Below are 230,686 nucleotides of genomic sequence, written 5' to 3' on the forward strand. Positions count from 1 at the left end.
GTCAGGTGCGCGTTACCTGCCAGTTGGACGAACATACCTGTCGTGTCGACGTTGAGGATGATGGTTCAGGTATTCCCGAAGAGGACTGGGAAAAGGTATTTACCGCCTTCGCGCGTCTGGATGACAGTCGCACCAGAACGTCAGGCGGCTACGGGCTGGGGCTCTCAATTGTGCGACGAATCCTGTATTGGCACGGTGGTCAGGCCTTTGTCGCTCGCAGTGATGAGCTGGGCGGAGCCAGGTTCAGTCTGGTCTGGCCCCGCAAAAAAGCGGAAGAACGTGAGGAGCCTGTCAGGCCCTGACGCGATGTAACAAAGCCACAACACAATCCACACTGACCGCCCGCGCAAACTGGCTGATACTCGATGTCGTAAGGGATGGCTTTTGAGGTTGTAGTTCTTACGAACTTTCCTTGTTTCATTCGTCATTTTAGAGCCGGTTTTCCGGCTCTTTTTTTTGCCTGTCCGCTCCGTCCTGGGTTCCGGCTGGCTTCCATTCTGCAGTTCCCCCTAGCCTGATTATGTCACTGAGGACCGGGCGAATGCGATAAGGTGGTCTGCCTCGACTCGTATCGGTACATGCTCACCCAGATAAAAATCGAGATGGCTGCGAAACAGTGCTTCGAATTCGGTTTCTTCGGACAGTTTGAAACGATAAAGCGTCGATGTTCCGGCGAAGGTCTTCTCAACCACCTTGGGTCGCAGGTTTGAGTCCGGGTCGTGAACAATATCGTCCGGTCGAATCAGTATGTCCACCAGAGTCCCCGCAGGCCAGCTATAGGCCCGGTTGCCCCGGATCACGCCCAGTTCGGATTCGATGGTGTCTGGCCCCAATGCAGTGCCCGGTATGAAGCCACCCTGACCAACAAAACCCGCCACAAAACGGTTGGTGGGCTCATGGTACAGGTTGTAGGGCACGTCCCATTGCTGGATCTGACCATCTTTGAGCACCGCTACCTGATCACACATGGCAAAGGCTTCCTGCTGATCATGGGTGACCAGAATGGCGCTGATGCCCAGAGTTTTCAGAATATCCCGCACGTCCAGGCTGAGCCGGCGGCGCAAGTCGGTGTCAAGGTTCGAGAAAGGCTCATCAAGCAGAATCAGCGTCGGTTCTGGTGCCAGTGCGCGCGCGAGTGCAACACGTTGCTGTTGCCCGCCAGAGAGCTCGTGGGGGTACTGACCGGCAAGGTCCTGTAAGTGCACCAGCTCAAGCAGCCCCGCGACTTTCTGGATGCGGTCATCCTTGCTCTGGTGCCTGAGCCCGAAACCTATGTTATCTGCGACAGTCAGATGCGGAAACAGCGCGTAGTCCTGAAATACCATGCCAATCCGCCGCTTCTCCGGTGCCATGGTCCGGTCCGGCAAACTGATGACAGAGGATTCCAGCCGGATTTCACCAGCGCTGATCGGTAAAAATCCGGCCAGCGCCCTCAGTATTGTACTCTTTCCGCATCCGCTCGGGCCCAGCAGGCATCCGATGTCACCCTGGCCGAGAGAAAAGCTGACGTCTTTCACTACAAATTCTTCGCCGTAACCACAGAAAAGGTTGTTGACGGTCAGCAGCCAGTTGTCTTTTTTTATTGGTGCTGGGCCATGTGAAACCTCGGGTAGTGTGGTTAGCGTTTGTGTCTCGTTTTTGGTGTGACGGCTTCCGGGTTCGGTGGTTGTGGTCGACATTGCAGGATCAGTCCAGTTGCCCAAGAATAAGAAACTCAAGAAGTGCCTTCTGGGCGTGAAGGCGGTTCTCCGCTTCATCCCACACCACGGAACCAGGATGCTCCAGCATGTTGACAGAAATTTCTTCACCGCGATGGGCTGGCAGGCAATGCATAAAAAGCGCGTTTTTGGCGGCGAGGGACATCAGCTGCTCGTTAACCTGATAGTTCGCGAAGGTGCTGGCCCTGGCGGCCTGTTCGTCTTCCTGGCCCATTGAAGCCCAGACATCGGTGACTAACAGGTGGGTGCCTTTTGCAGCTTCGGCGGGATCGTGAAACACGGATACCTGATTGCCGGCTTTTGCCAACATGGTCCGGTCTGGCTCGTAGCCTTCGGGGCAGGCGACGTTGAGGTGAAAACCAAACAGTTGGGCGGCATTGATATAGGAGTTGCACATGTTGTTGCCATCGCCTACCCAGGTCACTGTGGCGCCCCGGATGCTGCCGCGGTGTTCACGGTAGGTCTGCATGTCGGCCAATAACTGGCAGGGATGAAAATCATCGGTCAACGCGTTAATCACCGGTGCGCTCGCCACTGACGCAAACCGCCTCACCGTTTCGTGCTCAAACGTTCTGATCATCACCGCGTCCGCCATGCTCGATATCACCCTGGCGGAATCCTCAATGGGTTCTCCGCGTCCTAGCTGAGTATCACGGGAGGAGAGGAACAGGGCTGCTCCTCCCAGTTGAGTCATGCCTGCTTCAAAAGAGACTCGTGTACGAGTGGAGGATTTCTCGAAAATCATTGCCAGAACACGATTCTTCAGTGAATCCCGCACCCTGCCGTCGCGCCAGCTGCGCTTTAACTTGCTGGCGTGGTCCAGCAGCCGGTCGAGTTCATCGGTGGTCAGGTCATTCAATGTCAGGAAATGTCTAACTGGCATGTTTGTGCCCTTGTAAATGAAATATGGTCAGCAAAATAATCTACTGATGTAGCTGGCGGTCATCAATGTCTGGTAACGTCATTATCCAGCTCCACCACTCGTGGTCGATCGTCACCGGTATACAGTTTGATGACCCGGACCACCCGTTCGATCATGTAGTCGGCCTCATCGTCGGTGAGCGTGAGCGGGGGCAATAGGCGGATTGTGCACTCGGCTGTAACATTGAGTAGCAGTCCCTGGGTTTTTGCCAGCGGGACCAGTTCGGGACACGACGACGTCAGCTCAATGCCGATTATCAGGCCGAGGCCGCGAATGTCACTGATATAGTCGGCATCATCAAACTCGCGGTGCAGGGTTTCCAGCATACGACGGCCAAGCTGCCCGGCGCGTTCGAACAACCGGTCATTTCTGAGGGTGTCCAATACGGCGAGAGCCGCTGCACAGGCGAGGGCATTGCCACCGAAGGTGGAGCCGTGATGGCCGGGCTTGAATGTTGTAGCCGCGTCGCCGTGGGCCAGACAGGCTCCAATCGGGAAGCCGTTGCCGAGGCCCTTGGCGGTGGTCACAATATCCGGCTTTACGCCAAAACCCTGATAGGCAAACAGGTGACCGCTTCGACCATTCCCGGTCTGCACTTCATCCAGTATCATCAGCCAGCCCTGCCGGTCACAAAGCGAACGGACATCCCTCATCCACTGATGGTCCGCGATGTTCACTCCACCTTCACCCTGCACCGGCTCAAGCATCACGGCTACAACGCTTTGGTTCATTCCAGCGATAGTTTCAAGTGCCTGGATGTCGTTAAAGGCGACTCTCGAAAAACCACTGACCAGTGGTTCAAAACCGGCCTGAACCTTGCGATTGCCGGTAGCTGACAGCGTTGCGAGGGTGCGACCGTGAAAAGAGCGCTCCATCACCACAATCACCGGAGATTCGATACCCCGATTATGGCCATACAACCTTGCGAGTTTTATGGCTGCTTCGTTTGCCTCGGCGCCGGAGTTCGCGAGAAACACCCCGTCCATACCTGACATCTCACACAGCGTCGTCGCAAACTTGTGTTGGACTTCGGTATGGAAGAGATTGGAGCAATGCAGGAGCTTCACAGACTGTTTACAAATGGCGTCGGTGACTGCCGGGTGTGCGTGCCCCAGCCCGGACACCCCAATGCCGCAAAAGGTATCGAAGTACCTGTGGCCATCGGTGTCATACAGCCACGGCCCTTGGCCATGATCAAAAATGATGGGTAGACGTCCGTATGTATTTAACAGCGGTTTATCCGCCATGATGCATCCCCGTGGTACCAATGGTTCAGAAAATCCTCCGGATGGGTACCCGGATGAATTTAAAAGCAACTGCCCACATAGGTCGGGTTCCGGAAACGACAGAACACCGGAATGCGGGATGCCGCACCGGCGGGAGTACGTTACGAGAGCTGCCTGGAAGCCTGTTATCAGGCAATATTCAAGTCTAGCGGTTAACCCCTATGATAACAATGGTGGCTAAAGTCGTGACTGTCTGGTCGATCAATGGGTTTGGTGCGTATTTGAACGGACGTGTACAATAGGGTCAATCCGCTACAAATTTCGGTATGACACTGTTTCTGAAGAGGCGAGTTTTATGGATATTAACGAAACAATTAAAAGTCAATTGGCTGATAACCCGGTCATTCTTTATATGAAAGGTTCACCCCAAGCTCCCCAGTGTGGCTTCTCAGCGAAAACCGTTCAGGCGCTGATGGCTTGTGGAGAGCGTTTCGCTTTTGTGAACATTCTGGATAATCAGGAGTTGCGCGAAGGACTGAAAGCGTATTCGAGCTGGCCCACCTACCCGCAGCTGTACGTGGGTGGTGAGCTGGTAGGCGGCTGCGATATCATTCTGGAAATGTCAGAGAGTGGTGAGCTGGCCGAACTGGTCAAAGCCGCAGCGAATAAAACTGAAGCCTGACACGCTCCGCTGTGTCTTGTATCCGCTCCGGTGAGATCGTCAGTTCGACCCGGAAGCGGAGAATCCGGGCCGTCTCTGTAGCATTCTGAGCCGGAGCTTCGGGTTGAACGGCAAATGCCGCAACGCGGGTCCGGGCGGCCTTAACCTGCGTTACGGCGCAAACTGCCCATGACCGCATCCAGCGCGCGGTCAACAAGGGCTCCTTGCTCAAGTGTTGTCAAACGACCCCTGCGCATCTCATGAGCCAGCTCTATGCGGGTCTTCTCAATCACTTTCAGGCCCATCCGGTTCACAAAGACAAAGCAGTCAGCTTCCTCGATAATCGCTGAGAGTTTGCAGCGGAACCTGGTTCCATTAACGAGGTTGAACTCTACCCAGCTGCCCACATCAATGGCATCCACCTGGGTAACATAATCGGCAACCGCAGTGTCTTCCAGTTCTTGCTGGCGCTCAATTGCGGTTTGCTGGACCTCTGGCATCTCTGTTTCGAGCTCCGTCTCTGTCGGAGTATCCCGGGCTTCGGCAAGGGCATGAGTCCGGAAGGCCTCAGTCAGCTCATGCTTGAGCTCCCCCATCATTTCATCGAGCCTGGTCGAGTTGTAGGAGACCTCCTCCAGCCCCGCTCGCAAAGACTTGAGCAAGCCAGGAACGACTCGCACCCACTGATCACGTTCATCATCTTCCAGGTGAGGATGCAGGCACCAGATCAGGTCATCGACAACTCTGACCGACTCGTTCCAGCGATGTTCGACATCATTTCTGAGGTAGGCCAGAAACATGACGCGGCTCCACCCCTGCAGAAGGATCTCGCGGATAGAATCCGGTACCCGTTGTTTTGCCAGTTTTTCTTGCAGTAACTGATCGACAGTTTCCTGCGCTTGCTGGGATTTGATACGACCCCGTTCAGATTCACGGGTACGTTGTTCAACCAATGATGATTTACGATTCTCCCGAGACAGGAATTGATCGAATTCTTCACTGAGCTTGTCGAAAAGTTCGATGTCGCCATCAAACTCGTTCAGGATTCGGAGCACAATTGTGTGGATTTGCTCGTAAAGCTTGTCCCGGGTTTTCTCGTCGCTTGCACTCCAGCCAATGCCTGCCCGCGCGAGGGCATTCAATAACTTGCGAGCCGGATGGTTAGCCTTGCTGAAAAAGGTTTTGTCTCTGATGACGACTTTGAGGATCGGAATTTGTAGCCGACTGATCAATACCTGGATGGGAGCCGACAGGTTGTAGTCATCGAGAATGAATTCGAACAGCATGGAAACCAGGTTGATCAGGTCTTCGTCCATCTCGTTCAGTGCTGGCTTCTTGCCATCTGACGAGGAGGTATTCCGCAACAGGTGCTGGACCACTGAACGCAGATCGACCACCAGTGGCTCTCCGGCACTCAGGTTTCCGGTGGAATAATTAGCGGGCTCCTGAGGCAGGGAAGTCAACAGCTGAAGCAGTTCGGTGTCGCCAACTACATGCAGGCCGGGGTCAGCAGAGCGGGGTGGGTGCCCGCTTCGTTGTTGTGCAAGCAGTTGTTTGATCTGTTCAAACAAAGCCTCGTCGCCTGGTGAGCCGCTTTGCGACTGACTGTTATAGTCAGCGTTGTTTTCCCGGGTTTGAGCCGGATCGCCACGGCCTTTTTGCCTGGCCTGCTCCCCCGTTTTACCGTGGTAGCGGAAGTTAGGAATCACGCCAGCCTGGATAAGGATCCGGTTGGCTTCATCCAGCAACATGCCCAGATTGGAGACCACATAACGGTCAAACTGCTTGAGGACGATCAAGCGTTCACGAATCTGGATTTCGAGAGCCTGGGCGGCTTCCGCAAATGCTCCGCACAAGTGTTCCGGAGCAATCGGATTAACGGAGTCTTCTTCGGTAGCGTCGGGATAGATCACGCTGAACCGGGTTTGCAGTTGAATAAGCGGTCCCTGAAAATAAGCACGGGATTTTGCCACCATGGCATTCAATGCAACCTGTTCTTCCAGATCATCATTGTGGACCAGTGACAGGCTGTCTGCAGTCTGCTGGCTGTTTCGGTCTGGCGGAGGCACGGCCGCACTGCTTCTGGGGGGATGGCTGAAAAGGTGGGCCACCGCGGTCTGGAAATGCTTTTCCACACCCTTGCGCTTGATGCGAATCTCTCGCATAGCTTCAAAATAGCGGTTTTGCTCATTGTTGCTGCGAGCATTATTGGCGAGCTCAAACAGCGAATCATCCACAGCGTCAAAAGCGCCCTGGAGCAGATCCCCAAGTCCGGCCACAACGGTATCGCGGATGCGGGCAACTTCCTGTGGTAGGGCCACAGCCGCCCCCGCCCCCGAATCTTTGTGCTCGTGGAGATAATGTATGCCGGACTGCTTATTCATGGCCGACTCCTATTGCGCCTCAACCGGATACATGACCGAGCTTAACTGCTTAAATTCTTATTATTTGTGTAATCAACCGCAATTCTAGCACGGGTAATATGAACAAGCGCTAACGATTCTCCCCCATGCTATCCATTTCGAAAAACGCATAGCAGCCAAGGAGCCTCGTTTTTCAGGCTATGTGGACCGAGGCGGCTGATATCCGGCCTCGGCTGGTGGCCTCTGCCTTCCGCCTTGTGGCAGATTAGCTGGTGTAAACCGGGCCGACACCCATGCTCCAGACCACGACACTGATGGCCATCAGCGCGACAAACATGACGAGGCCGACAGTCAGTACCGAGGAGGCGAACATGAAACCCCGGTCCTCAGGGATTTTCATTAAAATGGGAAGTCCCTCATAGAGCAGGTAAACCGAATAAGCTACCGCAACCAGACCCACCAGCATATTGACCCAGATGTTCGGGTAGGCCGCGATAACCCCCATCAGAAGAACCGGGGTCACGGTATAGGCTGCAAGAATGACCCCCCTCGGTTTATCGCTTTTCACATCATAGGTGGCGGCAAAAAAATCAATAAATCGTCCGATAATATAGATGCCTGCGAGCATCGAAGCATAAAACAGTGCACACAGTTGCAGAGCACTGCCTGACGTCAGGCGAATGATCTGACCATCACCGATTTGCCAGCCAACCTGAGTAGTGCCATAAAAGGCCGCCACTGCCGGTATCAATGCCAATAAAAGAATATGCCCGAGATAAAGCTTGCCGACCGATTCGGAGTCATTGCGGATTGCTTCCCACTCCCTGTCCGGGTGCGTTAACAAACCGACCGTGTGGCTTAGACTCATTTAGTAAACTCCTGTTGTTGTTATGATCTTCTTTGATGCAGTGTTGATTTTAACGGCGGGCAGGTCAAGCAGGGGATTAAATCTTGATACTTCTAAGACGCCCTTGCTTATGTCAAAAAGGTATATCAGGTGGGTTTATCAGGTTCGATTAACGCGTTTCTTGCGCTTCCCCGGTGGGTGAACAATCGCGGCTTTAACCACGTTGTCCTTGATCTGTAGCACCTCGATACGATGACCTTTAAGTTTCATGCAGACGTTGGTTTCAGGGATTGTTTCCAGGTGCTCGGTAATCAGTCCATTCAGGGTCTTCGGTCCATCGGTGGGTAACTTCCAGTCCAGGATCTTGTTGATCGTGCGTATTGCCGCTGCGCCATCAATAATAAAAGTACCGTCGTCCTGGGGAATGACATCGGGGCTGGTCGCCGCGTAATCCGTAGTGAACTCTCCGACAATCTCTTCGAGGATATCCTCAAGCGTTGCAATGCCCAGGACGTCGCCGTATTCATCGACGACGATCCCGATTCGCCGCTTGGCTTTCTGAAAATTGATCAACTGGGTGTTTAGCGGTGTGCTCTCCGGGATGAAATACGGTTCCCGGCAAAGCTGCAGAATCATGGCCTTGTTGATATCTTCCTGAAGCAGCAATTTTGACAGGTTCCTGAGATGCAGCATGCCCTGGATATTATTAATGTCATTTTTGAACACCGGGAGTCGAGTGTGCTGGCAACTGCGCATCTGGCGTAATATGGCGTCTATATCATCTTCCAGATCAATGCCAACGACTTCGTTCCGCGGCACCATAATGTCATTGACCGTCACTTTCTCAAGATCCAGTATGCTGACCAGCATGTCCTTGTGCTTGCTCGGAATCAGTGCGCCGGCTTCATTTACCAGTGTTCGCAGTTCCTCCCGGCTCAGATGATCGCTGGCCGCGTCATCGGCCGAAATGCGGAGTATTTTCAGGATAAGACCGGTAAACAGATTCACCAGCCAGACCATCGGGTAAAGAATTTTCAGCAGCGGGCCAAGTATGTGACTGGCCGGGAACGCAATCTTTTCCGGGAAAAGGGCCGCCAGGGTTTTGGGGGTTACCTCGGCGAAAATCAGGATGACGACGGTCAGCAGAATGGTTGCGATCGCTATGCCTGCATCGCCCCAAATGCGAATGGCAATGACCGTGGCGATGGACGAGGCCAGGATATTGACGAAGTTGTTTCCGATCAGAATGACGCCAATCAGCTGATCCGTTCGCTTGAGCAGCTTGTTCGCCCTGAGGGCACCTTTGTGACCATTCTTGGCCAGGTGCTTCATCCGGTAACGGTTCAGGGACATCATTCCGGTTTCGGAGCTGGAGAAGAATGCAGAGAGAATGATAAGCCCTGTCAAAATGGAAAACAGCGCTGTCAGCGATGCCTCGTTCAAGAAGAGTGATCCTTATGTTGCGAACAAGTAGCGAAAGTAGGGGTGTCAGGCAGGGGTGTCAAGAGTTAGCTGAAGTGCTTTAACCGCCGCGCTGGAAAATAAGCTCAAGAACCAGCTTGCTACCATAAAAGCCGATCATCAATAGCATGCAGCCCGCCAGGGTCCAGCGGCTCGCGGTGATGCCGCGCCACCCTCGGGTATAACGACCAATCAACAGCCCCACGAACACGACCAGCGATATCAGTGAAAACAGGGTCTTGTGAGCAAGGTCCTGGGCAAAGAGGTCATCGACAAAAATGGCGCCGGTAATGATCGCCAGAACAAGCATGATAACGCCAGCCCAGACCAGTTCGAACAGCAGAGACTCCATGGTCTGCAGCGGGGGCAGGTTTCTGACCAGCTGGCTGTTGTAATTCTGCTTCAGCTGCCGGTTCTGAAAATACAGTAAAAGTGCCTGGGCTGCTGCCAGGCTGAACAGGCTGTAGGCGGTAACGGATAGGGCAATGTGAGAGAGCATGCCCCAGTTGTCCTGTGCTACGAACCGCGGTGGGGAGTGAAAAATCAGAATAAAAATGACGGTCATCCCGGCGAGGGGGTAAGCGCACAGAAAGAGGCTTTGCACGGGTTTGCGAAGGTTCAGGATCAGGAGCAGGGCGACAATCAGCCACGAAATCAGAACAGAACTTTGAAAAATTCCGAGATTAAAGGCACCCTGCGAGCGCACGGTCTCCCAGATCAAAACCCCATGGCTGATTAATGCCAGGGTGCCGATCAGTGTGACAATTGCGACGCTGGTGTTGACCAGGCCCCTGAAGCTAAGAGCCTGCAGAGCGGTTCCAATGCTGTAAAGAAAAAGTGTGGTTACCGCGAGAATCAGGGTTCCCATGACATCCTTTGCGTCGAGCTTCCGGTTTCGGAGTCAGGAATCCTTGGTGAATTCCTGTAGTGTGGTGGGCACTGAATTGATCGTGCCGGTCGTTTCAGGGCAATAGTCTGGGTATAATGTCTCTATTGTGCAACTGGAATCAACCGGTTCCTCGCTCACACGCCAACTATTCAGGGGCACGGAATAACGCCATGTTTGAAAACCTGACTGATCGACTGTCTGGCAGCCTGCGAAAGATTTCTGGCCAGGCCAGGCTGACCGACGACAATATTAAAGAAACCCTGCGGGAAGTTCGCATGGCCCTGCTTGAGGCCGATGTTGCACTTCCTGTGGTTAAAGCTTTCATAGAAAGTGTCCGTGAGCGCGCCATCGGCCAGGAGGTCATGCGCAGCCTGACACCGGGTCAGGTTTTTGTACGGGTCGTTCAGGAAGAGCTTGAGCGAGTGATGGGTTCGGGTAACGAAACCCTGAATCTGGCAACGCGGCCCCCCGCTGTCATTATGATGGCGGGCCTGCAAGGCGCAGGTAAAACCACCACGGTGGCCAAGTTGGCGCGTCTGTTGAAAGACCGCCATAAAAAATCGGTTCTGGTGGTCAGTGCGGATATTTATCGCCCGGCGGCCATCAAACAACTCGAAACCCTTGCGGCCGAGGTGGGCGTTGCTTTTCATCCGAGTTCGGCAGATCAGGACCCGGTTGCGATTGCCGAAGGCGCCATCGATGCCGCTCGCAAAAAACATATTGACGTCGTTATCCTGGATACTGCCGGTCGATTACATGTCGATGAACAGATGATGGGTGAAATCGGTCGCCTGCATAAGGCGGTTAACCCGGCAGAGACCCTGTTTGTTGTCGATGCAATGACCGGTCAGGATGCTGCCAATACGGCCAAGGCATTTAACGATGCTTTGCCGTTGACCGGTGTGGTGCTGACCAAGACCGATGGCGATGCTCGTGGTGGCGCCGCGCTTTCAGTCCGCCACATTACCGGCAAGCCCATCAAGTTTTTGGGTGTCGGTGAAAAGGTCGACGCGCTGGAGCCCTTTCATCCTGATCGTGTGGCATCCCGCATACTGGGCATGGGTGATGTGCTTTCTCTTATTGAGGAAGCCGAGCGTAAGATAGACAAGCAAAAGGCTGACAAGCTCACCAAGAAGATCAAGAAAGGCAAAAGTTTCGATCTTGAAGACTTTCGGGACCAGCTTCAGCAAATGAAAAGCATGGGCGGTGTTGGCGGTTTGCTGGACAAGTTGCCGGGTATGGGGCAGATGGCCCAGGCCGCTCAGCAGCAGGTCAACGACAAGAGTATGGGGCAGTTGGAGGCGATCATTTGCTCCATGACACCCAAAGAACGTCGTTACCCTGACGTTATCAATAATTCCCGCAAGCGTCGCATAGCCACAGGGTCTGGCACACAGATACAGGACGTCAACCGCCTGTTGAAGCAGCACAAGCAGATGCAGAAGATGATGAAAAAGTTCAGTAAAAAAGGCGGTATGGCCAACATGATGCGCGGCATGCAGGGTATGATGCCGCCAGGTGGTGGCGGTGGCGGGATGCCTCCTTTTGGTCGTTAGTAGAATTCAGGAGGGTTTGCCTGTTTTCTTCGCCGGGGATTTAGCATAGAATAGCGCCCCTTTCGAGTATGGGTCTCCGCGTTAGCCTTTGGCTAGCCTGCGTGAGTCGTACAAAGTTCGTACAACAGAACAGGATATTGGTCGAAATGGTAACAATCCGTTTGGCTCGTGGTGGCTCTAAAAAGCGCCCGTTCTACCATCTGACAGTAACTGACAGCCGCAAGTCCCGAGACGGCCGCTTCATTGAGCGTGTTGGTTTTTTCAACCCGATAGCCCGTGGACAGGAAGAGCGTCTGCGCGTTGATCGTGAGCGAGTTGAGTTCTGGGTAGGCCAGGGCGCACAAACCAGTGAGCGTGTAGCACAGTTGCTGAAAGGCACTGCTGCGTAATCAAGTTGATGAGCACTGGGGTGGAAGGCATGGCACAGCGTCCACAGGAAACTGTGATTGGCCGGATAACCGCGGTGTTCGGGATCAAGGGGTGGCTCAAGGTCTACTCCTATACAGATCCGCTGGACGGTATTCTTGATTACCGGAACTGGACGGCTGTTTTCGAAGGCAAGCGGATCCCGCTTGAACTCGAAGAGGGGCGTCGGCATGGGCCGGGAATCGTCGTAAAGCTCAAGGGCATCGACGACAGGAATAAGGCAGCAACCTACTGTGGCTTCGATATAGTCGTGCCCCAGAGTGAATTGCCTGACTTGCCGGAAGGTGAGTACTACTGGTATCAGCTCGAAGGTTTGCGTGTAGAGACGATCTCGGGAGAAGTTCTCGGCGTCGTCGATCACATGATCGAGACAGGTGCCAACGATGTGCTGGTGGTGAAATCATCACCTGAGTCCATTGATCAGAAAGAACGCTTGATTCCTTACCTGCCAGAGCAGGTCGTCAAGAGTATTGATCTGACCTCGGGGCTGATCGTTGTGGACTGGGATGTGGAGTTTTAACGGGTGTGGATTGGCGCAGTCAGTCTGTTCCCGGAAATGTTCAATGCGGTGACTGAATACGGTGTGACCGGCAGGGCGGCTCGGGAAGGTTTATTGACTTTTTCGAGTTGGAATCCTCGGGATTTTACCCTTGACCGACATCGAACCGTGGATGACCGGCCTTATGGTGGTGGCCCTGGGATGCTGATGAAAATTCAGCCTCTACGGGATGCCATTCAGGCAGCCAGAGCGGCATCGCCCGGCCAGGCCTGCGTGGTGTATCTGTCGCCGCAAGGCGAAACGCTGACTCAATCGGTTGTGGAGTCGCTGGCAGCGGAGCAGAGGCTGATTCTGGTTGCCGGTCGCTATGAGGGTGTGGACGAGCGCCTGATTGCAGCTGAAGTAGATCGAGAAGTGTCGTTGGGAGATTTTGTGCTCTCTGGCGGCGAAGTGGCAGCGATGGCTGTCATCGATGCGGTTACCCGCCTCATCCCCGGAGCGCTGGGTCATGCGCAGTCGGCAGAGCAGGATTCGTTTGCCGATGGTTTACTGGATTGTCCGCATTACACTCGGCCTGAGATTTATCAAGGTGAGGCAGTGCCGGATGTTTTGTTAGGCGGTCACCATGATCAGATCCGGCGTTGGCGGCTCAAGCAGTCGCTGAGGCGAACCCGGGAGCGACGCCCCGACCTGTTGGAAAAACGGGTGTTTACGGATGAAGAGCGTGAGCTGCTGGAAGAACTTTTAAATGAACCGGGTGCCTCTGAAACTTCAGGGCATTAAAAGATTGAGTATCAGGAGCATACGATGAGCGGTAAGAACAACATCATCAGTCAGATTGAAAGCGAGCAGATGACCAAGGAAATCCCGGTGTTTGCGCCAGGTGACACCGTGGTTGTTCAGGTTCGCGTTACAGAGGGCAACCGTGAGCGTTTGCAGGCGTTCGAAGGCGTTGTGATCGGTAAGCGCAACCGCGGCATGAATTCTTCCTTCACCGTTCGTAAGATTTCTTACGGTGTCGGCGTTGAGCGTACGTTCCAGACGTTCAGCAAGCTGATTGACAGCCTGGCGGTCAAGCGTCGTGGCGAAGTTCGTCAGGCGAAGCTGTACTACCTCCGTGATCTGTCTGGTAAGGCAGCGCGCATCAAAGAAAAGCTGGGCTGATTGTCCGCCTCCGGGCGACGACAGTCACTCAGGTTTTTCAGAGTGCGTAAGAGAGTGCGGAAGAAAAGGCAGCCCATTGGCTGCCTTTTCTGTTTGTGGCAACGACGGTTCCCGCGATGAAAGCCAAGGGTCTTGATCCTGATGACGAGCACTTGATCGGACGTTTTGTCGATGCGCTCTGGCTGGAGGATGGCTTGGGTGAAAAGACCCGGTCCGCTTACCGGAGTGATTTGACCCAACTGGCTCGGTGGGTGTCTGAACGCTTGGGCAATGGCGGGCTCGTCAAAGTCAGCCGGATGGATTTACTGGACTGGATCGCCCGAGGTCTGGCTGAAGGGCGCAAAACCTCGACTGCTGCCCGGCGACTGTCCGGCATCCGGCGTTTTTATCGGTATCTGTTAAGAGAAGGGGTTATCCGTGAGGATCCGACTCTTCGTATTGATAGCCCTCGCCTGGCCAGGCGTTTGCCAGACAGTCTCTCTGAAGAGGATGTCAATAACCTGCTTCAGGAGCCGGATACTGGCATTCCGCTTGAGCTGAGAGACCGGGCGATGCTGGAAATTCTCTATGGTTGCGGCCTCCGGGTTTCCGAGTTGGTTGGGCTCAGAGTGGATCAGGTCAACCTGCGACAAGGGGTGGTCCGGATTATCGGCAAAGGCAATAAGGAGCGGTTGGTACCCCTTGGCGAGGAGGCTGTTGACTGGCTGTTGCAGTACATGCGGTCTGCGCGCAACGAACTTTTAAAGGGCAAGCCGTCCGACGCGCTATTTCCCGGCAATCGCGCTCAGTCCATGGCGCGGCAAACGTTCTGGCATCGCATCAACCATTACACTCGGCGAGCCGGTATAACCAAGCATCTGTCACCGCATACCCTGCGCCATGCCTTCGCAACTCACCTGTTGAATCACGGCGCAGATTTGCGTGTGGTGCAGATGCTGCTGGGTCATTCGGATCTGTCGACTACCCAGATTTACACTCATGTCGCTCGCCAGCGTCTACAGGCGTTACATCAATCCCATCATCCGAGGGGTTAACCACAGTTCGGCGATAGCAAATGCATCAGCAGGGGCAGAGGGGAATTGGTACACTGAACTTTTGCCGTCGATAGGGGTCGGAAAGTCTCTTCGGGCTGCATTGTCAGGGTATTGGCCAGCCTGTTGTGATCATTACTGTCAACAAACTATAGGATACGGTATGAGCAATTTAATAAAGCGCCCCGGCGCATGGCTGTCATTACTGGCCGCAATGATGTTGGGTTTGTCCGGCACGGTTGCGCTGGCTGATGAGAATGCAAAAACGATTTCTGACCGCTTGACGAAGAATATTCCCGGGCTTTCCATTGCCAGTGTTCGTGAGTCGGATGCCCCCGGCTTGTATGAAGTTGAAACCAGTACTGGCGAAACAGTCTACGCCACCGAAAACGGAAAGTTCCTTTTGACGGGGGATCTGCTCCAGGTGACCGACTCGGGGATTGCCAACGTCACGGAATCCCGTCGTGCGACGCGACGCGCGGATATGTTGGCAGAGTTTGGTAACAGCGGTGCGATCAGCTTTCCGGCAGAGGGTGAAGAGAAAGCGGTAGTGGCGGTCTTTACCGATATCGACTGCCCCTATTGCCGCAAGCTTCATGACGAAATGCCCAGGCTCAACAAGCTGGGTATTACTGTCGAGTACTATGGATTTCCCCGTTCAGGGCCGGGCACGCCATCCTTCAGGAAATACGAGTCGGTCTGGTGCTCCGACGAGCAGGCCGAAGCGATGACTGCGGCCAAGCAAGGCCGCCAGGTTGTGGCAAAGACCTGCGAAAATCCGGTCAGGGCACAGTTTGAGCTCGGCGGTCGAATTGGTGTCACGGGTACCCCCGCCATCGTGCTCGAAGATGGCAGCATGGTACGGGGCTACGTGCCAGCTGAAAAACTTGCCGAGAGTTTAGGGCTGCTTTAAGGGCTAAGCGGTTTTATGAAGCCCGCGAAACGTTATACTATGCCAGCGCTTGGTCATTCATAAGAAAAGAGGTGTCAGTTTGAAAGAAGTCAGGGTCGGAATCTGCGGATTGGGAACAGTGGGTGGCGGTACGTTCAGTGTACTGACTCGTAATGCCAGCCTGATTGCCGGGCGTGCCGGATGTCACATCCGCATAGCTCGCGTGGCAACCCGAACACCCCGAAAGGACATTGATCTCGGTGACATTCCGTTCAGCACCGATGTCTTCGATGTCGTAAATGACCCTGACATCGACATAGTGGTTGAGCTGATTGGCGGCTATGAAACCGCCAAGAGGTTGGTTCTTGCCGCGATCAGGAACGGCAAGCACGTGGTGACTGCCAACAAGGCGTTGATTGCAGTTCACGGCAATGAGATCTTTGAAGCGGCGGAAGAAAAAGGGGTCATTGTTGCTTTTGAAGCCGGTGTGGCAGGCGGGATTCCTGTCATCAAGGCCATCCGCGAGGGTATGGCGGCTAACCGGATTGACTGGATTGCAGGCATCATCAACGGCACCGGAAACTATATTCTGACCGAAATGCGTGCCGGCCGTGAATTTGCCGAAGTATTGAAAGAGGCCCAGGACCTTGGTTACGCCGAAGCTGACCCGACCTTTGATGTCGAAGGTATCGATGCAGCGCACAAGCTGACGATCCTGGCGTCTACCGGTTTTGGTGTGCCGCTCCAGTTTGAGCGGGCCTATACCGAAGGTATTTCAGAGATAACGCCTTACGACATCGCCCACGCCGAGTTGTTGGGGTACCGCATCAAGCATCTTGGTATCGCCCGGCGCCGCGAAAACGGCATCGAGTTGCGGGTCCACCCGACGTTGGTACCTCGCAGCCACCTTATTGCCCAGGTTGATGGTGTGCTCAACGCCATTCTCGTAGACGGTGATGCGGTCGGCCAGACCCTGTACTACGGCCCCGGCGCGGGCGCAGAAGCGACCGGGTCAGCTGTTATCGCAGACATTGTCGATGTCGCCCGCTCAGTGATTTATCAGAGTGGGCAGCGGGTACCCTACCTTGGCTTTGACCCCTCCGCGATGGACCTTCTCGAAGTGCTGCCGATGGAAGACATTCAATCCGCTTACTACCTGCGTATCCAGGCGCTTGACCGTCCGGGCGTGTTGGCCAATGTGGCGTCGATTCTGAGCGAGCATGGCATCAATATTGAGTCCATCATGCAGAAAGAGTCCGAGCTGAAAGACGGCAGAATCCCCGTGATTATTCTGACCCACACCGTTCAGGAACGTCAAATTAACCGGGCAATCGAAGACCTTGAAGCGCTGGCGGACATTGAAGGCCGAGTGGTTCGCATCCGTGCTGAAAACTTCAATTAACAGGTACACAACGTGAGATATATCAGTACACGCGGTGCTGCGCCAGCGCTGGGTTTTGAAGATGTGCTTCTGACCGGACTTGCCACTGACGGTGGGCTCTATGTGCCGGAGTCGCTGCCACACTTTACGCTGGAAGAAATTCGCAGCTGGCGGGGCTTGTCCTACAGCGAGCTGGCTTTCAACGTGATGTATCCGTTCGTGGAAGACGCCATTCCGGCGGCCGATTTCCGCGCCATGCTGGATGAAACCTACGATGTCTTTACCCACGGGGCGGTAGCCCCGCTGGTGCAGCTTGACAGTAACGAGTGGGTGCTTGAACTGTTTCGCGGGCCGACGCTGGCATTCAAGGATTTTGCCCTGCAGTTGCTGGGCCGCCTGCTGGATTACGTGCTTGAGCGGCGCAACCAGCACGTGGTGATCATGGGCGCAACGTCCGGTGATACCGGCTCCGCAGCCATCGAGGGTTGCCGGCGCTGTACCCATGTGGACATTTTTATTCTCCATCCCCATGAGCGGGTATCTGAAGTACAGCGTCGTCAGATGACTACGGTCAAAGGCGATAATATTCATAACATTGCCGTGCGAGGGAACTTTGACGATTGTCAGCGCATGGTTAAAGCGAGTTTTGGTGACCAGTCCTTCCTGGGTGGCAAGACCCAGCTGGCAGCAGTCAATTCGATCAACTGGGCACGGATCATGGCCCAGATTGTCTATTATTTCCATGCTTCGCTGGCCCTGGGCGGCCCGGACCGGAGTGTGTCGTTCTCCGTGCCCACCGGCAATTTTGGTGACATTTTCGCAGGCTATCTGGCCCGCCAGATGGGGCTGCCGATCAACCAGCTGGTGATCGCAACCAACCGTAATGACATCCTGCACCGCTTTATGAGTGGCAACCGCTACGAGCAGAAAACGCTGGAACACACGCTGTCGCCCAGCATGGACATCATGGTGTCCAGCAATTTCGAGCGCTTGTTGTTTGATCTTTACGGGCGTGACGGGGCAGCGGTGAAGGAACTGCTTGAGAATGCCCAGAAAGGCCCGGTCAGCATCGATGATTACCGGTGGAAGCACGTGCGCAAGTTGTTTGACAGTGCCGCTGTTGATGACAAGGCGACCAGCGATACGATCCGCGAGATCTATCAACAGAACGAGTATCTGCTTGACCCCCATACCGCCATTGGGGTCAAAGCGGCCCGGGAATGCCGGCGCGACAGAAGTGTGCCCATGGTCACGCTGGGTACGGCCCACCCGGCCAAGTTTCCGGACGCGGTCAAGCAGTCGGGCGTCGCGGTCAAACCACAACTGCCCGGGCACCTGTCGGATTTGTTCGAACGTGAAGAGGCTTTCACCGTGCTGGATGACGATATTGCTACCGTCCAGCAGTTCATCGCGGAGCATTGGAAACATGCCTGATCGTTTGATTGCAGGATGATGACGCCGAGAAAAATTCTCCGGCGAACCGTGCCTGATGTTTCTCCCGCCTGGGGTGAGCAGTTACCGCCCATCCTGCGGCGACTTTATGCCGCCCGAGGTGTCACCTCGGAAGAACAGCTCAGCTATACCCTCAAACACCTTGCATCACCCATGACCTTGCGCGGCATCGACCGGGCCGTCGAAATGCTGGCTGACGCCATCCGGCAGCAGCAACGGGTGCTGATTCTGGGCGATTTCGATGCGGACGGCGCCACCAGCACAGCGGTGGCCATGCTGGGGCTATCGATGCTGGGGTTGCAGACTATCGACTTTCGGGTTCCCAGCCGGTTTTCCGACGGCTACGGCCTGACGCCGGGCATTATTGAGAGATTGGAAAAAGAGGGTAGCCTGCCGGATCTGCTAATTACCGTAGACAACGGTATTGCAGCGGTAGACGGGGTCAGGGTAGCCAAGGCCCTGGGAATAAAGGTCGTGGTGACGGATCACCATTTGCCGGGTGACACCCTGCCGGATGCTGACGCCATCGTTAACCCTAATCAGGAAGGTTGCCCTTTTCTGAGCAAAAATGCCGCCGGTGTTGGTGTCATGTTTTATGTTCTGACGGCTTTGCGTCGCCATCTCCGGGAAACCGGGCAGATGTCGGAAGCGCAGCAACCCAACCTTGGCGTATTACTGGATCTTGTGGCTTTGGGCACGGTGGCTGACGTGGTGCCCCTGGATCATAACAACCGCATATTTGTCGAGCAGGGTTTGCGCCGAATCCGTCAGGGCCAGGCGCGCCCGGGTATACTTGCTTTACTGGAGGTTGCGGGTCGGGACCATCGGGCAATCAGCGCCACGGACCTGGGTTTTGTGGTTGGCCCCCGGCTGAATGCGGCGGGCCGCCTGGACGACATGAGTATAGGCATTGCCTGTCTGCTGGCTGACAGCGCTGATGAAGCCCGTCGCCTCGCCTCCGAGCTTGATAGCCTGAATCGTGAACGCCGTACTATCGAAACCGGCATGAAAGAACAGGCGCAGGAATTATTGGCTTCTCTGTCACTGGATATTGAAGGCTTGCCCTGGGGGTTGGCGCTGTACGATCCACAATGGCACCAGGGGGTAATCGGTATCCTGGCCGCCCGGATACGTGAACAGACCCATCGCCCGGTGATCGCGTTTGCGCCAGCAGACGATGGCATCGAGATCAAGGGCTCTGCGCGCTCAATCCCGGGGTTACACATCCGCGATGTGTTAGCGGTAGTAGATGCCCGCCACCCCGGTATGCTCAGGAAATACGGCGGCCACGCCATGGCGGCGGGGATGACCATGGCGTTGGCGGATCTGGACGCTTTTTCAACGGCTTTCGATGACGCTATCCGAAGTACTATTTCCGCAGAAGATCTTGATGCCGCGATTACCACCGATGGCCCGCTGTCGCCCGCGGAACTCACCCTCAATACCGCGGCCCTGCTCAAACGTGCCGGGCCCTGGGGTCAGCATTTTCCAGAACCGTTGTTTGACGGCGAATTTGAGGTTATCCGGCAACGGATTGTGGGCGAGAATCACCTCAAGCTGGTACTGAAACCTCTCGATGGTGGTGACATCATTGACGGGATTGCGTTCAACACCGGCGCCAGCGTACCTGACTTTACCCGGACCGGTGCTCGCGTGGTTTACAAGCCGGACTCCAACACATTCCGGGGGCGAACCAGCCTGCAATTACTGATTGATTACCTGGAGCCAGTCGAGGCTATTCAGCCAGGCTGATTTACCCCGCAATTTCCGGTAAAATGCCCCGTTCGATTCGATTGCGGGACGCCGAGCGCGTTGCGCGCCATTATTTCGAGAAGGTGAGAAACGGTTTCATGGAAATTAACCCGATTGTATTGACGATAAAAGATCTTCGCGAGCGCACCGACGCGCTTAGGGGGTATCTTTGACTACGATCAGCGCAGCGAACGGCTGGTTGAAGTAGAGCGCGAGCTCGAGGACCCCAAAGTCTGGGAAGATCCGGAGCGGGCGCAGAAACTGGGTAAGGAGCGGGCGGATCTGGAACTGATCGTCAACACCATCGATAATCTGACTTCAGGGCTGGACGATGCCGATGGTCTGTTGGAAATAGCCGCTGAGGAAGAGGATCAGGGCACCGCTGATGAAATCGTCGCGGACCTTGAAAGTCTGGATAAACAGCTCGAAAAACTTGAGTTTCGCCGGATGTTTTCCGGTGAAATGGATGCCAACAATGCCTACGTTGATATCCAGGCGGGTTCAGGTGGCACCGAAGCCCAGGACTGGGCCAACATGTTGTTGCGCATGTACCTGCGGTGGGGGGAGCGCCGTGGCTTCAAGTCGGAAATTGTTGAGCTCCAGGATGGTGACGTGGCCGGCATAAAAAGTGCAACTATCCACTTCCAGGGCGACTACGCGTATGGGTGGCTTCGGACCGAAACCGGCGTGCACCGTCTGGTTCGAAAGTCGCCTTTTGACTCCGGCAATCGCCGGCATACCTCGTTTTCGTCGGTGTTCGTGGCCCCGGAAGTGGATGACAGCTTCGAGATCGAAATCAATCCTGCTGACTTGCGGGTGGATGTTTACCGGGCGTCCGGTGCCGGCGGTCAGCATGTTAACCGCACAGAGTCGGCGGTACGACTGACCCACAATCCCTCCGGGATCGTGGTGGCTTGCCAGGCGGGACGGAGCCAGCACGCCAACAAGGATCAGGCCATGAAGCAGCTCAAGGCCAAGCTGTTTGAAATGGAAATGCAAAAGCGCAATGCGGAAAAGCAGCTGCTTGAAGATTCCAAATCAGACATTGGCTGGGGTAGCCAGATTCGCTCCTACGTTCTGGATGACAGTCGCATCAAGGATCTCCGTACCAAGGTTGAGACCAGCAATACCCAGGCGGTACTTGATGGTGACATCGACAAGTTTATTGAAGCCAGCCTGAAAATGGCACTTTAAGCCAACACATTACTGATTTTATTCGCCAGCGAGAAACCATGACCGACCAAACCTCGAACGCCGTTCCGCACGATGAAAACAAGCTGATCGCCGAGCGCCGCACCAAACTGGCGGAGTTGCGGGATCAGGGCAATCCGTTTCCGAATGATTTCCGCCGTGACAGCACCGCAGAAAGCCTCAAAGCGGCCTATGGCGACAAGTCCAAGGAAGAGCTCGAATCGCTTGGTATCATAGTCGCCATTGCCGGTCGCCTGATGCTCGACCGGAAAGCGTTCAAGGTGGTTCAGGACATGTCTGGCCGTATGCAGATATATGCCACCAAGGACGTTCAGAGGGACACCAAACATTGGGATCTTGGTGATATTGTCGGTGTGCGCGGTGTCCTGTGCAAGTCTGGCAAAGGCGATTTGTACGTGGCGATGGATGAGTATGTGTTGCTCACCAAGTCCCTGCGGCCATTACCCGAGAAACACAAAGGGCTGACCGACACCGAGACCCGATATCGCCAGCGCTATGTCGACCTGATGGTGAATGAAGACACCCGTCAGGTCTTCCATGCCCGCTCCAAGATCATCAGCTGTATCCGTAATTTCTTCATCCAGCGTGATTTCATGGAGGTGGAAACCCCCATGTTGCAGGTGATTCCGGGCGGGGCTGCAGCGCGACCGTTTGTGACGCATCACAATGCCCTGAATATTGATATGTATCTGCGGATTGCGCCGGAGTTGTACCTCAAGCGTCTGGTGGTAGGCGGTTTTGAGCGGGTATTCGAGATTAACCGGAATTTCCGTAATGAAGGTCTTTCTACCCGGCATAATCCTGAGTTCACCATGCTGGAATTCTATCAGGCCTATGCCGACTTCAATGACCTGATGGACCTCACCGAAGCCATGCTGCGGGAGACGGCCCAGAGTGTTCTGGGCACTACTGTTGTGGTTAACACCCGGCCGCTGAAAGACGGTGAAATCGAGACCATCGAATACGATTTCGGCACTCCCTTTGCCCGCATCACGGTGGTTGACTCGATTTTGAAATTTAATCCTGACATCAGCGCCGAGCAGATTAATGACGAGTCTGGCGCCCGGGCCATCGCCAGGGATCTGGGGATCACCGTCAAGGCTGGCTGGGGCCTGGGGAAAGTTCAGGTCGAGATTTTCGAGAAAACCGTCGAGCATCGCCTGATGCAGCCGACGTTTATTACCGAGTATCCAACCGAAGTTTCTCCCCTGGCCCGCAAGAAGGACAGCAACCCGTTTGTGACCGAGCGTTTCGAGTTTTTTGTGGGCGGTCGTGAAATTGCCAATGGCTTCTCCGAGCTGAACGACGCCGAAGATCAGGCCGAGCGCTTCCAGGAACAGGTTGCCGAGAAAGAAGCGGGCGACGACGAGGCAATGTTCTACGATGAAGATTACCTCACAGCGCTGGAGTACGGGTTACCTCCCACTGCGGGTGAGGGCATCGGCATCGACCGGCTGGCGATGTTGCTGACGGATTCGCCTTCTATCCGGGATGTGATCCTGTTCCCGGCTATGCGCCCGGACCATCGCTGAGACCATGAAGCCGGTCGATGTGCTCTCCCGTCAACTCAAGCCCGACCGGGGCTGGGCTGAGCGTCTGGAAGATACGTTTCGCCAGCCTTATATGGCAGCGCTGGCGGAGTTTCTGACGGCCGAAGAGCAGGCGGGCAAGGTACTTTATCCTGCCCGTCAGCATCGTTTTAACGCCCTTGACAGCACGCCTCTGAATAAGGTCTCTGTGGTTATTCTGGGTCAGGACCCCTACCATGGCCCTGGCCAGGCCCATGGCCTGTGTTTCAGCGTGCGGCCGGAAGTGGCACCGCCTCCGTCGTTGGTCAATATGTTCAAGGAGCTGGAAACGGATGTGGGCTTTAGAACCCCGGACCATGGCTGTCTGCAGCCCTGGGCGGAACAGGGCGTGTTGTTGCTCAACAGTGTGTTAACGGTGGCCCAGGGGCAGGCCGGAGCCCATCAGGGTAAAGGCTGGGAAAGGTTTACCGATCGCGTTATCGACATCGTTAATCGTGAACGGGAAGGGGTGGTCTTTATTCTGTGGGGCAACTATGCCCGCAAGAAAGGCAAAGCCATTGACCGCCAGCGCCACCACGTTCTTGAAGGACCCCACCCGTCGCCTCTGAGCGCCTACCGCGGATTTTTCGGCTGTCGGCACTTCTCCCAGACCAACCAATGGCTGCAACAGCAAGGCCGACCTCCCGTAAATTGGCAGCTGCCTTCAAAGCAGACCTTGCTCGAACAATACAAAGCCTCCTGATACCCGCATCGATTCGCGACTGAAGTCGCTCCTATAATGGCAACGGGTGGGGTTATTGTAATAACGCCATGGCGGCTGCCATTTGAGCGTTCAGGTCTTCTTCTTCGTTCAGGTCTTTTTCCGGATCCATGCCGAGTCGGTCGAATGCTGAAATGGTGGTCCAGTCCATTTCTGTCAAGGGGTGATCGGAGCCCGCGATCAATTGCAGGTTTGCCACCATGACCAGGTCAGCATAATCGGCGGATGGGACTTCCCGCTGGAATTTTGCGTATTCAAGGGGAACCTGCTGCAGTTCAGGCGGGAAATCCCACTTTTTCAGGATTTCGTAGCCGAGAACCGGATGAATTTCATCGATGACATTGTCCAGCATAATGCTGCTGATCTGGATGTCCTGATCTTCCACGTAACGCAAAACCGGTAGGATGCCGATCAGGTGAACCAGCCCGGCCAGGGTCGCCTGATCCGGTTTGAGTTTGGTGTAATGCTGGGCCAGCACGTGGCAAATACCCGCCACTTCGGTACTGGTCTGCCAGGTTGCCCGAAGGCGCTTGTCGATCATCTCGGAGGTGGCCTGGAACATTTGCTCCATCGCCAGACCCATCGCCAGGTTGCTGGTGTAAGCCATGCCGAGACGACTGACCGCCATGTTGAGATTTTCTATGGCCCTCGAGCCCCGGAACAGCGGACTGTTACAGACGCGAATAAGCCGGGCAGAAAGTGCGGTGTCAGTGCTGATGACCTTTACCAGATCAAGGATGGACGATTCGTCTGACTCTGCAATTTCCCGAACCTGCAAGGCGGCTTCCGGCAGGGTTGGTAACACCAGTTTGTCGTTTTCAATAGCGGTTAGCAGGTCATTCTTGATGGTTTCAACGATCGTTGACATAAGTAGTCTTAATCCGTGGGCAGTGTGTGAGCCTTTTGTCAGTGGCAGTTATAGCAAATTATCCTGCGTCTGCCTGTCAACTTATGTATCTCTCGACGGTGTTTTTTGCCGCTCAACTACCGTGTATGGGAGGTTTTCGAGGGTAACGGCAACAGGCGGGCTGGAGTCCAGCACCAGAGCTTTATCCGCTGCGTCGTGACGCAAGACGGCCAGAAATTCAGCAGAGCCGTCGTCCATCAAACTGACGTTGACCAGGTGGCCCATGGGTTGATCGTCAGCGAGAATCGCCTGCCCGGGTTCGGGCTGGCTTTGCAGGTCTGCTGCCCGGAGTCGGAATAGACTTTTCTTCAGTTGCCCGAGAAAATGCATCCGGGCGATCACTTCCTGCCCGGTGTAGCAGCCTTTCTTGAAATGAATGCCGTCAACATGCTGCCAGTTCAACATTTGCGGTATGTAGGCGTCCTGGGTTTGCGGCGTCAGACTGGCCACCCCCGCGGCGATTTCGGTAGCGTGCCAGTCTGCCTCTGATGCCTGATGCGATGAGTTCAGTGCGCTGTCCAGATCGGAGCCAAGTGGCCCCAGACGCCAAAATTCAAAGCGTGGTGTGCCCTCAGCGGTGTCCTGGGTTCTGATCAGTCGATGGTTGTCCAGTATGCGGGTAGCGCCGGGCTCATCAAGCGGAAACTCCGGGTCAGGGCCAAAAGGGTGTTGCCCGATGAGCCCGATCACTTCGGCATCATCCACGATCGCCATGGTGGTTCCCCGGAACAGCATCAGGTATTTCTTCAGGTGGGCGATGGTGGCCTCAGACAGACTTCGGGGTAACGCCAGCAGAAAGTCCTCGTTGTGGCGTACCAGCCGGGTAAGCACATAGGCACGACCCTTTGGATTGCATGCTGCAGCCCGGGGTGAGTGTGAGTCTGTAACCTCGTCCAGGCTCTGACTGAACTGCCCGTTGAGAAATTGCCGGGCAGACGGCCCGGTTACCCGGACGACCAGAAGATTTCCCAGCACTGCGTGGGCGGGCAGTGGAAGGGAGCGGCTTGCGCGGGGTGTTGGGCTGGTGGCTTCCGGCATGGAGCACTCCAAAGGGTGTATCGAAATGAAAGGTCACCAATCGGTGATTGTTATCTGTCGTTTTGCTTGTTGGGGCCAGTGTAGACCGGGCCTGATAGTCTAAGCCACACTCGGAGTTGTCTGAAAGCCTCAGGCTCGCTGTTACGGGGCGCCCCGGATCTCGGTGACAGCGCGATGATAACCACCATCGGTGGTTTTAATGTGGAGTCGTGAAGAGCCAGTTTCAAGAGCGCCAGGTTTCCGAAAAGGCGGCTTTCCGTGCTGGCGTTGGCCTGGAATTGACGGCCATTGCGTAGTCGGACGAACAATCGGTCGTCGTCAATGCTGAGCTGGATCACCGACCCGGCGGACGCCAGTAAGCCACTGGCGCGGAATTGCCAAATGGCACCGGCCACTCCGACCGGGCAGAACCACATCAGCAAGGGCATACCTGCCAGGCCAATCACCAGTGCCGAACCGGCCAGTACCAGCCAGGGTGTCGAGACGATAAAGCCCGCACTCAGCGAAGGGTAGAGCCGGACATCAATCCGGCTGGACACGTTTCACGATCATGTTGACGATAGACTGCAGCTCCGGATCGTCCGGTTGCCCCCGTTGCATGAACCACTGCCAGATATCAGCGTCTTCACAGGCCAGCAATTTTTCATAGTTGAGCTGATCTGCTCTTGGCAAATCCCGATACACCTCTTCCAGAAACGGAATCAGCAATACATCGAGTTCAAGCATGCCGCGCCGGCTATGCCAGTAAAGGCGGTTGAATTCTGTGTTGTCAGCCATCAGCAGTCTCGTTTTGGATGCGGGTAAAGGTTTCGGCAGCGGGGCGGGGCTCAGGGCGCCTTGCTCCGGAAGGTGGTCGGGATCAATACGGTGTCTTTCACCTCATGGAGCAGACCGGGGTAGTCCAGGGTGTAGTGGAGCCCGCGGCTCTCCTTGCGCTGCAACGCCGAACAGATGATGAGGTCAGCAATGGTCACCAGGTTGCGAAGCTCAAGCAGGTCATTGGACACCCTGTAATTACTGTAAAACTCGCTAATTTCCCGAGAAAGAAGGTCGACCCGGTTTTTCGCTCGCTGCAGGCGTTTGGTGGTCCTCACAATGCCCACATAGTCCCACATGAAATGTCGGAGCTCATCCCAGTTATGGGAAATGACGACGTCTTCATCGGAATCCCGTACCTGGGACTCATCCCAGTCAGGTGCCTCCGGTGGGGGCGGCACGTCAGCCTCACAGCGTGCAATATCTGCCGCTGCAGCGCGACCATAGACCAGACATTCCAGCAATGAGTTGCTCGCCATTCTGTTGGCGCCATGCAGGCCGGTAAAAGCAACCTCGCCAACCGCGTATAGTTGATTGACGTCGGTCCTGGAGCGATGGTCCGTCATGATGCCGCCACATGTATAGTGAGCGGCAGGTACTACGGGGATCGGATCCCTGGTGATGTCGATACCGAATTCCAGGCACTTTTCGTAGATGGTCGGAAAGTGATGTCGAATAAAGTCCGCCGGTTTGTGGCTTATATCCAGATACAGGTAGTCTGCGCCGAGGCGCTTCATTTCATGGTCAATGGCTCGCGCCACAATGTCCCGGGGCGCCAGTTCTCCCCGGGGATCAAACCGGTCCATAAAACGAGAACCATCCGGTAATCGTAAATATCCGCCTTCCCCGCGCACAGCCTCGGTAATCAAAAAGGATTTTGCGTGAGGATGATACAGGCACGTCGGGTGAAACTGGTTGAACTCCATGTTGGCAGCGCGACAGCCTGCACGCCAGGCGATAGCAATGCCGTCACCGGAGGCACCGTCGGGATTGCTGGTATAGCGATACGCTTTGCTGGCACCCCCGGTCGCAATAACCACAAACCTGGCACGGAACAGCTCCACATGATTGTCTTCAAGGTTCAGGACATACGCCCCCACGCAACGGTTACCGGGCATGCCAAGCTTGCGATGGGTGATCACGTCTATGGCAACCCTGGACTCCATCAGTTCGATATTGGGGCGGCCGGCTGCCTGTTGACTGAGGGTGCTGGATACTGCGTAACCGGTGGCATCGGCGGCATGGATAATACGGCGGTGGCTGTGGCCACCCTCGCGGGTGAGGTGGAACTGCGCATTGTCGTCCTTGGTGAAATCAACACCGCTGGCGACCAGCCAGTCGATACTTTCTTTCCCATGCTCGACCGTAAAGCGCACGGCATCTTCGTGACAGAGCCCTGCTCCGGCTGCCAGCGTGTCTGAAATGTGATCCTCTATCGAATCTTCATTGTCCAGTACAGCGGCAATACCGCCTTGGGCCCAGAGCGTGGCTCCGCTGGTAATCTTGCCTTTGCTCAAAACGGCAACGCGCAGGTGAGCCGGTAAATTCAGCGCAACCGTGAGTCCGGCAGCTCCGCTACCGATGATTAGCACGTCGTGTTCGTGTGATTGTGGCATCAAGTCGTTATCGCGGGCCATAATGTGGGCTTGTATTGAACTAAACTTTTCGTCTGCTGTCTATTTGCCCGAATGGATGCGCCAACTTTACGCTGGCGCGGGAGACCATAAGGGAGCCGCTCGGACAGCCGTATGAATCTACCCAAAAGGCAGACGCCCGGCCGTGTGGCCGCAGACCCAAGGACCGGTAACAGATCCATGGCTCCGGAATCAGACCCCCATCCTGTGGTCACCGCAGAAAGTCAGACCGATCTTCAGCTTGTGAGAAAGGTTAAACGCGGTGACAGGTCAGCGTTCGACCTGCTGGTGATCAGATACCAGTCGCGGGTGGCGGCTATTATTAGCAGGTATGTGTACGATAACCAGGATGTGATGGACCTGACACAGGAGTCATTCGTCAAGGCATATCGGGCTCTGGAGCGGTTTCGCGGCGACAGTGCATTTTATACCTGGCTTTACAGAATCGCTGTGAATACCGCAAAGAACTTTCTTGAAGCCCGGTCGCGACGGCCCAAGGGCAGTGCTGATTCAGCCGAGGCTGAGAATTTCGAAGACGGACGTAAGCTCCGTGATAACGCGAGCCCCGAGCGTCTGCTGCAACGGGATCAGTTGCAAGAGGCGCTCCAGGAAGCGATTGCCCAGTTGCCCGAAGAGTTGAGGTCTGCGTTTTTACTGCGCGAGTATGACGGCCTGAGCTATGACGATATTGCTCGCATCCTTGAATGCCCGATTGGCACCGTACGGTCACGAATTTTCCGGGCCCGGGATGCTGTCGACCGGCAGCTTGGCCCTCTACTGGACGACCTGTGATGACGCTGAGAGGCAATGTTGTAAACGTTGTGGAAGAAGAGGTTTAAAGCGATGGACGACAGCCTGAAAGAAACCTTGTCGGCGATGATGGATGATCAGGCAGATGAACTTGCCGTTCGCCGCCTGCTATCAAAGGCCGAGCACCATGAGCTCCGCGGCCAGTGGCGCCGCTGGCAGCAAGTGCATGATCTGATGCGAGATGACCCGGTTGTACCAGAACCCGTGGATGTGAGTGCCGGAGTCAGGGCCTCGCTGTTTGGAGAGTCTGCTGACAGGCCTTCCAGGCCCACAGTTCACCATCGAATGGGGAAAGCAGTATCGTGGCGTTGGTCGGCTGCGGCGATGGTAATGGTCTCGCTCGCGGTTGGATTCGGTATGGGGTCTGAGTGGGAATCTGAGGGTATTGGGGTGGTTGCGTCCGGCCCACCGGCTGCGCTGGAAGGCCCCCCAGCCGAGGGAGATGTACCCGAAATTGCCCTGCAGGGTCTGGATGATAAGCAATGGGAACATTTGAGTCGCTATCTGCTGGAGCACGCGCAGCATAACAGTGTTGGCGCTGGTCGTGGCTCCATCGGTTACGCCCGCCTGGCCAGTGTGTCAGGTGCCGTACGTTAATGACGTCGAGGTAACATGAGCGCCATTGTGAATCCCGGAAACTGGTGTCATTTGATTGCTGCTATCTGGTTGCTGTCTGCGATGGTCATGCCGTCGCAGGTCGCCGCCGAGCAGCCTGATAGCGCCGAAGGGTGGCTGATGAAGCTGGGTCCGGCGCTGAATATGACCAGCTACCGGGGGGTTTTTGTGTACGATCGGGGTGATCGGATCAGCACCATGCAGGTGGCACATCGTTATCACAATGGTCAGGTTGAAGAGCGCCTGGTGCAGCAGGATGGTGAAAACGGTGAAATTGTCCGTAAAGGCATGAAAGTGTTCTGTGTGCTGCCTGATCATGGACGCATCCAGCTTGATCAGATCATTCCCTCCGGGCCTTTTGCCGAAGCGTTCTCGAACCAGTTGGTTCCGATCAGTCGCTGGTATCTGCCAGAAACCCTTGAAGATGACCGGGTTGCCGGCTACCCGGTGGTGGTGGTTGCCCTGAATGCAAGAGATCAGCACCGGTACAGCTATCGTCTCTGGCTGGAAAAGAAGACGGGTCTGCTGGTCAAAAGCCATGTGCGGTCCGACGATGAAGTGCTTGAACGCTTTCACTTTACCAGTCTTGAGATAACCGATGAGCTGCATGACAGCGAATTTGAAATCCAGCTTAAGGGACCAGAAGTCAAGTATGAGCTGCAGTCCGCCGCAGTGGGTAAGACCAAACAACGAATGGACGGCTGGCGTCTGAAGTGGCGTCCCGAGGGCTTCGTGCCCGCAGCTGCTCCCGGGGCTGGTCAGGGCAGGGCGATTGCGTTTTCGGATGGCCTGGCTTCATTCTCGGTATTTGTCGAAGCGGCGGTATCGGTCAACATGCCCACTGGCGCCTCCCGGATTGGCGCAACCACCGCGTATATGCGAAAGGTGGCGGTTGGCGACCGGAGCTTTCTGGTTACTGTAGTAGGGGAGATTCCTCCGTCAACTGCTATGCGGGTGGCAGAGTCTGTCGATATTGAAGATGCTTTTGTGGTGAGGAGGGAGCAGCCGTGATTCTTGAGCGCGGTCGGGTCGTCGCAGAGAAGGGGCACCAGGTCTGGGTTCAGACCATTCGGCAAAGCGCCTGCGAAAGTTGCAGCGCCAGGCAGGGTTGTGGTCAAAGGGCACTGGCCAGCGTGACGTCTGGCCGGGCGAACCAGATTCTGGTTGATAATCATCTGAATGCACAAGTCGGTGATGAGGTAACGGTAGCCATCGCCGAGTCCGCACTGTTGCAAGCGTCGCTTTGGGTTTACGCGGTGCCGTTGTCAGCATTGTTGGCAGGCGCAATATTGGGGCACCGGTTGGCGCCCGGTTCTGACGGCCTTGCCATACTGCTCGCCAGTCTTGGGTTAGGCCTTGGGTTTTTGTTGGTTAACCGCCACCAGCGATGTGCGGGCCCGAATTTTCGGCCGCAGCTGCAATGTATTGAAAATTCATTTTGAGTCTATACGTTCTATTAAGTGTCAAACGTTGTAAGTGGCAAAAGAGAGCATAACTTGTGTAGCCGATCCTGAAGGAGTTCCGAATGCAAATTGACAATGGTGATCGCGCCGGAAGATTGATGAAAAACAGCATGGGCGCTTTTTGCCTGATGCTCGTGATGGTCCTGGGTCTTGTTGTTCAGACGGCCTCTGCCCGAAGCCTCCCCGATTTTACCGATCTGGTAAAAGAAAACTCTGCTGCGGTTGTAAACATCAGTACAACTCAGGCACGGCCTCAAAACACCGGTAATATGCCGTTCAGCGAACGCCAACTCGAGCAGTTGCCCGAATTCTTCCAGGATTTTTTCCGGGGACCCCAGTCACCTTACGGCCAGGGTAACCCGCGGGGGCAGGCGCCGATTACGTCCATGGGGTCAGGATTTATCGTCTCCAAGGATGGCTATGTTCTGACCAATAATCACGTGGTTGAAGGTGCCGACGAGATCATCGTTCGCCTCAGTGATCGCCGGGAACTGCCGGCAACACTGGTCGGTACCGATGCTCGGTCAGATCTGGCAGTGCTCAAGATAAACGACGGAGAAGACTTGCCAGTGGTTCGTATCGGCCAATCGAAGGACCTTGAGCCCGGTGAGTGGGTGTTGGCCATCGGTTCGCCGTTCGGCTTTGATTACACCGTCACTGCAGGCATTGTCAGCGCGGTCGGCCGGGCGCTGCCAACGGAAAACTACGTACCGTTCATCCAGACCGATGTTGCCATCAACCCCGGGAACTCGGGTGGTCCGCTGTTCAATCTCGACGGCGAGGTAGTCGGCATCAATTCCCAGATTTACACCCGTTCCGGCGGTTTTATGGGGGTTTCGTTCGCAATTCCGGTGGATGAAGCCATGAATGTCTTTCAGCAGATTCGTGATAAAGGCTCGGTGGCTCGCGGATGGCTCGGTGTTCTGATTCAGGAAGTGAACCGTGATCTTGCCGAATCCTTTGGATTGAAACGCCCGCGTGGTGCCCTGGTTGCTGAAGTGATGGTGGATTCCCCCGCCGAACAGGCAGGCCTTCGCGCAGGTGATATTGTGCTGGAGTACGAAGGTGAGTCGGTAGAACTGTCCTCGGACCTACCGCCAATGGTGGGTCGTACGCCGGTTGGCGAGTCCGCAAGCCTTGAAGTTTTGCGGGAGGGTCGTCGCATCGATCTGGATGTGGTAATTGGAAAATTGCCGGAAGACAATGACATGGCAGGTACGACTCCGCAAAGTTCCGGGCCATCTGAAGGTCCGCTTGGAATGATCGTGGAGCCATTGCCCGACGAACTGAAGTCATCGCTGGGTATTGACAGTGGCGTGCTGGTGACGAATGTGTCGAGGGGCCCTGCGCTGGATGCCGGTGTGCGTCCCGACGACGTGATCACCGAGCTGGATCGCCGTAAGATTACCTCGGTCGAAGAATTCCGGGCAGCGGTGGCCGACTTACCCGAAGGTAAGGCGGTTTCCATGCGTATTGTCCGGCAGGGGCGGGCGACTTACCTGGTGATGAAGCCTTGATATGCGGGTGATGGCCCCGCTCACTGTCTGCACCGAAGGGGGGGTGGGAACACCGCAACAACTGAGCTTCCTGAAGGCTGCGGGCTGTGTTCAATGCTGGGGCAATCTGGTCAGTTGCCCCTTGGAGTCCATTGGAGCCCATTGGATGAAGGTGCTTTGATCGGGTTTCTGGTGCAGCATCATGAGCGGGCACTGATATCGTGAGCATGGCAATAGCGGCCCACAACCGGTAAAATCCCAGCCCTGATTCCATACCCCTGACGGGCTGGCCAGCCGGTCCGTCAGGAACGCATTTTTTGTCTTACACGAGCACCCATTGTCTGTGACCGAACTGAGCCGTATCCGCAATTTTTCCATCATCGCCCACATTGATCATGGCAAATCCACACTGGCTGACCGGTTTATCCAGATGTGTGGTGGCCTGAGTGACCGTGAAATGGCCGAGCAGGTTCTGGACTCCATGGATCTGGAACGGGAGCGCGGCATCACCATCAAAGCTCAGTGCGTCACACTGCTGTATACCTCCAAGGTGGACGGTCTCGAGTACAAACTCAATCTGATTGATACGCCGGGGCACGTAGACTTCTCCTATGAGGTCTCCCGTTCACTCTACGCTTGTGAGGGTGCCTTGCTGGTTGTTGATGCGGGGCAGGGCGTCGAAGCACAATCAGTCGCCAATTGCTACACAGCTATTGAGCAGGGGCTCGAAGTAGTGCCGGTCCTGAACAAGATGGATCTGCCTCAGGCCGAGCCTGAGCGGGTGGCGCAGGAAATCGAGGACATCATCGGTATCGCGGCGTCTGACGCGGTCCGCTGCAGTGCCAAAAGCGGCATGGGTGTGGAAGATGTGCTGGAAGATCTGATTCGCCGTGTTCCGCCTCCGACCGGGGATGTTGATGGTCCTTTGCAAGCCCTGATTATTGACTCCTGGTTCGATAATTACCTGGGCGTGGTGTCGCTGGTGAGAATCAAACAGGGCCGGTTGCGCAAAGGTGACAAGATTGTCATCAAATCTACCGGGCGCACATGGACCGCCGAAAAAGTCGGTATATTCTCACCCAAACCCACCGAGACCGGGACATTGGGTACCGGAGACGTGGGTTTCGTGGTGACAGGGATCAAGGACATTCACGGTGCGCCCGTCGGTGATACGATTGTTCACAACAAGTTTGCGAACACCACCAGCGCGCTGCCGGGTTTCAAGAAAGTCAAGCCCCAGGTGTATGCCGGTCTGTTTCCGATTTCTTCGGATGATTACAACAGTTTCCGGGATGCGCTCGAAAAGCTGACGCTGAACGATGCTTCTTTGTTTTTTGAGCCGGAAAACTCGGATGCCCTGGGCTTCGGCTTTCGCTGTGGCTTCCTCGGGATGCTCCACATGGAAATCGTCCAGGAGCGGCTGGAACGGGAATACGATATCGATCTGATCACCACCGCGCCGACTGTTATCTATGAGGTGGTGACCAAGCAGGGGGAGACGGTTACCGTTTCCAACCCGTCCCAACTGCCGGATATTGGTTCAGTCGAAGAAATGCACGAGCCCATTGTTGAGGCCAACATTCTGGTGCCCCAGGAACATCTCGGCGCGGTTATCGCGTTATGCGAAGAAAAACGCGGCATCCAGCAGAGCATGGTGTTCCTGTCGAGTCAGGTTCAGCTCACGTACGAGTTGCCGATGGCAGAAGTGGTGATGGATTTCTTCGACCGTATTAAATCCGCCAGCCGGGGTTTTGCATCGCTTGATTATCATTTCAAGCGCTTTCAGCTTGCCAACCTGGTGCGTCTGGACGTACTGATTAACGGCGAACGAGTCGACGCTCTGGCGCTGATCCTGCATCGTGACCAGGCCCATTACCGGGGCCGGGCACTGGTGGAGAAGATGAAAGAGCTGATTCCCCGACAGATGTTCGATATTGCCATTCAGGCCGCCATCGGTAATCAGGTAGTCTCACGGGTGACCGTCAAGGCATTGCGCAAGAATGTCACCGCCAAGTGCTACGGTGGTGACGTAAGCCGGAAGAAGAAACTGCTGCAGAAGCAGAAAGAAGGTAAAAAACGCATGAAGCAGCTGGGTAATGTCGAGGTGCCTCAGGAAGCGTTCCTTGCCGTACTGAAAATGGAAAACTAGGACGTTTCGATGGATATTGATTTCCCGCTGATACTGGTCGTACTGACTCTTGCCACCGGCCTGATCTGGCTGGCGGACAAGCTGTTCCTGAGAGCCCGACGCGAAGCCCGGACGACCACTGACGGCACCGCCGTTGCGTCCGGCCCCGATGGGGTCGGGGCGGCATCCAAAGAGCCGTACCTGGTTGACTTGAGCCGCTCGTTCTTTCCAGTGCTTGCAATTGTGCTGCTGCTGCGCTCATTTCTGGTGGAGCCTTTCCAGATTCCGTCCGGCTCAATGTTACCGACCCTGGAAGTCGGGGACTTCATACTGGTCAACAAGTTTGCCTATGGGCTGCGGTTGCCGGTGGCCGGAAACAAGGTGATCGCAATAGACGACCCCGAACGCGGCGATGTGATGGTGTTCAAGTTCCCCGAAGACGGCAAGACCAACTACATCAAACGGGTCATCGGTCTGCCCGGAGATCACATCCGTTACCGTGACAAAACCTTGTTCATTAATGGTGAGCAAGTACCGACCGAGTTTGTGGCTTCCTTGCCGCCGGTGGAGTTACGACGTGAATATCTTACCGATACCAGCCATGAAATTTTTCTGACGATGGGTCGTCGCAATGGTGCCGGTGAGGGCGAGTGGGTGATTCCGGACAATCAATATTTCGTAATGGGCGATAATCGCGATAACAGCAATGACAGCCGCTTCTGGGGCATGGTGCCCGACGAACTGGTGGTCGGAAAGGCCTTTGCGATCTGGATGCACTGGAAGTCGCTGACCAGCCTGCCAAGCTTTGATCGTGTTGGCTATATTGAATAATAAGGGTGTATAAATAGATGAAAAATACAAACCGGTTATCCGTTCGCTCCCAGAGCGGCGCCTCGACCCTTGGCATTCTGATCGTAGTGCTGTTTTTTGGCAGCTTGCTGACGCTGGGCATCAAGCTGGGCCCCATCTACCTTGATGATTACACCATTCAGGAAGCACTTGAGGGTCTGGACGGTACCAAGGGGCTTTCAAAAATGACGGTGGGGGAAGTGCGCAGTCTTATCAGCAAACGCTTGAGCGTGAATAATGTGCGTGGTTTCGATGCCAAAGCCATTACCGTTAAAGCCGACGGCGATCAGGTTGAGATTGATGTGGACTATGAAGTCAGAACCGGCCTTGTCAGTAATGTGGATGCGGTAGTTCACTTCAAGCACAGTTATGCGATGACCGGCCAGTGAGTTCTTCCCCGGACCTGGATCAGCTACAGCGGCGTATCGGGTACCAGTTCAATGACCCGGCGCGCCTGCTATTGGCGCTGACCCATCGCAGTTATGGTAACGATAACAACGAACGTCTTGAGTTTCTCGGCGACTCCATTGTTAATATGGTGATCGCAGAGTCACTTTTTCTCACCTTCGAAAATGCCCGGGAAGGCCAGCTCAGTCGGCTGCGTGCAAGAATGGTCAAGGGTGTGACACTGGCGGAAATTGGCCGGGAGTTCGAATTGGGCCAGTACCTGCGCTTGGGTTCAGGGGAGCTTAAAAGTGGCGGTTACCGGCGGGAATCAATTCTCGCGGACGCTGTCGAATCCATAATTGGTGCAATCTACCTTGACAGTGATTTTGAAACCTGTCGAACCCAGGTGCTTCGCTGGTTTGAGCAGCGGCTTCAGAAGCTGAGCATTCAGGATACCCAAAAAGATCCTAAAACCCGCTTGCAGGAGTATTTGCAGTCGCGCCAGTTTCCGTTACCCCAGTATGATGTTATATCCGTTGACGGGGAGGCTCATGCCCAGACATTTCACGTGTCCTGCGCACTGCCGTCCCTGGATCGTAAAACGGCCGGTGTCGGCAGTAGTCGACGTATCGCAGAACAGCAAGCGGCTCGTAATGCATTGAAAGCATTGGGCGTGGAGAATGAGTAATGAATGACATCACCCGTCCGGAAAATCCCGATAGTCGATGTGGCTTTGTGGCCATTGTGGGGCGGCCCAACGTCGGCAAGTCGACCCTGTTGAACCATATTCTCGGACAGAAGCTCAGTATCACATCGCGCAAGCCCCAGACTACCCGACACCAGGTACTGGGCATCAAGACCCAGGGTCCGGTGCAGGCTATTTATGTGGACACCCCGGGCATGCACGAAGAAGAGCCCCGGGCTATTAACCGTTACATGAACCGTGCTGCTACCTCCGCATTGGTTGATGTCGATGTGGTGGTGTTTGTGGTAGAGCAGACCAACTGGACCACCGCTGATGAAATGGTGCTGCAAAAACTCGAGAGTCTGAAGTGCCCGGTCATTCTGGCGCTCAACAAGGTGGACAAGGTTGAGAACCGCGACAGCCTGTTACCGCACCTGAGCATGGTTGCCAAGAAGCGTAATTTCTCCGATGTCATTCCTCTGTCAGCCCTTCGAGGCACCAATCTGAAGCCATTGGAAGAGGCGGTTGGCCGGTATCTCCCCGAGAGTGTGCACTTCTATCCCGATGATCAGATTACAGATAAAAGTGAACGCTTCATGGCATCCGAGATGGTGCGTGAGAAGATTACCCGCCAGTTGGGTGCCGAGCTGCCGTATTCGGTCGCGGTGGAGATTGAAGAGTTCCGGCGGGATGCCAAGACACTGCATATTTCGGCGCTGATTCTGGTGGAGCGGGAAGGCCAGAAGAAAATCGTGATAGGGGACAAGGGCGACCGCCTGCGCAGGATCGGGCAGGAATCCCGGCTCGATATGGAGCGATTGTTCGATAGCAAGGTCATGCTGCGGCTTTGGGTCAAGGTCAAGCGGGGCTGGGCGGACAGTGACCGGGCGCTCAAGAGCCTCGGAATGAACGACTTCTGAGGTGAGCATGTCGGGTTCAGTGAGTCAGGAACCCGCCTACGTGTTGCACCGACGTCCCTACCGGGAGACCAGCCTGCTGGTTGATGTCTTTGCCCTCAGTGCCGGACGCATGACGCTGGTGGCCCGGGGTGGCAACTCGGCTAAAAGCCCTCTCAAGGCTCAATTGCAGCCCTTCCAGCCTCTGCTTGTGGATTGGCTGGGCCGCAGTGACCTGAAAACCCTGACCCACACGGAGGTTCGTCACGGCCCCCGCCTGGTCCGCACCGGGGCGCTGTATAGCGGCCTCTACATCAATGAATTGCTGCAGCGGATACTGCCCCCGGGTGATCCCTGCCCCGATCTGTTTGGTGCCTACATAGAAACCTTGCGCGCGCTGTCGGAAACGGACGATATCGAGCCAGTACTCCGGCGTTTTGAGCGTGGGCTGGCCGACGCCATGGGCTTCGGTTTCCAATGGGGGCGGGCCACGGACACCGGGCTGGCCGTAGAGCCCGGCCGGCACTACGGCTATGATCCGGAACAGGGCATCGTGTCATCGGTTTCGCCGGACATCCGCCTGCACAATCTGGCGGGCGAGGTGTTGTTGGGGCTTGAAGCCGGTGATCTCGAGCGCCTGGCCTGCCGGCGCCTGGCGAAGCGTGTGATGCGCGTGCTGGTCGACCACCTTCTGCAGGGCCGGCCCCTTCATAGCCGCAACCTTTTCAGTCATGGCCGAGGAGAATCCCATGAATCCTAGAGTATTACTTGGTGTCAACGTCGACCATGTGGCGACCCTGCGGCAGGCCCGGGGTACCCGATATCCGGACCCGGTCCAGGCTGCGCTTGTAGCGGAGGAGGCGGGAGCGGACGGCATTACCATTCACCCGAGAGAAGACCGGCGCCACATCCAGGAGCGGGATGTGTTGTTGCTCAAGGAGATGCTGAATACCAAAATGAACCTGGAAATGGCGGTGACTGATGCAATGTTGGCATTCGCCGAGCAGGTGCGGCCAGAGTGCGTTTGCCTGGTACCCGAGAAACGGGAAGAGTTGACTACCGAGGGTGGGCTGGACGTCGAAGGCCAGGAGGCCCGTATCGCAAAAGCCTGCGAACGGCTGGCCCGCCTGGGCGCCGAGGTGTCATTGTTTATTGATCCGGCCCCGGCGCAGATTGATGCGGCCGTGCGCTGTGGTGCCCCGGTAGTCGAGCTCCATACCGGTGAGTATGCGGAGGCAGACAGCCCGGAGGCGGTGGAAGCTGCCTTCAAGACCATCGCTGATGCCGTCGCCTACGCCCGTAAAAAGGGGCTTATTGTCAATGCCGGTCATGGTCTGAACTATCACAATACCGAACGGGTTGCGGCTATCCCTGGCATTAACGAACTGAATATTGGCCACGCTATCATTGCGCGCGCGGTATTCACCGGGTTGAAAGACGCGGTGCGGGACATGCGGATGATAATTGACAGCGCTCGGGCGCCCTCAGCCTGAGAAGGCTCACGGCGACCGCTTTGTCCGTTTTGGGTCAGAGTGGCCGCGAAACAGATGTTGCCAGTCTGTCTGTTCACTCCAGATGTCCAGCCGCTCAATGGCGGCCAGGACGTCGTTTTTTGCCTCTTCAAGATTTGCAGTTGAGCGTTTCAGGGCAGTTTCCAGGGTGCCCGCGGCACTCCGTAGCTCCGGCACGCCACAGTAGCGTGCAGCACCGTGCAGTTTGTGGATGCATTCCAGCAAGCCTTCCAGATTTTGCGCGGCCCAGAATCGCTGTATTGCCTTCACATCGCTCGGGAGCTGCACCAGCAACATACTGAACAGCTCTTCCGCCAGATCGGTTTTGCCGGCAGCCAGGCGAATACTTTCTTCTACATCCACGCAGGCTTTCTGCTTTTGGCGCGTGGAGGGGCGCAGGCTGCGCCGGGTATCCCGAACCTCCGGAATAAACGGCCCCTGGGCGTTGGTGTTGCTGCAGTTAAAACCGGTGTAGTCGCGAATGGTATCCATCAGCTGCCGGCTGCTGATGGGCTTGGAGAGGTAGCCGTCGAACCCCTGCTGCATCAAGCGCTCCTGTTCTTCAGCCAGGGCGTGGGCGGTGAGGGCAATGACCGGCGTTTTGTGCAGCTTGTCATCCAGGTTTCGCAGCCGTTCGGTGGTTTCAATACCGTCCATGCCCGGCATCTGCAGATCCATAAAGACCAGGTCAAACACCTGTTGTCGTGCCTTGCTCAGGGCTTCGAAGCCGCTGGTGGCACCTTCGGCGGTAATGTTGCAATCGTTCAGAAGGGTCAGTACGAGCTTCAGATTTGCTTCATTATCATCCACCGCGAGCACGCGAGGTGACACCAATGCCCGGCCACCGGTAACGTGTTCGACGGGTGGCAACATCTGATCATGGGGGTGGATACCATGCACCAGCATCAGCAGCTCATCGTAAAGCGGCTCCCGGCAGACGGGTTTGGTGATATGGCCACTGGCAAGACCTGACAGGCCGTTATCGTGGGTCTCCAGTGTTGGCGTCATCAGTAGCGAGCGGCAATCTCTCTCGACTTCAAGGGTTCTCAGCAGCTCCCCATACTGGCTTGAGTTAAGCAGGTGACGGGTAATGCCCACAATCGCGACGGCGTAACCGGCTTGCTGCTGCTGGGCAATTTCGACTTTTTCCAGCAGGTCGGCGGGGCTGGAAGCACGATCAACACCCACTCCCCAATCCCGCAGCATATGCTCAACCGACAGACCGGTGGTTTTCTGCGTCTCCAGGTACACAATACGCTCACCCTTGAGGGCATCCCGGGCAGTGGCCCCGTCGCTGGCCGTGGAGAGTTCCGTATTCAGCGTAAACCAGAAAGTGGAGCCTTTTCCGAGCTCGCTTTCGAGGCCGATTTTGCCACCCATTTCCTCGACCAGCCGCTTTGATATCACTAACCCCAGCCCGGTGCCACCGTATTGACGGGCGGTTGAAGCGTCAGCCTGGCTGAAAGCGTTGAACAGTGACTGCTGTTGTGCCCGGGAAAGCCCGACACCGGAATCGGTAATGCTCAGGCGTAGGGTGACTCGTCGGGTCTCGGGATTCTCTTCCTCCAGGCTGGCCCGCAACACCACCTCACCGGTCTGGGTGAATTTGATGGCGTTGTTGACCAGGTTGGTTATGACCTGTTTGACTCTTAGTGGGTCTCCCACCACGTTGTCAGGCACATCGTTGTAAACCAGCGGGACCAGATCGAGATTTTTGCTATGGGCCGCTGGCGCCAGCATGACCATCACATCTTCAACAATGTCCCGGAGCTGGAAAGGCACGCGGTCAAGAATCAGCTTGCCAGCCTCGATTTTCGAGAAGTCGAGGATGTCATTGATGATGGTCAGGAGGATCTCGGAGGATTTCCGGATAGTGTTCAGATGGTCCCGCTGTTGCTTGGGCAGCGGACTTTTCAGCAGTAATTCGGTAAAGCCGATAATACCGTTCAGCGGTGTCCGGATTTCATGGGACATATTGGCGAGAAATTCAGATTTGATGCGGCTGGCTTCAAGTGCTTCCTTGCGGGCCAGGTCCAGCTCGATATTCTGGATCTCGATGGTCTCCAGGGTTTCCCGCAAGTCTTCCGTGGCCTGGTCAACGTTCTGCTGCATCTCGGCCTGGGCTTTGCTGAGCTCTTCAGCCATGGCGTTCAGACCGGACTCCAGCTGCTCGAATTCGGGGCCTGCCCGGGTGTAGACCCGGGTGTCCAGCTTGCCTTCCTTGAGTCGGGCGACGGCGTTATTGAGCTCAAACACCGGGTCGGTAAATGAGCGGCTCATTCGCAGTGCTATCAGAACGTTGATGCCTACCCCGGCAATAATCAGCAGCAAGCTGATCAGCAGGGCTTTGTAGGTTTCCTTATCCGTTCGCAGGTGGGACATTTCAACTGCCACCCAGCCGATGGGTTTCACAGCGCTGGGCGCGGTGCGGCGGGCTTCCATCTCCAGCATGCTCTCCAGCATCAGATCTTGCAGGTAAACCGGGGTCAGGAACAGGGTGCTGTCGTTACCTGGCAGGCGAAAGGTGTTCGGGGAGTTCAGCAGGTCTGCTTCCACCGGGTTTTCCAGCTTGGGACCGGTGTGGAGAAGCGGTTTTCGATTGGCATCAAAAAATGTCAGTGACCGGACATCTTTTTCTTCCAGTAGTGCGTTGGAAAGGCTGTTGAGAAGGCTTCGATTGGCAGTGAACATGCCATACTCAGCGCCGGCAGCAAGTTGCCGGGATAGCGAATCGCCCCGGTCGTGAAGCAGTTGCTCGATATTGCTGACCCAGCTGTAGGTAAAAAAGACACCCAGCAGTAATGTGGTCAGCAGGGTGGGTACCAGAGTCACCACCTGTACTTTCTTGCGAATGCCCCAACGACGCATGGCGTGGTTCCTGATTTCGCCCGACCTGCTTAATCCGTACCGGTCAGGTATCGTCCCTGTCAGAATGGTAAAATCCGGACCGTGCCTCTGCTCCGGTTCGGTTATAGCCCGCAGTCATTTTTATAGCGGTAAGCTGTATTGGGAGACTGTGGTTGATCCGCGTATGATGCAAAGCCTGAGTGTAACACAGGGTGCCTGTGAATAAGTGTGTACAGCGCACCCCGAAATCGGCTGCCAGGAGTGTAATATCCGATGCATTACCCAACCATAGAAGAGTACGTCGGCCATACCCCGCTGGTGCGCCTGCAGCGGTTGCCGGGCCGCACCAGCAATATCATTCTGGCGAAACTGGAAGGCAACAATCCTGCCGGCTCGGTAAAGGACCGTCCTGCTATCAGCATGATCCAGGAGGCGGAGAAACGGGGTGATATCAAGCCGGGTGATACCCTGGTTGAGGCCACCAGCGGCAATACCGGCATAGCTCTGGCGATGGCCGCCGCTATCAAGGGCTACCGGATGGTGCTGATTATGCCAGCCAATGCCAGTGAAGAGCGACGGGCGTCCATGCGGGCCTACGGAGCGGAAATTATCTCGGTGAGCAAGGAGGCCGGCATGGAAGGTGCCCGCGATCTGGCAAGCCGCATGCAGTCCGAGGGCAAGGGCTTTGTGCTGGACCAGTTTGCCAATCAGGACAATCCGCTGGCCCATTATCGCACCACCGGCCCGGAGATCTGGCAGCAGACCGGGGGCAAAGTTACCCATTTTGTCAGCTCCATGGGCACCACTGGCACCATAATGGGGGTCTCCCGATACCTGAAAGAGCGCAATCCGGATGTCCGGATAATTGGTTTGCAACCGAAAGAAGGCGCTTCTATTCCTGGCATCCGGCGTTGGCCCGAAGCCTATATGCCCAAGATTTTTGATGCCGCAAGAGTCGACGAGGTCATCGATATCGGCCAACAGGAAGCAGAGGACAGCATGAGGGCCCTGGCGCGGGAAGAGGGCATATTCTGTGGCGTCTCTTCTGGCGGCTCCATAGCGGCAGCACTGCAGTTGTCCGAACAGGTTGAAAACGCCGTTATTGTAGCCATCATCTGTGACCGGGGTGATCGTTACCTCTCAACGGGTGTTTTCCCCAGTGCCTGATTCAGCCAATCGCCACCCAGGAATGAAAGAGTTATGAGCAGACGACGCAGGAAAAGCCTGCCGGTCGAACCGGTTCAGTGTGAAATTGAAAAACTGAGCCACGATGGCCGTGGTATCGCTTACCAGAACGGTAAGATCCAGTTCGTGGATGGCGCCCTGCCGGGAGAGTCCGTGGTCGCCAAAGTGGTCGGCTCCCGCAGCAAATTTGATGAACTGCGAACCATAGAGGTGCTGACCGCTTCGCCTGAACGGACCACTCCGCCCTGTAATTTTGCCGACCTGTGCGGCGGCTGCAGCCTTCAGCACATGACCGGCGACGCCCAAATAGAGTTCAAGCAACAGACCCTGCGTGAAAACTTTGCGCATTTCGGGGGCGTTGAACCCTTGCACTGGGAGCCGCCGATGCGCTCGCCAGATCTGGCATATCGGCGCAAGGCGAGACTGGGTGTGCGCTTTGTGCCCAAGCGGGACTCGGTGCTGGTCGGGTTTCGTGAAAAACGTAACACCTTTCTCACGGATATCACCGAGTGCGTGGTGATGGACCCACGGATCGGGGAGCGCATTACAGAGATCCGGGCGTTGCTCTACGGGCTGGAGGCCCGCAATACCATCGCGCAAATCGAAGTCGCCTGCGGCGATGATGCTGCGGCACTGGTGTTCCGCAACATGGAAGCGCTGTCGGGGCAGGATTATGAGGCACTGGTAGGTTTTGGTCAGACCCATGATTTGCATATTTATCTGCAGCCCAAAGGGCCGGATACGGTCCATCGCATTTGGCCGGCAGAGGGCGAAGAGCGATTGAGTTATCGATTAGAGGCATTTGATCTGACCCTTACGTTCCACCCGATGGACTTCACTCAGGTTAACACTGAGCTCAACCAGAAAATGGTGGCACGCGCCGTCGAATGGCTGGAGCTCAAGCCAGAAGACCGGGTACTGGACCTGTTCTGTGGGCTGGGCAACTTCACCCTGCCTCTCGCCCGTCGGGCAGGACAGGTTGTCGGCGTTGAAGGCGATGACGCCATGGTGGTCCGTGGCCGGGAAAATGCATCGCTGAACGGGCTCGACAATGTCACTTTTTGCGGTGCCGATCTGCAGGCTGATTTCACCTCGGAACCGTGGGCTGCTGAGGGTTTTGACAAGATACTGATTGATCCGCCCCGTTCCGGCGCCCAGGAGATCTGTGAATACCTGGCGGCCTTCGGGGCAAAGCGTATCGTGTATGTGTCCTGTAACCCCGCCACGCTGGCCAGGGATGCGGGAGTGCTGGTCAGAAAAGGCTATTCTCTGGTTCGGGCCGGGGTGATGGACATGTTTCCCCACACCACCCATGTGGAGTCGATTGCCGTTTTTGAGCGGGCCTGAGTCAACATAATAAAGCGACGGATTGAAGGGGTGGGTGCATGGCTCTTCAGTCCCGCGACAAAATGGAAGTGGCATGGTAAAAGTTCGTGAAGACTACGCGTTGACACCGGATGGTCAGGTCGACATCGAGCGCTGGGTGAGCCAGATCCAGTCCCAAACCAATCTGGTTGACGTAGACCAGTTCCGGCGTGCCTGCGAAAAAGCTGCCGAAATCGACCTGCAGGCCTTTCGTGAGGATCGCCTTTGGGCGCCGGGCTCCAGCAGTTTTCGCACCGGTCTTGAAATGGCCCAGGTGCTGGTAGAGCTGCACCTGGACCAGGCCAGCCTGGTTGCTGCAATACTCTACCGCGCGGTTCGGGAAGAGCGTGTGCCATTGGCGGATATCCGGAAAGAATTTGGTGACGAAATCGCCGATTTGATTGATGGTGTGCAGCAGATGGCCGCCATCTCGGCCATTCACCATCCGCTCAAAGGCGCCGTGCTAGGCCAGAGTCAGGGCCAGTTGGACAACGTTCGTAAAATGCTGGTCACCCTGATAGACGATGTCCGGGTAGCTCTGATCAAACTCGCCGAACGGACCTGTGCGATTCGGGCGGTCAAGGATGTTTCTTCCGACAAGCGCATGCGAGTCGCCCGGGAAGTGTTCGATATTTATGCCCCGTTGGCCCAGCGCCTTGGTATCGGACACATCAAGTGGGAGCTCGAAGACCTTTCGTTCCGCTATCTTCATGAATCCGCCTACAAGAAAATCGCCAAACTGCTTGATGAAAAACGCCTGGACCGGGAGAGCTACATCCGCAATGCGCTGGACACCCTCGGGGCTGAGCTCAAAGCGGCGGGCATCAAAGGAGATCTCGCGGGCCGCGCCAAGCACATTTACAGTATCTGGCGGAAAATGCGCCGTAAAGGTATCGACTTTTCCCAGGTTTACGATGTCCGGGCAGTGCGCATACTGGTGCCCGAGATCCGCGACTGCTATGGCGCACTGGGTATTGTCCACGGCCTGTGGCGCCATATTCCCAATGAGTTCGATGACTATATTGCCAACCCCAAGGAAAATGGCTACCAGTCTCTGCATACAGCCGTTTTAGGCCCTGAAGGCAAGGTCATGGAGGTGCAGATACGCACCCATAAAATGCACGAAGAAGCCGAACTTGGCGTCTGTGCACATTGGCTTTACAAAGGCATGGATAAGGGCAACCGGTCCACCGGTTACGATGCCAAGATCAACTGGCTGCGCCAGGTACTGGAGTGGCAGGAGGACCTTGGTGATTTGTCCGGCACTGAAGGCCAGGTCAAAGGGGGTATAGCCTCTGACCGGGTCTACGTCTTCACACCGGAGGGTCACGTGGTGGATCTGCCCCTCGGTGCAACCCCGGTGGACTTTGCCTACAGGGTCCATACTGAAGTCGGGCATGCCTGTCGTGGGGCGCGGCTGAACGGTCGCATCGTGCCGCTAACTTACCCCCTGAAAACCGGTGACCAGGTGTTTATCCTGACGTCCAACAACCCGGCCCCCAGTCGTGACTGGTTAAATCCCAGTCTTGGCTACATTCAGACCTCAAGGGCCCGGGCCAAGGTTACCCACTGGTTCAAAGAGCAGAATCGCGATCGTAACATAGCGGATGGCCGTGCCATTCTTGAAGATGAGTTCAAGCGGCTTTCCATCTACGATCTTGACCTCGACCAACTGGCGGTCAAGGTCAACCTACGCAACGCCGAGGATATGTTTGCGGCGATCGGGGCTGGCGATTTGCGCCCGACTCATGTGGCCAATATCGCTCAACAAATACTCGAGCCCCGGACCGAGCAGCTGGATTTAAAGCTCACGGCACGCCGCAACAAGGAGTACGGCACCGACTCCGATATCCAGATCCAGGGGGTGGGGAAGCTCAAAACCCAGGTGGCCAAATGCTGCAAACCACTACCCGGCGACCCGATTGGCGGCTACATCACCGTTGGCCGTGGCGTAACGGTTCACCGCCAGGATTGCCTGACGTTCCTGCACCTGACGGAGTATGAGCCGAACCGGATCATTGAAGTAAACTGGGGCGGCCAGCCCGAAGCAGTCTACCCCGTGGATATCGAGATTGAGGCCTACGACCGGTCCGGATTGCTCAGGGACATCACCCAGGTACTATCGTCCTCCCGCAGCAACGTGCTGGCGCTGAATACGACCTCCAATACCGATGACAACTCGGCCACCATGGTGGTGACCGTGGAGATTTCCAGTCTCGAGCAGCTGGCAAGATTGCTGGCCCAGATCCGGAATCTGCCCAATATTCTCGAGGTCAGGCGTAAACGCCACTAGTCCGGAGTATGCAATGTCCTACTCGATCGAAGATCTGAAGCATCTTATGTCACGCCTGCGCGACCCGCGCACGGGTTGCCCCTGGGACCTCAGGCAAACCTTTCGCACCATTGTGCCCCATACCCTGGAAGAAGCTCACGAGGTAGCCGATGCCATCGAACAGGCTGACTACCCCCATCTCCAGGATGAGCTCGGAGATCTGCTGTTTCAGGTGATTTTCTATGGTCAGATGGGCAAAGAAGAGGGCCATTTTGACTTCGATTCCATCGTCGACAACCTGGTGCAAAAACTGATTCGTCGACACCCCCATGTGTTTCCGGAAGGCACTCTCGATAGTGAAGTAGACCCGGACAACCGCCCCGGTGTTGAGGAAATCAACGCCAGCTGGGAACGTATCAAGGCCGAAGAAAGGGCAAGCGCACCAAATCAGGACTCAGCGGATTCCCCACCGAGCCGTCTGGAGGGTATAGCCCGGACCCTGCCGGCAATGGCGCGGGCCGAAAAGCTCCAGCGTCGAGCTTCACGTCATGGCTTTGATTGGCCCACCGTGGAGCCCGTATTTGACAAGCTCCACGAGGAAATTGACGAGCTCAAAGAGGCCTGGCAAAACGCGCAGACCGACCCCTCGGCTGAGGATGATGTGGAAGACGAACTGGGGGATCTGCTGTTCGTATGCGTCAATCTGGCACGGTTTATGAAGATAAATCCTGACCAGGCGTTGCGCAGAACCAATGCAAAATTTGAGGCACGGTTCCGGGCTATCGAGCACCGCCTGACGAGTGAGGGCAGGGAGATGGAACAGGAAACTCTCAAGGCACTCGATGAGATCTGGCAGTCCGTGAAGGGGGTCGAAAAGCGATCAACCTGAACCGGTCGCGCAAACAGCAGCGTATTGATAAGTACAATCCGTAACCATTTAACAGGCCCCGGGTAGTGGGCTTCGTCTACACTTCGAGTGACAATAGTTAAATGACAGTGGTTGAGAGCGATCACGAGTCGCACAGAGTCGCTAACCGGGCATTTCCGGTGCAGAAAGCAGGAGTTTTTTACTCATGAAGATTAAGGATCTGGTGAAATACTGGGATAAGCATGCACGCGGTCGGCTGACCCGTGATGCCTACTTTACGGCCTTGTCGGATCAGCATCACCAGCGATTGGAGAAATTGTCGGCCCTGTATCCGATGAAGTCATCCCAGGACCTTATCCGGGACCTTGTCTCGGCTGCCCTGGATGAGCTGGAAACCAGCTTCCCTTATCAGCAAGGCACCAAAGTTGTTGCCTACGATGAGGATGGTTTCGAGATCTACGAGGATCGGGGTCTGACCCCGAAATTTGTCAGTCTAAGCCAGAAGCATATCCAGAAACTGAAAGCGCGCCAGCTCGAATCGGCCGCCTGATCAATGGGGCAGGCCGGTGGTGCTTTACTCACCGGCTGCACGGTTGCCCCGATCCATTCTGGCTTTCTGGATTACTGATCCTTCTTTGTCAGCTTGTCTTTGAGCGGGCTCTGGCGCACCAGATCGTCCAGTGCCGCCCCGATCATATCGTTAAGAATGTCACTTTCGCTTCTATCCGGATAGAGTTCCGCCAGCGCTGCCAGACGCGCTGCATCCTCCAGTGGTAATCTGAGATTGTAATCGTGTGTCCGCTCTACAGTTTCTTTCTTCTTCTCCCAGTGCTTGGGCAGATCAGTGACTTTCATGGACGCTCCTTTAAGAGGTTCTTCAACAAAGAACCTTTGAACCAATAAGCCTATCACCGTCGGTTTCACTTAATTCACGACCGCAGTCGAATGGGCAATGGACTTGGTTTGATGTTCCTTAGTATCGTAATAACCGTTGGTCTTCGTCAATTTAAAAGGATGCCCTGTGACTGAACTGCACCCGGACCTCAGAGAAAACGTACGCCTGTTGGGAGATTTGCTGGGCCAGAGTATTCGCCAGCACCCGGGCCAGGAATGTTTTGACCTGATTGAAGAAGTCCGGGCGGCTGCGAAATCCGACCGGCGACAGGAGAGCGGTTCCGGTCAACGCCTGGTCAGCCTGCTCAGCAATCTTCGGGATGACCAGTTACTGCCGGTTACCCGGGCGTTCAATCAGTTTCTTAACCTGGTCAACCTTGCAGAGCAATACCATGGCGTGCGTCGCAAGCGTGGCCATTCTTCAGATTTGACGGTGGAATCCCTGGACGATGTCTTCGGGCGCCTCAGAGCAAACGGCATAAGCCAGGACGAGTTGCACCAAAGAGTCGCTGAACTCAACATCGAATTCGTGTTGACTGCGCATCCGACGGAAGTAGCGCGACGAACGCTGATCATGAAATACGATGAAATATCCGATGGTCTCAGCAAACTCGATCATGACGACTTGTTGCCCGCTGAGCGGGAGGAGGTTATCACCCGGTTGCAGCAGCTGGTCACCGAGGCCTGGCATACCGACGAAATCCGATACGAGCGTCCGACTGCGGTTGATGAGGCCAAGTGGGGATTTGCGGTTATCGAAAACAGTCTGTGGCAGGCGTTGCCAAGATTTCTCCGGGGGCTTGATCGGTCGCTGACACAGGCCACGGGTAAGGGGCTGCCCTACGATGCGGCGCCGATCCGGTTGGCGTCATGGATGGGCGGGGATCGGGACGGCAATCCCAATGTCACCCATGAAGTCACCCGCAAGGTCTTCCTGCTCGGTCGCTGGATGGCAGCGGACCTGTATCTGCGAGATATTCAGTCGCTGCGAGCGGAGTTGTCAATGTGGCAGGCTAACGAAGCTCTAATTGAAGTGGCAGGGGCGTGCCGGGAGCCATATCGGGTAGTGTTGGCCCGTTTGCGAGATCGTCTCATCAGGACCCGCGACTGGGCGGAGGCCCGGGTAAACGGGGAGTCGGCCGATAGCACCGATATTCTGTTCGAGAACGAAGACCTCACCAGACCACTGGAGCTTTGCTATCAATCCCTGGTTGACTGTGGGCTTGAAGTCGTTGCCAATGGACCCTTGCTGGATACGCTTCGTCGCGCCCACACCTTTGGACTCCCCCTGATTCGCCTGGATATCCGTCAGGAGGCCGCCCGCCATGCCGGAGCCGTTGCCGAGATCGTCGACTACCTCGGGTTGGGGGACTATCTGTCCTGGCCGGAAGAAGACCGTCAGGCCTTTTTAGTGAAAGAGCTTCAAAGCAGGCGCCCGCTGGTGCCGAGGGTGTGGGAGCCTTCGGAGCAAGTCCGCGAGGTGCTCGCAACCTGCGCTGTGGTGGCGGAACAAACACCGGAAGCACTGGGTTCCTATGTTATATCCATGGCCAGTAAACCCTCCGATGTGCTCAGCGTTATCCTGTTGCTCCGGGAAGCGGGCACGACCCATCCGATGAAAGTGGTACCGTTGTTTGAAACCCTGGATGATCTCACGGGCGCACCGGCCAGTATGACGGCATTGTATGAGATTGACTGGTATCGGACCTATTGCAATGACCGACAAGAGGTGATGATTGGCTACTCGGATTCGTCCAAGGACGCGGGTCAGATGATGGCTGCCTGGGCGCAATATCAGGCTCAGGAGAAGCTAACGGAGGTCGCCGGGCATTACGGGGTTCATCTGACCTTGTTCCACGGCCGGGGTGGCACTGTTGGCCGCGGTGGCGGGCCGGCCAATCGCGCGATACTGTCACAACCTCCCGGGTCCGTTAATGGCAGTTTCCGAATTACCGAGCAGGGCGAAATGATCCGTTTCAAATTCGGCCTGCCCCGGTTGGCGGAACAGAGTCTTACCCTCTACACCACGGCAGTTATCGAAGCGACCCTGGCACCGTCGCCGGGTCCCGAGCCAGCCTGGCGTGAAACCATGGACTGGCTGACAGAGCGATCATTGAAGTCATACCGTGATTTGGTGCGGGATAACCCGGATTTTGTACCCTATTTCCGTCAAGCCACGCCTGAGCAGGCGCTGGGGAAGCTGGCCCTGGGCAGTCGTCCTGCCCGCCGGAAAGTCGGTGGTGGCATTGAAAGCCTGCGAGCGATTCCCTGGATTTTCGCCTGGACCCAGATGCGTCTTATGTTGCCCAGCTGGCTTGGCAGCGACGTGGCGTTGGAGGAGGCCGCCAATTCAGGGCGTATGGATATGCTTCGCGAAATGCGCGAGCGTTGGCCGTTTTTCCAGACCTACGTTGATATGCTGGAGATGGTACTTGCCAAAGCAGATCTGCGAATTGCCAGCTATTATGAGCAAACCCTTGTAGAGCCGTCATTGCTACCGCTCGGTGAAGAGCTCAGAAACCGCCTTCTGATGTGTATTGAGCAGGTGAAATCACTGAAGCAACAAACGCATCTGCTCGAGGCTGAGCCAGTATTCGCCCATTCAATGAAGGTTCGTAACCCTTACACGGACCCGCTGCATTACTTGCAGGCGGAGCTGCTGAAAAGGGATCGCGAAAGTGAGGGCTCCGGGCAAGTGCCTGAATTGGTCGAGAGGGCGCTTAAAGTAACCATGGCAGGTATCGCCGCGGGGATGCGAAATACAGGCTGAGTTGTGGTCTGAGTTCGTTGTAAACCATCTTTTACACAAGGAGAGCCGCGTGGCCCTGGCTGCACGACTTGAACAGTACCTGAATGGAAAGGGTGTAGTCTGTCAGCTTCTGGCCCTGAATCCGCAGCCCACATTCGATGCAGTCGTTCTGGCTTGTGGTCAGCCTCAGAGCAGAGTGCTGAAGGCAACGCTGTTGATCGACCTCGAGGGTGTGCTGATGGCAGTTCATTCCTATGACAGTGCGCTCGACACTGATGCACTCAACGCCCTGGCCGGGCGTCGGCTTCAGCCTCTTACCCCCAGGCAGACAGAGCGAATGTTTGGCGACTGTCGGCCCGGATTTCATCCCCCGATAGGCGCGGCCTACAATATTCCGGTTATTGTTGACGAGTCAGTGTTCGAGCTGGCGAGCACAGCCATGGCCTGTGGCGCTGACAACGCCATGATTGTCATGAACGGGAAAGCTTTGCGTTCCGCTCTGACGGGTGCCCGGGCTGGCCGCATTGTTATACGCGGGGGAGATGGTGGCGGCAGCCGCGACAGGATTACGCTGGAGGAAGTGGCCCTGCAATTGCAGAAACTTTACCGGTTGCCGCCGATGCCCGCATTGGCACTGCGGATACTGAGGTTAACGTCCAGCAACGAAGCCACCGCCCGGGAGCTGTCGGTTCTGATTGAGTTCGATCCCAGTCTGACCGCCCAGATCATGAGGTACGCCCGTTCCGCCTTGTTTAACTACCCCGGACAGATCGATTCGGTGCAGGATGCTGTGACCCGTGTGCTCGGATTTGATCGGGTCGCTCACATTGCTCTCGGGATTGCCTCAGTGCGCGCTTTTGATGTTCCCCGCAAGGGCATGCTGGGAATGGATGAGTTCTGGCGCCACTCGCTTTATTGCGCCTTTCTGTGCCAGCAGATGGCGCCAAGAGTCCATGCTGACAAAGGTCTGGCCTACCTTTGTGGTTTACTCCATAACTTTGGCCTGTTGCTTATCGGTCATTTGTTGCCGTCAGAGTTCGAACAACTCAACTGTCTTCGGGAGGCAAATCCGGACCACAGCATGCAATCCCTGGAGCAGCAGGTATTTGGCGGTGGCAATGGTCAGGAGCTTCTGGCCATCGGGCACGGGGCAATTGGAGGGATCCTTCACAAACTCTGGCAGTTACCGGATGCAGTGGTTAAATCCGCAGGGGTTCACCAGCGCCCGGATTACCATGGTGAGCATGAGCAATACGTACTGATGGTGCAGCTGGCCAACGGTTTGTTGAAAGAGAACGGTATCGGTGATGAGTTTAATCCCGACAATCCGCTCGAGCTGGCTCGGCGTCTTGGCCTGATAGAAAGTGATCTGGAGAGCTTCAGGTCGGCGGTGTCAGCGGTTTCCCCGGATCTTGATGCGCTCGCCCGGTCGTTGGCGACCTGATCACCGACGTTGGGCGGGAGGACCTGCGACCGAGGTCGACTTTCTCTTGCCGGCCCGACTTCGTATAATGCGCCATCATAAAAATTAAGGGTGACGTGATGGACCGTAACGTCAGTTACGTCTTCCCAACAGATTTATTCGTTAATCGGGAGCAGAACAACTATGAGAATAATTATGCTAGGCGCACCTGGCGCAGGTAAGGGCACCCAAGCCCAGTTTATTACCGAGCGCTTCGACATCCCGCAGATTTCTACCGGGGATATGTTGCGGGCAGCTGTTAAGGCAGGCTCCGAACTCGGTTTGAAAGTAAAGGAAGTCATGGCGACCGGCGGACTGGTCTCGGATGAAATAATCATCGCCCTGATCGAAGAGCGCGTTAAACAGGAAGACTGCAAGAACGGATTCCTGCTTGACGGGTTTCCCCGCACGATTCCCCAGGCCGAAGCTCTGAAAGATCAGGGTATCGTGATCGATTACGTGGTCGAGATAGCGGTTGAAGATGAAGAGATCGTTCACCGGCTTTCCGGTCGTAGAGTCCACGAAGGCAGTGGCCGGATTTATCACGAGAAATACGATCCCCCAAAGGTGGCTGGTAAAGACGACGAAACTGGCGAACCGTTGATACAGCGTGCGGATGATCAGGAAGAAACCATTCGCAAGCGGCTGGAAATCTATCATTCCCAGACTGCGCCATTGATTGGTTACTATCAGGACTGGTTTAAAAAAGACCCGACTGCCGCGCCCAAGTATATTCGCGTGGAAGGTGTCGGTTCTCTTGACGACATTCGCAGTCAGATTCTCGAAAAACTCCAGTAAACCTGCGGGGTACGGCATTGAACTTGCTGGCAGTTGATACATCTGCGGAAGGCTGCTCAGCGGCAGTGCTCCATCAGGGCAACGTGCATGCGCGCTTTGCCCTGGCACCTCGGGGCCATACCCGTTTGCTGATGCCCATGGTGAGAGAGCTGTTGGCCGAGTGTGAACTGGTGCCTTCCGGCCTTGATGCTGTGGCTTTTGCCTGTGGTCCGGGGTCTTTTACCGGTCTTCGAATCGCCACGGGTGTTGCTCAGGGCCTGGCCTACGGGCTGGATGTGCCCGTGATTCCGATCTCCTCCCTTGCAGCGGTAGCTGTGCAAATGATTGAATCCGGGAAAATTCCCGAGGGTGATGGCATTGCGGTTGCGTTTGACGCCCGCATGGGTGAGGTCTACTGGGGTTGTTTTGGCAATACTGGCGGGTTGCCTTCGCTGGTCGACAAAGAGCGGGTTTGCCTGCCGGAGGATGTATCCTTGCCGATTGGCCTGAATGCCTGGAGTGGCGCGGGGTCAGGCTGGGCATTACGAGAGCGAATGCCGGCTGCGGTGACCAGTCATATTATCCGACTCGACACAGGGATGGTGCCGCACGCTGCCGATGTGGTCCGGCTAGCAGAACAGGCTTGGCATCAGGGGCTGCAGGTTCCTGCAGCCGCCGCAAGACCGATGTATCTTCGCGACGAAATAACCTGGAAAAAGCTGCCAGGCCGCTGAACAAACCCTAACCTTCTTGCAGGATTTCAAGCCGTGGAACTTTGGCACATCGTTGTGTTGGCTATCATTCAGGGATTGACTGAATTTTTGCCCATCAGCAGCTCAGCACACCTTATTCTGCCCTCGGAAGTTCTGGGCTGGCCGGACCAGGGCCTGGCCTTTGATGTGGCCGTGCATGTAGGCACCCTGGCAGCCGTGGTCTGGTATTTCCGGAAGGACGTGGGGCAACTGTCGTCCGCCTGGGTCCGTGACACGCTTAACCGGCGTGTTGGACAGGACAGTGGGCTGGCCTGGGCCATTATTGCCGCCACCATTCCGGCTGGCCTTGCCGGAATTGTATTCAATGACTTGATTGAAGCCCACCTGCGCTCCAGTCTGGTCATTGCAGTGTCGACTATCGGATTCGGGCTGGTGTTATGGTGGTCTGACGCAGCGGGGCGTCGGGCAAGGGGGCTCGGTCAGCTTGCCATGAAAGACGCCGTAATCATCGGTCTCGCCCAGGCGCTGGCACTGATTCCCGGCACCTCGCGTTCAGGAATAACGATGACTGCAGCGCTTTTTCTTGGTTTTGATCGGGAATCCGCGGCACGTTTTTCATTCCTGCTGTCGATACCATTGATTACTGCCGCCGGTCTGCTGAAGACTCTGGAACTGATAGAGCAGGGGGCAGGTGCCGACTGGGCCTCAATTGGCCTCGGCGCATTGTTATCCTTCATCAGTGCAGTGGTCTGTATTCATCTGTTTCTTAAGTTTCTGGAACGGCTCGGTTTGATGCCGTACGTCATCTATCGATTGTTGCTGGGTGTGCTGTTATTGTTTCTGCTCTGGTAAACGTCTTTTAAAATGCGCCAGCTGGTTCCATACTAAGCTTACGTTATCTGGAATTGTATCGGGTTGATATCATGGTTACCGGCGTTAATCCAAACAGTGTTTATCCTTCACGGAGTGACTCGTCCGCGCTCCGGGAACGGTCTGACATCGCCCGTAATTCCGCCGTTAGCGGCCTCAACGGTACCCCGCAAGGTATTCGTGAAGACTTGGCCGCACCTCGTGCAGAGGTTGGCGGTCGCCAGACCAGTCTCATTGATACCGCTGCGATTGAACGCCGGATCGAGGCCCGTCAGGCTTCTGAGGACCTTCGTCTGGAGCGCTTCCGGGCTGATGACGTGCCGTTGGCCAACGCACGGGCTCTGGCAGCATTTACCGGTGTTGCCAGCTTCCGGGAGAACGTTGATGTTGAGCTCGCCGGTATCGATATTGTTGTTTGATGTCCTGCCAAAATTCTTTAGTTCTGGCCGTTGGCTGCAGCCCACTTGCGGAGCATAACGCTGTGCGGCAGCTGGCAGAGGCCCTGGAGTTGCCATTTCTCGGCATCGTCAAGCCCCGTGATGTGTTCAACTTTGGGGTACTTCTGTTCGCAGATGAATCCGGACTTTCATTGCAGGTAACGGGCCCGAAGGCCCCGGGGCCGGTGCGTGCCGAGTTTACGTCCGGAAAGGCCGGCTACCGTCTGGAACACGGCGGTGGCACCGGACAGCTCATTGCCCGTGCCATCGGCCTGCAGAAAACCCGGATGACCCTGCATGTGCTCGATGCCACCGCTGGGCTGGGTCAGGATGGGTTTGTGCTGGCGGGGTTGGGCTGTCAGATGACGTTGATGGAGCGCTCACCGGTGATTCATGCGTTGCTGGCAGACGGTCTTGCCAGAGGGCGGCTGAATGAGGCTGCTGCTCCGGTCATCGAGCGCATGCGCTTGAGAAGTGAAGACAGTATTCATTGGTTAACCGATGGCGAAGGCGACGTGGCCGATGTGATATACCTGGACCCGATGTTCCCGCACCGGGACAAGTCGGCACTGGTAAAAAAAGAGATGCGGGTATTCCGGGAGCTCGTCGGGGATGATGAGGATGCACCCGGATTGCTGGTCGCTGCGCTGACCCGGGCCAGGTACCGTGTGGTGGTGAAACGGCCGAGAAAGGCGCCCTCCATCGAGGGGCCAAAACCCGCCACCCGGATTGAAGGAAAAAGCAGTCGGTACGACATATACCCCATCAAGGCGTTTCCCGTTTCCGCAGCGGGTAAGTGATCTCCTGGAAAGTTTATACGCCTAACATGGTCACTTGCTGGATTGCCTGGCGTTTCTCGACGCTCAGTACCAGACGGGCATCTTCCGCCACCTCATCCAAACCCTCGCTGTAACACAGTTGGCCAGCTTCATCGGTGGTGACAACTTCGTTTTCCTGAAGGTTGGCAATAAAGTTCCGGAACAGCGACTTGTCAAAAAACTCGGGCGCATTGAGGCCGAACAGGATCGACATCCGCTCTGCCATCTGGGTGCTTTGTTCTTCCAGTTCTGCAGCGTTGATCTTGCCGGAGCCGTATTTGCGTAGCACAGCGATCGCGATGTGATAGCGCTCAAGGGTCTGGATAATGCAGCGGGACAACGCCCTCAGCCGGAGCATCGGTTCGGTGCCTTCTTCCGGGCGGCAGATAAGGGCTTCGTCTACTCTCAGCATGCCGTGGTCAACCAGCGCATCGATCCACTGGTCTATCACCTCACCAACCTGGTCAGGTTGGTATTGCAGGAACAACTCCGACTGCAGGTAGGGATATACAATGCTGGACAGGGATACGACCTTTTCACGGGTCAACGACGTGTTGTTCTCGAACAGACAGGCAATCAGTGAAGGCAGGGCAAAAAGATGCTGGATGTTGTTCCTGTAGTAAGTCATCAGGATGGCGTTATTGCCTTCAAGGGAAATAATGTCACCCAGTTTCTGGGGTTGCCGGTTAACCAGCCCCATGGACTCGCAGTAATCGATCCAGCTCTTGCCGTCGCCCTCGGGCAGGGTGATGGTGTCGGCGTAAGGATGGGCCTTTAGCAGGCCTGCGTACTCATCCATCAGACGGCTAAGCTGCACTTCATCCATAGCCAGCCGCTCAGTACTGAGCAGCACTGTTGCTGTCATCCCTATCGGATTGACGGCTACCGAGGCATTGATGCCCGAGGCGACGCGTGCTGACAGACACTTCACGGTTTTGCTGAGCCATGCCGGACGGTACTCGTGATCGTAGGCTTCCTGCCGCCAGCTGGGGTGGGTCTCATCCAGCACATCTGAAAGCGGGATGGCCTTGCCAAAATTAACCGCGACCCGACCGAAGGAATTGCGCAGGGTTTTCACTGTCTTGAACAGGGCAAAGATATTCTCTTTCTGTTTCTTCTTACCTCGCAGTTCACCTAGGTAGGAACGACCTTCCATGACCTTTTCGTAGCCAATATATACCGGCACAAACACAATGGGCTTGTGGTGATCGCGCAGGTAGCTGCGCACAGTCATGGCCAGCATGCCCGGTCGGGGCTGAAGCATGCGGCCGGTGCGACTGCGGCCGCCCTCGACAAAGTACTCAACCGAGTAACCCTTGGAGAACATGACATGGAGGTACTCATTGAACACAGTGGCGTAGAGCGGGTTGTCCTTGAAACTGCGGCGCATGAAAAAGGCACCGCCCCGGCGCAGTATCGGCCCGACAATGGGCATGTTCAGATTAATGCCGGCCGCAATGTGGGGGGGCATCAGGCCATTTTTGTAGAGCACATAGGACAGCAGCAGGTAGTCAATGTGAGATCGGTGGCAGGGTACATAGATAACGGCATTATCCTGTGCAACATCTTGTGCCACTTCGATATTGTTAACCGCAATGCCGTTGTAGATACGGTTCCACAGCCAGCTGAGCAAGCCCTCCATGACGCGGATGGTCACAATGGACATATTGGCTGCAATTTCATCGGCGTATTTGCGGGCTTTCAGCCGGACTTTCTCTGGTGGAATGTCGTCCCGGCGGGCGGTTTCCCGGATTGCGTCCCGGACCGCCGGCGTTCGCACCAGGCCCTCTACCAGAGTGCGTCGGTGTGACAGGTCAGGACCCAGCACGGCCTGGCGGACACGGCGAAAATGGGTTCTGAGGATGCGGGCCAGTTTCCGGGTGGCCTGCTCGTTATTGTCCCGGTATTCGTCCACCACGGCACTGAGGGAAATCGGCTTGCTGAACTGGACGTAGGTATTCCGGCCGTGAACCAGAATAATCAGGAATTTCTGCAAACGTCCGGCCACCGACCAGGTGTCGGAGAGCAGCAGCTTTACAAGGGATTTGGCCTTGTCCGGGGAGCGCCCCCAGAACAGTGAGACCGGGACAATCTGTATATCGAGGGTGGGATCTTCGACGCCGAGCTCAACTATCTGCCGCATTCTTGGCGTCAATTTGGGGGTCTGCCGACGTGAGAACAATCCGCCGGTACGGCGATACAGAAAGAAAAAAGACCGATCCGTGCCCTTGTGAATCGGCAACGGCGCACGGGCTGACGGCAGCCCCGCCCGTTCCACTTCCTGCTCCAGTACCAGACGGCTGGACATGGAGCTGTACTGGAGCACGTAGCAAACCGGTTTGTCGGGGTCGAGTTCCAATGCTTCCCGGCTGCCCCCTATGACGTCTGTCCGAACCCATAAAAACAAAAGCTTACGCAGCAAGGTCAGGATCAGGCCAGTGAGGCCCGGCAATAAACGCATAGGATGACTCCGGTTACCGTGACTGGCACTAAGGAGTCTCTGAACAACTCCTGAATCTAAGTGTACTTGGTCGCGGGCTGCGGGCAAAGCAGTCTGGCACCGCTTATGGCGCCATTGCGGATATGATACATTCTGTTCAATTCTATGAGTCGGGATGCTGGAAATGATCGAGTGGGTCGCGGGTTGGTCTCGGGAGGCACCGGAACCGGATGCTGGCATTGTTGCCATGTGCGAAGGCTCTGTGCTTCGTTCGGAAACAGGCTGGCTTCACGTTTGGTCGGATACCGAGGCCCATCTGGCAGAAGGGGCAGAGCCGGTTTATGTCGGGCGTCTGGGTGACCGTCCGGTCTATGTGGCCGAGCTGGCAGGGCCCGGACAACGGCCAGCGCTGGAACCGGTGCACCTGAGGGAGGTTTTCCTGACGGCCGATGAAGCCACTGCGGCCATGGTTGGTACCGCCGCACAGGTGGCTCAGTGGTGGCGTGATCACCGCTTCTGTGGTCGTTGTGGGGAGCCTACGGGCTATCATCCCAGCGAGCGTGCACGCTGGTGTGGCGGCTGCAATATCCCTTGGTATGCCCGAGTGGCGCCCTGCGTCATTGTGGTTATCCGGCGGGAAGGACAGATGCTGTTGGCCCGGTCGGTTCGCGCGCACACGCACTTTTACAGCTTGATTGCCGGTTTTGTCGAGGCCGGTGAAAGCGCCGAGCAAGCCGTGGCACGAGAAGTTATGGAGGAGACCGGCTTGCAGGTTACCAATATTCGTTACTGCCGGTCTCAGCCGTGGCCGTTTCCTCACCAGTTAATGCTTGGGTTCTTCGCAGACTATGTTGGTGGCGAACTGGTGTTACAGCGGGACGAGCTGGTCCACGCCGACTGGTTCCGTCCCGGTGAGCTGCCGCCAGTGCCGCCGGATGCGACCATCGCCGGTCGGCTGATCCGGGCCATGGAAGAGGAGATCAAGGCAGACGAGATCAGGGCAGAGGAGACCGGCGGTTGAGGGCACCCGAAATACTGATATTTGACTCCGGTGTGGGTGGTCTGAGCGTAGCGGGGTGTATACGGCGCCAACTTCCCGGTGCCCACCTGAGCTATCTGGCAGACAATGCGTGTTTTCCTTATGGTGATCAGCCGGAGGAACTGGTCAGTGCCCGCTGCGTTTCGTTGGTGCACCAGGCGCGTCTCCACAAGCCGGTGGACGTTATCGTGATTGCCTGTAATACCGCCAGTACCGTGGTGCTGCCTCACCTCAGGGCCGTCATCGATATTCCCGTGGTCGGGGTCGTACCGGCTATAAAGCCGGCAGCAAGGCTGTCTGACAATGGCCGAATCGGGTTGCTGGCAACGCCGGCAACGGTGAAGCGCGTCTATCTCGAGCAATTGGTCATCGACTTCGCAGCGGATTGCGTGATCGAGCGGGTAGGACACCCCGATCTGGTGCGCTGGATAGAAGCGTGGGTCGCCGGAGTGCCATTGCCGGAATCACGACTTCGTTCTGCACTGGAGCCTTTCAGGTTGGCCGGTGTGGACACGGTAGTGCTGGGCTGTACCCATTATCCGCTGATTCTTGATACCTTGAAGGCGCTGCTCCCGACAGTTCGGCACTGGATTGATTCCGGTGAAGCAATCGCCCGGCAGACAGCTCACTTGCTGGCGCAAAGAGGCTTCGATTCGGGCAACGATACCCATTCGGGGGCTGGGCTACAGACAGTCTGGTTTACTGGTCAGATCCCGACAGGTATTGCGGGCTACCTCGAACGGGTTGGCCTGTCGGCCCGGCAAACCCTGGCGAGCTGGCCAGAAACTGAAGGCTCTACAGATTCGTTAGCAACCGGGTCAGTTTGAGCATGGCTTGGTAAAAATGAACAACAGTTACGCATCACCGCACGTTGCCAGCTGCCGCATACTTTATAGTATAAACGTCGGAAACATGTTGGTTGCCGGGCTATATAAAAGAGTTTTCCAATGCGGTTTTTTTCGGGAAAGGAAGGTGTTGGTCTGGTTGTGAGCGTGTATGCTTGGTACTACGAGTCGGGCAGTTGAGGTTTGGTTTGAGCAAGTGGAATAAAGGCCTGCCCGGGATCATCCTGACGGTGTCCCTTTCGATTTCAGTGCTGGCGGGTAAAGCCTTTTCCAGCGAGGCCCCCATCATTGTCAACTATCTCGTAGTTGAGGAAAAAACCCAGCCATTCCAGATTGTCAGCGAAGAAGGCCACAGCCGTGGCGGCATTATTTCTGACATTGTCGAGGCTGTGTTCGAAGGCCCTGCTTTCGCTGTAAAGCATCATGTTATGCCGGTTAACCGGGTCCAGCAGAGTATCGCGGACCTCAAGGTTCACCACTGGATTTCTTTTGGCTCCCCGGTCTGGACTTCATTTGGAGAAATGGGCGAGCGCGTTGGTGTGCCGCTCTTTGAAACCCGCCATGTACTGATGACCTGTAGTCCGGACGTGCCATCCGAGATTGATTCTGTGGATGATCTGGCGGGGCTTTCGATCGTCACCTTGCGCCACTTCGACTATCTGGGGCTTGACGAAGCAGTTGAGGAAGGCCTTGTCCGTTTGATTCCGGTAGACCGCTATACAGCAGGGCTCGAACTGGTGCGAGTTGGAAGTGTAGACGGGTTTATCGAAATGGTTTCCCGGCTGCGCTACCAACGGAAACAACTGGAAGGTGATCACTCTTGCATTCGAGAGGTTGATGCCAGCGCGATTATTCCGAATTATCCCATCCATCTCTACTTGGATAGGCGCTGGCCGACAACAGTCAAGCAGTTTATTGCAAAAAGACTTGAAGAGATGGCGGCAGCCGGTGAGCTGGAGCAGATATTTAATCGGTATGTGCTGACAGAGGCCATCTGGCAGTCATCGGTTCAATGACAGCGGTTGGGCCGCATTGATGCGGTCCGTGTCAGACCATTGCTTTTAGCTGCTGCCAATCCAGCATCCTGGCAATGGCCTCGGCGGGCTGGGCCGGGCCGTAAAAGAAACCCTGCACCTGATGGCAGCCCAGTCCTCTCAGGTACGCCAGTTGCGCATCTGTTTCCACGCCTTCCGCGATAATGTCCAACTTCAGGCCATGGGCCATGGCTACGATTGCGTCGACGATGCAGGCGTCATCTTCCCCGTTTCGAATGGCGCGGACAAAAGATTGGTCTACTTTCAGGGTGTGGATGGGCAAATGGTGAAGGTAGTTCAGGGACGAGTAGCCGGTACCGAAATCGTCGATGGCAATCCGGACACCAAGATCGGCCAACTCCCGGAGCTTCTGGCTGATTTGCTCCAGGTCATTCATGATGACATTTTCGGTAATTTCGATTTCCAGATTGCCGGCCGGGAACCCTTCATTTTTGAGCTGCCTGACCAGGTTCTCCACAAACCTCGGATGCTCCACCTGGACTGGCGACAGGTTCACCGCCAGCCTCAAATCTTTGTTGCCATCGAGTATCCATTCGTTGACCTGCCGACAAGCCTGGGCCAGTACCTGCTCACTGAGACCTACAATCAGTTTGGTTTCTTCGGCCAGTGGCAGAAAGTCTCTGGGGTAGAGCAGCCCCCGTTCCGGGTGCTGCCAGCGAACCAACGCTTCGAGGCCCACAATGCGGCCATTTTTAGCGCAGACCTGAGGTTGGTAATAAACCCGTAGTTCATTGTTCTCGAGAGCCTGTCGCAGATCCCGCTCCAGGCTGAGGCGATTGGCAGTATCGATGCTCATGGATTCGCTGTAAAAGCGGTAGCTGTCCTTGCCCTGGGCCTTTACGTGGTACATGGCGATATCTGCGTTCTGAATAAGCTGATCCAGCGAGGTACCAGCTTCCGGGTACATGGCGATACCAATACTGACACCGACGAAGACCTCGTGCTCGCCTAATTGGAAGGGCGCCTTGATGGCATCGATCAGTTTTTTGGCGATACGCCGGGCATCGTCATTGTTGTTAATTGCGGGCAGCAGCAGTGTGAACTCGTCACCGCCAAACCGTGACAGGGTGTCGCCCTTACGGATGCAGCCCTCCAGGCGCTGGGTGACCGCTTGCAACAGGAGATCCCCCATGGCGTGGCCCAGGGTATCGTTAATGACCTTGAAGCGGTCCAGGTCCAGGAACATGACTGCGAGCTTTTGTTTGTTGCGACGCGCCTGGGTGATGGCAAGGTTCAATCGGTCAGTAAACAGTGCCCGGTTGGGCAGCCGGGTGAGCAAATCATGGTAAGCCTGGAAATTGATGAAAGCTTCCGCTTCCTTGCGCTCGGTCACATCCCGTGCCGTGCCGTAAAACCGCGCTTTGCGTCCAGGGGTCCGGGCATTGAAATCGGCCGCAAGGGGCCAGCTTTCATTATCCACCGGAAAGGCCGTGATCTCGAAATACCGGTTGGCCTTCTGGCTGCCCCGGGTTTTGAGTCTCACTTCGATGGTCCTCGGATTTTCGGCGGTAATGCTTGGATCCCGGAGGGCATAGCTGCCGCGAGCAACGTCATGTTCATCGAGGATGTGGCGGAAATGCTTGCCGTCAAGCTCCTCGCTGTCGTAGCCCAGCAAGGATTCAATCTTGCTGTTGATAAAACAGAAGCGCCCCCTGCCATCAAGCATGAAGACAATGTCCGGAGAACTGTTGACGATGTAACGGTGCAGCGCCTCGGACTTTTCAAGTCGTTGTTGAACATCAGCGTGAGCCCTGACCAGCGACTGTTTGCCCAATGCCGCTTCCAGCGTGGTAAGCATTTCATCCGGATCAAAGGGTTTTTTGATGTAGTCTTGGGCACCACTTCGCAGCGCACGACTGACCGCACTGAAAGAACTTTCACCGCTTACCACGATAACGCCGCACTTGGGCTGGACCGCCGCCGCATGGGCCATGACCTCAAAGCCGTCTAATTCCGGCATTTTCAGGTCGAGCATGGCGAGGTCAAATATCTGTGTGCTCAGCTTTGAACAGGCGTCTTTCCCTCCTAGCGCAGAGGTGACACAGTAGCCTTGCTGCTCCAGCAGTGAGGCAAGACTTTTGAGCAGCCTCGGATCATCATCGGCGACGAGTATCCTGGCCAACGTGGTGTCGGTCACTGGCGAGTGAATCGGTTCCCGTGTCATCGCGCGTTGCCCATGATCTATATCTGACCTTTGGTGCATTGGGGTGCTGCGGGCAGGAGGACCCTGAAGCTGGTGCCCGAACCTCCCGTGCGGTAACCAATGATGCCCTCCATGTCATCAATGAGTTGTTTGACAATGCTCAGCCCTAATCCGCTGTGACCTGCTCCCTTGCTGGATTGTACCGGCATGAACAGCTTGCTTTGAATCTTTGCCGGTAAACCCGGGCCACTATCTTCAATCAGCATTTCAATCCATTGCCGGCCCTGCTGCCAGACGGGCGCGGCGGTAGCGAGTCTGAGCTTGCCCCCCTGCGGCATGCACTCGACCGCGTTTCGGACCAGGTTAAGGATTACCTGGCGCACTGGCGCCCGGCCAGCGGCCAGCTCCGTTGATTCATCGCTCAATACCAAGGTGCAATCAATACCACCGTCCCTGAACAGGCCGTCCTGAAACAACTCGTGCAGGACTTTCAGTTCCCGGTTGAGGTTGGTCGGCTCGTCGGTATTATGGTCGGGTTCAGGATTCTCGCCCATCTGCACCAACAGGTTGCAAGCCCGCTCTAGCTCTTCCCGGATAATATCAAGCTCTGCCCGGACTTGCTCATTTTCAAGTCGCCCACGCAATTGAAAAATGTACTGGCGAATGATGGTTAACGGATTGCTGATCTCGTGTATCTGGCGCCGTATATTGTCTCGGGCAAGGACCTGATCGAGATCCACGGCTATCACATCGTCGCGATTTTTCAGTTCTTTGGATACAATCAGTCGGGACAACCGCTCGCTGAACATTCCGGCCAGTTCCAGGATTGACGCCATGTTCCTGGTATCGGCCCCAACCACAAAAACACCGTGACAGTCTTGTTCAGACAGGATCGGAACAGCCATCAGGGAGGAAACCCTGAGCAGTCCCATCAATTGTTTATCAAGCACGCTGACGGTGCGGTCTGCCAGCAGTACAGCCTTTCGGTACCGGAAACATTCGGTTAATACGCTGCTGGCCGGAGCTGCGGCAATTGCCATATCGGGGGGCTCGCCCTGGCTGTCCGATACCAGGGTCAGAGTGTCCTTGTTGGCCTTGAAAAACAGGCAGGGGCAACCGGTCAGAAGCGCGAGGTTGCTGACGGTACTGGCGAGCACTTCAGATGAGGGGTCTGAACTGTCGGGGAGGTTCAGAACCTGGTCGGTCATGGCCTGGCGAATAATCGTGTTGCGCAGTGTCTGGCCTGCCTCGCGGCCGTCATAGGCATGCTCCAGAGGAACCCCCAATAACTGCGCGAGGGAGGCGACTTCATGGTTTATGCGCAGCGACAATTCCCGGGTGAGATCTTCATTGAGATTAAAAATGGTACCTGCTGCAACAATACCGGCAGCATCGGATTGAGCCAGCCGGATCGACAGGTTAACCAGTTTGACCAGATGAGAAGCATCACGGATTTCCGAGGCCGGAGCCTGTTGAAAAAGCATGGCATCTGCTGCCATCTGTCCAAGCCCCCAGGCTTGGGCGAGCTGTGCAGCGATCTCTGCCTGGTGGGTGAGGCACTCCTGCTGACGGTCATTTGGCGCCATTTTCAGGGCAATGAGCTCGCCAATGTTATGGAGCATGCCTAACATGAAGGCTTCATCCGGAGAGGGGTAACGGGTCAGTGTGGCCAGGGTTTTTGCAGTGAGGGCAGAGGTGAGCGAGTGGCGCCAGAAATCACGGAGTTGCTGCCACTGATCGGCACCGAGGTCGAATATCAGCTGCCGGAGCGAGGCAGTCAGCACCAGAGTGCGCACATGTTCAGTGCCGAGCCGGAGAAGTGCTTGCTCAACCGAACGAATTTCTCCCGGTCGGCCGTAAAGCGATGAATTGGCAAGAGCCAGCACTCGCGCCGTCAGTGCGGTGTCCGAGCAGATAATGTCGCTGATATGACGGTAACTGCCTTCCTTTCGGCACGCCTCCAGCACCCTGAGAGTGACTTCGGGGAGGCTGGGCAACTGTGTGTCGGGCGATATCTGCATGGACCTACCGGTCAAAATTATCTAACACTTTGTTCATTTTTTTATTAAGCCAAGAGCTTAGACAATAAATCCCAAAAATCAAACATACATTATTGAAAATCTGACCAAAGTCTGGTCAGGACATCAGGTTTTGGTCAACGGAAATCCGATTTGGTGATCGCATTTTTGCGCCATTCCCCTCAATTTGCCACGAAAAATAATGTCAGTCCTGTAATGATTTTGCCCGGAGTGTCGCTTCGCTGGCTATATTGCTCTGAAGGTACGCTGTACACTTGAACTAATGGATTGTTCGGCTTTATTTCTCGGGCCATGGTTTTGACGTCTGTATCAAGAGAGGTCGATGAAGGATTCAGCGCATGTTGCAGCCCAGCCCCGGATTATTGCCGTCACCGGCGGCAAAGGTGGTGTTGGTAAAACCTCGATAGCGATCAATCTTGCTCTCGTCCTCGCACGCGAAGGCCAGAGAGTGCTGCTGCTTGACGGCGACATGGACCTTGCCAACATTGCCATCATGCTGGGCCAGTATCCGAAACATACGCTGGAGCATGTACTACGCCGGGAATGCACCCTTGATGAAGCCATTATGGAAGCGCCGCTGGGACTACATGTGATTCCGGGTGCTTCAGGGGTTCAGCGCTGCATGGACATGGGCATTGCGGACAGTCTCGACGTTCTCAAGGGGCTGGCGGCGGTGGAGCGTCGCTACGATTACATCCTGATTGACACCGCTGCTGGCTTGCAGCCGGTGGTTCTTCACATGATTGCGTCGGCTGCCATGGCCTGTGTGGTTGTGACGCCTGACCCCACTTCGCTGACGGATGCCTTTTCGCTAATCAAGGTGTTGCAGAGGCGAGGCTACCGACGTACTCCGAGTGTGCTGGTCAATATGGCTCACGGTGCCAGCCAGGCGCGGTCTGTGTTTCAGCGGTTTGCGGCGGCATTGCAACGCCATCTGGGTATGCGGCCCCATTACCTGGGGGCCATCTGGCGTGATGAAACGTTGCGCCAATCGGTGATCAGTCAGCGTCCGGTAGCTCTGATGGCCGAGTCCGACCCATCCTGCCGGCAGTTTCGCTCGCTGGCGGATATGGTCAAGGTCCGGTTGGAGCAACTGCCGCCCCGAAAATCCGGAATCGCAGCGTATTGGTATCAGGCCGTTCGCCAGTCCGCGCAGAATAAACCGATGATCGAGTCATCAACCCCGCCGCCAAAAACTGACCATGGCACCAGAGTCCGACAAACCATTGCCGAGTTTGGTGATCTTCTATCTGATCCTTCAGTGCCCTCAATGCTGCGTTATGAAGCATTCACCGCTTGCTTTGCACTTCTTGGGCGCACCATGGATGACGACACCATAGAGATTATCCAGGCCGGTTTGGCTGCGCTTGACTGGGAAACTCTGAGCGTGACCCGGCGCACTCATCTGGCCGCTCATCTCCGGCATCTGGCAAGTCAGGTCGCACCTGGATGGTCGGGACCGGGAACAGACCAGCCAGTGACCCAGGGCGCTGTCCGGGAACCGCGTTACGATCAAGTCATGTTTGGTGATCAGGAACGCTTGCTGGAAGCCCTTCGAGAACAGCCCGGCAGTGTCTCTCTGGACCACTTCCTGCGCGGGTTGGCGGGTAAATCGGACAACCAGGCTGAGGGTTGAATCCAGGCAGTTTTGCGATTATTAACTCCCGTTTTTGTTGCTCATTCTTGCTGCATGTCACCTTGCTGTCATTCATACTGTGTGATTATTGAACGCTGTTACAGGCGAGGATTTGCCCGTATTTTATTTGCATGCCGACATAATTGGCGCGGTAAATGCAGACCTAAAAAATACAGAAAAATACAGTAACGTCCGCGACGGTGTTCGGCTATTTGGCCATACCAGTATTGAATGTTCAGTAGCTGTCCCGGCGGGCTTTTGCTCGTGGAATATCGGGATGGGGACCACCCGAATAGGGATGCACCTTCGAAGAGGTACTGATGGCCCGGGCATTCATGGATTTGAAACCATACTCAGAGAAGGAGTTCCACTCATGGCAAAACAGTTACCCGGTACCGCTGAGTCATCATCCAGAGTGTTGGAGCAGCTTCGCGGCAAGCAAGTTCTCATTACCGGAACCAGCGGCTTTCTCGGAAAGGTGGTGCTGGAGAAACTGATCAGAACGGTACCGGATATCGGGGGCATTCACCTGTTGATCAGGGGTAATGCACGCCACCCGAACGCACGTGAGCGATTCATGAACGAGATTGCTTGCTCGTCCGTGTTTGAGCGATTGAAGCTTGAGGATAGTGACGGGTTTGACTATTTTCTTGATACCAAAGTGCATTGCGTCACCGGTGAAGTGACTGAGCCTTTTTTTGGTATAACACAATCGAAATTCGATCACCTCGCCGGTCAGGTTGACGCGGTGATCAACTCTGCCGCCAGCGTTAATTTCCGGGAAGAGCTGGATAAGGCGCTGGCCATTAACACCCTGAGCCTTCATAACATAGCAGCGTTTGCCCACTCAGGCGGTGGCCTACCGGTGGTTCAGGTGTCGACCTGTTACGTCAACGGTATGAATTCGGGTCAGGCCTATGAGGCAGTTGTAAGCCCGGCCGGTGCAGAGATTCCCCGCAGCCCGGACGGATTTTTCGAGATTGAAGAATTGACCTCGCTGCTGCAGGACAAAATCGCCGATGTGCGCTCCCGATATGCCGGTAAGCAGCTTGAGAAGAAGCTGGTGGACCTAGGTATTCGGGAAGCCAATCACTATGGCTGGAGCGACACCTACACGTTCACCAAATGGCTGGGAGAGCAGCTATTAATGAAGGCGCTGCGGGGGCAGTCCCTGACTATTCTGAGGCCCTCGATTATCGAAAGCGCGCTGGCAGAGCCGGCGCCAGGCTGGATTGAAGGCGTGAAGGTGGCTGACGCGATTATCCTCGCTTACGCCCGGGAGAAAGTCACTTTGTTCCCCGGTAAGCGCAGTGGCATCATCGATGTGATACCGGTGGATCTGGTCGCCAGCAGTATCATTCTGTCGCTCACAGAAGCTTTTCTGGAGCCCGGGCGTCAACGGATTTACCAGTGCTGCAGTGGCTCGTCGAACCCGATCAGTCTGGGGGAGTTTATTGACCATCTGATGGAGGAGGCCCGGTCAAATTATGCCGCCTACAACCATCTGTTCTATCGCCAGCCGACCAAGCCTTTCATTGCGGTCAACCGCCGTCTGTTTGATGCGGTTATCGGGGGGGCAAGAATCCCGCTGTCGATTGCCGATCGCCTGCTAAAACTCATGAGTCAGAACCGTGAACTGAAGCTGTTGCGCAATATCGATATCACTCGTTCTCTCGCGACCATTTTCGGGTTTTACACCGCACCGGATTATATCTTTCACAATGACCGGCTAATGGCTCTGTGCGAGCGGATGGGCAGTCTGGATCAGACCCTGTTTCCGGTCGATGCCCGCCAGATTGACTGGGCAACCTATCTCAGAAAGGTCCACTTGGCTGGCCTGAACCGTTATGCACTCGGCGAGCGCAAGCTGTCTCGCCTGAAAACCAATAAAGTACGCAAGGCCGCCTGATTGGCGGATACTGCTTCCTGGCCGTCCGGGCAGCAATGCGCCCGGGCGGGCACTTTCTGCAATAAAGAGATCTGAGCTTTCCGACGGCTTCCGCGCAATTCTCCTGCAGCGAACTATGCTTGTAAAATCAACACAAGCGTCATGAGAAACTTTTGGAATAGGCAACGTTCTGCTGCGAAGTGCCTTCGTAATTAGGACGTTAGTCTAATTCATAGACCTGCACTGTGCGTGTTGAACTAGGAGGATCAGCCTACTAATGCCCTACGGCGCAGGTCGCTCTGTTCAAATAATTCCGATAATGACAACAGACTCATAAAACTGGGGAGCATATAATGACTAACAAACAGGTTTATCCGGTTACGCCGGAATTTGCCAGACAGACCCTGATTAATCGTGAACAGTACGATGAAATGTACCGTCAGTCCGTTGCTGATCCCGATACCTTCTGGGGTGAACATGGCAAGCGTCTGGACTGGATCAAGCCTTTTTCCAAGGTAAAAAATACGACTTTCGATTACGATAAGCTGTCGATCAAGTGGTTTGAAGACGGCACTTTGAACGCGGCCGCCAACTGTCTGGACCGCCACCTTGAGAAACGTGGTGACCAGACCGCTATTATTTTTGAAGGCGACGACCCCTCCGATTCCCGTAATGTTACCTATCGCGAATTGCATGCTGAAACCAGCAAGTTCGCCAATGTTCTGAAGTCCCTCGGCGTCAAAAAAGGCGACGTAGTAACCATTTACATGCCAATGATTGTTGAAACGGCGGTTGCCATGCTGGCCTGTGCCCGCATCGGTGCGATCCATTCGGTGGTGTTCGGCGGCTTCTCGCCGGAAGCCCTGGGTGCACGGATCGAAAACGGCAAGTCGAAGTTTGTCGTCACTGCGGATGAAGGTCTTCGTGGCGGCCGCAAAATCCCGCTCAAAAAGAATGTGGATGTGGCGCTGTCCAGCAGCAAGATTTCGGATGTAACCACGGTGGTTGTGGTCACCCGTACCGGCGGTGATGTGCCCTGGGATGCCAGCCGCGACGTGCGTTACGAGGACGTCATGAAAACCGCTTCTGCCGAATGTCCGGTGGAGCCCATGAACGCCGAAGACCCTCTGTTCATGCTTTACACATCCGGTTCAACGGGTGCCCCCAAGGGCGTGCTGCACACCACCGGAGGGTATTTGCTGTACACCGCTATGACCCACGAATATATCTTCGATTATCACGATGGCGATGTGTATTGGTGCACAGCAGACTTTGGTTGGGTAACCGGCCACAGCTATATTCTCTACGGACCCTTAACCAACGGCGCGGTAACCGTGCTGTTCGAGGGTGTGCCGAATTACCCGGACACCTCCCGGATGGGGCAGGTGGTAGACAAGCACAAGGTCAACATTCTCTATACTGCACCCACCGCGATTCGCGCACTGATGGCCGAAGGTGAATCCTGCATGAACGGCACCACCCGCGACAGCCTGCGGCTGCTGGGTTCGGTGGGTGAACCCATTAATCCGGAAGCTTGGGAGTGGTACCATCGGGTCATCGGTAATGGCAAATGCCCGATTGTAGACACCTGGTGGCAGACCGAGACCGGCGGCATTCTTATTTCCCCGCTGCCCGGTGCAATTGATCTGAAGCCGGGTTCGGCAACCCTGCCATTTTTCGGTATTCAGCCGGCCATCGTCGATGCGGATGGCAATATCCTGGAAGGTGCATGCGAAGGCAACCTGGTTATTCGCGACAGCTGGCCCGGACAGATGCGGACCATCTACGGAGACCATGAGCGCTTCAAGCAGACGTACTTCAGCGCCTACAAGGGCATGTATTTCACCGGTGACGGCGTGCGCCGGGATGAGGATGGTTATTACTGGATAACCGGGCGGGTGGACGACGTGCTGAACGTTTCCGGCCACCGCCTCGGTACTGCGGAAGTCGAAAGCGCACTGGTCTCTCACAGTAAGGTCGCAGAAGCGGCGGTGGTGGGCTTCCCCCATGACATCAAAGGTCAGGGTATTTATGTTTACGTTACTCTGGTGCTCGGCGCAGAGCCGACCGATGAACTCAAAAAGGAGTTGATTCAGTGGGTTCGCAAAGAGATCGGGCCGATCGCTTCTCCAGATGTCATCCAGTGGGCGCCGGGCTTGCCGAAGACCCGGTCAGGTAAAATCATGCGGCGTATCCTGCGTAAGATCGCAGCGAACGAACACGATCAGTTGGGTGATACCTCAACTTTGGCCGATCCGGGTGTCGTTGACGAACTCATCAAGCATCGCGGTGATAAATAGCGTATAACGTCACCAAAGCTTACATCGCAAGGAATCGGTTGAATGGCCCAACACATTATCATCGCTGACGATCATCCGCTGTTTCGTGCTGCATTGAGGCAAGCGGTGAATCAGGCAGTGCCGGATGCTCTGGCGGTTGAAGTCGAGAGCATCAAGGCATTGCAGGATGCGGTTGATGCGCACCCGGACGCAGATCTGGTTCTGCTGGATCTGAACATGCCGGGTGCCCACGGTTTCTCGGGGCTGGTGTTTATGCGCGGCCAGTACCCCGGGCTACCCGTGGTGGTGGTGTCAGGCTCCGAAGAATTGCAGGTGATGCGTCGTTCCATCGATTACGGGGCGTCCGGCTTCATACCGAAGTCGGCGCCCCTGCCAACCATCACCCGGGCGATCCAGGATGTGCTGGGTGGTGATGTCTGGCTGCCAGAAGGTGTGGCGGAGCGCATCGAACGCCTCCAGGGTGATACCACTGACTTCTCCGAGAAACTGGCATCGCTCACGCCCCAGCAGTTCCGGGTGTTGGGTATGCTGGCGGAAGGGCTGCTGAACAAACAGATCGCCTATGATCTGGATGTGTCGGAAGCCACTATCAAAGCCCATATTACTGCAGTATTCCGAAAACTTGGGGTTCGCAATCGGACTCAGGCCGTGATTGCCATTCAGCAAATGGAAATTGATCCTTCCGATACGTCTTTGTCAGGTAGTTAACGTCCTTTGGTCTTGCCTGTCCGTGCTCCGCCATCCATGGCTCCGTACGGTTTTGGAAAGACCTCTCCGCTTACTTTGCTATTCATCAGTAGATGCGTTCCAAAGCTTCTGCCAGCCGACCTTTCCCAGTTTCTCCAGTGCTGCAATATTCGCTTCGTAGATTGCGTCGGTATTTTCCATGCTGTCGACGGCCTTTTCTATGCTGCTTTCCCGAAGTATGTGCAAGGTCGGGTAGGGGGAGCGGTTGGTATAGTTCTCCAGATCGTCCGGCTGGGTGTCGGCAAACCGGTACTGGGGGTGAAAGCTGGCAATCTGCAGGGTCCCCTCAAGGTCGAGCATTTCGACCACCTGGTTTGCGGTCTGCAAGAAATCATTGAAGTCCTCGAAATCCGTTAACACCTGTGGGTGTATCAGCAGTGTGGTCTCAATAGTCCGTGGCGGACTGGCCAGGACGGCTGTGAGGGCGGCAGTGAGGTCTTCCAGCAACGCTTCCGGTGTCTGAGCTTCAGAGACTTCAAAGTGCACCTGACCTTTCAGGTAGGGCGCTCTGGCAAAAGGGCAGAGGTTCAGGCCGATAACGGCTTTTTCCAACCAGAGTCGGGTGGCTGCGATAACGTATTGGGCGTCCAGGATCATAAAACGGGTGCTTGGTAGTGGGCGTGACCGGATCATATCGGTTTGGGTACAGCATGTCTTTTTTGACCTTCATCAAAAATTAATCCAAATGCCATTGTGCTGTCACCGCTGTTTCTGTAAATTCAGCTTACAAATGTACGCTGAAGTTTATAGGTGAATGATGAATGCTGCTGTTAAACCCGAGAATTTAAGGCCTGAACGTTATGGGATGCCGGACGAGCGTGCGCTGCGTGATCGTATGCGCAAGGAGCTGCCAGCGGATACCTTCCAGACTCAAACCTGGCGGGTGATCTGGTTTTTACCGTTGCAACTGGTGATCTGGGGCGGTATAGCAACCATTCTGACGGCGGGGTTGCCCTGGTATGCCAACGTGCTTATCGGCTTGGTGGTGGGGCATACCATTGGCTCCCAGGCCTTGCTGGCCCACGAGGTGCTGCACGGTTCCATGGGCATGAGCAAGCGCTGGCAGAACTTCTTCGGTTGGCTGGGGTTTGGTCCGATGATTGTGCCACCGGAGTTCTGGCGTAAGTGGCACAATGTTGTTCATCACGGCCACACCAATATGGGAGATTCGGACCCTGACAGTTTTGGAACCCTACGCCGTTACAAGATCGATCCGAAACAGAAGAAGTTCACCAGGCTGGCGCCGGGCTCCCGTACCTGGTACAGCTACCTGTTCCTGACTTACTCCTTCAGCTTTCATGCCCAGTTGGTGCTGTGGTTCCAGGCAAAACGCCGTAAACAGTTCCGGGGCATGAACCGTCGCAAAGCCATCATTCAGAGTGGGGTCTGTGTTGCCGCCTGGCTGGCACTGGCGGTCATTTCCGGGCCGCTGGCGCTGTTCACCGTCGTGATCCCGTTTATGGTGGCCAATGCTCTGGGTCAGGGTTACATTCTGACCAACCACTTTTTGCGGCCCCAAACAACGACCAATAACCCGTTGGACAACTCCATGAGCGTGCGCACGTTGCCCGTTCTTGACCGTTTGCATTATCGGTTCAGTCACCACATTGAGCATCACTTCTTCCCCAAGATGGCCTCCAACAAGACGCCTCGCGTCAGGGCCTGGCTTGAGCAGAATTACGGTGATCGTTACGTGGCACCCTCGCACTGGAAAGCGATCAAACTGCTTTACTCCACACCGCGGGTGTACAAGTCTTCAACCGTGCTGGTAGATCCGAATCACCCGGAGCGTGAGTTCGATCTGCTGCCATTGCAGCAGGAAATGAGCGCAGCAGCGCGACAGGATTAACACCTGAAAATCCCCAAAAAGCCCGCCATCGATCAGATCGCGGGCTTTTTTTCAGTATCTGGGACGTTATTCGGCGGTGATAAATTCCAGCCGGCCCGGGGCGACCCGGATGTCCATGGGCACGATACCCAGCATACGTTGACCGAAGTCATTTTCATCCAGTCGATAGACCGGCACCGTTTCCAGCATCTGCGCCACTGCTCGCATCACGGTATCGGTGACAGGTTTGAGATTACCCTTGAAGTAGGGGGAGTCAATCCGGCTGTCCAGTAGCTGCAGTCGCCGTAAATACACGGCTTTCTCTTCGCTGTCATATACCGGAGCACCTTCCAGTTTGAGGATGATATCCACCGGAATGCGGGTCATTAACGCATTCAGGGAAACCTGACCTGTCAGGTCCAATACTGCTACATCCCGACCGTCTGGTCCGAGGGTTATGTCCGCATTGCTCAATGAAACTCCTAACGGGGACCCGGCCTGCATTTGCTGACGATCAAAATCCTTGATGGCATTTTGTAAATGACCTTCCAGTTGACCCTCGCTGATGGAATAAGGCGACAATGAGGCGCAGCCACTGAAGAACAGTACGGCAAGCAAAGGCAGGATAAAAAGGCGTGTCATTATCGGAACTCCGTATAAAGACCTGTATCCTGAGACACCGGCCCGATTAGGGCAAGTGTGTATTTATTAATGGCGGTACAGGAGCAGGCATGCAAAAACTGACAGAGGCACTTGCCCGTACTTTTCGCGGGGTGGCATTTGATCTGGACGGAACACTGGTCAACTCTGGACTGGATTTTACGGCTATCCGGCGCGATCTCGGGTTTCCAGCGACTGTTGGTGTGCTGGAGCATATGGCCACCCTCACGGATGAGCACCAGCGTGCAAAAGCCCAAGAGGTGCTGCATCGTCATGAGATGGCGGGCGCCGATCGGGCGACCTGGATGCCTGGAGCGGAAAGCCTGCTGAAGGCATTAAATGACGCTGGCGTGCCGATGGCGATTCTTACCCGCAATAGCCGTGCCGCAGTGCGGGCCACCTGCAAAACACTGGATATTCCGGTCGGGCGCATACTGACCCGGGAGGACTGTGCACCCAAGCCGAGCCCTGAGGGTTTGCTGAGGATAGCCCGGCATTTTGATTTGCCTGTTGAGCGGATGCTGTATGTGGGGGATTTTATCGATGACCTTACCGCTGCACGCCGGGCAGGCATGGCGGGGTGTCTGTACCGGACAGAACGTAACCGGCGGCTGGCCCCGGAAGCGCGCTTCGTGATTGATCATTTCAAGGAGTTGAGGGTATTGCTCAAGTAAAATGGCGGGGTATGGGCTTATTCGTTCTCGGCAGTTGCGGTGATTCTCAGGTGCCGGTCTTCTTCAAACACCGCGTGAATCAGGATTGGCTGGCAACAGACTTGGCAATCCTCCACATATTCCTGATCTTCCGCTGATGGGTCGACGCTGATTTCCAGCGTCTCCCAGCAGTAAGGGCATTGAATAGTGGCGGATTCCAGGGCGGACATGGCGTCAAAACTGCTGCTTTGCCATCCATGGGATGATTCTGTCGAACGCTTCCTCGATGGTTTCGCACGGCGCCGAGAAGCTGAATCGCAGGGCATTGGCGGTATGCTCGCCAAACGCATCCCCCGGTACCACGCACACGCCGGTCTCCTTAAGCATCCGCAGGGCAAGGTCCGAACCGTCCACATGCATCGGCAGGTTGGGGAACGAGAAAAATGCACCACCGGGTTGATAGCCGGTCAGATGAGGGGTCCGATTAATCAGCTCGACAATCTTGTCCCTGCGCTCCCGGTATATATTGACCATGTCGGTAATGCATTGCTGATCACCGGTCAGCGCCGCAACACCCGCATACTGTGAGGGAGTGTTGGCCACCGACGTGGTAAACATATGAAAGCGCCGCAGGGACTTGATGGTGGCCTGGCTGGAAATGACCCAGCCGACCCGCAAGCCTGCCATGCTGAAGGTCTTTGAGAAGCTGCTGATACACATGATGTTGTCGAGGTCGACACTACAGCGCAGCACACTGGCGTATTCGTCTTCGTCGAAAATCAGATGATCGTACACTTCGTCACTGTAAATCTGGATACCGCGATAGGCGCACTCTTCAACAATGGTCTCAATGGTGCTTCGTGGATAAACGGCGCCAGTGGGGTTGTTGGGGGAGTTGAGGATTACCGCAAAGGTTCTCGCACCCATGGCCTTGATAACTTCATCAGGATCGAGCTGGTGATTGTCCTCAATCCGGGTCGGCACGTATTTGACTTCCCCGCCGTTCATCCGGATCAAAGGTGCATAGAGCAAAAATGATGGATCGGTCACGATGAACTGACGACCTGGTGCGGAGGTCGCCGCAATCGCCAGGTACATGGCCTCTGTGGCCCCACTGGTGATCAGGATATTATCCCGGGTCAGTTTGCGGTCATAACGCTTGCTGTAGTAATCCCGCAGGGCAACCAACAGCTCCGGCAAGCCGGCATCCATGGTATATCCGGTCTGGCCAGCGTTGAGGGCATCAATGTAGGCATCGATGATGTGCTTGGGCGTTGGCAGGTCCGGCTGCCCGATGGACAGGTGAATCACGTCCTTCATATTGGCAGCCAGGTTCACCATCCGCCGGATACCCGGTACCGGGATGGCCTGCATGGAAGGGTGCCAGCGAGCCTTTGTCTTGCGATATTTAACCTTGCGGGGCTCGGTCTGTCCGCTGGTTTTCGCGGCGTCTGGCATATGCATCTCCTGAAGGCTAGATAACGATAATCTACTAGCAGGTTAGTGCTTTAAGAGGGGGGCGACAAGGCCTGAATCACAGTGTTTTTCATTTTCATGTCAATTCGCTATTTATTGGCCAGAAACCGCATTTGACCGCTGTGAGGCGAGGCACCAGACTAGAAGGATCCAGAGGTTGCGACCTCGCCCACGACCAGAGAGAGACCGCCATGAATCGCCCGGATAAGCAGATCGTCGTCACTGTCCTGACTTCACCCGGTGAGCCGGAACCACCGGGTCTGGATGCGCTGCGGGCAAGAGCGGAGGTGCGTTTTGCATCGGATGAGCAAACCTTGCGGGCCACCTTGCCGGGTACTCACGTTTTGATGGTCACGGATTTTCGTACCGAAGCGTTGGTCGCCGCCTGGCCGACTGCGGACAAACTGGAGTGGATTCATGCCACCAGTGCAGGGGTCGATGCGTTGATGTTCCCGGAGCTTATTGACGGGCCGGTGAAGGTAACCAATGCCCGGGGCATTTTTGATCGTACGATCGCTGAATACGTATTATGCACCATCCTGATGTTCGCCAAGGACTTCCCCCATTCCATCCGCCTGCAGCTTGAGCACCGTTGGCAGCACCGTGATACCGAGAGGGCAGAAGGTAAGCAGGTTTTGATTGTCGGTGCGGGGTCCATCGGGCGACAGATTGCGCGGCTGGTGAAGGCAGTAGGACTGATCCCCCACGGTATTGCCCGTACAGCCCGCAAGGAAGACCCGGACTTCGTGGCGGTTCATGGCAATGACCAACTCTATGAGCAGTTAGCTCATGCAGACTACGTGGTGATCGCCGCGCCACTGACGCCCCAGACCGAGGGGCTGTTCGATGCCACCGCATTTGAAGCCATGAAAAATACCGCGCGGTTGATCAATATCGGGCGGGGTCCGGTAGTGAACACTGACGACTTGCTGGACGCCCTCTACTACCGTGTGATTGCCGGGGCGGCGCTGGACGTCTTTGAAGAGGAGCCGTTGCCAGAGGATCATCCGCTCTGGGCCATGGAGAACGTCATTATGACAGCCCATATGTCCGGGGACTTTATCGGGTGGCGGCGTGCCCTGACGGATCAGTTTCTGGAGAATTTTGATCGCTGGCACCGAGGCGAAGAGTTGTTCAACCCGGTCAACAAAGCGTTGGGCTACGCTGGATAAATTCGAGGACTGTTAAGGCCGCCCAAAGGCGGCCTTAACGGATCGTCACTTCAGCCGGGCAATAATGGCATCGCCAATCGCGCGGGTGTCCCTTCGGGTGGAGCCGTTCTCTGCCAGGTCAGCCGCTACCGCATCAAACAGAACCTGTCCCGCTGTTTTCAGTTTGTCATCGCTGCGACCAAGCCAATCCAGCATGCGGGCGGTGGTGAACAACATGGCGGTAGGGTCGGCCAGCCCCTGGCCAGCGATGTCCGGGGCGCTGCCGTGGGTTGGCTCAAACATGGAGGGCATGTCGGGGTTGTCCGGGTTGAGGTTGCACGAAGGTGCCACCCCCATGCCACCGGAAAGTACAGCTGCCAGATCGGTCAGGATATCGCCCTGAAGGTTACTGGCCACCACAACGTCAAAATGCCACGGGCACTGAACGAACTTCATGCAGGCGGCGTCGACCAGTTCATGGTGGGTGGCCACGTCGGGATATTCTTTTGCAATTTCGGCGAAGGCTTCGGAATACATATCACCCCAGTAGCGTAATGCATTGCGTTTGGTCACGATGCAAACCTGGCTTTCGCAGGTTTTGCCCCCCAGGATCGAAAACGAGCGTTGCTTGCCTTCAGCCGCCCTCGTTTCTGCGCGCTTGCGGGCCTGCTCGAAACCGTACCGGATAATCCGGTCCGTGGCGCGGCGGGTAAACACCTCCATCTGGGTTGCGACTTCCTCGGCGGTCCCTTGCCGCAAGCGGCCACCCTGGCCGACATATTCGCCTTCACTGTTTTCCCGTATGACCAGCATGTCGATGTCTTTGGCACGTTCATCCGCCAGAAACTGCCGTGCACCCGGCAGCAGCCGTGCAGGCCGTTCGCACACCCATTGGTCAAAGCCCTTACGCATTTGCAGTAGCGGCGCGAGTGAGACGCTGTCCGATAACAGGTAGCGGTCGGGGTCATCCATAGGGCCGGGATCGCCCAACGCACCCAGCAGAATTGCGTCAAAAGCCCGGAGCTGTTGCAGCGCATCGTCAGGCATCACTTCGCCATGTTGCTGATGCCAGGCGTGAGAGGGCCAGGGAAAGCGGGTCCACTCCAACGCGAGACCGTGTCGTTCACGCAGAGCCTCAAGGCAGCGAATAGACTCGGCAACAACTTCGGGACCTATGCCGTCACCGGGGGTCACTGCGATTCGGGTAGTCTCGGACATGGAACGCGCCTCCTGAGTAGAATGAGTATGCTCACAGATTGTCGGATTACCTTTCTACACGCAAGTCGTTAGCGTCGTTACGCTAACAGTGTTTCATTACCAAATCTGGCTATATAGACTAAAAGAAAGTGCAAACCAGTGTTCATGGGAGCGCTGCCATGATGGTATCGTGTCGGCGGTCGTCCTTGTGGTTTTGGAGATTCAGTTTCAGTGAGTAAATTTGAAAAAATACTTGATGAAAGCCACTGTGAGCAATGTTCCTGTGGCGAAGGTCTGGATTTCCAGTTCAGTTTCGCGTTCCAGCCTATTGTCGATGTGTCAGATCAGTCCGTTTACGCCTATGAGGCCCTGGTGCGTGGCCTGGGTGGAGAAAGTGCCTGGAGCATTCTGTCCCGGGTCACATCGGAGAATCGCTATTCCTTTGACCAGATATGCCGGGTAAAGGCAGTCAAGCTGGCCTCCAGACTGGGTATGAAGTCCCGTCTGAGTATTAACTTCATGCCCAATGCGGTATATAAGGCGGAGTACTGTATCCGTACGACACTCGCAGCCGCCAAAACCTATAACTTTGACACCAGCAAGATAATCTTTGAGTTTCTGGAAGCGGAGGATCTGCAGTCGTCCACTGACCATATCGTCTCTATTCTCAAGGCTTACCGTGAGATGGGGTTTCAGACCTCGATCGATGATTTCGGCGCCGGCTACTCGCGCCTCAATATTATGGTTGCCTGCCCTCCGGATTTTCTGAAACTGGATATGGCCCTGGTTCGTAACGTCCATGCCGAACCCAACAAGCAGGCGGTGGTGAACGGTGTCATAACCATGATGAATGAATTGGGTGGTCGTATTGTTGCCGAAGGCGTGGAGACAGAGGAAGAGTATCGTTGGCTGAGATCCCGGGGTATTACCCTTTATCAGGGCTATCTGTTTGCACGGCCTGGTTTTGAGACCTTGCCTGAGCCCTGGTTTCCGGAGTATCCGGTCTGAACCCCCCGTTTGCAGGTCGGGAGTAAGTATTCCGTGTTCTATCGTATAGTCACATTGGCAGGTGGCATAGTACTGGTCGCCCTGCTGTTTTCGTTGATATGGCTGTTCTGCCGCAAGTTCCTGGCGCACCACGGCGTGGCTGAGGATCTTTCCGATCGTGCCATGGTGCTGGCCACCTGGACTTTTGCCGGGGTGAGTCTGGGGTTGGTGTTTGCCGTGGTGGGCGCCTTTATTCTGGGCCCCTGGGCATTTTACCGAACCTTGCGATCCCAGGGTGTGGCGGTTTCGGATGGCGCGGCTATCTGGTGGGGGTTTGGTATTGTCAGCAGTGCCCTTGCCATTACCGTCACTGCTTTCGCAGCATTTCTTTTTGCCGTAGGCGCCATCTGACGTTAATCGGCTTCGATTTCACGGAGCCTCCTGCTGTTCCCCCACCACGCTTTATCAGTAGTCACCTGCCACCGCGTGCAACTGGTCCCGGAACCAGATCAAGGCCGGTTCTTTCTCGTACGGCTTGTGCCAATACAAGTGAACGTCGATACCCGGCAACTCAACTGGCGGGGTCATGATATCTACCCGGGCATGCTTCGAAATTATCCGGGCATAGGTTTCTGGCATGGTGAGCAGCAGGTTGGTGTTCTCCACCACGCGACAGGCAGCATAATAATGCTGGCAACGTAGACGAATCTTGCGTTGTACCCCCAGCCGCGACAATTCGAAATCCTCAATACCCGGTCCGTCGGCCCTTGATGACACCAGAACATGCTGGGCCTGGAGGTACTCTGTCATGGAGAGTGCACGTGGCTCGTCACTGGGTGCAGCTGCTCTGGCAATCACCACCAGCCTGTCCTTGCGAAGCAGTTCATGGGAGGTCTGATTGCTGATCGGCAGCAATACGTCTACAGCGAAATCAAGTTTGCCAGCGGCCAGCATCGTTTCCATATCGCGCCGGGCAATCCGCTGGCTGACAATCTCTATATCCGGATAACTGTCCAGTCGGGGCATCAATTGCGGCAGGAAAGTGGATTCCAGAATGTCCCGCAACGCCAGGGAGTAGGTTTTCCGCTGGTTGGCGGGGTCGAAAGCGTGGAACTGGTTGACCGCACTCTGGATCTGGGTCAGGCCCGGCCGCATGGATTCCGCAAACCGGCGGGCCAGGGGTGTGGGGACCATCTGATTGCCCTGGCGGGTAAACAGAGGGTCATCAAAATGCTCCCGCAATCGGGCGAGGGAGTGGCTCACCGCAGGCTGTGTAAGGTGCAGCGAGTGGGCGGCCCGAGTCAGGCTCCCCTCCCGGAATATCGTGTCAAATACGTGCAACAGGTTGAGATCAAGACGGTTCAGCGCCATAGTCGAGCTCGCTCGAGAATAAGTAGGCCTAATGATAAACGATAAGAATAATTCAGTCGCGTAATAGTAAGTCGGTCTTTAGACTGGAATTCACTATCGGAATCACAACCGCCGGGGACAACTGTCATGGATTTTACCATCTCTGAGAAAGGCCAGGATTACCTCCAACGCGTGAAGGTATTCATGAAAGACGAGATTCTCCCGGTCGAGAAAGCCTATTACACGGAATTGGCCGCCCTGGAAAACCGCTGGGTAGTGCTGCCTGTCATTCGGGAGCTCAAGGAAAAAGCCCGGGCCCAGGGCCTGTGGAACATGTTTTTCCCGGATGAAAAGCATGGCTGTGGATTGCTGAATTCGGACTATGCACTGATTGCGGAAGAAACCGGACGCAGTTTTATTGCCCCGGAAATATTTAATTGTAATGCTCCGGACACGGGCAACATGGAAGTGCTGATTCACTATGGTTCGGACGCGCAGAAGGCGGCATGGCTGCCACGTCTGATGAGCGGTGAAGTTCGCTCTGCCTTTTGCATGACAGAGCCGGATGTAGCTTCCTCGGACGCCACCAATATGCAGGCAACCGCCATCGTGGAAGGCGATGACGTCGTGTTGAATGGTCGCAAGTGGTGGAGCACGGGTATTGGTCATCCGGATTGCAAGGTGGCGATTTTCATGGGGCTCTCCGACCCGGATGCTCACAAGCATCGTCAGCATTCCATGGTTCTGGTGCCGCTGGATACCCCGGGTATCAAAGTCGAGCGCATGCTACCGGTGTTCGGCGCCTACGATGAGCCCTACGGCCACGGTGTGGTGTCCTTCGAGAACGTGCGCCTGCCCAGGAGTGCGATCATCGCCGGGCCTGGCCGCGGTTTTGAAATTGCCCAGGGCCGCTTGGGGCCGGGACGGGTACATCATTGCATGCGAGCCATTGGTGCGGCGGAGCGTACCCTTGAGTTGCTGATCAAGCGCGCTACCAGTCGTGAGGCGTTCGGCCGCCCGATCGCTAAACTGGGGGGTAGCCCGGACGTCATTGCCAATGCCCGGATGGCGATTGAACAGGGCCGCCTGCTGACGTTGAAGTGTGCATGGGCCCTGGATACCAAAGGTATCGTCGGTGCTTTGCAGGAAGTGTCGATGATCAAGGCGGTTATTCCGAAGATGCTTCAGCAAATTGTGGACGATGCGATTCAGATCCACGGTGGTGCCGGTGTCAGCGACGATGATTTCCCACTGACGCAACTGTTCGCTTATGCTCGGGTTCTCCGCTTGGCTGATGGCCCGGATGAGGTTCACCGTGCGATGGTTGCTCGGCTTGAGCTGGCTAAATACCGGAGCTGAGGCTTGGGTGCCAGGGATCCTTAATGCGTGGTCTTAATGCGTGGCTTTTTTGATGTGGTGCACGGAGCCGGCGGGAGGGTGTTTCAGAAACACGCTCCTTCGGCACGTCCATGTGACGCTTGAGCTCCGCCATCCATGGCTCCGCACAGTTTCTGAATCACCCTCCCGCCGGCTCCTGTCAACTATGGGAGTCGGCCTGCGAGGTAAAAGCAGAGTATTGCGATGAATTTTCTGGAAAAGTGGATCGGCTAACTGAAATCTTCGGAAGTCGGCGACGGGGACGTCCTTCTGAAACCCTGCGGAGCCATGGATGGCGGAGCGGAGCGTACAGGGAAGTATTCACAGCGTGTTTCAGAAAGGCGCCCCCATCGACGGCTCTTGCACGCAAGTTTAAAACACGATAAACCAGCGGAAGACAACAATGACACAGCGAGTATTTATCACCGGCGGTGCCAGCGGTTTGGGACGGGCACTGGCTCTGGGTTATGCCAAAGAAGGGGCCAAAGTCTGTATCGGAGACATCAATGCTGAGCAGGGCGCTGTCGTGGAGGAGGAAATCCGCCAGCACGGTGGCGAGGGTCTCTACGTCAACTGCGATGTACGTCGGTTGACGGATCTGGAGAAAATCCGCGACGCGCTGGAAAAAAAGTGGGGCGGCGTGGATGTGGTGGTCAACAACGCTGGCGTCGCTTCAGCGGGCACCATCGAAAATTCCACCATGGCAGACTGGGAGTGGATTCTCGATATCAACGTGTTGGGCGTCGTACGGGGCTGTAAGGCTTTCACGCCATTGTTCAAGAAGCAGGGGGCGGGGACTTTTGTCAACATCGCCTCAATGGCCGGGTTAATGTTGGCCCCTTTGATGAGCAGCTACAATGTGTCCAAGGCCGGTGTTATCGCGCTTTCGGAGACGTTGACCCATGAGCTGCGGGATGATGGCATTCATGTCAGTTGCGTTTGTCCCGCGTTTTTCCAGACCAACCTGACCCAGTCCATGCGTTCCGATATTGCCGGCGTGCAACAAAGCGTAGGCAAGTTGATGAAACGCTCCACCATCACTGCAGATGATGTGGCGAAAGCGATTATCCGGTCCGTGAAAGATCGAGATTTCTGGGTGTTACCCCACGTCAAGGAGCGCCGCATGTGGATTCTCAAACGCCATGCACCCTGGGCCTTTGACTGGCTCATGCACCAGGAAAGCAAACGCTGGATGAAGAAAATGGGGGGTGCGGCCTGACGTCGCCCACCCCTCTGGCAATAATTTAAAAGGAGAGTCCGTAATGACCCAGATGGACCAGGCTGTTGATATCCGTGAAGGAGAGGAGCTGGATGCCCTCGCGGTTGATCAGTTCATGAAGCAGGCAATGCCGGACCTCTCGGGCGAACCCTCCATCCGTCAGTATCCCGGTGGTGCTTCCAATCTGACCTATCAGGTGGATTACGGCGATCGGTCATTCGTGCTGCGGCGGCCCCCGTTCGGAAAAATTGCCAGATCAGCCCATGACATGTTGCGCGAAGCGCGGGTCATGAAGGCGCTCAAGCCGGTTTACCCCTACGTGCCCGAGATCATTGCGATATGTGACGATCACCAGGTACTGGGGTGCGATTTTTACGTTATGGAGCGGCTTGAGGGCATTATCCTGCGCCAGGATTTCCCCAGGGATTTTGAGCTGAGCGAGGGCGATACCCGCAAGCTCTGCCTGAACGTGATCGACAAACTGGTGGATCTTCATCGGGTCGATGCACAAGCGGCCGGCCTTAGCCAGCTTGGTAAAGGCCCGGGGTATGTCCAGCGTCAGGTTGGCGGCTGGAGCGACCGGTTCCGCAAGGCGCGCACGGAAGATGTGGGCGATTTTGAAGCAGTGATGGGCTGGCTGGATGACAAAATGCCGGAGGACGTCACCCAGTGTGTTATCCACAACGACTTCCGCTTCGATAACGTGGTGCTCAGGCAGGATAACCCCTTTGAAGTAATTGGCGTGCTCGACTGGGAAATGGCCACCATCGGCGACCCGTTGATGGATTTGGGTAACAGTCTGGCCTACTGGGTACAAAAGGATGACGATGGCACCTTCCAGATGCTTCGGCGCCAGCCCACGCATCGGCCGGGCATGCTGAGTCGGGAAGAGGTGGTGGCGTACTATCTCGAGCAATCCGGTTTGCAGGTGGAACGTTTCGACTACTATGAAATCTATGGCCTTTTCCGGCTGGCGGTGATCCTTCAGCAGATTTACTACCGCTACTTCCATGGCCAGACCAACGACAAACGTTTTGCCGCCTTTGGCCATGCCGTACAGTATCTGGAGCAACGTTGCCAGAAACTGATAATAGCAAGTGATTTGTAATGGCTAACCTCTATCTGATTCGACACGGCCAGGCCAGTTTTGGCAAGGCAAATTATGACGAACTCTCCGAGCGTGGTTGGGAGCAGGGGCGGGTTCTGGGGCGTTGGCTATCCGGAAAGGTGACGCCGGGCGTCGTGGTGGGGGGCAATCTCCAGCGTCACCGGGAAACCGTGGAAGCGATGGCCAGTGGTTTTGCCGGAAAATTGCCCGGTATGCAATCCATGATGGGCTTCAATGAATTTGATCATACCGAAGTCATCGAGCGTTTCCGGCCCGAGTGGGCCGATCGTGCTGTGATGACTCGGGATCTGTCGGCGTTTCCCAAGCCGGTGAGGGCCTTCCAGGAGGCGTTCGTGATGGCAGTCGAGCGCTGGGCAGGGGGTCTTTACGATCACGAGTACACGGACACCTGGCCCCGGTTTAAAGCACGGGTTCTGGCCGCCATGGAGGAACTGATCGAGTTTGCCGACGGCACCGATGCATTGGTGTCAACCTCCGGTGGCCCGATTTCCGTTATGGTCCAGGGCCTTCTGGATCTTGATGACCGCAAAGCCCTCGGGCTCAATGAAGTAATCGCCAACACCAGCGTAACCCGCGTGCTCTATTCCGGCGCTCGCCGCAGCCTGTCGGTATTTAATAATTACAGCCACCTGGAAGCAGAAGACCCTGCGTTGGTCACGTTTCGCTGACAGGCACTGAGTCAGTGCCGTGCCTGCTGCCTGGACGTGCAGGCCGCAGTTACTCCTGCTGAACCGTTGTGATTCCTACTGAACCGTGGTGATCGCGGCAGGCGCCTGGGTGAGAGCGGTTCCTACCGGTGGACTGTAATAAAGCGAGTAGAGCACACGGTCCAGCAGGGCCTGGCCGTTCCAGGCCGGTGAATGGTTGACCATTCCTACAATGACCCAGGTAGTCTGGGATTTGTCCCGGGTGAACCCGGCAATCGAGCGCACGTCTTCCAGATAGCCGGTTTTAATCCGTCCCTCGCCCTCCAGAGCGGTGTTCCGCAACCGGCGAATCATGGTGCCGTCCATCGCGATCAACGGCAGGGACGCCATCAGGTCCGCTGAAAACGGACTGTTCCACGCGCTTTGCAATATTTGTGCGGTTTGCCTTGCGGTAATGCGTTCGTATCGCGAAAGGCCAGCACCGTTGTCGATCACCATACCCCGGGTATTGATGCCCTTTTCCGCCAGCCAGTCGTATATTGCGCGGATACCTGACACCCGGTCATCTTCTTCGCCTTCAATGCGGTTTTCAGCGCCTATGGTCAGCAATAATTGCCGGGCCATGACGTTACTGCTCCACTTGTTGATATCACGCACAATGGTGACCAGATCCGGTGAGGTCGACCTCATCATCAGTCGGGCGTCGTCAGGGGTGGCTTCGTACCGATTAGTGCCGGTTAACACTCCCCCCATTTCGCGCCACAAGCTGCGGATCAGGGCCGCACTGTATTCACGATGCGGCATCAACGAGAGGTAGGAGGAGGTACGACAACCCTGAGGCAGTTCACCGGTTACGCGAATGGTGATGCCATCATCGTCGTGAAAGAACGGCTGCCATTCAAATCCCCGACGGGCGGGGCAGGGCGCTGCAGCAGTGGCGGTTACCCGGTTATCAATCCGGATGTTGGCAAGCGCTGGCGTACTCCAGGCCTGGGTACCACGCTCATCGGCACGAACTTCAAAGTGCAGCAGGTTGAGGTTGGTCAGGTAAGCGGAGGGCTCAACCAGAAAGGGTGCAAACGGATTGGTGCCGTTGTCGTCAAACACCGGCAACCCCTCCGGCAAACGAAAATAGTTGCCATCCAGTACCAGATCGCCATCAATAGTATCCAGACCCATTGCGCGTAATTCCCGGATGGCACTCCACAGGCGCTCAATAGTGAGTTTCGGGTCGCCCCCCAGTTCCACGTAGAGATTGCCCTTGAGTGTACTGCCCGAGAGCACACCATCAGTATAGAAGCGGGTTTCCCAGTGATGGGTGGGCCCCAGGATTTCCAGGGCCGCATAGGTGGTGATCAGTTTCATGATCGAGCCGGGGTTCATCAGCTCATCGGCGTTGATGTACTGCTCGATGCCGGGGCCATTCATGGGAATGGCAGCGACGCTCAGGCCATCTTCGTCGGTCAGGGATTTATTGGCATAAGAGGCAACCTTGCCGCTCCAGGTACTCAAGGATTTCGTGCTCTCAGCCGTAGCTGTAGTGGTGATTGCAGGCATCCCCGCCACGCAGGCAAGTAGCAAAAGCCGACGGATACGGCGGGAAGAGGGCGTCGAAACTGACGCCAGGGCGCGACAAAACATAGAGAGCCATCCGTGAGAGCGCAAAAGGTGAGTTAAAGATAGCTCATATTCCGTTGCTACACTATGCGGACAAGCTCTACATGACGTTAAAAAATGCCACTAGAGACATTGTTTGTACTGCATTTTTGTCACCGCCTGTAAGTGGTCTTGTGAGTCAATCGCCTAATGTGGTCTTTCTGTTCAGGCATTGTGAACCGTCGCTTGTTAAGCTGTGATGAAAGGCAAAAGGGTCACTGCTCATTGGCGCTCGAGCCCGGAAATGAAAGTGACTTTTAAATCTGCGGATAAGGCTTTGAATCTATGGCGAAGGCATTAATGTTTAATCTCAATGTGTTGGGGTCAGTTGCGACCTCCTCCCTGTCGGCCTGGCGTGGCTGCCTGCTGGTCAAGCCTGCGGCCCAGCCGGAACAGCCGCTGGTGCTCTACGATATCGAAGCGTGCCCCTATTGCCGGCGGGTGCGTGAGGCGCTGACAGCGCTGCATCTGGATGTGGAAATTCGCCCCTGCCCGAAAGGCGGGCGCAGATATCGAGCTGAAGCCGAGGCTGTGGGGGGTAAACAGCAGTTTCCGTTGCTGATTGACCACAACACCAACACCGTGATGTATGAATCCTCCGATATCGTGGCTTATCTGTTTCGCGAGTATGCCCGCCGGTCGGTACCAAAATATTACCGGTGCCGGATCTATCACCCGGTGATGGGCTCCATGGCCTCGATGGCCAGTGGTCTGCGAGGCTTACGGGCAAGAGTCGCAAAACCGGCAGCGCTGCCTTTGCACCTGTGGAGTTTTGAGGGCAGTCCGTTTTCCCGTCTGGTGCGTGAGCGGCTCTGTGAGCTTGAAATCAGCTATACCCTGCACAACCTGGGCAAGGAACATTGGAGCGAGATCGGCCCGGCGAAGCAGCGGATCAAACCCGGCCCCTATACGCCAATACCCGGTGGCAAACGTGATGGGTTTTTCAAGCTTCACGGGCGGGTTCAGGTGCCTTACCTGGAGGATCCCAACACCGGTGAATCCTTGTTCGAGTCCGCACGTATTCTTCGATATCTGGACCGCGAATACGGGGCTCAGGACCAGGAAAAGCGCAACCGGATATTTCATCGCAACACTCTAAATCAGAACCTTAAATCAGAACCCTGAATCAGGACCCTGAAGCAGAGCAAGAGGAGGCGCTATGAGGTTTCGGCTATCCAGACGGCATTTTCTCGCAGGTATGGCGGCTATGGGGCTCACTTTACGGGTGCCCGGGTTGCTGGCCGACACTTCCTCGAATGCCATCACCCGCGAGATTCCCGCCACGGGAGAGCCCTTGCCTGTGATCGGTATGGGTACCTGGCGTACTTTCAATGTGGGTGGTGATCAGCAACTGATTGCCCAGCGCACGCAGGTGCTGAAGACGTTTTTTGATCTCGGTGGCACTCTGGTTGATTCGTCCCCCATGTACGGTTCCGCCGATGATGTGATGGGGCAGGCGCTCTCAGCGTTGGAGGCCCGGGACCGGGTGTTTGCCGCCACCAAGATCTGGACCGGTGATGAAAATGCGACCCGCGAGCAGGCAGAGGTGTCGCGCCGTAAATGGCAAGTGGCCCGCTTTGACCTGTTGCAGATCCATAACCTGCTGGGCTGGGAAGGCCACCTGGAAACTCTCAAATCAATGAAAGCCGAGGGTGAGGTACGATACCTTGGCATCACGACGTCTCACGGACGTCGTCACCGGGATATTGAACGGCTGATGGCCACCGAGCCTCTGGATTTCGTTCAGTTGACCTATAATCTGCTTGATCGCGAGGTTGAGGAGCGGCTGCTGCCCCTCGCCCGGGAGCGGGGAATTGCGGTGATCGTGAATCGCCCGTTCCAGGGCGGGAGCCTTTTCCGGCGTTTTGATTCAGAACCTTTGCCAGCCTGGGCCGGAGAAGTCGGTTGTAAGAACTGGGCGGAGTTCTTCCTGAAATACATTGTTTCCCATCCCGCCGTCACCTGCGTGATTCCGGCGACCACCCGTGTTGACCACATGCGTGAGAACATGGGCGCCTTGTACGGGCCGTTGCCGGACACTTCCCAACGGGAACGCATGGCCCAATACGTCCGATCTCTCTAAGGCAACTGGAGCAACTCCCCGTGGACTGGTCGAGTTATTCGCTGGCGGATTTCCTGATGTTTGGTCCCGAGGTTTTCCTGCGGCTTTATAGCCGCGTGAATCGGGATTTCTGGCCTTGGCCGGTGGTGACGGTCCTGGCCTCGGTGCTCATGGCGTGGCTGCTTACGCTTGGAGAGCTTTGGGCCAGGCGAGCGGTATTGGCATTGCTGGGGATGGCCTGGGTTTGTAGCGGGGCCGGGTTCATGCTTCGGTATTACGGCCCGATCAACTCCCCGGTGGAGTATTTTGGCTGGGGATTTATTGCCCAGGGTATCGCGCTTGGATTGACCGCCGTGGTCTGGCGCCCGGAATCAGCCAGCCCTGACACCAGCCGGAGGAGGTTAATTGCTCTTGCCTGGCTGCTGGTCGTATGCCTATTGCCATGGCTGGTGGTGATGGAGTCCGGAGAGTGGCAAGCGCTCGGGCTATTTGCCATTACTCCGGATTTGACGGTGCTGGCGTCGCTTTTTAGCCTGCTCCTGTTGCCCCGCAGGCTTCGCGCCTTACTGTTGCTGCTGCCTGCCTTGTGGGCCGTATTCAGTGCGCTCACTTTATGGACCCTTGGCATGACAGTACTGCTGATCATGCCGTTGGCAACACTGGCTTTAATACCATTCGCGATAAGCTCGCGTCAGCGCTAGTGTCTCGTTGAGCACTCTTCTGTTAGGCACTCTGCTGCTGGCCGGTCAGTCCCATTTCGGGGCAAAAGACGGGTTGGCGATACGCTCGCCCCGGTCAAGCTTGTCGATGTCGGCGATTTCCTCTTCACTGAGTCGGATATTCAGGGCTGCCAGGTTGGCCTTTTGATGTTTCGAGCGCGTTGACGAGGGAATAGGGACCACGCCCCGCGAAACTAACCAGGCAATAGCAATTTGTGCCGGCGAGGCGTTATGGGCCGCACCGATGCGTATCAGGGTTTCATCCTCCATGACTTTCCCGACCGCCAGGGGCATATAGCCGGTGATGGCAATACCGATCCTCCGAGCGTGTTCCACCACCTTTCGATTGGCCAGGAACGGGTGCACCTCTACCTGATTGGTGAAGATTGGTGTGTCACCAAGAATGGCTTTGGCTTCATCCATTTGTGCACAGGTAAAGTTGGATACGCCGATGTGGCGTGTCAGGCCTTCCCGCTGGGCGTCTTTCAGGGCGCCGAGGTAGTCTGCCATTGGCACCTGGTCGTTCGGGGAAGGCCAATGGATCAGTGCCAGATCGACGTGGTCGGTTTTCAGCCGGTCGAGGCTTTCGTGGAGACTGTTGATCAGCTCGCTGCCAGCCAGCCGGTCATGCCATATTTTGGTGGTAAGGAATATCCCGCGGCGGGGGATACCGCTGGAGGTTATACCATCACCCACTTCCGCCTCATTCTCGTACATCTGGGCGGTATCGATGTGGCGATAGCCCAGGGAAAGAGCACTCTTGACGGAATCCCGGGCCACATCACCTTTCAATCGAAAGGTACCCATTCCGATTTCGGGAAGTGTTTCGAACGACATTTTATGCGCCTCCTGACTTACTTTGAGGATTGCTTGAGCATGCTAGGGTTGCTTGAGCTTGTCTATACGTTGGTGGTCAGGCAGGCGTTCTTCAAGCATTTTCGGTGAAAGTTTCTCCATCGGCCCAGCTCCGTGTCACTCCTCACCAACTCACCAGGCTGATTGCAACAGCCAGCTTCAGGCCAGGGTCGAGGCAGAGTATGATGTCGCCCAAATCAAGGAGGCGGTGGTCGCTGAAATCCGCCGCCTCCCAATCTTGTCCGGAGAATGATTCATGCTGACAGGTCAATGTTTGTGCGGTGGTATTCGATTCGAGTATAGCGGGCCTCTGGGTCCTGTTGCACTTTGCCACTGCAGCCAGTGTCGACGGGCCCATGGCAGCGCCTTCTCGGCCAGTGCGCCGGTACAGAAATTGCATTTTCGTTTTACGGTTGGCGAGGAACTGATTCGGGAGTTTGAATCCCGCCCCGGTAAGTACCGGGCATTCTGCTCCGGATGCGGCAGCCCGCTCTACAGCCGGGTTGACGCCATTCCGGGCATCCTGCGGTTGCGGGTCGGTGTGATCAACGAAGCGCTCGGTAAACAGCCGGCGTCACATGTGTTCGTCGGATCAAAAGCCGACTGGTACGCCATCACCGATGACATTCCCCAGTACGACAAGCTGGAACGCACCAACGACCCCCACTAAATCCATAACGCAGGCATTTTGACAGAGCGCTGAGCTGGCGTCCGCCCGGATCAGGACGCAGCCGGACGCAGCCGGATGACCTTGCCATTCGCTTCATCGGTTAGTAACCACAGGCTGCCGTCGGGGCCCATCCGCACATCCCGGATACGTTTCCCGAAATCCTCCAGCAAGTCTTCCTCTTCGGTCACTTTGCCATTTTCGATGCTGAGTCTGACGAGCTTCTGCATCTTGAGAGCCCCGACAAACAGGTCGCCCCGCCAGCCCGGGAACTCATCGCCGGTGTAGAATGCCATACCGGACGGTGCGATGGACGGGTCCCAGTAGTGCAGGGGCTGGGCCATGCCCGCCTCCTCGGTTTTATCGGTGATTGGCAGGCCGCTGTAACCGATACCATAGGTGATTTCAGGCCAGCCATAATTGGTGCCTGCGCGAATGATATTGATTTCATCCCCACCCCGGGGGCCGTGCTCGTGGCTCCAGACCTCGCCGGTTTCAGGGTGCACCGTCATACCCTGAATGTTGCGGTTACCGTAGGTGTAGAAAGTGTCTTGCACCGAGCCGTCATCGACAAAGGGGTTGCCGGGCGCGGGTAACCCATCGATGGTTAGCCGATGCACGCCGCCGGCGTCATCGCCGGTGTCCTGGGCGCGCTCCATTTCACCGCGGTCACCCACGCTGACATACAGGTTCTTGTCTGCATCAAACACCATGCGTCCGGCAAAATGACGGCTGGTATTGGACCGTGGCTGGGCCTCGAAAATCACCTCGACGTTGTTAAGCTGGCCGTCCTGGTACTCGGCGCGGGCGACACGGGTGGTCATTCCGGCGGATGTTTGATGAGAATAACTTAACATCAGTAACCGGTTCTCGCTGAAATCCGGGTGCAGTACGATATCCAGTAGACCACCCTGGCCGGCTACCACCAGATCGGGAACGCCGGTAACAGGCTTATCGACCAGTTCACCCTTGCGAATGATGCGCAGACGGCCGGCGCGCTCGGTGACCAGCTGGTCTCCATTAGGCAGAAAGGCCAGCGCCCAGGGGTGCTCAAGTCCATCGGCGACGGTCTCGAGTTGGAACTTGTGATCTGATGAGTCAAACGTTTGCGCCGCTACCACCAGTGGTGCACACACCAGCACCATTGAAGCGATGTTGCCAAGACGCGTCGGACTGATAGCCATGTGAATTTTCCTCATCTTTGGTCGATGTTTTATGTCCATACCCATGAAATCATCAAACGACAGTAAAGCCTGACTTGTCCAGATTACCTTTCCTTGATCCGGATTTGGATGCGTTTTCGGGGCTATGCCATACTGAAATGACAAATTGGTGAAAGGAGATGTGTATGTCAGATCATCATGTATATAAAAAGGTGGAAATTGTCGGCTCATCCAGAGTGAGCATCGATGAGGCAATTAACAATGCCATAGCGGAATGCAGCAAACGCATCAAGAATGTGGAATGGTTTGAAGTCCAGGAGACCCGTGGCCATGTCGAGAACGGCAAGGTGGGCCATTATCAGGTCGTGCTGAAAGTGGGGTTTCGAATTGAAAACAGTTAAGTGAATTCTGGGAGAATCCTTGTCATTATGCCGCAGTCCAGAACTCAGCCGGAGGGCCGGGTGTTCTTCTGGAGCCAGCGATCCAGTTGATCGGCGAAGTGTTTGCGGTCACTTTGGGAAAACTCCGACGGGCCACCGGTGACCTGTCCGGCATTGCGCATTTCTTCCATGAAGTTGCGCATAGCGAGGCGCTGACGAATATTTTCCCTGGTAAAGGCCACGCCTCTGGGGTTGAAGACATCCGCGCCTTTTTCGATGGCGTCTGCGGCCAGCGGAATATCCTGGGTAATAACGAGGTCACCCTGACTGAGTTGCTCAACGATTTCGTTGTCGGCCACGTCGAAACCCTGCATGACTTGTCTGGCCTTGATGAATGGGCTGGGAGGCAGGCGGATTACGTGGTTGGCTATAAAAGTAGTGGTGATTTTCCAGCGCTCGGCGGCACGGCAGAGAATTTCCTTAACCGGAACCGGGCAGGCGTCGGCATCGACCCAGATTGGCATTTTGGTTTTTCCATTTGAGAATGTTGGATGAGAGCTTATCGGGTTTTGGGTGAGCCTGGGAGTTGTTATCTGCGTATTTCTCCGTGTATTGGGGGTGGCCTTATCGGGGAAGCTTTTTCGAAACACGCCCGCGAGTACGTCCCTGTAGGGCTCGATTCGGGCCATCCTTGGCCCTCAACGGTTTTGAAAATGCTGCCCCCATAAGGCCTTTCTAGCTTTGGTGATGGCCGTCGCATGTTTGTCTGTGAATGTGGAGATAACTCGATGAATTGTTATCTCGGGAATCGGACTGGGTTCGGGAGGCGAAGCTATGAAAAGTGTGAGGAACTATTTTTTAACACTCTGTGTCGCTTGTCTGTTGTTGGCCAACGGTGTTAGCGCGGAAGATAACCCGGAAGCGTGGCAGGCTCTGGCCGAGGGGCGGGCTGTGCTGATGTTGCGCCATGCGCTGGCACCGGGGGTGGGGGACCCCGACAATTTCAGGGTTGATGATTGCTCAACCCAGCGCAACCTTAACGACGCGGGGCGCGAGCAGGCCCGGGCCTGGAAACCTTTGCTGGCGGCACATGGTATCGACCAGGCGAGGGTGTTCAGCAGTCAGTGGTGCCGGTGCCTGGAGACCGCACGGGAAATGAACGTGGGCCCGGTTGAGGAGATGGCATCTTTAAATTCCTTTTTCCAGAACCGTGGCAATGGCGCCATGCAGACCCGTCAAACCATCTCGATTGTGAATGCATTGAAGGATGGGGAGCCGGTAGTGCTGGTATCCCATCAGGTTAACATCACTGCGCTGACGGACGTCTATCCATCTTCCAATGAGGGTTTGATTCTGGCGCTGCCCTTGTCGGAAACACCCACGGTGCTGGCACAGGTGGCGCCATAACGCCCTGGTGCAAGAGCATAAGTCCGCTGGGCACTTGCGCTGGCAGGCCGATCACGCAACACTCTTGCGCTGAATTCAACCATCGCTTTCGAGGCCATATGACGCGCATTATATCTTTCTGTCTGGCAGTTCTGCTTATGGCTGTAGCTCTGCCCTCTGCTGCCCATGATTACAGTCAGGGTGAGGTGTCGATCGAACACCCCTGGAGCCGTCCAACGCCGCCGGGCATCATGATGGGGGTGGGTTACATGACGATCCGCAATACCGGCAACAGCGAAATTGTGCTCAAGGCGGTGGACACATCCAGGGCGGCCAGGGTATCCATCCACAAAACTGTGAGTCAGGATGGCACCATGCGGATGCGCCTGTTGAAAGATGGTCTCATAATCCCGGCCGGTGGGATCGTCGAACTCAAGCCCATGAGCTATCACCTGATGCTGGAACAGCTTGGTGGACCGTTGAAAGTCGGGGAGCAGGTTCCGCTGACATTGACGTTTGATGGCGCGCCGGACATGGAAGTGGAGCTGTCGGTAGATTCAATGGACGGCAATAACCACAACTCGGGTCAGCGTCCAGCCAGCCATCAGGGTATGACGCAGGATCACTGATATGGCGGTGGATTCGGGGTTGCGCTGCACCGTATGCCGTGCCGATCACTTGAGGCTGTTGGAAACCATCAAGGAGGTACGCTATTGGCGCTGCTCCCGGTGTGAGGCGACTTTGATGGACCCGGTGCACTGGCTTACGGCAGACCAGGAAAAAGCGGTATACGATTTGCATGACAACCATGCCGAAGATCCCGGTTACTGCAGGTTCCTGGCAAAACTCGCCAATCCACTGTTGGAAAAGCTTTCCCCGGGCGCCCTTGGGCTGGATTTCGGCTGTGGCCCGGGGCCTGTGCTGGCAAGTATGCTGGCAGAGCAGGGCATGGAGATGGCGATCTACGACCCCCTGTATTTCCCTGACAGGTCGGCGTTGAAGGCCCGTTATGACTTCATTACCTGCACCGAGGTTGCCGAGCATCTGCATGATCCATTTGAAACCTTCACGCGGCTCGCGCAAATGCTCCGGCCCGGGGGATTGCTGGGACTGATGACCTGTTTTCAAACCGACGATGCCCGGTTCGCCAACTGGCATTATCGGCGTGATCCGAGCCATGTCGTGTTTTATCGGGAACGCACCATGAGCTGGTTGGCGCAAAACCTGGGATTGAATCTGGTGATACCGGCCAAGGATGTAGCGCTTTTCCATCAGCCCGCCCGGTAGCTCCCGCTACCAGGCTTGAATACTCCTATGACCGTGGCCGACGGTCTCCTTCCAGAAAGTTAATGACAAATACGGCTTTTCCGTAAGTGTCGAATGACCATTTCATGATCTCTGACAAAACCCTCATTACGTCATCAAATTCGCCGAAGATCTGGGTGCTCATCCGGTTGGGATACACTTCCAGCCCACTGAGCTCGAGGCGTTTGATGAGCTCTTTGATAGGCGCTTTGTAGTCGTCCGTCAAAGGGTAGTAACTGATCTGTGCTGACAGGTACATGGGACCTCCGCATCTCTGAATGTCGGACTGCTCTACCAGATACGGTGCTTGGCGCCGGCAAGGTTTTCAATGGGCTGGAGACAAAAGATGGTTACCATCCGGTAACGGAAAAGGCATCAGAATGTCGAGAGCCCGGTTGCTTCCATCAACCGGTAACGCCAGTAACGAAGTTGTGAGTGGTCGGAATAGGCCTCGTAAGGCAGACTGAGCACCGGAGTTGAGGCTGGTCCGGCTCTCCATTGGCGGTCAAAAAAGGCTTGGGCCTGCTCAATCAGCGGGGTGACGGTCACGCCTCGAATGACAATATCGGTCTCGAGGTTCAGGTTGTTCAGGTTGCGCCGGGTGAAGTTTGCCGACCCCATCAGCAATTGCCACTTATCATCACTGTCCCGGCGCATCAGCATCTTGCTGTGGCACTGTTCACCATGGGTGTTACACCAGCGCACAGGTATGCCTGCCCGGGTTAACTCCATTGCCACCTGACGATTGGGAATGCCACTTTTTTTATGGCCAAAAGCATCCTTGTTCGGATCCAGTAAAATCCGGACCTCGACGCCCCGGTCATGGGCATTAATAAACGCTGTCACGAGTTTCCGGTGGGAGAGGTAAAACATGGCCAGGTCCAGCTTCGTGCCCCCGCGCGCTGAATCAATCATCGCCAGCGCCGAGTCGAGAATTTTTGCCTCAGTAACCACGTTGGCGACAACGCTTTCAGCCTGCTCGGGCACTGTGTTGGGTGAAATGTCCGAGGTAGAATTTAGCCTGGCATCGGAATACGCCAGCACGGCCTGCTCGCTGGCGAGCAAATCGTTCACCGCGGGGCCAGCAAAACTCAGGGCCATATTGCTGTGCTTGCTGCTGCCATCATGGGGGTTGGCGGAGGTAATCAGTCCTCGTAAATGGTCGCCTTCATCCACGATCAGAACTTTTCGGTGGTTGGCCTTGAAGTTCGGTAGCGCCAGGTAGCTGCGCAAGGTGGCCTTGCCATCGGTCAGCAGATTTGGCAGCCAGCCGGAGGTATCCGAGTTCCCCAGCCATTGGCAACATAGGCGCCAGCCCGCGGACCATACCGGATTGGAATCTCTGAGCCGGTTGAGGTCGGTCTCGATCACCGGGATGCCAGCATCCCTGAGGCGCTCGAAATGGGGTGATTTGTGCCCTCCGTAAAAGGTATTCAGAGGATCGCTGATAACCACAATGCGAATATCCTCGACCTGCTGACTGCGGCTGATGAGTGCCTCGGTCAATTGCTCCGACAGTGGTCGGTGGCTGTCATCGGGCCGGCTGTCGTTGAACAGGAACATGTCCACCATGATCAGCTCTTCGGCCTGGCCGATCAGCCGGAAGACCTCATCAAAAATTGCATATTCCATTTGTTCGCGGTCGCTGGCGTCCCGCCAGGTCAGATCGGTAAACAGCCGGGCATCAATCAGGGGACGTTCCGGGCCTTTGTAGTTCAGGCCCTCAGGTAATGGTTTGAATACGTGGTAGGCACCGGTTCCGACGATCAGTAGAACCATCAGCAGCAGTAAAATTTTCAAGCATCTTACTCGTGGACAGGGTTAACATTAGCTACGGACGAGGGCCGCGCCCAAAAGTGGTCCCAGCGTACCTCAGATCATGCGAATCCAGAAGCTTTCCGGGCAGTGTGGGCCGCCGAAATTCAAAACCCCGTGACATTACGGAGGTGTAAAGAAGAATAGGGTGTCTCTGCCGTCCACTGCGCTTATCGCTACGTAATTAAAGACACGATTGATCGTCAGGGAACGCCGAAGTGAGTCGATTGATTCCTGTTTTCATTGTACTTAACCTGCTATTCGTGGCTCTATTGCTGGCTGAATTCCCCAACATGCCTGTGGTGGCGGTAGAAGCTGTGGTGCTGGCAGGGCTGTTTATGTACCTGGAGCAGCCCGGGGTGCGGCGGGTGCTGGCTTACTCCGTCGGTGCTGTGTACGTCCTGCTGGCGTTGGGTGGGCTAGCCGATGTTCTCATCCGACAGAGTCTGGGCCGGCCACTCAACCTGTATCTCGACATCGGGCTGGTCGGGGCGATGGTCAACCTGCTCAGTACCAATCTGGGGGGCGTGCTGGTATTCCTGATCCTTGCGGTCTTTGTTGCGCTGACCTGCGGCGTGGCGGTTCTGGTTGGCCGGCTGTTGCTGGTTTTCGGTCACAACCGCAGTTCGGGCTATCCCGCGTCGGGGAAGGTGGTAGCTGGTACCGCGATAGTGGCGGGGCTGATACTGGTCATCCCTTCTCCGCTGGGCGGTAAGCTGGGCGGGTTTAACTTGGCGGGCTTTGCGGCGGAGCAGGCTGAGCGGGCCATAGCAGCCCATGAGGCAACCCGGGCGTTTGAGCGCCACATCGGAACGGGCTCAAATGGCTATTCCGGTCAGGTCAGAACGCTGGACCGGTTTGGCAATGCTGACGTCATTCTCGGGTTTATTGAATCCTACGGCATATCAACGTTGCTGGATGACCGCTATAGCCCGCTGATATCCGGACGGTTAAGCACCATGCAGGAGGCTCTTGATGCCGCTGGCTTGCACGTGGTAACCGGGCGCCTGAGATCACCGGTTCAGGGTGGGCAATCATGGCTTGCCCATGCCACGTTGCTGAGTGGCCAGTGGATTGAAAGCCAGCTGCACTATGACACCCTGCTTGCCAGTGACCATCCGACCCTGATTGATGATTTCCGTGCTACCGGCCATGACGCTGTCGCCGTGATGCCCGGCATCACCATGGCATGGCCGGAAGGCCAGCGGTTCGGCTACACCCGCATCCACGATTCCGACACCATGGATTATGAAGGTCCTCCGCTCAACTGGGTCACCATGCCCGACCAGTACACCTGGTCCTGGTTTCAGAACCGGGTACGTGGCCCTGCCAGCAAACCGCTGTTTGCAGAACTTGCGCTCATAAGCAGCCACGCTCCCTGGGTGCCCATCCTGCCGGTGTTGGACGACTGGAGCAGCATCGGGGTGGGTGAGGTCTTCAACCAGTGGAAAAGCGCCGGCGAGGCACCGGTCTCGCTTTGGCGTGATCCCGACCGTGTCCGCGATCACTACGCCCGGGCTATTGATTATGCGCTCAATGTGGCCACCGAATACGCCATTCGCCACGCCGACGACAATACCCTGTTGATCATTCTGGGAGATCATCAACCGGCACCTTTGGTGACCGGTGAAGATGCCAGCAGGGACGTGCCGGTACATATCATCAGTGGCAACCCGGAGTTGCTCGAACCGTTCACAGGGCGGTTCGCATCGGAAGAACCCGGATTGCCGGGTTTCCGGGCCGGCACCTTACCTGCAATGAATTCGGACGGCGTCAGCATGGATGCCCTCAGACCCTTCCTCCATCGGCATTTCTCGTCGCCATTACCCGTGAGTGTTGTGGCAGACGATACCGACTGAAAACTGTGACAAATTGATAGTTGCACCATTCCCGATCTACGACTTCACTTAAGGCAGGCGGCGTGAGCGCTGCAGGGCCAGAGCGCAAGACCAATAAAAATGCCTCTGGATCTCGACGTCTGGGAGGGTGTGTCCACCATGAAACTGGGTATTCCGAAGGAAATTTTCAAAGACGAGCGACGAGTGGCGGCAACGCCTGTGTCGGTCCAGAAGCTGATCAAACTCGGCTATGAGGTCATTGTCGAAACCGGCGCCGGCGAAGCTGCCCACTACAACGATGAAGCCTATCAGAAAGCCGGGGCCAGCCTGGCGGTCGATACCCGGTCGTTCTGGGAAGCTGCGGACTTTGTTCTGAAGGTTCGTGCGCCCATGCGCAACCCGAGCCTCAGAAAGCACGAGATAGACCTGATGAAAGAAGGCGCCTTTCTCGCCTGTTATCTCTGGCCGGCCCAGAATCCGAAATTACTCGACCGGCTCGCCGAACGCAAAATCACCGGCTTCGCCATCGACAGCCTGCCAAGGATCAGCCGGGCCCAGAAAATGGACGCACTCAGCGCCATGGCCAACATAGCCGGATATCGTGCGGTGATCGAGGCTGCCAACCACTTCGGACGCTTCTTTACCGGCCAGGTGACGGCAGCGGGCAAGGTGCCACCTGCCAAGGTCATGGTGATCGGTGCCGGGGTGGCGGGGCTTGCCGCCATAGGTACGGCCAACAGTATGGGTGCGGTTGTAAGGGCGTTCGATACCCGCCTGGAAGTGCTGGAGCAGGTCGAAAGCATGGGCGCGGAGTTCCTCAAGCTGGATTTCGACGACGAGGAAGGCAGTGGCACCGGTGGTTACGCCAAACAGATGAGCGATGAGTTCATCAAGGCCGAGATGGCGCTGTTTGCCGAGCAGGCGGAAGAGGTGGATATCATCATCACCACTGCACTGATTCCGGGTCGGCCCGCCCCCAAGCTGATTACCGAAGCCATGGTGAAATCCATGAAGCCCGGCAGCGTCATTGTGGACCTGGCCTCCGAACGTGGCGGTAACTGTGAGCTTACCGTGCCGGGAGAAGTGGCAGAACTGCATGGAGTAACGTTGATTGGTTATACCGATCTGCCCAGCCGCATGGCAAAAGTGGCGAGCGATCTCTATGCCACCAATCTGATGCATCTGTTGACCGAGTTGACCCCGGAAAAGGACGGTAAACCCCTGGTCAACATGGAGGATGAAGTCATCCGTGGCCTGACGGTGGTCCAGCAGGGCAGCATAACCTGGCCGCCACCAAAGGCCGAGGTTCAGGCCAAGGCTCCGCCCCCACCAGGCACCGAGGAGCCATCGCCGGAGGCGATGCGGGCAGCTGCCAAGGCATCTGAATCGCGCCGTCGTACCGGTAAAATTGCATTGTTATTAGTTACGGCTGCCGCCCTTTACGGGGTAGGTGCCCATGCACCCCAGAGCTTTCTGAGTCACTTCACGGTGTTTGTGCTGGCCTGCTTTATCGGCTGGCAGGTGATCTGGAACGTGACAGCTTCCCTGCACACGCCCCTGATGAGTGTGACCAACGCCATCAGCGGCATCATTGTCATCGGCGCCATGTTGCATCTGGCCCAGGCTGAGAGTGCCGCTGTGGGCATCATGGCCTTCGTGGCAGTGCTGATCGCAAGCATCAACGTGGGCGGTGGGTTCCGGGTGACCTACCGCATGCTTAACATGTTCCGGAAGTAGGAGACGCTATCATGGGTACAGGACTAGTCAGCGTCGCCTACGTGGTGGCCAGTGTGCTTTTCATTCTCAGCCTCGGTGGCCTCAGCCACCAGGAATCCGCCCGGCGCGGCAACCTCTATGGTGTCGCCGGCATCGTCATTGCGGTGGTAGCCACACTCGCCAGTGTCGGTGACGGTGGTGTGGTGGCCATCATTATTGCCGTGCTGCTGGGTGCTGGTATTGGTATCCCCATCGCCAACAAGGTCGAAATGACCCAGATGCCGCAACTGGTTGCGTTGCTGCACAGCTTCGTGGGACTGGCGGCGGTGTTGGTGGGCTTTTCAGGCTATATCGAGCCGTTGATTGCCACCTTCGGGGCCGAGCACACCATCAAACTGGTTGAGGTCTATGTCGGGGTCTTTATTGGTGCGGTGACCTTCACCGGTTCACTGGTGGCGTGCGGCAAGCTTGATGGTCGCATCGACAGCAAGGCTCTGACCCTTCCGGGCCGCCATATGATGAACCTGGTGGCTCTGATAGTGACGGTGTTCTTGGGGGCCTGGTTCCTGAGCACTGACAGCCTGGCGTCGGGGCTTATAGCCCTGATCCTGATGACACTGATTGCAGCGGTGCTCGGGGTTCACCTGATCATGGCGATTGGCGGTGCCGATATGCCAGTGGTGGTTTCCATGCTGAACAGCTACTCCGGTTGGGCCGCGGCTTCTATCGGCTTTATGCTGGGCAATGACTTGTTGATTGTCACCGGTGCCCTGGTGGGTAGTAGCGGCGCAATCCTCAGTTACATCATGTGTAAAGCCATGAACCGATCGTTTATCAGCGTGATTCTCGGCGGCTTTGGCCAAACTACGAGCAGTTCAGGCGCTGTCGCCAGTGATCAGAAGGTCCGGGAGTTCTCGATTGATGATGTGTGCGACGAACTTCGCCATGCCGATTCAGTGATTATTGTCCCCGGCTACGGCATGGCTGTCGCCCAGGCCCAGAATGGCGTCAGCGATCTCACCAAGCTGTTACGGGAGCGCGGTGTAAATGTGCGTTTTGGTATCCATCCGGTGGCGGGCCGCCTGCCCGGGCACATGAATGTGCTGTTGGCCGAGGCCCACGTACCTTATGACATCGTGCTCGAAATGGATGAGATCAATGACGATTTCCCCAACACCGATGTGGTGCTGGTGATCGGCGCCAACGACACAGTGAACCCGGCAGCGGCGGAAGACCCGAGCAGTCCGATTGCGGGTATGCCAGTGCTGGAAGTCTGGAAGGCACACCAGGTGGTGGTGCTCAAGCGCGGTATGGCCACCGGATATTCCGGCGTCGAAAATCCGCTGTTCTTCAAGGACAACACCCACATGCTGTTTGGCGATGCCAAGGAGAGTATCGATAAGGTGGTAAGCGGGCTGCGCGGCTGAGCCGGGGGTTTGCGCCAGGCTAACTGTTCACCCGAACCGGTTAGCCTGGCGGGGCGCCAGGGCGATCAATCTTCAGCCGGCAACTCGGCGTTGTGGTAGACGTTCTGGACATCGTCCAGGTCATTCAGCATATCGAGAAACTTCTCGAACATAACCGCATCGTCCCCCTCAACAGGCGTGCTGGTCTGAGGCAGAAACTGGATTTCATCGACATCAAACTCCAACTCACCAAAGGCGTCTATCAGCGATTGTTTGGCTTTGGCGTATTCGGTATTGGGAGCAAACACGGTAATTTTGCCGTCTTCGTTTTCAATATCCGTGACATCAACCTCAGCCATCATCAGGGCCTCAAGGGCCGCTTCCTCGTCATCGCCGGCAAAGGCGAGAATCGCGCAGTGATCAAACAGGTGGCTGACGCTGCCCGGAGTGCCAATTTTGCATTTCGTTTTGGTAAAGCACTGCCGCACATCACCGAAGGTCCGGTTCGGGTTATCAGTCAGACAATCCACGATCACCATGCAGTTGCCGGGTCCGAAACCTTCATAGCGTGCTGTTGAAAAGTCCTCACCGCCACCGCCCCGAGCCTTGTCTATGGCTTTTTCAATCACGTGTGCGGGAACCTGATCTTTTTTGGCACGGTCGATCAGGCCACGCAGGGACAAATTACCATCCGGATCGGTGCCCCCGGCTTTGGCACACATATAAATTTCGCGACCGTATTTGCTATAGACCTTGGTTTTGGCGTTCGCCGTTTTGGCCATTGAATCTTTGCGGTTTTGGTAGGCTCTGCCCATTGCGATATACTCGTCCGTCGTCAGAAGTGGGCCGATTTTACACGCTGGGCATCCGGCAATCTATTCTCTTGTTCTTCGGTCACCGGAGAGCTGTCTTATACTCAGTGCAATTGTTGATGGCGGCGAAGGTGATGGCAGCATAGCCGGTCAAGCTTGTCAGGCAAAAATACCAAACGCTCTGGAGGAATGGTTTGACTCTCCGGATTGCCAGTCGTTAATTGCAATTCGTGATCAGGCAGCCGATGTTGTGATCCCGATTTATGAAGAGTAAAGAATGTTGTGCTACCTCGGCGTTACATTTGTTAACATTCCAGCGGTCCTAACCCACCGTAATGAAAGGGTGTGGGTCTAATGGGACACAATGAAATGATCAACAGGAGTGCGGGCTTGCCCAGTGGTTTTCTGGAAGGCCCGTTAACTGAATACAATCTGGAACAGGTCTTTTTTGTCATGTCTCGGGCTTCATGAAGCGGCATCCCTCATTAGTGATCATTTTACTCGCTCTGATTGGCCTGGGGCTCAGTGCTGCCCTCAGTCGGGGGTTGTACCTTGAGGAAAACCAGGTAATTATCAGCGAATTTCGTGCTGATGTGACCCAACTGGCATCCGCCTTCGAGCGTGAAGTTGTACTCAACCTTGAAATCCTTTTTGCGGTCAAGAATGCGGCAGCGATCCTCCCCGAGATGAACGCGGACCTCTTCGACAGGCTGACCGCCAGGGTACTCGAGCGCGCTCCGGCAATTGGGGCGTTTGCCTGGGCTCCGGTAGTGCCTCAGGAAAACCGCAACGAGTTCGTGCAGCAACAACAAAGTTGGTACCCCGGGTTTGCGTTGAGCGGAGTGTATGATGAAGTAGCTACCACGCCCGTGGAACACGTTCCCTGGCTCGTCCCGGTGCAGTTTATCCAGCCGATTGCGGCCAATCGACAAGCGGTGGGTTTTGATCTGGCCAGCGAGAAGAAGCGGCGGGCTGCTTTGCTGAGAGCAAGAGATACAGGCCAGATGATCGCTACGGCTGCCATTGAACTGGTACAGGACCAAACTGAGGAAAAAGGCCTGCTTGTTTTCACGCCATTGTATCGGGGAGACTCAGCCACCACCCCGGAGGACCGGGTAGCCCGCCATCAAGGCTTTTTGAACGGTGTGTTCCGGGTGGAGGAGCTGGTTAACCAGTCGATTAATGTGGCGATTGATCGCAATATTCTCATTCAGATTGTTGATCGCACAGAGGGTGGCGAAGATGTGATCTACAGCACTGGTCGGTCCAGTGATTCCCATTGGCTGAGAAAACTGGCCTATGAGGTCCCGCTTGATCCAGTTGCCGGACGACACTGGGTCGTTCAGGCCATGCCCTCTGAAGCATTTGTGAGTGCACGACGTGGATACTTGCCCGCCCTGGTTATCGGCTTCGGATTTTCCTTTATCGCCCTGCTGGTCTTCTTCGCGGTGCGTAGTCTCCGGCAGAACGCCCAACTGAATGCGGCCAAGCGTGAACTGGAAACAATTTCACTGACCGATGCCCTGACGGGTCTGGCAAACCGGCGCCATTTTGATCTGTACCTGGAACAGGAGTGGGCGAGGGCACGGAGACAGCGTCAGACCATTGCTATGGTCATGCTGGATATTGATAATTTTAAGGCGTTCAATGATGAATATGGTCACCCGGCGGGAGACCAGTGCCTGAGAGAGGTCGCTCGTGCGCTGGAGCGAGTGGTTCGGCGTCCGACCGATCTGGTTGCACGCTATGGTGGCGAAGAATTTGCCCTGATACTCCCGAACACCCAGGACGCACTGGCGGTAGCTGAAGCTTGTCGTTTGGTGATTCAGAGGCTTGGCATTGTGAATGAATTTTCAGACGTGGCGCCGCTCATTACCATCAGCGCAGGTGTGTGCAGTCTGGTTCCGACCCCGGAAATGCCTCCGGATCTGCTGATACAGCAAGCAGATGAGGCGTTATACGAGGCGAAAGAAACAGGACGTAACAAGGTAGTAAGCGCAGTTCCAACATTGCAGGAAGATTAACGCTTGGTAGCATGGCTACACCTGTAGTCAGAAAGTTGCGACCATCCGCCACCGATAATACAGGAGAGCGGTTGTCCATGAGTGAACAGGAACGTCCCAGCACGGATCAACCCTCTGCAATATCGCAGGATGAGCATTTGCGGATGCTCACGGCAGCGGGAGCCATTAACTTTCGCACTACTGCGCCCATGATCCTTGCGGTACTCGCGACCATTGTGTTCATTGACTGGGCGCAGGCTGTGTTGCTGCCGCTGGTGGCAAGCGTGCTGGTCAGCTACTCGCTGGATCCACTGGTCTCCGGCCTGGACCGGCTCAAAATCCCCCGGCCGATCAGTGCGGCTATCGTACTTCTTAGTGTCATTGCAATTGTCGTGCTGGCAACAGTGCCGCTGCAGCGCGAAGCGATGGCCATGCTTGATAAAATCCCCACCGCATTGCATCAGTTTCAAAGCAAATCACCGGTTAAAGCGGTTGCTGACGAAAGCTTGATGAAGAAAGCCGAAGAGGCAGCCAAACAGATCGAGGAAACTGCAAACGAGGAATCAGATGATGGGGGTGACCAGTCTCGCCCCCAAGCCACAGCGGTTAGGATTGTGGAAGAGCCGTTCAGTTTGCGGGATTATCTGCTGACCGGTTCAGGTACAGCGCTGGTGGTGTTTACCCAGTTTTTCTCAGCGCTGTTACTGGTCTATTTTCTGCTTTCGATCGGTTCGCTGTACAAACGCAAGGTGGTCAGGATATCCGGGCCGTCTTTCGCAAGAATGCGCAAGGCGGTCCGGATTCTGAACGAATTCCACCAGCAGGTCAGGCGGTTCATATTTGTTATGATGCTCGGGGCTGTGTTTGTCGGATTTTTCACCTGGTTGGCGTTTTTCATCCTGGGCGTCGAGCAGGCTGTGCTCTGGGGTGTGGTGGCCGGTGTCGCCAGCGCAATTCCCTACCTTGGACCCTTCCTGGTGTTAATCGGAACCGGTGCGGCGGCGTTCATTCAGTTCAGTGCGCTCGATATGGCGTTTCTCGTGGCGGGGATCTCGCTGGCGATCACCAGTATTCAGGGCTATTTGCTCACACCCTGGCTGACCAGCCGTGTCTCCAGTCTCAATGCCGTCGCCATTTTTATCGGCCTGCTGTTCTGGGGCTGGCTCTGGGGGCCAGTAGGTTTGATTGTGGCCACCCCCATCCTGATGATCATCAAGACCGTGTGTGATCATGTGGAAAATCTCAAGTCAGTGGGTGAAATGCTGGGCAAATGAGCCGAACCGGTCGATCCTCTTAAGCACCGTGTCGCAAGCGCCGGTTCAGACGTCGGCGTAGATGTCTTTATAGGTTTCACGGAGCTGGTTTTTCTGGACTTTGCCCATGGTATTGCGGGGCAGGCTGTCCACGAAAAAAACACGCTTGGGCTGTTTGTACTTTGCCAGACGGCTTTTCAGGGCGTTGATCACCTCAGTCTCTTCGATCCGGGCGCCGGGCTGCGGCACGATTACGGCAGTAACGCCTTCGCCGAAATCCGGATGGGGTACGCCAATAACGGCGGATTCCAGCACGGTGTCCATTTCATCAATCAGTTGTTCCACCTCTTTCGGGTAAACGTTGAACCCGCCGGAAATGACCAGGTCCTTGTCACGGCCTACGATGTGGACGTAGCCACGTTCGTCAATCAAGCCCAGGTCGCCGGTAACGAAGAATCCATCCTCAAGCAGTTCGGCTCTGGTTTTCTCCGGCATCCGCCAGTACCCGATGAATACGTTGGGGCCGCGGACTTCCAACATGCCAATCTCCCCCTGTGGGAGGGGTTGGTGAGTGTCGGTTTCGGGGTCGGTAACGCGTATTTCAACCCCGGGTAACGGCAGTCCCACCGTGCCGGCAATGCGGTCGCCGTCGTAGGGGTTGGAGGTGTTCATGTTGGTCTCGGTCATGCCGTAACGCTCAAGAATGGCGTGGCCGGTACGCTTTTCGAATTCCCTGTGGGTTTCTGCCGTCAGTGGGGCGGAGCCTGAGGTAAACAGCCGCATATGGCGCGTGAGTTCCGGCGTCAGGCGGTCATCCTGCAACAAACGGGTGTAGAAGGTCGGGACACCCATCAGCGTGGTGCCCTCTGACATTGCTTCAATCACGGTATCGACGTCAAACCGGGACAGAAAGTACATGCTGGCTCCCGCCATCAGAGTCACGTTGCATGCGACAAACAGGCCGTGCGTGTGGAATATCGGCAGCGCATGAATCAGCCGGTCAGCCTCAGTAAAGCGCCAGGTTTCCATCAGGGTTTTGGCATTTGATCCCAGGTTCCCATGGGTCAGCATGGCACCCTTGGAGCGGCCGGTTGTGCCTGACGTGTAAAGGATTGCAGCCAGGTCCGTTCCGGCGCGCTGCTCAATCCCGTCAAAAGGTTCTGCCCTGGTTGCAGTCTCCATCAGTGAGCCATCGCCGTTGACTCCCAGCGTGGCGACCTGTGGGCAGTTGGTGCTGTTGGCAACCTTGCGGGCGTCCGCAAGGGCTTCGGGCTGACAGACAAACAGCGACGGCTCTGCATCGCCGAGAAAGTAGCCGATCTCGGCGGCGGTGTAGCCGGTATTCAAGGGCAGATAGACCCCACCCATTCGCAAGCAGGCGAGATACAGCAGAATGGCCTCGGGGCTTTTATCCACCTGCACGGCGACCCGGTCACCGGGTTTCACACCCAGGGCGATCAGCGCGCCGGCCAGTTGCGCGCTAATGGTAAGAGCATCGGCGTAGGTAAAGTCGCGGCCCTCGGGAGTAACAATAAAAGCGGACTGGTTGCGGGCATTCATGTGTCGGGCAAAGGTCTCAAACAGGTTGTGATTCATTTTTCGGTTTCTCCTTTGAGCAATTTTCGGCCGCGTCGGCTCAGGTCACGAACAGCGGAGGAGCACACAATGGTGCCGTCGGTGGTGTACTGCTCATGGTTGCGTTCAATGTTGTCCAACACGTAGAGATAATTCACCATCAGCCCGGCTGACTGCTTCATGCCCTTGTTGGAGGTGTCACCTAACCAGTTGATGCGATGCAGCTCCGCGCCGTTGCCGAGGTGGAAGCGGGCGACCGGATTGAGGGGTTCGCCATGGGTGTTTTTTGCTTTCAGCAGATAGCGGGCAGCCAGCGGCTTGATGACGCTGCCCAGCCGTTCCTGCAGGCTTTCGTTCCTGAACCATTCGGGGTCATTCAAGTGCTTGAGCGCTTCCTGGGCCTCGGGCTCCAGCAGGCCGATGTCATCCAGATAAGTGCTTTCGAGCCAGCTGCGGAAAGTCGGCATCGGCGACAGGGTGACGAAGTTCTTCAGGTTGGGCAGTTCCTGTTTCAGCTCCTTGACCACTTGCTTGATCAGAAAATTGCCGAAGGAAATACCCCGCAAACCGACCTGACAGTTGCTGATACCAAAGAATGCCGCGGTGTCTGCCGATTCCGGGTCATCAATATCGTAGCGATCACTGGCAAGAATCGCCTGGATCTGATCCGGCAGGCCTTTGGTCAGGGCGACCTCCACGAAGATCAGGGGTTCATCGCCAGTGGCCGGGTGGAAAAAGCCGAAACAGCGGCGATCCCGGGCGTCGAGGCGCCGGCGTAAATCATCCCAGTCCTTGATTTCGTGGACCGCTTCATACCGGATTATTTTTTCCAGGATGTTGGCGGGAGTGTTCCAGTCAATACGTTTGAGCACCAGAAAACCACGATTGAACCAGGACCCGAACAGATGAATAAAGTCGGAGTTAATGGCCTTGAAGTCCGGGTGATCCGCCATCAGAGCCAGCAGGTCTTCCCGCATGCGAACCAGCTCATGAGTGCCGCCGCTCGCCAGGTTCAGGCGTCGCAGCAACTCCTGACGCAGTGGTTCACAGGCCTCGAACAGGGTTTCAAGATTGTCGTTGGTGCGCGCCGATTTGTAGGCCGTGTAGGCAGCATCAATCCGCTCCGGTTCGGCGGAGAATTTCAGGGCGAGTTGCTCAAAGAACAGCCGCTTTTGCGGTTCATCCAACAATGAGTAGATTTCCAGCACCCGGCTAGCCAGCGCAATGCTGGAGGCCTCACCGTCACTCTGCAACAGCGCCTGACAAGCTTCAGTCAGGTGGCTGTGATCAAAGTGGTGGTTTTTACCCAGCCGCCCTCGCAGCAACGATTCACGCTGGGTAATATTATTGAACAGTTCCTGCAAAAAACTCATGTTCATAGCGGTTCAACCTTTGGTCAGGAATCCATCAGCAGATCAGGCAGCCAGGTGACAATTCCCGGGAAAATACACAGCAGTACGATGGCCAGCACCATGCACAAGGCATAAGGCAGGCTGCCCATCAGAATATCCCGTAGCGCTATGTCCGGCGCTATTCCCTTGATAATGAACAGGTTGAGTCCGACCGGCGGGGTGATCAGGCCAATTTCCAGGTTGATGGTCAGGATGACCGCGAACCAGTAAGGATCAAAATTGGCGGCCAGGATAATCGGCAGCAGGATCGGTGCCGCCATAACAATGACAGCCACGGGCGGCAGAAAGAACCCGGCGACCAGCAGGAACAGGTTGATAACGCCCATCAGTACCCAGCGATTAACTTCAAGGTCCGCAATGGCGCCGGCTACGGTCTGTGTAATGAACAGGGATGACAATGCGAACGCGAAGATCTCGGCGGTGGCGATGATCAGCATGATCATCACACTTTCCCGCAACGCATCCCGCATGATGATGGTGATCGGTTTTACCTGCCACATGCGGTAGACAATGATGGCAAGTGCCAGACACAAAAACGCGCCGACGCCGGCGGCTTCTGAAGGCGTAGCGACACCACCGTAAAGGGCAAACAGAATTCCCATGACCACAATCAGGAACGGCAGTACCCGCACCAGCGCCTTCATATTGCCTTCAACATTCTCCTTGACCCTGGCGGCAGCTTCCGCAACCGGATTCGGGCTGTCATAGCCCCCCGCCATCTTGCAGGCGATGAGGGTCCAGATCATGAAGAGGCCCGCCAGCATCAGGCCGGGAATGGCACCGGCGATAAACAGCCGTCCGATCGAGGTTTCTGTTGAAATGCCGTAGACAATCATGGTGACGGAGGGCGGAATAAGAATCCCGAGGGTACCGCCCGCTGCAATACAACCGGCTGCGACCCCGTCCGGATAACCCCGCTTGCGCATCTCCGGAATGCCGAGTTTACCGATGGCGGCACTGGTGGCCGGGGATGAGCCCGACAGCGCGGCAAAGATAGAGCAGGCCGCAATATTGGAAATGGCCAGGCCACCGGGTAACCTGCCCATCCATAAATCAAGCGAACGGTAGAGATCTCGCCCGGTGGGAGAAGATGCCACCGCCGCGCCCATCAGAATAAACATCGGGATGGCGACGAAGCCAAAAGATGCTACGTTGCCAAAAAAGGTTTCACCAAAATAGATCAGTTCTCCCATCCCCCTGTCGAGGACCAGCGCGGTCAGGGAAACCGCGCCAAGAGCAAAGGCGATGGGTGTGCCGATGGCCATCAGGACCATGAGAGCGATAACAACCAGAATGCCACTGGTAACGGGATCCATGATCAATGCTCCCCACGAAGAATTTCAGCCACGTATTGCAGCGACAGTTGGCTGATGCCTATGGCCATTGGGAGGACGGCTGGCCACAGAACCGGATTCCATGCGGTGCCGGTGGTCCAGTCCATACTGAAGGCCTCGTAAAAGTAGTACCAGGAGCCGAAAGCGAGGGCCAGGCAGAAGCCAAGGCCGACCAGGTGCGCAGCAAGCTGCATGATGCGTTTGGGCAACCCACGGAGAGAGTCTGGTAAGACGGTGACTGCCACGTGGCCACCGGTTTTCAGCACATAAGGTGTGCCGAGCAGCATCGCTGCGGTAATGGCGAAGGTGGTGAACTCGGTCTGCCAGACGGTGCTTTCAACGAGGATATAACGAACAAACACCATGTGGACTACGGCCAGAACGCCGAGTGCGAGCAGGGTTGCGGCCAGCAGGGCGGTTGCGACAGAGAGTGTATCCATGCACCGGATGTAGCTGCCAATCACGCTGCGTTCTGAGGTTTCGGAAACATCATAGGGTTGGGACATGCGGACCCCCGGGAAGCCATATGGTCGACGTGCAGTCTGATAGCAATGCACTCTGGCGGTTGAAAAAGGCCGGAGCCGAAGCTCCGGCAATAGGAGGGCTGTTCTTACTTCACTATCGCCTATTCAACTGCCAGAGCGGCATCAATGAGCGCCTGGCCGTTTGGCACATTCTCCGCGAAGGTCTTGTAAGCACTCTTCTTGGCGATATCGAGCCAGGCGTTGTAGTCTTCCGGCGTCATATTGACGACTTCAACACCGTTTTCCTTGAATACGTCGATCATCTTCTGATCAAGTCCTGCGGCCTCTTTGGCAAAGTAGGCTTCGGCTTTTTCACCGGCGGCCGTCAATGCGGCCTGCTGCTCTTCATTGAGGTTGTTCCAGCTTTGCTCGGAGATGAGGATCGGCTCATACATGAACCAGAGTGCGTTCTCCCCGGGCGCAGTCAGACAGGTGACCTGCTCATAGATGCGGTAGGAAACAAAAGAGCCGGAGGAGGTGTTGGCGCCATCCAGCACACCGGTCTGCATGGCTGTGTAGATCTCCGAGGACGGCATTGAGGCGATTGATGCACCGGCCGTTGCCAGCATTTCGTCAAACGCGGGGCCAGCTGCGCGTAGGGTTTGGCCCGACACTGTGTCCGGAGACGTAATGCAGCGATCGTTGGAAGCAAAACCACCCGCCAGCCAGGCATCCGCGAGGACACGGGCGCCCGCATCGTTGATGACTTTTTTGATCATGCCCATGAATTCGGAATCATTGAGGCGTTGGGCACGGTCGTGGCTGCGGACCAGACCAGGCATCAAGGTGGCGGAGAACTCGGGATGTCGTCCGGAGGCGTAATCGAGGGGGAGGGCGGTCATGTCCAGACGACCACGCACCAGTGCGCCCCACTGTTCACCGGCCTTGAACAACGACTGACCGGGGTAGACCTGGATTTCTAGGTCGACGTCGGCAGCATTAACTTCTTTAGCCATCAGCTGAACCATCTCATCCCGGACATCGCCTTTGCCACCGGGAAATTGATGAGACGCACGTAGAACGGTTTCTGCGGAAGCGGCGCTGATCATAGCGAGAGATAAGCCCGCAGCGGTCGCAATCTTGACGATCGAGTGTTTCATTGTGGTTTTCTCCGAACATTTTGTTGTTGTGTAATATTCATCAGAAAAGCTGATGTATATATCAATAGCGCTTGTATATACTTGTGTCAATATGAATCGACGAAAGTATCATGTGCGCTTTTGCCATTTGATCAGCAGTTTCTACCGGAGGGTGCAGTCGTGAAGCGTTCAAACACTCAGAAACTCAAGGATGCCCTGGAGGACGACATTATTAATGGGCGTCTGATGCCAGGTGCCCGGCTCGATCCGGAAGAGCTGGCGCTCAAATTTGGTGTCTCTCGCACCCCGATCCGGGAGGCGATTCAGCAATTAGCGGTCAGCGGTCTGGTCACGGTGGAGCCCAAAAAAGGTACGTTTGTCGCCAAGGTGGGCATCGAGCAACTGATTGAAATGTTCGAGGTAATGGCTGAGCTGGAAAGCATGTGTGGTCGTCTTGCGGCCCGCCGCATCAGTGCTGTCGAGCTGGCGAACCTCGCATCCGCCCTGGCGCGATGCGAGGAAGCCATCAAGCAGGGCGACTCCGACGAGTACTATTACGAGAACGAGGACTTTCACAATTGCATCTATCGGGCGAGCCACAACGCCTTTCTTGCCGAAGAGACCCGACAGCTCAAGCAGCGCCTGAAACCATACCGTCGCATGCAACTACAGGTGCGGCAGCGGATGGTGAATTCGATGCAGGAGCATCGCGAAATCTACGAGGCAATTGAGTCAGGGAATGCGGACCGGGCCGAAGACCGCCTCCGTCAACATGTTCTGATTCAGGGCGAGCGCTTCAGCGACTTTGCCTCCAGTGTGAAGAAATTTTCGCTGCAGGCCGAAAGAGCCGTTGAGGAAGCGAAAGGGTGACTTCCGTTCCTCAATCTTCGGCGGCGTCCAACCTTGTGCTCATCGGTATGCCGGGGTCGGGCAAAAGTACGGTAGGGGTTTTGCTGGCCAAGCGCCTGGCGCTCGGGTTCGTGGATACCGACCTGTTGATCCAGGCGGCAGCAGGCCGCACATTACAGGCAATTGTGGATGATGACGGCTACCGGGTGCTGCGAGGCATTGAGGAAAGGGTGTTGCTGGATCTGAATCTGGAGCATCACGTTATCGCTACCGGCGGAAGTGCCGTCTACAGTGCCGAGGCAATGGCGCACCTGAGGCAGAACAGCACCATTGTGTTTCTACAGGTGACGCTGGCGACAGTTGAGCAGCGCATTGGTGACTTCAGCCTGCGGGGTATTTCAAAGCGCGACGACCAGTCCCTTGCAGAGCTGTTTGCGGAGCGTCATGAGCTGTACTCCCGCACGGCGGATATCACAATTGCCTGCGATGGCCTGAGCCATGAGCAGGTCTGTAACCAGATCATCGAGGCGCTCGATCAGCCTGCCCGCTAGGCCAGCTCAGGTACGCGTTTGATGCCCCTTCGAAGGCCTTTTTCAAGGGTGGAATGTATCAGCGCGCCGGTGAAAGGGATGATCTCCTCAAAGGAAATGGTGTAATCGATTCGGGTCTGACCGTCACTGGTTTCCGAAAAACGGATGCGCCCCTGGTGGTTTCGGATAGGGCTCAGGCTGGTAATTGTGTATTCAATCAGGCTGTCTGGCTCGAACCCGGTCACCGTCTCTTCCAATGCGAGGAGTCCGAACCCAATCTTGCGAACCGAGCCAAGGCCATTGGGATCGGCCTGGTCGCTGTCCTTGATGCGTTTTACCGGGGCGCCCAGCAAATCGCCAAACCGCTTGTGATCGGAAAATAACGCAAACACCCTGTCCTGGGAAACATCAAATGTGTCTTCAATCTGAATGGTATAGGTCGCCATGGTGGTGCCTTGTCTGGATTAGTTCTGGCTCGTTATCGGACAGCCTATCGAGTTATGGACAACAACAACAGGGGTCGTGTTCCCATGACATATTTTCGGCGTTCCCGTCCTTCTTGGGTCAGCTTCAGTGCCGACTGGTGTGGCGATAGTCGGTTGGCGATAACCCCATCACTTTCTTGAACAGCCGCGAAAAGTAGTAATTGTCATCGTAACCCAGTTGGGAGCTGATCTGGGTGAACGAATGATCAGTGGTATCGATCATCTGGCAGGCCTGTTCCACCTTCAGGTGAAGGAAGTGCTGGATCGGTGACACGCCAGTGAGCTCCCGGTAACGGGTAGCAAAGTGCGTAGCGGACAGCCCGGTGAGGCCTGCCAGCTGGCCAAGGCTTATCCGCTCATCCAGATGTTCCCGCATAAAATTGTGAATGACATCCAGGTCGGGCTGTTGTGATTGTCCGGATTCACCCATGCTCAGGGGAATAGCCGCCAGCAGCTGACGCAGCCGGTTGGCCACATGCACCAGCCCCGGGGTCCGGAAACCGGTTTGTCGCACCGATAGCAAACCGTTGAAGTCCACCAGCAGACGGGGCTGCCGTCCGAGGTGGAGCACTCGAACCCCGTCGGTGAACCCCATATGTTGGCGGAAATCTTCCGCCAATGGCCCGGCATAATGCACCCAGTGAATAGTCCAGGGGTTTTCCGGCGCCGCCGTGTAGCGATGGGAGGCCCCCGCCGGCAACAGCACCAGATCACCTGCCTTGACCACACACGGCTCGTCCTCGATGCTGAGGAACGCCTCGCCCTCAGTGCAGAGGATCAAAAGATCGTCGCTATGGTGCTCACGATGCATATGATGACCTACCGCCCGCCGATAGTGTCCGAACGCCAATGGATACAGATCCCGCGTCAGCGGATGTCTGGAGAGTGTTTTGACGACGGGGTCCGGGATGACATAACGGATACTGTCCGTTGGCACCGGCCATTGGGAAGTTTTAGTCATTTATTACAACAATCTTGTTTTGATTTCGAAAGATAATCCATCACGGACGAAATTTAGTCAATCATGACGCAGTCTGTTCCTGTGCTAGGATCTAGGAAAGCCTGAGGGTAATGTCCCCCAAGTATCACTGTCACAACGACCAAATATCATTACAACAACGACCAGATTTCACTACAACAACGAAAGGAAACCACAAAATGAAAACCGTACCTCTATACATCGGTGGCGAATTCATAGAAAGCCAGACCGAGCAGTGGATCGACGTCACGGACCCGGCCACCAACGAAGTTATCGCACGTGCACCTTGTACAACGGATGCTGAAATGCGCCGCGCGATTGACCATGCTGGCGAAGTCTTCAAGACCTGGAAAGAAACCCCGGTATCCGAGCGTGCCCGTGTGATGATGCGTTACCAGGCCCTGCTCAAAGAGCATCATGATGAAATTGCTGAAATCCTGTCCAAGGAAACCGGCAAGACGTTTGACGATGCAAAAGGTGATGTCTGGCGCGGTATCGAAGTGGTCGAGCACGCAGCCAACATTCCCTCGTTGATGATGGGCGAGACCGTCGAGAACGTCGCCCGTGAAGTTGACACCTATTCCTACATCCAGCCACTGGGTGTTTGCGCTGGTATCACACCGTTCAACTTCCCGGCGATGATCCCGCTCTGGATGTTTCCCATGGCCATTGCCTGTGGCAACACCTTCATCCTGAAGCCGTCAGAGCAGGACCCTTTGACGCCCACTCGGCTGGCAGAACTGTTTGAAGAAGCCGGCGCGCCCAAGGGCGTATTGCAGGTGGTTCACGGTGGCAAAGAGCAGGTCGATATCCTGCTGACGGATCCCGCCATCAAGGCGGTGTCTTTCGTTGGTTCCGTGCCGGTTGGCCGTTACATCTACGAAACCGGCACCAAGAACATGAAGCGGGTACAAAGCTTTGCCGGCGCCAAGAATCATATGGTTATTCTGCCGGACGCCGACAAGCAGCAGGTCGTCAATGCACTGGTAGGTGCCTCTGTCGGTGCTGCCGGTCAGCGCTGCATGGCGATTTCGGTGGCAGTCTTTGTGGGTGAGGCCCAGGAATGGATTCCCGATGTCAAAGCGGCGCTGGCGGCGGTCAAGCCCGGCGCCTGGAATGACAAGGGCGCCAGCTATGGCCCGGTGATCAGCCCCCAGGCCAAGAAGCGGGTGGAATCACTGATTGCCCAGGGCGAAGCCGAAGGTGCCAACCTGCTGCTGGATGGCCGTGGTTGTGAAGTGCCGGGTCTGCCTGATGGTAACTGGGTGGGTCCCACCCTGTTCTCTGGCGTCAAGCCGGAAATGGAGATCTACAAAGAAGAGATATTCGGCCCGGTTCTGGCCTGCATGGAAGTAGACACCTTTGGTGATGCCATTGAGCTGGTCAATAACAGCCCTTACGGCAACGGGACTTCCCTGTACACCAGTTCCGGTGGTGCAGCCCGTCGTTACCAGCATGAAATTGAAGTCGGTCAGGTGGGTATCAACGTGCCCATCCCGGTGCCCCTGCCTTTCTTCTCCTTCACCGGCTGGAAGGGCTCGTTCTATGGTGACCAGCACGCCTACGGCAAGCAGGCGGTCCGGTTCTATACCGAAACCAAGACCATCACTGCACGCTGGTTCGCCAAAGACGCGATTGCGGAAACCAACTTCTCCATCCGTATGCGGTAAGGGGAGCGACGATGAACTTCGATCTGACCGAGGACCAGTTGGCGTTTCGGGAGGCCGCCAGAGTCTTTGCCGAGAAGGCCATGGCACCCCACGCTGCGAGATGGGATGCGGAACACGAATTCCCGGTGGACGTGATCCGGGAAGCGGGCGAGATGGGGTTTTGTGGCATTTATACCCCCGAAGCCCAGGGTGGTATGGGATTGTCACGGCTTGATACCACGGTCATCGTGGAAGAGCTGGCGGCCGCCTGTCCGTCCACGGCGGCCTACATTACCATTCATAACATGGCGACCTGGATGGTCGCCATGTTTGGCAATGCCCACGTGCAGGATACGATTGCTCCACGTATGGCCAGTGGTGAATGGTTGGGCTCATATTGTCTGACTGAACCCGGCGCCGGGTCCGATGCCGGTAGTCTGCGCACCAAAGCGGTAAAGGACGGCGATGATTACGTCCTTAACGGTAGCAAGGTGTTTATCTCGGGTGCCGGCAGTACCCAGATATTGGTGGTGATGGCCAGGACCGGTTCGCCGGACAGTGGCGCCAGGGGCATCAGTGCCTTTGCGGTGCCAGCAGACAGCGACGGCATTCATTACGGCAAAGCGGAAGAGAAGATGGGCTGGAACAGTCAGCCCACCCGGCAGATCACGTTTGAAAACGTGCGGGTACCAGCAGAGAACCGTCTGGGCGAGGAAGGCGATGGTTTCAAGATCGCCATGAAAGGCCTCGACGGCGGCCGCCTGAACATTGCGACCTGTTCCCTGGGCGGCGCCCAGGCAGCGCTGGTGCGAAGCCGCAATTATATGCATGAGCGTGAGCAGTTCGGGCAGCCGCTGGCGGGCTTTCAGGCGTTGCAGTTCAAGCTGGCGGACATGGCGACGAATCTGGTGGCCGCCCGTCAGATGGTTCGTCTGGGGGCTTACAACCTCGACCAGCGCAACTCGGAAGCCACAATGCTGTGTGCAATGGCAAAGCGATTTGCCACCGACGCCTGCTTTGAAGTGTGCAACGACGCCCTACAGCTTCACGGTGGCTATGGCTATATCCGGGAATATCCCCTTGAGCGTTACGTGCGAGACCTGAGGGTGCACCAGATTCTGGAAGGCACCAACGAAATCATGCGGCTGATTGTCGCCCGCCGGCTGTTGGAACCGGGGGTTGTTGAAGCCATTCAGTAGCCGACAGAACAGTAGCTGACAAAACAAGAGGCAATCCGATGAGCGACCTGATTCAACTGGAAAAACGCGACCATATCGCGATTATCACCATCAATAATCCACCGGCCAATACCTGGACCCTGGAGTCACTATCAGCCCTGACCGAAACCGTCGAAGCCCTGAACGCGGATGATAATATCTTTGCTCTGGTGGTGACGGGCCAGGGTGAGAAGTTCTTTTCCGCCGGTGCGGATCTCAAAAGCTTTGCCGACGGCGATGCTGGTAAAGCCAACATAATGGCCCAGGCGTTCGGCAAGGCGTTCGATACGCTTACCCGTTTCCGCGGTGTGTCCATTGCTGCCATCAACGGCTATGCCATGGGCGGGGGCCTGGAATGCGCGCTGTCCTGCGACCTGCGCATTGCCGAGGAGCAGGCCCAGATGGCCTTGCCTGAGGCCAGTGTTGGTGTGCTGCCGTGCGCTGGCGGCACTCAGAACCTGCCCTGGCTGGTAGGTGAGGGCTGGGCCAAGCGCATGATTCTGTGCGGCGAGCGCATTACGGCTGAACGCGCCCTGGCCATCGGGCTGGTGGAAGAAGTGGTGCCAACTGGCACGGCGCTGGACAAGGCACTTGAGCTGGCAGCGATGGCCTGCAAGCAGAGCCCGTCGTCGACTGCCCGTTGCAAGTCGCTGGTGATGAGTGCCCGCGATGGTCGCAGCCATGCGGATGGCTGGCGCATGGAGCGTGAACTGTTCATTGAACTTTTCAGCACCGAAGATCAGCGCGAAGGCGTTAATGCGTTTCTTGAAAAACGCGCGCCCCAGTGGAAGAACCGATAAGGACAACCGGGCAATCCTATGAGCAACCAATCTGTAATATTTGAAGAACTCGCAATCAACGGCGGGGGCTGCATCGGTGTCGCGCGCCTGAACGTGCCGCGGGCGATGAATGCCTTGTCTCTGGACATGATCCACCTGCTCAAAGCCCGTCTCGATGACTGGGCGAAGGACCGTGAAGTCAAAGCCGTGTGGCTGGAAGGTGAGGGCGATAAGGCTCTTTGCGCTGGCGGGGACATCGTCGCGCTCTATCGTGACATGACCGAGCCGCGTTCGGATCATCGCACTGCCAGCGTGGGCGAACAGTTCTTCACCGACGAGTATGAGCTGGATTATCTGATCCACGCCTACCCCAAGCCCTTTATTGTCTGGGGTAACGGCATCGTGATGGGGGGTGGTCTGGGCCTGATGGCCGGTGCCTCTCACCGGGTGGTGACTGAACGGTCAAAACTGGCGATGCCGGAAGTCAGCATCGGATTGTACCCGGATGTCGGGGCTGGCTGGTTCCTGAACCGTATGCCTGGTCGTACCGGACTTTTCCTCGGCCTGACCGGGGCACGGATGAACGGGGCCGATGCCCTGTTTGTCGGGCTGGCGGATCGCTTTATCTGTCACGACCGCCGTGACGAGGTGAAGGCCGCTTTGCAGCAGGCACAATTCGGCAGCACGGCCATCAAAGCCGTCAATAAAGTCTTGCGTCAGTTTGAAGCAGAATCACGGGAAGTCTTGCCCGAATCGGTCGTCAGGAATCATTTCGATGTCATTCAGTCCTTGACGGATGGCGACACGTTGATCGATGTGGTGGACAACCTGACTCGCATGCAGGATGACGACCCATGGCTCGTGAAAGCGGTCAAGACGGTGGCGGCCGCATCACCGGCATCGATGGCGATTCACTGGAAACACTTCCACGATACGCCTCGAGACAGTCTTGCGGATGTGTTTCGAAAAGAGCGCCGGCTTTCCATCCATTGCCTGAAAAAAGGCGAGTTCGCAGAGGGTATCCGGGCGTTGCTGATTGACAAAGACCTGCAACCACGCTGGCAATATCCGACTCTGGCCAGTATTGATCCGATGTGGGTGGACGAATTTTTTCTGAAAACCTGAACTGAAGATCTTCAGCCTGAACACAGAAAATACGGAGAACAATAATTATGGCGACTATTACGTTTATCGGACTCGGAAACATGGGTGGCCCGATGGCCTCCAACCTGCTCAAAGCCGGACACGAGGTGACGGTATTTGATTTATCCGACGATGCGGTCCGCACCCTTGTTGGTGAAGGCGCCAAGAGTGCCGCCACTGCCACGGAGGCAGCGGACTCTGCCGATTGTGTGATCACGATGCTGCCCGCCGGAAAGCACGTCGAGGCCGTGTACCTGGGTGACAACGGCTTGCTGGCAAGCCTTGCATCCAAAACTCTTGTTATTGATTCTTCCACCATTGCGCCGGAAACGGCCCGCAAAGTGGCCGAAGCAGCGGTTGAAAAGAACATCACGTTCATGGACGCGCCCGTGTCTGGTGGTGTCGGCGGCGCCAAAGCCGGTACCCTGACGTTCATTTGTGGTGGGGAGAAGGCGGCCTTTGACCAGGCCAGGCCGATTCTTGAAGGTATGGGCAAAAACATTTTCCACGCCGGTCCCCATGGCGCCGGTCAGATCGCAAAGATCTGCAATAACATGTTGCTGGCGATCCTGATGAGCGGCACCAGCGAGGCATTGGCCCTCGGTGTAAAAAACGGTCTCGATCCCGCCGTACTGTCTGAAATAATGAAACAGAGTTCAGGTGGAAACTGGGCCCTGAACGTATACAATCCCTGGCCGGGAGTTATGGAGGCAGCGCCGGCATCGCGTCAGTACCAGGGCGGTTTCCTGGTGGATCTGATGAACAAGGATCTGGGGCTGGCGATGGACAATGCGGTACAGAATCACGCTGCTGTTCCCATGGGCGCCCTGGCACGCAACCTGTTTGAACTGCACGCATCCCAGGGTAATGGCGCACTGGATTTCTCCAGCATTCAGCGCTTTTATTACCAACCACAGAGCTGAACCTTCGCGGCTGAGCAGTAGGCGGCGATACCATTTATACATGTATAAGGCCGCTTGAAACGCCATGGAAGACCAACCCACTACTGATCAGAATGCCGACGGGACCCCAAGCAAGAAGCTCAGAAATTACCGGCTTCAGGTCCCGTCAAATATTGTAACTCCTGTCTACGGTCTTTTCGTGCTGGGGGTCCTGTACACCCTGTACCTGGCCCATGAGATTATCCTGCCGATTATTCTGGCCTTGCTGACCAGTCTGCTGTTATCTCCGCTGGTCAAGAAAGCCTACCGCCGTTTCGGTATACCGCGAGTGATCACCTCCCTGGTCCTTATCCTGACACTGATCGCCGCAATGGCGGGGCTGGGCTGGGCGGTTGCCAAACCGGTGACCGAGTGGGCGAGTAAGGCACCGGAAGGCATATCGAAGCTACTGGTGGGTGAAAGCGCATTCAGGAGGCAGATCGAGAAGGTCTCCGAGTCCGCGGCTCAAGTCGAAAAGTCCGTTGAAGAGCTTTCCGACAGCGAAAGCGCTGGAGCCGGAACCACCAACACGGTCGTCTTGCAGACCGACTCATGGCGCGCAAAACTGTTCAACAAGGTGAAGAATGGCTTTGCGGGCCTGGCTCTGGCCCTGGCGCTTACGTATTTTCTGCTGGTCAGCGGCGACCGCCTGATCCAGAATTTTGTCCGTCAGTTGCCGAGAGGTCAGCGCCGCAACGCTCTGCATATTGTCCATGAGGCCCAGCATGAAATTGCCCGCTATCTTGCGGTAATTGGTCTCAGTAACCTGTTTGTAGGGACCGCTACCGGTTTGCTGGCCTGGGCAGTTGGGCTGCCATCACCGGCAGTGTGGGGATTGGTGGCAGGCCTGGCCCGGTTCATTCCCTATCTCGGTGTGATACTGACCATTTCACTGTTGGCGGTGGTGTCGGCCACCAGCCTGGATGAGCTCTGGAAGATGGCTGTTGCGCCGGTGGGTTACCTGGGGCTGACAGCGCTGATCGGCTTTTTCCTGGAGCCCTATATCCATGGCTTCCGCATGGCGATTAATCCGGTGGTTATTTTCGTGTCGATCTTTTTCTGGGGCTGGCTCTGGGGCCCGGTGGGCGTTCTGCTTGCGGTTCCGTTAACCACGGTCATTCAGGTGGTACTGAAACAGATTCCACGGCTTCGGCCTGTGTATCGGGTCATTGCGCGTTAAGAGCCTGACGTCGACGAAAAAATGACCTATCCTGATCTGATAGCCGGTATGACAGGAGCAGGTAGCCATGGTTGCGAAGGATGTGAGGGCTCGCGAGTTCGAGCAACGTGGAGTCTGGTATGCCTAAGCAGCCGTTCAGGTACCAACAACATGAACGGATGCGTGCGGTCGAGCTCGTGGACATGCAATCGGGTGGCGACGTCAGTCGTATTGTTACCCGGGGTGTCGGCCACCTGCCTGGGGGTTCGGTGCTGGAGCAGATGCGCTATATCCAGAAGTACGGTGACGGTTTTCGCCGCTGGCTTTTGAATGAACCCTACGGCGATCCGTTCATGTCTGTCGACCTGATCGTGCCTCCGGATAATCCGAAAGCCCAGGCCGGTTACATCATCATGGAAGCCATGGGTTACCCCCTGTATTCCGGCTCCAACACGATCTGTACAGCCACCGCGATTCTGGAGAATGGTATTGTCCCGATGGAAGAGGGCGAACAGTTGTTGGTGCTGGAGTCGCCGGCGGGTCTTGCCTACATCAATGCCCGGAACCGCAATGGCCGGGTCGAGTCCATCACCACCCGCAGCGAGCCGGCGTTTGTCTCGGCTCAGGACCTGGTCGCATACGTGCCAGGCTTCGGACAGGTCCCCTTTGACCTGGTCTGGAGTGGGGCTTACTTTGCCATGGTGGATGCCAGTGCGCTCGGATTCGGGTTGGTCTCCGATGAAATGCCGGCAATGGCCACTTTTGGACGGGCCTTTGTCGAGGCTGCCCGCCCGGCAGTGACTCAGGAGCACCCGGATCTGGGCCACGTTGGTCCGCTGCCTTTTGCCCATCTGATGGGCCCGGTGGAGCGCTTGGGCAGCGATGGCTTCCGGTCCCGCTCTGCCACCTACGTCCATCCGGGCGTTATCTGCCGTAGCCCGACCGGTACTGGTACTTCCGCCCGACTGGCGCTGATGTACCACCGGGGCGAAATCCGGGACGGCCAATGGCTCGAAACCATCTCACCCCGTGGCAGTACGTTCGCCGGCAAAGTTCTCGGCGCCGCCCAGGTCGGAAGTTATCGCGGCATGAGCAGCGAAATTACCGGTCGTGCCTGGACCATTGCGCGGTCAGAGGTGCTGCTCGATCTGGATGACCCGATGGTCGATGTGTCTGACCTTGAGGGTGTGCTCAATTCCCATCAGATCTAGCGCCCAGCTCTTCTTATTCGTAACCAGCTTAAGCCTGGCGGGCTTATCGTAAGACAGTCTGAGAAAGCCGCTGCGGGCTGATCAAATAATAACCTGTGCCCTCTATACTTTATATTGATCCACTCTCTAACAGCATCTGCACCATCATCTGCAGCAGCAGGGGAGGTCAACTATGAAGCGGTTGTTTTATCTCGTGGATTCCATAGATAGTGTGCAGGATATTTCTGACGACCTGCATGAAAAAGGCATCACCAATTGGCGGTTCCATATTGTCAGCAAGGATGAGGCTGGGCTTTACACCCACCATCTGCACGGTGCCAGCGTGCTGGACCGCACCGACCTGGTGAGATTTGTGGAGCGGGGTGCGATCATCGGAGCAGTGTTCGGGCTCACTTTTGTCTTGCTGATGGCCATGTTCAGCGGGTTAGCATGGCCGACCGCGGCCTGGGTTGCAATGTTCGCTTTCTTCACCGTGGCGGGTGCCTGGCTTGGCGGGTTTGGGGGCATTACCGGTGAAAATTACCGGATACGACGTTTCCATAAGGATATTGAGGCTGGTCGTTACCTGGTCATGGTAGATACCCCAAAAGCTCATGTCGCCGAGATGAAATCGTTGATGACCAAGAACCACCCGGAAGCAGAGCTGCAAGGCGAGTCCTCCAGCTTCAACAATCCGTTTGCAACCAAGGATGGCCAGTTTTCTCAGTAACTTGTGAGCTTCGTCATTGGAAACCCGGCGAAGATTCATCAAAAGCTGCACTGCCTGCTTCCGGGTTTTCCGGCCCTCCAACACCTCCTTCGTTGCCGGCTGCTGGTCAGTCATGTGCCAGAACTGTTGCGCCCGCAATTGACGGGTCCATCGCGCCATCCGCAGCCTCGAATACCATCGCCTCAACCAGGAGTTCACTGTAAGAGTACTCTTGAAGGGTGCTCTTGAAGGGTACTCTTGCGAATTATGACTCAAAGTCATATTATGACCGCCGGTCACAAATGGCCATCTCTGGCCACATTCAGGTAGTAAGGCAGCACAAACGATGAGTTATCAGGATGAAGTCTTTGCCCAGCGCGAGCGTCTGTTGCTGGACACCGCGCTGGAGTTGTTCCTTCAGCGTGGGTGGGAGTCGGTGACAGTGGCGGAAGTGGCTGCGGCGGCAGGAATTGGCAAAGGCACGGTGTACAAGCATTTTCCCACCAAGGACGCGATTTATGCGCGCCTGGCACTGGAGTTCTCCCGCCGCTGTCTGGCCCGATACCGGGCCATATCCGACGTCGGTAGTCCGCTGGTGGCAATGCGCGCGGTGATCAGGCTGGCGTTCGATCTGATGGCGCAAAGCCCGGTTGAGGTCCAGCTCTGCCTGCATTGCGAGCGGCCGGAGTTTCTGGACCGCCTGGGGAGTGACATTCAGTCTGAATTCCGGCAACTGGATGCGGAATATACCGAAATGTTTCATCAGTTCCTCGACGCCGCCGTGTCCCATGGCGAGCTCAAGATCGCTTCGGTCGAAACCGTCTACTGGGGTATCGAAGCGGGCTTTCAGGGGGTGATGTCAAGAGTTGCCGCAGGCGGTTTCGGGCCTCGCAGTCACACCACCACGTTGCCCACCTACTTTGATTACGTAGCCGATTTCATGATTGCCGGCCTGGTAGGCGCTCCGGCCGTTGGCTCCGTACCGCACATTCAGGATGAACAACAATGATGCATCTGAAAAAGGAAATCTGGGGGCCGGTGGCCCTGGCCGTGTCGCTGTTCTTCGGGCTGGTACTCTGGATGATCAGTGGTGATGTCAAGACCGCGCGGGAGGATGTGGACGAGCCCCAGAAAACCGCCAGTGACGGGCCTGTCCGGGTAGAAGTAGAGCGTTACAATGCCACTACCTATCAGCCAAAGGTCATGATACAGGGGCAGATTGAGCCATGGCGGCGGGTTTCCATCAGTGCCCAGGTTGAGGCCATCGTTGAGGCGCTGCCCGTGCAGCAAGGGCAACAGGTCCAGGCGGGGGACGTGCTGGTAAAACTATCCGAGGAAGACCGGCCTGCAGCAGTGGCCCAGGCGCGGGCCCGGGTCAGGCAGCTGGCCGCAGAACTGAAAGGTGCTGAGCGCCTGCGTACCGGGAACCTGGTGTCCGAGTCCGAAAAGCTGCGCCTCGAAAGTGAGCTCGCGGCTGCCCAGGCCGCGCTCGAACAGGCCGAGCTGGCCTTGCGTCATATCCAGCCGACAGCACCGTTTGACGGCGTGGTGAATCAGCGTAATGCCGAACTCGGAGAATATGTCGCCAGGGGCCAATCGCTGCTGGAACTGGTTCAGGTGGACCGTCTGAAAGTGACCGGCAATGCACCGCAACAATCGGTGGCAGGCCTGGAACAGGGCCAGCCGGTGAGTGTGGAGCTTCTGGATGGTCGTATCCTGGAAGGCAGGTTGAGCTTTGTGGCCAGCGCAGCGAATGCTGAAACCCGCAGTTTTTATGTGGAGGCTGATGTGCCGAATCCCGAACGGCTGAGAGTAGCGGGTGGCAGTGCCACGCTGGGGATCTCGCTGCCAGAACGACAGGCGACGTTCCTGTCGCCGGCCTATCTCAGCCTGGGCGATGATGGCAAGCTCGGGGTACTGCACGTGGATGACGACGATAGAGTGCGCTTCACAACGGTACAGATGCTGAGTGCGACCACGGACGGAGCCTGGGTTGCGGGCTTGCCGGCCAGCATTCGGCTGGTGACACAGGGCGGAGGTTTTGTTTCCCCGGGGCAGCCTGTAACACCGGTAACCGGTTCGTTAGCCAGCCCCCGGCCCAAGGCTGAGGGCTGACCGATGCAAACCCTGATCTATGCGGCCCTGAACCGCAGTCGCACCACCTTACTGGCGCTTATCTTCCTGATTATGGGCGGTATCGTGGCGTTCCAGATCATACCCAAGGAAGCCAATCCGGACGTAACGATTCCGATGATTTATGTCTCCATGACGCTGGAAGGCATCAGCCCTGAGGATGGCGAGCGCCTGTTGGTTCGGCCCATGGAGCAGGAGCTGAGATCGCTGGAAGGTATCAAGGAGATTCGGGGCACCGCCTCCGAAGGCCATGCATCAATCATGCTGGAATTCGACGCCGGCTTTGATCCGGACAAAGCGTTGCAGGATGTTCGTGAAAAGGTCGACACCGCGCGCACCAATATCCCGTCAGAAGCCGATGAGCCAAGAGTAAACGAGATTAACGTCTCGCTGTTTCCGGTGCTTTCCATCGGCCTGTCCGGACCCCTTTCCCAGCGCGAGCTGATTACCGTGGCTCGGCGCCTCCAGGACGCCATCGAGGGTATTCCCCAGGTACTCGAAGTAACCATCGGCGGAGACCGGGAAGACGTTCTGGAAGTTGTGGTCGACCCCCAGGTATTGGAGAGTTACGGCATAGATTATGACCAGCTTGCCACCCTGGTGGCCCGTAATAACCAGCTGGTCGCGGCGGGAAGTCTGGACACCGGTTCCGGCCGCATGGCGATGAAAGTACCAGGGGTGATCGAGACCATCGAAGACGTTATGGCGATGCCGATCAAGGTCAATGGAGATGCGGTGGTTACCTTCGGGGATGTCGCCATGCTGCAGCGCAGTTTCAAGGACCCGACCGGTTTCGCCAGGATAAATGGCGAGCCGGCGGTTGTCCTGGAAGTGTCAAAACGCACCGGTGCCAACATCATCGAAACCGTTAATCAGGTGAAAGCGTTGGTAGCGGCCGCTGAAGATCAGTTCCCCGACGGTCTGGAAGCAAGCTACATCATGGACCAGTCGACGGAAGTGCAGGATATCTTGCGTGACCTGCTGAACAACGTACTGACCGCCATTGTGCTGGTGATCATTGTGATTATTGCCACCATGGGCCTGCGTTCCGCATTGTTGGTGGGGCTTACGATTCCGGGTGCCTTCCTGGCCGGAATCCTGATGATATGGAGCCTCGGGTACACCCTCAATATTGTTGTGCTGTTCAGTCTCATCCTGGTCGCCGGTATGTTGGTGGACGGTGCGATTGTGGTGTCGGAACTGGCCGACCGTAATCTCCATGAGGGGCTTGCTCCCGGAGAGGCGTGGGCGGAGGCTGCGAGCCGTATGGCCTGGCCGGTGATCGCCTCCACTGCCACCACGCTTGCGGTCTTTCTGCCGCTGCTGTTCTGGCCGGGGCTGGTGGGGGAGTTCATGAAGTTCCTGCCGATCACCGTCATCCTGTGCTTGCTGGCATCGCTTGCCATGGCGTTGATTTTCCTGCCGGTTCTCGGCGGAATCAGCAGCGGCTCCCGGGCCCGTGTACCGGTTGAATCCGGGCGGATGGGGCAAGGTTATCGCGCGGTATTGGCCACATTGTTGCGCTGGCCTGGCGTCACGCTGCTCGGGGTGATTGTGCTGGTCGGATTGATTTACGGGGTTTACGGCCGCTTCAACCACGGGGTGGAGTTTTTCCCCAGTGTCGAGCCGGATTCTGCCCAGGTCTGGATACGGGCGCGGGGGGACCAGTCCATCCACCAGCGGGATACGCTGGTACAAAAGGTGGAGGCACGCCTGCTGGGGATGCCCGAAGTCAAAGCGCTGTATGCGCGCTCGCTGATCAGCCCGGACTCGCAGATGGCGCCAGATGTGGTGGGGGTGCTGAATTTCCAGTTTACCGACTGGTTTGAGCGTCGTCCCGCATCGGAGATTCTGGCAGATTTCCGGGCTCGCACTGCCGATATCCCCGGCATCGTGCTTGAGTTCAGGGAACAGCAGCAAGGCCCGGGTGCTGGCAAACCGGTGGAGCTTAAAATCAGCAGTTCCCAGAGCGATGCCCTGGATGGTTATGTCGATACACTCAGGGCGGCCATGGATGCAATAGGCGGTTTCGTGGATGTGGAGGACGACCGCAGCCTGCCGGGAATCGAATGGCGCCTGGAGGTTGACCGGGAAGCGGCTGCGCGCTTCGGCACCGATGTGTTGAGTGTTGGCAGTGCCGTGCGGCTGGTCACCAACGGACTGGTGCTGGCGACCTATCGTCCGGAAGATGTCAGGGATGAAGTGGACATTGCGGTGCGGGTGCCGAATAACTGGCGGGAGCTGGACCAGTTCGAGCGCCAGACCATCAATACCAGTCGCGGGCAGGTGCCGTTATCTTACTTCCTGAGTCTGGAGCCGGCGCCTAAAACCGGCATCATCCAGCGCGTTGATGGTCAGCGCACCATTACGGTCAAAGCCGACGTCGCCGATGGCCTGCAGGCTGATCAGCAATTGCAGGCGTTACGTGATCGGATGCCGGACACCCCGGCAAATATCACCGTGCGTTTTGCGGGCGAAGATGAAGAGCAGCAGGAGGCTGCGACCTTCCTCTTCAGTGCTTTCATGGTCGCGCTGGCACTGATGCTGTTGATTCTGGTTACCCAGTTTAACTCCCTGTACCAGGCATTGCTGATCCTGTCCGCCATCGTCCTGTCCACTGCCGGCGTGCTGTTAGGGTTGCTGGTTAACGGTCAGTCCTTCGGTATTGTCATGGTCGGGATGGGCATTATTGCGCTGGCGGGTATCGTGGTGAACAACAACATCATTCTGATTGATACTTACAATCAGATGCGTAAAACCGGCCTTGGTGCTTTTGAAGCGGCACTGGAAACTGGCTGCCTGCGCCTGCGCCCGGTGCTGCTCACGGCCGTTACCACGATTCTCGGATTGATGCCCATGGTGCTCGGGGTCAATGTTGATCTGTTGTCGCCCTCGCTCGGGTTTGGCGCGCCCTCGACCCAGTGGTGGACGCAACTATCAAGTGCTATAGCCGGTGGCCTCGGGTTTGCGACCTTGTTGACACTGTTGCTGACACCGACATTGCTGGTTTTGGGGGAAAAAGTGGGGGAAAAAGTAGGGGAAAAAGTAGGAGGGAAAGTGAGAGAAAAAATGGGTGGCAAGTTGCAGGATCGCGCGCGGACGCCGAGTTCGTGAACTACAATCTCTGGGGATTGCTTTTACTGAAAAACACCGGCGGTATGAAAGTGTTCAAATAAAACGCCGTTGATCTCGTTCCGGATTATGCGGAACAGTTATTCCGACGCTTTGGAGGCAAGCAATGCTGATGTCTGCCGATGATTCATCTGTTGTGCTGGTGGATCTGCAACACAAACTGATGCCAGCCATTCACCAGGGCGACGCGGTGTTATCCCGGTGTCTGCGGCTGGCGGGTATTGCCAAAGCGCTGGATGTGCCGGTAGTTGGCACCGAGCAAAGCCCGGACCGCCTCGGCCCGAATGCGGAAGAGATCCGTGAGGTGTGTGGGCAAACGGTCGTGAAAAGCCACTTCGACGCCTGTGCCGACGGCCTGGTGAAAGCGTTATCGCCGCAGCGAAAAACTGCAATGGTGGCCGGTTGTGAGGCCCATGTCTGCATATTGCAAACCGCGCTGGGGCTGATGGATGCCGGTTTTCAGGTATGGGTTGTGGCCGACGCTGTGGGCTCCCGCAAAGTCTCTGATCGCGATGCGGCGTTGAGTCGCCTGCGCCAGAACGGCGCACAAATAGTGACGGTCGAGATGGTCGCTTTTGAGTGGCTCGGAAACAGCAATCATCCGGGATTCCGGGACGTTCTCAAGCTCATCAAATAGTTACCCAAGACTACTGAATGACGTTTTAAGTTTACCTTTACGTAAACAGCATGCTGTGATAAACCTTGATTCAACAATTCATCGACAACACACGTGATAACAACAACAGGAGCTGATGATGAAGCTGCCGGATTACGCATCTGTATACAAGAATTTTGACCCCGAACGGCTGGAAGCAGAAGTACTGGAAGGTCGCCTTGATACCGGCCTGAACGTTTGTAACGAGATCTGTGACAAATGGGCTAAGGACCCCCAGCGGGTGGCTCTGTTCTATGAGAAGGAAGGTGGTGGTTCCGGACAGCTGACCTTTGCCCAGCTGCAGGCTTCGTCTGCGCGTTTTGCCAACTACCTGAAGTCCCGGGGCATCGGCAAGGGCGACCGGGTTGCCGGTTTATTGCCCCGCAGCCCTGAGCTGTTGATTGTGATTGCCGGTGCGTTACGCGCTGGTGCCGTCTATCAGCCGCTGTTTACAGCCTTTGGGTCAGGTGCCATCGAGTATCGCTTCGAGCGCGCAGGTACCAAGCTTGTGGTGACGGATGCGGTCAACTATCCGAAACTCACGGACGTAAAAATCTGTCCTCCCATATTGTGTGTGGCCGCCGCCGACACCGGTTCCGATGTGACCGACTTCCATGCCACTCTGGAACAGCAGTCTGACCAGTTTGAACCGGTATCCATCAAAGGGAATGATCCGTTCCTGCAGATGTTTACCTCCGGCACTGTGGGCAAGTCCAAGGGTGTTGCGGTGCCTGCCAGGGCGCTGCTGTCCTATTACGTTTATATGAAGTACGCCATTGGCCTGCGTGAAGAGGATGCGTTCTGGAACGTGGCGGATCCGGGCTGGGCTTACGGTTTGTATTACGCGGTGGTGGGGCCGCTGCTGATGGGGCACGCTACCCATTTCAATCCGAAGCCGTTTACCCCGGAAACCACCTACGACATGATCCGCAAGTACAAAATCACCAATCTGGCGGCGGCGCCTACGGCTTATCGTCTCCTGAAAGCCAATGACGATATCCTGCCGGAAGGCGAAATACTTGGGCTCCGGGTTGCCAGCAGCGCGGGCGAGCCGCTCAATCCGGAAGTGACCAACTGGGTGACCCGGCGCCATCAGTGCCAGGTACTGGACCATTACGGCCAGACCGAAACCGGCATGACGTGCTGCAACTTTCACGAGCTGGAGCATGAAAAACGCGTGGGTTCCATGGGGTATTCCTCCCCAGGTCATCGTGTTGTAGCCCTCAACGAGCAGAATGAAGAGGTGGGTGCCAACGAAGTCGGCCAGCTGGCGATCGACGTGAAAGCCTCACCGTTATTCTGCTTCGATGGCTATACCTGGGGCGAGAAGGACCCGTTCGTGGCCGGTTATTACCTTACCGGTGATATGGCGATAGCTCACGGTGATGGCAGCTTCTCGTTCAGCGGACGTGACGATGACATCATCACCACAGCTGGCTATCGGGTTGGCCCGGCGGATGTCGAGAGCACGCTGCTTGAGCATTCCGCTGTTGCCGAATCCGGTGTGGTGGCCAAGCCGGACGAGAAACGCGGCTCCATCATCAAGGCTTATGTGGTCATCCGTGCCGGGCATGAGCCCGAGGACGAAGAGGCTCTCAAAACCGAACTTCAGGAGCTGGTCAGACGGCGCCTCTCCACTCACGCTTACCCACGTGAAATTGAGTTTGTGGACGAACTGCCAAAAACCCCCAGCGGCAAAATCCAGCGGTTTATCCTGCGTAACCAGGCCAAAGAAGAAGTCAGCCAATGAGGATAACGGCTGGGCAACTGGAAGAATTTCTGGCTGAACATTTCCCCCAGGGTGCCCGCTACGGAACCTTGGAGCGACTGGGGGATGGCTGGGCAGATATGAAGCTGGAGGTCGGGGACGAGCATCTGCGACCGGGTGGAACCGTTTCTGGCCCGGCGCTGATGGGGCTGGCAGATGTTGCGCTTTATGCCGCCTTGCTGACCCGGATCGGGCTGGTGCCGCTGGCGGTCACCACGAATCTGAATATCAACTTTCTGCGCAAGCCGGTGGCCAATTGTCCGGTCATTGCCAGCGCCCGTATGTTGAGGGTCGGCAAGGCCATGGGTGTCGGAGAGGTCTACTTGCGCTCGGAAGGCAACGACGCTCCGGTGGCCCACGCCACCATCAGTTATGCCATCCCTGCCGAGCGATAAGGTCAGCTATGCAAACACTCGATTTTCCGGTTGACCTGGAAGACGGCGTCACGCTGCAGGTGCGCCACATAAAGCATGCTGCCGAGGACGGTCCTGCAATTGTGTTGCTGCATGAGGCGCTGGGTACCATTGCCTTGTGGCGGACATTCCCGGCCCGGTTGGCGGAGGCCACAGGTCGGGATGTGTTGGTCTATGAGCGCCGAGGTTATGGCCGGTCATCTCCCGAACCGTTGCCGCGCCCGCTGGATTACCTGGAACAGGAAGGCGAGGTATGGTTGCCCCGGTTGCTGCAGGCGCTGGGTCTGAAGGATGTCATTTTGCTGGGCCATAGCGATGGTGGCTCAATTGCACTGGTTACCGCCGGAGCGGTTCCGGACCAGGTGAGCGGGTTGGCCACCATGGCCGCTCACGTCACGGTGGATCCGTTGACGCTCCATGGCATCCGGGCTATGGGAGAGCGTTATCGCACCACCGATCTGGGCGAGCGACTAGCGCGCCACCACGGTGAGCGTGGCAGGCTGCTGTTTGATGCCTGGCAGGAAACCTGGGTCAAAGAGGCTTTCCGGCAGGCCATGAACTTTCAGCCCTGGTTGTCGCAGGTCCGTTGTCCGGCGCTGATCATGCAAGGCGAGAACGACGAGTATGGTCTGCCGCAGCAGGTCACCGATATCGTCAACGCCATTGGCCCCCATGCTTCACCGGTGTTTATTCCGGACGCCGGGCACTTTCCGCATTTTGAGCAACCAGAACGGGTATTGGCCCTGATAAGCGAATTTGTTGACTCAATTGCTCGTTAAATCCGGGCGCAGTGACTATACAGACTAGGGAAGGAATGTTGGTATTCGGGGCACTTACAATGTCTTAGCCGGCCTTCTGCCTGGACATACCAAAGTCTATAAGAGCAAAGTATAGTGGCTCTTCAGATCGGTTTACGTTTACGTTGACGTTAATTAGAGATGTGATATAGTTTTCCCACAAAACAAAAACAAGAGGTTGCACGCTGACATGAGTGACCAATTTGTTCTGGAAACCCAGGGTCTGGTAAAAGAATTCAAAGGCTTCGTGGCGGTCGACGACGTTAACCTCAAGGTTAAACGCGGCCACATCCACGCCTTGATCGGCCCGAACGGTGCAGGCAAGACCACCGTATTTAACCTGCTGACCAAGTTTCTTCCGCCTACCCGCGGAAAGATTTTCTTCAATGGCAAAGACATCACCCCGATGAAATCCGCCGCGATTGCCCGCCTGGGTGTGGTGCGATCATTCCAGATTTCCGCTGTATTTCCTCACATGACGGCTCTTGAGAACGTCCGCATTGCCTTGCAGAGCTTCGAAGGCAGCAGCTTTCATTTCTGGAAATCCGGCGGCAGCCTTGACCGGCTCAACGAGCGTTGCATGGAATTACTGGATTCGGTGGGCCTGATGGAGTTTGCTGACACGGTCACCGTCGAGCTTGCCTATGGGCGCAAGCGTGCTCTGGAGTTGGCGACGACGCTGGCCATGGAACCTCAGCTGCTGTTACTGGATGAGCCGACCCAGGGTATGGGGGGTGAGGACGTTGACCGTGTGGTCGAGCTGGTACGCAAAGCAGCGGAAGGCAGAACCGTGTTGATGGTCGAACATAACCTGGGCGTGGTGAGCAAACTGTGTGATCGCATTACTGTGCTGTCCCAGGGTGCGGTATTGACGGAAGGTGATTACCAGTCGGTCTCCGACGATCCCCGCGTCCGTGAGGTCTATATGGGTACCGAATCGACCTCCACGGAGGTAGCCGGATGAGTAACAAGGTCGACAAAGAGTACGAACAGCTTGCTATCTCCGGGTTACATGCTTTTTACGGCGAATCCCACATCCTGCATGGCATTAACATTGTTGTTCGCAGAGGCGAACTGGTCACCTTGCTTGGCCGTAACGGCGCCGGTCGCAGTACCACTCTTAAGGCTATTATGAATATGGTGGGTCGGCGGACCGGCTCCATCATGATCAACGGCAATGACACCATGTCCTGTGCACCCCATCAGATTGCGCGCCTGGGCGTGGGATACTGCCCCGAGCACCGTGGCATCTTTGCCAGTCTGAATGTGCAGGAGAATCTGACCTTACCGCCGGTGGTTCGCAGTGGCGGGATGGGACTGGAAGAAATCTACAGCATGTTTCCGAACCTGTATGAGCGTCGTTTCAGTCAGGGCAGCAAACTGTCCGGCGGCGAGCAGCAAATGCTGGCAATGGCGAGAATCCTGCGGACCGGCGCCAACATGCTGTTGCTGGACGAAATCACCGAAGGCCTCGCCCCGGTCATCGTGCAGAAACTGGCCGAGGTATTGCTGAAGTTAAAGGAAAAGGGGCTGACCATTGTACTGGTTGAGCAGAACTTCCACTTTGCTGCGCCCCTGGCGGACCGTCACTACGTGATGGAGCATGGCCAGATTGTTGAAGAAATCAGCGCCGATGAGCTTGAATCCAAGCAGTCGCTGCTAAATGACTATCTTGGCGTCTGACGCCTGGTAGGCAGAGAACGGAACCGGTTGGGTAACGTACTCCACAGGAGGCGGGACGAAGTGCCAACTGGCTCCGAGCCATAAGAAGATAACGAAAACAAAGACATTAATGGAGATACAACAATGACAATTATGAAAAAGCTCCTGACGTCGGCCATCGCCTCAACCTTGCTGGTCGGTGGTGCGCAGGCAGCCATTTCGGACAATACGGTTAAAATCGGCTACCTGGCAGACATGTCGGGGACCTACCGGGACCTGGCTGGCCCCAACGGTGAAGTTGCGCTGAAAATGGCGATCGAAGATTTTGGCGGCACCGTCAACGGTGCCAAGATCGAGGTATTGAGCTCGGATGATCGCAACAGCCCTGACGTGGCTTCGAGCACGGTTCGCCGCTGGTTAGAGAATGACCAGGTCGATCTGGTGGCTGGTCTGGTGGCGTCTTCCGTGTCTATCGCGGTGACCAATATCCTCAAAGAAAATGACCGGCTGGGCATCATCTCCGGTTCTGCAGCCTCCAGTATTACCAACGAGCACTGCAGCCCCAATCACATTCACTACGTCTATGACACCTATCCCTTGGCGAACGGTACCGCGAGTGCGGTGGTGAAAGAGGGTGGTGATGAATGGTTTATCCTGACCGCTGATTACGCTTTTGGTCACGCTCTGGAAGCTGACGTAACCCGCGTGGTGGAAGAAAACGGCGGTAAAGTACTGCAGGCAGTTCGCCACCCGTTCCCGACCTCTGATTTCTCCTCGTTCATTCTGCAGGCCCAGTCTTCCGGTGCCAACGTGGTGGCTCTGGCGAACGCCGGCGCCGATACCACCAACGCCATCACCACCGCTGGCGAATTCGGTCTGACTCAGTCGGGCCAGACCCTGGCGGCACTGCTGTTGTTCCTGACGGACGTCCATGCCCTGGGAGTCGAGAGTGCGCAGGGTATCCAGCTCACCACTGGCTGGTACTGGGATATGAACGAGGAAGCCCGGGCTTGGTCTGACCGCTTCTACGAGAAGACCAACGTGCGTCCAACCATGGTTCACGCCGGTGTTTACTCCAGCACCATGCAGTACCTGAATGCGGTCAAGGCCACCGGCTCCGACGATGCGCAAACGGTTCGCAAGCAGATGATGGATACACCCATCAACGATATGTTTGCCAAGAACGGCATCATTCGTGAAGACGGCCGCATGGTTCATGATATGTACCTTGCACAGGTCAAAACCCCGGAAGAGTCCACCGGTGAGTGGGATCTGTACAACATCGTCCGGACCATTCCTGCTGATGAAGCGTATCGCCCGCTATCTGAAAGCAAGTGCTCCCTTGTAACCAAGAAATAATGTACTGACCGGAATTGCCGCCCTCTCCTGGTTAACCATCGCAAGGAGTGGCCCGAGGAAAAGGGCGGCAGTAATCATGTTTAAATTCGCTGACCGGTTGTGACAGCTGCGTTGCTTTTGGAGTTCTCGACATGACCATGATTTTGGGAGTGCCAGTCGCTGTACTGTTTGGACAGCTACTGCTAGGGGTGATTAACGGTGCCTTTTATGCGCTGCTAAGCCTGGGTCTGGCCGTTATATTCGGTCTGCTGAAAATTATAAATTTCGCCCACGGCGCCCTCTACATGCTCGGCGCCCTGGTTACTGTTGTGATGTTCGACGCGTTTGGTGTCAACTACTGGGTGTCGCTGTTTGTTGCACCGCTGCTGGTCGGCTGCTTCGGCGTCCTGATTGAATACTTCCTGTTGCGTCGGATAGCCCATGAAGATCATATCTACAGCTTGCTGCTGACCTTTGGTGTCGCGCTGTTGATTCAAGGGATTCTGACCAATATCTACGGTGTTTCCGGATTGCGTTACTCCATGCCGGATGTGTTCTCCGGTGGCGTCAATCTCGGCTTTATGTTCCTGCCTTATTACCGGGCCTGGGTCATTGTGGTGGCACTCCTGGTGTGTTTCGGCACCTGGTTCATGATTGAAAAAACCAAGCTGGGCTCCTACCTCCGGGCAGGTACTGAGGACTCTCAACTAATGCAGGGTTTTGGCATCAATGTGCCACTGCTGGTAAGCCTGACTTATGGCTTTGGGGTCATGCTGGCAGCGTTTGCCGGAGTGCTGGCAGCGCCCATTTACTCGGTCTCACCGGTGATGGGCGGTAATCTTTTGATTGTCGTTTTTGCGGTGGTGGTCATCGGCGGTATGGGCTCGATAGCAGGAGCGGTCATTACCGGGCTGCTGATGGGCGTTATCGAGGGGCTTACCAAAGTATTCTATCCGGAGGGCTCAGCTGCCGTGATTTTCCTTGTGATGGTAGTTGTATTATTGATTCGCCCATCGGGCCTGTTTGGTAAGGAGGCGTAATGATGGCGGAATCTGCGAACGCATCAGAGATCAGGGCCAGTATTGTCCAGCAGCGAAAGGCGGATGATCGCAAGAAGCTGATGGTAAATCTGGTGCTGCTGGCCCTATTGTTGGTTGCACCGGCGGTACTTTACCCCGTTTTCCTGATGAAAATTCTGTGTTTTGCCCTGTTTGCGGTAGCGTTTAACCTGCTGCTCGGCTTCACGGGGCTGTTATCATTCGGGCACGCGGCGTTTCTGGCCACTGGCGGTTACACCACCGGGTATCTGCTCTCGACCTACGCCAATGTCACCACGGAAATGGGCATCATCGCGGGAACTGCCGCGGCTACGCTGTTGGGGCTGTTCTTCGGCCTTGTGACCATTCGCCGCCAGGGCATCTATTTCGCGATGATCACGCTAGCGCTGGCGCAGCTGGTGTTCTTTTTCCTGGTTCAGGCACCGTTCACCGGTGGTGAAGACGGGATGCACGGGGTGCCCAGGGGTTACCTGTTCGGCCTGATCGACCTTCAGAACAACACCGCGATGTATTACTTCGTGCTGGCGATCTTCCTGTTCGGCTATATCCTGGTTCAGCGTATCGTAACCTCACCCTACGGCCAGATACTGAAAGCGATCAAGCAGAACGAACCGCGGGCGGTGTCACTGGGTTACAACGTTAATCAATACAAACTGATCGCATTCGTGATCTCGGCCGGACTGGCGGGCCTTGCGGGGTCGGTAAAAACAGTGGTGTTCCAGCTGGCGTCACTGAACGACGCTCACTGGCATATGTCTGGTGAGGTGATCCTGATGACGCTGATCGGCGGCACCGGTACCTTGCTGGGACCAGTCGTGGGTGCCGCGTTCGTGGTGAACCTTGAGTATCAATTGTCCCAGGGAGCGTTGGCGGACTGGGTAGACGCGATTCTGGGCGGTATCTTCATTCTGACGGTGTTGGCGTTCCGGTCGGGTATCGTGGGAGAGATCCAGAAATTCTTGAAGAAAAATCTGCACTGATACCGTAAGCCGGGTTTTATCCATCTGATCAGGGGGCGCCTCCCACTGATCAGATGGTTGCTTTCATTGCTTTCGTCTTCTCCATTTCTTCTGTTTCTTTCGCTCCTTCCTTCACTGTTGCGCGCGTTTCCCGATCCAGGGAAATGTTCGACATGTCCGATTGCAGCTTTTTCAGCAGGTGCAACAGACTGACCCCGTCATCAAAGCTCGTGCCTTCCAGTGCCTGTCGGTAGAACTCACAGATCGTATCCTGCAAACCATCCCAGAAATCCCGGCCCTTGTCTGTCAACTTGACCAGTCGTGCTCTGCGGTCGTCCGGGTGGGGCAGCCTGACCACATGCTGGTCGCGCTCCATGCGCTTGAGCACGCCATCCAGATTCTGCCGGCTGACGTAAAGGTACTCGGTCAGCTGGTTAAAGGAGGTGCCTTCCTCAAACCCTTCCCGGGAGAGTGCACCCAACACGGCCCACTGCACGGCGCTGATGCCCATTTCGTTCTGCACTTGCCGTTGCAGGATGTTGCCGGTCTGGAACAGGCGGAAGAACAGCCGGTTCGGTATGCCACCGGATTCATTAACTATCATGTGTGCTCCTTGTGGACCCTCAGACAACCGGGGCGTCACTTGGGTAGATACTCTCTGGTGATGATATTTTTCATGATCTGGGCGGTGCCGTCCCCGATCTGCAGCCCCAGTACATCCCGCAGACGCTGGGCAAAGGGCAGATCCTCCCCCCAGCCGGTATGGCCGTGGGCAAGTAAGCATTGCTTGACCACATCGAACGCCAGCTTCGGCCCCCACCATTTGTTCATCGCCGCCTCGGCGTTATGGGGTAATTTGCTGTCTTTCAACCACAAAGCGTAAAAACACTGCAATCTGGCCGCCTGTACGTAAGTCTGGAGTTCCGCCAACGGGTGGGTGAGGCCCTGAAAGGCAGACAGGTGCTGGCCAAAAGCCTGTCGCTCTGTCAGCCATTGCCAGGTTTCATCCAGGGATTGCTGGGCCACCGCTAAACACTGCAGGCCAATCAGCGCCCGACTGTAATCAAAGCCCTGCATCACCTGCTTGAAGCCCTTGCCCTCGGCCCCCATCATGTTGCCGGCGGGCACCTCGACGTTATCGAAAAAGATAGAACCGCGGCCAATGGCGCGCTGGCCGCTATCCTCAAATCGGGTGGTGGTAATGCCGGGCAGGTCCATCGGTACCAGGAAGGCACTGATACCCGATGCGCGCTGCTCTACCGTGCCGGTACGGGCAAACACTACCGCGACATCGGCCTGGTCCGCCATGGAAATGGAGGTTTTCTCGCCGTTCAGCACAAACACATCGCCTTTACGCTCGGCTTTCAGGCGCAGGTTGGCCGCATCGGAACCGCCGTGTGGTTCGGTGAGGGCAATGCAGGGGATCTTCCGCCCCGCGATGATGTCGGGCAGCCAGGCGTGTGCCAGCTCAGGTGAGGCATGGCTGGCAATGATCTGCCCGTTCAGGGAGACCAGCAGCGGGATATAGCCGACGTTGAAATCGCCCCGGGAAATTTCTTCCACGATCAGGCCGCTGGTAATGCAATCCAGCCCGCTGCCGCCGAATTCTTCCGGCAGTTCGCCACCCAGCACACCCATCTCGCCCAATTGACGGATCAGGGAGCGTTCTATCACCCCCGCCTGGTCCCGCTTGCGATAGCCCGGCGCCAGTACGTCGGCACTGAACCGGGCAATGCTTTCGCGGATCGCATCCTGTTCTTCAGTGAATGCAAAGTTCATGGCTGTGTCCTCGGTTCTTTCCTGTTCACTTGAAACAGGCTACTTGTAGTACTTCCGGAACTCGGGTTTGCGCTTTTCCTTGAAGGCACGCACGCCTTCTTTGGATTCCTCGGTGTCGTAATACAGGCTCAGGGCCTGCATGCCGAGGGCGCCGATGCCCGCGATGTTATCGCTGTCGGCATTGAACGAGCGCTTGGCAATGGACAGTGCCGTCGGGCTTTTTTCCAGGATTTCATCGCACCACTTCTGCACTTCGGCATCGAGTTGGTCGGGAGGCACCACGGCGTTACACAGACCCCAGTCCATGGCCTGCTGCGCGCTGTATTTTCGGCACAGGTACCAGATTTCCCGTGCCCGCTTCTCGCCCAGAACACGAGCCATATAGGCGGTACCGAAACCCGGGTCCACCGATCCGACCTTGGGGCCAACCTGGCCGAACACGGCATTCTCGGAGGCGATGGTGAGGTCGCACAGCAACGCCAGTACATGGCCGCCGCCAATGGCAAAACCCTGAACCCGGGCAATGACCGGTTTGGGCACCTCACGGATCAGACGCTGGAGTTCTTCCACTGGCAGCCCGATCAGGCCGCGGCCGTCGTACTGGCCTTCATGGGCGCCCTGGTCACCGCCGGTGCAGAAGGCCTTGTCGCCAGCGCCGGTGAATACAATAACGCCGATGTCCTTGTTCCAGCCCGCGCGGTTGAAAGCATCGAGCAAATCCATGCAGGTCTGGCCCCGAAAGGCGTTATAGCGATCCGGACGGTTGATAGTGATGGTGGCAACGCCGTTGTTCTCGTCGTACAGGATATCTTCGTAGTTCATGATGTTTTCTCCGTGTTTCAGTAACAGGCCATCTGGCCTGTGTGGATGGATCGGGTTACCCCGCCATGGTCAGACCGCCGGACACACTGATGACCTGTCCGGTAATGAAATTGGCATCGTCACTGGCCAGCATGGCAATAATGCCGGGATAGTCTTCCGGCTGAGCGAGACGCCGCATGGGAATGGCGTTGCGAAAAGCTTCCAGGAGTTTTTCCGGGTTGTTCGAGGTGGCCGCGACACCTTTAAGCAGCGCCGTATCCGTCGGGCCAGGGCAGACCACATTCAGGCAGACATTCTTGCTGGCCAGTTCCCGGGCCATGGTTTTGCTGAACCCCACCAGTCCGGCCTTGCACGCCGCGTAGACAGCTTCTCCGGAAGAGCCGACCCGGGCGGCATCGGAGGCAATGTTCACAACCTTGCCACCGCCGGCCTCAACCATTTTAGGCAACACTAAGTGGTGCATGTTGAGGGCGCCGGTGAGATTGATCGCAATCAGTTGCTCCCACATGGCCGGTTCGGTCTTCAGGAACGGCATGAAGCGGTCAAAGCCTGCGTTGTTGACCAGGATGGTGGGTACGCCGAGGTCGTTCTCGATCGCGGCAAGAGTACGTTCAATGGCTGCGTAATCGGTGATGTCAGTGGTGTAGCCAGTCGCTTTGCCGCCTGCCTCCCTGATCAGCTCTACGGTTGTTAGCGCGGCGCTTTGATCCCGGTCGAGTACGGCAACCAGGCAACCTTCTTCTGCGAACCGCAGACAGACAGCGCGACCGATGCCGCCCCCGCCGCCGGTGATAATCGCTGTTTTTCCGTTCAGGCCTTTCATAATATCTGTCCTATGTTCAGTGATGGTTATGGGTGGATCCGAAACCTAAGCGGGCGCTACCGGGATTTTGCCGGCTCCAGCTGTACAGCCCTGGCCTGTTCCCGCAGCTTGAATTTCTGGATCTTGCCGGAGGGCGTGCGTGGCATGGCTTCGATCACCTCCAGGTATTCCGGCAGGTAGCTTTTTGAAAGCTGGTGTTTCAACAGGTACGTCTTGAGGTCTTCCAGATTAATACTGGGCGCACTGTCATCGAGAGTGTCATCAAGAGTGATGTACGCACAGAGCCGCTCACCGAGGCGCTCATCAGGGCAACCGACGAGGGCGACATCGGCGACGCCGGGGTATTTGTAGAGCAGGTTTTCCACCTCCACCACAGGGATATTCTCGCCGCCGCGAATCACCACATCCTTGGTGCGGCCGGTGATGCGGATATAGCCGTCGGCGTCCATCCGGGCCAGATCGCCGGTGGCAAACCAGCCGTCTTCATCCACGCCATAGAGTTCAGGACGTTTGAGGTAACCCACGAACAGGCTGGCGCCCCGCACCCAAAGGTTGCCTTCCTCACCCAGACCAAGGGTTTTACCGTTGAAGTCGGTAATCCGGACATCCATAAACGGCACTGCCTTGCCGTCAGACTGGCTGGCGCGCTCTGGCGGATCTTCCGGACAGGTCATGGTGACGGCGCCGTTTTCGGTCATACCCCAGGCGGATATAATCCGGGCCTTCAGAACGTTGGCCGCTTGTTCCACCAGGGCGCCTGGAATCGGTGCGCCTGCGGAAACGAAGATCTTCAGGCAATTCAGATCATCGCCGTATTTCGGGGCTACCTTGATCAGGTCGGCAAGAAACGGCGTCGCGGCCATGGTGAAGCTTGGCTTTTCGGCAGTGATCACTTTGGCCAGATAATCCGCATCCCATATATCCTGCAGGATGGCTGTGCTGCCGAGATAGATCGGCATCATCACGCCATAGAGAAAGCCGGTCTGATGGGCCAGGGGAGAAGCCATTAACACATTATCGTCCGCGCTCAGATGCAGGCGTTCCGCATAGGGGCGCACATTGGCGAACAGGGTATTGGAGGTGTGCAGGACGCCCTTGGGCTCTCCGGTGGTGCCGGAAGTGTAGAGAATCTGGATCACGTCATCGGCGGTGGGGCAGCGTTCCTTGAACAGCGCGCTGGTGTCCTGTTCCTGCTCCCACGGATGGTCCAGCAGAGCGCTTTCAAAACTGCGGTTGGTGCTGTTGTCGCCGCCAATCACCAGCACCTGCTCCAGTTTCGGCAGGTCCGGTTTCAGGCCGTTGACCATTGTTTCGTAATCAAAATTGCGAAAGAGCTTGGGGATCACCAGCAACCTGCTCTCCGCATGCCCCAGCATGAAGCGCAGCTCCCGCTCCCTGAAGATCGGCATCAACGGGTTGAGCACGGCGCCAATCCGCATGCAGGCCAGATGCAGGGCTGTGGTTTGCCACCAGTTTGGCAGCTGGCAGGACACCACCTCGCCCTTGCCCACCCCCATTGCCGCCAGCCCGGCTGCCATCCGCGTCACCTTCTCATTGAGCTCCCGGTAAGTCAGGGCGGTGCGGCTATCGCTGGTTACCTGATAGCCGACAATGGCTGTGCGTTCGGGAGTGGAAGCCAATGCGCGGTCAAGGTAGTCGGTAAGGATGGTGTCGTCCCACGCGCCCGACCTGATCATGGCGGCGCGACGCTCGGGTTGCGGAGTGATGCCTGTATCCATCTGAGTCACCTTTGTGTTTGAGCGGACTTTTATTGTTGGCCTGGCCGGACAGAAACCTGGTCAGACGGTATGACCCAACATACGCCTTCATAAAATTATATGTCAAGATGTTGTCCTATAAATTTGTTACCTGTCTTCTGTTTTTGTTGAAGGGTAGTTTTCGTGGGGTAATTCTATTGGGTCTCCCGTGACGCCTGAGAATTAAACGGAAACATGTTGATTTAAAACGGCACGAACGAAATACTTACTGCAAGTCGGTATCGCTTGTCTGGCGCCGTCGTGGTATATCAGCAGGTTTGTTGTCCCACATTCATTTCTGGAATCTGAAGTCATGCCAAAAGCGAGTGAAATCAAGAAGAATTCGGCAGTCGAGTATGATGGCAAAGTCTGGTTCGTCAGGGATATTGAGCGGTCTGTGCCCCAGGGGCGTGCCGGTGGCAGTCTCTATCGCATGCGAATGTACGATGTGGTCACCAATCAGAAGAAAGACGAAACCTTCAAAGATTCGGACATGCTGAATCTGGCGGATCTGATCCGGCGGCCCGTAACATTTTCCTACGCGGATGGGAATGAATGTGTCTTCATGGATAGCGAAGACTACACGCCATACAGCCTGAACCGGGAGGCCATCGCAGACGAACTGCTGTTCGTGAGTGAAGATACCCAGGGGCTGCAGGTCATTCTTGTGAGTGATGCGCCGGTGGCACTGGATTTGCCACCCACGGTTGATCTGGAAATTCTGGAAACCGACCCGTCAGTCAAGGGAGGTTCAGCAACCGCCAGAACAAAACCGGCCAAGCTTTCAACGGGGCTGGTGATTCAGGTTCCTGAGCACATCTCCACCGGGGACCGCATCCGGGTCAACGTGGATGAACGTCGGTTTCTGGGTCGTGCCTGAGCTCGAGGGGCGCAGGTTTTCCGATCAGGGCCGGGAACTGCTCCGGCGTGACGGTTTCGTTGTCTAGCAGCATGCGAGCGCCTTGCTCAAGCACGTCGTGTCGCTGTTCCAGCAGGCTACGCGCTTGCTGGTAGGCATCATCTATCAGCTGTTTGATCGACAGATCAATCTTCTCGGCGGTTTTCTCGGAGTAATCGCGGGTCAGGCTCATGTCCGGCGTGTCCCCCAGAAAGCGCGATTGTTGTCGCTCAAACACTGCCTGACCCAGTTCTTCGCACATACCAAAGCGGGTGACGATCTGGCGTGCAATGTCGGTTACCCGCGCAAGATCATCGGCAGCACCGGTAGAGATTTCGTTAAATACCAAATCCTCCGCAGCTCGGCCGGCCAGCAGAACCACAAGACGGTTTTTCAGCTCCTGGGTGGTAATCAGGTAGCGATCTTCGGTTGGCCGCTGCAGGGTATAACCCAGGGCGCCGATTGAGCGGGGGATGATGGACACCTTGTGTACCGGGTCCATGCCGGGCAGGGCCGCCGCAACCAGGGCATGGCCCATTTCATGATAGGCCACGACTTCCCTTTCATGGGGTTGCAGAAGCCGGCCATGCCGTTCGGAGCCTCCCACAATCCGTTCGATGGCCTCGGTAATATCGTCCATGCTAACGCTATCGGCATTGCGCCTTGTGGCTACAATAGCAGCCTCGTTGATCAGGTTGGCAAGGTCAGCACCGGTAAAACCTGTGGTCAGGCCGGCGATCTTGTCCGGTTCTATGTCGGTATCACAGACAACCCGTTTCAGATGAACCTGTACGATTGCCGCCCGTCCAGCCCGGTCCGGTCGGTCGATAACCACCTGTCGATCAAATCGACCGGCCCGCATCAAAGCCGGGTCCAGTACTTCAGGGCGGTTGGTGGCGGCCAGCAAAACCACGCCCTCGCGTGGATCAAACCCGTCAAGTTCAGCCAGCAGCTGGTTCAAGGTCTGCTCCTTTTCATCATTGCCACCGAAGTGGCCGACGCCGCGCATCTTGCCCAGGGCATCCAGTTCATCGATAAATATAATGCAGGGTGCGGCTTCGCGGGCTTGCACAAACAGATCCCGTACTCGCGCGGCGCCAACGCCAACAAACATCTCAACGAACTCTGAGCCGGAAATCGAAAAGAACGGCACCCCAGCCTCACCCGCGACGGCCTTGGCGACCAGGGTTTTACCGGTACCCGGCGGGCCGACCAGCAGGATGCCCTTGGGAATACGGGCGCCAAGGCGGCCGTAGCGGGGCTGGTCCTTGAGAAAAGAGACGATTTCCTGCAACTCTGCCTTGGCTTCATCGATACCTGCCACATCCTCAAAGGTCACTCCGGTATCACGCTCGACATAAATCCGAGCTCGCGACTTGCCGATATTGACCATACCGCCGAGGCCCTGACGGTTGGCAATGTTGCGGAACATGAGCATCCAGAAACCAATGATCAGCAGCAGTGGCAACAGCCAGGACAGCAGATTGCTCAACCAGGTACTGCTTGGTCGGTTGCGGAACACCGCCTCATGGCGAGTGAGTAGCTCCGCCAGATCGGTATCAACCCGCTGAGTAACAAAGCGCGTGTGAGCGCCCTCGGGTGAGACGAAACGACCCTGAATATCATGTTGCCCGATGACCAGGTCGGTCACCTCCCGCTGCTCAAGACGCTCAAGGAACTCGCTGTACGGCAGCGTGGTGGTCTCCTGCTGAGTGCGCCACCAGCCTTGAAACAGCATCAGCAGGGCGAAGGCAATGACGAAGTAACCGAGATTCCATTGATGGGTCTTGTGCAGTGCCATAAGTACCTCAGACTTGGGGTATAGCGCGATTAAAACGCGAAACGTCCTGCTGCGGCTTGATCGGTATCAATGCATTGGTATCCAAAAAGGGGGTCAACGTTGAATCAACGCCGCTTTTCAGGTCGGGCCTGATCGGAAAAGGCTTTTGCACGGGGCTTTCAGCCTGGAGCGGACCTTTGTTAGAGTTATTTTACTCCGCGATAAAGTTGGTACGCGTTGATCAACCGAACGGGAGAACTGTATGACTCAGGTAAGCGCAGGTGGTAAAGACAAGTCCGCTCAACTTTACCGGATGGTTATGGAAGATCACCTTTGCCCTTTTGGTCTCAAAAGCAAGGATCTGCTGGAGCGCAAAGGGTTCGAGGTAGAGGATCATCATCTGACTTCTCGTGAGGAGACAGATGCCTTTCAAGAGAAACACGGAGTTGATACGACCCCCCAGACGTTCATCGGTGAGAAGCGTGTGGGTGGCTACGAGGAACTGCGGGAATACCTGGGCCTTGAGACACCGGACGAAGATGAAACCAGCTACCAGCCGGTTATCATGCTTTTTGCCACAGCACTTCTGTTGGGCCTGGCGGTGAGCTGGGCGACCACCGGCACCTTGCTCACCGCGAGAATGCCGGAATATTTCGTGGCCATTGCCATGACGCTGCTGGGTTTGCAGAAGCTCAAGGATGTCGAGAGCTTCAGCACCATGTTCCTCAACTACGATCTGCTGGCCCAGCGTCATGTGCGTTATGGCTATGTCTATCCCTACGCTGAGACCCTCGCCGGTATATTGATGGTGGCAGGTGCCCTGGTGTGGCTGGCGGCGCCTGTTGCGTTATTCATCGGCACGGTGGGTGCTGTCTCGGTATTCAAGGCGGTCTACATCGACAAGCGTGAACTCAGATGTGCCTGTGTCGGCGGAGACAGCAACGTGCCGTTGGGGTTCGTTTCCCTTACCGAAAACCTCATCATGGTGGCAATGGGAATCTGGATGCCGTTGCGGATGTATCTGCTTTGAGCAGGGAAGGGGCTTTCGAGTCCTGCTCTTTGCATCAAGCCGGTTTCACTGACACACCACTTTGGTTTTACCGATCTTCCTCTTCTGCCTTTTCCTTGGCTTCAAGTTCCGCTTTCCGCTTGCGGATTTTTTTCAGCTTTTCCGGTGGGATCCGCATACTGCTGTCCCGGAGCATGAACAGGCTGCCAAGGACCAAAGCCAAGGCAAGAAGAATGAATACCCATCCAATGACTGGCATTTGTGAGGCTCCCTTATCAGACTGGTTTCCTTTATCGTGGACCTAACGGACCCAGGTCTCAACCGGATTCCAGGATAGCAACCTATGTCGTTTGCCAGAATTTATGAGTATGCCGTTGCCCGTAAGGGCGGGGAAGCGGAGCTGCGTGGGCTTCTGCCTCCTGTGGCAGAGCCCGGAGCGCTGGAAGCCAGGGGTGATGATCGTTATCTGTCCGAGGTAACCCGCTGCGTGTTCAAGGCGGGCTTTGTCTGGCGGGTGATTGAGGCCAAGTGGCCGGGTTTTGAGGCGGCGTTCGATGGTTTTGTGCCTGTTTACTGGCAGCAAGTGCCGGTAGAAGTGCTGGAAGACCTGGCGCGGGACGCGCGCATTGTGCGAAACATGCAAAAGATCCGCACCGTACCTGATAATGCCCGGATGATCGTAGATGCCTCACGGGAACATGGTAGTTTTGGCGCTTTTCTGAGCAACTGGCCCTCGGAAGATCAGGTTGGCCTGCTGCTGTGGTTCAAGCGCCATGGTGCCCGGCTGGGAGGGGCGACCGCCCAGTATTTCCTGCGCCGGGTCGGCTATGATGGTTTTATTCTGTCATCGGATGTGGTCACGGCTTTACGCCGGGAAGAGGTTTTGGACGCCTCGCCCGGCAGCAAGAAAGCACTGATGCAGGCGCAGGCAGCGTTTACCGGCTGGCATCAGGAAACCGGGTTGCCCTACAGCCATCTTTCCCGGATTTTGTCTTACACGGTAGGGGATTGATTATGGTTCAAGTGTGAGAACCCCAAGGAGTATTTTATGGCAAAGGTCTGCAAGTATTTTTTGGCGCTGTTCCTGGTTGCATTGCTCGCAGCCGCACCCGGTTACGCCAAGAACGTTCAAGCCCCGCTGGATAAGTTGGGTTTACCGGAGCTGGCAGAGCGGCCGGCATACCTTGAGCGGCTGCATGCCCTGCTCGTTGCGGTGGACGGCGAGCCGGTTATAGCTCAGGTCTACGAGGGCCCGGGCATGAATACCCCGGTCAACATCAAATCCCTCTCCAAGACGGTGTTGTCGGCAGTGGCCGGTATTGCGATCGAGAAAGGTGTGCTGACCAGTGACGATCAGCGGCTGGCTGAATTGCTGTCGATTCCGGCGGGTCTCGATGAGAGGGTGAATGACATTACCGTGGGCCATTTGCTCTCCATGCAGGCAGGTCTGGGGCGGACGTCCGGGCGACATTATGGCGCCTGGGTCAGTAGCAAAAACTGGGTAGACTACGCCCTGCGCCAACCGTTCGCGGATATACCCGGTGGTGACATGCTCTACTCAACCGGTAGTTATCATCTGCTGGGTGCTGCATTGGTTGAGGTAACTGACCAGAATCTGTTGGCTCTTACCCAACAGTGGCTTGGGCAACCACTTGAGGCGGAAATACCGCCGTGGCCGAGGGATCCTCAGGGTATCCACTTGGGCGGTAACGACATGCGGATGGCCCCCTCAGCACTGCTGGCTCTGGGTGAGCTTTACCGCAATGGCGGGGTTCATAATGGGCAGCGGGTGCTGTCCCAAGCCTGGATCAAAAACGCCTGGACCCCCCGGGGCAAATCCCGTTACACCAAGGATGATTACGGTTACGGCTGGTTCATTACCGAGCTGGGCGGTTACCGGAGCTACTACGGGCGCGGTTACGGTGGCCAGATGCTGTACGTGATTCCGGAACTGGCAATGACCGTTGTGATGACGGCAAACCCGTCCCCGCCGGCTTCGCCCTCATTTATGCGCAGCCAGAATCGGTTGATGGAGTCGGTATTGATTCCAGCGGTGGAAGCGAACCGCTGATCAGGGCTACCATTGGAGCCCCTAATGCTACAGGAAACAACCCATGTCTCTGCTGCCGCCATGCCCCCAGTGCCAGTCTGCATACACCTACGAAGACGGCGTCCAGCTTGTGTGCCCCGAATGTGGCCATGAGTGGACCGAGGCGGAAACGGCTGCAGCCCGGGCCGACAAGTTGATCCATGACGCCAACGGCAACGAGCTCCAGGACGGAGATACGGTGACGGTGATCAAAGACCTGAAGTTAAAAGGCACCAGTTCCGTGGTAAAGGTGGGCACCAAGGTCAAGAACATCCGCCTGGTGGGAGGCGACCACGATATCGATTGTAAGGTGGATGGTATCGGTGCGCTCAAGCTGAAATCGGAATTTGTCAAAAAGGTCTGATTGGCGGAGTTCCGGATGTTGAATCGGCAACTGATCGAGCAGTATCAGGTCGTCCTCTATCTCGTTGCGATTGGCTGTGGATTGTTTTTCGGGACGGCCTTTCCCGGCTCGGTTGACGCTCTCGAATTCGCCCTGTGGCCACTGCTCGGGCTGTTGCTCTATGCCACGTTCACCCAGGTACCTCTGGCTCGTCTGGGTGAAGCGTTCAGCGATAGCCGGTTTGTGACAGCTGCGGTGGTGGGTAATTTCCTGATGCTGCCATTGGTCATCTGGGCGCTCCTGCATCTGGCTCCCGACATACCTGCGGTGCGGCTGGGCATACTTCTGGTGTTGCTGGTGCCGTGCACGGACTGGTTCATCACCTTCACGCATCTGGGCGGCGGTGACACCCGGCGCGCTATTGCGTTCTCTCCGGTAAGTCTGATCCTGCAGATCTTGTTACTGCCGGTCTATCTGTGGGCATTCTTTGGTGAAGATTTCGCTGCCAACGTTGTGCAACGGGAAATGCTGCTGGCATTTTTCGGGTTGATTGTGTTGCCGCTGGCGGCGGCCTTGCTGACCGAAAAAGGCGTTGAAACAGGTAAGCTGAGCAGCAATCTTTTAAGCGGGCTGGCGTGGCTTCCGGTGCCGCTGCTGGCGTTGGTTGTGTTCTCCATTGCTGCAACCCAGGTCGGGATTGTATTGGAGTCTACGGGGTTGCTGGACCAACTGCTGCTGATCTTCGTGGCCTTTCTGGTGATCGCCGGGCTGCTGGCCCGGGGACTTGCGTTGTTTTTCCGGCTTCCGGCAGATCAGGGCAGGGTACTGGCCTTCAGCCTCGGAACCCGTAATTCATTTGTCGTGCTGCCACTGGCCCTGGCGCTTCCGGCCTCATTTGAACTGGCTGTGGTGGTTATTGTGTTCCAGTCACTGGTCGAGCTTTTCGGTATGGTGGTGTATCTTTGGTGGGTGCCGAAAAAGCTGTTCCCTAACGCTTGCTCCCTGACTCCCCCCGCAAGCTAGACTCCAGGTTCTTGGTGTCCGTTATGTCGACCATGGTCATCACTGCACCATCAATGACGTTGTCGAGGCGGCGGTACGGCATGATCCTTATGGAGAACCAGCGGCCCTCACTGGTGGTCACCTGTTTTTCACAAACCACCAGGGTCTCGAGGGTTTTCCGGGCGTCTTTATCCAGGTCCGGGTATTCCAGAATCGTGGTGAGCTCTTTGAGCGGTCGGCCAACATCGCTCTCCCGAAGGCTTATAATGCTGGCGGCCCTGGAGGTATAGCGCCGTACATTGAGGTTCTGGTCGAGGAACAGGATTGCAATCTCGATGCTGTTGAGCACATTCTGCATGTCGCTTTGAGCGAGCGCCAGATCGTCCAGCTTGGCTTGCAGTTCCGAGTTGATGGTTTGCAGTTCCTCGTTCATGGACTGCATCTCTTCCTTGGAGGTTGTCAGCTCTTCGTTCGCAGACTGCAGTTCCTCGTTAGTGGACTGCAATGCTTCATTGGCGGCTTCGAGCTCCTCCCGGGACAGCCGGGCTTCCTCGCTGAGGCGCTCAATCTCATGTTGGTACTGAAGTATTTCGGCCTCCAGGTTGGCTGTGGTCAGAGAGGATCGCTTTTTGCGGTTGGGCCTTGCGGCCACGGCGACATCACGGAACACCACGATGATCTTGTCCTTCATGGCAGGCGGTTCACGCAATGCCTGCACAGTGACATCGACATGTTGTATGCCCGTGCCGGTCTGCACTTCCAGGTTGTGAAGCTCTACTGGCTCTTGCTGGGAGACTGCCTGTTTCAATGCGTTAAACAGGGGCAGACGCAACCCCTCCCGCGCCATCGCATGAATGTTCCAGTTGGCTTTGCCGGCCGCCGGCTCCAGATATTTGCCGGTTCGACCACTGATATAGACGATGTCGGCGTTCTGGTTCAGAACTACGGCCGCCGGTGAATAGACTTGCAGTAGCAACCGGTCGGCCGAATTTTGCAGGTTGTCAGTAGCGGGAGAGGGTGCAGTGGGGGCCGGCACGGGCTGCTCCTTGGACGAGGTGGATAGTGGAGGGAATGATTTTAACAGGAAATTGGGCGCCCTGATGGACTCGTGCTCCAGCCTCCGGTAGATACGCATTTTCGATTCCAGCGGGGCGAACAGGTGGTTCAGTCTGCCTACGGTTTCGGAGTGCCCCAGCATCAGGACGCCATGGTTCCGGAGGCTGTAATGGAACAGGGGCAACAACCGGCGCTGTAACATGGGGTCAAAATAGATCAGCAGATTCCTGCAACAGATCAGGTCAAGCTTGGTAAAGGGCGGATCCAGAATAACGTCGTGTAGGGCAAACAGAACTTTGTCACGAACAGGCTTGATAATCTGGTAGTAGGTATCGTGCCTGGTAAAAAAGCGGGAAAGCCTCTCTTCAGAGACATCTTTCTCGATGGCCAGGGAATACTGGCCCCGGCCTGCTGTGGCGATAGCTTCGGGGTTCAGATCCGAGGCGAAAATCTGTAACGGAATGTCCTGGTCCGGGTGTAGCAGTTCCAAAACTTCAATTAACACCATTGCCAGTGAGTATGCTTCTTCGCCGGTCGAACACCCGACCACCCATGCCCGTAACTTCTGGTCTGGTGTCGCGGCCGCGACCATCTGCGGGAGCACGTGTTCAGACAGATAGTCCCAGATCTCCGAATCACGGAAAAAGTTGGTGACGCCTATCAATAGCTCTTTGAACAGTAACTGGATTTCCTGACTGTTCTCTTCCAGATAGCGTGCGTATTCGGCCAGATCGGAAACGTCGTGAATGGCCATACGCCGCTCAATGCGTCGGCTCAGGGTGCTGGGCTTATAGAGCGAAAAGTCGTGCCTGAAGTTTTTCTGCAGTAGCTGGATGATGGGCTCAATGAACTCCATTGACCTTATCGGTTTTTCTGCATGCTCGCTGGGTTCGGGAACCTTGGTGATGAAAGCCAGTATGCGCGCAGGCAGCTCGGAGGCAGGGGCAATAATGTCGGCGCATCCTGAGGCGATAGCGCTGAGGGGCAGCGCATCAAATTCGGCAGTGTCCGGCTGCTGAACCAGCGCCAGGCCGCCAGTTGCTTTTATGGCCTGAATTCCCAACGTGCCGTCATTGCCCATGCCGGACAGCACGACGGCTATCGCTTGCGTGTTACAAGCGCTGGCCAGTGACGAAAATAGCACGTCTATCGGCAAGCGCCGGCCTCTGGGCTCTTCCGGAGCAGTGAGCCGGAGAGTTCCGTCCTGCAGCCGCAGTTCTTTATTGGGCGGAATGACGTAGACGGCATTCGGAGTGATCTGCATGTTTTGCTGAGCTTCCTGAACCGGCATTTCAGTGAATCGTTGCAACAGCTCGGGCAGCAGGGTTTTTTGAGTGGGGTCAAGATGTTGCACAACGATAAACGCCATGCCCGTATCCGGAGGTGTATGGCCGAAAAATTCCTCAAGTGCATGAAGACCGCCGGCGGAGGCACCGATTCCTACAATGCGCATCAGGGCAGGGCTGTGGCGGGAGCTGATTCTGGAATCTGGGAAACCACCATCAAAATATTGTCTCCAAACGCGCTACGCCGGGCATTGATTGTCAATCGGCGACTGATCGGCAGATTGTCATCCCGGTCTTCGTGCAACGTATGTGCTGGCAATTCTGCAAGACATTCGGCTCGGGCTCCCGGTTTCTCGAGCGTGCGGAACATCTGAGCAAGCGCGGCGTGGCTTGAAAGTGACAGAAACTCGGTAATCGGATGGCCGGCAAGCTGCGGGGGCAAAAAACCAAGCAGAGTGCCTGCGGTCTCATTGCTTTCAAGAATCTGACCATCGTTGACAACGATCAGGTAGGCCACTGGTGCCAGTTCATAAAGTGTTCGGTAATGGACAAGCTCTTCGGTCATCTCGTATTCATTGGTTCTCAGCTGCTCATAGAGCAGATCCATTTCGACCTGATGGGTTTGCAGCTCATGGAGCAATTTCAGTGCGTCGGGGGCAAACTCAGGATTACCCGCCCGACGATATAAAAGCTCCAGGGTTTCCCGACCCAGATTGCCTAATCTGGTTGCCGGGGCGGCACCCTTCTCGATGAGTGCCTCGGCAGTCACTCTCAGGCGCTCATTATGTTCTCTTTCGGGGTCTGCTTTGATGGTTTTCATTGCGCCTCCAAACAAGTATTTGGATGTAGCTTGAGCATCATACTACGCCTCCAAACGAGTTTTAAATAGCCGTTATTTCCAAAGGTTCCATTTCGGGAAATCCTCGGCCAGAGCCTGTGTGCGCTAGCGTACGGACCGATTTTTCCCGGTCCTGTAGTTTCTATTTTAAGAACATAAAAAAGTCCTTTTATTAAGAACATAAGAGAACAAAGCCATAAATCACTTTTCTCCAAGATAACGAGGGCACCTACTATGTTGACGGATAAAAACTTTTTCCCGGGGGCCGGCGACGCCCAGGAAGTGCCGTTTGAAGGACTCATTGCCTCGTTAGCCGATGCCCTGCCAATGGGAATTCTCATTACCGATGCCGACAGCCGGTGTGTCTACAGCAATGCTGCCTATCAGCGACTGAGTGGCAGGACTGCCGAGGAAGTAAATGGCTCGTTCTGGAGTTCGGTGATTCATCCTCAGGATCACCTGGGGGTGATTCGGCGTTGGCAAGACTGCCTTCAGAAACAGACGCCTTTTCAGTGTGAGGCGCGGATGAAACAGGCCGATGGGCAGCATATCTGGACCCGCAGGCATATTTCCGAGATGCCTGAGGGGATGCCCGGGCGTTTTTACGTCCATACCGTCGAAGATATCAGTGTCAAGAAAGCCAAAGAAGCGTTAATGGCCCGATTCGGGAAACGCGTCATTGACGAGGAAATGCGGGCGCAGGTGATGCTTGATTTTATCGGCGACGCTCTTATTTGCACCGACACCCACAATCATATTACCTACCTCAACCGGGTGGCGGAAAAGCTCACCGGGTTCAGCCGCGACGAAGCCCTTGGCCTGCCTTTGCCGGAGGTGTTCTGGGTACTTGACGCAGAGTCCCGGGAACCCAGACCAGACCCCGCTCGGCGCGCTATGGATTCAAACAGCGTTGTACCTTTGCACAACAATGCTTTGATGGTGGCCCGCAATGGCTTTGAACTGGCTATCGAAGATTCTGCCACGCCCATACACAACCGGAAGCGGGAAGTGGTTGGTGCGGTGACCATGTTTCACGATAGTCGTTACTCGGCCGAGACCACCGCCAGGATGGCTCACCTTGCCCAGCATGACTTGCTGACGGGGTTGCTCAATCGTTTCGGGTTTGCGGAAAGGTTCAACCAGTCACTTGCGCTCGCAACACGGCACACCAAACCGATGGGCGTTTTGTTTATCGAGCTGGATAATTTCAAGGACATCAATGATACCTTGGGGCATGACAGTGGCGACAAAATACTGCGTGAGCTGGCCAACAAGCTGGTTTCCAGTGTTCGGGCAACCGATACCGTATGCCGCCACGGTGGTGACGAATTTGTGGTGTTGCTGAATGAAATTGCCCGGGCAGATAATGCGTCTGCGGTAGCAGACAAGGTGCGGGAGGCAGTGGCATCGGCGCTTATGGTGTTGGACGGCACAGAGGTGACGCTCAAAGTCAGCATTGGTGTAAGCGTTTATCCGGACAACGGCAACAGCCTGGAAATGCTACTGCGACATGCGGATGCTGCGATGTTGCAGGTTAAAACGTCTCGTAAGCGGCACGAAAGCGAAGAAGCCTCTTACTCTTACACCGATGAAAGCCAGCGACCGCAGGCTTAGGGTTTCAGAGCCCGTGATCCCAGCCGGTCGGTTTCACGTTTGACTACGTCGTAGCATTCGCAGCTCAAAGTCTCCAGCATTGGACGGTTAATGACCGAGATGTGGCCCCGATGATACTGGATAACGCCCGCTTTTTGCAGTTTGCTGGCGGCTTCGGTCACGCCTTCGCGCCTTACCCCGAGCATATTGGCGATCAGCTCCTGGGTCATCGTGAGCTGATTGCCATGTAAACGGTCAAGGGACAGCAGCAGCCAGCGGCACAGTTGCTGATCGATAGAGTGATGCCGGTTGCATACTGCCGTTTGGGACATCTGAGTGATCAACGCCTGGGTATAACGCAGTGTAATCATCCGGACGCCAGGGTAAGCATCAAACTCACTCTTCAGTTCAGCTACCGGCAGACGATAAGCGTAGCCCCGGCTCTGAACAACCGCACGGTTAGGCGTGCTGTCGCTGCCCATCACTACTGCTACCCCTACCATTCCCTCGTTCCCCACCACCGATATTTCTGCGGCAGACCCATCGATCATCACGTACAACAGGGAAACAATGCAGTTGGTCGGAAAATAGACAAAATCGATGGGCTGGCCAGACTCGTAGATAACATCCCCAAGCGTGAGCTCAACCAGTTTCAGGTTCGGGAAGTCTCTTGGTGCTGCATTTTTCAATATCGCTGCAAGTAGCTGGTTCTGTTCCGGTTTGGGCGCGTCAGTCATTTCAATCTCGATCGAGCCAGATTTAAATGTGAAAAAAAACAGCTTGAACTCCCTGCCGGCCCGCCATCAAGCGTTTACAGGTTTTACCATGAATCATTTTAACATGGAACCGTGTACCAGAGACATTGCAGAATCCTGCCTCATGGCCTCGAATTGTCTGACTTTCTGCGAAGGCATGTTGGATAGCGAACAGACCCGCCTGTATAACCGATATATCGTTAAATTGGCCAAAGGGTTCTGAATGTCAGGACACTGACCCCTAAGACAGCCCGGATGTCTGGCCTTGGCCATAGCCATAAAAGGAGGAGACAGAGTGAAAACAATGACGAAATTTTACCCGACCATGCTGTTTGCGATCTTGCTTCTGGTGCTTTTTGTTGGTTGTGCCTCGACAGCAACCCAATCCGGTACGGGCGAATACATTGACGATACGGTCATTACAACCAGGGTAAAAACCGCTATCTTTAACGACTCAACGCTGAAAAGTTCCGAGATCAATGTGGAAACGTTCAAGGGGGTCGTTCAGCTGTCGGGTTTTGTCAGCTCCAAAGAGAACATCGAGACCGCAGTCCGATTGGCGGAAGCGGTCAAAGGTGTGAAATCCGTCAACAACGATATGCAGCTTAAATAGAGTAGGTTTACGCTTGGTCCATGGCTTACCCGATAGAACACAAGCTCGTTATTGCGGTAGCCTCCAGCGCACTGTTTGACCTGAGCGACTCTGACCGGGTCTTCCGGGATGAGGGGCCCATTGCCTATCGCGAATTTCAGGAAGCTCACCTGGATGACCCGCTGGCAAAGGGGGTCGCGTTTCCATTTGTGCGACGCTTCCTGAGCATCAACGAGCGCTTCCCGGAGAAACGCCCGGTGGAAGTGGTGCTGCTGTCCCGGAACTCTGCCATTACCGGCAAGCGGGTGTTCCGGTCTATCCATCATCACCAGTTGGATATCTCAAGGGCGGCGTTCCTGGAAGGGAAGTCACCGTACCCCTATATTCCTGCTTTCAATGCATCGCTGTTTCTTTCCGCCAACGAATCAGACGTTCTCCAGGCGATAGATTTTGGCTACCCGGCGGGTACCGTGTTACCAACCCGGGTGGTGGATGATCTGGACGACGGCGAACTGCGGATCGCCTTCGATTTTGATGGCGTGATCGCCGACGATGCCTCCGAGAAAATCTTCAATGCAGGCCAGCTCAGCGCCTTTCATAGCCACGAAACCGAAAAATCCCACATTCCTCATTCCCCGGGGCCACTGGCAGACCTCTTCCAGAAACTGGCTTTTCTGCAGCAACTCGAGGATGAAGCGGTTAAAGCCGATGAGCATTACAAGCGTGTTCTGCGCATGGCGATCGTGACCGCGAGAAGCGCACCATCCCACGAGCGGGTGATTACCACCCTTGAGCACTGGGGTGTGAGCGCGAACGAAACCTTCTTCCTCGGCGGCATGGGCAAGCACCGGATTCTGGAGGTTTTAAAGCCTCATATGTTTTTCGACGATCAGAAAAGCCACCTGAAATCCGAAGGCGGGCAGGTGCCGATGGTTCATATCCCCTTTGGTGTTGCTAATATTGAGAATGCTGAAGGTTAGCGGGTGGGCCTGTGGGGATCGTTGCAGAACACCCTCGGATCAATCCGGTAAAAGCGTTGAAGCGCCTCAAAAACCGCTGGTTGCTCTTTTGACAGATGCTTCGGCTGCTGGAAAAAAGATTCTGTGAGCACGGCAAAGAACTCCGCTGGTTCCGTGGCTCCGTAGGGGTCGAGCCAGCTTTCTTTCCGGTGGCTCAGCGAGTGTCTAAGCTGCTCATAGGCATGGGTCATCGTTTCTTGCCATTGCTCGGCCTGATCGCCACTGAGCGGTGGCGCGCCATCCGCAGTCCCATCCAGGTAGTCGAGCTGGTGGGCGAATTCATGCAAAATCACGTTATGAGGGCTGTCCGGATTGGTCGCGCTTTCCTCGCACTGGCTCCAGGCCAGTACTACCTGGCCGAGGGATGACGCTTCCCCGGCACGGATCTGATCGCTGTGGCTCACTACCATGCCGTCATGATGCTGTTCCTGTACCCGGTAAACGTGGGGGTACACCAGAATGCTGCGAATTTCATCGTAGTCGGAATAGGAACGAGCCACGATCAGCAGGCAGGCATGACCAGCGATGGTCAGCCGAACCCGGTCGTCCACCTCAAACCCGTCGCAGCCATAAAAGTTCTTTTCGGTCAGGAACAACTGCACGTGCTGCTCGAACCGCTGCTTAAGGTCCGACGGAAGCCAGCGGTAGATTGGCACCTGAGCCTCAAGAACGCCAGGCCAATGCTCCGGGAAAGGTTGCTCAAGGTGCTGCTTGCGACGCCAGCTTCGGTAGAAAAACAGATAAAAGAAAGCCAGGGCGAGCATGGCGAGCGCGAATACCGAATAGATAAGCATCGATGACATCTGGTGGCGTTCCCGGGTCGTCACAACCTTCGCTGCGAGATATGAGAGTTTATATATCCTAAAGATCGTACTGACTGCGCCGCGGAGATTTACGGCATGCCAGGCAGTGCTCCCTTAGCCCAAAAACATTTTTTTGGCCAGCGGCAACCCCTTCAGGCCACTCACCGCAACGGTCGCAAGTAACCCGCCAATCATCGCCCCGGCCACGCCACAGGTCATCACATCCTGGCCGGTCAGGTAGAGGCCGGGGATGCGGGTTTTGGGCTTCAGCCAGTCCTGCTCAAAGCGGCTCGGGGTGTGGTTAAGGCCATAGATCTCGCCCTTGCTGTAACGGCAGAAGTAGTCGGTGGACAGGGGTGTGGACAGCTCGTAGTAATCCACCTTGCCTTCCAGGTGCGGGAGCTTTTCGTACAGCTTGGCCAGCAGGCGTTGGGCATAGGCTTCCTTCTTCGCTTCGTAGTCGTCGCCGCGCTTGCCCCAGGTTTTATCGGCCCAGTCTTCGTACCAGTCGTAAGGTCCCGGGGCGACGATCTCGATGGTGGCGCGGCCGGGGTAGCGCTCGGCAAAGCTTGGATCCTTGGCGGAGGGGAAGGAGATATACGTCAGCGGAATGTCGGTCTCATCCGGTGCAGCCAAGAAATCACTCACCTGCTTTTCGTAATTGGCGCCCGGGTAGATCCAGTAGTTGGTTTTCGGCAGCTTCAGGTTCTCGGCGGTATCCTGCAGGCCGATGTACAGGCAGTTGCTGGCCATGGAGCGTTCCACGGTTGTCAGCTTTTGCTGGTAATAGTCACGGTGTGGCGCGGAATCCGGAAGCAGTTTGTCAAAGGTGTTGAACACGCCGGCATTGCTGATCACCAGCGGGGCACGAACTTCTTCACCGTCGGCCATGCGCACGCCAACGGCCCTGCCTTTCTCGATCAGGATTTCGGTCACGTCGGCGTAGGTGAACACCTCGCCACCGCTTTGCTGTATGACCGGGATGATGGTTTTCGCCATTTCCGACGCGCCACCGATGGGGTAGTAGCCACCGTAGAGATAGTGGCGGGCAATAAGAGCGTGGATGATAAAGCTGGACTCAGCCGGCGGCAGACCGTTGTCGCCCCACTGGCCGGTGAGTACGGCAATCAGTTCCTGGTTGCTGGTCAGGCCCTCCAGTACCTCGCGAGTTGGCCGGTTCAGGAACGAAGGCGCGGTGCGGCTGACCAGCTTGCGGAGGGGGCCGGCGGCCAGATCGGGCAGTACTTTGCCAATCACCAGCCCCGGCATGGCCTTGGCCACCCGCTTCAGGTAATCCAGATAGGTGTCGATGGCCTGCTCTTCACCGGGGAAGGCCATCTTGAGCTCGGCTTTGAAATTGTCCGGCCTGGCCACCAGATCCACATGACGGTCGCCGATGAAAATGCGGTCAAAGTGGCTGGCCATGGGCGCCCACTTCAACTGGCCGTCGGTAATGTGATCGAACAGGCGCTTGGTCAGCGTGTGGTCCGCGCCGACATCGCCGATGTAATGAACACCCACATCCCACTCGTAGCCGTTACGGTCGTAACTGTGGGTGAAGCCGCCGGCGGTGTAATGCTGCTCGAACACCACCACTTTCCTGCCCAGTTTGCTCATGCAGGCGGCCGTGGTCAGCCCGCCAATACCGGAGCCGATCACAATGGCGTTGTAAGGGCCGTCCAGGCGGTTGGCGCGGTAACGACGGCCGACACGAATGGTACTGGGTTTGGGGCTACTCATGTGGTGGTGACCTTGTGATTTTGTTGGTGATCCGGGGTGGCCAGATACTAACATCCTTGAACATGTAAGCCTCACAAAGGTACGGCCATGGTCCGAGACGCCTACTCACGACACACCTCATCCAGCAGGCCATTGAACGTCTGACCTTCGTTGATCAGAGCCTTTCTGGATGCCTGCAGGAAGCTTTGATTGCATCCTCCTCCTATGGCTTAACCTGCGCCCAGGATGGTGCCGTTATCAGTTGACCACCTCAGTATTACGAACCAGACTTATATAAGGAAAATGTAAGAGTGTGGAACCTGTTTTTCGGGTATTGGTTTCACAGGAAATCTGGTGAATATCATGAGCGATCAGGACAGGCGAAAGAATGTTTTTGTACTGGGTTACGACGAACGCCATGGTGATGATATCCGAGAGATTCCCGACTCGGAGCGGTTCTCCTTTCGTCCATTGCTACGCTCGGAAGACCTGATTCATCAGAAGTACTATGCCATTGAGGAAAAAATCGATAAAGCCCGTCAGATTTTGCATGATTTTGACGGCCCCATTGATGCAATAATTTGGCATTGGGATTTCCCGGTTACCTCGATGGCGGCGGTTCTGTGCGAGGAATTCAACCTGCCCGGGCCATCGCTGGACGCCATCCTCAAGTGCTCCCATAAGTACTGGAGCCGGGTCATTCAGCAAAAGATTGCACCGGAAAACACTCCGCAGTTCTGTGCCTTCGATCCTTTCGACAAGAATGCCCTCGACAGTATCACCCTCGATTACCCGTTCTGGATCAAACCCATCAAGGGATACGGCTCTACACTGGGCTTTCGCATCAACAATGCAGGTGACTTCCGGCGGGCCATGGGGATCGTTCAGGAACGTATCCATCGGCTGGGGGACCCGTTCAACACGTTCCTGGAGCGGATAGTGCTGCCTGATGAGATCAAGGGGATTACCGGGAATCATCTTATAGCGGAGGAATTTCTGAGCGGTCTGGAAATAGCACCGGAAGGCAGTATCCAGAACGGCATATATCACGCCCATGGTGTGATCGATATGGTGCGGGACCGGAATCACAAGAGCTTTTTGCGGTACGAATATCCCTCCTGTGCCCCACGCAAAATCCAGACACGCGCTATACAGTTGGCCGAAAAAGTCCTGTTGGAGATTGGCCTGGATAATGGCTGCTTCAATATGGAATTCTTCTGGAACGAGCACACCGACAGGCTGTGGATCATTGAGATCAATCCCCGGATTTCGCAGTCACACTCCTACCAGTTCGAAATGGTCGACGGCATGTCCAATCACGAGATCGCCGTACACGTCGCCCTCGGGGATCAGCCGAAATTCGAGCATCGCAAAGGGCCCTATGAGCATGCGGCCAAATTTCTTCTTCGCCACTATACCGGGGAGGATGCGGTGGTAACCCGGGTGCCCACTGAATCAGAGCTCCGTCGGATCAGTTCGCTGCATCCGGATACTCGTGTGGTAGTCAATCTGGCGCAAGGTGGTCGTCTGTCAGAACTCCCGGATCAGGATGCCTACAGTTACACGCTGGCGGAAGTCTTCGTGGCAGCGCACTCCACCGGAAAAATGCTGGAAACGTATCATCAAATTGTTGCCATGCTTCAGTTCGAGTTCAGTCCGGTGCCGTCATGAAGTCAGTTCCCCCGGACTCGCTTCCCCAGAAGATTCAGGTCGTGGAGAATGCCTGGATTCCGCTGGCTGACGGCCAACGCCTGGCAGCACGGATCTGGCGGCCGGAGGACGCCGGGCAGGGGCCCGTGCCGGCCATTCTGGAATACATTCCCTATCGTAAACGCGATATGACCCGCGCACGGGATGCCGTCAACCATCCTTTCCTGGCGGCCCATGGCTATGCCTGCGTCCGGGTGGATCTGCGCGGTAGCGGTGACTCGGACGGGATACTGGAGGACCAGTACCGCGAGCAGGAACTTGATGATGGCGTGCAGGTCATTGACTGGCTTGCCGATCAACCCTGGTGCGATGGCAATGTCGGCATGATGGGGATTTCCTGGGGTGGCTTCAATGCCCTGCAGATCGCGGCTCGCCGACCGGGGCCGTTGAAGGCGGTCATTGCCGTCTGTTTCACCGACGATCTCTATGCCGACAATATGCACTATATGGGGGGCTGCCTGCTTGCAGACAACCTGTCGGAATCAACCACCATGTTTTCCGCCAACAGCTCCCCACCCGATCCGGACATCGTCGGCGAACGCTGGCGCGAGATGTGGCTGGCAAGGCTCAACGGCAGTGGCCTCTGGCTGGATCACTGGTTGCGTCACCAGCGCCGCGACGACTACTGGCGTCACGCCTCTATCTGCGAAGACTACACCGCCATCCAATGTCCCGTGATGGCGGTTGGGGGCTGGGCGGATGGATACACCAATGCCATTTTCAGAATACTTGAGCATCTGGAGGTTCCCCGCCAAGGGTTGATCGGTCCCTGGGGACACCGATATCCGCACCAGGGGATTCCCGGTCCGCCGATCGGCTTTTTGCAAGAGGCTCTGCGTTGGTGGGATTACTGGTTGAAGGGACGCCAGACCGGAATCATGGATGAGCCTGTGTTGCGTGCCTGGATGCAGGACAGTGCGCCGCCAACGACTTACTTTCATGAGCGTCCTGGTCGATGGGTGGGCGAAGCCCGGTGGCCATCACCACGGATCGAACCCCGGCGTTACCGGCTCGGGCATGGCCAGCTCGAGGAAGATGCGGATCAGTCACCCGCCCCATTGCCGTACGAGGTGACCATCCAGTCGCCCCTGAGCGTCGGTTTGTTTGCCGGCAAGTGGTGTTCCTACACTGCGGCGCCCGATCTGCCACATGATCAACGTGAGGAAGATGGTGGTGCACTGGTCTTTGAAAGCGCTCCTCTGACCACCAATCTCGAGATACTCGGGGCACCCGTACTGGAGCTGGAGCTCGCCAGCAGTCAACCCGTTGCCATGGTCGCCGTCCGCCTTTCCGACACTGCGCCGGATGGCAAGGCCTCCCGTGTTACCTATGGACTACTCAACCTCAATCACCGCCAGGGGGATCGCAAACCGGAGGCACTGACACCTGGCGAGTTTTTCCGTGTCCGGGTGCCCATGAACAATGTGGCTCAGGTGTTTCCCGAGGCGCATCGCCTGCGGGTGAGTGTATCCACGTCCTACTGGCCCCTGGCCTGGCCATCGCCGGAACCCGTACGAATAACCGTCCGCGCGTCCAGTTCGGCCCTGGTGCTGCCAGTGCGTCCGCCCAGCAGCGCCGACGCCGAAATCCGCTTTCAACCACCGGCTGGCGCACCGCCGCTGGCAATCACTCAATTGGAACCACCGCACTACAATTGGCTGGTTCACCGTGATCTGGCAGAGGACCTCTCAACGCTGGAGGTCATCAACGACCGGGGAACATTCCATATTGATGAAATCGACATGAAGGTCAGACACAGCTCCCGTGAATGGTATACCTATCGCGATGATGACTTCACTTCACCCAGAGGTGAAACAAAAACACTACGTACCTTCCAGCGTGGCAGCTGGTCGGTGCGCACACAGACACACACAATCCTGACCTCTGACAAGAGCAATTTCTTCATCCGGGCGGAACTGGATGCCTGGGAAGGAGAAAAACGGGTGTTCTGCCGAAATTGGGACCTGAAGATTCCAAGGGATTTTCTTTGACGCGGCTGCTTTCTCCCGATTGAGTGGGCGTCGCAAACCCGCGCCAGGCGTTACCCGCCTTCGCGGAAGCGCCGGATAAAGGCTTCGGACTCTGCGACTGACTGTTCCATATTGCGAATCAGCTCATCGACATCCTGGCGGATACCCACCAGCACATTCTCCAGGGAGCCTATCGCCTGGGCGTTCAGGTTATGCTTGAGATACAGCACCTGATCCTGAAATGCCTGCAGGACCGGGTCCATGCGATCTTCGGCTTCGTGCATACGGCTGATCAGCTGGCTGTACTGGGTGCGGGTCTCATCAAGCTGCCGTTCGCTGCTACGCCGCAGAGAGGTGCTCTCATATTTAACAAGTTCATCCTCCCACTCATCGAACAGATCTTCGGCAACATCTTCCACCTTGTCGATGCGGTCGCGGACCGTTTCCGCACTCGCCTTACTGTCTTCGTAGGCATCGGTGATCTCGGCGTACTGATTCTTGAGCTCGGTATCCGGCGTATCCACCACGCTCTGGAAGCGCTCCAGAGACGAGCGGAAGGTTTCCTGGGCATCATTCTGGCTATCCCGCGCGTCTTCCACCCGGTTTACCAGGATGTCACGCTTTTCATACCCGAATTTTTCCATGGTGTTGTAGTACAGCGAGGAACAGCCGCCCAGAAGCGTGACACTGAGCAGCGCCAACGCCAGCCGCCGGGCACAGGATGGCGTTATTGAAGTGACAGTGACGGGGTTGGACATGACGTAAGCTCCGTTGGGGATGTGAGTGCGGAAAGTGAAGCATGGCGGAGGGTGACTGACAAGCGCTGATTTAGGCGCCGGCCCAGAAGCCTGGCGCGCCGGGGTTCCATCTGGCCCCCGTTTTGACCTTATTTCCCTGGCTTCGAAGCGGGTTGTGTTAGAACATGCTCGCCAGGTATCTGTAACAAACGCTATCTAATCGCGGGAGAATCAAATCAGTGAAATCAAGAAGTCTGATGCTTTTTCTGGCAGCAGCGGCATTGGCCGGCTGCCAGACCTCATCCCACGTATCGTCAGCGGCTGCTGGTGGCAATGGCGTTAGCTGCAGCAACATCCATCAGGCCTTTACCGCCTACAAACAGGACCGCCAATCTGCAGTGGCCTGGGCCCAACTGGCGCAACTGATCAGCCCCGCCGCTGGCAGCTACGCTGATATGGGCGTAAACACGGCTGCCAGGTATTACGATCAGATCAAAGCGACCACCGATATTGCACTGGCGGTCCGCGGGTGCCAGCCCGTGCAGTGAGATAACCGGACCCTTTTCTCCGAGACACCGGGATCCCCGGCTGTCTTTGCCTGTGCCCTCAGTTTGGTGACGTCTCAGGCGATGCCGCCCAGCTGGTAGAGCCAAGCTCCACGATACGGGCGACTTCCTCATCCGGTACTGCCGAAAGATCACCCAGCTCCAGAGTGTCGTAATGGAAGGCGTACAGGCGGGAGGCAAATTCGGCGATGGGCAGGGAGGCTTCGCCGCGAAACTCGCCGTGGCCCCGGGTGGAGCAGGTAATTCCCTGGCCCCAGTCCTGGCCACTGTCATTGTTGGGGTTGAAGAAGTAGACCCGTATCTCGTCGCGGGGGCTGAGCCCGACCCTCAGGATGTTAATGGCGTGGCGGCCTACAAAGCGTGCGGCGCTGTCGGTGACGGCGATACCCGCGGGCTGGGCGTGGATTACCGGCATTTGGCCATTATAGAAGGGATGGTAGCTGGCGTAGAAGTGCCGGATGAAGCCCTCGTAGTCCTGCACCTCACCGGTGTGGACATCGGCCACCACACGGAATCCGTGGCTGACCCACCAGCCATAGAATTCCGGATTGATCCAGCGGTGGGCATCGTCGTCCCGGTTTTCACAACGGCGCCACATTTCTCCGTAGAGGCGATCCAGATGGGGGATGAGGATCAGCGATACCGGGTCCACATCCACCGGAGTGTCCTTGACCAGCCCGGGTTTCAGATCTCTGGATGAGACTTCCTGGCCTTCAAAGCGGCACAGCACTTCGTTGTCCCGGGCCGCCCAGGCCAGTACCTGAAGCAGATAATCTGCCTCGTTGGTCGCCCATACCGAGAGTCCGATTGCAGACTGGCAGGTGGGGTTGTTGCCCTGGCCCACACCCAGCGGGTGCCCTAAAAGGTTGATAACACCGGCCAGCAGGAACACCCGGGGCGGCCGGGCATCGCCAAAGGCCTCGTGAAGGGTGTGTGCGGTCTCCGCTGACAGGGGGAGTTTGATCTGCCGCCAAAGGGCCTGGGCCACAGACGGGGTAAACAGTGAACCCCGCTCCAGCATCATGGTAAGGCCATAAACAGCCTGGCAGGTTTCCGGGTATATGGCTTCGTCAATCAGGGCATGGACCAGTTCGGTGTAGCAGTAGAGATCGTCCAGGCCGGTCATTGTCAGCCCCAGCGCGGTGGATATCAGATCGTCCCCATCACTGTTGCGCAGGAACCTCAGCATAACCGCGTGGTAAGGGGAGGCCAGACCGGTGTCGTGCATGCTGCGGGCAAAAGAAGTGGCTTCGGAAGCGAGGGTTTCCTCATCCATGTCCGCCAGCCGCTGCTCATAGACCTGCAGGCCCGGGTCTTCGACGCTGCCCGGTGTGGGCGCAAACAGGGCGTTGACCAGGCGGGTGGCGGCGACGTTCCCACGGGTGTCTATCTTCGGATCGTAGAGGCACTTGGCGATCTGGCCGATCATCTCGCAGATGCTGTCGACCTGCACCGGCCCCTGGTCCAGCAACCGCCAGACTTCCGCCACCAGGCTGTCCAGCAGGCTCTCATAGCCAAGGTGGGAAATCAGATACCGGTAGAGTTCCTGGACAATCATCCCGAGCTGTTTCGGGCGTTCCCGGTCGGCTTCCGTGAGTTGGCCAGACAGCAGGTCCAGGTTCAACGCCATCACCTGGGTCAGGAAATGGCGTGCCTGTTCTGCAGAAATGCCGGGGTGGAAATAGTCACCCCGGGTGACGGCAAGCATCCGTAGCTCGCTGATGGCCTCCACGATGGTTGTTACAGCACCGGCTTCGCGCAGGGAATGCCTGGCCAGTGCCGGCTGCAGGATGGCCGGCTGAGCCCAGTCGCTGGTACCAAAGATGCCGGCGGATTCCAGCGAGCGGACCCGCCGGTACAGGGCGTCGAAGCCCTCTGGCAGCGTCATCAGCATTCGGGCGCGCTCCAGCAATCCAAGGCTGGAGGCCTTGGGATCGGCGCGACGGGCACGGGCGAATTCTCCCAGCGCTTCATCAAATTGCCTCAGTGCAGACTCGAGCGCAGGGTTGGTGCTCTGGTGCCCCATAGCTTCGGCTCCCTCGATCTCTTTTGGGTAGATATTTTTCTTCAGCCGCCGGCCTCCCGATAGGACACCATACGCTGTTTGTCTTCATCCCAAAGAGCGTAGCGGAAGCAGTCTGCAATGTCGCCGGGTGCAAGGGTGGTCGTTAACGGTGATTGCAGTTCAGGAATGGCCGCCATCACTTCGGGAAGTCGGTAGAAGGGAATTCGAACATTGAGGTGGTGAATATGGTGGTAGCCAATATTGCCGGTAAACCACTGCATCACCTGATTCATCCGCATATAACTCGAAGACTCCATGGCCCCCCGGTAGTAGGTCCAGGCTTCAGGCGAGGCAATCTGCATGCGCCGGAAACTGTGCTGGGCAAAAAACAGATAGCACCCCATCGTGGAGGCAAGGGTCATGGGCAGCAGGATGACAAAGAACACCAGACTGAACCCGCCCAGCACCCACAGCACCGCGATCAATCCGAAATGGCTGACCAGTGCGATCAAGGAGTCGATGTGTTTGCGGGGATTCTTCAGCAAGGGTATGAGCGTAACGTTCAAACCGAAAACAACGGGGTAACTCAACAGCACCACCAGCGGGTTCCGCTGGACGCGGTAGGAAAGGCGCTGCCACCCCGTTGCGGACTGCCACATTCGGGCGGTTATAAGCGGAAAGGCGCCCACACTGGCATCTGAAATCTGGCCCACATGGCCGTGATGATAATTGTGGCTGGCAAGCCAGGAGCGTGTTGGCGTCAGAGTCAGAGCGCCCCAAACACGGAAGAGCCAGTAGGCAACCCGGGAATCTTTGAGAATCGCACCGTGCAGGTAATCGTGAAAGGTGATGAAGGCGCGTACCATCAGCAGCGCGCCCAATACCGAAAACACCACTCTGAGGGGCCACCACGGGATCACCCCGGCAGCCATCAGTGCGGCAATCATCAAGCCGAAGGTAGAGCCGACGTACCACCAGCTTGTGGCAGCAGACTCTTCAACGTAAGGTTTCGTGGCCTCGAGCAGCTCCCGACCTACCCGGATGCCTTCACTGTGTTCCGGCAGGTTGTCGTCCGAAACCTGGACATTATCCTGACGCATGACCCGGCCCTCCCTGCCTATAAAATTATATCTTTTGGCAGGCAATTTCCAACGGCATATCCGTTACCTGTGTCCCGGAGTTCTTTCTACTGGCCTTCCCGTCTTAACAATGCCTCGAAATCGTCCTGGGGTAGGGGGCGGGAGAACAAGAAGCCCTGGGCATAGTCACAGCCGACACGGGAGAGGAATTGCAATTGCTCGTCCTTTTCAACGCCCACTCCAACCACCCGGACGTTTATTGCGTGAGCCATAGCGATTATGGCCTCCAGTATGCGGTCGGCATCGCCACCCTGGCCGGCATCCTTGATCAGCTCTCTGTCTACCTTGACACTGTCCAACCTAAACTCCTGAAGAGCCGATAGGGAGAACGGTTCGATACCAAAATCGTCGATTGCCAGGTGTAGCCGCAAACCTTCCAAACCAAAGCTATTAACCGGATTGAAACCGGAGGCACGGATGTTGTTCAGGGACGCCGGGGTCAGTTCCATGGTGATCCGGCTCTCACCGAAACCAACTTGAGTCAGCCGCGCCCGCCATTGGTCCACAAGGGTTCGGGTGAAAAAGGAGGCCGGTGATTCGTTGATGTTGATCGGAAAGGCCTCGTCACTCAGGTCGCGCCACCGGAGCGAGCAGGTCACCGCCTGCTCCAGTACAAAGGCGTTGATGCTGTCCGTCATGCCGCTTTGTTCAGTGATTCTGAGAAAGGTGGCCGGAGTCAACAGTCCCTTGTACGGATGATTCCAGCGGAGCAGAGCTTCTGCGCTGAATATGGCTCCAGTGCGGATGTCGATTATAGGCTGAAAGTAAACCTCCAATTGGTTCTCCCTGAGGGCATCATCCAGTTCCCTGTTCAACCGCATATGCTCTGATTCGCTCTGCGCCATCCAGGACTCGTAGACCTGAACCTGTTGGCCTCCATGCTCTTTGGCGGCGTACATGGCCTGATCGGCATTGTGCATCAGCTGGTCGACATTCTTGCCGTCATCGGGGAAAAGAGTCAGGCCGATGCTGCCGGAAATGTGTACTCGGTAAGAATCAACGTCAAACGCCCGTTCGAGACTGGTCAGAACAGCCTTGGCGGCTTCCTTTGCACCATCCCTGCCGGTTTCCTTCAAGATCACGGTGAATTCGTCTCCGCCGAGACGGGCCACGGTATCCATGGCCCGGACTTCTGAGCTTATCCGTTCGGCCACCTGCGTCAGAAGCCGATCACCGGCCTCGTGGCCGAGCTGGTCGTTGGCTTGCTTGAAGCGGTCCAGGTCGATGAATAGTAGAGCAAAGGAGCTGTCCTTTCGTTCCGCCTCCAGCAGGGTCTGCTGAAGCCGATCATGAAACAGCCGCCGATTGGGGATGCCGGTGAGCAAGTCAAAATTGGCGCTTCGCCAGACCTGATAGTCAGTCTGTTTGCGCTCAGTGATGTCCCGCGACGTCTTAACAACAGCTTCGACTTCGTTGCGGCCGTTGAAAACGGGGACAAGTTGGCAGTCAAAGTACAACTCACGGCCTGAGGGTGACCGGCAATGAAACTCCCTGCGCTGGGACTGGCGGGTGGTAACGGTTGTGGTAATTTCGTCATGGAACTCCGTGGCAAAGTCCAGACCCAGCTCAATTGGGGTTTTACCGATGGCGTCCCCGCGCGGCACACTGATCAGATCGGCCATTGCCTTATTGAGAAACAGGAGCTTGCCATCGGGATCAAATATGGCGGCGGGGTCGAGGGAGGCTTTCAGCATGGTTTCGAACAGGCGTGTTTCGTGTTCTTTGCGGGCGGAGTAACTCGACACCGAGTCGGCAATCAACTGGTCGATAGACTCGTTGAATCGCACCAATTCATTGATGTCTTTTGCGGTGAGGCCCTGCTGCTCATCGCCCCAGGCCTTGGTAACCCGTGCCCGCAGGGCGCGGAGCTCCTGTATCATCTGGAGCATGGACAGACCCTGCCTGAGACGGTCGGTACCATGCTTTCCATCGGTGCCCAAAGCGGGGATTTTGCCTTTGCCAAGGGCTTTGAGGGCTGACTGTTCGCTAGTCTGGGAGGTCAAAAGGTCTTCGGTGATGAACTCCAGCATCTCACGGGCATGGTCCCTCAGGCCGCGGCTGTCTTCGCCTTTCAATTCCGGAGCGATTTCTAGCGCGGCTTCTTCCCAGTCTTCAAGCAGTTGCTCCATTTCCGTCTGGATGAATTGGGTCAACTTCATAGTGAGAGGCCTCCTCCGTGATATGCTAGCGGGTACTAATCTGGTTCATAAACCGTCAAGATCTGGAGCCCACGTAGCTCGTTAAACCTAGTTTCGCATACCATGTCAGGGCATGCGCATCAAAAATAAACACTGAAAATATTTGTGGGGAACAATCTGGGCAACCTCGCCAGCCTATTGCAGTCAATCCCAGATGGTCCGGAGACAGTGAATGGGCAATCACCGCGATCCAGCGGATATTGAAGAGCTACTGGAGCTGATAGAGGCCGGATCGGCCGAGCAGGCTCACGTGACCATTGGCGAAATGATGGATTCGGTGGGCCGCAGAAGCTTCGGCCCGGTGGTGCTCCTGGTGGGGTTGATCCTGGTCACTCCCCTGAGCGGTGTACCCGGAATGCCAACGCTGATGGGGCTGCTCACCTTACTGACTTTAGGGCAACTGCTGCTGGGCCGAAAGTACTTCTGGCTACCGGGTTGGCTCGTTGCGCGACGGATACCACGCAAAAAGCTCGTGCAGGGGCTGGAAATGCTACGGCCCGCCGCCCGACGCATTGACCGCCTGATACGCCCTCGATGTAGCCCGCTGGTCAGAGGCCCCGGGCTTTACGTAATGGCGCTGGCCTGTATGGCCATTGCCGTGGTCATGCCCGCAACCGAAATTGTCCCGTTCAGTGCCAGTATTGCCGGCCTGGCACTGATGACGTTCGGCCTCTCGATGATTTCAAAAGACGGGCTTCTGGCACTGTTTGCCTGGGGAATTGCACTTGCGGGGCCGGTGATACTGGCTCGGTACTTCGCAGGTTAACGACAAAGGCAGCAAGAAGCTCGTAGCCGCGAAGAGGATCAAACTCATGGCCCGGAAGAAGGGGAGTAACTATCTGCAACAGGAACAAAAACACAATCGCCGCAAAACCCGCCAAAATTGAAAACGCGGCTACTGTGAGCTTGCCGGGAATTTGGCGCTTCCATTGATAATGAATCAGAAGCAGGGCGGTTGAAATGCTGGCCACTATATTGCCAGACAAACCGTGAACACTCTTGGTCAATAGATTTATAACCAGAATAACGGTGGAGAGTGCCAAAAATAGCAGCAGGTAAAAGATTGCATCAAAAAAGATGGATCACTTGTTCATGTTTACAGCACCTCGCTGATGACTCTAAGGCAGAGTCGTCCTGGAGAACACGTTGATTACCACCACACCGGCGATGATCAACCCCATGCCAATCACGCTCGCAGCGTCCAGTGTCTGTCCATAAATCAGCCAACCGATAAACGCCACCAGCACGATACCCAGCCCCGCCCAGATGGCATAGGCCAGACCGACGGGAATCTCTTTCAGAGTGATCGACAGGAAGTAGAACGCAACGGCGTAGCCTGTGATTACCAGCACGCTGGGCCAGAGCCGGGTAAATCCTTCACTGGCTTTCAGGCCGGTGGTTGCAACCACTTCGGCGACAATGGCAATGCCCAGAAAAATCCAACTTTTCACAACGCTGAAGCTCCAATTCCGTATCAGGATGAAATCGTCGACCACACCGCACAAGCCTATCAAAAGCCTCAGTTACGGTTGGAGTCCATGCTCAACTGCATTGAACCCCTCATGAAACACTACCAACCCCTACGGCACCGGCCCGCTGAATGGCAAAACAAAGAAAAACTCCGGCGGAACACCCTCGTGGACCAGACCCTCCGCATTCACGAATCCGAATTGCCGATAATAGTCAGGGTGTCCGGCCAGACAGCAGCCCTTTGACCTAAAATAGGTCTGTCCCGGATATCTGGGGGTTTTGTTTGGTCTGTTCGCTGGCGCCCCGAGTTGCGGAAACAACTGGCTAACCGGTGGCGCCAGTCAATGCGGCCATGGCACCAGGCTGGGAATCCAGCTGCGGTCATCGAGGGTTATGAAGTGGCTGGAGGAACTGGTCTGCACAATGCTGACTCTCGCCGGACACCGGCTCGCGCTGGCCATTGAGGCAGTGTGGTCAAGGATACGATCGGTGCCCGCAAGCAGGATATAGCCCTTTCTGATGTATTGATAGACACTGGTGTCCCGGTGCTCCATCCACTCGATGATATTTTCGATATTTCGCACAATAGTGAGCGGATCTCGTGTGGCGGAGAACACTTTGTTCAGTAATAGCTTCTTGCGCGGGTTCATCCTGCCGAAAAAGGTCTGATTGTAGACGGACGAAGGGGTACTGTTGATCAGCCGGATGAGATAGGGCCACATGCCGTGACCGATGGGCCTCAGAATGGCTGTCACCAAGGGATGGAGACGGCCCTGGGGCAGGACCGGTGCTTCCAGCACTACCTCTACATCGCGATACAGCTCCGGCTGCTGGGAGATGGCTTCCAGTATTACCGCGGCGCCGCGGGAATGGCCATGAATACGGATGTTACGGGTACTGGGCAGATGAACCAGTGCCTGGTTGAGAATGCAGGCATCGTATTCCACGGTGCCTTCCATGGGTTTGATATGAGTGTGCCAGGGAGCATCTTCCAGGGTCACGCCATTGACCGGAATATGGTAATTGCTGCAGGTAAGAAGGATCAGTTCGGTAGTGGGCGCTTCGTACGTATGGGTGAAATAGCAGTGATTGGCCAGAAAACCATGCACACAGACTACGGTATGAACAGCCTCACCACTGTGGTTGCGGACGGATGCCGCACCTTTGCCAACCCGGTACACCCGTCCTGAAAACATCTCGGAATAGGTGTGGACAATGGGTTTCATCAGGTTGCGTATGTGGCTTGCTTTCATTACGGCGACTCTTGCAGGCGTACTGACTTCCGCCCGCCAATGAAAGCAAGTTCAACATGCTCACCTTGAACCCGGACATCGGCGCGCCGCTCGCGGGGCAAGCTATCAACCGAACGATTCCCGTCGCTGACGTATCGAAGAGCTTGACTTGTCCATGCAATGATATTGAGCACTCCCTCGGCGTGGATTAAGGAAACACAGCAGCGGTGGCGTCCTGGTCCGATCTGCATTTTACTATAATGACCGAAAATTCAAGGGTACTTCTGTACGCTAGACCACAGAGTCGACTCGGAGCAGGATTCGATAGGTCGCGGAGTTTCGCACCGAAGCGCGGTGTCAGGCGGGCTCACTCAGGGTTGTTGGCTCTTGTGGAGGCATCGCTGCCGGGTCCATCCATATCGGCTTCCAAACGCGGCCATCGGGATCAGCAAGGGAAGCAATAACGGGCTTTCATGCTTGGGTGAAACTGAACCTGTTCAGTCTTCGCGTTTTGAGCAAGGAGCAAGGCGCAAGGAGCGGGGGAGGGGGCACTTTCGGGCAACGACAAAAAGTGGTCAGGTCTTTTATTGTATCCTGACTACGGTTGGCTAATGGGTGTCCCGGGTTTCGATCACCACACAAACGCGTTCAAAAATGGCACATCAAAGCTGACTTTCAGGAACAAAAATCGACAGCAAATTGGTGTAAAAACGTTTCCAGAAGCCGGTTAGGGGTTCGCTATCGAATTCAACTAACTCACCGGCCTCGAGTGTTGTCCAGCGCAGGTTGCTGTCTTCATCCAGTGTCAACCGATAAGCCACCTGAATAATGTTTTCATCAAAAGCCCTCGATAGTCGTTGGCCGTATTCTGAGCTTTCAAACAGCACACCTAATTCAGTGTTCAGTGCCACCGAACGTGCATCCATATTAAAGGAGCCAACAAACACAAATCGTTTGTCTGCCCCCAAATATTTTCCGTGCAAACTGGCCAGCGAAGCCCCTGGCCATTTGGCTTTGGTTTTAGTTTCTTCCCCCCCATCTGCGTTTACGCGTTTATACTCGTACAGCTCAACGCCACCTCGAACCAGATCTTTACGGTAGCGTTGATATCCAGCGTGTACTATCGCCACATCGTTTGCAGACAACGAATTGGTCAATACCCGCACCTTGATTCCTTTATCCACCAGCCCCGTCAGGAACTCGGTAAATTTCGTACCCGGTACGAAATACGGAGATACTATAATTAATTCTGACTCAACATTATCCATCCACTCCTTTAACGTTGGCGCCAAATAGGTATCCTTTTTTACCCCCTTGCTCTCAACTTTATTCGGCTGATCATAAATCAGCTTCCACTGTCCCCACGAAAAGTTGATATCGCCTATTTCGGGTAAGGTATCGATATTGAAGGTACGCAAAGCATTGACGTAAGGTGTCAATTCGGCCTCAGCAATAAAATTGTTCGACCGAGCCTCCAGCGCTCGCCAATCGGGCTCGCTGGGGGCGTCCGGCAAACTCAAGGCGATCAACGGAAAAGCCCATTGGCTGTTCCAATACAGATCGAAGGACTGTGACACCTCATTCACCACCGGGCCAACCGCCAACACATCCATATCGGCAAAGCCAAACTCTCCAGACGCATCAAAATACTCATCACCGATATTTCGCCCACCGACAATCGCTGCCTGATTGTCCGCTATCAACGCTTTGTTATGCATGCGGCGGTTAATACGGCCAAAGTCGGAGACTATATCCATAATACGGGCGCTGCGATTCGCAAAGGGATTAAACAAACGTATTTCTATCCGGGGATGGGCATCGATAATGGCCAGTGCCTCATCCATTCCGGAGGTATTCAGGTCATCCAACAATATTCGCACCCGCACACCACGATCTGCGGCGGCCAACAAATAATTAAGCAGCATTTTCCCGGTGAGATCGTCGTGCCAGATGTAATACTGTAAATCGAGCGTCTTTTCTGCGTGCACTATCACAGAAAGCCTCGAGGCGAAGGCGTTGATCCCGTGCTCCAGAGCATGAAACCCGGATTGACCAAGATGCGCCTGCTCCTCGTTGCGGCTTACCAGGCCCAAGCGCGTATCGGCTGTATCCGTGCTCGCATAGCTAGGAGTACGTTCAACATTATTTGGCAACGAAGCGCAACCTGCGAGCAGAATTACACACGCCATCAGCCCAATACGATTGCAGTAATATCCCATATCCTTGACCTTTATATCCTTTACTTGGCCTTACCTCGGTGCAGTGGACGCTCCTGTCCAATGACAAAAGCATAGGAGGATTTGCCATGAGCAGCAAACATTACACTCCAGGATTCAAAGACGAAGCGGTCCGTTCTTCACCATAGTTGTCATCGGGAATGCCGGTTACCTGAACCTTGGCCTCGACAAACTGGAACGAGCCATTGACTGCAGGTTCCGCAAAAAACCGGCTATTTTCTCCGATTTATGGCCAATAACGACGCCTCTCGGATGCACGAGCAATATCCGGTGGGCCCGGCGCCATTAAAAGCCGAGAAAGGCTGGGACCGTTCTCGGGGCTGGACTTTTGATGTAGTAGCGGTCAGCGATACCGCGGGGCGGGTTGAGGATCAGGCGCTGCCAGAAAGTGCTAAGGAAAAACCTGTGAGGCGGACGCCTTAACGAAACCCGAGAAAGGAAAGAATCGCTAAAACGATAACCACCGCACCGACGATATAGACGATATTGTTCATTGAAAACTCCTCATTTTATAAATCCGACATCGGGCTTGCGCCGGCTTCCGTGTGGCGCGGGACGTAACTTCCTGTAAAGGCTGCTCCTTCGCCTCATCCGGTTTCAGAATAGGTAGTCGGCTTCGTCTGGTCTGTTCGCTGGCGCACTGAATTGTGAAAAAGGCGGGGCTCGTGGTTGCAACGATTGATTACCTGCTTGTTTCTGACTGCGAGTGTCCCGCAGGCATAAAAAAAGCGCCGTGCTCAATGAGCAGGGCGCTTTTTCAGTTACGGTAGGCTTACAGCTTCCGCCCGGCCCTGACAAATAGCCGGGGCCTCCGGATAACAGCAGGCCAGGGGGGTGCCAGTTACTTCTTCAGCCCCATTTCCTCAATAGAAATCTCCCGAATCTTGAATTTCTGGATCTTCCCGGTCACGGTCATGGGGAAGTCTTCTACAAACTTGAAGTTACGGGGGATTTTGACGTGGGCGATTTTGCCTTTGCAGAAGGCTTGCAGGTCTTCCGGGCTGACGTTGCCTGCTTCGGGTTTGAGTTTTACCCAGGCGATCAGCTCTTCACCGTACTTGTCATCGCGACGCCGAGCACAGCGGCGGCGTTCGAGCGCGTAATGCTGCGACTTTTATTGGCCAGGAGCACAACAACCTGACCCTTGCTGAATTGGCGGACACGGTACTGTGCCATATGAGCAAAAGACACAGCAGTCTCGCTGCTTCGGCTTCAGTAAACTACGACAAGATTCGCACTCGTAAAAGTACTGGCAGGAATCGGTAGGCATAGTTTCCGTTTTCTGGTGGCCACAGTTTGGGCATTTGATCGTCGACTCCAGAACTATATCGGCCATAATCATGCTCTTCTAGCGTTGATGGCACCCTTTTTGGGTGGTCCCCCAGTTAACTCTCAAGGTCTTTTTTGATCTGCTCAAACTCTTCCCGCGCTATCTCACCCTTTGCGTAGCGTTTCTTAAGTATCTCCATCGCCGTTTCGTGATCCTTATTATGATTCGACGGTCCTTCGGAGTTATTCCGCCACGGCGGCTTGGGCCCACCTCGGCCAAACACAAGGTAAAATACAATGATGAGGACCAAGACCATAACGAGTGGCATGACTATGGGGAAAACCCACCAACCGCCCCAGCCAAAATGTTCGGGACCCATAAGTTTTCTCCTGTTTCGACGATGCTTAGCCTATAACGCCAGCCAGCCAGGACCAAAACCGGATCAGATTTATTTTTAAGCCTGTCGAACTTGCTTAAATAATTCTGAAGATCATGTAGCCAGCCTCCCATAGTCCGTCTTCGGGAGTAGGCTGGTAGTTGGCAAAACAAACCTGCCACTACAGGAGGCTGACATGAGTCTATTCTGCGCCATTGATCTTCATTCCAACAACAGCGTTGCCGTCATTATCGACGCTCAGGACAACGTCGTTTTGCAGCGACGTCTGCCAAACGATATTGAGGTGATCAAAGCGGCACTACGTCCTTTCCAGGCGGAGCTCCACGCACTCTCCCAAGCACGCTGAGTGCCTGATGCGCCCTGACCGTGAACCACTCTGAGACTGGCACCGCGAGAGCGGCTAACCATCTGAGGGAACCAAAAACCGCAACAAAAAAACGGTCAGGTCTTTTATTGTGCCTTGACTCCGGCTGGCTAATGGGTGGCCCGATTTCTTTTGAAAGCGTCACCTTTTTTTACAACTTCCGCTTCGTCTCATTTACGCCCTTTGCGTAACTGGTTAAATAATCGCCTTTATCAAAAGGGTGGCTTAAATGCTGCGTCCATTTTCGTGGTGTTTGAATTCACAATGCTGAGATTAAGGGGAACGGCATGCGTCGTATTTTCGGAAATCTCGCAGCCTTGATTTGCCTTGTTGTCTTTTCCATACCGGCCCACGCAACACTGGAGGGCTATAACAGTTGCGAGGGGGCCAATGCTTGCCTGGTAGCACCGGACGAGGCGCCAATCCCTGACCCTATTGTGGCGAACCCCAATGATGGAGTGCTTCTTGGGTGGGACGAAAAACAGAATGTAACGTTGACGGAAAATCTATATGTAAACCGGGTTGCTGATCCGGATTCGGTTTTTATAGGCATGGATTCCGCAGGAGTCTTTATTGAAGCCGGTACGGTGGTTTCGAGCCATTACTTTCAGTGGGACCCGGGTAACGGAAGTAATTCCAGAGTTACGTCCCAGCTGAACTTCGACTCTGAGATTTTTGCCTTTATCACCAGTGACACCAATCTGTTTGGCAGTGATGATCCGTTAGGTCTTGACGGATTTGATTATGCGGACTTCGGACTTCGAGGAGTGGAAAGCGGTGATACCACGGATTTCGCGCCGGGAGGGGATGACTCACTGGTGGATATCAGCTGGAGCGCTTCAAGCCCCGGAGACTGGACCCGACTTATTACAGCATTTTCCCCGGGGGGAGGTGACCCTGATGAGCCGTTACCTCCTGTGGCGTCGGTGCGCGAACCTGCCACCTTGATGTTACTGGCACTGGCGCTAGTGGGACTGACTATCCGCAGCCTGCTCGCCAGACGCCGGCATCATAAGTGATACGGCCTCCGGAGAAAACCGCTTCAATCTGACGGCGATTCCAATACCGGGACAGAAGTATTCAAGCAAGTTCGACAGGTCTAAAAATAGATCTGTTCCGGTTTCGGGTGTTTATTGGAGAAGCTACTTGTTTGACCGATCGCTCGTGCCGGGAGGTGACAATGGCAAACCAAAAGGGCCGGCGTGCCCGCAAACGTGATGGAAAAGGGGAGTGCAACACGGATCGCCCGATGCTCCGAGTGTTGTGCGAGGATATCGACCGCGAAGCGCGGAAGAAGGTGCCGAAGGAACTCCGGGGAATCGAAGGAAGGATGGAGCTTGAGCCGTTCAAGGTGAACATGCTTTCTCCCGACGATCTCGAGAACGTTTCCGACGAGGCCCTGGAGGCGTTCCTCCCGGCATGGGAAGCCATACGAAGTAAACCGGATCGCGCACTTCGCCAGGAAGGCTACCGGCCCCGAATCCGATTCCGGGGCAAGGAGTTGCAACCGGCGGTCGTATTGGGGACGGACGAACGACGAACCTACAACGATCGATCCTATCCCTGGGGGTGCGTGTGCAAGGTCGTGACCAGCGTCGGTAGTGGGTCCGGCGTGTTAGTGGGGCCCCGCCACGTACTTACCGCCAGCCACGTGGTCAACTGGTCGGTGCCGGGAGGTGTCAACGGCGTCGTGGAGGTCCACCGGGCCGGAGCCACGGTCTCCGCAGTCTCAACGATCATACGCGTTACCGCCTTCACCCGGGTCACGGGCTCCGTCGGGTGGACGGAGCTCGACGAGGACTACGCGGTGCTCGAGACTGCGGATGCGATCGGTGACCGGTTCGGTTGGCTCGGTACCCGCCGCTACAGCAGTAGTTGGGATGACGAGCCGTACTGGTACAACATCGGGTACCCCGGCGATGTGGGAGGGGCGATGTGGCCGACCTGGCAACGCAGCAAGTGGCTGGACGAGCATGCCTGGGACTTCGGGTCCGGCCGCGCCATGGATACCAACGCCGATATCAATCCGGGGAACTCCGGCGGGCCCATGTTCGCCTGGTGGTCCGAAGGGCCGTACGTGGTCGCTGTGGTCTCCGCGCACGACGTCGATGATCGGGAGAACTTCTGCGCAGGCGGTTCCGACCTGGTCCGGGTGGTACGGACTGCCCGGGGGATCTGAGCCGAGTCCCGATCAGATTCCCCGGTGACGCTTGTGCGCTGAGATTCCAAGGAATCTCGCGCCTGGGCGACTTCAGGCATGATGGTGGGGTTTTTCAAGCATGGCAAGATGCCTATGACTCGGATTCATAACTGATCAGATCCACGTCCGCCGCCTGGTTACGCAGAGGCACCAGTTCCTGATAGGCAGCGGAGCTGTGCCACTGGATCACGGCTTCCGGGTCCGGGAAGCGGATAACAACGGTATCCGTGTGAGGGTGTTGCCCGCTCAGCACTTTCGCCCGCGTGCCACGTAGCACAAGCTCGGCACCCCACGGAGCGAGTGTGGCGGGTACCTTGCTCCGGTATTCTTCCCATTTGTCCGGGTCCTTTACGGTGATCTGGCCGATTACGTAGGCTGTCATTGTTTTCTTCTCAGGCTCGTTCAGAACGGACTCCGTGTCGCACAGGGATTGAGAATCAAGCCTCTTCCTTCAAAGCCAGGCTGACCAACTTGTGAACCACTGGCGACACCACCATTATAGTAGTTAAGGCGACTGCAAACGCAAAGAGCCAGGCATTCAGCCAGATTGAAATGATATTGCTGACCCAACCCACGTTAAAAACACTGATCACCAGCGACAAGATGCGGGACATCAGCAGTGACATGAAAAACGAAAACACGATTCTGTGATATTTGCGGTCAATCATTTTTTCTCACTTCACGACATTCGTAGGAGCCCGGCTCCGTGGCAACCGAAACGGGATTTGGCTCGTTGTCCCTCAATTCTCGTAGTTCTTCTATGCCCATACTTTGTGGCTAACGTTAATATTGAGCAAAAAATAGATCTGGCCCGGTTTTCAGTTAAGCCGAGCCAAAAGTGGAAGAGCCTGCACCAACGCCTGCCGCGAAACCCCAATGGTAGGACGAGGTGCGTGTCGTTCTTGGCCCCGGTGAAGGCACCGAGTACAAACTCACTATGAACGAAGGTGCCGTTGCTCGCTATTCATGGGTATCCGAGGGCGGCCCCATCAATTACGACACGCACGGTGACGGCAGTGGCCAATCCATCTCTTACGAGAAGGGCCGGGGCGTTCCGGAAGATGAAGGCGAGTTGGAAGCAGCATTTACCGGCAACCATGGTTGGTTTTTTCGCAACCGGAACGATAATGACATCACGCTGGTGCTCCGTACCGATGGTGACTATGGTGAGCTGAAAAAAGCGATGTGATGAAGCAAAGCTGAATAATCGGTGTCGGGTCCCGGAAAACAAACATGTTCAGAATCTCGCCCCGGTAAGTTCGGGACCGTTATCCCTACGCAATTTACCGGGATAGCCTCGCCAGGCGATGATGCGCTCCAGTACCCGAATAACTCTCGGGGCTGGCTAATGGGTGTCCCGGTTTCTAACGGCGTTTGGTGCGTGCCAGACGTTTGGCATTCGCCGTGGCCTTGCGATGAGCCGGTGCGATGCCTTTGTTCAGAATACCAAGGACGCCATTTTGCAGGTCGACTGCTATGCGTGCGGGGGCGTGACCACCTGCCCAGAAGGAGCGGAAAAAACCAGCCGCCAGCGCCTGATTGGTTCGGATGGTCTGCAATGCCATGGCGTTCAAGGATTCTTTGACCGCGTCCACCTTCTCCGCTGACATCAACTGGAACTCCTTGCGGTCGCGCTCTGAAGGAGTAAGGCCAGACGCTGCCATACGAGCCAAGCGATGAGCGATAACCTGCGGAGCAGCGATTGCGAGGCCGACGATCTTTGCAGCGAAGGACTGTGCATTGCGATTGCGGTGAGTTGGCATGACTACCCTCTGGTTGCGCTACGAGAATGGTGCCTGAAGTTCACACCTTTGCATATTGGCCCCGGCGACCTGATATCGATCATCAACTGGCCCTTCATACTATGTGTCAGCCCTTGGGACCACAACGTCCTTTCATGAATTCTGCGCTCCCCAAAGTTACAGAACTGTCATTGCGACTCCGTCGCTGGTTCGCTCTGATGGGCACTGTCGGAATGGCTGAATCAGAAATCTGAATGAGTCTCCACGCACTCTCCCGAGCACGCTGAGTGCCTGATGCGTCCTGACAGTGAGCCAATCTGAGACTGGCGTCGTGAAAGCGACTAACCATCTATCTGTACCATTTGGACGCGGTCAGGCACCGATGCTTTTTTGGGGAAAGCCAGGGAATAGCTCGGTGAGCTATCCTTGATCCTGATGGGTGTCTGGTGCGGATCAGTCCGTAACCAATGTTGAAATAGCGGGTGTGCATCTGAGGGAACCAAAAACCGCTATAAAAAAGCGGGCAGGTCTTTCCTTGTGTCTGGACTATGGCTGGCTAATGGGTGTCCCGGTTTCTCGCTTTCAAGCGAAGAAAGAGCGCTCTTGATCTGCCCACTCTTTCAGTTCCTCCAAAGATTGGAATTCGCGTGGACCTGTATCCAGTTCCAGAGTAATGAAAGATTTCGCTTCCTGCTTTTCTTCTGACTCTGACATAAGCCGCTACTTTCGTTTGATATTTAGGGGGATATAACGTTTTGCTCACCGGAAAATTAGGCGCGCAGCGGGTAATTTTTCCGAGTGCAGCAATTTGTTAGATATTTACGATATTTTACGGATAAAATAGTCATGCCTGTCGTGTATATGACTTTCTTTGAACCCCCCTTTTATTGCTTGGCGTAAAAAAAACTTCCATATCTTTCTGCGTTAATATCATGACCAACCCGGATTGGTTCCTCGTAGCGATATTAGAAACATGCTTTAGGTAGGACTCTTTTACCTCATCTCCCCTAAAAACAATGATGCCAAATCGTCCAAAGGTGTCGTTTAAATAATACTGAAGCTGGTGAAAGTCGTCTGCCTTCAAATCTGTATAGTTTTTGCATTCCCATACAATTTGAGTAGCCCCATATTTATTTCTAACCATCTCCCAGAATCCACCCGTAGCCCTATTAGAGGCGACCCAATCTCTTATTGTTGTATTATCGAGAGTCCTTTCAGAAGGGTGGACATTGGTTAACGATCTAAAAAAACATAGCCTAATTATGTTTCCAACTACTTCTTCAAATTCTTTGGCTCCATCCCTTCCGACAGGCAACTCCTTTAATTGCTTAAGGACATCTTCCAACGTCATTTTATAATCGTCTAGCTGAAAACTTTCAGGAATTTCCTCCAAGATGCCCTCATTTTTCAGCATTACCTCATCTTTTAAGTCTGAAATAAGCACAGGTCTCAGGTTTAGCGCTTCGTGGTAGGTGGGGTGTATTTCGAATATGGTGTTGTTATCAAAGGCAGGTTTTGCGTTTGAGTCTTTTCCAGACTCTTTATACTGAGTTCCTCCTTTTCTTTTGATTCCAAGGAAACCGATTCCGTAAAGAACCTCGACGAATCTGTATGGTGTTGTGTGATCGAACAACCAATCTTTACAATGCTTTGAAATGGATTCATTTATCAAGAGTTTCTGAATAAAATCTTCCACTGCATTAACTGTGAACTGATTACCCAAACCGTAGAAATATTCCAACACTAAACTAATATTTGGATAATTTTCTGCAAACTCATCTTCAAGGTCCTTTAACCGGCTGGTGCTATACCTTATTGATGCATCATTCAAGTCTTGATGGGTTATCTTGCTATTTCCATCATTGATAGCATTATCAATTGCATAACTACAGAGCATCAACACATCTCTTGGGCGATGTTGACAAAGCTTCATCACTCTTGCTGCGCTTGATTCTTTACCATCCTCCTCAAAAAAATAGCTCCAAGCTTCGCCTCCAAGTTTAGGTTTGGTATTAAATGGTCTTACTAGCCTTCTTTCGACTAGCTCAATAAGCTTCCTTTCAGACCACTCAAGGAATACCGATGAAGTTTCTAATCTGGAGAATTCGTTATCTAAAGCCCTTATTCGGTCATATATATTTTCCCTTATAAAAATGTAGGGTCGAATGAAATTGGAAGAGGCTCGCAGCCTGACCGTAGCGTGCATTAGCGCCATAAGGCAGATTATTGCCGACTCTGATCCATCCCAAGACTCATCCAATCTATCAACCAGAAGAATGTAGTCATACGCGCCGTTAGTAGCAATAGAATTGGCTTCTTGAATTATTTCCTTGCTTCTTTTTATTTGCCTTAACCACAACTTATCATTTTCTTTGGTATATGCTTCAAAGATCTCGTCTGTTAAGTTGAGAATACGGGAGTCAAAGTCACAATCCTCTATCAAGCCTCTTTCACGCTTTATATGATCGTATGACCTATCAAACTTGAAGATTCCGTTTTCGGCCCATGCTTTGATGACCTCATCTACCAAGGCTCGCTCCATCGAATGCATCAACGACTTGAACGGTCTCTGGCGGGTATCGAAAAACTCCTCATGCTCAAGAGGCAAGGTAAGAAGATCAAAAATCTGAGGAATAATGTGAATACACCGTTGAAATTTTCTTTGGACTTCAAAGGTAATTGCAGTTTTCCCTGCACCTCGCCTGCCAATATAAAAACAGTTTTGCCCGTCTGGATCTAGCGAGCTTAGGGTAGACGGAGTTGCGACAAATAACTCAGGATCTGTTCTGATAATATCGTATTCAGCAAATGCTTGCCCGATCTTAACCCTTTTGAGCGCATCCTTTGGTAATTGTATTTTTCCCATTTGCTCTCCAAATTTTCTCCAGACTCTATCTAACGCCCTACTCATCGGTTTGGTGAAGTTGGCGACTTTTTTGCTTAAGCGAAAAAGGTGTCAGCTTTATCAAATTCGCGTGCAGCAACTTGTTATGATTTTTATATATTTAGTTGCGCACGCAGAAGTCTAACATATTTTTTAGAAGCTCTTCTCTATCTAGAAGATTGCCATTAAGTATGACCTCCCCGAATGTATCATCTATAATTCGTTTTCCTCCATTTAATTCGGTCAAATGTACATGGATACCTTGTTCTTGGGGTCTTGCACCAGTCCATACTACCGCCGGAGTTGATGCCCATATTTCATAATCTACTTCACCTTTGTAATCATCAATATTTAACTTTTTATCGACAATCTCGTACTCATTTCCGTACTTGAAGTGATCATGCAAAACCTTCAAAGGGTTTGAAATTATCTCAGGCCTAGTCCATGTACTATCATTCCCGCAATTGGCACAGAAATGCTTTGCATGAGCCTCTTTTGCAAACTTACCTAAATCAAGATGTGGAAACCCGCACTTATTACAGGACACACAACCAAGATCGCTAAATTTATTGGAAATAAGTAGTTCAAAAAAATCGATTATTGCTGGAGGCGTAATTTGAATCTGATCTATTTCAGTAGCTCCAAAAAGATCCGCTTTTCCAGGGTTTTTACAAATTATGGCTGGGTAATTATCATCAATTACTTTATTTGCCTCCGCTTTGTATCGTGCGTGTACATGAACAAGCGGTTGACAACTCTCAATATCATTGCTTGATAAGGCCGCAGGGAGAGCGCACCATATTCCAATTTCATCAAACTCATCTATATCAACAACCAAAGGGTTCTTTATATAACTGAACCTCATGTCTGCGTTACCACATTTTATTTCATCATCATTTTTATGATTAATCTTGTCAGCCTTCACGCCCCAATAAACTAAGTGCGTCCTGCAATACCAGCGCGGCTTCCCATTACGAAATTTACCGGCCCTTATTATTTCGCATGGTAATAGCGCGTCATCTCCAGAATCGCCATCAAATTCACCCAAAACTGAAGATGAATCGACAGCAATATTCCCCATTGTTGACTCGAATGACCAACAAACAGCTTCTCCTGGCACTAGATCAAGCGGTTTAGCATCTTTGGTGAGATCCTCTATTGATACTCTTCTTACGAAGCGCTTCTTAGAAACGCCGCTTTCCTTAACCCATTCATACTCCCAAATTTCTACTTGGTCAGAGTTCTTATTGTATCGACGTGTCTTAAACATAGTGAATCCTATTTACAAATAGCCTGAAGCTCATAACGACCGCAGCATGCGCGGCTTTGGAATGGAGGCAAAGCCGGAATGTAAAAGACGTCGCCGTGCCTGCAATGGTTATATTTTTTTACCCAAGGATTTCTTAAGCCAAGCTTCCACTCTCCCTGTGTTGTTCTCGGCAACCAGAAATTTTCCGTCAGGGGAGATAACTGCAACGAGACTTTCAGTAGTTAGCTTTAGTAGCGAGCCATCAAGAGCTATGTGACCAGAGCCAATCATGGGCCTTAAAAATTCCTCAACTGAGCCACCTTCTTTCTCTGCAAACTCCACAAAACCTGGTTCGTTAATATCAATGTCCTCATTGGTCAGTTTTGTGAAAATGGCGTACTGGGAACTCGTTACTTCCAAAGGCTCCCACTCAGATGATGTCGCGCGGGATTCAAGCGTCTTGGGTGATAGCTCTTCGTACCGCAACTCCCAGCCACTTTGCTCCTCACCGAAAACGGGTTTGGCCCTCAAAAACTCGTTCAATCCCTCAATTTCGAGATCGTCTCCCCAAGGCATTCGGACGTTGAACTCAAGCTCTAACTTCGTCCATATCATCTCAAGGATAAAGACAATCGGATTGGCTCTGCTTGAGCACATGAAATCCCAGTACCCATCGCGCATTGGAGACGAGTATGGCCTGCCATTTGCCTTTACAAGTGAATTACCGCCGCAAACGATTAACTGAGGAAACGCACTAACCCCGAACCCTGGGCCACTGCCTTGTTCTTCCAAAAACTTGATCAACCCTTCTCTCAAACCGTGCTCTGTTGAATAACCATGGTAGCCAAGAACGATTCTGAGCGGCGTCAACTGCTCCATGAATACCGTTGTGTAGATCAACTCGTTCTCTTTACTCAGCTTTTCTCTTTCGTGATAGTTTGGAGCAGCAACTCCAGTGATTTGCGAGAATATTCGATAAGAGGACGATAGATCCACTCGGCGATTATTTTTATGCTTGCCCTCGAATAGATATTTTGAATAGCTCTCCGACACTTGGCGCAACTTGAGAAACGAATCTATTAGATCCTTGGAGTAAAGGCCCTTTTTTATTTCGAGGACCGCAAGAACGTCACGCACGTGCCACTTATAGGCATCCGTGTAAGGAATTTTCTCGCCCTCGCCCTGAACAAGCATACAGTCCATTTGGCCAGAGACGTGTTCGTCGCCATCCGTTACAAAACCACTCACAATGCGCAGATTAAGCTGTTCGGGGATTGATCTATTTAGCAGCTCAGCAGACAAGCCTTCGTACATGTCGCCGATAGTAGGACCGTGCTTGATAGCGTATGAATCAAGCTTTTTGGTTTCCTCCTGAATGAATCCTTGGAGCATTTCGGCGACAGTTCTTATCATCGGTTATCCTTAAAAATATAACATCTATGGACGCCCCGGTTTGTGCGAGTAGGCGACTCGATCACAATGCGGTTATGCAGCCATCTATTCGGATTCTTTATGAGGCAGCGCCTCGATCCCTGATGAAATCCGCCGACCTGGGTCTAAACATTTGGTCGTTCTATTATGAACGATGTTAGGACCAGACTTTCCAGGCCGCGGTTCGAACCGTATCGCCATCAATGTCATACCTACCTACGCACAACCATGAAGTTCGTTTTGCTATCTCTGGCCAGCAACAAGTGCTTCAGAGTACGTCCGTTCTCTGTACTGCATGGCCCACGCAATGCGCGCCAGTTTGTTGGCCAAAGCCACAATCACCACATTATGATGAGTCCGGGCAGAAAGCTGTGCCAGCCAGCCCGTGACCGAGCGTTTAGGATTCATGTGCCTGATCACTGCTCTGGCACCATGAATTAACATCCGCCGTAGATACCCATCGCCCCGTTTGCTGATCCCCAGTAAGCGCGATTTGCCCCCGCTGGAGTGCTGACGTGGGACAAGGCCCAGCCAAGCCGCGAACTGTCTACCCGATTTGAACGATTGACCCTTGCCCACGGTGGCTACCAGTGCTGAGGCCGTCAGCCGACCGATACTGGGTACGGCTTCAAGACGCTGGCATGCTTCGTTACTTCGGCTTGTCAGGTCAATCTCGACATCCAGTGCGGCGATCTCACCATCCAGCCCGCGCAGCCTTGTCCGCATTCTCTCTACCTGGCGCTGCACCAAGGCGGATAAGGCGGTGCCATAGTGGCTGTAGTCCTCTTGGAACCAGTGCTTCAATCGCTGTGGCCCCGTAGGCGTTACTACACCGAATTCTGCGAGCGTGGCCCGAAGCCGGTTAATCAGTGCCGTCCTGTCCCGAGTTAAACCCTCTCTGTCCCGATGTAGAAGCAGTATCGCTTGCTGTTCCTCCGTCTTGATGTCAACAAAGCGCATGCCCGGCCGGGTAACCGCCTCGCAGATGGCTTCGGCATCAGCGGCATCATTTTTGTTCGTTTTCACATAGGCCTTGACGTATTGCGGTGCCATAAGTCGCACGTCGTGCCCCAACATCTGCAGCTGCCGCGCCCAATAGTGCGAGCTCCCACATGCCTCCATACCCACCAGACACGGCTTCAACATCGCGAAAAACTGTAGCAGTTGAGCGCGCCGCAACGCCTTGGACTGAAGACAGCAACCTTTCTCGTCCGCGCAGTGGACTTGAAACACATTTTTCGCCAAGTCGAGACCAATAACAGATATCGTTTCCATGACTCACCTCTCAACTGAGTTCACAGGCCATTATCAGCTTAAGAGGGGCGTCCATCCCATTATTTGTATATGTGTCGCCACGATCATTTTTCCAGAGACTCATATGTCCAAAAAGTAATATTCAAACCTAGGCACAAAATACCGTTAGGTCAATGAGTTCCGCCAATCTCGTAGAATTCGGTAGCTACGAAAGTGATCGTTTCGATCACTATTCCATTATTTTTTAAACAGTTAACTTATTGAAGTGTATCGAGAATTAACGACTATGACGAACTTTTCCGGGATATTGGTCGCAACGATTGTTTTTCCATATATTGTTGACTTAGAGTCTCCTGAAGCCACAAAAAAAGCGCCATGCTCAGTAAACAGGGCGCTTTTTCAGTAAAGGCAAGCTTGCAACTCAGGCCGAGCCTCAGAAAATAGCCGGGACTCCCAATTACTTCTTCAACCCCATCTCCTCAATAGAAATCTCCCGCATCTTGAACTTCTGGATCTTCCCGGTGACGGTCATGGGGAAGTCTTCCACAAACTTGAAGTTGCGGGGGATTTTGTAGTGGGCGATTTTGCCTTTGCAGAAGGCTTGCAGGTCTTCCGGACTGACATCGCCGGCTTCGGGTTTGAGTTTTACCCAGGCGATCAGTTCTTCACCGTACTTTTCATCGGGAATGCCGGTTACCTGTACCTCGGCCACGGCCGGGTGGGTGTAGAGGAATTCTTCGATTTCTTTCGGGTAGATGTTCTCGCCGCCGCGGATGACCATGTCCTTGATGCGGCCAACGATCTGTACATAACCGTCTTCGTCCATTTCCGCCAGGTCGCCGGTGTGCATCCAGCCAGCTTCGTCGATGGTTTCGCGGGTTTTCTCTTCGTTGTTCCAGTACTTCAGCATCACGCTGTAGCCGCGAGTGCAGAGTTCGCCAATTTCACCCCGGGGCAGGACGGCACCGGTGGCGGGGTCGACGATCTTGTTTTCCAGGTGGGGCTGGGTGCGACCCACGGTGGTGACCTGCTTCTCGAACGGGTCGGTAGAGCGGGTCTGGGTGGACACCGGGCTGGTTTCGGTCATGCCGTAGGCAATCTGCAGATCCTTGATGTGCATCTTGCCGTTGACCTGCTTCATGACTTCCGACGGGCAGATGGAGCCCGCCATGATGCCGGTGCGCAGGCTGGAGAGATCGAACTGCTCGAAATCCGGATGGCTGAGTTCCGCAATAAACATGGTGGGCACACCGTACAGTGCGGTGGCCTTTTCTTTGTGCACAGCCTCCAGTACCGAGCGTGGCTCGAAGCCTTCACCGGGATAGATCATGGTGGAGCCGTGGGTCACGCAGCCCAGGTTGGCCATGACCATACCGAAGCAGTGATACAGCGGTACCGGGATAACGAGCCGGTCGTGCTCAGTGAAGTTCAGGCTTTCGGCAACGAAATAGCCGTTGTTGAGGATGTTGTGGTGGGACAGGGTGGCGCCCTTGGGCGCACCGGTGGTGCCGGAGGTAAACTGGATATTGATGGGGTCATCAAACTGCAGGGTGGCCTGCACCTCGTCTACCTGTGACTGGTCCGCCTCGTCGGCGTGCTTGAGGAACTCCGCCCAGGACCACATGCCGTCGTGAGGCCGGGTATCCAGGTTGATGATGCCTTCCAGCTGCGACAACCGCTCGGACTCCAACTGGCCCGGAGGGCAGTTTTTCAGCTCGGGGGCCAGTTCGTACAGCATGGCGCGATAGTCCGATGCCTTGAACGCATCCGCTGTCACCAGAAACCGTGTGCCGGCCAGGTTAAGGGCGTATTCCAGTTCGTGAACGCCGTAGGCCGGGTTGATGTTGACCAGAATCGCGCCGATCTTGGCGGTGGCAAATTGGGTGACGGTCCACTCGTAGCGGTTGGGGGACCAGATGCCAACACGGTCTCCGCGTTTGGCGCCTATGGCCAGGAAGGCCCGGGCACAGCGGTTCACTTCGGCCTGGAACTCGCGGTAGGTCCAGCGGATGTTCTGGTGCAGGGCAATCAGGGCATCGTTGTCGGGGAATTGCCCGGAGGTGCGGTCGAGCATATCGCCGATGGTCATGCCGAGCAGCGGTTTGTCGGAGATACCGCTGGTGTAGCTGGGTAGTATCGGGTTCATGGTCTGCCTCCAGTTGTTTTTGTAGTGGAGATCCAGCGGGCTTATTCCCCCGGCTGGCGGCTCTGGCTGTGATATTCGGGATTCGGCCGCATGTCACTGGCAATCGCCACGCGGTTGGTCATGTTGTAGAAGCCGATAATATTGCTCAGGTCCCAGATCGCCCGGTCACTGAAGCCGGCCTGACGCAGTGCCTCGGTATCCGCTTCGGTCACGGTCGCCGGGGACCGGGTGAGGGCAGAGGCGAAATCCAGCATGGCCCGGTGGCGGGGGCTGAGGTCAGCACTGCGATAGTTCATCACCAGGTGCTCACCCAGAGTCGGGTCACCGCTGTATTTACGGACGGCGGCGCCGTGGGCGACCAGGCAGTAGAAACATTTGTTTTCGGATGACACCACCACGGCGACCATTTCCCGCTCCAGCTTGTCGAGCTCGCTTTCCCCCAGCATCATCTCGTTGTAAATGCGGGTGAAGGCGTCCAGCTGGGCCAGATTCTGGCTGTAGGCTTTCAGCACGTTGGGGACCATCCCAAGTTTGGTCTGGCAGATCTCAAAGTAGCGACGGGTTTCTTCCGGCAGGTCGTTTAGTTCCGGTACCGGCAGGTTCAACCCCGTTGGTTTGTGGTCTTTGGCCATGGTGGCTTGGTCCTTATTGATCGCTGTTGTTATGAGTATCCTGGAACAGTTGCCTTCTCACCCGTTAAACGTGGTGTTATACCGACATCGCCTGGCCGACTTTCGAGCCGTTGCGACGCTTCAGCTGCTGGCTGATCCAGTTGCCGGTGGCGACCAGTTTGTCCAGATCCACACCGGTTTCGATACCCAGCCCGTTCAGCAGGTAGAGCACATCTTCGGTGGCCACGTTGCCGGAAGCGCCCTTGGCGTAGGGGCACCCGCCGAGGCCGGCCACGGAGGAGTCAATCACCGCGACGCCTTCCTCAACCACCGCATAGAGGTTTGCCAGCGCCTGGCCGTAGGTATCATGAAAGTGAGCCGCCAGGCGTTCCATGGGCACCTGTTTGGCCACCGCTTCCAGCATGCGCTTGGCTTTCAGGGGCGTGCCGACGCCTATGGTGTCGCCCAGGGAAATCTCGTAGCAGCCCATGTCCAGCAGGGCCCGGGCAACCGTGGCGACTTTTTCCGGGGCGATCTCGCCTTCGTAGGGGCAGCCCAGCACCGTGGACACATAGCCGCGGACCTGAATGCCGGCTTTCTGGGCCGCTTCCATCACCGGCTGAAAGCGCTCAAGGCTTTCGGCCACGGAGCAGTTGATGTTTTTTTGGCTGAACGATTCGGACGCCGCACCAAACACCGCCACTTCATCGGCGCCCGCGGCCAGGGCATTCTCGAAGCCTTTGAGATTGGGTGTCAGCACCGAGTAGCGAACACCCGGTCGCCGCTTGATGCCGGCCATTACCTCGGCGCCATCCGCCATTTGCGGCACCCATTTGGGCGACACAAAGCTGGCGGCTTCGATATGGCTCAGGCCGCAATCGCTGAGACGATCAATCAGGCCGGTCTTAATGGCGGTGGCGATGACGTCGCCGGGCTCATTCTGCAAGCCGTCGCGAGGGCTCATCTCCACCAGCCGGATGTGGTTGGGAAACGCCATCAGATGGTCTCCTCTTCTGTTACGTCAATCACATCAATCGCCAGCAGTTCGTTGCCTTCCGCGACCTGGTCGCCTTCGGCAAAGAACAACTCGCTGACGACGCCGTCGGCAGGCGCCCTGATGGAATGCTCCATTTTCATGGCTTCCATGATCACCAGGGTCTGGCCGGCGGTAACGGCGTCACCGGCGGCTACCAGAATCGCCACGACGGCACCGTTCATGGGCGCTTTCAGGCTGCCCTCGGCGGCCAGGTCCTGGGTGCCGAAGGTTTCGCGATAGATCGTACAGTTAAAGGTATCACCTTCGTAGAACAGCACCAGCTGATCATTGTGGAGGTTGCCGTGCACGCTCAGGCGATGGCCATTGATGACCGCCTGCAGGTAGTCGTCATCGAGCCGGGCGTTGAGGTGATAGACGCTGTCGCCGACGAATACCTGATAGTTCTCGTCCCGTTCCAGAATCTTGAGCTCGTGTATTTCTTCACCCACTTGCAGATGCAGCGGCTGGGCATACTCCGAGTTCATGCGCCAGCTATTCTGACGGGCAAACGGCGACCAGACATCGGCACTTTGCCGCTCCCCGGCCTTGCGCTGTTGCAGGACAAAACCGGCGGCGAGCACCAGGGCTTTGTGGATGTCGAGCCGGGATTTCGGGAACAACAGGTCGCGATGATTGTCGATAAAGCCGGTATTGAGGTCTGCTTCGCGAAACGGCTGGGCGTCTGCCAGCGCGTGCAAAAAGCGGATGTTGGTTTTGACACCCGCGATACGGTAGTGCTCAAGGGCCTGCACCAGACGGTTGATGGCCTGTTCGCGATTTTCATCCCAGACGATCAGTTTGGCGATCATCGGGTCATAGTGAACGCTGACTTCATCGCCTTCCACCACCCCGGTATCGACCCGTACATGGGCGCTTTCATCGGGGCTGGTCAGGTAACGCAGGGTGCCGGTGGCAGGCAGGAAATCCTGGTCCGGGTCTTCCGCGTAAATACGGGCTTCCAGGGCATGGCCCCGAATACGCACCTGGGATTGCTCCAGCGGCAGGGGCTCGCCGTCGGCGACCCGCAACTGCCATTCCACCAGATCCTGGCCGGTCACCATTTCGGTCACCGGATGCTCCACCTGCAGGCGGGTGTTCATCTCCATGAAGAAGAAAGACTCGTCCACGTCGTAGAGAAATTCAACGGTGCCGGCGCCGACATAATTGATCGCCTGGGCAGCCTTGACGGCGGCTTCACCCATGGCTTTGCGGGTCGCTTCCGACAGGCCCGGGGCCGGGGCTTCTTCCAGCACTTTCTGGTGGCGACGCTGCACCGAGCAGTCCCGCTCGGCCAGGTAAACGGCGTTGCCGTGCTGGTCACAGAACACCTGGATTTCCACATGCCGGGGCTGGGTCAGGTAACGCTCGATCAGCATGTCCGGGTTGCCAAAGGCGTTCTTGGCTTCGCGCTTGGCCGCGGCCAGGGCGTCATCGAATTCGCCTGAGTTGTTCACTACGCGCATGCCTTTACCACCACCACCGGCCACGGCTTTCAGCAGCAGCGGATAGCCGCATTTGTCAGCCTCTTTGCGGAGCGTGTCCGGTGACTGGTCGGCTTCATGATAGCCCGGCACCAGAGGCACACCGGCGTCTGACATGATGGCCTTGGCGGCGGATTTGGACCCCATGGCCGCGATCGCGGAAGCGGGCGGCCCGATGAAGACCAGGTTATTGGCGGCACAGGCCTCGGCAAAGTCGGTGTTCTCGGACAGGAAACCGTAGCCCGGATGAATGGCCTGGGCGCCGCTGGCGAGCGCGATCTCGATAATTTTATCTGCCCGCAGGTAGCTCTCACTGCTGGGGGCAGGCCCGATCCGGAACGCTTCGTCGGCCATGGCAACATGGCGGGCATCGTGGTCAGCATCAGAGTAGACGGCGACACAGCGGATGCCCATGCGATGGGCGGTCTGGATAATCCGGCAAGCGATTTCGCCCCGGTTGGCGATCAGGATTTTGCTGAACATGTTATTTTTTCTCCTGGGAGCCCTGAACACCATTGTCCGGAATCCAGCTGGCGCGACGTTTGTTCAGAAAAGCACTGAGCCCTTCCTGGCCTTCTTTGCCGACGCGAATATCGGCAATGCGCCGGGCGGTGTCTTCAATGACGTCTGCATCTATGGCTTTATGGCTGACGGCGAACACCAGATCCTTGGCGGCGCGCATGGCTTCCGGCCCGTTCTGGGCCAGTTGTGCCAGGAGCTCGTCGCATCGGCTTTGCATGGCGTCGTCGGAATCTTCCACCACATGCACCAGGCCAAATGCCTGGGCCTGTTGGGCATCAAAGACTTCGGCTGAAATAAAGTAACGCCGGGCCTGACGCTCGCCAATTGCCCGCACGACGTAGGGGCTGATCACCGCGGGAATCAGGCCGAGTTTGACTTCGCTGAGGCAGAACCGCGCTTGCTCGGTGGCGATCACGATATCGCAGCAGGCAGCCAGCCCGACGGCGCCACCGTAAGCGGCACCCTGAACCAGCCCGATGGTGGGTTTGGTCAGGGTGTTCAGGCGTTCCAACAGTCGCGCCAGCTGGCGGGCGTCGGCGAGGTTGTCGCCGTGGCTGTTGTCTGCCATGCGTCGCATCCAGCCAAGGTCAGCGCCGGCGGAGAAATGCTTGCCTTCGGAGCGCAGGATGACGATCTGGGTGGCCGGATCGTTTTCGACTTCCTCCAGGGCATTGATCAGCGCCTGGATAATCACGTCGTCAAAGGCGTTGCGTTTGTCCGGGCGGTTCAGCACCACTTCGGTCACGCCTTCGGCGCGGCGATTAAGTAGCACCACGGATTGTGAGTCTTGAGCAGTGTCGGTTGGTCTTGTCTCAGTCATCTGATGTCTCCCCGCTTACATCCGGAACACGCCGAAGCGTGTCGGTTTGGCCGGTCGGTTAAGGGTGGCGGACAGGCTCAGGGCGACTACTTCACGGGTCTGGGCCGGGTCGATAACGCCGTCGTCCCACAGTCGGGCGCTGGCATAGTAGGGGTGGCCCTGGCTTTCATAGGTATCAATGATGGGCTTCTTGAACTGTGCTTCTTCTTCGGTGCTCCATTGCTGTCCCTTGCGCTCCATGCCTTCACGCTTAACGGTCGCGAGCACGCCGGCAGCCTGTTCTCCGCCCATCACGGATATCCGTGCGTTGGGCCACATCCACAGGAAGTCCGGGCTGTAGGCGCGGCCGCACATGCCGTAGTTGCCGGCGCCAAAGCTGCCGCCAATCAGCACAGTGATCTTGGGCACGTTGGCGCAGGCCACGGCCATGACCATCTTGGCGCCGTGCTTGGCGATGCCTTCGGCTTCGTGCTTCTGGCCCACCATGAAACCGGTGATGTTCTGCAGGAACAGCAGCGGGATGTTGCGCTGGCAGCACAGTTCAATGAAGTGCGCGCCCTTCTGGGCCGACTCGCTGAACAGGATGCCGTTGTTGGCGATGATGCCCACCGGGTAGCCGTGGATATGGGCGAAGCCGGTGACCAGGGTCTGGCCGTAGAGGCGTTTGAATTCATCGAACTCGGAGCCGTCGACGATGCGGGCGATGACGTCGCGCACGTCGAACTGTTTGCGCAGATCGGTGCCGACGATGCCGTAGATTTCCTCGGCGTTAAACAGCGGCGCCATGGGCTTGCGGATCTCCACGTCCGCCGGTTTGCGGCGGTTGAGGTTGGAGATGCAGCGCCGGGCGATTTCCAGGGCGTGGGCGTCGTTTTCGGCGTAATGGTCGGCCACGCCGGAAATCTTGCAGTGTACGTCGGCACCGCCCAGGTCTTCGGCGCTGACCACTTCACCGGTGGCGGCTTTTACCAGCGGCGGGCCGGCCAGGAAGATGGTGCCCTGGTTGCGGACGATGATGGATTCGTCGGCCATGGCCGGCACGTAGGCGCCTCCGGCGGTGCACAGGCCCATGACGACGGCGATCTGGGGAATGTCGTCGGCAGACATGCGGGCCTGGTTGAAGAAGATGCGACCGAAGTGGTCCCGGTCCGGGAAGACTTCGTCCTGGCGGGGCAGGTTGGCGCCGCCGGAGTCGACCAGGTAAATGCAGGGCAGGCGGTTCTGCAGGGCGATTTCCTGGGCGCGGAGGTGTTTTTTTACGGTCAGCGGGTAGTAGCTGCCGCCTTTTACGGTGGCGTCATTGGCGATGATCATGCACTCGGTGCCGGAGACCCGGCCGATACCGGTGATCAGGCCCGCGGCCGGAACGTCTTCATCATAGACGTTGTAGGCCGCCAGCTGGGACAGTTCCAGGAACGGTGAGCCTTCGTCCAGCAGCCGGTTGATACGTTCCCTTGGCAGCAGTTTGCCCCGGGCAAGATGGCGCTCCTGATAGGAAGCGCCGCCACCGTTCTGGATAACGGCAACCTTGTCCTGAAGGTCCGCCACGGTTGCCGCCATGGACTCCCGGTTGGCCTGGAATTCGTCAGATCTGGGGTTTATTTTACTTGGTAGTACCGTCATGGCTCTGGCTTCCTGATACGGGTGGCCTCGGCGATGGTGGGACCGCTTTCCGGGAACCGCTGCGAGCACATTCATGTGCGCTTCTCTCAGGCCGTCCCTGGCCTTCGAGATTCCCGGAAAGCGGTCCCACCACCACCTGGTCATACTTTGGGTGCGAGCATCCGCAAAACAATAATTCGAATAGTGGCTTACTTGTTCAGGTACAGTTCCCGGCCGATGAGCATTCTCCGGATTTCGGAGGTGCCGGCACCGATTTCGTACAGCTTCGCGTCACGCAACAGGCGGCCGGTGGGGTATTCGTTGATGTAACCATTGCCGCCCAGCAGCTGGATGGCGTCCAGAGCCAGCTTTGTGGCCATTTCGGCGGAATAGAGTATGGCGCCGGCGGAATCCTTGCGGGTGGTTTCACCGCGATCAGCGGCCATTGCCACCATATAGACGTAGGACTTGGCGGTATTCATCAGGGTGTACATGTCTGCAACCTTGCCCTGTACCAGCTCGAATTCACCGATGGCCTGGCCGAACTGCTTGCGTTCGCGGATGTAGGGTACGGTGACGTCCAGTGCCGCCTGCATGATGCCCAGCGGGCCGCCGGCGAGTACCAGGCGCTCGTAGTCGAGGCCGCTCATCAGAACCTTGGCGCCGCCGCCGAGTTCGCCGAGGATGTTCTCTTTCGGTACCTTGCAATCCTGGAACACCAGCTCACAGGTATTGGAGCCGCGCATGCCGAGTTTGTCGAGCTTCTGGGCCTGGGTGAAACCCGGGGAGCCGCGCTCGACAATAAATGCGGTGATGCCGCGGGGTCCGGCCTGGGGGTCGGTCTTGGCGTAAATGACATAGACGCTGGCATCGGGGCCGTTGGTGATCCACATCTTGTTGCCGTTGAGGACGTAGTGGTCGCCGGCATCCTTGGCGGACAGTTTCATGGACACGACATCGGAGCCGGCATTGGGCTCGGACATGGCCAGCGCGCCAATGTGTTCACCGCTGATCAGTTTGGGCAGGTATTTCTGTTTCTGCTCTTCGGTACCGTTGTTGTTAATCTGGTTAACACACAGGTTGGAGTGGGCACCGTAGGAAAGGCCGACCGACGCAGACGCGCGGCTGATCTCTTCCATGGCAACCACGTGGGCCAGGTAGCCCATGCCGGAGCCGCCGTAGGCCTCGTCAGCGGTGATGCCCAGCAGGCCCATATTGCCCAGTTTCTTCCACAGATCTTCAGGGAACAGGTTGTCATGGTCGATGTCCGCCGCCCGGGGCGCAATTTCGCCGGCCGCAAAGCCGTTGATCTGCTCCCGCAGCATGTCGATGGTCTCGCCCAGGCCGAAGTTGAACTCTGAATATTGTGAAATCATGGTCGTTACCTTCTTTGCGATACGTCGGTGTTAGGTGAACGCCAGGGCGAATGCTGGGGTTTCCACTCCGGCCCTGGCGTTATCAGCTTGGTGAATCTTCTGTTGATTTGGCGTCTTTCTTCTTCTTTTCCAGTTCTTTCAAGGCTTCGCGACAGCGTGCTTCGGCGGTATCAATCTCGATTTCCGCCATCGCAATGTCTTTTTTCTGCTGTTCCAGCTGCTCCCTTTTTCTGGCCAGGGTATCGAGCATCAGGTACAGCTGTTTTTCGTTGCCGCTGAGAGTTTCATCCCAGAGGTCGAATAATTCCTTGGTTTCGGCCAGTGAAAAACCCATACGCTTACCGCGCAGAATGAGCTTGAGGCGGACCCGGTCCTTGGAGCTGAAAATCCGCGTCTGGCCTTTGCGATCAGGCTTCAGCAGACCCTGATCCTCGTAAAAGCGCATGCTTCGCGTGGTTACATCAAACTCCCGGGACAGCTCGCTAATGCTGTAAGTTTTTTTGGTCGACAACATGTTGTTTACCTTTTTAGGTAAGGTTAGATAAAGTTTACGTAAACGTAAAGTAGTTTTGAACCTGGCGATGTTAAATTCAGCAACGGATTCTAACAGGTGTCGGTGCCCGGTTGCTTTCAGGGTATTGAAAAGCATCACTATCCGGGTTTTCGTCTGGCCCCCGGTTTCCCGGCAGCAGCGGCCTCCGCACGCGGATTCTTCGGGTAGTAACGTTCCGGCATGCGTTCGATGTGGGCGAAAAACTTGGTGTCCTTGTACGGCATCTTCATAAAACCGGACACGCCCAGCCCTTCGATTCGGGGTACGAGGGACAGGATTTCGTCGAGATAATACCGAAAGTCCTCTTCCCGGGCCGGGTCCAGAAGTCGGTAGTGGCTGTGGATCTTGAGGTGATCCGGCAGCGCTTCAAAGATGATCATGCCGGTGTGGTGGATGGTGTTGAGTGCCTCCAGCGCGGTGATGATGGCTGTTGGCAGCACCAGAAACTCTTCCGGGTCGGGACCGTCCTCGAAGTAGGAGTGGACTCGGGAGTGGTCTTCAACTTCCGGTACGGCGCTCACTTCATAAGGCAGTTTCATGTCGGCGGCTACCACAAACGGCTCCTCCGGTCCGGCCCGATCGATGTGCAGGGTATCCCGGGCATTGAACAGGCAGCTTTTGAAGATGCCCTGCCGGTAGATGGCCCGGGCCAGATTGACCATGTTGTTTACGGCCGTGATAAAGGCGGTTTTAAGCTCCGGATCATGCAGGTTCAGGGAGGTGTCCACATAGATGCCGTCGCTTTCCCACCGCACTGCCAGCCCACCCACGACCGGGTAACGACCAAGCCGGCTGACCGACGCCAGAAAGGCTTTTTCGGTATCTCCCATGCCCTGCATGAAGTTTTTATAGTAGCGGTCCAGCTGCACGTCGTTGACGTCGTTCAGGGTCTCCTGGGCATGTTCCTGCCTCAGGAAGGACTTGCGGGAGCTGTACACCACCGTGTCAATCTCGCGCCGGGCCGGTCTCAGCCACACCGGCACCAGAGGCGTGATGGGAAAACCGGGCAGGTCGATCATGACGCTGCGGGCAAGACGGGGCATCTCTTTGAGATAATAATCGCCGGCCTTCCTGCGCAGCTCCGGGTTCGGGTCCAGCATGCCCTCCAGCATCCGGGCGAATTCCATTGGCAGGCCCAGGGAAGTCGGCGGAATAGCCTGGTGACCAAATCGGCAGGACTGGCCGGAAGCCAGGGCATAGAGCGTACCTGCGGCGCCCTGCTCATCGAACCGGGGGGACGACAGGCCGCCGTTGAGCTGCTCCTCGCCGATGAAGTAGACATCCCCCAGCCGGGCGTTGGTCTGCTGCAGGTTGTCGGACATCAATTCCATGACGTTGGCAGCAACAAATTGCTGGTTTTGATCCAGCTGGGCAAACACAGAGGAGCCCCAGTCGATCAGGGCAATGTTTTCGTGAAGGGCATCAAATACCAGGTTGGAGGGTTTGATATCGCCGTGGACGATGGGTCGGCTGGCCGGCCCTGATTCCCGGCGCAGGCAGCGCAAAATGTCGGCCAGTTGGTCGGCAATGCGCATCACCAGGCGGGGTCTCAGGCAGCCCTCTTTTAATGACACTTCTTCCAGATTGATGCCAGGCGCCCGTTCCATGACCAGGATGGGCTGATTGCGGGCCTGTTGAAACGCGATCAGGCGCGGCACCCGGGGGTGCTCGACCTGTTCGAGCATGAACGCCTCTTCCTCCAGCCGGTCCTGCAGGTGTCTGGGCAGGGTGACGCGGGTAAACTTGAATACGTGCTCCAGTTTCCTCGCGCCTTCCCGTTCCAGAACCCCTGCAAACACGAAACCATAGGCGCCTTTGCCAACCATCTCGATATTCCGGTAACCCAGCTGTTCCAGCTGGGTGGTACACAGTGCCACCCAGTCCTTGAGCTTCTTGGCGTCGTGCTGGCTGAGCAGATAGATAGACTGCTCTTCCGGAATATAGAACTGCTGCAGCGGGGTCGGTTGCGCCGATGGTTGCATCTTTTGCCTCAGCCCAGATGCAGCAGCATCGACTCGGGCGACTCCAGATAGCCCTTCCAGCGGTTACAGAAGCGCGCGATGGTGCCGCCGTCGATGACGCGGTGATCCCCCGCCCAGCTGGCCGTCATGATGGCCCGCTCCACGACCTGGCCGTTGGCGTCGAAGCGGGGCAAGCGCTGGGTGCGCCCCAACGCGACAATCGCGACTTCCGGTGCATTGATAATGGGAGCCGCATGAACACCGCCCAGCGCACCGATGTTGGAGATCGAAATCGTGCCGCCCTGAAGGTCTTCCTGCCGTACCCGGCCGTCCCTCGCTGCCGCTGTCAGGCGAGCGACCTCTGCGGCGATCTCAAGCAGCGTCAGACTCTCGACGCCTTTCACGTTGGGCACAATCAGACCGGCTTTGCTGTCCACCGCCATGCCGATGTTGCACCGGGGCTGATAATGGATTTCGGTGACCTCATCGTTAAGGCGACTGTTGAGGATAGGAAAATCCCGAATTGCCAGTGCCATCGCCTTCATGATGAAAGGCATCAGGGTGATGCGGGAACCCAGCGCTTCCACTTCCGGCTTGAGCCGCTCCCGAAGCGCCATCAGGTCCGTCATGTCGATGTCTTCACTGTAGATAAAGTGGGGGATCTTCGAGGCCACCACCATGCGTTTGGCCATCACTGCCCGCATGCCTTTGATGGACTCAACCCTGGGCTGCGGTTCGCCTGAAGGCTTGCCTTCATCTTTGGCTGCGCCGGCGGACAGGTCACTGGTGGCATCCGGACTGTCGAGATGAGCCAGCACATCGGCTTTCAGCACCCGGCCATCCTTGCCGGTGCCGTGAACCGCTGACAGCTCCAGCTCGTGCTCACGTGCCAGTCGACGGACCGCAGGGCTGGCGGGCGTACGCTGGTGAGGGGATTCACTCGACGTTTTGGCTGCCGAAACCGGTGCGGTGTCGCCGGCTTTCGCGTCGGGCTCCGGCGCTGGTTTGGCAGGCGCTGCTGTGCTCTTGTCCTGTTCAGTCTCCCGGTTCTGATCCGGCTCAGGGCTGTCCTCTCTTTCCTTTGCAACGTCCTGCTGTCCGGAGCTTTCCTGATCCTGTGGCTCGTAACCAAACAGTGGCGCGTGCACTTTGGCAATCTGGCCCTGGTCGCAATACAGTTTGGTCACCCGGCCCGCTTCCGGGGCGGTGATTTCCACCAGTGCCTTGTCGGTCATGACTTCGACCACCGGCTGGTCTTCCTCGATCATGTCGCCTTCACTTACCAGCCATTGGACCAGCTCGCATTCCACGATACCTTCGCCGATATCGGGCAGTATAAAATCACTCATAGTTGCTCTCCTGTCCTGGTATCAGCCTAGAATTCGACGCTCGCCCTGATGGCCTCAAAGACCTTCAGGTGGTCCGGTAAATACTCCTTCTCCAATGCCAGCGGGAAGGGGGTATCCAGCCCGGTCACGCGGGCGATCGGGGATTCCAGGTAGAGAAAGCAACGCTCCTGGATCGTGGCTGCAATTTCCCCGGCAAATCCGCCGGTCAGGGGTGCCTCGTGGGATATCAGCAGGCGACCGGTTTTGAACACCGAGTCCGCCACTGTTTCCACATCCCAGGGCAGGATGGTGCGCAAGTCGATTACCTCACAGGAAATGCCTTCCTTCTCGGCCAGTTCGACCGCCTGAGTCAGCACTTCCATTTGCGCGCCCCAGGCCAGCAGAGTGATGTCGGTGCCTTCCTTGACCACTTCTGCCTGGCCGAGGGGCAAGCGATACTCTTCCTCCGGCACCTCACCGGTGGAGGCCCGGTACAATCGTTTGGGCTCGAAGAACAGCACCGGATTGGGGTCATGGATGGAGGCCAGCAGCAGGCCTTTGGCCTGATGCGGATTACGGGGCACCACCACCTTCAGGCCCGGGGTGTGGGCGAAATAGGCTTCCGGTGACTGGGAGTGATAGAGCCCGCCCGCAATGCCGCCACCGTATGGCGCCCGGATGGTCAGGCCGCCGACATTGAAGAGATTGCCGGAGCGATAGCGGAATTTGGCGGACTCGTTCACGATCTGGTCAAAGGCCGGAAAGATGTAGTCGGCAAACTGGATTTCCGCCACCGCCACGGAGCCCTGGGCTGCCAGGCCGTTGGCAAACCCGATGATGCCTTGCTCTACCAGAGGCGTGTTGAAGCAGCGGGCTTTGCCGTATTTCTGCTGCAGGTTACTGGTGGCCCGGAAGACACCGCCGAAAATACCGACGTCTTCGCCGAAGCACAGCACCCGCTCGTTCTCCGCCATGGCGATGTCCAGGGCATCGTTAATCGCTTGCAGCATATTCATCTTGGCCATGTTACGCCCCTCCCTTGGCTTGCTCGGCGGTCTTGGGATAAGCGTCCGGATACTTGCGGATATGCGCCTTCAGATTGTCGAGCTGGCGGGCCAGTTCCGGAGTTACCTCTTGATAAACATCGCTCACCAGACTGTCTAATGGTGGTGGCGGGCGTTTCTGGGCGCGCTTCATGGTTTCAAGCACTTCCCGGCGGTAGTTTTCCTGCAGCTGCTTTTCATCGTCATCACTCCACCAGTCGGCAGCTTGCAACCACGCTTTCATGCGCAGGATCGGGTCTTTATCGCGCCAGATCTGCTCTTCATCCTTGCTGCGGTAACCGGAGGGATCATCCGAGGAGGAGTGCGCGGCCAGACGGTAGCTCATGGCCTCGATCAGCACCGGGCGGTTGTCTTCCACGGCCAGGCGCCGGGCCTGTCGAGTAGCTTCGAACATCGCGAGGATGTCATTGCCGTCCACCCGGATCACATCCATTTTGTAACCGTACGCCCGGGGCGCCACACCGTCGGCGGCGAACTGTTCGGCGGCCGGAGTGGAAATGGCATAACCGTTGTTACGGCACAGGAAAATCACCGGTACCCGGTGCACCGCGGCCATATTGAGTGCGGCGTGGAAATCGCCTTCGGAGGCGGCCCCTTCACCAAAATAGACAATGGTGCAGTGGCCTTCGCCGGCAAGTTTCTGGCCATAGGCGTAACCCGTGGCCTGGGGAATCTGGGTAGCCAGGGGCGAGGAAATCGTCATGTAGTTGAGTTCGCTGGAGCCATAATGAATCGGCATCTGACGGCCTTTGCCGTAGTCTTCTTCATTGCCGAACATCTGATTCATGAACTCATCGGTGGTGAAGCCCCGATAGACCAGCGCGCCCTGTTCCCGATACTGGGCCATGATCATGTCGGCGTCATCAAGAGCGGCGGTGCTGCCGATTACCGCGGCTTCCTCACCGGTACACTGCATGTAGAAGCTCAGGCGGCCCTGGCGCTGGGCGGCGAGCATGCGCTCGTCCAATACCCGGGTATAAACCATGGCGCGGTATATGCGAAGCGCCTGGTCTTTTTCAAGATCCGGTGCTTTGGCGCCTTTATAGAGGGTGCCGTCCTGCTTGAGGAGCTGGAAGGTGGCAATGCTGAATTCGGCACCGTCGGTAAACGCCGGCTTATGCACGACCTTGGGTTTTCTTGTTTTACTGACCATAATCCTCTTCCTGGGGTAGTGGTTTGAGGAGCGAAAAGCCCCTTGTGAGGGCATCGGTTATTCAACAAACGTCGGCAGAAGGGCTGCTGGGTAAGCAATCCATCATGGCTGACTTGAGGTTTACTTTAACGTAAAGTGCACGGTGACGACAGAGTGAAATGCTTCTGTTTTTTGAAAGCTTAGTCCGTCTTTTTTCGATGTACAAAGCCGTTGCGGCCGAACCGGTGTCATCAATGCGGAGGGAACCCCATGAATATGTATTATGAGACCCATGAGGTGGTCAACCAGGCCGGGGACCTGGTCAACTACAATGCGTTCACCAGTGACCTGGCGTTGACGCAGGCGGTGGACGTGTTCAACGCCCAGTGGGCGACCCCGAAATTGAGGGCCTGCGGCGAACTGGTGGGGTCCGATCGGGTTCAGCAGCTGGCCCGAAGCGCCAACCGCAACGAGCCTGAACTGCGAACCCATGACCGGTTTGGCCACCGGATTGACCAGGTTGAGTTTCACCCGGCCTACCACGAATTGATGGATATGGTGTTCTCCAGTGAAACCCACTCCCTGGCATGGACTGAAAAACAGCCCGGCGGGCATGTTGCCAGGGCGGCCTTGAGCTATCTGTGGAACCAGGGCGAGAACGGAGTTTGCTGCCCCATGGGCATGACCTTCGCCTCGGTGGGCGCGCTTCGCCATGATCCAGCTCTGGCCGCGGAGTGGGAGCCACTGATCATGCGGGCCGGTTACGACAGCCGTCCGTTGCCTGCGCGCGACAAACGCGCCATCACGGTCGGTATGGCGATGACCGAGAAGCAGGGTGGCTCCGACCTGCGCAAAACCCGGACCACAGCGCGACCTGCCAGCGCCCGGACCGGCTCCGGCGCCGACTACCTGCTTACTGGCCACAAATGGTTTTTCTCCGTGCCGATGAGCGATGTTTTTCTGACCTTGGCCCAGACCGAGACTGGCGTGTCCTGTTTTCTGGCCCCTGGCTGGTTGCCGGATGGCAGGCGCAACAATCTGCGTATCCAGCGCCTGAAAGAAAAATGCGGTAACCGCTCCAATGCCTCATCCGAAGTGGAATTCCAGGATCTGCACGCCGTGATGGTGGGCGAAGAGGGTCGCGGTATCCGGACCATTATCGAGATGGCCCATTTTACCCGCCTGGACTTTGCGGTCGGCTCCTCAGGGCTCATGCGCCAGGCTCTGGTGCAGGCGTTACATCACACCAGCAGCCGCTCCAGCTTCGGCGAGCGCATCGTCGATCAGCCGGTGATGGCGAACGTGGTCGCCGATCTGGCTGTCGAGTCCGAGGCGCAGATGTGGCTGAGCATGCGCCTGGCCCAGACTCTGGACCATCAGGATGCCGATGAGAAGGAGCGCCTGCTGTCCCGAATCGCCACCCCGATGGCGAAGTACTGGTCCTGCAAACAGGCGCCGATGTTTGTGGTGGAAGCGCTGGAGTGCCACGGTGGTAATGGCTTTATCGAAGACCACATGATGGCGCGCCTGTACCGGGAAGCCCCGTTGAACGGGATCTGGGAAGGCACCGGTAATATCATCTGCCTGGATGTGGTAAGGGCAGTCCAGCGGGAGCCGGAAACCGTTGATGCGGTAATGGAAGAAATCCGGGCGGGGCTGGATGACGATCCTCAACTGGCCGCCTGTGCCGACCGGGTGGAAGAGCATTTGCGCCGGTTGCCGGACCACCAGGGCGAAGCTCGCCACACCGTTGAAATCATGGCCCACGCCCTGCAGGGCAGTCTGTTGCGCCGCTACGCGCCGGCTGCCGTAAGCGATGCGTTCCTGGCCAGCCGCCTGACCGGTCATAGCGGGCGCGCCTTCGGCACGCTGCCTGCCCAGATTGATACCAGAGCTATTATTGCGCGGGCCAGTGTCTGAACTTGTTTTGTGCCAAAGCCCGGCCGTTGCCCTATAGTCAATAGGCCAGGCTTCAAACGCTTTTAACAACAACATCAGGAGGCCAGTATGAGCTCGATTTTTGATATCGGACTTGAGCCTAATGCAGCGAACCACGCCCCGCTGTCGCCATTGGATTTCATTGCCCGCACTGCCAGCGTCTATCCGGAATACCCGGCGGTGATTCATGGCAATGTTCGCCGTAACTGGCGGGAAACCTACGGGCGTTGTCGCCAGCTGGCGTCGGCCCTCGCCAAACACGGCATAGGCCAGGGCGATACGGTGGCCGCCATGCTGCCCAATATTCCCGAGATGCTGGAGTGCCACTTCGGCGTCCCCATGCTGGGCGCCGTGCTGAATGCCCTCAATACCCGACTCGATGCCAGCGCCATCGCTTTCATGCTGGAACACGGTGAGGCCAAGGTTCTGATTGCTGACCGGGAGTTTGGCGAGGTAATCCGGGAGGCGGTTGGCCAGCTCAAGAACCCGCCGCTGGTGATCGACGTTGATGATCCGGAATATGGCCAGGGTATTGCTGTCAGTGAGCTTGATTACGAGGACTTCCTTAACGAAGGCGATCCGGAGTTCGATTGGCAGATGCCTGCGGATGAGTGGCAGGCCATATCCCTGAGCTATACCTCCGGCACCACTGGTAACCCGAAAGGTGTGGTGTATCACCACCGGGGCGCCTATGAGAATGCCATGGGCAATCAGGCGGTCTGGTCCATGGGCCAACACCCCGTGTACCTGTGGACGCTGCCGATGTTTCACTGCAACGGCTGGTGCTTTCCCTGGACCATCACAGCGTTTGCCGGTACCCACGTATGTTTGCGAAAAGTTGAGCCGGAGAAAATTCTGAAGCTCATCAGTGAGCACAAGGTCAGCCACATGTGCGGCGCACCGATTGTGCTGAATACCCTGTTGGGGGCTTCCGAGGCGGCCAAAAAGAGCTTCAGCCATACCGTCCGTGCCATGACCGCAGGTGCCGCGCCCCCGGCCAAGGTCATTGAGGCGATCGAAGAAATGGGTATTTTTGTCACCCACGTATACGGCCTGACGGAAGTCTATGGTCCGGTGACAGTATGCGCCTGGAAATCCGAATGGGATGACCTGCCGGTGGAAAAACGGGCCGCTATCAAGGCTCGCCAGGGCGTTCGTTACCATACCCTGGCGGGCATGATGGTGGGTGATTCCGAAACTATGGAACCGGTACCACGGGATGGTGAAACCATCGGTGAGATTTTCCTGCGCGGGAACACCGTGATGAAGGGGTATCTGAAGAATCCCGGCGCGACCGCCGAAGCTTTCCGGGGCGGCTGGTTCCACACCGGTGATCTGGCCGTCTGGCACCCGGACGGCTACGCGGAAATCAAGGACCGTCTCAAGGACATCATTATCTCGGGTGGCGAGAACATCTCCACCATCGAAGTGGAAGATGCGCTTTACCGGCATCCTGCGGTGCTTGAAGCGGCGGTGGTTGCCCGACCGGACGAGAAGTGGGGAGAGACACCCTGTGCCTTTGTGACGCTCAAACCGGACGCCGATGAAGTGTCAGAGGAGGACATCATCAACTTCTGCCGTCAGAAACTGGCAAAGTTCAAGGTCCCGAAAACCGTCATATTCAGCGATCTGCCGAAAACCTCAACCGGTAAGATCCAGAAGTTTGTGCTTCGTGATGAGGCCAAAAAGCTCTGACCGAGCCGGGATCGATGCGCCGGTAGCGGCGCTGAATCTCGCAACTGGCGCCCCTGGCGCGCCGGGGCTGGTAGAGTCAGTTCTGGCGTGACTTCGGTATCTACTTATACGCACGTTGAGCAATTTTAATTAGCTTGCGAAGATGTCGACAACTGTTTATCCCTACCGGCTTGAGCCGGCGAAAGTCCGGTCTGAGTTCTTCAGGCTGCTTCCCATCTCGTTTTTCGTGGTGGCGTTTGGCATGGCATTTGGCCTGGCCGCCGTGCAAAAGGGTCTTGCGCCACTGGAAGCCACACTGATGAGCGTGATGGTGTTCGCCGGTGCCTCTCAATTTGCCACACTTGAAATGTGGGGCACGGAGGTCGCTGTACTGCCCATGATGGCGGTGGTCTTCGCGATTAATTCCCGCCATTTGCTGATGGGCGCCTCGCTGTACCCGATGTTGCGGGAGCTGCCGCCGGGGCAGCGTTACGGCATTAGTCTGGTACTGACAGACGCCAATTGGGCGGTCGCGGCGCAGGATTATCAACAGGGCAAACGTAACCTTGAAGTGATTATGGGCGGCGGGCTGGTGCTCTGGATCGCCTGGCTGATCGGTACCCTGTCAGGGGTCTACTTCGGACGTCTGTTGCAGAACCCGCAAAGCCTGGGGCTGGATATGGTACTGGGCTGTTTTTTGCTGGCGATGGCCTTGGGCGGTAAGAAAACGCCAAGGGTCCTGGTGGCCTGGGCCGTTGCCGCCACCGCTGCCATGATGGCGTACTGGTGGATGCCGCCCCACACCCATGTGGTCGTGGGTGCTTTGGCAGGTGGCGTGGTGGGCTTCTTCTGGCTGGATAAAAAGCACTCATGACCATCGAAACCACCGTACCCGGAACCCTGCTGCTGATCGCGATCATGACGATCGTGACCCTGATCACCCGCTTTGGCGGTATTTTCCTGATGTCCTTCGTCACCATCAATCCCCGGGTGGAAGGCTTCATCAACGCCATGGCCAGCTCGGTGTTAATTGCCATTCTGGCGCCCATGGCCGTCGAAGGGGATATCGGTGCGCGGCTGGCGCTGGGAACCACAGCCGTGCTGATGCTGGCCTTCCGCAAGCCCTTACCCGCCATCGCCGCCGGCATCATAGCCGCCGCCGCCGGCCGGTATTTCACATAACCACCCCCAGTTGCCCTGTAGGAGCGACTTCAGGCGCGAATGAAGGGCTTGGGAGTAATCGCGGCTACTCTCAAGCCGCCTTTTTACGAGCCTCTTTGATCAGGTCATAGGCATGGCTGATTTCGCTGGTTTTTTCTTCGGCCATTTCCCGCATGCTTTCGGGCAACCCGCGTCCTGCCAGTTTGTCCGGGTGATTCTCGCTCATAAGTTTGCGGTAAGCACGCTTGAGTTCCGCATCGCTGGCGTCGGGCGACACCCCCATGGTTTTGTAGGCAGTGTCCAGTTGCTCTCCGGTGGATGCGTTGGGTGAAGCACCGCTGCGGGCTCCCCGTAACATGGCTTCGAGCTGATCAACCTGGGATTCGGGCAAGCCCAGCCCCCGAGCAATACGTACCAGCATCTCGTGTTCAGACGGATGGATTTCCCCATCTGCCACCACCGCAGAAACCTGCACCTGGAGAAACATCTGCAGTAAGGCGGGTTGGCCGCGGCTCAGCTTCAGGAACTGCGCCAGCTCCCCATCCAGGTCAAAATCATCGGATTTACCCCGGGCAAAGGCCGTCTTGGCCTTCGCCTGCTGCTGCGCGTTCAGCCTGAATTTCTGGAACAGGGTTTCGGCAACCCGAATCTCATCCCGGCTGACCGCCCCGTCGGCTTTGCACAGGGCGCCCATAACGGCAAAGACCGAGTCGAGAAACTGGGATTGCACCCCGACCAACCCCTTGTAAACCTTCTTTTTGAGTGCTCGCATCAACATGACGGCCAGAAAAGCCCCCACCAGAAAACCGGCAAAGCCACTAACTGCATAGCCGATGAGGCCGCCAACAATAATCGCAAATAACATCGCAGGATCCTGAATAGCAGAAAATATCAGCGGCTATCATACCCTTTTTTTCAGGTCTCGAGCACCATCAGGGCCTGACCTGCATTGATCTGCTGGCCTTCTTCCCGTGCGATTGCGATAATCGTGCCCGCCGCTGGGGCGGTAATTTCTATTTCCATTTTCATGGACTCCAGTATTGCCACCACCTGGCCTTCGCCAACCTGATCGCCTTCCGCCACGCAGAGCTTCCAGAGGCTTCCCGCCACGGGCGATTCCACCGGCGTTCCTTCGGGGAGCCCGTCATTGTCATGTTCAGCCAGATCCTGTTGTGATTCGAAATTGATCTGGCCGCTGGCCACCCAGCGCTCCAGCTCTTCTTCAAAGGCTTTGTTGCGAGCCTCGGTGAAGGTCTGGATTTCGCCGTTATTTGCTTCCAGAAATTCCTGATATTCATTCAGACTGAAGGTGGTTTCCTCGATTTTCAGCGGGTAACCACCCTTCGGGAAATCCTTACGGATTTGCCTGAGTTCATCAGCTTCCACCTCATAAAAGCGAATCTGGTCGAAAAACCTCAGCAGGTTGGGGTGGGTGAACTCGGCGGTGCGGCGGTAGCGATTCCACATCTGCAGGGTACGCCCCACAAACTGATAGCCGCCGGGGCCTTCCATGCCATAGACGCACAGGTAGGAGCCGCCGATACCCACGGAGTTTTCCGCCGTCCAGGTGCGGGCCGGGTTGTACTTGGTGGTCACCAGCCGGTGCCGTGGATCGTAAGGCGTGGCCACGGGTGCCCCCAGATAGACATCCCCCAGGCCCATCACCACATAACTGGCCTCAAAAAATAGGCGTTTCACTTCCGCCACATCCGCCAGGCCATTGATGCGACGAATGAATTCAATATTGCTGGGACACCAGGGGGCGTCCTTGCGCACGGACTGCATGTACTTCTCGATCGCCAGACGGCAGGCTTCGTCGTCCCAGGAAATGGGCAAGTGCACGATGCGGGAGGGTACTTCCAGGTCTTTCTGTTGTTGCAGGTGGGTTTCCGCATCCTCCAGCAGGGTCAGCAATTGCTCTCGCGGCAACCGGACCGGATCGAAATGCACCTGCAGCGAGCGGATGCCCGGGGTCAGCTCCAGAATGCCATCCAGGGCCTGCTCTTGCAGCCAGAGCATCAGGGCATGGGCCCGGAAACGCAGGCGCAGGTCCAGTTCCAGCGCGCCGTATTCAATCAGCAGGTAGCGGTCGCCGGAGGGGCGGTAGACTACCTGTACGCCGGCCTGTTCGGCGCTCAGGGTTTTCAGGACAGGGGTGGATGGGCGACAGGCCGCAAGCTCGTCGTCCATTGCCGTCAGATCTTCAATCATGGAGTCCTGGGCTACTGCCAGGCGATCGGCATCTTCCAGGCTGACCGGCTGGAAGCGAATCCGGTCTCCGGCCTTGAGCTGGCCGAGTTTCCAAAGGTCGGCCTTGATGGTTGTGACCGGACAAACAAACCCACCCAGAGATGGCCCGTCCGGCCCCAGGATAACCGGCATGTCGCCGGTGAAATCCACGGTGCCGACCGCGTAGGCGTTATCGTGGATATTGGAGGGGTGCATGCCGGCCTCACCGCCATCTCGCCGCGCCCATTTCGGTTTGGGGCCGACCAGACGGATACCGGTGCGGCTGGAGTTGTAGTGCACCTGCCAGTCGGTGTTGAACAAGGTGTCGATGTCGTCTTCGGTGAAAAAATCCGGCGCACCTTGGGGGCCATAGACTACCCGCAGCGTCCAATAATCGGTCAGAGCAGGTTCGAGGTCAGCGGGCAGGGCAGCCTTGTCAGTGATCGGGCCTGCGTCAATATTGCCAGGCAGATGCAGCACATCACCGGTACGGATGGCGCGACCGCCATGACCACCAAACTGACCCAGGGTAAAGGTGCTGCGGGAGCCCAAGTAGGGTTCACACTGCAAACCGCCGGCAACCGTCAGATAGGCTCTTGCGCCCTGGTCCCGGGCCTTGCCCAGCTTCAGGGTCTGGCCAGTTATAATTGGCACCGACCGGTAGCGGGCCACCGGTTCACCGTCGAGGGTGGCACCCAGATCCGCCCCGGTCAGGGCGATGGTGGTGGCGCTGTTAAACTTCAGGGTGGGACCGTTGAGGGTGAACTCCAGCCCGGCGGCGTCTGCCTCATTCCCCAACAGACGATTGCCCAGCCGGAAACTCAGACTGTCGAATGGCCCGGAAGGCGGCACCCCCACCGGCCAGTAGCCGGTGCGCCCGGGGTAGTCCTGCACGGTGGTCATGGTACCGCCGGCCAGCACATCGATGGTGGTGGGGTGGTGGTTGAAGCCGTTCAGGTAGCGGGTGGTCATCTGGCCGTTTGCGAAGGCCGCATCCGCCAGAATGGCGAGGATGTATTCGCGGTTGGTCTCGATGCCTTCGATGGTAGTGTGGCTCAGGGTCTGGGCGAGTTCCTTCAGTGCCTGGTCCCGGTTGGTTTCGTGGACCATGACCTTGGCCAGCATGGGATCGAAGAGGGCCGAGACTTCAACGCCGGCTTCAATCCAGTGATCAATGCGCCGGCGCCGGCCGTCCGCTGCCGGGAATCGCACGGTGGTCAGCAGACCGGCACAGGGCTGGAAGTCCTTGTTGGGGTCTTCGGCATAGAGCCGGGCCTGAATCGCGTGGCCATCGGGCTCGGCGTTGCGGGGCAGGGCTTCCAGTTGGCCCAATTCTCCGGCGGCGAGCCGAACCATCCAGTCCACCAGGTCGACGCCATAGACCTGCTCGGTAACGCCGTGCTCTACCTGCAGCCGGGTGTTCACTTCCAGAAAATAGAAGCCGTTGGTGGCCTGGTCGACAATGAACTCCACGGTGCCGGCACTGCGGTAACGGCTGGCGGCGACCAGGCGTCGGGCGGTTTCATGGAGCGTGGTGCGGACCTCTTCGGGCAAGTGCGGTGCCGGGGTTTCCTCCAGCACTTTCTGGTGGCGGCGTTGTGCTGAGCAATCCCGCTCACCCAGGGCGATGGCATTGCCGGCACCATCGCCGAAGACCTGAACCTCGATATGACGGGCCTTTTCGATGTACTTTTCGAGAAACACCCCGTCATTGGAAAAGTTATTGGCGCTCAGACGCTTCACCCCATCCCAGGCTTTGCGAAGTACCTCTTCGCTCTGGCAAATCTGCATGCCAATGCCGCCCCCGCCTGCGGTGCTCTTGAGCATGACCGGATAGCCAATGGTGGCGGCTGACTTCACAGCATCCTCGAGGGAAGCTAACAGGCCAGTGCCGGGCAGCAGTGGTACGCTGGCATCTTCCGCCAGTTGCCGGGCAGTGTGCTTGAGGCCGAATTCCCGCATCTGGTCCGCGGTCGGGCCGATAAACGCGATGCCATTGGCTTCGCAGCGTTCGACGAAATCCGGGTTCTCACTGAGGAAACCATAGCCGGGATGCACGGCCTCAATGCCAGTCTGCTTCATGATGGCAAACAGCTTGTCCTGGTTCAGGTAGGTGTCGCTGGCGGAGCCGCTGCCCAGGGCATGGGCTTCATCGGCCAGCCGGGTGTGCAGGGAGTCGGCATCGGCGTCGGCATAGACGGCTACGCTGGTTACCCCCAGGGTTTTCAGGGTGCGGATGATACGGGTGGCGATGGCGCCTCGGTTGGCGATCAATACCTTGCTGAACATGGTGGTCGTCCTGCTCGGGCGGGTCGTCCCGCCTTGACGTTCCTGCCGCCAGGGTCGTCCCCGGGGCGGCCAGTCAGGCCTTTGGCTTTCGTGCGTCAGTAAGCGAACAGGTCTTTCCAAAACACGCTGTAAATACTTCCTTGTACGCTCGTCCTCCGCCATCCATGGCTCCGTACGGTTTTGGAAAGACCTGTCCACTTACTTTGTTATTCGTCAGCGTGAATTCACTTCGCCCAGACGATGATTTCAATCGGCGTCGGGTTGTAGCCGTTACAGGGATTATTGAGCTGGGGACAGTTGGAGATCAGCACAATGGTGTCCATTTTCGCGGTCAGCTCCACATACTTACCGGCACCGGAGATGCCGTCTTCGAACGTCAGCCCGCCAGCTGCGGTCACCGGCACGTTCATGAAGAAGTTGATGTTGTGGGTGATGTCTTGCTTTTTCAGGCCGTAGTCTTCATGGCGATTGATCGCCAGCATCCAGCTGTCGCGGCAGGCGTGCATGCAGCGTTTTTCCAGGTCGTAACGCATGGTATTGCTTTCGGTGGCACAGGCACCGCCCAGGGTGTCGTGACGGCCACAGGTGTCAGCGACGATGTCCAGCAGTGGGTTGCCCCGGTTGGTCATCAGGGTGGTGCCGGCGGTCAGGTAAACGTTGCCCTGTTCCCGGATGGTGTCGGTAGCGCTGTAGCGCTCGGCCGGGTCATCGGCATTGTAGAACAGGGTGTCAGCGGCCTGGTTACCCTCAAGATCGAGAATCCGGATGGTCTCACCGGCTTTGATGGTACGAATAAAATAATCCCCGGCCAGCACGGTTTCCCGGAACCTGGCATCGGTGATCTGACGTGGGCTTTCTTTAATCATGATCGGCTCCTCAGGCGTTCCCGGCCTGGGTCGCAAACGGCGGCTCCAGGTAGTAAAGGCGATTGTTGTCCAGGGCCCTGCGGTTTTCCGGCCGGTGGTTCAGGCAGTAGTCATCCGCAGTCAGTGGCTCTGCTGTGGTCAATTCGCAAAGAACCGGATGGCTGGGATAGTCAGTGGCCGGGTTGAGCGGGTGAGGGCAGGTGTGAAGGATGACCAGGGCGTCCATATCAAAACGCAGGGTGATGCTGGCACCGGGCTTGTTAATGCTAGAGTCATACTGCAGATTGCCGTCGTCATCGGTCATGACTTTGCTGAACAGGTTCAGGTTGGCGGCCATGTCACGCTCGGTCAGACCGTACTTTGCGAGCTCCGTGAGAAAGCTGTCTTCACCGCTCAGGTACCAGTCGTCATGGTAGTCCTGGTAGTTGTGTTCGCCATATTTTTTCAGGCAGGCGGCGGCGCTGAGATTACCGCACACGGTGTCGTGCCAGCCGAAGCTGTCCTCAACGATGGACGCAAAGCTGCGACCCATGTCCGAGTACAGGCAGTTGCCTTTGGTCAGTTTGAAGGTGTGCTGGCCCTTGAGGGTATCCGGCGCATTGTAGCGCTCCAGCAGGTTCTCGGGGTTATAGAACAGCAAGGCTACATTGGCTCCGCCTTCGATATCAGTCAGCCGGAGCTGCGTGCCCCGGCGCATGCGGAACGACCAGTGGTGGCCGCCTGGCATGGTGTATTCGTAGATTTTCTGGGTCATCGGTTTTCTCCGCGTTTGTCTTTTGGTTCGGAGTTTTTGGCTGTTTGAACTTTTAATTTGGTGCCAGGTCTTCGGTTCGGTAACCTTTTCCAGAACACGCCCGCAAGTACGTCCCTGTAGGGCTCGGGTGTGGCCATCCCTGGCCACACCCGGTTCTGGAAAAGGTTACCGAACCGAATACTTCAGACTGGGCATTTGGCCGCCGCAGATTTCAGCTTCTTCATTGTTTTTCTCTTTTCAGATTCCCCAAGTTCTGGAGTCGCTGGGGTGGGAGGGTTGTTCCGAGACCGTGTGAGGCCATGGATGGCCGAACCCGAGCCCTACAGGGACGTACTCGCGGGCGTGTCTCGGAAGAACCCTCCCACCTCAGCGGCTGTGCTCATAAAGTAAGATCTGAAATCTATCCCAATACCCGAGCAGTACTATCCACCCGGGTAGCAATATCCTCCAACGTACCGTGATCATCTTTGCCCACCGGCAAGTCATAAGTAATCCGTGCCCCATAGGCTCCCGGTGCCTGGGGGTCCAGCCGGTCCTTGTCGAACACCCATAGCCGGGTGCCGAGATAGAAGCCCTCGTCCAGATCGTGTGTGATCATGAATACCGTCAGTTGCTGTTCACGCCAGAGCTTGATAACCAGCGCATGCATATCCTTGCGAATACCCGGGTCGAGGGCACCGAACGGCTCATCCAGCAGCAGAATCCGTGGCTTCTTGATCAATGCCTGGGCCAGGGCCAGGCGTTGTTGCATGCCGCCGGACAATTCATGGGGGTACTTGTTGATGGCATGCCCGAGGCCGACGTCTTCCAGCATCACCTGAGCCGATGCTTTGAGCTCCTGACGGCGGGCACCGAAGGCGTGGCCGGTATACCGGTTGGCGGCCAGTTCGCCAGCCAGCATGACATTGCGCTCGGCGGTCAGGTGCGGCAGCACGGAATAGCGCTGGAACACGATACCCCGGGTGGCGTCAGGCTCTTCCGGGATGGCTTTACCATCGAGCAGGAGCTCGCCCCGGGTTGGGTTTTCAGTGCCCAGCAGCATCTTGAGGAAGGTGGTTTTGCCGCAGCCGGACGCGCCGACGATGGTGATAAATTCGCCTGCTTCCACACGGGCATTCAGTCGCTCCAGCACTACTTCAGAGCCATATTCCTTCCACAGATTTTTTAGTTCGATAATGGCCATGGTCGTCTCTCGCTCCGGGTTACAGGCTACGGTCGTGGAACCAGGGATACCGCCAATGAGAATAGCGGTTCAGGCAAAAGTCGAGTAAAAACGCCAGCAGCGTAATCCACATTACGTAAGGCAGAATCACATCCATCGAGAGATAGCGGCGCACCAGGAAGATGCGGTAACCCAGGCCCTCGGTGGCAGCAATCGCTTCTGCTGCGATCAGGAACAGCCAGGCCGAACCCAGAGACAGGCGAACGGCGGTGATCAGTCGCGGCATGATCTGGGGCAGGATCAGGCGAACAATGATCTGCCAGGTATTGGCGCCCAAGGTCTGCATTTTGATGATCTGCTCTTCCGGTATTTCCATTGTGCGTTGTTGCAGATCCCGGATCAGGAAAGGCGTGATACCGATGAAAATCAACATGATTTTCGCCAGTTCCTCCAGCCCGAAGGTGATAAACAGAATCGGCAGGATCGCCATCGGTGGCACCAGCGAGATGCCTGTCACCACCGGCGAGAAGCCGGCCCGAAGTAGTGGTATGGCACCGTTTGCAATGCCAAACACCAGCCCGGTGAGGGCGGCCAGGCCTACGCCGATGGCCAGGCGTTCCAGGCTGGCACCGGTGTCCTGCCAGAGCAGTAGCTCACCGGTGCGTTTACTGGGTTCGAACGCCATGCGGGTCATGGATTCGAGCATGTGAGAAGGAGCGGGCAGCAGTTTATCGTTGGGGTTTTCAGCCAGCCGTGCATTGGATGACAGCGTGTAGACCACGGCAATCAGCACGAATGGCAGCAGCCCCAGGGCCCAGCGGGAGACGACTCCGGGTTGTTGGTTGATCAGCTTTTTCATGGAGGTTCTTCCGGCCGGTTGGCGAGGCTGGCCGGGGATTTCAGGCCAGCTCGTGCGTTTCTAGACCTTTCAGGCAGCTGTTAAAGCTCGCCGTCAGCGGCCATTTGCATGTAGTCCGGGATAAAGCGGAGTTTGATGTTGCCGCTGTTGCCATAGGTGCCGGCCGGGGTTTCGACACCGATAAAGCCGGCGTCCGGGGCGCCTTCACCCAGCAGGCCGTGCTGGAAGGAGAATTCGGCGACTTTCTGCATGGTGTCTTGCAGTTCCGGGCTGTTGACGAAGGCAACGGCATCTTTGGCGTCATAGAACATGCGGGTGCTGGCAAGCTGGCTTTCGTAGCCTGCCAGGTCGGTGCCGGAAGCGTCAGCCAGAGCGGTGCGAACAGCCTTGGCTTCGTCACTGTCGCCCTGCATCCTGTCCATGATTTCGTACCAGGCTCCGGTGAGGGCTTTACCCAGCTTGGGGTTAGCCTCCAGGACTTCGGTATTGACGATCATCAGGTCAATGATTTCACCCGGAATCTGGGAGGAGTCGAATACCAGGTTGCTGTCCGGGGTTTTCAGGATTTCGCTCAACAGCGGGTTCCAGGTCGCGACCGCAGTCACATCACTGCTGCTGTATGCAGAGACCAGATCGGCATCGGAGGTATTTACCACGGTAAGGTCACGCTCGCTCAGACCGACGGTTTCAAGACCCCGGGCCAACATGTAATGGGAAACGGACAACTCTACGAGGTTTACGCGCTGCCCTTCGATGGCGCTGAGCTCGCTCTCACCTTTCAACACGACGCCATCATTGCCGTCAGAGAAGTCACCCACGATCAGTGCGGTGGAATCAACGCCACCGGCGGCGGGGATGGTCAGCGCGTCCATGTTGGTCATTACGCAGCCATCGTACTGGCCTGCGGTGTACTGATTGATGGATTCGATGTAGTCATTGATTTGTACCACATTGATTTCGATGTCGTACTTGTCGGCCCATTTCTTCACGATGCCGGCATCTTCGCCATAGCCCCAGGGCATCCAGCCAACGTAGATGGACCAACAGACGTTAAAGGAGTCTTTCGCCAAGGTGACGGGGGCAAAAGCGAGCGTGCAAAGCAGAAGCAGAGTTGTGTAAAGCGTGCGGGTCATGGTGGACCTCCTTTGCGAACGGTAGAAGAGGAATCAAATGGCGAGTTCGCCTTTGATCGTCCTCCCGGGCTTTTGTCCCGCCGTGTAACCTTGCAAGGAAGGTCGACCGCTCTCGGACCAGGCGTCAGCTTGTGGCTGACCGGAACCCTAGCGGTCTATTGGTGTTCATTGTCTGAGTCCTGGCCTGCATCAAGCTGGCCCATGGCCACAGGCCATTTGATTCCTCATCGAATCCTGAGCAAACACGATGCCAAATCTACAGAAGGCTCGCTGTTGGGGAGGTTGCGTGCCGTGAGTGGTCCATGATTCCTTGTCGATACCTCTGCTGGAAGATAGTTTGGCCCTATATTGGTGCGCTATAAGACCGCAGATCACTGGTCTGGTGCGCTTTCCGCTAATGCCTCTGCTATCAACGCATGCTCGTCCACCTCGTCGAGTTGGTTATCCTTCAGGAACTGCTTGCCGTAGTCGCGATAAACACCACTGAGAACGAACAGTTCGAAGGTTTCCTTGTCGACGTGACCTTCCCGGGTCATGCGGGCGAGTATGGCAAGCGCTTCGGACAGGGTTTTGCCTTCCTTGTAGGGCCGGTCAACCGCCGTCAGTGCTTCGAACACATCTGCCACCACCATGGCTTTTTCCGGCACGGTCAATTCGGTTCCTGCGAGGCATCTGGGGTAGCCGGCGCCATCCATGCGTTCGTGGTGGGTGCCCGCCAACCGGGGTATTCGTGACAGATTCATGGGCAAAGGCAGATCTTCCAGCAGGCAGATGGTCTGCACGATGTGTTCGTTGATCTTGAAACGCTCTTCCTCGGTCAGGGTGCCGCGGCGGATACTCAGGTTATGGATTTCGCCGAAGTTGTAGGCAACGGGTGGCAGCACCATGTCAAAGCCCCAGCGGTTGCGCGGATCGCCACGGGTAACCGGTGGTGTGCGATCGCCCCAGGGCACCAGATGATTATGTCGATCGTCCAGCAGCCACTCTGCCGCAGGTAGCCGGGACTCGGGAGAACCCCTGTAACGTTCCTCTTCGTCCCGGGAAATACCCAGCCGGTCATTGAAATGACGAACCCAGGTTCGATCCGCTACGTTGCGGATACGCAGAATATCGTCGTCCGAAAGGAATTCCCCGCCGATGTTGGTGCGGGCGATGAATTCAAAATCGTCGGTCAACTTTGTTTGCTCTGCCTGCCGGGCCTGATCGGCAGCGTCTGCATTTTCGCCCTGTAGACAAGCCTTCAGATAACGGATATCCGCATCCCGGTGAAGGACTTCAAACCGCATACGGATTTCGTGGATCCGGTTGTAGATGGTTTCCAGTTTGGTGGCTTTGTCGACCACGTGTTCCGGGCTGGTGATCTTGCCGCAATCGTGGAGCCAGGCCGCAATATGGAACTCGTAAGCTTCCGCTTCAGACATTGCGAAGTCTCTGAACGGGCCTTGCTCTTGCTCGATTGCTTTGTCGACCAGCATTTTGGCAAGTTTGGGTACCCGTTCGCAGTGGCCGCTGGTGTAAGGGGATTTTGCGTCGATGGCGTCTGCTACCAGGTGGATAACGCCATCCAACAGAGCTTTCTGGGCGTTGATCAACTGCCGGGTCTCAATGGCGACAGCAGCGGCGCCGGAGACTTCTTCAACAAACGCCGAAAGGTCTTCACCAATTCGGTCAGTGTCCGATTCCAGTTTGATGATCAGTGTTCCGACGAGTTCTCCTTTTCGATTCCTGAGAATGGAGCAGATCGACGGCCCCGGCACACTGGCTTTGATCCGTTTTCGCAGAGTTGAATCCGGGGCTGCTGCATCCACGCTATCGATGAAAGCAACCGTGTCTGCAATGGGATAGCTCGCTGCCCGGTTCATGGCCTGGAGATGAGCATCATAGAGATAGATTACCCCGCTGCGCTGACCGACAATTCTTAACAACTGCTCAACAACGTTGTTGAGCATGGTGTCGAGCTGGGGTTCACGGTTCATCGTCAATGCCAGGGTCTGGAAACCACGGATGGTGTTGGACATGCTGCTCAGGGCGTTGCCCAGTTTATGAGCCTCCCGAATGCGCGAGTGCACACCGACGTGCTGCCGGAAATTGAAGCGGGCGAGGGCGCTGACCTGCCTGGCAAGCACGTCCAGCGGTTTGCCTATCCGTTGGCCCAGGGCCCAGCCAAGTGCAAGCAGGAACAGGGTAATAATGGCGGCCACAGTCATTTGCTGTTTGAGTACCAGCCAGGCATCGGCCAGCAATTCATCGGCCGGTACGGCAACCAGTAAACGAAGCTCATCGGATTGCAACCCGATCAGGGGCGCAGCGACACCGAACCAATCCTGACCGTCAGCGTTAAAACGACGGCTTTCCTGAAATTCCGGCTGCTGGGCCATGAAGTCAAGGGCCGGGCGGTTCAACTCCCACAGCTGGGCAAGTTTGGTGTCGATTTTGCGGGTATTCACCACCAGTTTTTCTGCGTGCGGGTAGGCGACAACGGTATTTTTGCTGTCGATGATTGCGATTTCAGTGCCTGGTGTCAGGCGGAGGTCGCTGAGTTGGGCGCTCAATTCTTCCAGGGTTGCGTCGATTCCGACGACGGCTGTTCCATTCTCGGCTTGTCGGGCGAGGGTGATACCGATCTCGCCGGTGGTAAAAAACACATAGGGTTCGGTCACTTCGGTTTCGCCGGACTGACGGGCTTGCTCAAACCAGGGGCGGGTGCGAGGGTCAAAATCATAGCCCGGCGTGGCCCGCCTCTCAAGCTGGTTAAGCTTGTTGTCATAGAAGAACCATTCACCACTCATGCGGTTATCGTCACCGAGGGTGAGGGTTTGCAGAAGCATGTGTGTTCCGCCCGGAGCCGAAAATGTATCCTTCAACTCATCGCTTTCCAACTCCCTGAGCAAGAAGAATTCGCCGTTGGGGTAACCGACATATACAGCGCTGATGATGTTGCTGGACTGCAGCACCTCTGCCGCCACCGGTAACCGGATCAGTCGTTCTTCCAGGTTCTCGGCCCTTGCCAGGGAATCGTAACTGAGAATCCTCAAGGCGCCGTTAGGGCGCTCAGTAATGGCTTTTATACGATCGTTGATTGAAACCGGAAGACGTTTGGCCGCTTCATCGGCGGCGGAAACGAGACTGGAAGACATGCCTCGGTAGCCTTGGGTCACAAGGACCAGCGTGAGAATCGCCATACTGAGGGTGATTGCCAGCGCTATAAGAACGCCCAGCGAGACATAGGGTTTCTGCCGATTCATCGTTTCGATAACTCTGTGGTAACTCGATATAAGTCAGTTGCATCGCAAACCCTCCCTGTTTGGCGACCAACTCCTTTAAAAATAGTATTGTTTGGTTGGTTTAACGATTTTTTGGCTCATTCTGTCGTAGAGACTTTTTAACCATCCACTCTTTCAGGAGAATCCTATGCGTGTATCCCATTTGTTCGTAATCGTGATGCTTTTTGTGGCGCCCAATGCCTTTGCAGATAACGGCCTCGTTGTGACGCAAAGCCAGCACAGCGTGTCAGAGACCGGGGATCGTCTGGTGTCGGTTCTTGAAGACAAGGGCATGACGGTGTTTGAACGTATTAACCACGGGGAAGGTGCAAAAAAGGTGGGTCTTGAATTACGGCCAACGGAAGTGGTTATCTTCGGTAATCCGAAAGTAGGCACGCCTCTGATGCAATGCAGCCAGAGTGTCGCCATCGATTTGCCCCAGAAAATGCTGGTCTGGGAGGACGAAGCGGGCGACGTGTGGCTGGCCTATAACGATCCCGGTTACCTGGCAGAGCGCCACGATATTGCAGGCTGTGATGAAGTATTAGGCAAGGTGTCGGGTGCGCTTGAAAACTTTGCCGCTGCGGCTGCCCGTTAATCTGATAGTCATTAACCATCTGGATCGTTCTTATGCGCCAGGGTTTGTGCCCTCAATGCAGGGTTCATCGACGAATTTGCGTATGCGACAGCTGTGAGCCAATTGCCGGGGCCCCAAAGCTGTGGGCACTTCAGCATCCCAGCGAAACAGGGCATAGCAAGGGCACATTAAGAGTTGCCAGCGCTTGCCTGCCAGGAATGCGCGTGGAGGTAGGAGAAAGTCCCGATGATTTCGACGAGGTCAGCAAACGGGCCCGGCAAGGTGGACTGGCTGTGCTGTTCCCTTCGCCTGAAAGTGAGCCGTTGGAGACCGCCGATATTTCTGGCGTCCGGGAATGGTTGGTGATCGACGGTACCTGGCGTAAGGCCAACCGGATATGGCTCAGCAATCCGTGGCTGCAGGCGTTGCCCAGCTATCATTTCAAGGTTCCGCCGTCGTCAGTGTACCGGGTTCGTAAAGCGCCACGAGAAGACAGCCTCGCTACCGCAGAAGCTATTCGTCACCTGTTACAGCTGACCCACCCCGAGCTGGACCTTGGCCCGTTGCAGTGCGGGATGGATGCGCTGGTGGAACGCCAGCTTGCTAACATGCCAGTGGAAGCCCGCCGCCATCATCTGCCGCCTTCAACTGATGGCAGTTTTTAACAAATTTCCTGCCTGTTTATGTCATGGCGTCAGAGCTCACACTGGGCCACACTATTGTTAACCGCTTTTATAATTGACTGACCGGGGCCTTTGAGGGGTTACCGATCAGGCTTCTGTTAATCAAAAGGAGAACAGTATGGAATTCAAAGACGTTGCCGCGATAGTGACTGGTGGTGCTTCTGGCCTGGGTGAAGGTTCGGCCCGGGCACTGGCCGCAGCCGGCTGCAAGGTAGCGATATTCGATGTCCAGCAAGAGCAGGGCGAAGCCGTTGCCCGGGACATCGGCGGTATTTTTGTACATTGCGACGTGTCCTCTGCTGAAAGCGCCGAGGCTGCTGTGGCGAAAGCCCGCGAAGCCCATGGCCTCTGTGGTATCGCAGTGAACTGCGCGGGCATAGCGCCAGCGGCAAAGATTCTGGGGCGCGAGGGTGTCATGCCGCTTGAGAGCTTCAACAAGGTGATCCAGGTCAATCTGGTAGGCACTTTCAACATCATGCGGCTTGCAGCTGCCGATATGGCTCAGAGGGAGCCGAATGCAGACGGCGAACGGGGCGTGATTATCTCGACTGCGTCGGTGGCGGCCTACGAAGGGCAGATCGGCCAAATTGCCTACAGTGCCTCCAAGGGCGGCGTGGTCGCCATGACCATACAGGCTGCCCGGGAGCTGGCACGGGAAGGTATTCGGGTCAACACCATTGCACCCGGATTGTTCATGACCCCGATGATGGCTGGCATGCCCCAGGAAGTGCAGGACAGCCTGGCAGCAACCCTGCCGTTCCCTCATCGCCTGGGCAAGCCGGAAGAGTTCGGCATGCTGGTGGATCAGATGGTGCGCAACCCGATTCTCAACGGCGAAGTGATCCGGCTGGACTGCGCCCTGCGGATGGCGCCGAGATAGTTCGTGCGGACGTGAAAAGCACGCATACGTTTTTTATCGGAATAATCTGGAGAACACTATGACGAAGACGATTGAAGCCGAAGAGCTGGGATTGTTCCGGGACACGGTTGTGAAGGTCTTCGAGAGCGAAGTATCGCCCCATTACGAGAGCTGGGATAAAGCGGGCATTGTGCCCCGGGAACTCTGGCGGACTCTGGGTGCGGCGGGTCTTCTGTGCGTGGATATGCCGGAAGAGTACGGCGGCTGCGGCGTTCCGTTCGAGTATTCGGTGGTGGTGGGTGCAGAGCTTGCGCGCATGGGGTTCGGCGCCTTGTCCACTAACGTCATGGTGCACTCGGATATCGTCGCGCCCTATCTCAGCCATATCGGCAATGAAGCGCAGCGTCAGCAGTGGTTGCCCAAGATGGCCACTGGCGAAGCGGTCGGTGCCATCGCCATGACCGAGCCCGGTGCCGGCAGTGATTTGCAGGCCATGCGCACCAGCGCGGTAGCCGACGGGGATGACTACATCCTCAACGGCTCGAAAACCTTCATCACCAATGGTCAGCACGCGGACATGGTCATTGTGGCGGCCAAAACAGATCCCAAGGCCGGCGCCAAGGGCATCAGCCTGTTTCTGGTGGACACGTCACTGCCCGGTTACAGCCGGGGCCGCAACATGGACAAGATCGGGCAACATTGTGGCGATACCTCGGAGCTGTTTTTCTCCGACTTGCGCATTCCCCGCACCGCGTTGTTGGGCGAGGAAGGCCAGGGCTTCATGTATCTGATGACCGAGTTGCCCAGAGAGCGCCTGGTTATCGGTGCATTGGGGGTGGCCGCCGCCCGGGGCTCGCTGGATCTGACGCTGACCTACGTTGATGAGCGTGTGTTGTTCGGGCAGAAGCTCAAGCAGTTCCAGAACACCCGGTTCCAGATTGCCGAAATGGAAACCGACTACCGCGTTAACAAGGCGTTTATCGACCAGTGCATCGCCGAGTACGAGCGGGGAGAGCTGGATGCGGCAACGGCGTCCATGGCCAAGTACAGCGCCACCGAAATGCAGTGCCGGGTCGCCGACGGCTGTCTGCAGTTGTTCGGTGGCTATGGTTATACCACCGAGTACCCGATATCCCGCGCCTTTATGGATGCCCGGGTGCAGCGGATCTACGGCGGCACATCCGAGGTTATGAAAGAGGTCATCGCGCGCTCGCTTCTTGGCCGGGCGTGAACAGGCCATTCAACCTATGAGGTAATATCATGTCAGACAATAACGTAGTGATCGCGGGTTCTGCCCGTACTCCCATGGGCGGCCTGATGGGCGCCCTGAGCTCGGTGCGCTCGCCGGACCTGGGTGCCATTTCAATCAAGGCGGCCATTGAGCGCTCCGGGCTGACACCTGCCGATATCGATGAAGTGATTATGGGCTGTGTGTTACCAGCCGGGCTCGGCCAGGCACCTGCACGCCAGGCCTCCCGCGCCGCCGGTATTCCCGATTCTTCGGGCTGTACTACCATCAACAAGATGTGTGGTTCCGGTATGCAGGCGGTCATCATGGCCCATGATCAGATCAAGGCGGGCACCAACCGCATCATGATTGCCGGTGGTATGGAAAACATGAGCCAGGCGCCGTACCTGTTACCCAAGGCCCGTGGCGGTATGCGCATGGGACACGGTCAGGTCATGGATTCGATGTTTCTGGATGGCCTGGAAGATGCCTATGAAGGCGGCCTGATGGGTGTTTTTGCCCAGCGTACGGCTGACAACTACAGCCTTGGCCGTGAGGCGATGGACGCTTTTGCCATCGATTCCCTCAATAAATCCCTGGAGGCCATCCGTAGCGGCTGGTTCAGCGATGAGATCGCCGCCGTCACGGTATCAGGTCGTGGTGGTGAAACGGTGGTGGACACCGACGAACAGCCGGGCAATGCCAGGCCCGATAAGATTCCCCAGTTAAAACCGGCGTTCAGCAAGGACGGCACGGTGACTGCTGCCAATTCGAGCTCTATCAGCGATGGCGGTTCAGCCCTGGTGTTGGCCACCGAAGCGGCGGCGGTTTCCCGAGGGCTGACGCCGCAAGCACGCATCGTCGCCCACGCCACCCATGCCCGGTTACCGGCTGAGTTCACCCTGGCGCCTATCGGTGCGATCCAGAAGGTGCTCGATAAGGCGGGCTGGAGCCAGAGCGACGTGGACTTGTACGAGATCAATGAAGCATTCGCCGTGGTGACCCTGCTGGCGATTCAGGAGCTCGGGCTGGATGCCACCAAAGTGAATGTCCATGGTGGCGCTTGTGCGCTGGGACACCCCATCGGTTCGTCAGGCTCGCGGATACTGGTCACTCTAATCAATGCCTTGAAACAGCGGGGTCTCAAGCGCGGTGTGGCGTCACTCTGCATCGGCGGCGGCGAAGGCACAGCCGTGGCAATTGAGCTGATTTGACGCAGCCTTTCGCGGTTGAAACCGCTCCTACAGGCAAGAATGCCTCGGCCGCCCTTGTAGGAGCGACTTCAGTCGCGATTCACTTTGCGGGCCTGCACGGCATTCGCGGTTGAAACCGCTCCTACGGGTTAGGGTGTTTCTTTCACTGGTCTTGTTTGCGATAGGCCAGGGGGCTGAGGCCGGTCCAGTGCTTGAACGCGCGGGAGAATGCGCCGGGTTCGGCAAAGCCGAGTTGGGTTGAGATCTCGGTAATGCTGAGATTCTGCCGCGAGAGCATGATCACGGCCTGGTCACGTCGCAGGTTGTCTTTGATTTTCTGGTAGGAGCTGCCCTCGGATTTGAGTCTCCGGCCCAGGGTATAGGTGGTTGTATGGAGCTGTTCTGCTACCCAGTCCAGATTGGGTAGGCTCGCCGCATCCGCTTCTTCCAGCAGTCGTCTGACCCGGGTGGCAAGGCTGTCGTCATCATCGGTCCAGATCAGCAGGTTGCGGGGGGAGCTGAGGATGAAGGCATCCAGCTCATCCGGACTGCGGGTAACCGGCATGGCCAGATAGTTCTTGCTGAAAAACAGGCTGTTGTGGTCCTGCTCAAAGGTACACCGGCAGGGGAACACAAAACGGTATTCGTCAAAGTGCCCCGGTAACGGATGCTGAAACGTGGCATGACTGAGCACGATTTTACGACCGATCAGCCAGCCGATTAACCGGTGCCATACCAGTAGTAACCATTCCACCAGAAAGCTGTCCGGGTCCAGTTCCGGGCGTCGATGGGTCATGCGCAGCTCGGCTTCCTCACCTTCCAGAATCAGCTCAATCAGAATGTCGTCCGAGAACAGGCGATAGCATCGAATGCTTTGCCGGATCACCGCTTCCAGATTGTCGCAATGAACAACCAGTGATCCCATCAGGTGGAAATGCCCGACTTTGCAGGGGCGCGTGGTGCGGCCCATGAACTCATCATCCAGCGCGCTCCACACCAGCCGGAACAAACGGATAAACTGCTCCGTGGGCACCCGCGCCCTGGGTTGGCGAATCACCTCCGGGTCAATGCCCCGGAGAAGCAGTAACTCATCGGTCGGAACGTCGGTTTGCTGCAGCCCGTAAAGCACCGAGCGCGCGTAATGGGAGGAAAAAGTCAGGTTGTTCATGGCACCGGGGCCCTGGCAATAATGGAACCGGCTTGGTGCTCGCCAGTGGTTTCGGATTTCCACGATGTTACAGAATTCGCGTGGAGATGATAACGCTGAGAACGAGCCACAAGATTCTGGATGGCAATTTTCATAGACAGCCCTGCCGCAGTATTGAAAACCAGGTTTTCGCAACCTTGAGAAGCTGTGGGCCAGTCTGACCGTGGACGACGTTTACCGGAACAATCCTGTTCAGTTACCTGTTGTTCGATCACCGGTTCTGTACCGCGCTCATAAAGCTGGGCTATCAGGATGCCCAGAGCCACGCCAGGCAGATCGAGCGCTTCTTCGCAGACTAGGTCGGAGCCAGCGGTTAGCCGCAGAAGGGTCCGAATTCATAAAACTGGCGGCAGCGGAACTCCGATTCGCAGGACGCAAGCTGGGATTGATAAGAGGTGGTCCTGGCTGCGACGTTGGCCGCAATTCTCTGCAGGGCCGGTTTTTGTTTGTGGTAGCCGCGACGGTACCCGGTGCGGCCTTCATGATAAGCATAATAGAGGTGGTCCGGCTTATTCTGCGGTATCCCGAGTTGTTCATGGGTTTTGCGGTTATACCAGCCGATAAAATCGAGGGCATGCTTCATCTGATCACGGGTGGCGAAGACACTGCCGGCCTCGTTCATATAGTCGCTCCAGGCCGGGTCGAGAGCCTGAGCGTAACCATAGGCGGTCGAGGGCCGGACCCACGGAATAAAGCCGAACAGTTGGCTGCGAGGTGGCCGGATATGGCTGCGAAAAGACGACTCGTAATGCACAAACGCCATCTGAACGGCAATCGGTGTACCCCAGCGATCCCGGGAACTGGCCGCGTGATCATACCAGGTTGGTTGTTCCCGGAAAATTTCGCACACGTTGTCCTGCCGCAGAGGTGGAGCGGGCACCACAATGGCAAAGCCACCCACCAGCCACGTCATCAGGGAAATGAAGATAAACGGCGTCACATAGCGCGTTGTGAAAGACTGGGTCTTTTTGGGCCGACGGCGACGAATAGCGGTCTCCAGGATTTGCCAGTTGAATCTCAAGTATACGGCTTAAGGGGTTGATAACGTATACTCTGCGGCCGGTTTACATGGGGTAGGTTATGGCACTTCTGGTTTTTGTCACGGTTCTCTGGGCATTCTCATTCAGTTTGATCGGCGTGTTTCTGGCCGGTCAGGTAGACAGCGACTTCGCGGTGCTCAGCCGGGTGGTTCTGGCGGGGGTGGCGTTCCTGCCCTTTACCCGCTGGCAGGGGGTGCGCCAGGAACTGAAGATCGGCGTGACGGTGGTCGGGGCGTTGCAGTTCGGTGTCACCTACCTTTGCCTGTACCGGTCATTCAGCTACCTCTCGGTACCAGAGGTGTTGCTGTTCACCATTTTCACGCCGTTGTATGTAACCCTGATCGACGATCTGCTGAACCGTCGCTTCTCGCCCATCGCGCTGGTGGCTGCCGCCCTGGCTACCCTGGGCGCGGGTATCATCCGTTATGATGGGTTGAGTGCAGATTTTATCACCGGGTTCCTGCTATTGCAGGTCGCCAATGTTACGTTTGCCGCCGGGCAGGTGGGCTATAAACACCTCATCAAACGCTATCCCACCGATGTGCCGTTGTACCGGTTTTTCGGGTACTTCTATGCCGGTGCCCTTGCCATTGCGTTGCCATCTTTCCTGATATTCGGCGATGCCAGCCGAGTACCGTCCACTTCGGTGCAATGGGGGGTGCTGATTTGGTTGGGGTTGGCGGCATCCGGGCTGGGGCTGTTCTTGTGGAACCGGGGCGCTTGTCTGGTGGACGCGGGTACCCTGGCGGTTATGAACAATGCCCTGGTGCCCGCCGGGTTGTTGGTCAATCTGCTGATCTGGAACCGGGACGCCGATCTGCTAAGGCTGAGTCTGGGCGGCGTTGTGATTATCTTCTCGCTGTGGGTTAACGCCCGGTTTTCACGGGGCCGGCTGACCGGCGCCACTATGGTTCGACGCGTATAGGCTACTCCTCAAGGATATAGGCGGTTTTTTCCAGGCTGTTTTCTTCCTCGTCCAGAAAACGGAACAGGTTCCATCCGATACGGACCATATCGTTGCTGTTGAGCCGCTGCCTGCCGGACAGGCGCACATCGTTGATGAACGTTCCGTTGGTACTGTTGGTATCGGTGATGTAGTAGTCGACGGCCCCTTCAAGATAGGCGTTCAGTTCGACTTCAATCAGCGCGTGCTGGCCACTGACGGAGATCTCGTCAATGCGAAGGTCACAATCCCCGCGGCGTCCGATCTGAACCAGTGGGCCAGTCAATTCAATGGTGCTGACCACAACGTTGTCCACCAGTTGTGAAAGAACCGCCATTACATACTCCTTGGGTTAGACAAACTGAATAATAATGAGAGAGACATTATCCGCCGCCTGATTCTTCAGGCTGGCATCCAACAGCGCCCGAGCTTGAGCCTCAATACCCTTTTCCCGAGCCATTAGCGTGGGCCATTCCTGGTCGGGTAGGGCATCGGTCAGGCCGTCCGAGCAAAGAATAATGTGATCGCCCGGAACAAGCTTAAAAGTGGTGACTGTGGCGACAATGTCGGTTGATGACCCCAATGCACGGGTCAACACGTTCCGGAACGGCACCCGGGAGACTTCCTCCGGTTTGATGGAACCATCATCCACCATATTCTGGGCGACAGTGTCATCGCGGGTCTTCCGGTTGAGTTCGCCATTGCGGAAGAGGTAAGCGCGTGAGTCACCGAGATGGGCGATCCAGGCGGCATTTTCCTGCAGCCAGGCCACCACCACAGTGGTGCCCATTTTACTGAGTCTGGTCTGGCCCTTACGAGCGTCGTCAATGCGGTTACTGGCCAGGTCAATACCTTGCTGAATGTGGTATCGAATGCTGGCATCGTCCGGGGCGCCGGTCTCCAGCAGGTCCTGAAGTCTTTCCAGTAATGTTTCCACGGCGATACGACTGGCAATCTCGCCGCCTTCATAGCCGCCCATGCCGTCTGCCACAATGCCAAGAGCCCGCTGGCCATCAGCGGAAACGCGCCAGGCCAGGCTGTCCTGATTGCTCTCACGTTTGGTGCCAATGTCGGTTAATCCGGTAGCTGTAATGGTCATCCGGTTACCTCCTTGCTGGTCTCTCTCGGAACCGCTTTGCGCAGGGCTTCGGCCATGGTGCCAGCACTGGTAAAGCGTTTGGCCGGCTCTTTCTGAATCGCCTTGTTGATAACCCGCACAACGCCGGCGGGAACATCAGGGTTAAATTCGCGGACACTGCGCGGGCGTTTGTTCAGAATCTGGTAAGTCAGGTTCGCCAGCGTGTCGCCGGTGTAGGGTGTCTCCCCACACACCAGTTTAAACAAAGTGACGCCAAGGCTGTAAATATCCGATGCCCCCGTTACTTTCTGGCCTTTCAGCTGCTCTGGCGACATGTATAGAGGGCTGCCCATCAC

The 230,686-nt window shown here is 56.2% G+C and carries 208 protein-coding genes, 2 pseudogenes and 1 riboswitch (2 of these 211 running past the window's edge); of the genes and pseudogenes, 118 read left to right on the forward strand and 92 right to left on the reverse strand.

Translation table 11 applies throughout. The features are described 5' to 3' along the window. A protein-coding gene (locus F6Y09_RS06600) for an ATP-binding protein (RefSeq protein ID WP_343031073.1) crosses the window boundary here: on the forward strand, positions 1-302 show its end. It extends 1,261 nt beyond the left edge of the window; only the last 302 of its 1,563 coding nucleotides appear in the window; its start codon lies off the left edge, out of view; it ends in the stop codon at positions 300-302. A 216-nt stretch (positions 303-518) separates the two neighbouring features. Here F6Y09_RS06600 and F6Y09_RS06605 read toward each other — a convergent pair whose 3' ends face one another. The 3 genes from F6Y09_RS06605 to F6Y09_RS06615 all read right to left on the reverse strand — a co-directional run bounded on the left by F6Y09_RS06605 (position 519) and on the right by F6Y09_RS06615 (position 3,887). Next, a complete protein-coding gene (locus F6Y09_RS06605) occupies positions 519-1,583 on the reverse strand; it encodes an ABC transporter ATP-binding protein (RefSeq protein WP_246180420.1) in 1,065 nt (354 codons plus the stop codon). A gap of 103 nt (positions 1,584-1,686) precedes the next feature. Further along, a complete protein-coding gene (argF, locus tag F6Y09_RS06610; RefSeq protein ID WP_152206146.1) occupies positions 1,687-2,601 on the reverse strand; it encodes an ornithine carbamoyltransferase in 915 nt (304 codons plus the stop codon). A gap of 62 nt (positions 2,602-2,663) precedes the next feature. Next, positions 2,664-3,887 (reverse strand): aspartate aminotransferase family protein, encoded by a 1,224-nt coding sequence (locus tag F6Y09_RS06615; protein WP_152206147.1) that lies wholly within the window; start codon positions 3,885-3,887, stop codon positions 2,664-2,666. 334 nt (positions 3,888-4,221) lie between these two features. On the opposite strand from F6Y09_RS06615, the gene grxD reads away from it, so the two are divergent. Next, positions 4,222-4,548, forward strand: coding sequence for a Grx4 family monothiol glutaredoxin (grxD, locus tag F6Y09_RS06620; RefSeq protein ID WP_152206148.1), 327 nt, complete (start codon positions 4,222-4,224; stop codon positions 4,546-4,548). A 140-nt stretch (positions 4,549-4,688) separates the two neighbouring features. On the opposite strand, the gene F6Y09_RS06625 is transcribed toward grxD, so the two are convergent. The 4 genes from F6Y09_RS06625 to F6Y09_RS06640 form a co-directional block, all read right to left on the reverse strand. Then, positions 4,689-6,911, reverse strand: a complete 2,223-nt coding sequence (locus F6Y09_RS06625) for a DUF1631 domain-containing protein (protein WP_152206149.1) — start codon at positions 6,909-6,911, stop codon at positions 4,689-4,691. 244 nt (positions 6,912-7,155) lie between these two features. After that, complete coding sequence (locus F6Y09_RS06630) at positions 7,156-7,758, reverse strand: Yip1 family protein (RefSeq protein WP_152206150.1); 603 nt, start codon at positions 7,756-7,758, stop codon at positions 7,156-7,158. Positions 7,759-7,896: 138 nt separating this feature from the next. Next, on the reverse strand, positions 7,897-9,180 hold the full coding sequence (locus tag F6Y09_RS06635) for an HlyC/CorC family transporter (RefSeq protein ID WP_152206151.1): 1,284 nt from the start codon (positions 9,178-9,180) through the stop codon (positions 7,897-7,899). Between the two features lie 79 nt (positions 9,181-9,259). After that, positions 9,260-10,066, reverse strand: a complete 807-nt coding sequence (locus F6Y09_RS06640) for a cytochrome C assembly family protein (protein ID WP_152206152.1) — start codon at positions 10,064-10,066, stop codon at positions 9,260-9,262. Positions 10,067-10,257: 191 nt separating this feature from the next. Here F6Y09_RS06640 and ffh point away from each other — a divergent pair, with 191 nt between their 5' ends. From ffh to ung, 14 genes are all read left to right on the forward strand, one after another. Continuing rightward, entirely contained in the window at positions 10,258-11,643 is a 1,386-nt protein-coding gene (gene ffh, locus F6Y09_RS06645) for a signal recognition particle protein (RefSeq protein WP_152206153.1), read from the forward strand. A 146-nt stretch (positions 11,644-11,789) separates the two neighbouring features. Further along, positions 11,790-12,032, forward strand: coding sequence for a 30S ribosomal protein S16 (gene rpsP, locus F6Y09_RS06650; protein ID WP_152206154.1), 243 nt, complete (start codon positions 11,790-11,792; stop codon positions 12,030-12,032). Between the two features lie 29 nt (positions 12,033-12,061). Next, positions 12,062-12,589 carry a ribosome maturation factor RimM gene (gene rimM, locus F6Y09_RS06655; protein WP_152206155.1) on the forward strand — a complete coding sequence of 176 codons (528 nt, stop codon included), beginning with the start codon at positions 12,062-12,064 and terminating at the stop codon, positions 12,587-12,589. Positions 12,590-12,592: 3 nt separating this feature from the next. Then, positions 12,593-13,351: a tRNA (guanosine(37)-N1)-methyltransferase TrmD gene (gene trmD / locus F6Y09_RS06660; protein WP_152206156.1), complete on the forward strand. Its 759-nt coding sequence runs from the start codon at positions 12,593-12,595 to the stop codon at positions 13,349-13,351. A 24-nt stretch (positions 13,352-13,375) separates the two neighbouring features. Then, the gene (gene rplS, locus F6Y09_RS06665; RefSeq protein ID WP_152206157.1) at positions 13,376-13,732 is read left to right on the forward strand and encodes a 50S ribosomal protein L19; all 357 of its coding nucleotides are present in this window, start codon (positions 13,376-13,378) and stop codon (positions 13,730-13,732) included. A gap of 116 nt (positions 13,733-13,848) precedes the next feature. After that, positions 13,849-14,766 (forward strand): site-specific tyrosine recombinase XerD, encoded by a 918-nt coding sequence (xerD, locus tag F6Y09_RS06670; protein ID WP_152206158.1) that lies wholly within the window; start codon positions 13,849-13,851, stop codon positions 14,764-14,766. 160 nt (positions 14,767-14,926) lie between these two features. After that, the gene (locus tag F6Y09_RS06675; protein WP_343031075.1) at positions 14,927-15,676 is read left to right on the forward strand and encodes a DsbC family protein; all 750 of its coding nucleotides are present in this window, start codon (positions 14,927-14,929) and stop codon (positions 15,674-15,676) included. 79 nt (positions 15,677-15,755) lie between these two features. Further along, the gene (locus F6Y09_RS06680; protein ID WP_152206159.1) at positions 15,756-17,057 is read left to right on the forward strand and encodes a homoserine dehydrogenase; all 1,302 of its coding nucleotides are present in this window, start codon (positions 15,756-15,758) and stop codon (positions 17,055-17,057) included. A 12-nt stretch (positions 17,058-17,069) separates the two neighbouring features. Beyond that, a complete protein-coding gene (thrC, locus tag F6Y09_RS06685; protein ID WP_152206160.1) occupies positions 17,070-18,470 on the forward strand; it encodes a threonine synthase in 1,401 nt (466 codons plus the stop codon). An 18-nt stretch (positions 18,471-18,488) separates the two neighbouring features. After that, the gene (gene recJ, locus F6Y09_RS06690) at positions 18,489-20,240 is read left to right on the forward strand and encodes a single-stranded-DNA-specific exonuclease RecJ (RefSeq protein WP_152206519.1); all 1,752 of its coding nucleotides are present in this window, start codon (positions 18,489-18,491) and stop codon (positions 20,238-20,240) included. A 23-nt stretch (positions 20,241-20,263) separates the two neighbouring features. After that, positions 20,264-20,413: a hypothetical protein gene (locus tag F6Y09_RS20100; protein ID WP_179959356.1), complete on the forward strand. Its 150-nt coding sequence runs from the start codon at positions 20,264-20,266 to the stop codon at positions 20,411-20,413. Beyond that, positions 20,339-21,434, forward strand: a protein-coding gene (prfB, locus tag F6Y09_RS06695; protein WP_152206520.1) for a peptide chain release factor 2 whose coding sequence is annotated in 2 segments (ribosomal slippage) — positions 20,339-20,410 and positions 20,412-21,434 — 1,095 coding nt in all. Because the reading frame shifts where the segments join, the coding sequence is not laid out codon by codon here. The genes F6Y09_RS20100 and prfB overlap by 75 nt, the downstream gene beginning before the upstream one ends. 38 nt (positions 21,435-21,472) lie before the next feature. Then, positions 21,473-22,984, forward strand: a complete 1,512-nt coding sequence (gene lysS / locus F6Y09_RS06700; protein WP_152206161.1) for a lysine--tRNA ligase — start codon at positions 21,473-21,475, stop codon at positions 22,982-22,984. A gap of 4 nt (positions 22,985-22,988) precedes the next feature. Then, the gene (gene ung, locus F6Y09_RS06705; RefSeq protein ID WP_152206162.1) at positions 22,989-23,723 is read left to right on the forward strand and encodes a uracil-DNA glycosylase; all 735 of its coding nucleotides are present in this window, start codon (positions 22,989-22,991) and stop codon (positions 23,721-23,723) included. Between the two features lie 52 nt (positions 23,724-23,775). Here ung and F6Y09_RS06710 read toward each other — a convergent pair whose 3' ends face one another. From F6Y09_RS06710 to nadB, 5 genes are all read right to left on the reverse strand, one after another. Continuing rightward, positions 23,776-24,609, reverse strand: a complete 834-nt coding sequence (locus tag F6Y09_RS06710; protein WP_152206163.1) for an HDOD domain-containing protein — start codon at positions 24,607-24,609, stop codon at positions 23,776-23,778. 81 nt (positions 24,610-24,690) lie between these two features. Further along, entirely contained in the window at positions 24,691-25,686 is a 996-nt protein-coding gene (ygfZ, locus tag F6Y09_RS06715; protein WP_152206164.1) for a CAF17-like 4Fe-4S cluster assembly/insertion protein YgfZ, read from the reverse strand. A gap of 50 nt (positions 25,687-25,736) precedes the next feature. Next, a complete protein-coding gene (locus tag F6Y09_RS06720) occupies positions 25,737-26,225 on the reverse strand; it encodes a hypothetical protein (RefSeq protein ID WP_152206165.1) in 489 nt (162 codons plus the stop codon). Beyond that, complete coding sequence (locus tag F6Y09_RS06725; protein ID WP_152206166.1) at positions 26,209-26,463, reverse strand: FAD assembly factor SdhE; 255 nt, start codon at positions 26,461-26,463, stop codon at positions 26,209-26,211. The genes F6Y09_RS06720 and F6Y09_RS06725 overlap by 17 nt, the downstream gene beginning before the upstream one ends. Positions 26,464-26,513: 50 nt before the next feature. Then, positions 26,514-28,118: an L-aspartate oxidase gene (gene nadB, locus F6Y09_RS06730; protein ID WP_179959360.1), complete on the reverse strand. Its 1,605-nt coding sequence runs from the start codon at positions 28,116-28,118 to the stop codon at positions 26,514-26,516. Between the two features lie 198 nt (positions 28,119-28,316). Here nadB and rpoE point away from each other — a divergent pair, with 198 nt between their 5' ends. The 12 genes from rpoE to pdxJ all read left to right on the forward strand — a co-directional run bounded on the left by rpoE (position 28,317) and on the right by pdxJ (position 38,958). Then, positions 28,317-28,928 (forward strand): RNA polymerase sigma factor RpoE, encoded by a 612-nt coding sequence (rpoE, locus tag F6Y09_RS06735; protein ID WP_152206521.1) that lies wholly within the window; start codon positions 28,317-28,319, stop codon positions 28,926-28,928. 51 nt (positions 28,929-28,979) lie between these two features. Then, entirely contained in the window at positions 28,980-29,543 is a 564-nt protein-coding gene (locus F6Y09_RS06740) for a sigma-E factor negative regulatory protein (RefSeq protein ID WP_152206168.1), read from the forward strand. Between the two features lie 15 nt (positions 29,544-29,558). Then, positions 29,559-30,572 (forward strand): MucB/RseB C-terminal domain-containing protein, encoded by a 1,014-nt coding sequence (locus F6Y09_RS06745; protein ID WP_179959361.1) that lies wholly within the window; start codon positions 29,559-29,561, stop codon positions 30,570-30,572. Beyond that, entirely contained in the window at positions 30,569-31,003 is a 435-nt protein-coding gene (locus F6Y09_RS06750) for a SoxR reducing system RseC family protein (protein WP_152206169.1), read from the forward strand. The genes F6Y09_RS06745 and F6Y09_RS06750 overlap by 4 nt, the downstream gene beginning before the upstream one ends. Before the next feature lie 131 nt (positions 31,004-31,134). After that, positions 31,135-32,541, forward strand: coding sequence for a DegQ family serine endoprotease (locus F6Y09_RS06755; protein WP_152206523.1), 1,407 nt, complete (start codon positions 31,135-31,137; stop codon positions 32,539-32,541). A gap of 322 nt (positions 32,542-32,863) precedes the next feature. Then, positions 32,864-34,669, forward strand: coding sequence for a translation elongation factor 4 (lepA, locus tag F6Y09_RS06765; protein WP_152206170.1), 1,806 nt, complete (start codon positions 32,864-32,866; stop codon positions 34,667-34,669). Positions 34,670-34,678: 9 nt separating this feature from the next. Continuing rightward, on the forward strand, positions 34,679-35,479 hold the full coding sequence (gene lepB, locus F6Y09_RS06770; RefSeq protein ID WP_152206171.1) for a signal peptidase I: 801 nt from the start codon (positions 34,679-34,681) through the stop codon (positions 35,477-35,479). 17 nt (positions 35,480-35,496) lie between these two features. After that, the gene (locus F6Y09_RS06775; RefSeq protein ID WP_152206172.1) at positions 35,497-35,886 is read left to right on the forward strand and encodes a DUF4845 domain-containing protein; all 390 of its coding nucleotides are present in this window, start codon (positions 35,497-35,499) and stop codon (positions 35,884-35,886) included. Further along, positions 35,883-36,572, forward strand: a complete 690-nt coding sequence (gene rnc / locus F6Y09_RS06780) for a ribonuclease III (protein ID WP_152206173.1) — start codon at positions 35,883-35,885, stop codon at positions 36,570-36,572. The genes F6Y09_RS06775 and rnc overlap by 4 nt, the downstream gene beginning before the upstream one ends. Beyond that, positions 36,572-37,489, forward strand: coding sequence for a GTPase Era (gene era, locus F6Y09_RS06785; RefSeq protein WP_152206174.1), 918 nt, complete (start codon positions 36,572-36,574; stop codon positions 37,487-37,489). The genes rnc and era overlap by 1 nt, the downstream gene beginning before the upstream one ends. A 7-nt stretch (positions 37,490-37,496) precedes the next feature. Continuing rightward, positions 37,497-38,225, forward strand: coding sequence for a DNA repair protein RecO (recO, locus tag F6Y09_RS06790; protein ID WP_152206175.1), 729 nt, complete (start codon positions 37,497-37,499; stop codon positions 38,223-38,225). Next, positions 38,215-38,958 (forward strand): pyridoxine 5'-phosphate synthase, encoded by a 744-nt coding sequence (gene pdxJ / locus F6Y09_RS06795; RefSeq protein ID WP_152206176.1) that lies wholly within the window; start codon positions 38,215-38,217, stop codon positions 38,956-38,958. Before recO ends, pdxJ begins: the two co-directional genes overlap by 11 nt. A gap of 6 nt (positions 38,959-38,964) precedes the next feature. Here the strand turns inward: pdxJ and F6Y09_RS06800 are convergent, their stop codons facing one another. Next, positions 38,965-41,844 carry a response regulator gene (locus tag F6Y09_RS06800; RefSeq protein WP_152206177.1) on the reverse strand — a complete coding sequence of 960 codons (2,880 nt, stop codon included), beginning with the start codon at positions 41,842-41,844 and terminating at the stop codon, positions 38,965-38,967. A gap of 252 nt (positions 41,845-42,096) precedes the next feature. On the opposite strand from F6Y09_RS06800, the gene cysM reads away from it, so the two are divergent. From cysM to F6Y09_RS06825, 5 genes are all read left to right on the forward strand, one after another. Continuing rightward, positions 42,097-42,990, forward strand: a complete 894-nt coding sequence (cysM, locus tag F6Y09_RS06805; protein WP_152206178.1) for a cysteine synthase CysM — start codon at positions 42,097-42,099, stop codon at positions 42,988-42,990. 33 nt (positions 42,991-43,023) lie between these two features. Further along, the gene (gene rlmD / locus F6Y09_RS06810; protein ID WP_152206179.1) at positions 43,024-44,355 is read left to right on the forward strand and encodes a 23S rRNA (uracil(1939)-C(5))-methyltransferase RlmD; all 1,332 of its coding nucleotides are present in this window, start codon (positions 43,024-43,026) and stop codon (positions 44,353-44,355) included. 73 nt (positions 44,356-44,428) lie between these two features. Next, positions 44,429-46,666 carry a GTP diphosphokinase gene (relA, locus tag F6Y09_RS06815; RefSeq protein WP_152206180.1) on the forward strand — a complete coding sequence of 746 codons (2,238 nt, stop codon included), beginning with the start codon at positions 44,429-44,431 and terminating at the stop codon, positions 46,664-46,666. Between the two features lie 13 nt (positions 46,667-46,679). Beyond that, positions 46,680-47,534 carry a nucleoside triphosphate pyrophosphohydrolase gene (mazG, locus tag F6Y09_RS06820; RefSeq protein ID WP_152206181.1) on the forward strand — a complete coding sequence of 285 codons (855 nt, stop codon included), beginning with the start codon at positions 46,680-46,682 and terminating at the stop codon, positions 47,532-47,534. A gap of 184 nt (positions 47,535-47,718) precedes the next feature. Beyond that, the gene (locus F6Y09_RS06825; protein ID WP_152206182.1) at positions 47,719-48,063 is read left to right on the forward strand and encodes a pilin assembly protein; all 345 of its coding nucleotides are present in this window, start codon (positions 47,719-47,721) and stop codon (positions 48,061-48,063) included. Between the two features lie 71 nt (positions 48,064-48,134). On the opposite strand, the gene F6Y09_RS06830 is transcribed toward F6Y09_RS06825, so the two are convergent. Beyond that, positions 48,135-48,368 (reverse strand): hypothetical protein, encoded by a 234-nt coding sequence (locus F6Y09_RS06830; RefSeq protein WP_152206183.1) that lies wholly within the window; start codon positions 48,366-48,368, stop codon positions 48,135-48,137. Between the two features lie 166 nt (positions 48,369-48,534). Between F6Y09_RS06830 and ppc the strand changes: the two genes are divergently transcribed. The 7 genes from ppc (at position 48,535) to F6Y09_RS06865 (ending at position 56,215) form a co-directional block, all read left to right on the forward strand. Continuing rightward, positions 48,535-51,177: a phosphoenolpyruvate carboxylase gene (gene ppc, locus F6Y09_RS06835; protein ID WP_152206184.1), complete on the forward strand. Its 2,643-nt coding sequence runs from the start codon at positions 48,535-48,537 to the stop codon at positions 51,175-51,177. Between the two features lie 49 nt (positions 51,178-51,226). Beyond that, positions 51,227-52,600 carry an HDOD domain-containing protein gene (locus F6Y09_RS06840; RefSeq protein ID WP_152206185.1) on the forward strand — a complete coding sequence of 458 codons (1,374 nt, stop codon included), beginning with the start codon at positions 51,227-51,229 and terminating at the stop codon, positions 52,598-52,600. 162 nt (positions 52,601-52,762) lie between these two features. Continuing rightward, positions 52,763-53,416, forward strand: coding sequence for an adenylate kinase (gene adk, locus F6Y09_RS06845; RefSeq protein ID WP_152206186.1), 654 nt, complete (start codon positions 52,763-52,765; stop codon positions 53,414-53,416). Positions 53,417-53,433: 17 nt separating this feature from the next. Further along, positions 53,434-54,129 (forward strand): tRNA (adenosine(37)-N6)-threonylcarbamoyltransferase complex dimerization subunit type 1 TsaB, encoded by a 696-nt coding sequence (tsaB, locus tag F6Y09_RS06850; RefSeq protein ID WP_152206187.1) that lies wholly within the window; start codon positions 53,434-53,436, stop codon positions 54,127-54,129. Between the two features lie 33 nt (positions 54,130-54,162). Then, on the forward strand, positions 54,163-54,960 hold the full coding sequence (locus tag F6Y09_RS06855) for an undecaprenyl-diphosphate phosphatase (protein ID WP_152206188.1): 798 nt from the start codon (positions 54,163-54,165) through the stop codon (positions 54,958-54,960). A gap of 71 nt (positions 54,961-55,031) precedes the next feature. Beyond that, positions 55,032-55,397: a UDP pyrophosphate phosphatase gene (locus F6Y09_RS06860; RefSeq protein ID WP_152206189.1), complete on the forward strand. Its 366-nt coding sequence runs from the start codon at positions 55,032-55,034 to the stop codon at positions 55,395-55,397. Continuing rightward, complete coding sequence (locus F6Y09_RS06865; protein ID WP_152206190.1) at positions 55,397-56,215, forward strand: class I SAM-dependent methyltransferase; 819 nt, start codon at positions 55,397-55,399, stop codon at positions 56,213-56,215. The genes F6Y09_RS06860 and F6Y09_RS06865 overlap by 1 nt, the downstream gene beginning before the upstream one ends. Positions 56,216-56,228: 13 nt before the next feature. Here the strand turns inward: F6Y09_RS06865 and plsB are convergent, their stop codons facing one another. After that, positions 56,229-58,694 carry a glycerol-3-phosphate 1-O-acyltransferase PlsB gene (gene plsB, locus F6Y09_RS06870; RefSeq protein WP_152206191.1) on the reverse strand — a complete coding sequence of 822 codons (2,466 nt, stop codon included), beginning with the start codon at positions 58,692-58,694 and terminating at the stop codon, positions 56,229-56,231. Positions 58,695-58,848: 154 nt separating this feature from the next. Between plsB and nudC the strand changes: the two genes are divergently transcribed. The 3 genes from nudC (at position 58,849) to F6Y09_RS06885 (ending at position 61,573) form a co-directional block, all read left to right on the forward strand. Next, entirely contained in the window at positions 58,849-59,694 is an 846-nt protein-coding gene (gene nudC, locus F6Y09_RS06875; protein WP_425481816.1) for an NAD(+) diphosphatase, read from the forward strand. Next, the gene (gene murI, locus F6Y09_RS06880; protein WP_246180374.1) at positions 59,691-60,539 is read left to right on the forward strand and encodes a glutamate racemase; all 849 of its coding nucleotides are present in this window, start codon (positions 59,691-59,693) and stop codon (positions 60,537-60,539) included. The genes nudC and murI overlap by 4 nt, the downstream gene beginning before the upstream one ends. A gap of 206 nt (positions 60,540-60,745) precedes the next feature. Then, on the forward strand, positions 60,746-61,573 hold the full coding sequence (locus F6Y09_RS06885) for a substrate-binding periplasmic protein (protein ID WP_152206192.1): 828 nt from the start codon (positions 60,746-60,748) through the stop codon (positions 61,571-61,573). A 31-nt stretch (positions 61,574-61,604) separates the two neighbouring features. Here F6Y09_RS06885 and F6Y09_RS06890 read toward each other — a convergent pair whose 3' ends face one another. Then, complete coding sequence (locus F6Y09_RS06890; RefSeq protein WP_152206193.1) at positions 61,605-63,776, reverse strand: EAL domain-containing protein; 2,172 nt, start codon at positions 63,774-63,776, stop codon at positions 61,605-61,607. 17 nt (positions 63,777-63,793) lie between these two features. Next, the gene (locus F6Y09_RS06895; RefSeq protein ID WP_152206194.1) at positions 63,794-65,776 is read right to left on the reverse strand and encodes an HDOD domain-containing protein; all 1,983 of its coding nucleotides are present in this window, start codon (positions 65,774-65,776) and stop codon (positions 63,794-63,796) included. Positions 65,777-66,116: 340 nt separating this feature from the next. Between F6Y09_RS06895 and F6Y09_RS06900 the strand changes: the two genes are divergently transcribed. From F6Y09_RS06900 to F6Y09_RS06915, 4 genes are all read left to right on the forward strand, one after another. Then, complete coding sequence (locus F6Y09_RS06900; RefSeq protein WP_152206195.1) at positions 66,117-67,430, forward strand: MinD/ParA family ATP-binding protein; 1,314 nt, start codon at positions 66,117-66,119, stop codon at positions 67,428-67,430. Positions 67,431-67,803: 373 nt separating this feature from the next. Beyond that, positions 67,804-69,339 (forward strand): fatty acyl-CoA reductase, encoded by a 1,536-nt coding sequence (locus F6Y09_RS06905; RefSeq protein WP_152206196.1) that lies wholly within the window; start codon positions 67,804-67,806, stop codon positions 69,337-69,339. Between the two features lie 332 nt (positions 69,340-69,671). Then, positions 69,672-71,618 (forward strand): acetate--CoA ligase, encoded by a 1,947-nt coding sequence (acs, locus tag F6Y09_RS06910; protein ID WP_152206197.1) that lies wholly within the window; start codon positions 69,672-69,674, stop codon positions 71,616-71,618. A 42-nt stretch (positions 71,619-71,660) separates the two neighbouring features. Beyond that, entirely contained in the window at positions 71,661-72,326 is a 666-nt protein-coding gene (locus tag F6Y09_RS06915) for a response regulator transcription factor (protein WP_152206198.1), read from the forward strand. 78 nt (positions 72,327-72,404) lie between these two features. Here F6Y09_RS06915 and F6Y09_RS06920 read toward each other — a convergent pair whose 3' ends face one another. Continuing rightward, on the reverse strand, positions 72,405-72,962 hold the full coding sequence (locus F6Y09_RS06920; RefSeq protein WP_179959362.1) for a DUF1415 domain-containing protein: 558 nt from the start codon (positions 72,960-72,962) through the stop codon (positions 72,405-72,407). A gap of 157 nt (positions 72,963-73,119) precedes the next feature. On the opposite strand from F6Y09_RS06920, the gene F6Y09_RS06925 reads away from it, so the two are divergent. After that, the gene (locus tag F6Y09_RS06925; protein WP_246180376.1) at positions 73,120-74,214 is read left to right on the forward strand and encodes a fatty acid desaturase family protein; all 1,095 of its coding nucleotides are present in this window, start codon (positions 73,120-73,122) and stop codon (positions 74,212-74,214) included. A gap of 66 nt (positions 74,215-74,280) precedes the next feature. Here the strand turns inward: F6Y09_RS06925 and F6Y09_RS06930 are convergent, their stop codons facing one another. Then, positions 74,281-74,835: a YceB family lipoprotein gene (locus F6Y09_RS06930; protein WP_152206201.1), complete on the reverse strand. Its 555-nt coding sequence runs from the start codon at positions 74,833-74,835 to the stop codon at positions 74,281-74,283. Between the two features lie 89 nt (positions 74,836-74,924). Between F6Y09_RS06930 and F6Y09_RS06935 the strand changes: the two genes are divergently transcribed. Further along, positions 74,925-75,527: an HAD family hydrolase gene (locus F6Y09_RS06935; RefSeq protein WP_152206202.1), complete on the forward strand. Its 603-nt coding sequence runs from the start codon at positions 74,925-74,927 to the stop codon at positions 75,525-75,527. Positions 75,528-75,544: 17 nt separating this feature from the next. Here the strand turns inward: F6Y09_RS06935 and F6Y09_RS06940 are convergent, their stop codons facing one another. After that, positions 75,545-75,736 (reverse strand): CPXCG motif-containing cysteine-rich protein, encoded by a 192-nt coding sequence (locus F6Y09_RS06940; protein WP_152206203.1) that lies wholly within the window; start codon positions 75,734-75,736, stop codon positions 75,545-75,547. A 4-nt stretch (positions 75,737-75,740) separates the two neighbouring features. After that, positions 75,741-76,964 carry a pyridoxal phosphate-dependent aminotransferase gene (locus tag F6Y09_RS06945; RefSeq protein WP_152206204.1) on the reverse strand — a complete coding sequence of 408 codons (1,224 nt, stop codon included), beginning with the start codon at positions 76,962-76,964 and terminating at the stop codon, positions 75,741-75,743. A gap of 209 nt (positions 76,965-77,173) precedes the next feature. Here F6Y09_RS06945 and F6Y09_RS06950 point away from each other — a divergent pair, with 209 nt between their 5' ends. Beyond that, entirely contained in the window at positions 77,174-78,154 is a 981-nt protein-coding gene (locus F6Y09_RS06950) for a D-2-hydroxyacid dehydrogenase (RefSeq protein WP_152206205.1), read from the forward strand. 45 nt (positions 78,155-78,199) lie between these two features. On the opposite strand, the gene F6Y09_RS06955 is transcribed toward F6Y09_RS06950, so the two are convergent. After that, complete coding sequence (locus F6Y09_RS06955; RefSeq protein ID WP_152206206.1) at positions 78,200-79,351, reverse strand: isocitrate/isopropylmalate dehydrogenase family protein; 1,152 nt, start codon at positions 79,349-79,351, stop codon at positions 78,200-78,202. A gap of 210 nt (positions 79,352-79,561) precedes the next feature. On the opposite strand from F6Y09_RS06955, the gene F6Y09_RS06960 reads away from it, so the two are divergent. Beyond that, positions 79,562-80,338: an EAL domain-containing protein gene (locus F6Y09_RS06960; protein ID WP_246180378.1), complete on the forward strand. Its 777-nt coding sequence runs from the start codon at positions 79,562-79,564 to the stop codon at positions 80,336-80,338. Between the two features lie 33 nt (positions 80,339-80,371). Next, complete coding sequence (locus F6Y09_RS06965) at positions 80,372-80,728, forward strand: hypothetical protein (RefSeq protein ID WP_152206207.1); 357 nt, start codon at positions 80,372-80,374, stop codon at positions 80,726-80,728. A gap of 54 nt (positions 80,729-80,782) precedes the next feature. Here F6Y09_RS06965 and F6Y09_RS06970 read toward each other — a convergent pair whose 3' ends face one another. Next, on the reverse strand, positions 80,783-81,688 hold the full coding sequence (locus F6Y09_RS06970; RefSeq protein WP_152206208.1) for a LysR family transcriptional regulator: 906 nt from the start codon (positions 81,686-81,688) through the stop codon (positions 80,783-80,785). A gap of 126 nt (positions 81,689-81,814) precedes the next feature. On the opposite strand from F6Y09_RS06970, the gene F6Y09_RS06975 reads away from it, so the two are divergent. The 4 genes from F6Y09_RS06975 (at position 81,815) to F6Y09_RS06990 (ending at position 86,060) form a co-directional block, all read left to right on the forward strand. Next, positions 81,815-83,026, forward strand: coding sequence for an acyl-CoA dehydrogenase family protein (locus F6Y09_RS06975; RefSeq protein ID WP_152206209.1), 1,212 nt, complete (start codon positions 81,815-81,817; stop codon positions 83,024-83,026). A 421-nt stretch (positions 83,027-83,447) separates the two neighbouring features. Next, positions 83,448-84,263 carry an SDR family oxidoreductase gene (locus tag F6Y09_RS06980; protein ID WP_152206210.1) on the forward strand — a complete coding sequence of 272 codons (816 nt, stop codon included), beginning with the start codon at positions 83,448-83,450 and terminating at the stop codon, positions 84,261-84,263. 43 nt (positions 84,264-84,306) lie between these two features. Next, a complete protein-coding gene (locus F6Y09_RS06985) occupies positions 84,307-85,371 on the forward strand; it encodes a phosphotransferase family protein (RefSeq protein WP_152206211.1) in 1,065 nt (354 codons plus the stop codon). Then, a complete protein-coding gene (locus tag F6Y09_RS06990) occupies positions 85,371-86,060 on the forward strand; it encodes a histidine phosphatase family protein (protein WP_152206212.1) in 690 nt (229 codons plus the stop codon). Before F6Y09_RS06985 ends, F6Y09_RS06990 begins: the two co-directional genes overlap by 1 nt. Positions 86,061-86,135: 75 nt before the next feature. On the opposite strand, the gene dacB is transcribed toward F6Y09_RS06990, so the two are convergent. After that, positions 86,136-87,680 (reverse strand): D-alanyl-D-alanine carboxypeptidase/D-alanyl-D-alanine endopeptidase, encoded by a 1,545-nt coding sequence (gene dacB / locus F6Y09_RS06995; protein ID WP_152206213.1) that lies wholly within the window; start codon positions 87,678-87,680, stop codon positions 86,136-86,138. Between the two features lie 300 nt (positions 87,681-87,980). Here dacB and F6Y09_RS07000 point away from each other — a divergent pair, with 300 nt between their 5' ends. From F6Y09_RS07000 to F6Y09_RS07010, 3 genes are read left to right on the forward strand one after another with little or no spacing between them, the layout of a single operon-like run. Further along, positions 87,981-88,820, forward strand: coding sequence for a glutathione S-transferase N-terminal domain-containing protein (locus F6Y09_RS07000; protein ID WP_152206214.1), 840 nt, complete (start codon positions 87,981-87,983; stop codon positions 88,818-88,820). A gap of 34 nt (positions 88,821-88,854) precedes the next feature. Beyond that, complete coding sequence (locus F6Y09_RS07005; protein ID WP_152206215.1) at positions 88,855-89,778, forward strand: aldo/keto reductase; 924 nt, start codon at positions 88,855-88,857, stop codon at positions 89,776-89,778. 20 nt (positions 89,779-89,798) lie between these two features. Further along, positions 89,799-90,458, forward strand: a complete 660-nt coding sequence (locus tag F6Y09_RS07010) for a DUF6064 family protein (protein ID WP_152206216.1) — start codon at positions 89,799-89,801, stop codon at positions 90,456-90,458. 45 nt (positions 90,459-90,503) lie between these two features. Here the strand turns inward: F6Y09_RS07010 and dkgB are convergent, their stop codons facing one another. Next, a complete protein-coding gene (gene dkgB / locus F6Y09_RS07015) occupies positions 90,504-91,313 on the reverse strand; it encodes a 2,5-didehydrogluconate reductase DkgB (protein WP_152206217.1) in 810 nt (269 codons plus the stop codon). A gap of 274 nt (positions 91,314-91,587) precedes the next feature. On the opposite strand from dkgB, the gene F6Y09_RS07020 reads away from it, so the two are divergent. Then, positions 91,588-92,001, forward strand: coding sequence for a GFA family protein (locus F6Y09_RS07020; RefSeq protein WP_152206218.1), 414 nt, complete (start codon positions 91,588-91,590; stop codon positions 91,999-92,001). Between the two features lie 50 nt (positions 92,002-92,051). On the opposite strand, the gene F6Y09_RS07025 is transcribed toward F6Y09_RS07020, so the two are convergent. Next, positions 92,052-93,143, reverse strand: coding sequence for a PQQ-dependent sugar dehydrogenase (locus F6Y09_RS07025; RefSeq protein WP_425481824.1), 1,092 nt, complete (start codon positions 93,141-93,143; stop codon positions 92,052-92,054). Positions 93,144-93,346: 203 nt separating this feature from the next. Here F6Y09_RS07025 and F6Y09_RS07030 point away from each other — a divergent pair, with 203 nt between their 5' ends. Next, the gene (locus F6Y09_RS07030; protein ID WP_152206220.1) at positions 93,347-93,562 is read left to right on the forward strand and encodes a dodecin; all 216 of its coding nucleotides are present in this window, start codon (positions 93,347-93,349) and stop codon (positions 93,560-93,562) included. Between the two features lie 44 nt (positions 93,563-93,606). Here F6Y09_RS07030 and F6Y09_RS07035 read toward each other — a convergent pair whose 3' ends face one another. After that, positions 93,607-94,065, reverse strand: coding sequence for a YaiI/YqxD family protein (locus F6Y09_RS07035; protein WP_152206221.1), 459 nt, complete (start codon positions 94,063-94,065; stop codon positions 93,607-93,609). Positions 94,066-94,375: 310 nt separating this feature from the next. Between F6Y09_RS07035 and F6Y09_RS07040 the strand changes: the two genes are divergently transcribed. The 3 genes from F6Y09_RS07040 (at position 94,376) to F6Y09_RS07050 (ending at position 96,214) form a co-directional block, all read left to right on the forward strand. Continuing rightward, positions 94,376-94,948, forward strand: a complete 573-nt coding sequence (locus F6Y09_RS07040; protein WP_246180381.1) for a histidine phosphatase family protein — start codon at positions 94,376-94,378, stop codon at positions 94,946-94,948. Between the two features lie 137 nt (positions 94,949-95,085). After that, entirely contained in the window at positions 95,086-95,556 is a 471-nt protein-coding gene (locus F6Y09_RS07045) for a copper chaperone PCu(A)C (protein ID WP_246180382.1), read from the forward strand. A gap of 1 nt (position 95,557) precedes the next feature. Further along, a complete protein-coding gene (locus tag F6Y09_RS07050; RefSeq protein ID WP_152206223.1) occupies positions 95,558-96,214 on the forward strand; it encodes a class I SAM-dependent methyltransferase in 657 nt (218 codons plus the stop codon). A 25-nt stretch (positions 96,215-96,239) separates the two neighbouring features. Here the strand turns inward: F6Y09_RS07050 and F6Y09_RS07055 are convergent, their stop codons facing one another. Next, a complete protein-coding gene (locus tag F6Y09_RS07055; RefSeq protein WP_152206224.1) occupies positions 96,240-96,491 on the reverse strand; it encodes a YkoF family thiamine/hydroxymethylpyrimidine-binding protein in 252 nt (83 codons plus the stop codon). Between the two features lie 116 nt (positions 96,492-96,607). Further along, on the reverse strand, positions 96,608-98,032 hold the full coding sequence (locus F6Y09_RS07060) for a phospholipase D family protein (protein ID WP_218944115.1): 1,425 nt from the start codon (positions 98,030-98,032) through the stop codon (positions 96,608-96,610). 233 nt (positions 98,033-98,265) lie between these two features. On the opposite strand from F6Y09_RS07060, the gene F6Y09_RS07065 reads away from it, so the two are divergent. The 3 genes from F6Y09_RS07065 to pntB all read left to right on the forward strand — a co-directional run bounded on the left by F6Y09_RS07065 (position 98,266) and on the right by pntB (position 103,028). Beyond that, positions 98,266-99,906: an alkaline phosphatase family protein gene (locus F6Y09_RS07065; RefSeq protein ID WP_152206225.1), complete on the forward strand. Its 1,641-nt coding sequence runs from the start codon at positions 98,266-98,268 to the stop codon at positions 99,904-99,906. 138 nt (positions 99,907-100,044) lie between these two features. Continuing rightward, positions 100,045-101,622 carry a Re/Si-specific NAD(P)(+) transhydrogenase subunit alpha gene (locus tag F6Y09_RS07070; RefSeq protein WP_152206529.1) on the forward strand — a complete coding sequence of 526 codons (1,578 nt, stop codon included), beginning with the start codon at positions 100,045-100,047 and terminating at the stop codon, positions 101,620-101,622. Between the two features lie 11 nt (positions 101,623-101,633). Beyond that, a complete protein-coding gene (gene pntB / locus F6Y09_RS07075; RefSeq protein WP_152206226.1) occupies positions 101,634-103,028 on the forward strand; it encodes a Re/Si-specific NAD(P)(+) transhydrogenase subunit beta in 1,395 nt (464 codons plus the stop codon). Between the two features lie 65 nt (positions 103,029-103,093). On the opposite strand, the gene F6Y09_RS07080 is transcribed toward pntB, so the two are convergent. Further along, positions 103,094-103,822, reverse strand: a complete 729-nt coding sequence (locus tag F6Y09_RS07080; protein WP_152206227.1) for a YebC/PmpR family DNA-binding transcriptional regulator — start codon at positions 103,820-103,822, stop codon at positions 103,094-103,096. Between the two features lie 464 nt (positions 103,823-104,286). Between F6Y09_RS07080 and F6Y09_RS07085 the strand changes: the two genes are divergently transcribed. Then, a complete protein-coding gene (locus F6Y09_RS07085) occupies positions 104,287-105,843 on the forward strand; it encodes a diguanylate cyclase domain-containing protein (RefSeq protein WP_152206228.1) in 1,557 nt (518 codons plus the stop codon). A 77-nt stretch (positions 105,844-105,920) separates the two neighbouring features. Then, on the forward strand, positions 105,921-107,096 hold the full coding sequence (locus F6Y09_RS07090) for an AI-2E family transporter (RefSeq protein WP_246180383.1): 1,176 nt from the start codon (positions 105,921-105,923) through the stop codon (positions 107,094-107,096). 45 nt (positions 107,097-107,141) lie between these two features. Here the strand turns inward: F6Y09_RS07090 and F6Y09_RS07095 are convergent, their stop codons facing one another. From F6Y09_RS07095 to F6Y09_RS07115, 5 genes are all read right to left on the reverse strand, one after another. Then, positions 107,142-108,671, reverse strand: coding sequence for a malonate--CoA ligase (locus F6Y09_RS07095; protein WP_152206229.1), 1,530 nt, complete (start codon positions 108,669-108,671; stop codon positions 107,142-107,144). Further along, a complete protein-coding gene (locus F6Y09_RS07100; protein WP_152206230.1) occupies positions 108,668-110,029 on the reverse strand; it encodes a malonyl-CoA decarboxylase in 1,362 nt (453 codons plus the stop codon). The genes F6Y09_RS07095 and F6Y09_RS07100 overlap by 4 nt, the downstream gene beginning before the upstream one ends. Before the next feature lie 17 nt (positions 110,030-110,046). Continuing rightward, positions 110,047-111,378: a TRAP transporter large permease gene (locus F6Y09_RS07105; RefSeq protein ID WP_152206231.1), complete on the reverse strand. Its 1,332-nt coding sequence runs from the start codon at positions 111,376-111,378 to the stop codon at positions 110,047-110,049. 2 nt (positions 111,379-111,380) lie between these two features. Further along, positions 111,381-111,902, reverse strand: a complete 522-nt coding sequence (locus F6Y09_RS07110; RefSeq protein WP_246180384.1) for a TRAP transporter small permease subunit — start codon at positions 111,900-111,902, stop codon at positions 111,381-111,383. A 119-nt stretch (positions 111,903-112,021) separates the two neighbouring features. Beyond that, entirely contained in the window at positions 112,022-113,020 is a 999-nt protein-coding gene (locus F6Y09_RS07115; RefSeq protein WP_152206232.1) for a TRAP transporter substrate-binding protein, read from the reverse strand. Between the two features lie 159 nt (positions 113,021-113,179). Here F6Y09_RS07115 and F6Y09_RS07120 point away from each other — a divergent pair, with 159 nt between their 5' ends. Continuing rightward, complete coding sequence (locus F6Y09_RS07120; RefSeq protein WP_152206233.1) at positions 113,180-113,869, forward strand: GntR family transcriptional regulator; 690 nt, start codon at positions 113,180-113,182, stop codon at positions 113,867-113,869. A 47-nt stretch (positions 113,870-113,916) separates the two neighbouring features. Beyond that, positions 113,917-114,399: a shikimate kinase gene (locus F6Y09_RS07125; RefSeq protein ID WP_152206532.1), complete on the forward strand. Its 483-nt coding sequence runs from the start codon at positions 113,917-113,919 to the stop codon at positions 114,397-114,399. On the opposite strand, the gene F6Y09_RS07130 is transcribed toward F6Y09_RS07125, so the two are convergent. Further along, positions 114,396-114,824: an SRPBCC family protein gene (locus F6Y09_RS07130; protein ID WP_152206234.1), complete on the reverse strand. Its 429-nt coding sequence runs from the start codon at positions 114,822-114,824 to the stop codon at positions 114,396-114,398. The two genes, F6Y09_RS07125 and F6Y09_RS07130, sit on opposite strands and share 4 nt — an antisense overlap. A gap of 124 nt (positions 114,825-114,948) precedes the next feature. Continuing rightward, a complete protein-coding gene (locus tag F6Y09_RS07135; protein ID WP_152206235.1) occupies positions 114,949-115,824 on the reverse strand; it encodes an AraC family transcriptional regulator in 876 nt (291 codons plus the stop codon). Positions 115,825-116,021: 197 nt separating this feature from the next. Between F6Y09_RS07135 and F6Y09_RS07140 the strand changes: the two genes are divergently transcribed. The 8 genes from F6Y09_RS07140 to F6Y09_RS20490 all read left to right on the forward strand — a co-directional run bounded on the left by F6Y09_RS07140 (position 116,022) and on the right by F6Y09_RS20490 (position 124,650). Further along, positions 116,022-117,512, forward strand: coding sequence for a CoA-acylating methylmalonate-semialdehyde dehydrogenase (locus F6Y09_RS07140; protein WP_152206236.1), 1,491 nt, complete (start codon positions 116,022-116,024; stop codon positions 117,510-117,512). Between the two features lie 11 nt (positions 117,513-117,523). Then, the gene (locus tag F6Y09_RS07145; RefSeq protein WP_152206237.1) at positions 117,524-118,690 is read left to right on the forward strand and encodes an acyl-CoA dehydrogenase family protein; all 1,167 of its coding nucleotides are present in this window, start codon (positions 117,524-117,526) and stop codon (positions 118,688-118,690) included. 38 nt (positions 118,691-118,728) lie between these two features. Then, positions 118,729-119,508 carry an enoyl-CoA hydratase gene (locus F6Y09_RS07150; protein WP_152206238.1) on the forward strand — a complete coding sequence of 260 codons (780 nt, stop codon included), beginning with the start codon at positions 118,729-118,731 and terminating at the stop codon, positions 119,506-119,508. A gap of 18 nt (positions 119,509-119,526) precedes the next feature. After that, positions 119,527-120,612 (forward strand): enoyl-CoA hydratase/isomerase family protein, encoded by a 1,086-nt coding sequence (locus tag F6Y09_RS07155; RefSeq protein WP_152206239.1) that lies wholly within the window; start codon positions 119,527-119,529, stop codon positions 120,610-120,612. 47 nt (positions 120,613-120,659) lie between these two features. Further along, a complete protein-coding gene (gene mmsB / locus F6Y09_RS07160) occupies positions 120,660-121,553 on the forward strand; it encodes a 3-hydroxyisobutyrate dehydrogenase (RefSeq protein ID WP_152206240.1) in 894 nt (297 codons plus the stop codon). A 64-nt stretch (positions 121,554-121,617) separates the two neighbouring features. Then, positions 121,618-122,751: an AI-2E family transporter gene (locus tag F6Y09_RS07165; RefSeq protein ID WP_152206241.1), complete on the forward strand. Its 1,134-nt coding sequence runs from the start codon at positions 121,618-121,620 to the stop codon at positions 122,749-122,751. 119 nt (positions 122,752-122,870) lie between these two features. Then, positions 122,871-123,941 (forward strand): proline racemase family protein, encoded by a 1,071-nt coding sequence (locus tag F6Y09_RS07170; RefSeq protein WP_246180385.1) that lies wholly within the window; start codon positions 122,871-122,873, stop codon positions 123,939-123,941. Positions 123,942-124,113: 172 nt separating this feature from the next. Next, complete coding sequence (locus F6Y09_RS20490; protein ID WP_246180386.1) at positions 124,114-124,650, forward strand: hypothetical protein; 537 nt, start codon at positions 124,114-124,116, stop codon at positions 124,648-124,650. Between the two features lie 33 nt (positions 124,651-124,683). Here F6Y09_RS20490 and F6Y09_RS20825 read toward each other — a convergent pair. After that, a pseudogene (locus F6Y09_RS20825) lies at positions 124,684-124,911 on the reverse strand (hypothetical protein); the annotation flags it as partial. 64 nt (positions 124,912-124,975) lie between these two features. Here F6Y09_RS20825 and F6Y09_RS07180 point away from each other — a divergent pair. The 12 genes from F6Y09_RS07180 to F6Y09_RS07235 all read left to right on the forward strand — a co-directional run bounded on the left by F6Y09_RS07180 (position 124,976) and on the right by F6Y09_RS07235 (position 138,565). Further along, entirely contained in the window at positions 124,976-125,638 is a 663-nt protein-coding gene (locus tag F6Y09_RS07180; protein ID WP_152206243.1) for a TetR/AcrR family transcriptional regulator, read from the forward strand. Then, the gene (locus F6Y09_RS07185; protein ID WP_343031079.1) at positions 125,635-126,744 is read left to right on the forward strand and encodes an efflux RND transporter periplasmic adaptor subunit; all 1,110 of its coding nucleotides are present in this window, start codon (positions 125,635-125,637) and stop codon (positions 126,742-126,744) included. Before F6Y09_RS07180 ends, F6Y09_RS07185 begins: the two co-directional genes overlap by 4 nt. 3 nt (positions 126,745-126,747) lie before the next feature. Further along, positions 126,748-129,876 carry an efflux RND transporter permease subunit gene (locus F6Y09_RS07190; RefSeq protein ID WP_152206244.1) on the forward strand — a complete coding sequence of 1,043 codons (3,129 nt, stop codon included), beginning with the start codon at positions 126,748-126,750 and terminating at the stop codon, positions 129,874-129,876. Positions 129,877-130,000: 124 nt separating this feature from the next. Then, positions 130,001-130,531 carry an isochorismatase family protein gene (locus F6Y09_RS07195; RefSeq protein ID WP_152206245.1) on the forward strand — a complete coding sequence of 177 codons (531 nt, stop codon included), beginning with the start codon at positions 130,001-130,003 and terminating at the stop codon, positions 130,529-130,531. 118 nt (positions 130,532-130,649) lie between these two features. Beyond that, on the forward strand, positions 130,650-132,299 hold the full coding sequence (locus F6Y09_RS07200) for an AMP-binding protein (protein WP_152206246.1): 1,650 nt from the start codon (positions 130,650-130,652) through the stop codon (positions 132,297-132,299). Further along, positions 132,296-132,712, forward strand: a complete 417-nt coding sequence (locus tag F6Y09_RS07205) for a PaaI family thioesterase (RefSeq protein WP_152206247.1) — start codon at positions 132,296-132,298, stop codon at positions 132,710-132,712. Before F6Y09_RS07200 ends, F6Y09_RS07205 begins: the two co-directional genes overlap by 4 nt. An 8-nt stretch (positions 132,713-132,720) precedes the next feature. After that, positions 132,721-133,509, forward strand: coding sequence for an alpha/beta fold hydrolase (locus F6Y09_RS07210; RefSeq protein ID WP_152206248.1), 789 nt, complete (start codon positions 132,721-132,723; stop codon positions 133,507-133,509). A 208-nt stretch (positions 133,510-133,717) separates the two neighbouring features. Beyond that, a complete protein-coding gene (locus tag F6Y09_RS07215) occupies positions 133,718-134,491 on the forward strand; it encodes an ABC transporter ATP-binding protein (protein ID WP_152206249.1) in 774 nt (257 codons plus the stop codon). Beyond that, positions 134,488-135,210 (forward strand): ABC transporter ATP-binding protein, encoded by a 723-nt coding sequence (locus tag F6Y09_RS07220; RefSeq protein ID WP_152206250.1) that lies wholly within the window; start codon positions 134,488-134,490, stop codon positions 135,208-135,210. The genes F6Y09_RS07215 and F6Y09_RS07220 overlap by 4 nt, the downstream gene beginning before the upstream one ends. A 123-nt stretch (positions 135,211-135,333) precedes the next feature. Further along, positions 135,334-136,548, forward strand: a complete 1,215-nt coding sequence (locus F6Y09_RS07225; protein WP_152206251.1) for an ABC transporter substrate-binding protein — start codon at positions 135,334-135,336, stop codon at positions 136,546-136,548. A gap of 131 nt (positions 136,549-136,679) precedes the next feature. Beyond that, positions 136,680-137,567 (forward strand): branched-chain amino acid ABC transporter permease, encoded by an 888-nt coding sequence (locus tag F6Y09_RS07230; protein ID WP_152206252.1) that lies wholly within the window; start codon positions 136,680-136,682, stop codon positions 137,565-137,567. Positions 137,568-137,569: 2 nt separating this feature from the next. Beyond that, positions 137,570-138,565: a branched-chain amino acid ABC transporter permease gene (locus F6Y09_RS07235; RefSeq protein ID WP_152206253.1), complete on the forward strand. Its 996-nt coding sequence runs from the start codon at positions 137,570-137,572 to the stop codon at positions 138,563-138,565. 49 nt (positions 138,566-138,614) lie between these two features. Here the strand turns inward: F6Y09_RS07235 and F6Y09_RS07240 are convergent, their stop codons facing one another. From F6Y09_RS07240 to F6Y09_RS07260, 5 genes are read right to left on the reverse strand one after another with little or no spacing between them, the layout of a single operon-like run. After that, the gene (locus F6Y09_RS07240) at positions 138,615-139,148 is read right to left on the reverse strand and encodes a MarR family winged helix-turn-helix transcriptional regulator (RefSeq protein WP_152206254.1); all 534 of its coding nucleotides are present in this window, start codon (positions 139,146-139,148) and stop codon (positions 138,615-138,617) included. A gap of 35 nt (positions 139,149-139,183) precedes the next feature. Further along, on the reverse strand, positions 139,184-140,323 hold the full coding sequence (gene aliB, locus F6Y09_RS07245) for a cyclohexanecarboxyl-CoA dehydrogenase (protein ID WP_152206255.1): 1,140 nt from the start codon (positions 140,321-140,323) through the stop codon (positions 139,184-139,186). 39 nt (positions 140,324-140,362) lie between these two features. Next, on the reverse strand, positions 140,363-141,145 hold the full coding sequence (locus F6Y09_RS07250) for an enoyl-CoA hydratase-related protein (protein WP_152206256.1): 783 nt from the start codon (positions 141,143-141,145) through the stop codon (positions 140,363-140,365). Positions 141,146-141,200: 55 nt separating this feature from the next. Further along, on the reverse strand, positions 141,201-141,968 hold the full coding sequence (locus F6Y09_RS07255) for an SDR family NAD(P)-dependent oxidoreductase (protein WP_152206257.1): 768 nt from the start codon (positions 141,966-141,968) through the stop codon (positions 141,201-141,203). A 56-nt stretch (positions 141,969-142,024) separates the two neighbouring features. Further along, a complete protein-coding gene (locus F6Y09_RS07260) occupies positions 142,025-143,707 on the reverse strand; it encodes an AMP-binding protein (RefSeq protein WP_152206258.1) in 1,683 nt (560 codons plus the stop codon). Positions 143,708-144,038: 331 nt separating this feature from the next. Between F6Y09_RS07260 and efpL the strand changes: the two genes are divergently transcribed. After that, positions 144,039-144,605 carry an elongation factor P-like protein EfpL gene (gene efpL, locus F6Y09_RS07265; RefSeq protein WP_152206259.1) on the forward strand — a complete coding sequence of 189 codons (567 nt, stop codon included), beginning with the start codon at positions 144,039-144,041 and terminating at the stop codon, positions 144,603-144,605. Here the strand turns inward: efpL and ftsH are convergent. Beyond that, positions 144,568-146,418, reverse strand: coding sequence for an ATP-dependent zinc metalloprotease FtsH (ftsH, locus tag F6Y09_RS07270; RefSeq protein WP_152206535.1), 1,851 nt, complete (start codon positions 146,416-146,418; stop codon positions 144,568-144,570). The genes efpL and ftsH overlap by 38 nt on opposite strands. Before the next feature lie 247 nt (positions 146,419-146,665). On the opposite strand from ftsH, the gene F6Y09_RS07275 reads away from it, so the two are divergent. Continuing rightward, the gene (locus F6Y09_RS07275) at positions 146,666-147,433 is read left to right on the forward strand and encodes a glutaredoxin family protein (protein WP_218944116.1); all 768 of its coding nucleotides are present in this window, start codon (positions 146,666-146,668) and stop codon (positions 147,431-147,433) included. 67 nt (positions 147,434-147,500) lie between these two features. On the opposite strand, the gene F6Y09_RS07280 is transcribed toward F6Y09_RS07275, so the two are convergent. Next, positions 147,501-147,671 carry a DUF2897 family protein gene (locus F6Y09_RS07280; protein ID WP_152206260.1) on the reverse strand — a complete coding sequence of 57 codons (171 nt, stop codon included), beginning with the start codon at positions 147,669-147,671 and terminating at the stop codon, positions 147,501-147,503. An 84-nt stretch (positions 147,672-147,755) separates the two neighbouring features. On the opposite strand from F6Y09_RS07280, the gene F6Y09_RS07285 reads away from it, so the two are divergent. From F6Y09_RS07285 to F6Y09_RS07300, 4 genes are read left to right on the forward strand one after another with little or no spacing between them, the layout of a single operon-like run. Further along, the gene (locus F6Y09_RS07285; protein WP_152206261.1) at positions 147,756-148,424 is read left to right on the forward strand and encodes a DNA-3-methyladenine glycosylase I; all 669 of its coding nucleotides are present in this window, start codon (positions 147,756-147,758) and stop codon (positions 148,422-148,424) included. A gap of 36 nt (positions 148,425-148,460) precedes the next feature. Further along, positions 148,461-149,483, forward strand: coding sequence for a serine hydrolase domain-containing protein (locus F6Y09_RS07290; protein ID WP_152206262.1), 1,023 nt, complete (start codon positions 148,461-148,463; stop codon positions 149,481-149,483). A 43-nt stretch (positions 149,484-149,526) separates the two neighbouring features. After that, positions 149,527-149,865, forward strand: a complete 339-nt coding sequence (locus F6Y09_RS07295; RefSeq protein WP_152206263.1) for a zinc ribbon domain-containing protein YjdM — start codon at positions 149,527-149,529, stop codon at positions 149,863-149,865. A gap of 15 nt (positions 149,866-149,880) precedes the next feature. Continuing rightward, positions 149,881-150,867: an arsenic resistance protein gene (locus F6Y09_RS07300; protein WP_152206264.1), complete on the forward strand. Its 987-nt coding sequence runs from the start codon at positions 149,881-149,883 to the stop codon at positions 150,865-150,867. Here the strand turns inward: F6Y09_RS07300 and F6Y09_RS07305 are convergent. After that, positions 150,833-153,355, reverse strand: coding sequence for a chemotaxis protein CheB (locus F6Y09_RS07305; RefSeq protein WP_152206265.1), 2,523 nt, complete (start codon positions 153,353-153,355; stop codon positions 150,833-150,835). The two genes, F6Y09_RS07300 and F6Y09_RS07305, sit on opposite strands and share 35 nt — an antisense overlap. Next, complete coding sequence (locus tag F6Y09_RS07310) at positions 153,355-154,008, reverse strand: PAS domain-containing protein (RefSeq protein ID WP_152206266.1); 654 nt, start codon at positions 154,006-154,008, stop codon at positions 153,355-153,357. Before F6Y09_RS07310 ends, F6Y09_RS07305 begins: the two co-directional genes overlap by 1 nt. A 252-nt stretch (positions 154,009-154,260) precedes the next feature. On the opposite strand from F6Y09_RS07310, the gene F6Y09_RS07315 reads away from it, so the two are divergent. Next, entirely contained in the window at positions 154,261-155,640 is a 1,380-nt protein-coding gene (locus F6Y09_RS07315; RefSeq protein ID WP_152206267.1) for a sensor domain-containing protein, read from the forward strand. Here F6Y09_RS07315 and F6Y09_RS07320 read toward each other — a convergent pair. Continuing rightward, positions 155,637-156,356 carry a Crp/Fnr family transcriptional regulator gene (locus tag F6Y09_RS07320; RefSeq protein ID WP_152206268.1) on the reverse strand — a complete coding sequence of 240 codons (720 nt, stop codon included), beginning with the start codon at positions 156,354-156,356 and terminating at the stop codon, positions 155,637-155,639. The two genes, F6Y09_RS07315 and F6Y09_RS07320, sit on opposite strands and share 4 nt — an antisense overlap. A gap of 322 nt (positions 156,357-156,678) precedes the next feature. On the opposite strand from F6Y09_RS07320, the gene F6Y09_RS07325 reads away from it, so the two are divergent. Continuing rightward, entirely contained in the window at positions 156,679-156,987 is a 309-nt protein-coding gene (locus F6Y09_RS07325) for a BON domain-containing protein (RefSeq protein ID WP_152206537.1), read from the forward strand. Between the two features lie 20 nt (positions 156,988-157,007). Then, a complete protein-coding gene (locus F6Y09_RS07330) occupies positions 157,008-157,946 on the forward strand; it encodes a 5'-nucleotidase (RefSeq protein ID WP_152206269.1) in 939 nt (312 codons plus the stop codon). Here the strand turns inward: F6Y09_RS07330 and F6Y09_RS07335 are convergent. Further along, positions 157,943-158,788 carry a M90 family metallopeptidase gene (locus F6Y09_RS07335; RefSeq protein ID WP_152206270.1) on the reverse strand — a complete coding sequence of 282 codons (846 nt, stop codon included), beginning with the start codon at positions 158,786-158,788 and terminating at the stop codon, positions 157,943-157,945. The genes F6Y09_RS07330 and F6Y09_RS07335 overlap by 4 nt on opposite strands. A 114-nt stretch (positions 158,789-158,902) precedes the next feature. Next, a complete protein-coding gene (locus F6Y09_RS07340; protein ID WP_152206271.1) occupies positions 158,903-160,528 on the reverse strand; it encodes a phytoene desaturase family protein in 1,626 nt (541 codons plus the stop codon). A gap of 342 nt (positions 160,529-160,870) precedes the next feature. Between F6Y09_RS07340 and F6Y09_RS07345 the strand changes: the two genes are divergently transcribed. Both F6Y09_RS07345 and F6Y09_RS07350 read left to right on the forward strand, forming a co-directional pair. Then, complete coding sequence (locus F6Y09_RS07345) at positions 160,871-162,178, forward strand: ATP-grasp domain-containing protein (protein WP_246180424.1); 1,308 nt, start codon at positions 160,871-160,873, stop codon at positions 162,176-162,178. Beyond that, on the forward strand, positions 162,175-164,208 hold the full coding sequence (locus F6Y09_RS07350; protein ID WP_152206273.1) for a CocE/NonD family hydrolase: 2,034 nt from the start codon (positions 162,175-162,177) through the stop codon (positions 164,206-164,208). The genes F6Y09_RS07345 and F6Y09_RS07350 overlap by 4 nt, the downstream gene beginning before the upstream one ends. Positions 164,209-164,258: 50 nt before the next feature. On the opposite strand, the gene F6Y09_RS07355 is transcribed toward F6Y09_RS07350, so the two are convergent. Then, positions 164,259-164,945, reverse strand: a complete 687-nt coding sequence (locus tag F6Y09_RS07355) for a DUF2959 domain-containing protein (protein WP_152206274.1) — start codon at positions 164,943-164,945, stop codon at positions 164,259-164,261. Between the two features lie 218 nt (positions 164,946-165,163). Between F6Y09_RS07355 and F6Y09_RS07360 the strand changes: the two genes are divergently transcribed. Continuing rightward, the gene (locus F6Y09_RS07360; RefSeq protein ID WP_152206275.1) at positions 165,164-165,472 is read left to right on the forward strand and encodes a hypothetical protein; all 309 of its coding nucleotides are present in this window, start codon (positions 165,164-165,166) and stop codon (positions 165,470-165,472) included. 58 nt (positions 165,473-165,530) lie between these two features. Here F6Y09_RS07360 and F6Y09_RS07365 read toward each other — a convergent pair whose 3' ends face one another. The 3 genes from F6Y09_RS07365 to F6Y09_RS07375 form a co-directional block, all read right to left on the reverse strand. Further along, positions 165,531-167,516 carry a hypothetical protein gene (locus F6Y09_RS07365; RefSeq protein ID WP_152206276.1) on the reverse strand — a complete coding sequence of 662 codons (1,986 nt, stop codon included), beginning with the start codon at positions 167,514-167,516 and terminating at the stop codon, positions 165,531-165,533. Between the two features lie 41 nt (positions 167,517-167,557). Continuing rightward, positions 167,558-168,595: a fatty acid desaturase family protein gene (locus F6Y09_RS07370; RefSeq protein ID WP_152206277.1), complete on the reverse strand. Its 1,038-nt coding sequence runs from the start codon at positions 168,593-168,595 to the stop codon at positions 167,558-167,560. Positions 168,596-168,681: 86 nt separating this feature from the next. Next, positions 168,682-170,793 (reverse strand): putative bifunctional diguanylate cyclase/phosphodiesterase, encoded by a 2,112-nt coding sequence (locus F6Y09_RS07375; RefSeq protein WP_152206278.1) that lies wholly within the window; start codon positions 170,791-170,793, stop codon positions 168,682-168,684. Between the two features lie 211 nt (positions 170,794-171,004). Between F6Y09_RS07375 and F6Y09_RS07380 the strand changes: the two genes are divergently transcribed. After that, complete coding sequence (locus F6Y09_RS07380) at positions 171,005-171,598, forward strand: exopolysaccharide biosynthesis protein (RefSeq protein ID WP_152206279.1); 594 nt, start codon at positions 171,005-171,007, stop codon at positions 171,596-171,598. A 352-nt stretch (positions 171,599-171,950) separates the two neighbouring features. On the opposite strand, the gene F6Y09_RS07385 is transcribed toward F6Y09_RS07380, so the two are convergent. From F6Y09_RS07385 to F6Y09_RS07415, 6 genes and pseudogenes are all read right to left on the reverse strand, one after another. Then, the gene (locus F6Y09_RS07385) at positions 171,951-172,283 is read right to left on the reverse strand and encodes an SMR family transporter (protein WP_152206280.1); all 333 of its coding nucleotides are present in this window, start codon (positions 172,281-172,283) and stop codon (positions 171,951-171,953) included. 360 nt (positions 172,284-172,643) lie between these two features. Next, positions 172,644-173,555, reverse strand: a complete 912-nt coding sequence (locus F6Y09_RS07395) for an alpha/beta hydrolase (protein ID WP_152206281.1) — start codon at positions 173,553-173,555, stop codon at positions 172,644-172,646. 641 nt (positions 173,556-174,196) lie between these two features. Continuing rightward, the gene (locus tag F6Y09_RS07400) at positions 174,197-175,753 is read right to left on the reverse strand and encodes a phospholipase D family protein (protein ID WP_152206282.1); all 1,557 of its coding nucleotides are present in this window, start codon (positions 175,751-175,753) and stop codon (positions 174,197-174,199) included. Between the two features lie 859 nt (positions 175,754-176,612). Beyond that, positions 176,613-176,837 (reverse strand): annotated as a pseudogene (locus F6Y09_RS07405) (AMP-binding enzyme); the annotation flags it as partial. Positions 176,838-176,885: 48 nt separating this feature from the next. Then, a complete protein-coding gene (locus tag F6Y09_RS20495; protein ID WP_425481818.1) occupies positions 176,886-177,113 on the reverse strand; it encodes a GDCCVxC domain-containing (seleno)protein in 228 nt (75 codons plus the stop codon). Between the two features lie 43 nt (positions 177,114-177,156). Further along, positions 177,157-177,420, reverse strand: a complete 264-nt coding sequence (locus F6Y09_RS07415; protein WP_218944117.1) for an SHOCT domain-containing protein — start codon at positions 177,418-177,420, stop codon at positions 177,157-177,159. Between the two features lie 193 nt (positions 177,421-177,613). Between F6Y09_RS07415 and F6Y09_RS20105 the strand changes: the two genes are divergently transcribed. The 3 genes from F6Y09_RS20105 to F6Y09_RS07425 all read left to right on the forward strand — a co-directional run bounded on the left by F6Y09_RS20105 (position 177,614) and on the right by F6Y09_RS07425 (position 179,981). Next, a complete protein-coding gene (locus F6Y09_RS20105) occupies positions 177,614-177,784 on the forward strand; it encodes a hypothetical protein (RefSeq protein ID WP_179959364.1) in 171 nt (56 codons plus the stop codon). Between the two features lie 305 nt (positions 177,785-178,089). Continuing rightward, positions 178,090-178,821, forward strand: coding sequence for a hypothetical protein (locus F6Y09_RS07420; RefSeq protein WP_152206284.1), 732 nt, complete (start codon positions 178,090-178,092; stop codon positions 178,819-178,821). 161 nt (positions 178,822-178,982) lie between these two features. Then, a complete protein-coding gene (locus tag F6Y09_RS07425) occupies positions 178,983-179,981 on the forward strand; it encodes a trypsin-like serine peptidase (RefSeq protein ID WP_152206285.1) in 999 nt (332 codons plus the stop codon). Between the two features lie 112 nt (positions 179,982-180,093). On the opposite strand, the gene F6Y09_RS07430 is transcribed toward F6Y09_RS07425, so the two are convergent. Next, positions 180,094-180,384, reverse strand: coding sequence for a DUF1330 domain-containing protein (locus F6Y09_RS07430; protein ID WP_152206286.1), 291 nt, complete (start codon positions 180,382-180,384; stop codon positions 180,094-180,096). Positions 180,385-180,439: 55 nt separating this feature from the next. Further along, the gene (locus F6Y09_RS07435; protein ID WP_152206287.1) at positions 180,440-180,670 is read right to left on the reverse strand and encodes a DUF2798 domain-containing protein; all 231 of its coding nucleotides are present in this window, start codon (positions 180,668-180,670) and stop codon (positions 180,440-180,442) included. Between the two features lie 221 nt (positions 180,671-180,891). Between F6Y09_RS07435 and F6Y09_RS07440 the strand changes: the two genes are divergently transcribed. Beyond that, positions 180,892-181,191: a hypothetical protein gene (locus F6Y09_RS07440; protein ID WP_246180387.1), complete on the forward strand. Its 300-nt coding sequence runs from the start codon at positions 180,892-180,894 to the stop codon at positions 181,189-181,191. A 175-nt stretch (positions 181,192-181,366) separates the two neighbouring features. Here F6Y09_RS07440 and F6Y09_RS07445 read toward each other — a convergent pair whose 3' ends face one another. The 17 genes from F6Y09_RS07445 to F6Y09_RS07525 form a co-directional block, all read right to left on the reverse strand. Continuing rightward, complete coding sequence (locus F6Y09_RS07445) at positions 181,367-181,765, reverse strand: polyhydroxyalkanoate granule-associated phasin (protein WP_152206288.1); 399 nt, start codon at positions 181,763-181,765, stop codon at positions 181,367-181,369. Between the two features lie 823 nt (positions 181,766-182,588). Further along, the gene (locus F6Y09_RS07450; RefSeq protein ID WP_218944118.1) at positions 182,589-184,610 is read right to left on the reverse strand and encodes a P-loop ATPase, Sll1717 family; all 2,022 of its coding nucleotides are present in this window, start codon (positions 184,608-184,610) and stop codon (positions 182,589-182,591) included. A 139-nt stretch (positions 184,611-184,749) separates the two neighbouring features. Further along, positions 184,750-185,898: a hypothetical protein gene (locus tag F6Y09_RS07455; protein ID WP_179959365.1), complete on the reverse strand. Its 1,149-nt coding sequence runs from the start codon at positions 185,896-185,898 to the stop codon at positions 184,750-184,752. Between the two features lie 108 nt (positions 185,899-186,006). Continuing rightward, on the reverse strand, positions 186,007-187,290 hold the full coding sequence (locus tag F6Y09_RS07460) for a DUF6602 domain-containing protein (RefSeq protein WP_152206289.1): 1,284 nt from the start codon (positions 187,288-187,290) through the stop codon (positions 186,007-186,009). Positions 187,291-187,551: 261 nt separating this feature from the next. Then, on the reverse strand, positions 187,552-188,583 hold the full coding sequence (locus F6Y09_RS07465; RefSeq protein WP_152206290.1) for an IS110 family RNA-guided transposase: 1,032 nt from the start codon (positions 188,581-188,583) through the stop codon (positions 187,552-187,554). A 436-nt stretch (positions 188,584-189,019) separates the two neighbouring features. Further along, positions 189,020-190,708: an AMP-binding protein gene (locus F6Y09_RS07470; RefSeq protein ID WP_152206291.1), complete on the reverse strand. Its 1,689-nt coding sequence runs from the start codon at positions 190,706-190,708 to the stop codon at positions 189,020-189,022. A 41-nt stretch (positions 190,709-190,749) separates the two neighbouring features. Then, positions 190,750-191,340, reverse strand: a complete 591-nt coding sequence (locus tag F6Y09_RS07475; RefSeq protein WP_152206292.1) for a peroxidase-related enzyme — start codon at positions 191,338-191,340, stop codon at positions 190,750-190,752. Positions 191,341-191,416: 76 nt separating this feature from the next. Then, positions 191,417-192,316: a hydroxymethylglutaryl-CoA lyase gene (locus F6Y09_RS07480; protein WP_152206293.1), complete on the reverse strand. Its 900-nt coding sequence runs from the start codon at positions 192,314-192,316 to the stop codon at positions 191,417-191,419. Beyond that, positions 192,316-194,319, reverse strand: coding sequence for an acetyl/propionyl/methylcrotonyl-CoA carboxylase subunit alpha (locus F6Y09_RS07485; protein WP_152206294.1), 2,004 nt, complete (start codon positions 194,317-194,319; stop codon positions 192,316-192,318). Before F6Y09_RS07485 ends, F6Y09_RS07480 begins: the two co-directional genes overlap by 1 nt. A 1-nt stretch (position 194,320) precedes the next feature. After that, positions 194,321-195,178, reverse strand: coding sequence for an enoyl-CoA hydratase-related protein (locus F6Y09_RS07490; RefSeq protein ID WP_152206295.1), 858 nt, complete (start codon positions 195,176-195,178; stop codon positions 194,321-194,323). A 15-nt stretch (positions 195,179-195,193) separates the two neighbouring features. Next, on the reverse strand, positions 195,194-196,801 hold the full coding sequence (locus F6Y09_RS07495) for a carboxyl transferase domain-containing protein (protein ID WP_152206296.1): 1,608 nt from the start codon (positions 196,799-196,801) through the stop codon (positions 195,194-195,196). Positions 196,802-196,989: 188 nt separating this feature from the next. Further along, positions 196,990-198,156 (reverse strand): isovaleryl-CoA dehydrogenase, encoded by a 1,167-nt coding sequence (locus F6Y09_RS07500; RefSeq protein WP_152206297.1) that lies wholly within the window; start codon positions 198,154-198,156, stop codon positions 196,990-196,992. 82 nt (positions 198,157-198,238) lie between these two features. After that, positions 198,239-198,667 carry a MerR family transcriptional regulator gene (locus F6Y09_RS07505; protein ID WP_152206539.1) on the reverse strand — a complete coding sequence of 143 codons (429 nt, stop codon included), beginning with the start codon at positions 198,665-198,667 and terminating at the stop codon, positions 198,239-198,241. A gap of 140 nt (positions 198,668-198,807) precedes the next feature. Then, positions 198,808-200,691: a protein kinase domain-containing protein gene (locus F6Y09_RS07510; protein WP_152206298.1), complete on the reverse strand. Its 1,884-nt coding sequence runs from the start codon at positions 200,689-200,691 to the stop codon at positions 198,808-198,810. Between the two features lie 8 nt (positions 200,692-200,699). After that, positions 200,700-202,019, reverse strand: a complete 1,320-nt coding sequence (locus F6Y09_RS07515; protein ID WP_152206299.1) for a 2-oxo acid dehydrogenase subunit E2 — start codon at positions 202,017-202,019, stop codon at positions 200,700-200,702. 26 nt (positions 202,020-202,045) lie between these two features. Continuing rightward, on the reverse strand, positions 202,046-203,023 hold the full coding sequence (locus F6Y09_RS07520; RefSeq protein WP_152206300.1) for an alpha-ketoacid dehydrogenase subunit beta: 978 nt from the start codon (positions 203,021-203,023) through the stop codon (positions 202,046-202,048). A gap of 1 nt (position 203,024) precedes the next feature. Next, entirely contained in the window at positions 203,025-204,215 is a 1,191-nt protein-coding gene (locus F6Y09_RS07525) for a thiamine pyrophosphate-dependent dehydrogenase E1 component subunit alpha (RefSeq protein ID WP_152206301.1), read from the reverse strand. A 249-nt stretch (positions 204,216-204,464) separates the two neighbouring features. Between F6Y09_RS07525 and F6Y09_RS07530 the strand changes: the two genes are divergently transcribed. The 4 genes from F6Y09_RS07530 to F6Y09_RS07545 all read left to right on the forward strand — a co-directional run bounded on the left by F6Y09_RS07530 (position 204,465) and on the right by F6Y09_RS07545 (position 208,988). Further along, entirely contained in the window at positions 204,465-206,114 is a 1,650-nt protein-coding gene (locus F6Y09_RS07530; protein WP_218944120.1) for an acyl-CoA dehydrogenase family protein, read from the forward strand. Positions 206,115-206,201: 87 nt separating this feature from the next. Next, entirely contained in the window at positions 206,202-207,827 is a 1,626-nt protein-coding gene (locus tag F6Y09_RS07535; RefSeq protein WP_152206302.1) for an acyl-CoA synthetase, read from the forward strand. A gap of 142 nt (positions 207,828-207,969) precedes the next feature. After that, positions 207,970-208,680, forward strand: coding sequence for an AzlC family ABC transporter permease (locus tag F6Y09_RS07540; RefSeq protein ID WP_152206303.1), 711 nt, complete (start codon positions 207,970-207,972; stop codon positions 208,678-208,680). Beyond that, on the forward strand, positions 208,677-208,988 hold the full coding sequence (locus tag F6Y09_RS07545) for an AzlD family protein (protein WP_152206304.1): 312 nt from the start codon (positions 208,677-208,679) through the stop codon (positions 208,986-208,988). The genes F6Y09_RS07540 and F6Y09_RS07545 overlap by 4 nt, the downstream gene beginning before the upstream one ends. Positions 208,989-209,058: 70 nt before the next feature. Here F6Y09_RS07545 and djlA read toward each other — a convergent pair whose 3' ends face one another. The 8 genes from djlA to F6Y09_RS07585 all read right to left on the reverse strand — a co-directional run bounded on the left by djlA (position 209,059) and on the right by F6Y09_RS07585 (position 221,504). Then, entirely contained in the window at positions 209,059-209,832 is a 774-nt protein-coding gene (gene djlA, locus F6Y09_RS07550; RefSeq protein WP_152206305.1) for a co-chaperone DjlA, read from the reverse strand. Positions 209,833-209,882: 50 nt separating this feature from the next. Beyond that, on the reverse strand, positions 209,883-213,485 hold the full coding sequence (uca, locus tag F6Y09_RS07555; RefSeq protein ID WP_152206306.1) for an urea carboxylase: 3,603 nt from the start codon (positions 213,483-213,485) through the stop codon (positions 209,883-209,885). A gap of 224 nt (positions 213,486-213,709) precedes the next feature. Then, positions 213,710-214,351, reverse strand: coding sequence for an urea amidolyase associated protein UAAP2 (locus F6Y09_RS07560; RefSeq protein WP_152206307.1), 642 nt, complete (start codon positions 214,349-214,351; stop codon positions 213,710-213,712). A 10-nt stretch (positions 214,352-214,361) separates the two neighbouring features. Further along, entirely contained in the window at positions 214,362-215,105 is a 744-nt protein-coding gene (locus F6Y09_RS07565) for an urea amidolyase associated protein UAAP1 (protein WP_152206308.1), read from the reverse strand. Between the two features lie 400 nt (positions 215,106-215,505). Further along, positions 215,506-216,288 carry an ABC transporter ATP-binding protein gene (locus tag F6Y09_RS07570; protein ID WP_152206309.1) on the reverse strand — a complete coding sequence of 261 codons (783 nt, stop codon included), beginning with the start codon at positions 216,286-216,288 and terminating at the stop codon, positions 215,506-215,508. Positions 216,289-216,307: 19 nt separating this feature from the next. Continuing rightward, positions 216,308-217,126 carry an ABC transporter permease gene (locus F6Y09_RS07575; RefSeq protein WP_152206310.1) on the reverse strand — a complete coding sequence of 273 codons (819 nt, stop codon included), beginning with the start codon at positions 217,124-217,126 and terminating at the stop codon, positions 216,308-216,310. 80 nt (positions 217,127-217,206) lie between these two features. Continuing rightward, complete coding sequence (locus F6Y09_RS07580; RefSeq protein WP_152206311.1) at positions 217,207-218,259, reverse strand: putative urea ABC transporter substrate-binding protein; 1,053 nt, start codon at positions 218,257-218,259, stop codon at positions 217,207-217,209. Between the two features lie 59 nt (positions 218,260-218,318). Continuing rightward, positions 218,319-218,421: riboswitch (guanidine-I (ykkC/yxkD leader) on the reverse strand. Positions 218,422-218,630: 209 nt separating this feature from the next. Next, positions 218,631-221,504, reverse strand: a complete 2,874-nt coding sequence (locus F6Y09_RS07585) for an HD domain-containing phosphohydrolase (protein WP_246180388.1) — start codon at positions 221,502-221,504, stop codon at positions 218,631-218,633. Between the two features lie 166 nt (positions 221,505-221,670). Here F6Y09_RS07585 and F6Y09_RS07590 point away from each other — a divergent pair, with 166 nt between their 5' ends. The 5 genes from F6Y09_RS07590 (at position 221,671) to F6Y09_RS07610 (ending at position 226,083) form a co-directional block, all read left to right on the forward strand. Then, positions 221,671-222,120 (forward strand): DUF302 domain-containing protein, encoded by a 450-nt coding sequence (locus tag F6Y09_RS07590; protein ID WP_152206312.1) that lies wholly within the window; start codon positions 221,671-221,673, stop codon positions 222,118-222,120. A 32-nt stretch (positions 222,121-222,152) separates the two neighbouring features. Beyond that, positions 222,153-222,764, forward strand: a complete 612-nt coding sequence (locus F6Y09_RS07595; protein WP_152206313.1) for a tRNA-uridine aminocarboxypropyltransferase — start codon at positions 222,153-222,155, stop codon at positions 222,762-222,764. 136 nt (positions 222,765-222,900) lie between these two features. Beyond that, positions 222,901-223,662, forward strand: coding sequence for an SDR family NAD(P)-dependent oxidoreductase (locus F6Y09_RS07600; protein ID WP_152206314.1), 762 nt, complete (start codon positions 222,901-222,903; stop codon positions 223,660-223,662). Positions 223,663-223,720: 58 nt separating this feature from the next. Further along, on the forward strand, positions 223,721-224,872 hold the full coding sequence (locus F6Y09_RS07605) for an acyl-CoA dehydrogenase family protein (protein WP_152206315.1): 1,152 nt from the start codon (positions 223,721-223,723) through the stop codon (positions 224,870-224,872). A 29-nt stretch (positions 224,873-224,901) separates the two neighbouring features. Next, positions 224,902-226,083 (forward strand): thiolase family protein, encoded by a 1,182-nt coding sequence (locus F6Y09_RS07610; RefSeq protein ID WP_152206316.1) that lies wholly within the window; start codon positions 224,902-224,904, stop codon positions 226,081-226,083. A gap of 142 nt (positions 226,084-226,225) precedes the next feature. Here the strand turns inward: F6Y09_RS07610 and F6Y09_RS07615 are convergent, their stop codons facing one another. Then, on the reverse strand, positions 226,226-227,230 hold the full coding sequence (locus F6Y09_RS07615) for an AraC family transcriptional regulator (RefSeq protein ID WP_152206317.1): 1,005 nt from the start codon (positions 227,228-227,230) through the stop codon (positions 226,226-226,228). Between the two features lie 352 nt (positions 227,231-227,582). Then, a complete protein-coding gene (locus F6Y09_RS07620) occupies positions 227,583-228,290 on the reverse strand; it encodes a transglycosylase SLT domain-containing protein (protein WP_246180390.1) in 708 nt (235 codons plus the stop codon). A 59-nt stretch (positions 228,291-228,349) separates the two neighbouring features. Here F6Y09_RS07620 and F6Y09_RS07625 point away from each other — a divergent pair, with 59 nt between their 5' ends. Beyond that, positions 228,350-229,234, forward strand: coding sequence for a carboxylate/amino acid/amine transporter (locus F6Y09_RS07625; RefSeq protein WP_152206318.1), 885 nt, complete (start codon positions 228,350-228,352; stop codon positions 229,232-229,234). 1 nt (position 229,235) lies between these two features. Here the strand turns inward: F6Y09_RS07625 and F6Y09_RS07630 are convergent, their stop codons facing one another. The 3 genes in view from F6Y09_RS07630 to F6Y09_RS07640 are tightly spaced (at most 15 nt apart) and all read right to left on the reverse strand, a layout consistent with a single transcriptional unit that may run on beyond the window. Beyond that, positions 229,236-229,589, reverse strand: coding sequence for an FHA domain-containing protein (locus F6Y09_RS07630; RefSeq protein ID WP_152206319.1), 354 nt, complete (start codon positions 229,587-229,589; stop codon positions 229,236-229,238). Between the two features lie 15 nt (positions 229,590-229,604). After that, positions 229,605-230,351 carry a PP2C family protein-serine/threonine phosphatase gene (locus F6Y09_RS07635; RefSeq protein ID WP_152206320.1) on the reverse strand — a complete coding sequence of 249 codons (747 nt, stop codon included), beginning with the start codon at positions 230,349-230,351 and terminating at the stop codon, positions 229,605-229,607. After that, positions 230,348-230,686 carry the 3' portion of a serine/threonine-protein kinase gene (locus tag F6Y09_RS07640; protein WP_246180392.1) on the reverse strand. 1,311 nt of this gene lie beyond the right edge of the window, so only the last 339 of its 1,650 coding nucleotides appear in the window; its start codon lies off the right edge, out of view — the gene reads right to left on this strand; it ends in the stop codon at positions 230,348-230,350. The genes F6Y09_RS07635 and F6Y09_RS07640 overlap by 4 nt, the downstream gene beginning before the upstream one ends.

Source organism: Marinobacter changyiensis (genome assembly GCF_009193265.1).
GTDB classification, from domain to species: domain Bacteria; phylum Pseudomonadota; class Gammaproteobacteria; order Pseudomonadales; family Oleiphilaceae; genus Marinobacter; species Marinobacter changyiensis.

Bases quoted from the DNA above. Each gene is read 5' to 3' on its own strand.
- argF (WP_152206146.1), bottom strand. From the start codon at position 2,601: ATGCCAGTTAGACATTTCCTGACATTGAATGACCTGACCACCGATGAA.
- F6Y09_RS06615 (WP_152206147.1), bottom strand. From the start codon at position 3,887: ATGGCGGATAAACCGCTGTTAAATACATACGGACGTCTACCCATCATT.
- grxD (WP_152206148.1), top strand. From the start codon at position 4,222: ATGGATATTAACGAAACAATTAAAAGTCAATTGGCTGATAACCCGGTC.
- F6Y09_RS06625 (WP_152206149.1), bottom strand. From the start codon at position 6,911: ATGAATAAGCAGTCCGGCATACATTATCTCCACGAGCACAAAGATTCG.
- F6Y09_RS06630 (WP_152206150.1), bottom strand. From the start codon at position 7,758: ATGAGTCTAAGCCACACGGTCGGTTTGTTAACGCACCCGGACAGGGAG.
- F6Y09_RS06640 (WP_152206152.1), bottom strand. From the start codon at position 10,066: ATGGGAACCCTGATTCTCGCGGTAACCACACTTTTTCTTTACAGCATT.
- ffh (WP_152206153.1), top strand. From the start codon at position 10,258: ATGTTTGAAAACCTGACTGATCGACTGTCTGGCAGCCTGCGAAAGATT.
- rpsP (WP_152206154.1), top strand. From the start codon at position 11,790: ATGGTAACAATCCGTTTGGCTCGTGGTGGCTCTAAAAAGCGCCCGTTC.
- rimM (WP_152206155.1), top strand. From the start codon at position 12,062: ATGGCACAGCGTCCACAGGAAACTGTGATTGGCCGGATAACCGCGGTG.
- rplS (WP_152206157.1), top strand. From the start codon at position 13,376: ATGAGCGGTAAGAACAACATCATCAGTCAGATTGAAAGCGAGCAGATG.
- xerD (WP_152206158.1), top strand. From the start codon at position 13,849: ATGAAAGCCAAGGGTCTTGATCCTGATGACGAGCACTTGATCGGACGT.
- F6Y09_RS06675 (WP_343031075.1), top strand. From the start codon at position 14,927: ATGAGCAATTTAATAAAGCGCCCCGGCGCATGGCTGTCATTACTGGCC.
- recJ (WP_152206519.1), top strand. From the start codon at position 18,489: ATGACGCCGAGAAAAATTCTCCGGCGAACCGTGCCTGATGTTTCTCCC.
- F6Y09_RS20100 (WP_179959356.1), top strand. From the start codon at position 20,264: ATGCCCCGTTCGATTCGATTGCGGGACGCCGAGCGCGTTGCGCGCCAT.
- lysS (WP_152206161.1), top strand. From the start codon at position 21,473: ATGACCGACCAAACCTCGAACGCCGTTCCGCACGATGAAAACAAGCTG.
- ung (WP_152206162.1), top strand. From the start codon at position 22,989: ATGAAGCCGGTCGATGTGCTCTCCCGTCAACTCAAGCCCGACCGGGGC.
- F6Y09_RS06710 (WP_152206163.1), bottom strand. From the start codon at position 24,609: ATGTCAACGATCGTTGAAACCATCAAGAATGACCTGCTAACCGCTATT.
- ygfZ (WP_152206164.1), bottom strand. From the start codon at position 25,686: ATGCCGGAAGCCACCAGCCCAACACCCCGCGCAAGCCGCTCCCTTCCA.
- F6Y09_RS06725 (WP_152206166.1), bottom strand. From the start codon at position 26,463: ATGGCTGACAACACAGAATTCAACCGCCTTTACTGGCATAGCCGGCGC.
- nadB (WP_179959360.1), bottom strand. From the start codon at position 28,118: ATGCCACAATCACACGAACACGACGTGCTAATCATCGGTAGCGGAGCT.
- rpoE (WP_152206521.1), top strand. From the start codon at position 28,317: ATGGCTCCGGAATCAGACCCCCATCCTGTGGTCACCGCAGAAAGTCAG.
- F6Y09_RS06740 (WP_152206168.1), top strand. From the start codon at position 28,980: ATGGACGACAGCCTGAAAGAAACCTTGTCGGCGATGATGGATGATCAG.
- F6Y09_RS06745 (WP_179959361.1), top strand. From the start codon at position 29,559: ATGAGCGCCATTGTGAATCCCGGAAACTGGTGTCATTTGATTGCTGCT.
- F6Y09_RS06755 (WP_152206523.1), top strand. From the start codon at position 31,135: ATGGGCGCTTTTTGCCTGATGCTCGTGATGGTCCTGGGTCTTGTTGTT.
- lepB (WP_152206171.1), top strand. From the start codon at position 34,679: ATGGATATTGATTTCCCGCTGATACTGGTCGTACTGACTCTTGCCACC.
- F6Y09_RS06775 (WP_152206172.1), top strand. From the start codon at position 35,497: ATGAAAAATACAAACCGGTTATCCGTTCGCTCCCAGAGCGGCGCCTCG.
- era (WP_152206174.1), top strand. From the start codon at position 36,572: ATGAATGACATCACCCGTCCGGAAAATCCCGATAGTCGATGTGGCTTT.
- recO (WP_152206175.1), top strand. From the start codon at position 37,497: ATGTCGGGTTCAGTGAGTCAGGAACCCGCCTACGTGTTGCACCGACGT.
- pdxJ (WP_152206176.1), top strand. From the start codon at position 38,215: ATGAATCCTAGAGTATTACTTGGTGTCAACGTCGACCATGTGGCGACC.
- F6Y09_RS06800 (WP_152206177.1), bottom strand. From the start codon at position 41,844: ATGCGTCGTTGGGGCATTCGCAAGAAAGTACAGGTGGTGACTCTGGTA.
- cysM (WP_152206178.1), top strand. From the start codon at position 42,097: ATGCATTACCCAACCATAGAAGAGTACGTCGGCCATACCCCGCTGGTG.
- rlmD (WP_152206179.1), top strand. From the start codon at position 43,024: ATGAGCAGACGACGCAGGAAAAGCCTGCCGGTCGAACCGGTTCAGTGT.
- relA (WP_152206180.1), top strand. From the start codon at position 44,429: ATGGTAAAAGTTCGTGAAGACTACGCGTTGACACCGGATGGTCAGGTC.
- mazG (WP_152206181.1), top strand. From the start codon at position 46,680: ATGTCCTACTCGATCGAAGATCTGAAGCATCTTATGTCACGCCTGCGC.
- F6Y09_RS06825 (WP_152206182.1), top strand. From the start codon at position 47,719: ATGAAGATTAAGGATCTGGTGAAATACTGGGATAAGCATGCACGCGGT.
- F6Y09_RS06830 (WP_152206183.1), bottom strand. From the start codon at position 48,368: ATGAAAGTCACTGATCTGCCCAAGCACTGGGAGAAGAAGAAAGAAACT.
- adk (WP_152206186.1), top strand. From the start codon at position 52,763: ATGAGAATAATTATGCTAGGCGCACCTGGCGCAGGTAAGGGCACCCAA.
- F6Y09_RS06860 (WP_152206189.1), top strand. From the start codon at position 55,032: ATGGTTACCGGCGTTAATCCAAACAGTGTTTATCCTTCACGGAGTGAC.
- F6Y09_RS06865 (WP_152206190.1), top strand. From the start codon at position 55,397: ATGTCCTGCCAAAATTCTTTAGTTCTGGCCGTTGGCTGCAGCCCACTT.
- plsB (WP_152206191.1), bottom strand. From the start codon at position 58,694: ATGCGTTTATTGCCGGGCCTCACTGGCCTGATCCTGACCTTGCTGCGT.
- nudC (WP_425481816.1), top strand. From the start codon at position 58,849: ATGCTGGAAATGATCGAGTGGGTCGCGGGTTGGTCTCGGGAGGCACCG.
- F6Y09_RS06890 (WP_152206193.1), bottom strand. From the start codon at position 63,776: ATGACACGGGAACCGATTCACTCGCCAGTGACCGACACCACGTTGGCC.
- F6Y09_RS06895 (WP_152206194.1), bottom strand. From the start codon at position 65,776: ATGCAGATATCGCCCGACACACAGTTGCCCAGCCTCCCCGAAGTCACT.
- F6Y09_RS06900 (WP_152206195.1), top strand. From the start codon at position 66,117: ATGAAGGATTCAGCGCATGTTGCAGCCCAGCCCCGGATTATTGCCGTC.
- F6Y09_RS06905 (WP_152206196.1), top strand. From the start codon at position 67,804: ATGGCAAAACAGTTACCCGGTACCGCTGAGTCATCATCCAGAGTGTTG.
- acs (WP_152206197.1), top strand. From the start codon at position 69,672: ATGACTAACAAACAGGTTTATCCGGTTACGCCGGAATTTGCCAGACAG.
- F6Y09_RS06915 (WP_152206198.1), top strand. From the start codon at position 71,661: ATGGCCCAACACATTATCATCGCTGACGATCATCCGCTGTTTCGTGCT.
- F6Y09_RS06920 (WP_179959362.1), bottom strand. From the start codon at position 72,962: ATGATCCTGGACGCCCAATACGTTATCGCAGCCACCCGACTCTGGTTG.
- F6Y09_RS06925 (WP_246180376.1), top strand. From the start codon at position 73,120: ATGATGAATGCTGCTGTTAAACCCGAGAATTTAAGGCCTGAACGTTAT.
- F6Y09_RS06930 (WP_152206201.1), bottom strand. From the start codon at position 74,835: ATGACACGCCTTTTTATCCTGCCTTTGCTTGCCGTACTGTTCTTCAGT.
- F6Y09_RS06935 (WP_152206202.1), top strand. From the start codon at position 74,925: ATGCAAAAACTGACAGAGGCACTTGCCCGTACTTTTCGCGGGGTGGCA.
- F6Y09_RS06940 (WP_152206203.1), bottom strand. From the start codon at position 75,736: ATGTCCGCCCTGGAATCCGCCACTATTCAATGCCCTTACTGCTGGGAG.
- F6Y09_RS06945 (WP_152206204.1), bottom strand. From the start codon at position 76,964: ATGCCAGACGCCGCGAAAACCAGCGGACAGACCGAGCCCCGCAAGGTT.
- F6Y09_RS06950 (WP_152206205.1), top strand. From the start codon at position 77,174: ATGAATCGCCCGGATAAGCAGATCGTCGTCACTGTCCTGACTTCACCC.
- F6Y09_RS06955 (WP_152206206.1), bottom strand. From the start codon at position 79,351: ATGTCCGAGACTACCCGAATCGCAGTGACCCCCGGTGACGGCATAGGT.
- F6Y09_RS06970 (WP_152206208.1), bottom strand. From the start codon at position 81,688: ATGGCGCTGAACCGTCTTGATCTCAACCTGTTGCACGTATTTGACACG.
- F6Y09_RS06975 (WP_152206209.1), top strand. From the start codon at position 81,815: ATGGATTTTACCATCTCTGAGAAAGGCCAGGATTACCTCCAACGCGTG.
- F6Y09_RS06980 (WP_152206210.1), top strand. From the start codon at position 83,448: ATGACACAGCGAGTATTTATCACCGGCGGTGCCAGCGGTTTGGGACGG.
- F6Y09_RS06985 (WP_152206211.1), top strand. From the start codon at position 84,307: ATGACCCAGATGGACCAGGCTGTTGATATCCGTGAAGGAGAGGAGCTG.
- F6Y09_RS06990 (WP_152206212.1), top strand. From the start codon at position 85,371: ATGGCTAACCTCTATCTGATTCGACACGGCCAGGCCAGTTTTGGCAAG.
- dacB (WP_152206213.1), bottom strand. From the start codon at position 87,680: ATGTTTTGTCGCGCCCTGGCGTCAGTTTCGACGCCCTCTTCCCGCCGT.
- F6Y09_RS07000 (WP_152206214.1), top strand. From the start codon at position 87,981: ATGGCGAAGGCATTAATGTTTAATCTCAATGTGTTGGGGTCAGTTGCG.
- F6Y09_RS07005 (WP_152206215.1), top strand. From the start codon at position 88,855: ATGAGGTTTCGGCTATCCAGACGGCATTTTCTCGCAGGTATGGCGGCT.
- dkgB (WP_152206217.1), bottom strand. From the start codon at position 91,313: ATGTCGTTCGAAACACTTCCCGAAATCGGAATGGGTACCTTTCGATTG.
- F6Y09_RS07020 (WP_152206218.1), top strand. From the start codon at position 91,588: ATGCTGACAGGTCAATGTTTGTGCGGTGGTATTCGATTCGAGTATAGC.
- F6Y09_RS07025 (WP_425481824.1), bottom strand. From the start codon at position 93,143: ATGGTGCTGGTGTGTGCACCACTGGTGGTAGCGGCGCAAACGTTTGAC.
- F6Y09_RS07030 (WP_152206220.1), top strand. From the start codon at position 93,347: ATGTCAGATCATCATGTATATAAAAAGGTGGAAATTGTCGGCTCATCC.
- F6Y09_RS07035 (WP_152206221.1), bottom strand. From the start codon at position 94,065: ATGCCAATCTGGGTCGATGCCGACGCCTGCCCGGTTCCGGTTAAGGAA.
- F6Y09_RS07040 (WP_246180381.1), top strand. From the start codon at position 94,376: ATGAAAAGTGTGAGGAACTATTTTTTAACACTCTGTGTCGCTTGTCTG.
- F6Y09_RS07045 (WP_246180382.1), top strand. From the start codon at position 95,086: ATGGCTGTAGCTCTGCCCTCTGCTGCCCATGATTACAGTCAGGGTGAG.
- F6Y09_RS07050 (WP_152206223.1), top strand. From the start codon at position 95,558: ATGGCGGTGGATTCGGGGTTGCGCTGCACCGTATGCCGTGCCGATCAC.
- F6Y09_RS07055 (WP_152206224.1), bottom strand. From the start codon at position 96,491: ATGTACCTGTCAGCACAGATCAGTTACTACCCTTTGACGGACGACTAC.
- F6Y09_RS07070 (WP_152206529.1), top strand. From the start codon at position 100,045: ATGAAACTGGGTATTCCGAAGGAAATTTTCAAAGACGAGCGACGAGTG.
- pntB (WP_152206226.1), top strand. From the start codon at position 101,634: ATGGGTACAGGACTAGTCAGCGTCGCCTACGTGGTGGCCAGTGTGCTT.
- F6Y09_RS07080 (WP_152206227.1), bottom strand. From the start codon at position 103,822: ATGGGCAGAGCCTACCAAAACCGCAAAGATTCAATGGCCAAAACGGCG.
- F6Y09_RS07085 (WP_152206228.1), top strand. From the start codon at position 104,287: ATGAAGCGGCATCCCTCATTAGTGATCATTTTACTCGCTCTGATTGGC.
- F6Y09_RS07090 (WP_246180383.1), top strand. From the start codon at position 105,921: ATGAGTGAACAGGAACGTCCCAGCACGGATCAACCCTCTGCAATATCG.
- F6Y09_RS07095 (WP_152206229.1), bottom strand. From the start codon at position 108,671: ATGAATCACAACCTGTTTGAGACCTTTGCCCGACACATGAATGCCCGC.
- F6Y09_RS07100 (WP_152206230.1), bottom strand. From the start codon at position 110,029: ATGAACATGAGTTTTTTGCAGGAACTGTTCAATAATATTACCCAGCGT.
- F6Y09_RS07105 (WP_152206231.1), bottom strand. From the start codon at position 111,378: ATGGATCCCGTTACCAGTGGCATTCTGGTTGTTATCGCTCTCATGGTC.
- F6Y09_RS07110 (WP_246180384.1), bottom strand. From the start codon at position 111,902: ATGTCCCAACCCTATGATGTTTCCGAAACCTCAGAACGCAGCGTGATT.
- F6Y09_RS07115 (WP_152206232.1), bottom strand. From the start codon at position 113,020: ATGAAACACTCGATCGTCAAGATTGCGACCGCTGCGGGCTTATCTCTC.
- F6Y09_RS07125 (WP_152206532.1), top strand. From the start codon at position 113,917: ATGCCGGGGTCGGGCAAAAGTACGGTAGGGGTTTTGCTGGCCAAGCGC.
- F6Y09_RS07130 (WP_152206234.1), bottom strand. From the start codon at position 114,824: ATGGCGACCTATACCATTCAGATTGAAGACACATTTGATGTTTCCCAG.
- F6Y09_RS07135 (WP_152206235.1), bottom strand. From the start codon at position 115,824: ATGACTAAAACTTCCCAATGGCCGGTGCCAACGGACAGTATCCGTTAT.
- F6Y09_RS07140 (WP_152206236.1), top strand. From the start codon at position 116,022: ATGAAAACCGTACCTCTATACATCGGTGGCGAATTCATAGAAAGCCAG.
- F6Y09_RS07145 (WP_152206237.1), top strand. From the start codon at position 117,524: ATGAACTTCGATCTGACCGAGGACCAGTTGGCGTTTCGGGAGGCCGCC.
- F6Y09_RS07150 (WP_152206238.1), top strand. From the start codon at position 118,729: ATGAGCGACCTGATTCAACTGGAAAAACGCGACCATATCGCGATTATC.
- F6Y09_RS07155 (WP_152206239.1), top strand. From the start codon at position 119,527: ATGAGCAACCAATCTGTAATATTTGAAGAACTCGCAATCAACGGCGGG.
- mmsB (WP_152206240.1), top strand. From the start codon at position 120,660: ATGGCGACTATTACGTTTATCGGACTCGGAAACATGGGTGGCCCGATG.
- F6Y09_RS07165 (WP_152206241.1), top strand. From the start codon at position 121,618: ATGGAAGACCAACCCACTACTGATCAGAATGCCGACGGGACCCCAAGC.
- F6Y09_RS07170 (WP_246180385.1), top strand. From the start codon at position 122,871: ATGCCTAAGCAGCCGTTCAGGTACCAACAACATGAACGGATGCGTGCG.
- F6Y09_RS20490 (WP_246180386.1), top strand. From the start codon at position 124,114: ATGAAGCGGTTGTTTTATCTCGTGGATTCCATAGATAGTGTGCAGGAT.
- F6Y09_RS07180 (WP_152206243.1), top strand. From the start codon at position 124,976: ATGAGTTATCAGGATGAAGTCTTTGCCCAGCGCGAGCGTCTGTTGCTG.
- F6Y09_RS07185 (WP_343031079.1), top strand. From the start codon at position 125,635: ATGATGCATCTGAAAAAGGAAATCTGGGGGCCGGTGGCCCTGGCCGTG.
- F6Y09_RS07190 (WP_152206244.1), top strand. From the start codon at position 126,748: ATGCAAACCCTGATCTATGCGGCCCTGAACCGCAGTCGCACCACCTTA.
- F6Y09_RS07195 (WP_152206245.1), top strand. From the start codon at position 130,001: ATGCTGATGTCTGCCGATGATTCATCTGTTGTGCTGGTGGATCTGCAA.
- F6Y09_RS07200 (WP_152206246.1), top strand. From the start codon at position 130,650: ATGAAGCTGCCGGATTACGCATCTGTATACAAGAATTTTGACCCCGAA.
- F6Y09_RS07205 (WP_152206247.1), top strand. From the start codon at position 132,296: ATGAGGATAACGGCTGGGCAACTGGAAGAATTTCTGGCTGAACATTTC.
- F6Y09_RS07210 (WP_152206248.1), top strand. From the start codon at position 132,721: ATGCAAACACTCGATTTTCCGGTTGACCTGGAAGACGGCGTCACGCTG.
- F6Y09_RS07215 (WP_152206249.1), top strand. From the start codon at position 133,718: ATGAGTGACCAATTTGTTCTGGAAACCCAGGGTCTGGTAAAAGAATTC.
- F6Y09_RS07220 (WP_152206250.1), top strand. From the start codon at position 134,488: ATGAGTAACAAGGTCGACAAAGAGTACGAACAGCTTGCTATCTCCGGG.
- F6Y09_RS07225 (WP_152206251.1), top strand. From the start codon at position 135,334: ATGACAATTATGAAAAAGCTCCTGACGTCGGCCATCGCCTCAACCTTG.
- F6Y09_RS07230 (WP_152206252.1), top strand. From the start codon at position 136,680: ATGACCATGATTTTGGGAGTGCCAGTCGCTGTACTGTTTGGACAGCTA.
- F6Y09_RS07235 (WP_152206253.1), top strand. From the start codon at position 137,570: ATGGCGGAATCTGCGAACGCATCAGAGATCAGGGCCAGTATTGTCCAG.
- F6Y09_RS07240 (WP_152206254.1), bottom strand. From the start codon at position 139,148: ATGATAGTTAATGAATCCGGTGGCATACCGAACCGGCTGTTCTTCCGC.
- aliB (WP_152206255.1), bottom strand. From the start codon at position 140,323: ATGAACTTTGCATTCACTGAAGAACAGGATGCGATCCGCGAAAGCATT.
- F6Y09_RS07250 (WP_152206256.1), bottom strand. From the start codon at position 141,145: ATGAACTACGAAGATATCCTGTACGACGAGAACAACGGCGTTGCCACC.
- F6Y09_RS07255 (WP_152206257.1), bottom strand. From the start codon at position 141,968: ATGAAAGGCCTGAACGGAAAAACAGCGATTATCACCGGCGGCGGGGGC.
- F6Y09_RS07260 (WP_152206258.1), bottom strand. From the start codon at position 143,707: ATGGATACAGGCATCACTCCGCAACCCGAGCGTCGCGCCGCCATGATC.
- efpL (WP_152206259.1), top strand. From the start codon at position 144,039: ATGCCAAAAGCGAGTGAAATCAAGAAGAATTCGGCAGTCGAGTATGAT.
- F6Y09_RS07275 (WP_218944116.1), top strand. From the start codon at position 146,666: ATGACTCAGGTAAGCGCAGGTGGTAAAGACAAGTCCGCTCAACTTTAC.
- F6Y09_RS07280 (WP_152206260.1), bottom strand. From the start codon at position 147,671: ATGCCAGTCATTGGATGGGTATTCATTCTTCTTGCCTTGGCTTTGGTC.
- F6Y09_RS07285 (WP_152206261.1), top strand. From the start codon at position 147,756: ATGTCGTTTGCCAGAATTTATGAGTATGCCGTTGCCCGTAAGGGCGGG.
- F6Y09_RS07290 (WP_152206262.1), top strand. From the start codon at position 148,461: ATGGCAAAGGTCTGCAAGTATTTTTTGGCGCTGTTCCTGGTTGCATTG.
- F6Y09_RS07295 (WP_152206263.1), top strand. From the start codon at position 149,527: ATGTCTCTGCTGCCGCCATGCCCCCAGTGCCAGTCTGCATACACCTAC.
- F6Y09_RS07300 (WP_152206264.1), top strand. From the start codon at position 149,881: ATGTTGAATCGGCAACTGATCGAGCAGTATCAGGTCGTCCTCTATCTC.
- F6Y09_RS07305 (WP_152206265.1), bottom strand. From the start codon at position 153,355: ATGCGCATTGTAGGAATCGGTGCCTCCGCCGGCGGTCTTCATGCACTT.
- F6Y09_RS07310 (WP_152206266.1), bottom strand. From the start codon at position 154,008: ATGAAAACCATCAAAGCAGACCCCGAAAGAGAACATAATGAGCGCCTG.
- F6Y09_RS07315 (WP_152206267.1), top strand. From the start codon at position 154,261: ATGTTGACGGATAAAAACTTTTTCCCGGGGGCCGGCGACGCCCAGGAA.
- F6Y09_RS07320 (WP_152206268.1), bottom strand. From the start codon at position 156,356: ATGACTGACGCGCCCAAACCGGAACAGAACCAGCTACTTGCAGCGATA.
- F6Y09_RS07325 (WP_152206537.1), top strand. From the start codon at position 156,679: ATGACGAAATTTTACCCGACCATGCTGTTTGCGATCTTGCTTCTGGTG.
- F6Y09_RS07330 (WP_152206269.1), top strand. From the start codon at position 157,008: ATGGCTTACCCGATAGAACACAAGCTCGTTATTGCGGTAGCCTCCAGC.
- F6Y09_RS07335 (WP_152206270.1), bottom strand. From the start codon at position 158,788: ATGTCATCGATGCTTATCTATTCGGTATTCGCGCTCGCCATGCTCGCC.
- F6Y09_RS07340 (WP_152206271.1), bottom strand. From the start codon at position 160,528: ATGAGTAGCCCCAAACCCAGTACCATTCGTGTCGGCCGTCGTTACCGC.
- F6Y09_RS07345 (WP_246180424.1), top strand. From the start codon at position 160,871: ATGAGCGATCAGGACAGGCGAAAGAATGTTTTTGTACTGGGTTACGAC.
- F6Y09_RS07350 (WP_152206273.1), top strand. From the start codon at position 162,175: ATGAAGTCAGTTCCCCCGGACTCGCTTCCCCAGAAGATTCAGGTCGTG.
- F6Y09_RS07355 (WP_152206274.1), bottom strand. From the start codon at position 164,945: ATGTCCAACCCCGTCACTGTCACTTCAATAACGCCATCCTGTGCCCGG.
- F6Y09_RS07365 (WP_152206276.1), bottom strand. From the start codon at position 167,516: ATGGGGCACCAGAGCACCAACCCTGCGCTCGAGTCTGCACTGAGGCAA.
- F6Y09_RS07370 (WP_152206277.1), bottom strand. From the start codon at position 168,595: ATGCGTCAGGATAATGTCCAGGTTTCGGACGACAACCTGCCGGAACAC.
- F6Y09_RS07375 (WP_152206278.1), bottom strand. From the start codon at position 170,793: ATGAAGTTGACCCAATTCATCCAGACGGAAATGGAGCAACTGCTTGAA.
- F6Y09_RS07380 (WP_152206279.1), top strand. From the start codon at position 171,005: ATGGGCAATCACCGCGATCCAGCGGATATTGAAGAGCTACTGGAGCTG.
- F6Y09_RS07395 (WP_152206281.1), bottom strand. From the start codon at position 173,555: ATGAAAGCAAGCCACATACGCAACCTGATGAAACCCATTGTCCACACC.
- F6Y09_RS07400 (WP_152206282.1), bottom strand. From the start codon at position 175,753: ATGGGATATTACTGCAATCGTATTGGGCTGATGGCGTGTGTAATTCTG.
- F6Y09_RS20495 (WP_425481818.1), bottom strand. From the start codon at position 177,113: ATGATTATGGCCGATATAGTTCTGGAGTCGACGATCAAATGCCCAAAC.
- F6Y09_RS07415 (WP_218944117.1), bottom strand. From the start codon at position 177,420: ATGGGTCCCGAACATTTTGGCTGGGGCGGTTGGTGGGTTTTCCCCATA.
- F6Y09_RS20105 (WP_179959364.1), top strand. From the start codon at position 177,614: ATGAGTCTATTCTGCGCCATTGATCTTCATTCCAACAACAGCGTTGCC.
- F6Y09_RS07420 (WP_152206284.1), top strand. From the start codon at position 178,090: ATGCGTCGTATTTTCGGAAATCTCGCAGCCTTGATTTGCCTTGTTGTC.
- F6Y09_RS07425 (WP_152206285.1), top strand. From the start codon at position 178,983: ATGGCAAACCAAAAGGGCCGGCGTGCCCGCAAACGTGATGGAAAAGGG.
- F6Y09_RS07430 (WP_152206286.1), bottom strand. From the start codon at position 180,384: ATGACAGCCTACGTAATCGGCCAGATCACCGTAAAGGACCCGGACAAA.
- F6Y09_RS07435 (WP_152206287.1), bottom strand. From the start codon at position 180,670: ATGATTGACCGCAAATATCACAGAATCGTGTTTTCGTTTTTCATGTCA.
- F6Y09_RS07445 (WP_152206288.1), bottom strand. From the start codon at position 181,765: ATGCCAACTCACCGCAATCGCAATGCACAGTCCTTCGCTGCAAAGATC.
- F6Y09_RS07450 (WP_218944118.1), bottom strand. From the start codon at position 184,610: ATGGGAAAAATACAATTACCAAAGGATGCGCTCAAAAGGGTTAAGATC.
- F6Y09_RS07455 (WP_179959365.1), bottom strand. From the start codon at position 185,898: ATGTTTAAGACACGTCGATACAATAAGAACTCTGACCAAGTAGAAATT.
- F6Y09_RS07460 (WP_152206289.1), bottom strand. From the start codon at position 187,290: ATGATAAGAACTGTCGCCGAAATGCTCCAAGGATTCATTCAGGAGGAA.
- F6Y09_RS07465 (WP_152206290.1), bottom strand. From the start codon at position 188,583: ATGGAAACGATATCTGTTATTGGTCTCGACTTGGCGAAAAATGTGTTT.
- F6Y09_RS07470 (WP_152206291.1), bottom strand. From the start codon at position 190,708: ATGAACCCGATACTACCCAGCTACACCAGCGGTATCTCCGACAAACCG.
- F6Y09_RS07475 (WP_152206292.1), bottom strand. From the start codon at position 191,340: ATGGCCAAAGACCACAAACCAACGGGGTTGAACCTGCCGGTACCGGAA.
- F6Y09_RS07480 (WP_152206293.1), bottom strand. From the start codon at position 192,316: ATGGCGTTTCCCAACCACATCCGGCTGGTGGAGATGAGCCCTCGCGAC.
- F6Y09_RS07485 (WP_152206294.1), bottom strand. From the start codon at position 194,319: ATGTTCAGCAAAATCCTGATCGCCAACCGGGGCGAAATCGCTTGCCGG.
- F6Y09_RS07490 (WP_152206295.1), bottom strand. From the start codon at position 195,178: ATGACTGAGACAAGACCAACCGACACTGCTCAAGACTCACAATCCGTG.
- F6Y09_RS07495 (WP_152206296.1), bottom strand. From the start codon at position 196,801: ATGACGGTACTACCAAGTAAAATAAACCCCAGATCTGACGAATTCCAG.
- F6Y09_RS07500 (WP_152206297.1), bottom strand. From the start codon at position 198,156: ATGATTTCACAATATTCAGAGTTCAACTTCGGCCTGGGCGAGACCATC.
- F6Y09_RS07510 (WP_152206298.1), bottom strand. From the start codon at position 200,691: ATGCAACCATCGGCGCAACCGACCCCGCTGCAGCAGTTCTATATTCCG.
- F6Y09_RS07515 (WP_152206299.1), bottom strand. From the start codon at position 202,019: ATGAGTGATTTTATACTGCCCGATATCGGCGAAGGTATCGTGGAATGC.
- F6Y09_RS07520 (WP_152206300.1), bottom strand. From the start codon at position 203,023: ATGGCCAAGATGAATATGCTGCAAGCGATTAACGATGCCCTGGACATC.
- F6Y09_RS07525 (WP_152206301.1), bottom strand. From the start codon at position 204,215: ATGGTCAGTAAAACAAGAAAACCCAAGGTCGTGCATAAGCCGGCGTTT.
- F6Y09_RS07530 (WP_218944120.1), top strand. From the start codon at position 204,465: ATGAATATGTATTATGAGACCCATGAGGTGGTCAACCAGGCCGGGGAC.
- F6Y09_RS07535 (WP_152206302.1), top strand. From the start codon at position 206,202: ATGAGCTCGATTTTTGATATCGGACTTGAGCCTAATGCAGCGAACCAC.
- F6Y09_RS07540 (WP_152206303.1), top strand. From the start codon at position 207,970: ATGTCGACAACTGTTTATCCCTACCGGCTTGAGCCGGCGAAAGTCCGG.
- F6Y09_RS07545 (WP_152206304.1), top strand. From the start codon at position 208,677: ATGACCATCGAAACCACCGTACCCGGAACCCTGCTGCTGATCGCGATC.
- djlA (WP_152206305.1), bottom strand. From the start codon at position 209,832: ATGTTATTTGCGATTATTGTTGGCGGCCTCATCGGCTATGCAGTTAGT.
- uca (WP_152206306.1), bottom strand. From the start codon at position 213,485: ATGTTCAGCAAGGTATTGATCGCCAACCGAGGCGCCATCGCCACCCGT.
- F6Y09_RS07560 (WP_152206307.1), bottom strand. From the start codon at position 214,351: ATGATTAAAGAAAGCCCACGTCAGATCACCGATGCCAGGTTCCGGGAA.
- F6Y09_RS07565 (WP_152206308.1), bottom strand. From the start codon at position 215,105: ATGACCCAGAAAATCTACGAATACACCATGCCAGGCGGCCACCACTGG.
- F6Y09_RS07570 (WP_152206309.1), bottom strand. From the start codon at position 216,288: ATGGCCATTATCGAACTAAAAAATCTGTGGAAGGAATATGGCTCTGAA.
- F6Y09_RS07575 (WP_152206310.1), bottom strand. From the start codon at position 217,126: ATGAAAAAGCTGATCAACCAACAACCCGGAGTCGTCTCCCGCTGGGCC.
- F6Y09_RS07580 (WP_152206311.1), bottom strand. From the start codon at position 218,259: ATGACCCGCACGCTTTACACAACTCTGCTTCTGCTTTGCACGCTCGCT.
- F6Y09_RS07585 (WP_246180388.1), bottom strand. From the start codon at position 221,504: ATGAATCGGCAGAAACCCTATGTCTCGCTGGGCGTTCTTATAGCGCTG.
- F6Y09_RS07590 (WP_152206312.1), top strand. From the start codon at position 221,671: ATGCGTGTATCCCATTTGTTCGTAATCGTGATGCTTTTTGTGGCGCCC.
- F6Y09_RS07595 (WP_152206313.1), top strand. From the start codon at position 222,153: ATGCGCCAGGGTTTGTGCCCTCAATGCAGGGTTCATCGACGAATTTGC.
- F6Y09_RS07600 (WP_152206314.1), top strand. From the start codon at position 222,901: ATGGAATTCAAAGACGTTGCCGCGATAGTGACTGGTGGTGCTTCTGGC.
- F6Y09_RS07605 (WP_152206315.1), top strand. From the start codon at position 223,721: ATGACGAAGACGATTGAAGCCGAAGAGCTGGGATTGTTCCGGGACACG.
- F6Y09_RS07610 (WP_152206316.1), top strand. From the start codon at position 224,902: ATGTCAGACAATAACGTAGTGATCGCGGGTTCTGCCCGTACTCCCATG.
- F6Y09_RS07615 (WP_152206317.1), bottom strand. From the start codon at position 227,230: ATGAACAACCTGACTTTTTCCTCCCATTACGCGCGCTCGGTGCTTTAC.
- F6Y09_RS07625 (WP_152206318.1), top strand. From the start codon at position 228,350: ATGGCACTTCTGGTTTTTGTCACGGTTCTCTGGGCATTCTCATTCAGT.
- F6Y09_RS07630 (WP_152206319.1), bottom strand. From the start codon at position 229,589: ATGGCGGTTCTTTCACAACTGGTGGACAACGTTGTGGTCAGCACCATT.
- F6Y09_RS07635 (WP_152206320.1), bottom strand. From the start codon at position 230,351: ATGACCATTACAGCTACCGGATTAACCGACATTGGCACCAAACGTGAG.